A 206,771-nucleotide genomic window follows, 5' to 3' on the forward strand; every position below is an offset into this window, starting at 1 on the left:
TGGGGCAAGAGGTGGGGGTTGGCGCGGGCGAAGCGTTCCACGCCCCTCAGGGAGTCCACGCGGGAAAGAAAAGCCACCAGGATGAGGGCCAGGAGGCCCCAAAGGGGGTACTGCCGGTTGCGGGCCCGGGGGTCGGGGATCTGGGACAGGGCTTCGCGCAGGGTCATGCCCCCTCTTTACTCCAGGAGCCGCATATAGGTCAAGTCTGTCCGTCACGCCAAGGGCCAGAGGCTGGTGTACCTCACCGCCTACGACTACCCCACGGCCCGCCTAGCTGAGCGGGCTGGGGTGGACGCCATCCTGGTGGGGGATTCCCTGGGCATGGTGGTGCTGGGCTATTCCTCCACGGTTCCCGTGAGCCTGGAGGAGATGCTCCACCACACCAAGGCGGCCCGGCGGGGGGCCCCGGACACCTTCTTGGTGGCGGACCTGCCCTATCTTTCCTATGCCACCCTGGATCGGGCCCTTTTCGCCGCCGAGCGGCTTCTCAAGGAAGGCGGGGCGGATGCGGTGAAGCTGGAGGGTGGGGAGGAGGTGGCGGAGATCGTCTTCGGGCTCAGCCGGGCGGGGGTGCCGGTCCTGGGCCACGTGGGCCTCACCCCCCAGACGGCGAGCCAGCTTGGGGGCTACAGGCTGCAGGGGAGGCGCCCCGAGGAGGCCGAGCGCATCCTCAAAGGGGCCATGGCCCTCGAGGAGGCGGGGGCTTACGGGGTGGTGCTGGAGATGGTGCCCAAGGACCTGGCCAAGGAGATCACGGAACGGCTATCCATCCACACCGTGGGCATCGGAGCCGGCTCCCACACGGACGCCCAGATTCTGGTCTTCCACGACGTGGTGGGGCTTTACGGGGAGTTCAAGCCCCGGTTCGTGAAGCGGTATCTGGAGGGGGAAAGGCTCTTCCTCGAGGCCCTATCCCAGTACGTGCAGGAGGTGCGGGAGGGCGTGTTCCCCTCTGACGAGCACAGCTTCTAGGGGTAGGGTTTCCTCCCGCCCGGGCTTTTTATTTGCCCCAAGCGTTTGGAGATGGTCTATACTTTTGCAGGAGGGCGCTTTGGATATGGAAGGGCCTATGCCCTCGCACCCCGGATCTTTGATCCGCAGGCTCCTCCTTGCCCTACGCCAGGTGTTCCAGGCGGCCCCGCGGGAGGCGGCCTTACTTTTGGGCCTTCTCGCCCTGGGCGGGCTCCTTCCGGTTGCGGTGCTGGGTCTCACCCGCACTCTGGTGGACGGCCTGGCGCGGGAACTGGGAAGGGGATCCCTCACCCTGGACCTGTTCTGGCCCCTGGCAGGGCTTGCCCTGGCCTTCGCCCTGGATTTTCTGCTGGTGCCCTGGGTGGCCTTTCTGCAGGGGGCGGTCAACGAAAAGCTCACGGCCAGGGTGCACCTCTTGCTGATGGAAAAGGCTGCGGGCCTTCCCGACCTGACGCCCTTTGAGAACCCCAGCTTCCACGACGAGCTTCAGGTGCTGCGGGACCAGGCACCGTACCAGCCCCTAAACCTGCTGGTTTTTCTCGGCAACGCCTTCCGCCAGGGGATCACGGTGGCGGGGGTATTGGGGTTGCTCTTCAGCCTGGCCCCGGTATTCCCCCTGCTGTTGCTTGCGGGTAGCCTACCCCAGGCCCTCCTCACCTTTCGGTTGCAAAAGGGGGTGTGGGAAGCTCTTCTCTTTGGGGCGCCCGAGGCCCGGCGGATGCGCTACTTCGCCGAGGCCCTTCTGAGCCCGGAAGGAGCCAAGGAGGTCCGGCTTTATGGCCTGTTGCCCTTCTTCCGGGGGCGGTATCTGGAGGCCTTTTGGCGGTTGCACCGGGCCTTGTGGCGGGCCCGGGGACGGCAGGCCCTGGGGGCCAGCGGTTTGGTGCTGGGAAGCACCCTGGCCACCGCCCTGGCCCTGTACTTGGGGTTGCGGCAGGCTCTATTGGGGGCTTCAGGGCTCGGCAGCCTGGTGCTCCTCCTGCAGTCGGTGGGGACCTTGCAGCAGAACCTCTACGGCCTGATCCAGGATGGGGGGATGCTGTACGAAAGCCTCCTCTACTTTGAGCGGCTTGAGGCCTTCCTGGCCTTACCTCCCGCCTTGGCTCAGACTGCTTCCAAGGCGGTGCAAGGTTTCGAGGAGATTCGCTTTGAAAACGTGGGCTTCGTCTACCCCGGGGGCCGGCGGGCCCTCGAGGGCGTCTCCTTCACCATCCGGCGGGGGGAGCGGCTGGCCCTGGTGGGGGAAAACGGTGCGGGCAAGACCACCTTGGTCAAGCTCCTTCTCCGCTTCTATGACCCCACGGAGGGCCGCATCCTGGTGGACGGGGTGGACCTCAGGGAGCTGGACCTTGACGCCTGGCGCCGCCTGGTTTCCGCGGTCTTCCAGGACTATGGCCGCTATGCCCTTACCCTGCGGGAGAACATCGCCTTAGGGGACTTGGAGGCCCTTTCCGACGAGGGACGCCTGTGGGAGGCGGCCAAGGCGGGAGGGGCCTTGGAACTCCTGGAGCGGCTCGGGTTGGAGGCCCTGCTCTCCAAGGCCTTCGGGGGCACGGAGCTCTCCTTAGGCGAGTGGCAGCGCGTGGCCCTCTCCCGTGCTTTTTTTCGTGGGGGCGAACTTCTCGTGCTGGATGAGCCCACGGCCTCCCTGGACCCCAAGGAGGAGGCCCATCTCTACCGGCGGTTTGCCGAGCTTTCCCGCGGCAGGACCGTCCTCCTCATCACCCACCGCCTGGGCTCCGTGCAGATGGCGGACCGGATCCTGGTCCTGCAAAAGGGGCGCCTGGTGGAGGAAGGAACCCACGAGGAGCTCCTGGGGCGGGCTGGGGTCTATGCGGAGCTCTGGCGCTTGCAGGCCGGGCTCTACCGGTCCGATGGGGATGCCTTGGGTTCTGGGGTAGGGGCTTAAAGGACGGGCTGCCCCCAAAACAAAGCCAGGCCACCGGTGCCGTCGGCGGGCTGGAAAGCCTGTGGGAGCGTTCTTCAGGGGGGATTCTTCCAGGCGTTTCCTGGTGGGCTTGACGGGCTTGTTGAAAATGGATTAGCGTTATTGTGTGTTGGCCCTCGAGGTCCAGGACCTGTCCGTGCGCTTTGGGGAGTTCAGGGCCCTGGAGGGCGTCAGCCTGAAGGTGCCAGAGGGAGCCTTCGTGGCCATCGTGGGCCCCAACGGGGCGGGGAAGAGCACCCTCTTGAAGGCCATCCTGGGCCTTGTGCCCTTCCGGGGCGAGGTCAGGGTTTTGGGGCGTTCCTTGAGGGAAACCGATCCCCTGTGGTTCGGCTACGTGCCCCAGATCAAGACCTTTGACCGCTCCTTCCCGGCGCTTTCCCTGGAACTGGTGGCCACGGGTCTGAGGCGGCGCTGGCCCTTCCGCCTGTCCCCCTGGGAAAGGGAGGAAGCCCTTTCCGCCTTAAGGCGGGTGGGGGCGGAGGCACTGGCCTTCCGCCCCTTGGGCCGGCTTTCCGGGGGGCAGCTCCAACGGGTCTACCTGGCCCGGGCCCTCATCCGCCGGCCGAGGATCCTCCTTTTGGATGAGCCCGCCACCGGGGTGGACCGGGTGGGGGAGGTGGACCTCTACCGGTACCTGGAGGCCTACCAGGAGGAATCGGGGGCTACGGTGCTCATGATCACCCACGACTGGGAGGCCGCCCACCATGCCAGCCACGTCCTGGTGATGAACCGCAGGGTGGTGGGGTTTGGTCCGCCGGAGCGGGCCCTCACCGAGGAGTGCCTGCGCCAGGCCTTTGGACACCTGGGCCATGCCCACGGGCTGTACCTGGGGGGTGGGCATGCTTGACGCCCTGGGTTATCCCTTTTTCCAGAGGGCCCTCCTCGCAGGGCTTTTGGTGAGCCTTCTTTCCGGATTGCTCTCCCCCTTCGTGGTGCAAAGGCGGCTTTCCTTCCTGGGGGATGGGCTTGCCCACGCCGCCTTCGCCGGGGTGGCCTTGGGGCTTTTCCTAAGGGGGGAGCCCCTTTGGTTTGCCCTGCCCTTCACCTTTCTGGTGGCCATGGCCATCACCCTGGTGAAGGAGAAGACCGAGCTTTCCGAGGACACCGCCATCGGGGTCTTCTTCGCCCTCTCCGTGGCCCTGGGGGCGGTCTTCCTCTCCAAGGCCCGGGGGTATGTGGGGGACGCCATGGGCTACCTCTTCGGCTCCCTTCTGGCGGTGGGGCCCGCGGACCTTTGGGCCATGGTCCTCCTCCTCTTCCTGGCCCTCTTCCTCCTTCCCCTGTGGGGGCCCTTGGCCTACGCCACCTTTGACCGGGAACTGGCCCTTTCCGACCGGGTGCCGGTGGTTCTCCACGACTACCTCCTTTCCGGCTTCCTTGCCGTGAGCCTGGTGCTGGCGGTGAAGGTGGTTGGGATTATTCTGGTGGCGGCCTTTTTGGTGATCCCCGGGGCGGCGGCCAGGCTCTTGAGCCGCACCTTTGCCGGGCTCACCCTTCTTTCCCTCCTCCTGGCCTCCTTTTCCACGCTGCTTGGCCTTTTCCTCTCCTTCCTCCTGGACTGGCCCAGCGGGGCCAGCATCGTGCTTCTGCAGGCGGCCTTGTTTGGCCTGGCCTTCGTGAAAACCGTATTTTCCGTGAGGAAATAAAGCCTTTGCGCTATACTGGGGGCATGTGGGTGTCCACGAAGGCCCAATATGGCCTCAGGGCCCTGGTGGAGATCGGCCTCAAGGCCCCGGAGGCGGTGCCCCTTAAGGAGGTGGCGGAGGCCCAGGGCATCAGCCAGCACTACCTGGAGCAGATCGCCGCCCAGCTTAGGCGCTCCGGGTTCATCCGCTCCGTGCGGGGGGCCAGGGGGGGTTACCGCCTGGCCCGTCCCCCCGAGAGGGTGACGGCCCTCGAGGTGGTGGAGGCCCTCGAGGGCAGCCTGGCCCCGGTTTCCTGCATCGAGGACCCGGAGTCCTGCGCCAAGGTGGGGCAGTGCTCCACCGAGCTCCTTTGGAAGCGGGTGGATCTGGCCATGCGCCAGGTCCTGGGGAGCACCACCTTGAAGGACCTCATTGAGGAGCGGAAGCTCATCGAGGCCAAGCGCTTGATCCAGCTCCAGCCCGCAGGCTAGGCAAGCGGACTTGGGAAGGGCTGCCAGGGCTTGTCCCTGGCAAAGGGAATGGAGGGCAAGGAGGAAACCTTGGCTTTGGTCTATCTGGACTACGCGGCCACCACGCCCCTGGATCCCGAGGTCCAGCAGGCGATGCGCGAGGTGGAGGGAATCTTCGGCAACCCGAGCAGCATCCACCGCTTTGGCCAGGAAGCCAGAAGGGTGCTGGAGGGAGCCCGGGAGCGGATCGCAAGCCTCCTGGGGATGCGCCCCAGGGAGGTGGTCTTTACCGGTTCGGGTTCCGAGGCGGATGCCCTGGCGCTTTTGGGGGTGGCCTTGGCCAAGGGGAAGGGGCATGTGGTGAGCACGGAGGTGGAGCACTCCGCGGTCCTGGGGGCCTTGCGGCTCCTTGAGCGCCTGGGCTTTGCCGTGACCCGGCTCAGGCCCGATCGCTTGGGCCTGGTTTACCCGGAGCAGGTGGAGGAGGCCCTGAGGCCCGACACCATCCTGGTGAGCGTCATAGCCGCCAACAACGAGCTCGGCACCCTCTACCCCATCCGGGAGATGGTCGAGATCGCCCACGCCCACGGGGCCCTTTTCCACACCGATGCCGTGCAGGCCGTGGGCCAGGTGCCTTTCCGGGTGGATGAGGTGGAGGCGGACCTGGTTTCCCTAAGCGCCCACAAGTTCTATGGGCCGAAGGGGATTGGAGCCCTTTTGGTGCGCCAGGGGGTGGACCTCTTTCCCCTGGTGCCGGGCAAGCAGGAGGGGGGAAGACGGGGGGGCACGCAAAGCCCAGTCCTGGCCCATGGGATGGCGGTGGCCCTGGAGAAGGCCTTAAGGCTCTTGCCGGAGGAGTCCTCCCGGCTTCTCGCCTTGAGGCGGCGCCTCGAGGCGGGCTTGCTTTCCGTGGAAGGGGTGGAGCTCAACGGCCATCCCGAGCGCCGCCTGCCCAAGCTGGTCAACGTGACGGTGAAGGGCGCGGATGGGGAGGCCTTGCTTCTCGCCATGGACCTCATGGGGGTGGCGGTTTCCTCGGGCTCGGCCTGTTCGGCGGGGAGCCTCGAGCCCTCCCATGTCCTCCTGGCCATCGGACGCTCCCCGAGGGAAGCCCGGGCCTCCTTGCGCTTCTCCCTGGGACGCTACACCACGGAGGCCGAGGTGGACCGGGCGGTGGAGGTCTTCAGGGAGGCGGTGGCCCGGGCGCGGGCCTAAAGCTAAGGCTGCCTTTTGGCAAACTCCTCGCGGAGTTCCCGCCTGAGGATCTTCCCCACGCTGGTTTTGGGCAGGCTGTCCCGGAACTGGATGATGCGGGGGACCTTGTAGGCGGCGAGGTTTTGCCGGCAGAAGGCTTCGATGTCCTTTTCCGTGACCTTGCCCTTATACCCTTCCTTGAGGACGAGGAAGGCGGCCACGGTTTCCCCGCGGTAGGGGTCGGGTACGCCCACCACGGCGGCTTCCTGGACGGCTTCGTGCTGGTAGAGGACCTCTTCCACCTCGCGGGGGTAGATGTTGTAGCCGCCGGCGATGATCATGTCCTTTTTGCGGTCCACGATGTAGAAGTAGCCGTCCTGGTCCATACGGGCCATGTCCCCGGTGAAGAGCCAGCCGTCCTTGAGGGCTTTTTGGGTTTCCTCTGGGCGGTTCCAGTAGCCCTTCATGATGTTGGGGCCTTTGACGACGAGTTCGCCCACCTCTCCCATGGGGACTTCCTTGCCCTCCTCGTCCACCACCTTGGCGTCCACGCTGGGCAGGGGCATACCGATGGAGCCCTTTTTGATCTCCCCCTGGACAGGGTTGGAGTGGGTCACGGGGCTTGCCTCGGAGAGGCCGTAGCCCTCGATGAGCCGGGCCCCGGTGATCTCCTCAAAGCGCTTGGCCACCTCCACCGGCAGGGGAGCGGCTCCGGAGAGGCAGATGCGGATGCTCTTTACGTTCCGTTTCTCGATTCCCGGGAAGTGGTTGAAGGCCACGTAGAGGGTGGGCACCCCGGGGAAGTGGGTGACCTGGTGCTTTTCAATGGCCTCCACGATGGCGTGGATCTCCGGCCTGGGCAGGAGGACGATCTTGTAACCGGAGTAGATGCCGTAGTTCATGGCCACGGTCATGCCGTAGACGTGGAAAAAGGGCAGGGCTCCCAGCATCACCCCTTTGCCCAGGAGTTCCTTGGAGGTGGAGTCCCAGGCGTCGATCTGCAGGACGTTGGCCACCAGGTTCCGGTGGGTGAGCATGGCGCCCTTGGAGATGCCCGTGGTGCCCCCTGTGTACTGCAAAAGGGCCAGGTCCTCGGGATCAGCGGGATGGGGGGTGGCGGGGGGATGCCTCAGGAGGTCCGAGAAGGCGTGGAATCCTTCCCGTTTAGGAAAGCCCAGGGGTAGCTTGTCCCGCTTCGCCTTTAAGGGGTAAAGGAGGTTTTTGGGGAAGGGGAGGAAGTCCTTGATGCCCGTGACCACGGTGCGCTTCACCGGGGTTTCCCCCTCCACCTCCAGGAAGCGGGGCAGGAGGTGGTCCAGGATGACCAGGGTTTCCGCCCCCGAGTCCTTGAGCTGGTGCCTTAGCTCCCTTGGGGTGTAGAGGGGGTTCACGTTGACTCCCACGCCCCCCGCCAGAAGGGTTCCGTAGAAGGCGATGACGAACTGGGGGGTGTTGGGGAGCATGATGGCCACCCGGTCGCCAGGCTTCACCCCCAGGGCCTTAAGCCCCTCGGCGAAGCGCCGGGATTTCTCCCATAGCTCCGCATAGGTAAGGGTTTTCCCCAGGAACTCTAAGGCGATGTGGTGCGAGTAACGCTGGGCAGCGTCTTCCAGGAATCGCCACAGGGGGATGGGGGGTACCTCCACCTCGTGCGGCACACCGGGGTCATAGTGGGCGAGCCAGGGCTTGGCGCTGACTTGGTCCATACCTTACCTCCTTCGCCCCGAGCTTATCAAAAACTTTATACCGCGTTCAAGACCATGGGCCGGTGTAGCATGGATAAGGAGGTTTCCTATGCGCTTCCGCGACCGCAGGCACGCTGGGGCTCTTCTGGTGGAAGCCCTAAAGCCCTTGGGTCTAGAACGCCCTGTGGTTTTGGGCATCCCTCGAGGCGGGGTGGTGGTGGCGGATGAGGTGGCCAAAGGCCTGGGGGGGGAGCTGGATGTGGTCCTGGTGCGCAAGGTGGGGGCTCCGGGAAATCCGGAGTTCGCCCTGGGGGCGGTGGGGGAAAAGGGGGGCATGGTCTTGAAGCCCTATGCCCTCCAGTACGCCGACCAAAGCTACCTGGAGCGGGAAGCGGCCAGGCAGAAGGACGTGATCCGCAAGCGGGCCGAGCGCTACCGGAAGGTGAGGCCAAAGGTGCCCCTTGCGGGCCGGGATGTGGTGCTGGTGGACGACGGCATCGCTACCGGTTCCACCATGGAGGCGGCCTTGGCCGTGGTCCTTTCGGAAAAACCCCGGCGGGTGGTGGTGGCGGTGCCCGTGGCCAGCCCGGATGCGGTGGAGGGGCTGAAGGATCAAGCGGAGGTGGTGGTGCTCTCCACCCCACCGGACTTCGCCGCCGTGGGGGCCTACTTCATGGACTTCGGTGAGGTCACCGATGAGGAAGTGGAGGGCCTTTTGCTACAATGGTCGGCATGAAGCCCGTGGTCAAGCAGGGGGCCAGCGTGGAGGCCCGTCCCGTGGAGCGGGGGGAGAAGGCCTTTATCCAGGTGCTCATTGGCCCTGAGGATGGAGCCCCCCACTTCATCACCCGTAAGTTCACCATCCTGCCGGGGGGAAGGATTCCCAAGCACAAGCACCCCAGCATCGAGCACGAGCAGTACGTGCTCTCCGGGCGCATGAAGATCTACCTGGGCGATGAGGTGAGGGAGGTGGCGGCTGGGCAGGCGGTCTACATCCCCCCGGACACGCCCCATGCCTATGTGAACGAGGGGGATGAGCCGGTGGAGTTCCTCTGCGTCATCCCCAAGACCAACGCCTACGCCACCGAGTGGCTGGAGGACTAGGGTTTCTGGGGTCCCCGCTGGGGTGCTCAGCCCCAGCGGGGTTTTCTAGGCGCGCACCTCTTGCCGCTGGAAGGCCACGTAGGCCAGGGTGAAGAGGAGGATCACCAGAGCCATGAGCCCGGTGAGCTGGGGCCAGATCAGGAGGAGGCTTTGGGAGAGGGGAAGGGGGGTTCCCAGCACCGCTCCCTCCAGCTGGGTGATGAGGATGGGGCCCAAGGAGCGCACCGCCGGGTTAAGCACAGCGGTGAGGGTTTCCGCGTAGAGGGTGTTGGGGGAGAGGCGGGAGATCCAAAGGGCCAGGTTGGCCTGCCTGAGCTGGCTTTCCGGGTCAAAGGGGTCGGCCTGAAGGAGAAGAGCGCTTGCCGCCAGGTCGGTGAGGATGGGGAAGAAGACGGCGAAGAAGAGCCAGACCCCGATGGCGGCTAGGGCGGCGGTGGCCGGCTGGCGAAAGAGGACGGAGAAGAGGAGGCCCAAGGCCAGCCAGAAGCCCGCATAGGCCAAGGTGGCCAGGAGGAAGAGGAAGGCCCGGGCCATCTCCTCGCCTCCGGGGGGCACTCCCAGGGTGAAGAGGCCCAGGCCCACCACCAGGAGGAAGAGAGCGGTGAGAAGCACGGCCAGGGTGCCGAGCCCCGCCAGGAACTTGCCGAAGAGGAGGGCGTCCCGGTAGATGGGCTGGGAGAGGATACGGGAAAGCGTTCCCCTGGCGTACTCCCCGTTCACCGCATCGAAGGCCAAGGCAATGGCCGCCAGGGGTACGAAGAAGGAAAGGAAGCCCACGAAGGAGGGCAGGGGGTCCTGAGCGGTGGTGAGGAGCTTCAGGTAGAGGTAAGGGTCCTCCCCCACGGTCTGGCGCAGGGTCTGGGTGCCGGTGTACACGGCGGCCAGGGCGGACAGGAGGATCAACCCCTCCAGAATGCGCATCCTCAAGCCCGTGAGGTGGTCGGCCATCTCCTTGAAGAAAACCGCCCAAAGCCCGGTCCAGGGGGAGCCTTCACGCCGCATGGGCCACCTCCTTGAAGTAGTGGGCGTAGACCTCGTCCAGGCTGGGACGGCGGAGGGAGAGGCTTAGAAGCTCGCCGTGTTCCACGGCTATCCGGGCCAGCTCCGGCCGGAGGTCCCGGCTGGAGAGAATCCGGTACCGCCCTCCCTCCGCTGCCACCCGGGCCACGCCTTCCAGGCGGCGGAAGGCCTCCTCGAGGCCCGGGCTGGCCTCCACCAGGATCTCGTACCCACCCCCTAAGACCCTTTGCGCCAACTCCTCCACGGTGCCCAAAAGGGCGAGGTGCCCTTTATGGAAAAGCCCCACCCGGTCGCAGACCTCCTGGACCTGGTGCAGGAGGTGGCTGGAGAGGAGGATGGTGATGCCCTCCGCCTTCAGGCCCTTGATGAGCTCCAGAAACTCCCGGGCGGCCTCGGGGTCCAGGCCCAGGGTGGGCTCGTCCAGGATGGCCACCTTAGGCCTCTTCAAAAGCACCTCCGCAAGCCCGAGGCGCTGCCGCATCCCCCGGCTGAAGGCGGAAACCCGCCGGTCCCGCACCTCCCAGAGGCCCATGCGCTTGAGCACCTCCTCTATACGGGCCCTGGCCTCGGCCTCGGGGAGGCCCAAAAGGCGGGTGGTGTAGCGCAGGTTCTCCCAGGCGGTGAGCTCCCCGTAAAACCCCACCTGGTCGGGGAGGTAGCCCACCTGGCTCTTCACCTTCAAGGGTTCCCGCATGGGATCCAATCCCAGCACCCGGGCCTCGCCCCGGGTGGGTTCGGTGAGGCCCAGGAGCATGAGGATGGTGGTGGTCTTCCCCGAGCCGTTAGGCCCCAGGAGGCCGAAGACCTCCCCTTCCTGCACCTCCAGGTTCAGGTCCTCCACGGCCACCACCCGCCCGTAGCGCTTGGTGAGGCCATGGGTTTCGATGACCGCCATGCTACCTCCGGCCGAAGCGGTTCACGGCGAAGCCCAGGACCAGAAGGGCCACGGCCATGATGCCCACCCCCACCAGGCCCCAGAGGCTGGAGCGCACCACGGTGGCCCGGTAATCCAGGCTCTCGGAAAGGCCATCGGACCCGGAAAGGCTGAGGGTCACCATGTAGTCCCCCGTCACCGCCTTGGGGGAGGGCTTGATGCGGGCGGTTACCTCCTGCTCCTGGCCGGGGTCCAGGGCGTCCAGCTTATCCGGCTCAAACTTCACCTCCCAGCCCGAGGGCTCCATGGCGCTGAAGGACAGGTTCTTGGCCGGGGCGCTACCCTCGTTCTTCACCACAAGCTTCACCGCATTTTCCCGGCCCGCCACCACCTGTCCGGAAAGCCGCCCCTCCTTGGTGGTGAAGCGCACATCGGGCCGGCCCGTGACCTCGAGGGTCAAGGCCAGTTCCGCCTTGGCTTCCCCGGCGGCTGCCCTCAAGGTGAGGCCGTAGGTGTCCGCCTTGGTGTCCTTGGGCAGGGAAACCTCCACGTCCAGGTCCTTGCTCTCCCCGGCCTTGATGGGCAGGCTGGTCACCTGCTGGCTGGAGAAGGCGGGGGTGAAGGTCACCTGCCAACCCTTGGGGGCCTCGTACTCCAGGGAGACCAATAGGTCGCGGTCGGACTCGTTTTTCAGGGTCACCCGGTAGCGGAAGGAGCTGGTGGGAGGACCCTTGAGGATGGGGAGCTCCGCCTCGAGGCTAAGCCTCTGGGGCAGGCCCTGCCCCACCACCAGGCCGATGGGAAGGCTGGCGGTATGGCCAAGCCCCTCAGCCCGCACCAGGAAGCGGTAGGTGCCGGGCTTCACCTCCTTGGGAGGCTGGAGGCGAAGGGTAAGGGTAGCCTCCCCGTCGGGGGCCAGGTAGACCGCCCGCACCAGGCGACCCCCGCCGATGAGGCTGGCCTGCCAGCCTTGCGGGGCCTCGGCCACCTGGACCCGCACCACCCCGGGGGGAAGGCCATAGTTTTTGAGGGTGAGGGTCAGGTTGACGCTCTCCCCGGGTTGCACCCCGATCTCCGGATAGGAGGTGCCTAGGGAAAGACCGCGAAAGCCCTGGGCTTGGGCTAAGGCCACGCCGAATCCCAGAAGAACCAGGGTGAGTAGCTTGCGCACCATACCTAAGCCTCCTCCTATAAGCTAGAGAGGAAGGATGAGTCCAAAATGAAAACCCCGGGGCAAGCCCGGGAAAGGGGGGCAGTTTTCCTAGCTCACCCGGGCCTCGAGGTACTCCCGCTCCCCCAGGACGATCTTCCGGGCCAGCTCGGGGTCCTTGGGAAACTCCTTGCCCCGGTTGATCATGTAGGTTTCGTAGCGGCCGATCTCGAAAACCGCGGTGAGCTTCCTCAGCACCTGGGCCATGTCAAAGGCCTTGCAGGAGAAGATGTCGATGGAAAGGAAGCGCTTTTTGGGGAAGGTGTGGATGGCGATGTGGCTTTCGGCGATGATCACCACCCCGGTCACCCCGTCCTCCCCCTCGGGGCCGTAGCTGTAGACGAAGGGGGGAAGCACCTTGGTCATCTCCATCTCCTCGGGGAGCTCGTCCAGAACGCGGCGCACCAGCTCGGCGTCCCGGAGCTTTTCGGGATTGGCGTCGTAGCCGTCCACCATCAGATGCGGTCCGAATCCAAAGAGTTCCATCCTGACCACCTCCTTCCCGTGCCCCCCGGGGTATCCCCCCGCGGCACGCCCCCCATTATGCCCCCCCCTCCCCCCCCTGTCAATACCTTGTCCCCTGGCGGGAAAACCCCCTTTTGCTCCCCCTGGGGGTGGCCCCGGGGAAGGGGGGAAGGGGAGGTGGAGGGAAGCTCCCTTCCATGCGCCTCTTATACGGGGATGGGGTATGGATGGGGAGGAAATAAGCCCCAGACGGTGGTTTCCTTAAGAAAGGTGGTATGATATCCCCGGCAAGGAGGTGCCATGTACAGGGGAAGAGAAGGGCAGTGGGCGTTTTACCTGCACCGGATCTCGGGCCTGGGCATTCTGGTCTTCCTCATGCTCCACGTGGCCAACATCGCAAGCGCCATGTGGGGCCCGGAGGTGTCCAACGCTCTCATGAAGTTCTACCACCAGCCGGTTTTCCAGATAGGGCTTCTTCTTCTCATCGCCGGGGTGCTTTACCACGGGTTCAACGGGCTCAGGATCATCCTCATGGACTTCACCGCCTGGGGGGTGCGCTACCAGCGGCAGCTTTGGTACGGGGTCTGGGTTCTTTTCGTGATCTTCTACCTTCCCTTCCTTTTGAAGATCGGAGGGGGCATCCTGGGAGGTAGCCATGGCGATTAAGTCCAAGCGTTATGAGGAAGCCCGCCTCGAGGCCAGCACCAACCTGGAGCTTTACTGGTGGGTCTTCATGCGCATCTCCGGGGTGGTGTTGGTCTTCCTGCTCATCGGCCACATGTGGATGAACGCCGTCATCACCGACCTCAACAGCATTGACTACGAGTACGTGGCCAAGAGACTTTCCCAGACCACCTGGAAGATCTACGACCTTTTGATCCTGGCCTTGGGCCTCTTGCACGGGGCCAACGGGCTTAGGTATGTGCTGGACGACTGGATTCGGAACCCGTCCAGGCGCTTCTGGACCAAGGTGGTGCTCTACAGCCTCATCGCCTTTCTTTTCTTCCTGGGGAGCCTTTCCCTTCTCAATCACGATTTCGGGGTGAACTAGTATGGCGCACAGACACGAGGTCATCGTGGTAGGCGCAGGTGGAGCGGGCCTGGCTACGGCCCTCTATGCGGCCAGGGAAGGTGCGGACGTGGCGGTGGTCACCAAGCTCTACCCCACGCGAAGCCACACGGGGGCGGCCCAGGGAGGGATAGGGGCGGCCTTGGGCAACGTGGAGGAGGACCACTGGGAGTGGCACATGTTCGACACGGTGAAGGGAGGGGACTACCTCACCGACCAGGATGCCGCCGAGGTCTTTGCCAAGGAGGTGATCGAGGCGGTCCTGGAGCTGGAGCACATGGGCCTTCCCTTTGACCGGCTCCCAAACGGCAAGATCGCCCAGCGCCGCTTTGGCGGCCACACCAAGGACTGGGGCAAGGCCCCGGTGCACCGAGCGGCCCACGCCGCCGACCGCACCGGGCACATGATCCTCCAGACCCTTTACCAGCAGTGCGTGAAGCACAACATCACCTTCTACAACGAGTTCCACGTCACCGATGTCATCGTTGAGGACGGGGTGGCCAAGGGTCTGGTGGCCTACGAGCTGGCCACGGGGGAGCTTCACCTCTTCCAGGCCAAGGCCATCGTCATCGCCTCGGGGGGCTTTGGCCGCATCTACAAGGTGACCTCCAACGCCTACACCCTCACCGGGGACCTGCAGGCCATCCTCTACCGCAAGGGGCTTCCCCTCGAGGACATGGAGTTCTACCAGTTCCACCCCACGGGGCTTTACCCCCTGGGCATCCTCCTCACCGAGGGGGCCAGGGGGGAGGGGGGCATCCTGAGGAACGCCCTGGGGGAGCGCTTCATGGAGCGCTACGCCCCCACCATCAAGGACCTGGCTCCCAGGGACATGGTTTCCCGGGCCATGTACCTGGAGGTGCGGGAGGGCCGGGGGGTGGGCCCCAAGAAGGACCACGTGCTCCTGGACCTCACCCACCTGCCTCCCGAGGTCATCGAGAAGAAGCTTCCCGACATCACCGAGTTCAGCCGCATCTACCTGGGGGTGGACCCCTTGAAGGAGCCGGTGCCGGTGATGCCCACCGCCCACTACGCCATGGGGGGGATTCCCACCACCCTCTGGGGCCAGGTCATCCGGGACGAGAACAACACCGTGGTGCCCGGGCTTTACGCCGCCGGGGAAGCGGCTTGCGTGAGCCTGCACGGGGCCAACCGCCTGGGGACCAACTCCTTGGGGGATCTGGTGGTCTTTGGCCGGCGCGCCGGGATCCATGCGGCCCGCTTCGCCAAGGATGCCGACTACCACGAGCTCACCGAGGAGCACCTGGGCGAAAGCCGCGAGCGCATTGAGCGCATCAAAAACTCCACGGGCAAGGAGAAGGTGGCGGCGCTCCGGGCCGAGCTCCAGCAAACCATGATGGACAACGCCTCCGTCTTCCGCACCGGGGAGCTCTTGGCCAAGCAGGTGGAGATCCTGAAGGAGCTCATGGACCGCTACCGGAACATCTCCATTGACGACAAGGGGGATGCCTACAACACCGAGCTGGTGGAGGCCCTGGAGCTTGGGTATCTCCTCGAGGTTTCCGAGGCCCTGGTGCACTCCGCTTTGAACCGCACCGAGTCCCGCGGGGCCCATGCCCGGGAGGACTACCCCGAGCGGGACGATGCCAACTGGCTCAAGCACACCCTGGCCTACAAGGTGGCCGACGGCAAGGTGACCTTCCGCTACAAGCCCGTGGTCCTGGGCCGCTTTGAGCCCAAGGCCCGCACCTACTAGGAGGCGCCATGCAGGTAACCCTGAAGATCCTTCGCTTTGACCCCGCCAAGGACCAGAAGCCCACCTGGCACACCTACCAGGTGGAGGCCGAACCTTGGGACCGGGTTTTGGACCTCCTCCACAAGGTGAAGTGGGACCAGGACGGCACCCTGGCCTTCCGCCGGAGCTGTGGGCACGGGATCTGCGGCTCCGACGCCATGCTCATCAACGGCAGAAACCGCCTGGCCTGCAAGACCCTGGTGAAGGACCTGGGGAACGTGATCACCGTGGAACCCATCCGGGGTCTGCCGGTGGAGAAGGACCTCATTGTGGACATGGAGCCCTTCTTCGCCGCCTACCGGGCGGTGAAGCCTTACCTCATCAACGACGAGCCTCCGCCGGCCCGGGAGCGCCTGCAAAGCCCTGAGGAACGGGAGCGGTTTGACCACGGCACCAAGTGCATCCTCTGCGCCAGCTGCACCACCAGCTGCCCTGTCTTCTGGGTGAACGGGACGTATCTGGGTCCTGCCGCCATCGTGCAGGCCCACCGGTTCATCTTCGACTCCCGCGACCGGGGAAAGCGGGAGCGGTTCAAGGCCCTGGGCTCGGGAAGCGGGGTTTGGCGCTGCCGCACCGCCTACAACTGCACTGAGGCCTGCCCCCGGGATATCCCCGTAACCCAGCTCATAGAGGAGGTCAAGCGGGCCATCCTCTTTGACCGCTTCTAGAAGCAATCCTCTCCTGGTGCCCCACCCTGGCGAGGCCAGGGTGGGGTGGCATCAGGGGGTGAGCCGGTGCCGGTCCCTGGGGAAGGCCCGGGCGTAGCGCACGTTGGGGAGGCCGAGAAGCTTTTGCGTGAGCCTTTCCGCCCCGATGGCGAAACCCCCGTGGGGAGGCATGCCGTACTTGAAGACCTCCAGGTAGCCCTTAAAGCCCTCGAGGTCCATGCCCTTGGCCTTTAGGCTTTCCACCAGGTCCGGGTAGCGGTGGATCCTCTGGCCCCCGGAGGTGATCTCCAGGCCCCGGAAGAGGAGGTCAAAGCTCCTGGTGGTGCCGTTTTCCTCGGGGTAGGTGTAGAAGGGACGAAGGCTTCGGGGGTAATGGGTGATGAAGAGCCAGTCCGAACCCCACCGCCCCTTGGCGTACTGGCCGAGGAGGCGCTCCGCCTCCTCGGAAAGGTCCTGGCCCACGGGGTAGCCCAGTTCTTCCTTCAGGATTTTCCGGGCCTCGGCGTGGGTCAGGCGGGGGATTTCCTTGGGGAAGGAGGGCCACTCGGCTTCCAAAAGCCGGATCTCGTTTCCGGCGCTGGAAAGGGCTTCCTCCAGCATCTCCTGAAGGAGGTTTTCCTCAAGCCGCATGAGGTCCTCCTCCCCCCCGATGAACCCCATTTCCACGTCCAGGGAGAGGTACTCGTTCAGGTGGCGGCTGGTGTTGTGCTCCTCCATGCGCCAGACCGGGGCTACCTCGTAAACGCGCTCAAACACCCCCACCATGATCTGCTTGTAAAGCTGGGGGGACTGGGCCAGGTAAGCCCGGTACTCGAAGTAGTCCACCCCGAAAAGCCCCGAGCCTCCCTCGGCCCCCGCCCGCACCACCTTGGGGGTGAAGATCTCCGTGAAATCCTGCCGGTCTAGGTAGCGCCTAAAACCCCGCACCAGGGCCGCCTGCACCTTGAGGGGAGCGCGGGCCTTCTCCCCCCTTAGGGTGACGTAGCGGTATTCCAGAAGGGTGTCGGGGCTTGCCCGCCACTCCTCCTTGGGGATCTCCACCGGGGTGGGCTCCAGGGCAGGGGAGAGGATCTCTATTTCCTTTGCCTGCACCTCGAGGCCCCCTGGGGCCTTGGGGTTTTCCACCACCTGGCCCCTTACCCGGAGGCTGCTTTCCGGCAGGGGAAGTTTCTGCCCACCGGTCACCACCTGCACGATGCCGCTTCGGTCCCGTAGCAATAAGAACTGCACCTTGCCCAGGTCCCGCCGCCAGTGGAGAAAGCCTAGTAGCTCCACCTCTTCGCCCACATACTTCTTCAAGTCCCGTACCAGAACCCGCATGCTCCCTCCTCTTAAGGTTTGACCCCCCCGGCCATGGGGGGCCGGGGGGGCCGGATGGCCTTGCCCCCCGTCTAGGCGTCATTACCCTGGGGCAGACGCATATTGCCCTTGAGTTTAGGGGGTTTCTTCCCCTAGGTCAAGGCGCTCAAAGGCCAGGACCAGGCTGGGGAGGTCCTGAGGGTCCGCCACAGCGAAGAAGTTCTCCTCCACCTGGTACCGGGCTGCCCACTCCCCTGCCACCCCGGCCAGGTTCAAGGGCTTTGCCTCTTCCCTCAGGAAGCGGAGGCGCCTTAGGCGCACGTCCCCCGCCTCGGAGTAGAAGACCTGGTAGAGTACGCCCCCTCGGCGCTTCTCCCCGTAGAAGCCCCCTTCTATGGGGCTTATCTCGTAGCCTAGGGCCTTAAGGGCTTCCATCCAGCACCTCGAGGGCCGAGGGATCCTCCAGGACGATCTCGTAGTAGCCAGCGTAAAGCACGATGCGCCCCCTGGCCCTTACCTTCTTACCCAGGTAGCTTTGGGGGAAGGGTTGCCGGAAGAGAGCGTAGCTCCTTGGGAAGACCACCAGCCTCAGGTCGCTTTCCCCGGGTCCGAACCGGAGGAAGGCCACGGTGCCCCGGTCTTCCACCTGCTGAATCACCCCTTCCACCGTGGCTATACGGCCAAAGTACTTGGGGGCATCTTGCCAGGGAATGACCCCTTCCAGGGGCGGTAGGGCAAAGGGGTTTTCGGTAAGCCCTGCCTGGAAGTCCCTTTCCATCATGGAAAGGAGCCTGGCGAAGGCCTCGGGGGCTTCCCTGCGGGTGAAGCGTACGGAAAGCTCCCGGTTGGCGTTCAAGGAGTTGGCGCTCAGGTTCAGGCTTCCCACGAGGGCCACCTCCCCGTCCACCACCAGGGCTTTGGCGTGCACGTAGGGATCGGGTAGGAAGCGGAGATCCGCCCCGGCCCGCCTTAGCTCCTCCGCTCCTGCCAGGAAGTAGGTGTCCCCGGGCTCCTGCGGGCTTCCCACCAGGCGGACCCGGACCCCTCTGGCCAAGGCTTCCTTGAGGGCGGCCACCACCTCGGGATCGGCCATGGCCTGGTGCTCCAGGAAAACCTCCCTCTTGGCCCCACGGATCAGGGCGAGGAGGGTTTCCCGGGCGTTGCCCTCCTTGACCCCGCCCAGGATGCGGCTTGGGGCCCAGACGAGAAGCGCCTGGGAGAGGTCCAGCCTTTTCCCCTCCCAGTCCGCTTCAAAGACCTTCACCACCTCCGCCACCTGCCTGGGATCGTCCAGGATGAGGGCGTACTCCCGGTTGGCGGTGAAGGAGCTTCCCGTGAGGTTCATGGTGCCCACCCAGGCCCGCTTGCGGTCCACCACCAGGCTTTTCTCGTGGACGAAGACGAAGCGGAAGGGGGTGGTGAGCTTGACGTCCACGCCCCGTTCCTTCAGGGCCTGAAACACCGTGAGGTCCACCCGTCCCCCGGAGGGCTCCCGCTCCAAAAGGACCTTAACCTTCACGCCACGGGCCACAGCCTCCCCCAAGGCGTCCACCACGTCCAGGCGGCTTGGGGTCCAGAGGTACATCTTCACCAGGATCTCCTCCCGGGCCGAGGCGATGAGGTCCAGTAGCGGCTTGACCCCATCGTCCGGCTCCACCACCAACCTGGGGGCGGCCAGGGCGGTTAGGAGGAGGAAGAAAAGAAGTAAAAAGAGCTTTCTCATACCGCCTTTCATTCTGACCCATGGGGGTCAGGGAGGGGTCAGGAAGCTTGCAAACAGAGGGCGTGGGCTATGTCCAGCGGAAGCAGGTTTCCGCGTTCTGGTCGGTGATGGATTCCATTTCCTCCAGGGCCACTCCCCGCACCTCCGCAAGCCTATTCAGGGTGTGGCGCACGTAGTGGGGAAGGTTGCGCTTTCCCCGGTGGGGTTCCGGGGGCAGGAAGGGGGTGTCGGTTTCCACCAGGAGCTTGTCCAGGGGAAGCCTTTGGGCGGCTTCCCGGAGGGCCTGGTTTTTCTTGTAGGTGAGGGGGCCTGCGAAGCTGAAGTAGGCTCCCACCTCGAGGCCCGCTGCCTCGAGGGCCGGGTGCCCGCCAAAGGCATGGAGGACCACCCTTTTGGGTCGGTGGGCAAGGAGCCAGGCGGCCAGGTCTTCCTCCGCTTGCCCATCCTTGCTCCGCACGTGGAGCACCAAAGGTAGCCCGAGCTCCTCAGCCAGGGTCGCTTGGAACTCCAGGGCCTTAAGCTGGGCGGGCTTGGTTTCGGGGGTCCAGTAATAGTCCAGGCCGCTTTCCCCAACGGCCCGCACCCGGGGGTGACGGGCGTAATACCTTAAAGCCTCTTCCACCTCGGGGGAGAGCAGATGGGCCGAGGTGGGGTGGAGGCCCACCGCGGCGTACACATTTTCCTGGGCCAGGGCCAGTGTCCTTTCCCAGCGGGTTGGGTCCACCCCCAGGGTGAGGATGGCCCTGAGTTCCGGAAAGTGGGCTTTGGCGTCTTCCAGCTCGGCTTCTTCCAGGAAATCCAGGTGGGCGTGGGTGTCGGTCATGTGCTCTCTTCGTCCTCTACCAGGATCCAGATGCGCTTAAGGGGAAGTTCGGCCTTAAGCTCCTCAGGCAGGCGTTCGTAGCTCTCCAGGAGGTGCAGGATCAGGTCTTCGGAGTCCCACAGGCGGATTTCAAAGTAACTGGTGGGCTTCTCCTTTTTGGCCGTTTCCTTAAAGCCACCCCAGCTCACGAATAGGCCATAGTTGGCCCCAAACTTCTTCATAGCACCTCGGAGCTCGTTGAGTTCCTTGGTGCCTATGGGGGCATCCCCGGACTTCACCTGAACGGCAATACGGGGGGATTCAAAGCCCAAAGGCCCGGAGCCCGCCAGGATGTCCACCCCGCCATCGGGACCGGTGGGCGAGAGGAAGGTGCGGTAACCCTGGGCTTGGAGAATACCCTCCACCAACCTTGCCAGGGCATGCCCCTTGAAGCGGCGGTTAAGGTAATCCCGGATGGCGTCCCGGGCAAGCTCCTCGAGGTTTAGTTTTTCTGTCCCATTTCCGTTCTTTACATCTCCCCCATTTACTAATAGGTCGCGAACCCGTTCTTCTGCATTATTCCTTTGTATTTGGGCCACGGTCAGAGAGGAACCCAGGGAGTAGAGTAGATCCTGGTCCAGAGCCGCTCGTGGGATAGTCTTCAACCATTGGACTGGGCGTGTATGCTTGGCCCCGGGTGGGTTATCAGGTACGTAGCGATAGGGTCCGGTCACCGTTCCGAAGTGAATTTTTGGCTCTCGCTTGGAAGGGAGGGCCACCAAGTCTCCTTCCTTCATCTCTTTGGCAAAGGCCCATAACTCGCTGGCCCAGTTGATAAGGGCATTTCTGGACTTTTCTGAATATATCGTGCTCAAGTGCTGCAGAAGCGTCGCGCGGTTGTCCAACGAGGTGAGGTCAGGAACCTCGTCCCAGCCTACGGCGGCTACCTTGTTTTCGAGGCAAAAGGCCTCGGTTTCCCCTCTCTTCCCCGCCCGCACCAGCCAAAGGGCCATGTCTTTAATCTAGCATGGGAAGTTCCCCACCCTGGTCTACCGGCCCGGTTGTGTGGATTGGACCCATGCAGTGGCTTTGCCGCTTGTTGACTGCTTGTGCCCTCCACGGGTGGGGGTGGGCTACACTTCGTTTCCCTGGACCACTGGAAAAGCCCCTTGGGCTGCACGTATACGCTGGCGTGGCGCCTCGAGGGGCCGGTGGTGGAGCTTAAGGGCTACCCCGTCCTGGCCTAGGGGATGGGGGAGTTTGTGGCCGGGCCTTGGCGGCCTTGGGGTGCGCGTGCTATGCTAAATGAGGTTTAGTGCGTGGGTGATATTTATGAGTCTACGCGTGCTCGGCGTCAACGCATCGGCACGGACGGACGGGTTTACGGCAGAGTTGTTGGATGAGGTTCTGGAAGCCGCCAGGCGCCGGGGAGCTGCCACCGAGCGCCTGGACCTGGTGCGGTACCCCTTTCCCTTCTGCGTGGGGAACTACTCCCAAGACCCCACTTCCTGCGGCCCGGACACCTGCGTGCAGGGACCCTGGGATGGCTTCGGCAAGATAGCGGACAAGCTCATCCGGGCAGACGCGGTGGTTTTCGCCACGCCGGTCTACTGGTTTAGCGTTTCCGCCCGGATGAAGGCCCTTTTGGAGCGCATGACCTCCATGGAGAACCAGGGTCTCTTAAACCTGGGCAAGCCCATGGTCCTGTTGGCGGTGGCCGAGGAGGAAGGGGCCAGCCAGGCGCTTTCGCAGATGCTCCTGCCCCTTTCCTACATGGGGTTCGTCCTGGCGCCCCTGGGGTTGGTCTACGCCCATTACCGGGGTGCCGTGAGCCTCAAGGAGAACACCGAGCTTATGGAGGATGCCCGCATTGCCGGGGAGAACCTGGTGCTGATGGCGGAAAAGCTTAGGGGAACCGCTTTCCGGGAACCCCTTCCCAGTTACCAGTACCGTCTACCCCGGTTGCCAGGAGTGGCAGCGGATTGAGTGGGTGCTGGGAGTGGGAGGCAAGAAACCCAGGTGAGGGTCCTCCGCCTGAAGGGTGGACAGGTTTTTTAGGGGCCATTTCCCCCCGTTTGTGCTATCCTGAAGTTAGGGAGCGTAGGCTCCCCACAAGGTACCTCGGAGGCGAAGAAGCCTGCCCTGTAGTTGGGCGCCTGGGGCAGGTGGAGCCAGTGGCGCAACCGGCTGAGGGTTAGAAGGTCTTTCCTTTGTAGCCAAACCCTTGCCGGCCAGGCGCCCAAGCCTGGCCCTAAGGTTTTTAGGGCGTTCGGAGGCGATGAACCGTGGAACCCAAGATGGGCGCCAAGGGACACGGGGAGCCAGTGGCGCAACCGGCCGAACGTCGATCCTTTGTCCTCTTGCGGCTTTTTGCGCCACCTCTTCCCCGGACTAGCGGTGGGAGGTGGTTATGCGTAGGTTGCTCATAGGGCTGGGGTTGATGGGGGTGTTATGGGCTTTCCAGCCCGGCCTTGCGGGAGATGCCCCCTTGCAAGCTCAACATGAGGTGGGGATTCGGATTCCCGTCATCCTCCGTTTGGAGGTGGTGGAACTTGGTCTAAGGATGGAGGCCTTGCCTCAAGGCAGGCTTACATTGGGGCCTGGTAGCTACAGGCTCCGGATCGTTTCCAATACCCGGTGGCGGCTTTGGCTGGTGCCGCTTTTGGAGAATCCATCTTCCGAGGTAAGTTCCTTCCTCCTGGAAGGGAGGGGTCGGGAGGAGGTTACCTTGCAGGTTCCCGCGGGTGCCACCTGGGAAGTGTGGGTGAGGGTTGGGGGTGGATGAACATTCTTTCACAGGGTTTTCACATGGGCCATTAATATAGGCCTTGAGGGGAGGCGAGGAACCCCCGATCTCCCAGATGGGCGCCAAGGAGCGGGGGGGAGCCAGTGGCGCAACCGGCCCCTAATCCTTTTGGGAGGTTAGGATATGCGCAAGCTGGTAGCCCTGATGGCCCTCATGCTTATGGCAGGTCTGGCTCTGGCGCAGACCACGGCCAGCCACACGGTCAAGGTGACCATCCCTTCCATCCTGTCGTTGCAGCTGAACGCCACCGACTTCGTTTTTGACTTCAACAATCCTTCTCTCACCGGTACGGAAACCGTGACCGTGGGTAGCACCTCCTACACCAAGGCTTCCAAGGCGGCTTACGATACCTTCATCGATACCGCTGCCGGCACCCAGGACTTCGCCCCCACCAGCGTGGAGGGGACCGGAGGAGCGGACTACGGCACCATGACCATTCGCTCTAACCGGGCCCAGTGGACGGTGAGCGTCGATTCCATTTCGGGCACCCTCGGTGCTCCCTTAAGCAACAGCCGGGTGAAGGTCTTTGCCGAGAAGGTAAGTGGGAAGGGCGGTTCTTGGACTACCGTCCCCACGCCCATTACCAGCGTGTCCACCCTCATTAGCGCAGGTGCCGGGGGGCAGGGCAAGTCGGTCTACAAGCTCTACTACCTCCTCACCATGGACATTAACGATGACATCCCCCTTGCTGGCTACGACCAGCAGATCACCATCACCTACACCCTGACTTCTCCGTAAGGGGGGCGTTGGGCAAAACCCCTGGGAGGCCCGCATAGAGGTCCCCAGGGGTTTTGCGCTGGGGAGGTATGCTGGTGGAGAACCATGCGGAGGCCTTGGATCCTACTCGCTATCCTTACAGTCCTACCGGCCCTGGCCCAGGGGGCCTACCTGACCCTTTCCCCCGCCCGGGTGGAGCTTGCCGCTATGCCCGGGGAGGCCTTTTCCCTGACGACTACCCTGAGGAATGAGGGCCCCAGGGAAGAGGCTGTTACCGTGCGCCTCGCTTCCTTTCAGGTGAAGGAGGACGGCTCGGTGGAGGAGCTTCCCTTGTCCGGGGGGCTTTGTGCGGAGCTTAGGGTAATCCCCACGGCCTTTACTCTTCCCCCGGGAGGGTCCCTCGAGGTGCGGGTGGAGGGAAAGTCTCCAGAAGGTGAGGGAACCCTGGCCTGCCTGGTGATCTTCAGCGGAGGTCTGAGGATTCAGGACAAGGGTGGCGTGCGGCTTCAGATAAGGCCGGAGATCGGCTTGGCCCTCTACGTCACCCTCCGAGGAACCGAACGCCCGGCTTTGAGGGCCACGGTGGGTGGGGAAGGCCGGTCTTTACCGGTCCTTTTGGAGAACCCGGGAAACGTCCTCCAGCGGGTGAGCGGAAAGGTGGAAGTCTTCTCCCCCGAGGGGAAAAGGGTCGCCAGCTTTTCCGTGGAGGAGCTTCCCGTATGGCCTGGGGGAGCCAGGAGGCTTGAGTTTGAGCCCCCAGAGCCCCTTCCTCCTGGAGAGTACAGGGTGGTGGTCATCCTGGAAAGCCCCTATGGGCGCTACGCTTCGGAGGGGAAATGGACAAGATAGCCCCTAATGGGCTGACCCGTACCCTAGCCCTTGTCCCTTTTCTCTTCGCCCTGGGTCTTGCCCAGGTATCCTGCGATGCCAGCGAGGTGCGCTTCGACTTTAGCGCCCCAGGCTCCCTCAGCTTCCAGGCAGGCTACCCCGTGGCCAACCTGGGAGGGTACCTTCACCTGTTCGATGCCGGGCCTCTTATGTTCCTGCCCACCCAGGTGCTGGGAGGTAGCCAGCCCTACCGGCTGGAGTGCACGATCACCACTGGGGGCGGTGGCGGTGGGGGTGCTCTTTGCGGAGCCGGGAATACCCATTGCTTCCGCCTGACCGGCATCAGCGGTTCCCTTCCTCCGCCCCTGGATCCCAACACCCGGGTCTACGTGATGGTCCAGGTGGTTTCCGGGACCGGGGTGATCAACCATGTTCCAAGCCCCACCCCCCTTGGGGCCATCCCCGATAACCGGGGTCTTGCCAGCATCCCCCGCAACACCACGGCGGTCCTTTGGATTTACATCCTGCTCCGCATGGATCCCCTGGATGCCTTCTTGCCGGACCCTCCCGTTTCGGGAACCCTGACCTTCACCTACAGGTTGCGCAACAACTGAATCTCTGGGATGCGCCCGCCTCTATTCCCTCCCACCGCCACCCGCCTGGTTTCCGCTCTAGTCTTGTTGGGATTTATGGGGAGCCTGGCCCTGGGGAGGACCGTGGTCCATCCCGGGGAGGCCTTCACCCTGGTCTACAGCGGGGTGAGGGGTACCCTTTCCTGGCAGGTGGAGCCCTTCCGCCCCCTCCTCCTTCCCGACAAGGGGGAAGGCCTCGCCCTGGTGGTGCTGGAGGTACCCTTCACCCTCTCCCCGGGGGTTTACCCGGTGTGCCTGGTATTCGGAGAGGCCACCCTCTGCCAGGAGGTGGAGGTGCCCAGGGTGGAGCGCCTGGTGGCCCAGGTACCGGCCAGAGCCGAGGGCACCCTCACCCTCAGGCTGGAAAACCGGGGCAATGTTCCCTTAAGGGTTTCCCTGTCTTCGGCCCCGGAGAGCCCGGTTTTCCTTCCCCTTCAGGAAGTGGATCTGGCACCTGGAGAGGAGAAAGTCCTTTCCCTTGCCCCGGGGGAAGGGGGAAACCTGGTCCTCGTCCTCGCCTACGGGGAGCGAAGGGAGCGGTACCTGGTGCGGATGGAGGGCCAGGGGGGAGGTCCTTCCCCCTACCGCCTCGAGGGGAGGCTGACCCTGGGATACCCTGGGCCCTATGGGGCCTTAGCCCTGGAGGGTCCTCTGGCTCAGGGGGTGGGGGTGAGCCTGCGGGCGGAAGGGGAGGGCCAGCGGCTTTCCGGGCGTCTCAGGCTGGACCTCGGGTCCTTCGGCCTCGTCTTGAGCACCCTGCCCTCCCTGGGGCTTGCCTACCGGGAGGGCCCCCTGTACCTGGCCGTGGCCTATCCCTGGTCCCTGGAGGGGGAATGGAGGGAGGCGGGGGATACCTACCGCCTGGAGGTCAGGCCGGAGCGCTTCCGCCTTTCCTACGCCTCCTTCGGCCTTTCCCTCCAGGGAGGGTGCACCCTGGGAGAAGGAACCGGTTGCCAGGCTCCCTTTTTCCGCCTGGAGCGGACGGGGGAGCCCGCCTACTTCCTGGCCTGGGAAGGAGGCTTGCTCCTGGGTGGAAGCATCCCGGGGTTCAGCTTGGAGGGAACCCTTTTCCCCGCCCTTTCCCTTCGGGGGAGCCACTGGGGAAGCCTGGGTGAGGGTACCTACCGGCTGGAGGGGGCTCTGGACCCCTATGGAGGGATGCTTGCAGGAAATCTTTCGTGGCCCCTGGACCCTGCCCTTCGCCTTCAGCTTTCGGCCAGCCTGGGCCAGGAGAGGGCGCTCGGGGCTGGCCTATCGTACCGGCTTGGGTCCATGAGTTTTGGCCTTCAGGGGAAGCTGGGGCTTTTCCCCCTGGATGGAAGCCTGATGGGAACCTGGACGTGGGAGGAGGGACCTTACGGGCTCCGCCTGGAGGGATGGTGGACTCCCGGTAGCACCCGCCTGGGCCTGGAGGGACGGTACGCCTTCAGCCTGGGGGTTCCCCAGGAGGTAACCCTGGCCCTGGGTGGCTACGACCGGCTTCCCCTGGAGGGGCAGGTGCTTCTGGAGGGGAAACCCGTGGCCTCGGCCCGGGTGGTGGTCCCCGGGATGTCCACCCTGACCGATGGGGAAGGGCGCTTCCGCATCTACCTGCCCCGGGAGGGGGGAAGGGTGCGCATCCTTCCGCCTCCGGGAACCCTGGCCTTTCCCCTGGAGGTGGAAGCGGATGGACGGGCTCCTTTGCGCCTGGAGTTGCCCCCGGCTTCGGCCCTGCGCCTGGTTTGCGAGGGTGAGGGAGGGAGGGGAGCCTATCTGGCGGCGGGGATGGTGGCCCAGGTGGCCTGTGGGGCTCAGGCGGTCCTGCCCCCCGGGGTTTACCGGGTGTATCCCCAGGCCCTCCCGGGATACCAGGCGAGGGAAGGGGATGGGGAGGTTCTCCTAAAGGCCCTGGAGGAGAAGTCCCTGGTCCTGACCTTCCAGAAAAGGCCCGTGGAGGTCTTGGAGGAGGCCGCCTTCCGCTTTATCCGCTTCTTCCCGCCGAAGCCTGCCCCCGGGGAGGAGGTGCGCCTGGAGGTGGGAGGGGTCAGGGGCAACCTCTGGCTTGCCTGGGATGGTAAGACCCTTGCGGGCACTCCGCAGGCCGATGGAACCCTCCGTTTCACCTTCCAGGTTCCCTGGGAGGCGGAGAAGACCCTGGTCCTGAGGCTTCAGGGAGAGGGGTTTTCCCGGGAGCTTCTCCTTCCCCTGGATGAAGGCCGGGAACTCCTCGAGGTGGAGGTGGTCCCCGCAAGGGCTTCCCCGGGGGAGGAAGTGGAGATAAAGGTGCGGGTCAGATTCCCCGCAGAAGGGGTTTCCCTCCTCCTTCCCACGGGGGAAGGCTTAGCCCTGGCTTTAGTGGGGGAAAGAACCTATGGAACCCGCCTCCTGGTGGACGAGAAGCTGGCCGGGCTGGCGGAGCCCCTGGGTACCAGGCGGGCCTTGGTGTTCAAGGTGGTGGCCCGGCAGGGGCAGAAACTGGTGGAAAAGAGATTCCGAATCTTCCTGCCTTGAGGTTCACTGGCAAGAGAAGCCTCAAAGGTACAAGGGCTCCACCCCATCCCTGGCAAAGGGCAGAAGCTCGTAAAGGGCCCTGGGATCTGGGGGGACGTCCAGGAGAAGGTGGCTACCCGGGAGCTGGGCCCTTGAGACCTCCTGGGCTTTGAGCTTCCTGGGGGGCTCGAGCACAAGGGTTTTCCCCTCACGCCTGGCATAGGTGGCCCCATAGTAGAGCCCGTTTCTGGCGGTGAAAAGGGCGGTTAGGGGAGGCCCACCTTCCTCCAAAAAGGGCCAGCAGGCGGCAAGGAGGGAGCTTACCCCAAACACCTTGGCTCCATGGGCTAAAGCGATGCCCATGCCGGCTGCCAAAGCGATGCGAAGGCCCGTGTAGGAACCCGGGCCTTCCCCCAGGACCAGGGTGCCGATCTCCTCCCGCTCCACGCCCACTTCCCTTAAGAGCTCGTCCAGTAAGCCGAACAGGGCTTCCTCGTGCTTACGGCCCAGCCGCACCACCCGGCCCACTCCCTCTTCCCCGCGGAAAAGGCCCAAGGAAAGGTAGGGAGTGGCGGTGTCCAGGGTGAGGGTCCACACCCTTCCATCCTATATACTCCGGCACGGGATGCGGACCTTTCCCCTTCATGCCCTTCTTTCCTTGGGGGCGCTCCTTGCCCTGGGTGTGTACGCTTCCCGGCTCGGCTTTCTCCCAGGGGCCTGGGTGGGGGCGGGGCTTGGGCTTTACGCCCTTCTCGTCCTGTGGGGGCTTCGTTTCGGTCGGCACCATGCCCTTTTGGGGCTTGGGCTTTTTGCGTACTGGCTCCCACCCCTGGCCTTTCTGGCTCCTCTCTTGTTCGCCCTCTTGTTTGGCCGGGGCCTGAGGGAAAAGGAGCAGGCAGCCCTCTACGGCTGGGCCTTGGTTTGGCCGGCCTTAGCCCTCCTTTTGGTCTGGCATGTTTTCCCCACCTTTTACGCCTTTTACCTGAGCCTCTTTGAACGGGTTAACTTCCTGCGCCCCGCGGCCTTCGCTGGCTTGGAGAACTACCGCATCCTCCTCCAGGACCCTCTTTTCTGGAAGGCCTTGGGGAACACCTTCTGGTACGTGGTCTTTACCGTGCCGGTGGGTCTTCTCCTGGCCACAGGGGTGGCCATCCTCCTGAACACCCAGGTGGCCTTCCTGGGGTTCTACCGCACCCTTTACTTCCTCCCCTACATCACCGCCCTCACGGCGGCCGCGGCGGTGTGGCGCTGGATCTACCACCCGGAGTTCGGTTTTCTCAACTGGCTTCTTCGCACCCCGGGTCTCGACTGGCTGAACACGCCCAAGGGTGTCTTCGCCCTTCTCCTCGAGCCCCTGGGAGTTCAGCCCCAGGGTTTTTGGGCGGGGCCCAGCCTGGCCTTTGTGGCCATCATGGTCATGAGCGTGTGGCACTTTCTGGGATACCAGGTGGTGATCCTCCTGGCCGGGCTTCAGGCCATTCCCAAGGAGTATTACGAGGCGGCGGAGCTGGATGGGGCGAGCTTTTGGCAGAAGCACCGGCTCATCACCTGGCCCCTTCTTTCCCCCACCACCTTCTTTCTCTTCACCCTGGGGCTCATTGGGGCCTTCCAGGTGTTCACCCAGGTTTACGTCCTGACCCCCACGGGCGGGGTGTTGCAGGATACCCTTACCCTGGCTTTCTACCTCTACAACAAGGGTTTCCGCGACTCGGATTTCTCCTACGCCAGCGCCATCGCCATGGTGACCTTTCTCCTCATCCTGGTCCTCACCCTGATTCAAAGGCGGGTTTTGGAGAGGCGGGTGAACTATGAGATTTAGGCCCGGTGTCCTGTTCGTGCACCTGCTCCTCCTCCTGGGGGGGCTCGTCATGGCCTTTCCCTTCTACTGGATGCTGGCCACCAGCCTGAAAAGCCCCCAGGAGGCCCTGCAGGCCAAGCCCATCTGGGTTCCCGAGCGCATGAAGCCGGCGAACTGGCTCAAGGCAGCCCGGCTGGGGGATAGCCCCCTATGGGGGGGCTTGGCACCTGGAAGGAGCGTGGAACTGGTTTTCCCTGGGAGGGAAGGGCATCCGCCCAGGGCCTTGGTACCCCGCACCCCCGGGGCCTTCTTTGACCCTCGGGCGGATGGTACCCGGGTGGAGGTGGTGTATCGGGAAGGGGCTTGGCGGGTGCGGCTGACCAACGCCACGGAGGAAGCCTTCCGCTTTTTGCCCCTGGTGGTGCTCTGGCCCAAGGAAGTCCCTCTGGAGGCACCCTTGCCCCCCGACGCCATCCGCTCCCAGGGGGAGTACTGGCGGCTGGAGTGGGTGAATGCGGTGCCCGGGGCCTTGGGCTACGTGCTCCACAACTACCTGGAAGCCTGGCATGCGGCTCCCTGGGGGCGCTACTTCTTCAATAGCTTCTTCACCGCCTTGACCCAGGTGGCGGTGGGGCTTTTCCTGGCGGCCCTGGCGGCCTTTGCCCTGGCCCGCATTCCCTTTCCCGGCAAGGAGGCGGTGTTCGTGCTCATCCTGGCCACCATGATGGTGCCGGGGGAGGTGCTCCTCATCCCCAACTACGTGCTTCTGGCCAGGCTGGGCTGGCTGGACACCTACTACGCCCTTATCGTGCCCTGGCTGGCCTCGGTGTTTGGCATCTTTCTCCTTCGGCAGTTCTACCTTTCCTTGCCCCAGGATCTTTTTGATGCCGCCCGCATAGACGGGGCGGGGTACCTGACCCAGCTTTTCCGTATCGCCCTGCCCTTAAGCCTTCCCGGGCTGGTGTCCTACGGGATCTTCACCTTCCTGGGGGCCTACAACGCCCTCCTTTGGCCCCTCATCGTCACCCAAAGCCCGGAGATGCGCACGGTGCAGCTGGGCTTGCAGGCCTTTGTTTCCGAGGCGGGGTCGGACTACGGGGCTTTGATGGCGGCCAGCACCTTCGTGATCCTCCCCGTGATCCTGGGCTACTTCTTCGCCCAGCGCCAGTTCATCCAGGGGATTGCCCGCTCGGGGCTTAAGTAGGCTGACCTTGGCTTGACAGGGCAGGGAGTATACTTTCCCTGGAGGTTTTGCGTATGCGGAAAGCGCTTTTACTGGCGGCGGTTTTGGGGCTAGCGCTGGCCCAGCAGGCCAAGCCCGAGGACGTTATCAAGGAGCAGTGCGCCAAGGCCAAGGTGGTGGCGGAGCTCTGGCACGGCTTCACCGGCGGGGCGCCCAAGGCCGCCCTGGAGAACCTGGTGGTGGAGTTCAACAAGACCCAGCAGGGCCGGTGCGTGCGTCCCGTGCCCCAAGGGGGGTACCGGGATCTTTCCACCAAGATCAAGGCAGCCTTCGCCGCAGGGAAGGTGCCCGCCATGGCCCAGGCCTACGAGAACAACATTGCCTTGTACCTCGAGGCCAAGGCCCTTCTGCCCATTGAGTCCTTGGGGGTGAAGCTTCAGGGGGTCAACCTGGCCTTCCTGAACGCCGTGCGCTTCGGGGGGGTGGTCTACGGGGTGCCCTTCAACAAGAGCATCCAGGTCCTCTATTACAACAAGGACCTCCTCAAGAAGCACGGGGCCAAGGTGCCGGCTACCCTCGAGGAGTTCGTGGCCTTAAGCAAGAAGCTTTCCCAGGCGGAAGGAGGACCTGTCTACTGGTTCCAGCCGGATGCCTCCACCTTCGCCTACTTCTTCTTCAACCTGGGAGGAAGCTACCTGAAAAACGGCAAGCTGGTCCTGAACTCCAAGGAGGCGGTAGAGGCCCTCACCCTCCTGCAAAACGGGGTGAAGGAAGGGTGGGCCAAGGCCATCACCTCCGGGTACATCAACCAGAACCTGGGCTCCGGCCCCTACGCCTTCAGCGTGGATACCTCCGCCGGCTACACCTATTACCGCCAGGGAGCCAAGTTTGACCTGGGGGTGGCCACCCTACCGGGCCGCACCTCCGGCCAGGCAGGCTTTGGCCTGGTCCAGGGCACCAACCTGGTGGTCTTCCGCCAGGCCAGCAAGGAGGAGCAGGCGGTGGCCAAGGACTTCCTGCAGTTTGTCCTCTCCCCCAGGGCCCAGGCGGTCTTCGCCACCGCCACCGGGTACGTGCCGGTGACCGAGGGAGCCCTGAAGGATGCGGTCTACCAGACCTACGCTACCGAGAACCCCGACTTCGCCACCATCGTGCGCCAAAGCCGCTACGCCAAGTTTGAACCGGCTTTGGCGGAGTGGGAGCAGATCCGCTTTGACATCCTGGGCCAGGCCATCAAGGAGGCCATTTTGAACAAGGCGGATCCCAAGTCCGCCCTGGACAAGGCCCAGAAGCTGGCCGAGGACCTTTCGGCGGGGAAGACCCGCTAACCCAACCCGGGGTTAACCCCTGGGGCCTTGGCCCCAGGGGTTAAACTTTAGCTATGCCCAAGGGCTATCACGACCGCGTGGCCTTCGTGGACCTCTCCACGGGACGGATCTGGTATGAGAGCTACGGCGAGGCGTTCTGGCGAAGCTTGCTTGGGGGTAGGACCTTTTCCGCTTACCTCCTTTTGAAGCATGTGCCCAAGGGAGCGGATCCCCTGGGCCCGGAAAACGCCCTTATCTTTGCCCCCGGCATCCTCACCGGCACCCCCATCTCGGGGTCGGGCCGCAACACCGTGGCCGCCAAAAGCCCCCTCACCGGAGGGTATGGGGATGCGGAGGCCGGGGGGTTCTTCGGCGCCGAGATGAAGAACGCCGGCCTGGACGCCCTGGTGGTCCTGGGGCAGGCGGAGGAACCCGTATACCTTCACGTGGAGGGTGGCGAGGTAGTCCTTCACCCTGCCTCTCATCTTTGGGGTAAGGATCCCTTGGAGGTGGAAGCCCTCCTCAAGGCGGCGCATGGGCCCAGCACCCGCGTGGCCCAGATCGGCATCGCCGGGGAGAACCAAGTTCTCACCGCCAACGTGATCCACGACTTGGCCCACTTCGCCGGGCGAGGGGGCCTGGGGGCGGTGATGGGGGCCAAACGCTTGAAGGCGGTCTCCGCCCGAGCCGGAAAGGAAACCCGTCCCACTTACCACGATCCCGCCCTCCTCTCCACCCTGGCCCGGCGTATGGCGGGGGAGCGCATGGAAAGGGCCGCCGGCCTGGTCACCATGGGTACCGTGGGCACGGTGAAGCCTTTCAATCTCCGGGGAGTTCTTCCCAGCCACAACTTTCTAGATGGTTTCCTGGAAGGAGCCGAGGCCTTGGACGGCACCAGCTTGGACGCCCTGGGCATCCGCATCGGTCGGGATACCTGCTACGCCTGCGCCATCCGTTGCAAGCAGGTGGTGCGGATCGAGGGCACCGGCAAGTACGACGTGCGCCCCGAGTACGGGGGGCCGGAGTACGAGGGGCTTGGGGCCTTGGGCTCCACCTGCGGGGTCACGGATCCCTATGCGGTCACCAAGGCCAACACCCTCTGCAACCAGTACGGTCTGGACGTGATCGGGGTGGGGGTGACCATCGCCACGGCCATGGAGGCAGTGGAGAAGGGCTACCTGGACGACGAGGGTCTGGGGCTCCGCTTCGGCAACGGGGACGCCTTGATCGCTGCCATAGAGAAGGTGGCCCGGAGGGAAGGGCGGCTTGGGAAGCTCTTGGCCTTGGGGTCCAGGCGGCTTTCGGAGGCCATCGGCCATCCGGAGCTGGCCATGCAGGTGAAGGGCCAGGAGGTGCCCATGCATGACCCTCGGTACAAGCGGGCCCTGGGGGTGGGGTATGCGGTGAGCCCAACGGGAGCCGACCACAACCACAACCTGCACGACACCGCCTTCGCCAAGGAGGGGAAGGCCCTAAAGGAGCTTCGCTTCTACGGGGAAGACTTTGCGCCCCTTCCCCCAGAGGACCTTTCCGAGGCCAAAATCCGCATGCTCTGGACCAAGACCCGGGAGCGGGGCTTCGTGAACAGCCTGGTGATGTGCGACTTTGTGCCCTGGACCCCAGAGGAGTGGCAGGAGGCCATCTACGCCACCACAGGCTGGCGGCTTTCCCCTAAGGAGATGCTGGAGGTGGGGGAGAGGACGCTTCAGCTCACCCGGCTTTTCAACCTACGGGAGGGGATCGGTCCGGAGGAGGACCGCCTGCCCGAGCGCTTCTTCCAGCCCTTCCGCAAGGGCAGTCCAGAGGCCTATTTGCATAGGGAGGCCTTCCAGGAGGGCGTGCGCACCTACTGGCGGCTTGCGGGGTGGGAGAAGGGAAGCGTGGACCCCGAAAGGCTAAGGGCCCTGGGGCTTGAGGAGTTTACCCAGGCGTACTAAAGGGGCTCCACCACCCCCTGGCGGAGGAGGGCGGGAAGGGGAGGTTCTCCCACCTTCAAGAGGGCGTAGCGGCCCCGAAGAAGGGCGAGGAGGCGGAGGGCTTTTAAGTGCCCCTCGAGGGCCTTTTGGTACACCCTTACCTCCTCCGGGCCCACGGGGAGGGTTTCCCCGGTTTCCACGTCCTTGAGGAAGGCTTCCTCGAGGGGCGGGGCCAGCTCCATGGGCGCCAGGACCTGGACCAAGACCACCCGTTTCGGAAGGATCCTGGGCCAGGGCAAGGGGTCTAGCCCATCGGTGATGAGGACCAGGGTGCCCCGGCCCGGGCGAAGGGCTTCCGGTCTGCCCCGTTCCAGCCGGGCTAGGGCGTCCTCCTGGCGGGCGATCCCCAGGAGGAGCCTCGCCACCTCCTCCCCGTAGGCCAGCTTGCCGAAGAGGCGCATGCTTTCGCTTTCGTCCAGGTAGATGCGGAAGCGGCTTCGCTCGGGTGTGGTTTCCAGGCGGGTGTAGAGCCTTCCCGTCTTCGCGTAAGCCCGCCAGTGGACCCGCCTTATTTCGTCCCCAGGGGCATAGGGGCGGAGCTCGTAAAACTCGCCTCCCAGGCCCTTCCTGCGGGCCAGGCGCTCCCCCGGGTAGGGAAGGTAGGGCCGTGTGGCGATGCGGTAGCGGGTCATGCCGTCTGGCAGAAGGTGCAGACCCCCACCGGGGGCAGGGGTTCGATGACTTCCTCCCGGCTTCCCTCCCGGAAGACGGTGATGCCCTTGCACCCCTCCTTCCAGGCGGTGAGGAAGAGGTTTTCCACCACCTCCTTGGGGGTTTCCCGGGGGAGGTTCACCGTAGAGGAGATGCTTTGGTCCACATGGCGTTGTAAGGTGGCCTGGAGGCGTACCCTCTGGAAAGGAGCCACGGTATGGGCCGTGGGCCAGTCCGGCACCTCGCCTCCTCGTTCCCTGCGGTACCGCTTCAAGAGGGGATGTTCCGCCAAAAACACCTGTCCCCCGGCGTGGCGCAGGTAGGTGAGGGCGAAGATGGGTTCTATGCCGCTGGTTACCCCAGCCAGGATGGAGATGGAGCCGGTGGGGGCGATGGAAAGAAGGGCGGCGTTCCTCAGGCCCTTTTCCACCGCCTGGATGAGGGCTTCGGGCAGGGACTGGATGAAGGGGCTTTTTATGTGCTCCTTTGGGTCAAAGGCTGGAAAGGAACCCCTTTGCCTTGCCAGGCGGGTGCTTTCCCAGTAGGCGGCTTCCTTGATGCGGCGCATGACCTCTTCCGCAAACGTTAAGCTCTCCTCCGCACCATAGGGCAGTCCCAGCATGGCCAGGGTGTCCGCCAGGCCCATGATCCCAAGGCCAACGCGCCGGCTTCTTAAGGAGGCTTCCCGTTGGGCCCTCAAGGGGTGGCGGTTCTTTCCCAGGTCCACCACCGCATCCAAAAAGCGCACAGCCAAACGGGTGGCCTCCTCGAGGCCCGCATAGTCCAGCCGGGCCCTGTCCGTAAAGGGCTCCTGTACGAAGGCCACCAGGTTAAGGCTTCCCAGGTTGCAGGCCCCATAGGGTTCCATGGGAACCTCCCCGCAAACGTTGACCCCTTCCACCTCCATCCCCCCGTACTGGGCCGTGGCCCAGGTGCGCACCCGGTCCCAGAAGAGGAGGCCGGGTTCGGCGCTTTGCCAGGCGGCCTCCACCAGGAGGTCCCAGGCTTCCTTGGCCCGGATGGTCCGGGTTATGTGCTCCCGGGGTGTGGTGAAGGAAAGCGTCCAGGGTTCGTCGGCCAAGGCGGCTTGTAAAAAAGCGTCCGTGGCCCTTAGGGAGATGTTGGCGTGGCGCACCCGGCTTCGCTCGGGGTCGGTTTTGACCTGGAGGAAGTCCAGGAGGTCGGGATGGGTGTCGGAGAAGGTGAGCATCAAGGCACCCCGCCGGCCCCCGCTGGCCCCCATGACCCCCGCCAGGGTGGAGAAGAGCTCCATGAAGCTCACCGCCCCCGAACTCTCCATGCCTGCGTTGCCCACCTTAGCCCCCTTGGGCCTCAAGGCATCCGCATTGCTCCCCACCCCGCCCCCGTAGGCGAAGGTGCGGGCGGCCTCGTCCAGGAAGCGGGTAATCCCCTTCACCGAGTCCTCCCGGATGGGGATGTAGTAGCAGTTGAACAGGGTGGACCGGCGCCAGTTCCCCAGGCCGAAGAGGATCCGTCCCCCGGGGACAAAGCGAAAGTCGGAGAAGAGCCAGGAGAACTCCTGCGTGGCTCCCTTTTCCACCCGGGTGACTCCTTGGACGAGCCGCTGCCACATCTCCTCCGGGGTGGCTTCCAGGAGCCTGCCTTCCGGGTCCTTTAGGGCGTAGCGGTGGAGGAACACGGAGGCCCTAAGCTCATCGCCCTGGAAGAAATCCAGGGCAAGCCTTAGGGCTTCTTCCTGGGCGTACCAGCGGGGCACGCCCTTAGTTTAAACCCGAATGGTCACCCGGGCTCCGGTTTCAAAAAGATGAATGGAGTCTATGAACCGAACGGTGCGGGTGGCGTGGCCCAGGACGATGGAATGGGTCCTGGCCCCGCCCCCGAAGAAGCGCACCCCCTGGAGGATATCCCCGTCGGTGATGCCGGTGGCGGCGAAGACAATTTCCCTTCCCGGGGCCAGGTCCTCGGTGCGGTAGATGCGGTTTTCGTCCCCTCCCATGGCCTTGAGCCGGGCTCGTTCCTCCTCGTTTTGGGGGGTGAAGCGGGCCTGGATCTCCCCGCCCAGGCACTTTAAAGCGGCGGCGGCCAAAACGCCTTCAGGGGCCCCGCCAATCCCCATCACCGCATGCACCCCCGTGCCCCGGATGGCGGCGGCCAAGGCGGCGATCACGTCCCCATCGGAGATCAGCTTCACCCGGGCCCCTGCCTCCCGGATCTCCCGGATGAGGCGTTCGTGGCGGGGGCGGTCCAGGACCACCACCACCAGGTCCTCCACGGAGCGCTGGAGCGCCAGGGCTAAGGCCTTCAGGTTGGCGGAAACCGGCCAGGAAAGATCCACAAGCCCCGCGGCCGGGGGGGGAACGATGAGCTTTTCCATGTACATGTCGGGGGCGTGGAAGAGGCCGCCCTTCTCGCTGATGGCGATCACGGTCACGGCGTTGGGCAGGCCCTTGGCGGCGGTGGTGGTGCCCTCCACGGGGTCCACGGCGATGTCCACCTCCACGCCCCCTTGGCCCAGGACCTCCCCGATGTACAGCATGGGGGCCTCGTCCATCTCCCCTTCGCCGATGACCACCGTGCCCTTTATGGGGAGCTCGTTCAGGACCCGGCGCATGGCCTGGGTGCCCGCCTCGTCCACGGCTTCCTTATCCCCCTTGCCCGCCAGGCGGCTTGCCGCCAGGGCGGCCTGTTCGGTTACCCGCACCACCTCGAGGACCAGTCGGCGCTCGATTTCCATGTTTCCATCATAAGGGGTTGGGCTAAACTGGAAGCATGACCGCCTTGGTGCCCGACGGACCCTGGCTTTACCGAAAGGCCACCCAAAAGCGCTTTCTCCGCCTAAGGAGGCGCTACCTCCGGCGTTTGCGGCAGAAGGGCTTCACCGCCTACCTCCTGGGATGGCTCCGCCTTCTCGGGAGGGCGGTCCTTCTGGAAGGAAGGCTCTGGCTGAGCGCTCCCGCCCAGGGGAGGCGGCGCTAAGGCCAGGGGGAAAGGGGGTGCTTAGCTGGGCGCAGGGCCAACTGGGGGCCGGTGCCGCTCCCAGAGGGTCCTGGCCAGGTCCTCTGGGGTGAGCCCCAGTTCTGCCAGCACGATGAGGAGGTGGAAGAGAAGGTCCGTGGCTTCCCAGCGCACCTCCTCAGGGTTTTGGTTCTTGGCGGCGATGATGACTTCCCCGGCCTCCTCCCCAATCTTCTTCAGGATCCGGTCCAGGCCCGCCTGGTGAAGCTTGGCCACGTAGCTTCCCTCGGGAAGGGTTTTAAGCCGCTCCTGGATGGTGGCGTAGACCTGGGAAAGGACAAAGCCCAGGCTGGGTTCTCCGGGAAGGAGGGGGCGGTGGAAGCAGCTTCGCTCCCCCGTGTGGCAGGCGGGGCCGTGGGGAAGGACCCGGTAGACCACCGCATCCCCATCGCAGTCCAGGAGGACCTCCACCACCTCCTGGATGTTCCCCGAGGTTTCCCCCTTGCGCCACAGGGTCTTTCGGCTCCGGCTATAGAAGGTGCTCCGCCTTGTCCTGAGGGTTTCCTCCAGGGCTTCCCGGTTGGCGTAGGCCAGGGTCAGGACCTCGCCCGTTTTGGCATCCTGCACCACCACGGGCACCAGGCCCTGTTCATCAAACTTCACTTGGGACAGGTCCATCTAGGCGCACCTCCAAGCCCTGTTCGGCCAGGAATCGTTTGAGTTCAGGTATGGGGATCTCGCCGAAGTGGAAGACGCTGGCGGCCAAGGCGGCGTCGGCCCCGGCCAGGAAGGCCTCGAGGAAATGCTCCTTTTTCCCCGCCCCCCCGCTTGCGATCACCGGCACGCTCACTGCCTCGGCCACCATGCGGGTGAGCCTGAGGTCGTAGCCTTCTTTGGTGCCGTCCTTATCCATGCTGGTGAGAAGGATCTCCCCGGCGCCAAGCTCTACCCCCCTAAGGGCCCATTCCACCGCGTGAAGCCCCGTGGGGATGCGTCCGCCGGCGATGTAGACCTCGGGGAAGTCCCCGTTCCAGCGGGCGTCAATGGCCAGGACCACCGCCTGGGAGCCGAAGTGGTCCGAAAGCTCCTGGATGAGTTCGGGGCGCTTCACCGCGGCCGAGTTCACGCTCACCTTGTCGGCCCCGGCCAGAAGAAGCCTCCGGGCATCCTCCAAGGTGCGGACGCCTCCCCCCACGGTTAAGGGGATGAAGACCCTTTCCGCCACCTGGGCCACCACCTCCAGGAGGATGGCCCGCTCCTCGTGGGTGGCGGAAATGTCCAAAAAGACCAGCTCGTCGGCGCCAGCCTCGTCGTAGGCCTGGGCGGCTTCCACGGGGTCGCCCGCATCGCGGAGGTTTACGAAGTTGACCCCCTTCACCACGCGGCCCGCGTGGACATCCAGGCAGGGGATGATGCGCTTGGCCAGGCTCATAGGGAATCCACCTTAAACCGGTGCCGCACCGCCATAGGGTCATTCTACCCGCCCTCGCCCTTTTCCCAAACCAGCCCGGGTGGTACCATCTAAAGGATGGAACGGGTAACGGTGGTGGGCGGAGGCCTGGCGGGAAGCGAGGCCGCCTGGACCCTGGCGCGGCTTGGGGTTCCCGTGCGCCTTTATGAGATGCGCCCCAAGCGCATGACCCCAGCCCACGCCACAGAAAAGCTGGCGGAGATTGTCTGTTCCAACTCCTTGGGGGGCGAGGGGCCTGCGAACGCCAAGGGGCTATTGCAGGCGGAGATGCGCCGGGCGGGAAGCCTGGTCATGGAGGCAGCCACTAGGGCCCGGGTGCCTGCGGGAGGGGCCTTGGCCGTGGACCGGGAGGAGTTTAGCCAGTACATCACGGAGAGGCTTTCCCGGCATCCCCTGGTGGAGGTGGTGCGGGAGGAGGTGGCGGAGGTTCCTGAGGGCCTCGCCATCCTGGCCACGGGGCCCCTTACCTCCGACGCCCTCTCCGAGGCCATACGGCGCCGGTTCGGCGATCACTTCCTGAGCTACTTTGATGCGGCGAGCCCCATCGTCCTGTACGAAAGCATCGACCTGGAAACGTGCTTCCGGGCCGGGCGCTACGGGCAGGAGGCGGACTACCTCAACTGCCCCCTGACCGAGGAGGAGTACCGGCGGTTCTACCAGGCCCTCCTCGAGGCGGAGGAGCACACCCCCCACGAGTGGGAGAAGCGGGAGTTCTTTGAGGCCTGCGTGCCCGTGGAGGAGCTGGCCCGAAGGGGCTACCAAACCCTCCTCTTTGGCCCCATGAAGCCCGTGGGGCTCAAGGACCCAAGGACCGGCAAGGAACCCTTCGCCGTGGTGCAGCTTCGCCAGGAGGACAAGGCGGGGCGGATGTGGAGCCTGGTGGGGTTCCAGACCGGTCTTAAGTGGCCCGAGCAAAAGCGGCTCATCCAGATGATCCCGGGCCTGGAAAACGCCGAGATCGTGCGCTACGGGGTGATGCACCGGAATACCTACCTAAACGCTCCCCTCCTACTGCAGGAAACCCTGGAGTTTAGGGAGCAGGAAGGGCTTTTCGCCGCGGGGGTGCTGGCCGGGGTGGAGGGCTACCTGGAAAGCGCCGCCACAGGATTCCTGGCAGGCCTGAACGCCGCCCGGCGCTACCAGGGGTTAAAACCCGTGGCCCCGCCGGAGGAGAGCATGCTGGGGGGATTGGTCCGCTTCCTGGCCACCGCCAACCCCAAGGGCTTCCAGCCCATGTACGCCAACTGGGGGCTGGTCCCTCCGGTGGAAGGAAGAATGGCCAAGAAGGAGAAGCGGGAAGCCATGTACCATAGGGGCCTCAGGGCCTTTGAGGAATGGGTGGCTTCCCTAGGGATGCTCGCTTCCACCTAGGCCCAGGGCCTTAAGCCCCTCCAGGGCCACCGCCTTCTCGTCCCAGGGCAGGGCCAAAGTGCCCCTTTCCAGGGTGTGCTCGTGCCCCTTGCCGGCAAGGAGGACGGTGTCCCCTTCCCGGGCCTCGGAAAGGGCGCAGAAGATGGCTTCCTTGCGGTCGGGGATGAGCTCGTAAAGGCCCCCCTCCTCCCTGGCGGCCTTGGCCAGGGCCTCGAGGATGGCCTGGAGGTCCTCCGTGCGGTGGTCCTCCTCGGTGAAAAAGGTCTTGTCGGCAAGCCTCGCCGCCACCCGCCCGATATCCTCCCGCCTCCTCGGATCCCGTTCCCCGGCAGCCCCCACCACCAGAAGAAGCCTTCCCCGGGTGGTGGCCCGCAGGGTCTTTAGGGCCTCCTCCAGGCTTTTTCCCGTGTGGGCGAAGTCGATGACCACCCGGAAGGGCTTTCTCTGCACCACCTCCATCCGCCCCGGCACCCCCCTAAAGGTGGCGAGGCCCTGAAGCACCCTTTCCAGGGAAAGCCCATAGGCCAAGGCGGCGGCGCTGGCGGCCAGGGCGTTATCCAGGTTGTACCTCCCCAGCATGGGCAAAAAGGCTTCCCCCGAGCCCCAGGGGGTATGCAGGGTAAAGCGGAGGCCTTCCTCCCCTTCCCGCAAGCCCTCCCCCCACACCTCCCCACCCGGTCCGAAGAGAAGATGGGGCCTGGGAAGAAGGCGCTTCAGATGGGGCAGGCGGGTGTTTAAAACGGCCAGGTGGGAGCGCTCTACCAAAAGGGCCTTGGCGGCAAAGTAGGCCTCGGCGGTGCCGTGCAGGTCCAGGTGGTCGTCGGGGTAGAAGCTCACGAAGACCCCGATGCGGTAGGAAAGCCCCTCCACCCGCTTCAGGGCCAGGGCGTGGCTGGAAACCTCCAGCACCGCAGCTTCCAGCCCCCTCTCCACGGCTTCCCGCAAAAACCCGTACACCTGGGGGGCCTCGGGGGTGGTGAAATGGCCGATGTTAGGGCGGGCCTCCTCTCCCAGGCGGAGGCCCACGGTGGAGAGGAGGGCGGCAGGTTTTTCGCCGGCTTGCAGGAGGTGGTGAAGGAGGCTTGCCGTGGTGCTCTTCCCCTTGGAACCGGTGATGCCCAAGAGGGCCAGTTTCCGGTCGGGTTCGCCGAAGAAGTGGCGGGCCAGGTGGGCCAAGGCCTCCCGGGCGTCCCCCACCCGCAAGTAGGGCACGGGAAGGCTTAACTCCCTTTCCCCCACCACGGCGATGGCCCCCTTGGCCAGGGCTTCGGGGATAAAGTCGTGCCCGTCCAAGGGCTTGCGGTGGGGAAGGGGCACCCCGAGCACGGCCACGAAGACATAACCGGGTTCCACCCGCCTCGAGTCCAGGGTGAGGCCTAAGACCCTAAGGGGCGGGGCCTTGAGGCCAAAGGGGGCGAAGAGTTCCTCGAGGGTCATGGCTGGATCCACAGGCGGAGGGCGGCAAGAAGGCTATCGCGGTCCTCCGCCTTTTCCACGAAGTCTATCCGGTCCGCCTCCACCACGTAGACGGGGGAGAGGTCCCAGGAGGCGATGAGTTGCTCGTAGAGGGCGTTGAGCCCGAGAAGGTAGCGGTCGGGGAGGTTTTGCTCAAAGGGCCTTCCCCGCTTTTTTATCCGCTCCCTTAAGGTGGGGAGGCTCGCCCGGAGGTAGATGAGAAGATCGGGCTTCCTAAGGGCTGGGGACACGCTCTGGAAGAGGTCCAGGTAGGTTCGCCAGTCCCGCTCCTTCAAGTGGCCTTCCCGGTAGAGGTTCTGGGCGAAGACCAGGGCGTCCTCATAGACCGTGCGGTCCTGCACCACGGCCCTCGCCCCGTTCACCTCCAGAAGGTGCTGGCGCACCCTTCTCGCCAGGAAGAAGACCTGGGAGTGGAAGGCGTAGGCCCCCATATCCCGGTAGAAGTCCTCCAGGTAGGGGTTTTCGCTCACCGCCTCGTACACCGGCTTCAGCCCGAAGGCCTCTGAGAGCAAAGCGGTGAGGGAGCTCTTGCCGCTACCGATGTTGCCGGCGATGGCCAGATACATGCTGGACCCTTCTTTAGGCGGTCCTGCCGTCCTGGGCCAGGTGGGTCTTCACCAGGGCCACCACCCGGTCCTGGTCGGGGCCGGGTTGGCTGTAGTCCAGCTGGTCCGCCTCGAGGACCAAAAGGGGATGGGCGTAGCGGGCAAAGTGGCGCTCGTAGGCTTCGGAGAGGGCCTCGAGGTAGGTGGGGTCCATCCCCTCCTCAAAGGGCCTGCCCCGTTTCCGGATGCGTTCCAATAGCACCAGCACCGGGGCCCTTAGGTAGACCGTGAGGTCGGGCGGGGGAAGCTTCAGGGAAAGCTCCCGGTAAAGGTCCAAGTAAAGGTCCCACTCGGGGCCCTCCAGGTTGAGGCTCGCGAAGATGGCATCCTTGTCAAAGAGGTAGTCGGCCACCACCCCGCCAAAGAGGGGCCTTTCCCGAAGGCGGGAAAGCTGCCGGTAGCGGGAAAGGAGGAAGAAGACCTGGGTCTTGAAGGCGTAGCGCTTCCGGTCCTGGTAGAAAAGGGACAGGAAGGGATTTTCCTCCACCACCTCCAGAAGGGGCTCGGCCCCAAACCTTTGCGCAAGAAGCCGGGCCAGGGTGGTTTTGCCTGCACCGATGGGGCCTTCTATGGCGATGTACACGCTTACCTCCGCAAGGTAGCCTAACGGCTGGCAGGCCGGGCCACCATGGTGAGGGTGACCTCGAGCCTCCGTCCTTCCCGCCAAAGCGTTAGCCGCACCCGGTCCCCAGGGCGGTAGCGGGCGATGAGGCGGACCACCTCCGCCTTGTCCTTGACCGCTTTGCCGTTCACCGCCAGGATCACATCCCCAAGGGCCAAAAGCCTCCCCTGGGCATCCCGCTGGGCTCCCCTTAGGCCAGCCCGGGCTGCGGGGCTTCCCGGGTCCACCCGGTCCACCATGGCCCCCTGGGTGGTGGTGAGGCCCACCGCCCTGAGGAGCACCGGCGGAAGTTCGTCCAGGCTAACCAGGCTGGCCCCCAGCCAGCCCCGCTGGGGGATGCCGAACCGCTCCAGGTCCTGGACGCTTTGGGCCACGAGATCCGCCGGGATGGCCACCCCGATTCCTCCCACCCCCGAGGGTCCTCCCACCACGTCCGCCACCACCCCCACCACCTCCCCTTGCAGGTTCAGAAGGGGGCTTCCCGAGTTGCCCACGGTGAGGGGGGCATCGGTGAAGAGGTATTCCCCCACCTCGGCTCCCACGCTGGGGTCGGGGGAGGGAACCTCGAGGGGGCCTATGCCGGAGAGAATCCCGTAGGAGGCCAGGGGCCCCTGGCCGAAGGGAAACCCCACCAGCACCACCCCCATGCCCAGGGGAAGGCTGGTGCTGGGGGTCTTGCTGAAGGCCAGCACCCGAGGAGCCTGGAGGCCGCGTACCGTGAGAAGGGCGATATCGATCCCGGGGTCCACGGCGAAGCGCTCCGCAGGAAAGGTGCGCCCGTCCGCCAGGCGCACGGTGAGGTCGGCCAAGTCCTGGACCACGTGGTAGTTGGTGACCACCCGGAAGGGACTCACGAAGAACCCCGTGCCCACCACCTGGTTCTCCCCAGGGGCGGTGGGGGAGCCCTGGACCCGGACCACTGCGGGCAGGGCCCTTTGGATCACCTGGCTTCGGGCCACCTCCTCGGGGGAAACCAGGCGCTGGCCCAGGGCCAAGAGGGAAAGGAGGAGGGCGGCGAGGACGAGGCGCATGCCCTTACATTACCTCAGGGGCGGGGATACCCAGGAGGGAAAGCCCCGTCTTCAGGGTTTCTTGCAGGCTCCTCACCAGGCCAAGGCGGAGTTCCCTCAGGCCCGGGGGTGCCGTGAGCACCGGGGTGGCGGGCCTCCCGTCCTCCTTGGCGTTGTAGTAGGCGTTCCAGCTGGCGGAAAGGTCCAGCAGGTACTGGGCTAGGACATGGGGGGTTTTCTCCTCGGCAGCTTCCAGCACCGCCTCCTCAAAGTCCAGGAGGGCTAAGGCCAGTTCCCGCTCGTACGGGGTGGCCTGGGCAAGGTCTATCTCCCCCCATTCCCCGGCCTTGCGCAGGATGCTGTGGGCCCTGGCGTGGGCGTACTGGACGTAGGGGCCCGTATCCCCTTCAAAGGAAAGGGCCTCGGCGTAGCGGAAATCGATCTGTTTCCTGGGCTCGGTCTTCACCATGGCAAAGCGGATGGCCCCCAGGGCTACCATCCTGGCCGCCTCCTCCTTGGCGGGGTGGTCGGGGTTTTTCTCCTCTATCACGGCAAGGGCCCGCCTTTCCGCTTCCTCCAGGACCTCATCCACGCTCACCGCCAGGCCCTTGCGCCCGGACATCTGCTTACCTTCCAGCAGTACGGTTTCATAGGCCAGGTGGAAGGCGCCCTCCGCCAGCTCAGGGTGCCCCGCCAGGGCCAGAGCCGCCCGCACCAGGGCCTGGGGGTGGCTTTGGCGCACGTCGATGACGTTGATGGTTTCCCGGGCCCTGGGGGTGTAGGGTTCCCCCTGGGGGGCGCTGGTTCTCAGGGCCGGGTAGTAGGGGTTCTCGTAGGGCTGGAAGTACAACCCCTCCAAAAGGCCCATCTTCCAGAACTGGAAGGCGATGTCCTTGGCGTAGTAGGTGGCGGCTCCCCCGGAGCGCACCAGGACGAAGTAGGGGTCTTCCAGCCCGGGGATGAAGGGGCTTGCGTCCATGACCAAGGCCCCCGCGTACTTGCCCTCCGTGGGGCGGAAGACGTGGGGACTCTGCTCCAGGATCCTCAGGGCTTTTTCCAGAAGCCCCGCCCGAACGATGTCGGATTCCCAGACCAGAAGGTCGTAATGAGCGTTCAGGGCCTTCATGGTGGCCATCTGGGCCAGGAGGATGCGGTTGACGTCTTCCCTGAGTTCCCCCCGCTCCAGGGCGTGAAGGATTTCCTCTATGCCCCCCTGCAGGTTGGGGTACTCGGGATCCTGATGAAGGCGCACGTAGGCATTGCCGGCGAAGTGGTCGTACTTCTCCTTCCCGTCCCAGGTGAGGCCGTAGTGCCTTAGGGCGAAAAGGGTTTCCGCCGCCTGGCGGCCTGTGTCGTCAATGTAGTTCAGGACCAGGACCCTTCGCCCCGCATAGTCCAGGATGCGGGCCAGGCTGTCCCCGAGGGCGATATTCCGCAGGTGGCCCACGTGGAGCTCCTTGTTGGGGTTCACCGAGGTGTGCTCGATGAGCACCAGGCCTTCCCTCTTGGGAAAAGGCTCCTTGGGCCTCAGGGCCTCCTTGAGGAGATCCTTCGTGCGGATGCGGAAGTTCAAGTACCCCCCCACGGGGATGACTTCCTCCACGAAAGGGGGAAGGGCCAGGCGGGCCTTGAGCTCCTCGGCGATGGCCTGGGGGGGTTTCCTTAGCTCCTTGGCCAAGGCGAAGAGGGGAACCCCGTAGTCCCCGGGCTTGTCCTTGGGGGCCTTGGCCACCTTGAGACGGAGGTCCAGGCCCATCTCCTTGAGGGCTTGGTGAATGGCCTCTTCCAGGGCGCGGCGCACCATCAGGGGGTTATCTTACCCCAGGGCCCCTTCCAAAGCGGCCTTCAGGGCCTCCGCCGCCTTGCGGTTCATGCCCGGCAGGCGGGCAAGCTCTTCCAAAGGTGCTTCCTTTAAGGCCTTAATCCCCCCGTAGCGCTCCAAAAGAAGGCGCCTTCTCGCCTCCCCGATGCCGGGGATGCCCTTTAGCACCTGGAAAAGTTCCTGGCTCCTTCGCTTTTGGTGGTAGCGGAGCCCGTTTTGGTGGGCCTCGTCCCGAAGGTGGATGAGGAGCTGGAGGGCAGGGTGGGTTAGGGGCAGGCGGATCTCCCGGCCCTCTTGGGTGATGAGGACCTCCTCCTTCTTGGCCAAACCCACCAGGGGAAGGCTCAGGCCGGCCCTTTCCAAAGCCCGGGCTGCTGCCCGCACCTGGCCTAGCCCGCCATCGATCAGGAGGAGGTCGGGGAGGGGCAGGTCCTTTAGGCTTCCCGTGAAGCGCCGGTATACCCCTTCCTCCATGGCAGCGTAGTCGTCGTTTCCCGCCTTCAGGCGCATCCTGCGGTACTCCGCCCTCTTGGGCCTACCCCCCTCCAGGACGGCCATGGAAAAGACCCGGGCCTCCCCCTGGAGGTGGCTTACGTCGTACCCCTCGAGGCGATAGGGCCTTTGGGATAGCCCCAGGATCTCCTGGAGGGCCTTTAGGGCGGGGTGGTCCCCCCGCCTTTCCCGTTGCTTGAGCTCGGTTTCCAGGGCCAGGCGGGCGTTCTTCTCCGCCAGCTCGAGAAGCCTTACCTTCTCCCCCTTTTTGGGCACCCTTAGCTCCACCCTCCGCCCGGCGCGGCGGTGAAGCAGGGCTGCTAGGCTTTCCAGGTCCTCCAGGGGGAAGGGCAGCAGGATCAGGGGGGGTAGGGGGGAAGCCTCCAGGTAGTAGTCCCGCAGGAAGGCCCAGAGGATTTCCTCAGGGCTCGCTTCCTCCTTTTCCACCACCCGGCTGATGCGTCCCAGGATCCGCCCTGAGCGCACCTGGTACAGTTGCACCACTGCCAAAGGCCCTGCCTGGGCCAAGCCCAGGAAGTCCAGGTCCCCCATCTCCGGGTCAAAGGCTTGCTGGGCGGTGGAGAAGAAGGCCCTTAGGGCCTCCATTTGATCCCGGATTTCCGCTGCCCGCTCAAACTCTAACCTCTGTGCGGCTTCCCGCATCTTGGCTTCCAGCTCCCTTAGGAGCCCATCCACCTTTCCCTCCAGCACCGCCTCCACCTGGCGTACCACCTCCTGGTAGGCCTTGGGGTCGGCAAGGCCCACGCAAGGGGCCAGGCAGCGGCCCATGCTGTAGTTCAGGCAGGGGTAGCGCCTTTTTTTCATGGGGTAGCCGGAGTTCTTGCGCAAGGGGAAAAGGCGGTCTATCAGGGTCTTGATGCGCCTTAGGGCGCTGGCTTCGGGGAAGGGGCCATAGTACTTGGCCCCATCCTCCTCCACCCGCCGCACCACCAAAAGGGTAGGGAAGGGCTCCTGGGTGAGCTTTAAGAAGGGGTAGTGCTTGTCGTCCTTGAGAAGGACGTTATAGGGGGGGCGGTGGGCCTTGATGAGGTTGGCCTCGAGGAGGAGGGCCTCCACCTCGTCCCGGGTGGCGATGAAGTCCAGGGCGGTGGCTTCCTGGGCGATGCGGGCTGCCTTGCCCTCCGCATGGAAGTAGCTCCGCACCCGGGCCCTCAGGTTCTTGGCCTTGCCCACGTAGAGGACCTCTTGCCCTTGTTTCCACAGGTAAACCCCGGGGGCCTCGGGAAGGGGAGGAAGCTCGGAAGGCCGCACGATCCCCATTGTAGAGTTTGCCTATGGACCCCGTCATGGTGGACGCCCACCTGGATTTGGCCTACAACGCCCGGATCCTGGGGCGGGACCTCTCCCTTTCCCTAGATCGGCTCAGGGAGGTGGATCCCCATCCCGAAACCCCCTTGGTGACCCTGGAAAGCCTTAGGGAGGCCCGGGTGGTGGTGGCCTTCGCCACCTTGTTCGTGGACCCCAGGGAAGGGGGCCTCGAGGACTGGCAGGAGGAGGTGTACGCCCAGCTGGCCCTGTACGAGGCCTGGGAGGCCAAGGGATGGGTGAGGATCCTCCGCCACGGAAGGGATCTGGAGGCGCACCTCGCCCGCCACCGGGAGGACCGCATCCTGGGCCTGGTGCTCCTCCTGGAAGGCGCCCATGCCCTCGCCTCCCCTGAGGAGTTGGCTCCTTTGCGGCAAAGGGGCCTCAGGATGCTTTCCCTTACCTGGGCCACCCGGAATGCCTACGCAGGGGGCAACGCCGAGGAGGCTCCCCTGACCGACTTGGGAAGAGCCCTTTTGAGGGAAATGGAGGGCCTGGGAATGGCCCTGGATCTCTCCCACCTGGCGGAGGAAGCCGCCTTCCAGGCCCTGGAGGCCTTCTCGGGCCCGGTGTGCGCCACCCATGCCAACGCCCGGGCCCTGGTGCCCTCCCCCCGCCACCTCTCCGACCAGCTCATGGAGGCCCTAAGGGAGCGGGATGGGGTTTTGGGCTTGGTGCCCTTCAACGCCTTCTTGGACCCCGGTTGGAAGCGGGGCGATCCCAGGCTTCCCCTGGGGGCTTTTCTCCGCCACAAGGTCCATGCGGAAGCCCTCCTGGGCCCCAAGAGGGTGGGCCTGGGCACGGACTGGGATGGGGGATTCGGCCTCGAGGCGGTTCCCCTGGGGCTGGACCGCCACCGAGACCTTTGGTCCTTAGGGGACGAGGCGTTCCTGGGGGAGAACTGGCTTCGCTGGCTACGCTCCTGGTTCTAGGGGCACCACCGCCAGGGTGCAACGGCTTGCCGCCACCAGTTTTTCCTCCTCGTCGTAGACCTTAACCTCCCACACCTGGGTGGTGCGGCCCAGGTGCAGGGGCCTGCCCACGGCCCGGATGGTGCCCTGGCTTTTCCTGCGGATGTGGTTGCAGTTGATCTCCAGGCCGAAGGCGGCATGCCCCGGCGGGCAGTTGAGGAATCCCCCCACGCTGGCCACGCTTTCCGCCAGGGCCACCGTGGCTCCCCCGTGGAGGAAGCCAAAGGGCTGGTGCACCCTGGGGGTCACCTCCAGCTCAGCCACCACCTCCTCCTTTTCCAGCTTCAGGTAGCGCACCCCCAAGGTGGCATCCAGGGTTTCCCGCTGGGGAATGGTTTTTCCTTCCATGCCTTGGAGTATAAAGGGGGCGTGGGCGAGATACGGCTTTTCCCTGGGCTTCTTTCCCCCCCGGCGGGGCTGGAGTTTTTCCTGGACCTCCCCTCGGAGGAGGGGCTTCACCTGATCGCCTTTGCGGAAGGGGCCCTTGCTGCCTTGAAGGTGGCCTTCCAGGAGGGGGCAAGAAGCCTGGTGCTCCTTTCCCCCATCCTGCGGCGGGATGCCCTTCTTTCCGCCAAGCTTGCGGCCTTAAGGCTGGGCCTCGAGGCCCGGGGGAAGGAGGGGTTTGCCCAGGTGGGCCGGGCTCTCTTCTTCGGCCCAAAGGCGGTGGGAAGTGAGGAGATCTTCGCCGCCTGGAAGGAAGGGCTTTCGGAGGAAGGGGTGCAGGCCTGGCTGGCCCTTATGGAAGGGCTTTCCGACGAACGCCGCTGGCTTAGGGGCACGGAGGCCCGGATCCTGGTGGTCCAGGGGGCCTGGGATGCCTTTACCCCGCCTTTTTACGGCAAGGAGGTGGCGGACTTCGCCAAGGGGGAGGCCTTGCGCTTCGCCCTGGAGGAGGCGGGCCACCTGGTGCCCTGGGAGGCCAGGGAGGAGGTGGTGGACCTGGTGGCGGATTTCCTCAGCGGTGAGGCCTTTCGTCCCTTGCCCGGAGGCCTTGCCCTATGAGGCGGACGGGATACCTTCACCTCTATGGGCTCAACCTGGTTTTCGACCGGCTGGGAAGGGGTCCAGGGGTGCTCCTCCTGGCGGATGAGGCAAGGGCCTGGCCCGAGGATCTTCCGGAGGGGTATACCTTCTATCTTTTGGACCTCCCGGGCTACGGCCGCACCGGAGGGCCCTCCATGGCCCCGGAGGAGCTCGCTGAGTACGTGGTGGGTTTTCTGGTCATGCTCAACCTGGGTTCCCCTCCCATCCTGGTCCGGGGAATAGGTGAGGCGGTGGGTGAGGTGCTTAGGGATAGGGGGTATAAGGTGTTCTCTGGAGCTTCCCTAGAGGAAAGCTTGCAAAGGGTCATGGATATGGGGTAGCATGCACAGGGGAGGTATTGGTATGCGGAGGATTCTGGGTGTTTTGGTGGTGGCCTTCGGCCTGGGTTTGGCGCAGTTTTCCGTGGAGAACTTAAAGCCCTCCCTGGCGGCGGTGGGGGGTACCCAGGGCTTTGGCCTCGAGGCCTCCTGGCACTGCCAGCTCTTCCAGCCCCCTGTGGGGGAGGTGCGGCCGGCTTTGGATATCGCCTATAACGTGAACGGAAACTGGAACGGGGCCTTCCTCTTCCGCTACCTGTACCCCCTGGCCGAGGGTTTGAAGGGGGGCGTGGGGCTTGGGGTGGTCATCCCTGGCTTCCAGTTCGGCAACACCAGCCTTTACTTCCGGGCGGATGCCGAGTACGACCTGAAGGCTGCCCTGGGGGTTCCCTTCTTCCTGGGTGGGGACCTAGGCCTTGCGGGAAATAAGCTGGCGGCCCAGCTCAAGGTGGGCTACCGCTTCTAACGGCTACCCAGGGCTGGGGAAGGGTTTAGCCCTCCCCCAGGGCTTCTTCCTCTTCCGGAGCATCCACCTCCACCTTCATCACCTCCCTGAGGAGGCTGGTGGCGTAGCTGCCCTTGGGCAGGAAGAAGGTTAGCCAAAGCCCTTCCGGGGTTTCCTCCAGGGTCCACTCCGTAAGGGGGATGCGGATGGGCCTCCGTGCCCCCCGGCGGGCGCGGAACTCCTCCCGCTTCAGGTCATAGCGGGCCAGGATCTTGTCCTCCAGGGCCCTGGCCTCCCCCTGGGCCTCCGGGTACTTCTTGCCGAAGAGGGGCCCGGTGGCGCTGATTTCGAGCTTTAAAGCCCTTTCCGCCTCCTCCTCTCGCTCCACCAGAAACTCCCCCCCGGTGGCGTGCTTCTTGGCCCAGTCCCCGGGGATGACCCGGTCGTAAAGCCCCCTTTCCATCCTTAGGGCCACCCAGTCGTTGAAGAGAAGGCTTTGCAGGCTTCCAATCAGGAAGCGCTTAAGCCAGGGATTTCCCCTTCCCTTACCCTTCTTCACCAGCTCATAGCCCTTGACCGGGTTCTGCCCCCCGAGGCCAAAGCGCTGGGGGCCGTAGTAGTTGGGAATGCCCTTGGCCTCGAGGGTCTTCAGGATGGCCCGGGCCTGTTCCACGTGGTGGGCCCCGCGAATGAGAATGCGGAAGCGGTTTCCCTTGAGGTGGCCCGTGCGCAGCTTGTTGGTGTGCAGGTTGGCTTCCAGAAGCCGGGTTCCCTTAAGGTTTTCCAGCAAGCAGAGGGCATCCTCGTGTTTGCGGGGGATGGAGAACCACTGGCGGGTTTGAGCGCGCTTGTCCTTCAGCCCCGCCACCCCGATCTCCTTTTCCGGGACCCCCACCTCGTCCCGCAGAAACTCCACCACCTGGCGGGTGGTTAGGCCTTCCTTCTCCAGGAGGAAGTAGAGGTGTTCCCCTTCCCCGCTGGGCAGGTAGGCGGGCACCTCCTCCACCTGGAAGTCCTGGGGAAGGAGGCGGATCGTACCCCCCACGCCGGGAAGGTCCTGGGTGAGGTAGGGGTAGCGCCCGGGGCGAAAGACGAGGTCCATTCCCTTATTCTGGCTTAGGGAAGGGCCTTTAGCCAAGACTCCAGGACCCCGAAGCCGTACCGGAAGAAGGCCTCGGAGGCCAGGTCCACCCCGGCTTGGGCCAGGATCTCCTTGGGGCTTTGGCTTTCCCCCGCCTCGAGGATTCCCAGGTACTTGGGCACGAAGGCCTTTCCCTCCTCCTGGTACTTGCCGTAGAGGGCCAGCACCACCAGGTACCCAAGGGCGTAGCTGTAGGTGTAGAAGCGGTAGTGGACGAAGTGGGGAATGCCGGCCCAGGCCGTTTGGTCCAGCTCCGTCCACTCCACGGCATCCCCGTAAAGCCTTCCTTGCTCCTCCTGCCAGATCCCGTGGAAGGCCTCGGGGGAAAGGGCGGCTTCCCGGCGGGCCTCGAGGCTCCTTCGCTCAAAGAAGGTGTACATGACCTGGCGGAAGAGGGTGCCGATGGCATCCTCCACCCTCTCGGCCAAAAGCAGGGTGCGTTCCTCCGGGGAAAGCCTTTCCAAGAGGAGGTCGTCCAGGAGGATCTCCGCAAAGACGCTGGCGGTTTCCGCCAGGGGGGTGGAGGCCCCGAAGTTCAGGAGACGTTGCTTCCTGGCCAGGTAGAAGTGCACCCCGTGCCCAAGCTCGTGGGCCAGGGTGTGGGCGGCGTCCAGGTCGTCGGTGTGGTTGAGGAGGACGTAGGGGTGGGTGGAGGGAAGCCCGCCCGAGCAGAAGGCCCCACCCCGCTTGCCCGGCCTGGGGTAGGCATCGATCCAGCGCTTTTCGAAGAACTCCCGGGCGATCCTTCCCACCTCGGGGGAGAAGCGGTGGAAGGCGGTGAGGACCAGGTCCTGGGCCTCCTCGAAGGGCACCTTGGGTTTTTCCCTGGCCAAGGGAGCGAGGAGATCCGGGCTTGGGGTTTTCTCCAGGCCCAGCCGCCTTGCCTTCCAGCGGTAGTAGGCCTCCACCAGGGGGTAGTGGGCCTGGGTGGCCTCGAGGAGGGCCTCGATGTCCTTTACCTCCACCTCGTCCCTGAGGGCCACGGGCTCCAGGGGATGGCGGTAACCCCGTAGGCGAAGGTCCTGGAGGTAGTCCAGGAACACCGCATTGAACACCGCGCTTAGGGTGGGGGCTTCGGCCATGAGCTTCCCGTATAGCTCCCGGTGGGCTTCCCGCCGCACCTTGGGGTCGGGGTCCCGCCTTAGGGCCCGCACCTCCATCTCGGTAAGCTCCCTTTCCCCCACCCGGAAGCGGAAGCGGCCGGTGTATTCCGTGTAAAACTGGCTCCAGGCGCTTCTTCCCACCAGGCCCTTGAGGTTTAGAAGCTCCTCCTCCCGCTCGGAAAGGGTGTGGGGGGCGAAGGCCCTCTGCCTTTGTAGGAAGTGGCGGAGGTCGGCAAGGCCGGGGTGCTCCAAGAGGGCCTGGAAGGCTTCCTCGGGGAGCTTGCGCAGGGCCACCTCGAGGGGCACCAGGCGGTTTCGCACCTCGGTGTAGCGGTTCCTTACCCGGTCCAGAAGGGCCTTGGCCCCAGGGTCCTGGGTGCGGGTGGCGAAGTAAAGGGAAGCGTAGTTCAAGGGCTTATAGGCTTTCTCCAGGGCTTCCTCGTAGCGCCGGAAAAGGCCTTCCGCCTGGCTGGGATGGAGGAGGTCCTTGGGGTCCAGGCTGCTGGCGAGGTTCAGAGCCTCGGCCAGGTCCCTTTCGAGGTTTGGGTCCTCAGGGCTAAGGTACAGGTCGGAAAGGTCCCACTCCATGCCGTCCACTATATCGCCCCCATCCGTTTAAGGAATCTGTAAGGCCGCATCCATAGGGTGGGAAGTAGGAAGAGGGGGTGGCAGGTTGTCGGGCATGTCCCGCGCGGCGGCGGATTGTGGGCCCAAGGATAGGCGGTGGCAGAGGGCATTGGGGGATCTTCCCCTGTTGGGGTGGGTGCCTGATGAGAAGGAAGAAGAAGGTAAGGGAAACGGGCTGTCTAGTCCTCCCGGAGCCCAGAAGGAAGGTGAGCCCCTCGAGCCCTCTTCCCAGGAGGAGAAGGCGGGATGAGAGACAGGGTTTTTGGAGGCCAGAAGGGAGTTCTCGGGCTTGGCATATTTCTGGAAAAGCCCTTCCAGCTGGCTTGTTCGCGGGGTCCTTATGCCTGCCCCACCCGGCAGGGAAGTTGGCTCAGAGGATCGGGAGGAAGGTTATGAAGAGGCGGCTAGAAGGCGGCTGGCTTGGCGTTTGGGGGCTCTTCCTCCTTTTAGCCCTGGCGCAGCAGGTGCGCTACCCTCCCAGCTTCGGTCCTTACGAGGACCTTCGGCGCCAGGCCCATGCCCAGTGCCAGGGATATGTGGCCCAGGGAGGGCAGGCTTATGTGCAGTGCCTGCAGCAGATGGCGGTAAGCCTGTGCGGGGGTCCTTATGCACCCCGGATGGATGCCCTGACGGGAGTGGCCTGCATGTCCGCGGTTTTCGCCGGGTACCCTGCCCCCGGGAAACCGGTGCTCAACAAGCCCTCCTACCGGGTGGAGCTGGCGGGAGGCGTGCAGCGGGAACGAGATGTGCGCACGGGCCAGGTGGTCCGTCAAGAGCGCGTTCAACCCGGTCTTCTTTTTACCCTCGAGCGGAAGCAACAAGGTCTCTACCGGGGAACCATGTACGACCCCCAAGGCCGGCCCCAGACGGTCTACTGGGTGAGCGCTTCCTGCGAGCTTCTAGACCAAGATGGCCGGCCCGCCATGGACGGCTGGGCTTGCCCGATGTATCCCAACAAACCCTATCTGCTCCAGCTCCAGGAGGCTCCCGTGGCCGGCCTACCCCCCAACGCGCAGTTCTTCTTCCCGGGGCGGCTAGCGGATGACTTCGATGGGGACGGGGTGGTGGAGATAGGGTACATGGCCACGGGAGGGTCGGGTGGTCGCGCCTATACCTCGGGCTGGGTCCGCGCCTTGGGCTACGATCCCAACACCCGTCTGCTGAAGTACGAGTACCGGGTGGATGCCCGGGAGTCAAAAAACGCCTACACCAGCTACGCCCTGGAGGCTTTGATCCTTTACCGGGTGAGGTGAGGTATGGAGGTCTTGGCCTACGCTCCCTGGCAAAAGCGGGCGGCTTTGGGTCGGCTTGCCTTAGGGCTTTTGAGCATGGGGTTCCTTCTCTGGCTGGGTATGGGCGCGGTGGAGGATGGGGAGGTTGGGTTGGGGCTGGGCTTGGGGTTGATCGCTTTCTTGGTGGGGCTTTTCCTTTACCCGTCCGCCGTGGGGCCTCTTCTGCGCTCGGGGTTCCAGGTGGTTTTGGAGCCGGAGGGGATTCGGGTGGCCGGAAGGCTTTACCCGAAGGACCGCTTGGCGTGGGTGGAGGGGCCCTTTCCTGGGGGAGGCACCGAGGCCCAGTGGCAGAGGTTGATAGAAGTGGGTCGCTTGTCCGCAGGACCCCTTTTCCACCTGGTCATGGGGAGGGAAAGCGAGCCCCTTTGGCTGGACCTGCCGGGCTGGGACCGGATGCTAGCCCACATGGGTGTGGATTGGAAGGAGCAACCGGGCCTGGTGCGGTACCTCCACTCGGTGCGCGGTCTGGCCTGGTTGAACGGGCTTTTGTACCCTCCCGCGGAGGTACAGGAGGAGTGGGAAAGGGCTCGCAGGCGCTACCAAAGGCTTTTTGCCTGGCTGTGGATCGGGGTAGGGTTGGCGGGAGCGGCCCTTGGCCTCGAGGCCCAGCTTCCCGAAAACGCTAGCCTTGCCCTTCTCGGGGTGGGGGTGGCCCTCGGCGGCTATGCCTTCCTCGCTCTTTTCGGCGGCAAGTCTCCCCGGGACGGGTGGGCCGAGGCGTACAACCCCTTCAGGCAAAAGGAAGCCGGGGGAATCAGGGGGTAGGTATGGAAGCAGAGGGACAGGGTATGCAGGAAAAACCAAAGGTAATGCTTCTTTGGCCGCGCAGGGGGCGGGATTGGCTCCTTCTTCTCTTCGCCGCCGTGGTGGTGCTTGGCGTCGTGGGGAACCTTCTTCCCCAGGGGCCTGAGGAGGTGCAGGTGGGGCAGGTGCGCCTGCGGGTGCCCTCGAGGTGGGAGGCCAAGGCGGTGCAGGGCGGATGGGCCCTTCTAAGCCCCCTGGAGGGTCCTAAGGATGCCTTCCGGGAAAACCTGACCCTCCTGGTGGAACCCCTTCCCCAGCCCATGAACTCCCTTCAGTACGCCCAGGTGGTGGCCTGGCGGAACGCAGAGGGGGTGGAGGGGTTTGTCCCAGGGCCGGTCCAGGTGGTCCCCTTGGCGGGTGTGGAGGCTGTGGCCTTTGCCGGGCAGGGGCGGTACGGGGGACGGAGCTTGGAGTTTTGGGTCTGGGCCTTTGTCCTGGGCCAGGAGGGGTACCAGCTTACCCTCACCGGGGAGGTGGGCAAGCTAACCCAGATCCGGCCCCAGGTGGAAGCGGTCTTGGCCTCCATGCGGGTGGGGGGAAGCAGCCCTGTGGCCCAGCCCGGGCCGGGCTTGGGCCCGGGGGCTGGAGGGGGTGGAGCTTCTGGGCCTGCCTCCCCGTCCGTGCCCTGGGGGCCCTCTATGGGTGGGGAGCCCTATTCCCCTGGGTTTTCGGGTGGGGGGGATTTCTCAGGGTCCCCTTATGGCTACGGAGCCGGGGATATCCCTGGGGGAGAACTGCCCATGGACCTCCCAGGTGGGGGCTTGGATTCCTCAGGGTTGGACGAGAGCCTGCAAGAGCATCGGGACTTCAACACCTGGATGGCTGAGGAGTGGAGCCAGCTTCTTTCCGGGGAAACCCCAGAGCCCACCCACCAGGACGAGGAGGGGAACCTTTATTGGGAGGGTCCTTCGGGCCTGCTCCACGAGTGGGGGGATTACAGCGGGGAGTAGGGAGGTGCTGTGGAAACCCTAAGCTACCGGCCCTGGCAACGATGGGCGGCGTGGAAGCGCCTTCTTGCCCTCTCGCTCCCCACGGGCTTCTTTCTAGCCTTAAGCGGGGAAGGGGGCCTTCCCTTCCTCTTGATGGCCATTCCTCCAGCCTTCTATCTTTTCTCCACGGCCCTCGCCCCCATTTTGCGCTCCTCCTTTACGGTGGCTTTGGAGCCGGAGGGGATCAGGGTGGGGAGCCAGTTATACCCCAAGGAGAGGTTTTCCGGGGTGGAGGGGCCCCTGGGTCTTTGGACCCGGTGGGAGGTGCGGCCGGGGAGGTTGAATCCCTACCGCCTTCGCCTGGGCTGGCGTTTGGGCACCAGCCCGCTTTTCCAGCTGGTTTTCGGGGAGGAAAAGGTACCCCTCTGGCTGGACCTGCCCGGTTGGGATCTGCTTCTGCTCCACCTGGGCCTTGACTGGAAGGAGCATCCGGGGTTACGGGAATACCTGGGCTCAGCCCGGGGGCTGGCCTGGCTCAATGGCCTTCTCCATCCCCCCGCTGAGCTGGAAGGAGCATGGGAGGAAGCCAGGAAGCGCTACCGCCAGGTTTCCGCCTGGGCATGGGTGGGCATAGGCTGTATTGGCCTTGGCTTCCTGGGGCCTCAGGCGGCGGGGTCTTCCAGTCCCCTAGCCTTGCTCTTCCTGGCTTTGCCCTTTTTGGGGATGCTCCTTTTGGTTTACCCGCTTATCACCGCCTTCAACATCGGTCGGGGTAGGCCTGGATGGGCGGTGGCGTATAGCCCCTTTGGCCCCCTCGAGGAGCGGGTTCAGGGATAGGGGGCGGCTTTTGCGTAATGGGGGTGCCCTTTTGCCCGGGTTCCTGGAGCGGCTGCGTGTAGCCCCTGAGGTATCCTTAGGGGCGTGGCCGTGTTGGTGGTCTACAAGGGAAGGCCTGCTTTGGCGGTGGAAAAGGGGGACCGTCTGGAGCTCACCCTGCCCGACGGGGCTCGGGTAAAGGTGCGTCCCAAGGATGTCCTCTGGCTTCACCCCGGGCCCGCTTCCCTGGAGTTGAACCCGCCCGAGGGCGAGGAGGAGGCTGCCTGGGAGCTTCTTCAGGGCCAGGTGGTGGATCTCAAGGACTTGGCCGAGCTGGTCTACGGGGCGTACACGCCCGAGACCGCTTACGGGGCCTATCTTCTGGCGCAAAGGGGGGAGCGCTTCCTCCTGGAGGGGGAAAGGGTCCGGGCCCGCACCCGGGAGGAAGTGGAGGCCCTCCTCGAGGCCAGAAGAAAGCGGGAGGAACAGGAGCGGCGCTTCCAGGAGGGGGTAAGGCGGCTTAGGGAAGGGGTGCCCGCCCCCGAGGACCGCTCCTTAATCCAGGAGGTGGAGGCCATGGCCCTGGGAGAAAGAGGGGAAAGCCGGGTGCTCAGAGCCCTGGGCCTTCCCGAAACACCAGAGGCCGCCCATGGCCTTCTCCTGCGCCTCGGGGTGTGGCAGCGGCAGAATCCCCATCCCAGGCGGCTTGGGCTTATCCTCGTTCCTCCTGAGCTTCCCCTACCTCCCCTTCCCCAGGAAAAGCGGGTGGACCTGACCCACCTCCCCGCCTACGCCATTGACGACGAGGAAAGCCAGGACCCGGACGACGCCGTCTATGCCGAAAGGGTACCCGAGGGTTTCCAGCTTTGGGTGCACGTGGCGGATGTGGCGGCCTTGGTGGAGCCTTTTAGCCCCTTGGACCAGGAGGCCATGCGCCGGGGGGCCAACCTGTACCTGCCCGAGGGGACGGTACCCATGCTGCCCCAGGAGGCCACCTGGGTTCTGGGCTTGGGCCTGAAGGAGGTGTCCCCGGCCCTGACTTTTCGCCTCAAGGTTTCCGGGGAAGGGGAGATCCTGGAGGAGGAGATTGTCCCAAGCTGGGTAAGGGTGAGGAGGCTCAGCTACCGGGAGGCCCTGGGGGTGGAGGAGCTTGCCCCTTTGCGGGACCTGGCCTTGGCCTTCCGGCGGAAGCGCCTGGCCCAAGGGGGGCTGGACCTCCGCCTACCCGAGGTGAAGGTGCGCTTGGAGGGCCAGGAGGTAAGGATCCGTCCCCTCGAGGCCTACGAAAGCCGCATCTGGGTCCAGGAGGCCATGCATCTCGCGGGTTATGCCGCCGCCCACCTGGCCCTCAGGGAGGGACTGCCCTTCCCCTTCGCCACCCAGGAGGCTCCCGCCAGCCGGGTGGAAGGGGAGGGGCTTAGCGCCATGTGGGAGCAACGCAAGGCTCTGAAGAGGGCCCAGCTCAAGGCCGTGCCCGCACCCCACAGGGGCCTGGGCCTTCCCCTCTACGCCCAGGTGACGAGCCCTTTAAGGCGCTACCTGGACCTGGTGGCCCACCAGCAGCTAAGGGCCTGGTTGAAAGGGGAGAAGCTCCTTTCCCAGGAGGAGCTCTTGCAACGGGTGGGGGCGGCGGAGGCCATGGCCGACCTGGTGCGGGAGGCGGAGAGGAAGAGCAAGCTCCACTGGATCCTGGTCTACCTGATGGAGAAGGGGTACGAGGGAAGGGGAATCCTGGTGGAGAAAAGGGGAGGGCAGGGGATTTTCCTCCTGCCGGAGCTGGGCCTGACTGCCCAGGTGGCCCTCAGCAAACCCCTACCCCTGGATGCTGAGGTCCGCCTCCGCTTTCTGGAGGCGGACCTCCCTCGCCTCGAGGCCCGCTTCACCCTTCTCTAGCCTGCGAACCTTCCTGGACGAGGCTCGTGGGCGAGTGGTATTACATGTGCTCGATCAAGGCCTGGCCGAACTCGCTGGTCCTAAGGAGGGTGGCGGGCTTACCCTCTGCCTGGAGGAGGCGGTGGAAGTCGTAGGTAACGAGCCCCTTGGCAATGGTGCGCTCCATGGCCTGGATGATGAGGTCTGCTGCCTCGTTCCAGCCCATGTAGCGGAGCATCATCTCCCCCGAGAGGATGACGCTGGAGGGGTTCACCTTGTCCTGGCCCGCATACTTGGGCGCGGTTCCGTGGGTGGCCTCAAAGACCGCATGCCCCGTTTGGTAGTTGATGTTGGCCCCTGGGGCAATGCCGATTCCACCCACCTGGGCGGCCAGGGCATCGGAGATGTAGTCCCCGTTGAGGTTCAAGGTGGCGATCACCGAGTACTCGTCGGGGCGAAGGAGGATCTGTTGCAGGAAGTTGTCGGCGATCATGTCCTTGATGACGATCTCCCGGCCGGTGCGGGGGTTTTTCAGCACGTGCCAGGGGCCACCATCCAGGGGCGTGGCCCCGTACTTCTCCCGGGCCAGGGCGTAGCCCCATTCCCGGAAGGCTCCTTCCGTGAACTTCATGATGTTGCCCTTGTGCACCAGGGTGACGCTGGGCAGGTCCTCCTTGATGGCGTAGGCGATGGCGGCGTCCACCAGGCGCTCCGTGCCCTCCTTGGAGACGGGCTTGATCCCGATTCCCGAGGTCTCCGGGAAGCGGATCTTGGCGTAGGCCTTGGGGAACTCCCGCTTGAGGAAGTCCAGGACCTTTTGCACCTCCTCGCTGCCTGCAGGCCACTCAATCCCGGCATAGATGTCCTCGGTGTTCTCCCGGAAGATGACCATGTTGACCAGCTCGGGGTGCTTCACCGGGCTGGGTACCCCTTTGAACCAGCGCACGGGGCGCACGCAGGCGTAAAGGTCCAGCTCCTGCCTTAGGGCCACGTTGATGGAGCGGATGCCCCCGCCCACCGGGGTGGTCAGGGGCCCTTTGATGGCCACCAGGTACTCGCGGATGAAGTCCAGGGTTTCCTCGGGTAGCCATACAGGCTCCCCATAAACCTGGTTAGCCTTTTCCCCGGCGTAGATCTCCGCCCAGGCGATTTTGCGCCTTCCCCCGTAGGCCTTTTCTACGGCGGCATCTAAGACGGGCCTGGCGGCTCTCCAGATGTCCGGCCCCGTCCCATCCCCTTCGATGAAGCCGATGATGGGCTGGTCCGGCACCTGGAGAACCCCGTTTTGGATGGTGATCCTTTCGCCGTCCTCTGGGATTTGGATATGCTTGTAGGTCATACCTGACCTCCGGGCCATAGCATACCCCTTTCCTGAGGGAAAAGTGTCCTAGACTGGGGCCATGCCCGAGGTCCTGGTGGTGGGGGTGGGAATCGTGGGGGCGGCTTGTGCCTACCGCCTGGCGGAGGCGGGCCTCGAGGTCCTGGTTCTGGAAAGGGAGGCCACCTTTGCCCAGGGCTCCACGGGAAAGAGCGCCGCCGGGGTGCGGGTGCAGTTCTCCGAGCCCTTAAACATCCTTCTTTCCTACCACTCCATCCTGGAGTACCAAAGGATTCCGGAGGCCAGCTACCGGCCCATCGGCTACCTCTTCCTGGTGCCGGAGGCCCTGAGGGAAGCCCAGGAGGAAGCCTTGGCTACCCAGCGGGCTTTGGGGGTGCCTGTGGAGAAGCTTTCCCTAAAGAAGGCCCAATCCCACGTGCCCTTCCGGGAGGAGGGCCTGGCCTACGCCACCTTCGGTCCCATGGATGGGGTCATAGACCCTCATGGGGTTACCGCCCACTACCTCAGGGAGGCCAGGCGGCTTGGGGCCAGGGTGCGCTTTTCCGAGCCCCTCGTGGCCGCCCGGAGAAAGAAGGGGGTATGGCGGGTGGAAACCCCCTTGGCGGCGTACGAGGCTCCCTTTCTCCTCCTTTGCACCGGAGCCTGGACGGGGGAGGTGGGGAAAAGGCTTGGCCTGGAGATTCCCATCCGGCCCGTGCGCCGCATGGTCTTCGCCACGGCCCCCGCTCCCTTTCCCCATGCCTTTCCCCTCACCATAGACCTGGCCACGGGCTTCTACCTGCGTTCGGAGGGGGCGAGGGTGCTCATGGGCCGGTCCAACCCGGATGAGCCCCCGGGTTTTTCCGAGGGCATGGACTGGAGATGGCTGGCTCCGACCCTCGAGGCGGGCCTTTCCCGCTTTCCCTTCCTGGAAGGGCTTGCCCTGGACCGAAGGGCCAGCTGGTGGGGCTACTACGAGATGACCCCGGATGCCAACCCCATCCTGGGTTTTGTGGAGGAGGGGCTTCTGGTGGCGGCGGGTTTTTCCGGCCACGGGGTCCAGCAGGCGGCCATGGTGGGGAGGCTTATGGCGGAGGAAGTGGTCCACGGGAAGGCGAGGAGCCTGGATATAACCCCGTTCCGCTTGGATCGCTTCCGGGAAGGGCGTTTCCTGAAGGAGAAGGGGATCGTGTAGACTGGGGGTGTCCTGCAAGGTCGCCTACGGGCCCACCGGGACGGAAGAGGGGTTTTATGAGAATATTGCTGGCGGGATTGTTGTTTTGGGGATTGGCCTTGGGGCAGGCCGTGGTCAAGGGCTTGACCCCGGCCGAGGTGGAAGGGATTCTCAAGCAGGCGGGTCTTGCCTACGAGAAGACGGATGCCCAGGAGTTCCGTCTGGAGATGGCTGGCTTGACTAAGGTCTGGCTCTACCTGGATTTCTGCCAGGAGGGGCGGTGCGGGGTTCTGACCCTAAGCGCCGGATTCACCCTGGACGAGGTGCCGGACCTCGAGGCCGTGAACGCCTGGAACCGGGACCGCCGTTTTAGCCGGGCCTTTTTGGACGAGGAGGGAACCGTGTGGGTGGAATCGGACCTGGACCTCACGGGAGGGGTGAGCCTGGGGGCGGTGAGGGCCTTCTTGGACCTTTTCGCCGAAGAAATCCTCCCCGACTTCATGGATCACATCGGCTTTGAACCTTGACCGCTTGGGGGCCCTCCCCTAAGATGGGGATTGCCTGGTGCGCCCGTGGCGGCGTAGCTCAGGTGGTCAGAGCACACGACTCATAATCGTGGTGTCGTGGGTTCGAGTCCCACCGCCGCCACCAGCATCGGGATGCGAGGCTTAACCCCCCGGTAACGTGGCCGGGGGGTGTGGCCTTTTGGGGGGCTCGAGGCTGAGGAATCCAGGGACCGAGGTTGGCCTTGAGGGCCTCGAGGTTGCTACACTGGAAACCACGGGGCCCGGGATCCCCCCGGCCGCCCCAGGAGGTTTATGCGCGCCCACATCATTACCTTCGGATGCCAGATGAACGAGTACGACTCCCACCTGGTGGCCAGCGAGCTGGTGAGCCTGGGGTGGGAGCTGGTGGATTCGGTGGAGGAGGCGGACTTCGTCCTGGTGAACACCTGTGCGGTCCGCGGGAAGCCCGTGGAGAAGGTGCGCTCCCTTCTAGGCCAGCTTCGGAAGGAGAAGGATAGGCGAGGGCTTCTCATCGGGCTCATGGGCTGCCTGGCCCAGCTGGACGAGGGTCAGCAGATGGCCCGGAAGTTTGGGGTGGATGTTCTCCTGGGCCCGGGAGCCCTTACCTCCTTGCCCGAGGCCTTGAAGGGGAACCAGCGCTTCTGGGACCTCACCTTCAAGGAAGATCTTTTGGACTACATCCCCCCGCCTCCCAGGGGAGCGCTTTCCGCCCACGTGACCATCATCCGGGGGTGCAACCACCACTGCACCTACTGCATCGTCCCCACCACCCGGGGCCCTGAGGTTTCCCGCCACCCGGACCTGATCCTGAAGGAGATCGAAACCCTGAAGAAGGCCGGGGTGGTGGAGGTGACCCTCCTCGGGCAGAACGTGAACTCCTACGGCAAGGACCAGCCGGGCTTCCCCTCCTTCGCCGAACTCCTGAGGATGGTGGGGCAGATGGGCATTCCCAGGGTGCGCTTCCTCACCAGCCACCCGGTGAACTTCACCGACGACATCATCGAGGCCATTGCCGAAACCCCTGCCATCACCCGTTACATTCACCTGCCGGTGCAGTCTGGCTCGGACCGGGTGCTTAGGCGCATGGCCCGGGAGTACCGGCGGGCGCAGTACCTGGAAAGGATCAGGAGGATCCGCGAGATCCTGCCGGATGCCGTGCTTTCCACGGACATCATCGTGGGCTTCCCCGGGGAGACGGAGGAGGACTTCCAGGAAACCCTCTCCCTCTACGACGAGGTGGGCTACGACCAGGCCTACATGTTCATCTACTCTCCTCGGCCCGGTACCCCCGCCTACAAGCACTTCCAGGACCTGCCCCGCGAGGTGAAGGTGGAAAGGCTCCAGCGTCTCATTGAAAAGCAGAAGGAGTGGAGCTACCGCCGCAACCTGGAGTGGGTGGGGAAGACCGTGGAGGTTCTGGTGCGGGGGGTGGCCAAGGAGGAAGGGTACGTGCAGGGGCACGACCGCGGGAACCATCCGGTGCTGGTTCCCGCCCACCAGGCTCCCACCCCGGGGCTGTACCAGGTGGAGATCAAGCAGGCCACCCCGCACCTGCTCTTTGGGGAGGTGGTGGGGGCCAGGGAGCCTGCGCCCATCCCCTTGCCCGTGGCCTGAGGAGGCGGCATGCGCCAGCACTTCCTCCCCTTTAGCGGTGCCTTGGCCCTTTTCCTTCTCGTTTATGCGGCCTCCCGCTTCGCCCTTTGGGGGCTTGTCCTGGCAGCCTTTCTTGCTTATCTTCTGTATCTGGGCCTACTCCGCTGGCAGGGAAGGCTTTTGGCCAAGGGGCCTTCGCGGGTAGCCTTGGAGCGCCTGGCCATGAGGGAAGCCTGGCGGAAGGGGGGGTTCTTGAGCCCGAAGGACCTTGGAGCCTTCCTCCCCCAGGACGAAGCGGAACGCCTCCTAGAGGGCCTGGCGGCCAGGGGTTTGTGCCGGAGGGAGGGGGAGGGCTTTCGCTTCTGACCCCAGCAGGGGATGAGGAAGGTGGAGGAAGCCGAGGCGGTGGTCCTGGGAGCCGGGGTGGCGGGGCTTACCGCCGCCTGGCTTCTCAAGGAAAGGGGCCTTAGGGTGCGGGTGGTGGCCCAGGGCCTGGGGGAGGCAAGCCGGGTGCCCGTGGCCTTGGTGAACCCCTTGCGGGGGAAGCGTTTTACCCTGGCGAGAAAGGGAGAGGAGGCCCTCGAGGCGGCCCTTCGCTTTTACAGCCGCTTCGTGCCCTTGCACCTGGGTGTCTATCGCCCGGTGCCGGAAGGGGAGAGGGAGAAGGTGGACTCTCGGCTTGGCAGGCTTAAGCACACCTGGCACCAAGGGGGTGTCTTGCTGGAAGAGGCTTTCTGGCTGGAGCCCAGGCCCCTTTTGCAGAAGCTCTCGGAGGGGGTTGGCGTGCTCAGGTCCCGGGTTCTGGCCTGGGAGCCTCCCTACCTCTTCCTGGAAGGAGGAGGGCGGATAAGGGGGGAGGTGTTGGTCTACGCAGGGGGTGGGCAGGGAGCCCATCTTTTGGGCCTGGAGGGGCGGCACATCCCTGGGCTGGTCCTCCTCCTGCTGGATTACTTCCCCCGGGCCATCAGCTACCGGGTCTACCTGGCGGGAAGCGCCCTAGGGGGAAGCTACCTCCCCCATCGTTCCGATCCGGAGGCTCCCCCTCCCACGGAAGGGGAGGTGGAATGGCTTCTAAAGGGCGCGGAAGACCTTCTGGGCTACCGCCCTTCGGTGGCCTCCGCATGGCGGGGAGTGCGCTTCCGGCTGGACCCCTCTCTTCCGCCTGGGGGTGTGGACCTTCCCTACCTGTTTCCCGTGGAAGGTGGCTTTGCCCTTACGGGCTTTGGCTCCACGGGTTTTCTCTATGCCCCCTGGCTGGGGGAAAGGCTTCTTGAGGCCTTAGGATGGTAGGCATGTACTCGGGAGCGGTGATCGCCGGGGGGCTTTCCCGCAGGTTCGGGGAGGACAAGGCCCTTTACCCCTATCGGGGAAAGCCCCTGATCCAGTGGGTTTTGGATAGCCTCCAGGAGGCGGGGGAGCGGTTCATCGTGGCCAACAGGCCCTATCCCAGCTTTGGCGTGCCCGTGTATCCCGACCTGCTTCCGGGGGCGGATAGCCTTTCCGGCCTGCACTCCGCCCTCTTTCACGCCCGCTACCCCTGGGTGGCGGTGGCGGCCACGGACCTGCCCTTTCTGAGGCCGGAATACTGGGCCTTTCTCTATGAGCACGCCCTGGCCTCCCCTCACCCGGTGGTGGTGGCCTACAACCCGGAAGGCCACCTCGAGCCCCTCATGGCCTTCTACCACAAGGACTGCCTTCCCCAGGTGGAGTTGCAGATCCGGGAAGGGGATTTCCTCCTGAGGCGGGTGATGGAGGTGTTGGGGGCCACCTATATCCCAGCGGAGGAGGTGGTGGTGCGCTTCGGCGCCCAGGTCTTCCTGAACGCCAACCGCAAGGAGGAGCTTCCCTAGTCCCGCACCCGGATGCGGGCGGTGTGAACCCGGTTCCCATCCAGGTAGAGTTCCAGCTCGTAGGCTCCCGGGGTCTTAGGGGCCAGGAGGGTGCCTCGGTAGGTGAAGTCGTCCACCTTCTCCAAGGGGACGATCAGAGGGCCTAGCCGCACCTCCACCCGGCTTGCCCTTCGGAGGAGGCGGGCCTCGAGGCGCACTTCCTCCCCCGGGTCCAGGAGGGCGGGGCTGGCCTGAAGAATGGCCAGGGGACCGGGCCGCACGGTGAGGAGGGCCGAGGTTTCGGTGCGCTGGCCCATGCCCTCGGCCACCACCTTGACCTCGAGGCTTCCCTGCCCTTCCACGGGAAGGTAGGCCCCGAAAAGCCCCTCCCCCAGGGGTTGTAAGGGATAGGTCCGCCCTGACAACTCCGCCCACACCCTTTCCGGCCTTCCCTGGACGTGGGCCCTTAGGGGAAGCTCGGCTCCTGGGGGCAGGACTGTGGGCAGGGGTTCTAGGACCAGAGCCAGGCTTTCCTCGGTGAGGGTGTGCACGATTTCCCGCACCACCGGCCTGGCGGCCAGGAGCACCTGGGGTAGGGGACCGGGCTCCAGGGCCAGGGATACGGGTTCCCCGGGCTCCTGCAGCTTGTCCAGGCTGGTGGGATCCAGGCTGAGGGTGTAGGTGCCTGGCAGAAGCCCTCCTATCACGAAGGCCCCGCGCCCATCGGCGGTGGCGGTGCGGGATTCCACACCCTGGAGGCGGATGCGAGCGTAGGGGAGGGGAGGTTCGCCTTCCTCCCTGACGCCGTTCCGGTTCGTGTCCAAAAATACCTGGCCCATCAGGCCCACCACGGTTTCCACGGGTAGGTCCAGGGGTAGGGTGAGGCCTCTTTCCACCTTGGCCTCCACCCGGCGGCGCAGGGCCAGGCTGGCCTCGAGGCCTCCTACCTCCAGGCGGTAGCTTCCGGGGTAAAGCTCCAGCCGGTAGCGGCCCCCTGCGTCGGCCACCGCCTCCAGGCCCCCCACCCGAACCTTCGCCCCGGGCAGGGGAGGTTCGTCGGGACCCTTTATCCCGTCCCGGTTTCGGTCGTGGAAGACTAGGCCCTCCACATACCCCGTGGCCCGGCCGCCAAAGGCCTGGACCACTTCCTCGGGGGTGTCAAACCCGCCCTTGATCTCCAGGGCCCCCAAGGCCGCCAGTTTCAAGGTTCCTTGGGCGTACCGGCCTTCCAAGCCCAGGCCCAAGATCCCTTCCCGGTAAGCCAGGCCAAAACGCCCATCCAGGCGCCTTTGTTCCAGGTCGTACCCCAGGCCCAGGCTTCCCTCCCACGGAGGAAAAGTACCTTGGATGGAAGCCAGGAGGCGCCGGGTTTCGGCGGCAGTGTAGCCAAGCTGCAACGCATAGTCCCGCTCCCGGTAGCTGGCGTAAAGGCCCAGGTAGGGGCCCGTGGGGTTCCGCCCCAGGCTTCCGCCAAGTTCAAGCCCTCCTTCCCGGTAGCGGGCGGCCAGGCCAAGGACCAGGCCTCCCTGGGTTCCCACCGTGCCGCTTACGGAGAAGGGCTCCCTTAAGGGGCGGTAGGCCAGGGTGTAGAGGAGGCCATAGGTGGTGGCCAGGCGGAAGGTGAGGCTATGGGTGGTGGCCTCGTCCAGGCGCTCGGTGAGGGTGGCCGAACCCTGCCAGGTTCCTCCCTCGTAGGCCACCTCCCCCTTGAAGCCCAGGGGGTCCTGGCTCCGGCTGGCTCCGCCCAGGCGGAGCCTGAGGCCTTCCAGGTACTCAAACCTCCCCGTAAGGCTTAGCTCCCGGTTTTCCAGCTTGCCCTCGAGGCCAGCTCCAGCCCGCACCGCCTCGGGGTCGGCCCTGCGGCTCACCACCCCGTAGGGCACCAGGGTGAGCCCGCCTTCCTGGAAGGCGTAGCCCACGCTGAAGCGCTGACCCAGGGTGCTCAGGTGGGTGGCGAGCCGTAGGGGACCCTCCTCGTAGGTTCCCCCCAGGCTCAGCCCGCCCCCAGCCCAGGCGGCATAGCCCTGGAAGGGCCCAAGTTCCCCTTCCAGCCGGTAGACCCCGGGGTAACCGCGAAAACCCAGGGAGAAGTCTTCCCCGAAAAGGAAGGCTTCGCCTGCAAGCCCTTCGGCCTTAAGGCCCAGGCTGGAGCTTAAGCGCACGAAGTCGGAAAGCGCCCCTCCTAAGGAAAGGGTAAGGGCGTAGCCTGTATCTTCCTGGCTGTATCGAGCGGTGAGGCCAAACCGGTAGAAGAGGGCTTGTCGGGAAAGCTTTTCCGCCCCGGCGAAGGGCTGGATAACGGTTTCAATCACCCCGTAGGCCCGCACCTTGGGGTCCAGGCTGGAGTAGGCGAGGATGGTGGCCGTGTCCCGGTTGCGACCCACGAGGCGTAGCTCCAGGCTCACCTCCTTGGCCTCCCCCGGGGCCAGTTCCAGAACCTCCTGGGAAAGCCGGTAGGGAAGAAGGCTTCGCACCTCGAGGCGCACCCGGTCCACGGCGTTGCCCGTGTTGCGTACGCTCAAGGTGTAACTCAGGCTTTCCCCTGCCACCCCCTCGCCGCCAGGGGGAACTTTCAGCTCCACTCCTGCCCGTACCAGGATGCGCACCCGCACCGTGCGGGTCTCCCGGCTATCCCTGAGCACCAAAGGGTGTTCCCCCGCCAGGGCCTCCGGCCCCACCAGGAAGTTCAGTACCCCTTCCCCTACAATCCCTTGCGAGAGGGGGACGAGTCCTTTGGGCACTTCCACCGCCATCACTTCCCCTTCCCCCCGCACGGGCACGCTTAGGAAGCCTCCTTGCTGGGCTTCCAGGACCTCGGGGGCCTCGAGGGCCACCCCAAAGCCCAGAAGAAGGAGAAGGGCCAGGGCCCGCATGGCTTAAAGCCGGCTCAGGGTGAAGAGGAGGCTACCCCGGTATACGCCAGGCACCTCCCGTCCCGTGAGCACCAGCCGGAACTCCAGCACGTAGCTCTGGTAGCCCGGGGTGGGTCCGCTTCCCGTGAGGAGGACCACCTTGGGGCCCAGGGGAATCCAGGGGCCTCCATTTAAGCGGTACTCCACCTGGCCTGGAGGGATCTCCGCACCGCCTTCCGCCAGGAGGGGCGTGGCCTCCACCTCCACGGCAAAGCCCCCCTCGAGGTTGGTGAACAGCCTCAGGGTAAGGGGACCTTGGGGAAGGGTGGGGGCATAGGCGTAGGGGAAACTGGGTGGGGGATAGGCGCTCTGGGTGAGGTCGAAGAGGACTTCCTCCGCGCTCAGGGAAAGGCTGGTACCTTCCGGAAGGTTCACCCCAACGGGAACCTGGGCCAAGGCCAGCGCAAGGAAGGGAACAAGGACCAGAAGTCGCATCATTTCACCTCTATCCGCCCTTCCCCGGCGATCAGGCTGGGGCTTCCAAAGTCCAAAACCGCCAGCACCAGGTAGCGCCCAGGAGGAAGGGGTTTCTCCAGGGGAGCTGGGAGTTCGTGGGTGGCCCCGGGGAGGCTAGCGGTTTCCGGCACCTCTGCCTGGGCCAGGGGGCGGCCCTGAAGGTCCCGCACCTCCACCCGACCCTTCAGGCGAAGAAGCCCGGTGCCCGTGTTCTGAAAGACCAGGCGCACCTGGGCCGGGCCCTCGCGGCTTTGCGGCTGATAGCGGAAGCCCTGGATCCGCCCCGAGCGGCTCACCTGCCCCACCTCCACGTAGACCACATGCCCCACCCGGGTCTTCACCCGGATACCCAAGCCTTCCCCGCCCTGCCGGCTTCCCGCAGGGGCCGATTCAAAGAAGATGATGCCCCAGTAGGTGCCAGGCTGGACGTTTGGCGGTACCTGCACGGTGTAGCGCACTTCCTGGGTGGCCTGGGGTTGAAGGAGGAAGGTGAGGGGGCTTACGGAAAGCCAGCGGCTTAGGGAGCGGGGATGGCTTCCCGGGTCCAGGTAGAGGGGTCTGCCATCCGCCTGTAGCAGCACATCCTGCAACACCACCTCCACCTGCAGGGTGCCGCTACGGCCCGGGTGGTCCACCAGGATGCCTCCCGTTAGGCTGGTTCCGGGGGTGGCGGGGTAAAGGGCCCTGGGGGGGCTTACCCCCACCCCGGTCTGGGCCTGGGTCTGGCTCAGGAGGATCATCAGGATCGTCAGGGGAAGGAGTTTTCTCATACTGGAATTTTAGGGCAAAAGGCTGCCCCCGGGTTGGCCGGGGGCAGCCCAGGAAGTTAGAGGGCCGCGAGATGGAAGAGGAAGTTGAACTCGTAGGTTCCCGCTACTTCGGAGCCGTCAAACCAGAAGGCCTCGATGATGAGGTCATCCAGCCAGCCGGGGAAGCGGCCGTTCAGGACCTTCAGAAGCTCGAGGGGATCGCCGTCGTCTTGCCCGTTGAACTGGACAAACTTGCTGTACTGAAGGTCAGGCGCGTTTTCCACCACCCCGCCCAGGCCGTAGTTGGGCCCGCCCAGGGTCCGGGTCACCTTGAGGTCCAGCTCGCACCCATCCCGGTTGTTGCAGAACTTTTGCAGGACCTTCTTATTGAGGCAGATGAGGGTGCCCTTTTCGCCCTCGTCAATCCTGCCGTTGTTGTTCAGGTCCTTGATGGCGGGGTAGGTGTCGATGGGTCGGAAGTTGCCAGCCAAAGCGTCGTTGATGGCATCTTCCAGCGTGCCCTGGTAGCCCTTGGGCACCAGGTAGCACCCTTCCCCGTCTGCTCCGAGCGCGGGGTTATTGAGGTCCACGATCCACTCGTCCTCGGTGAGGTGCAGGGCCACCCGCTGAGGGATGGTGAGGTTAATGCGCTCGGTGACGGTGGCCTGCTGCTCGTCCACGTCCCACTCCTCGCCGCCGTTGGCCTCCTCGCCAGCGGCCAAGGCCAGGGCCAGGAGCCCGCTAACCATTAGAAGGAAAAGCTTCCGCATGGCCTACCTCCTTCAGAGACCCGCCAGGGTGAAGGTCACGTCGATGGTGTAGGTGCCGTCCAGCTCGGAGCCGTCAAACCAGAAGGCCTCCACGATCAGATCGTCCAGCCAGCCGCCCGTGGGGTGAGTGTCCTCGGCCACCACGTGGGGGCCGGAGGGCAGGCTGTTGGTGGCGAACCCTCCCTTAGGTGCGTGGTTGATGAGATCCGCCAGGACGAACCAGCCGAAGCCGCTGGAGGGGGTCCCGGTCACGGATACGCTGAGCCGCCACCCGTCGGGGTCGTTGGAGAACTTCTGCAGGATCTTGTGGTTCACGCAAAGGAGGGTACCTTTCTCGTCATCGGAAAGCCTGCCATCGTTGTTGTAATCCCTGGCGGCGGGATAAGCCCCGATCGCGCGAAGGACATGGCCGTTTTCGAGGTAGGTTACGAGGTCCTCAAGGGTCTTCACCGCCTTAGGCACAAGGTAGCATCCCTCTGGGGGTAGGGTGGGTTCGTCGGGATCCGGGTACCAGTCACCCGGGGCCGCTGGGGGATGGTTCAGATCCAGGTTCCACTCGTCCTCGGTGAGGTGGAGGGCGTAGCGGGGCGGGATGATGACCCTCACCCTCTCCCTCACCGCCGCCTGGTCGTGGTTGTCGTCCCAGAGTTCTTCCACGTTCCCGTCCAGGTCGCCTTCGGAAGGGAAGTTCACCTGGGCGTAGCCTACTGCCAGGGCCAGAGCTAAAGCCGCGATCAGCCACTTCTTCATGGTGTCCTCCTTTCTTTCCGCTGAACTCAAGGGCCTAGAGCCGAAAGACCTCCTACAAGAGCGTCAGGGTGTAGACCAGCCAACCCTCGTACTCCCCTGGTGTTTCGGAACCGTCCAGACGGAGCTTGATCCCCAAGGTGACCGACTGCCAGCCCCCGGGATGGTCGGTGACCTCCTCCAAGAGCACCCCGCCGTCGGGTCCGGAGGGAGCCGGGCAGATGTGGGAGGGCGGGCGGTCCCAGTCCGGGTGGTAAGCCAAGCATTTCCAGTGGGGGGTGGGGGGAAGGCCTCCCCGCCCCGTGAGGATGGAGTGCATGGCAAAGTGGCTGGCGTCCAACACCCTTCCATCCGGACTGGTGGGTTCGGTCTCAAAGGCCACGGATAAAGCCCAGTGCCGCCTTTGGGTGAAAACGTGAAGCCGCATGGAGGGATGGGTGAAGTACTGGGGAAAGCGCTTGGAGCCGGGGATCACCCTACCCTCCCCGTCCAGGCGAAGAGGGGGGTAAGGGCGCCCGTCCTCGTCCAGAAAACGGCCATCCCCGCCGTAAAGGCCCACGCAATGGGGAGGTACCGGGCCTAAGGTGGCGCACCTGAGGTCAAAAACCACCACGGGATCCCGCAGGCAGAGGGTGGGGTCGCTGGGGTCCCGGGGACAGTAAGGAGGCTGGCTGGGGTTTCCCCCACCTCCTTTGCCAGCCCACAAGGGACCTGCCACCCTGCCCCCCACTGCCGGGGGTTCCAACACCAGGGCCGCGCGTTCCGGAATCCTAACTTCCAGCCGCACGGAGGCTTGGGGCCCCGCTGCCCCCAGGATGAGGGGCAGGAGAAGCCACGTCCAAAGCCCAAGCCTCACCGTCTCACCTCCTTTCGCCCTGGAAGTTAGATAAGAGGGCGTTAAGGGAGCGTTAAGGGGAGATGTGCTTTTCTGACACGGGAATGTTTTTTAGGCGTTAAGCTGAAAGGAGAGGGTGAGGAGGTTCTTAACGGTTTCTTAACGATAGGGTTAACGGGGTGAGAGGAATGAAGGTTCGGTTGCCCCTATACGGCCCTGCCCGGGCGGAAGGACCCTTGGGGCCCCTTTCCTTGCGGCGGAAGGCCTTGGGCATACTCTATTACCTGGCCCTCGAGGGTCCCACCCGCCGGGAAAAGCTGGCGGATCTCCTCTGGGGCCACAGGGCCGCCCTGCAGAACCTGCGGGTGGAGCTTACCCACCTCCGCAGGGTTTTCGGGAAGGGCACCTTTCAGGGCAGGATCCTGGAACTGCCCCCTGGCGTGGAGCTGGATCCCACTCCGGGGGGCGAGGAGGTGCTGGAGGGCCTCGAGGACCTCTCCCCAGCGTTTACCGATTGGGTGCATGTCCAGAGGGCTCGCCGGGAGGTTCCTAAGGAGGCCCTACCTCTCCTCGAGGGGCTAAAGGAGGTGCGCCCTCCCGCTTTGGTGGTGCTGATCGGTCCGCCGGGTTCTGGGCAGGAGGAGCTGGCCCGCTTGCTGGCGGGCAGGTTGGGCTTACCCCTCCGGGAAGGGCTTGGCCAGGGACCTGGCGTTTTCTACCTTTCGGACCCCTTGCCTGCCAAGGAAGAAGCCTTGAAACTCCGCCTTAACCCAGGGCAGGTGCTGGTGGTGGCCAGAAGCCTTTTCGGGGAAGATCCAGCCTTCCTTTTGGCCCTAAGGGCCCGCTTTCCCGCCGAGATCACCCGGGTTTTCCAGGTGCCTCGCCTGGAGTTTTCGGAGGCCCGCCAGCGGTTTCTCCGCCATCTATCCTTTGAGGAGGCGGCCCGCTTTTACCTGGAAAGTGGAGGGCGGCCCGGGGTGTTGCGGGAGCTTCTGGCCATGGGGGATCCGCAGGCCCTGCCCCAGCGGGTGCGGGCCATGGTGGCCCTCGAGGCGCGCCACCTTTCCCAGTCCGCCAGGAAAGCCCTGGAGATGCTGGCCCTTCACCCCGGGGCTTTCCCCGCTCCCTTGGCCGAGGCTTTGGGGTTTGGGGCACAGCTGGGGGAACTGGAGCATAAGGGCTGGCTCAGCTTTTTTGAAGGGCGCTACTGGCTTACCGAACCCCAGTTCCGCCGCTATCTCTGCTCAGCCATTCCCCAGGGGGAGAGGGTTCGTTTTCATCTCCAGCTGGCCGAAGCCTTTCGTCAGCTAGGGGACCCGGTGGCCGAGGCCTTTCATCTCAGCCGGGCCGGGGAGCCCTTGGAGCCGAAGGCCTTGATGCGGGGCCTTAAGGAGTGGCGACGGGTAAGCGCGGATCCGCAGTTCCCGTGGTCAGATTTCCCCCCGCCTAATGTTTTGCTGGGCCTCGGACCTGCACTGCCTTTGGAGGCTCCGGAGGTATTCTCCTTGGTTTCCCTGGGCGGGGAGCCTGTGGAGGTGCCCTTGGTGCTTTCCGAACCCGCGGTGGTCAAGCTGGAGGGACGGGTTTACCAGGAGCTACCTCTGGGCCTGGGTCCCGATTCTGCCTCCTTTCCCCTGCGTCTTCTGGGGGAGGAGCGGAGTCTCTATTTTCTGCCCACTCCTTCGGGAAGCAGCCTTTTTTGGGGGACGGTCCTCCCGGAAAACCCCTTGGAGTACCTCCTTCTTCTGCCCCCAGGGGTGTACCGGTTGGGGCTTGGGATGCGGGGGCTGGCGGAGTTCAGGCTCAGGGCCTACCAGCCTGCACCCGGAACCCTGCGGGTACTGGCTCCCTTGGGCCAGGTGGTGGAGGCTTAGGCCCCGGCACCCGGTTGCGGCCGGTCGGTGGGGGCCACGGGGGGTGGGCTAGGAGGCAGGAGGAGGAGCCTGAGCACCTCTCCCACCTCCTCCACGAAGGTGATCTCCAGGTCCTTGAGGATCTCCTCCGGAACCTCCTTGAGCTCGGGTTCGTTCTCCTTGGGAAGGACCACCCGGAAGATGCCCGCTTGGTGGGCGGCCAGGAGTTTTTCCTTCACCCCGCCGATGGCTAGGACCTTGCCCCTGAGGGTGATCTCCCCGGTCATGGCGATGTCCATGCGCACGGGACGCCCCGTGAGGGCACTGGCCAGGGCGGTGGCCATGGTGATGCCGGCAGAGGGGCCATCCTTGGGAGTGGCTCCTTCGGGAACGTGGACGTGAAGGTCGTATTCCTTGTGGAAACCCTCAGGCAGGCCCCACTCCTCCCGGTGGGCCCGAAGATAGGTGAGGGCGGCGTGGGCTGACTCCTTCATCACCTCCCCCAGGTTGCCGGTGAGGTTTACCTTGCCTGTGCCGGGTACGGCCACGGCCTCAATGGTGAGAAGGGCACCGCCATAGGGCGTCCAGGCCAGGCCCTGGGCCACCCCCACCTGGGGGGCCTTCTCCGCCCGGTCCGGACGGTACTTGGGCACGCCCAGGTAGGCCTCGAGGTCCTGGGCGTCCACCACCCGCACGCCCTCCCAGGGGCTTTCCAGGTAGTCCTTGGCTGCCTTGCGGGCCACCTTGGAAAGCTCCCGGTCCAGGTTCCTCACCCCTGCCTCCCGGGTGTACTCCTGCACGATGCGCTCTATGGCCCGGTCGGTGATCTCCAGTTTGCCCTCGAGGCCCGCTTCCTTCACCTGGAAGGGCCAGCGGAAGTGGCGGGCGATGGCCCGCTTCTCCGGGAGGGTGTAGCCCGGGATTTCAATGACCTCCATCCGGTCCAGAAGGGGCTTGGGAATGGTGCTTAGGGTGTTGGCGGTGGTGATGAAGAAGACCTTGGAGAGGTCGTAGGGAACATCCAGGTAATGATCGGTGAAGGTGTGGTTCTGCTCGGGGTCCAGGACCTCCAGAAGGGCCGAGGCTGGGTCCCCCCGCCAGTCGGAGGAGAGCTTGTCGATCTCGTCCAGCAGGAAGACGGGGTTTACCACCCCCACCTGCTTCATCCCCTGGATGATCTTCCCGGGAAGCGCTCCGATATAGGTGCGCCGGTGGCCCCGGATCTCCGCCTCATCCCGCACGCCACCTAAAGAGATGCGGTGGAACTTGCGGTTCATGCTTCGGGCGATGCTCTTGCCCAAGGAGGTCTTGCCTACCCCGGGAGGTCCCACGAAGCAAAGGATGGGAGCGTGGCCCCTGACCTCCTTCTCCTTGGTAAGCTGGCGCACCGCAAGATATTCCAGGATGCGCTCCTTTACATCCTTGAGGCCATAGTGGTCCTCGTCCAGGACCCGCTTGGTGACGGAGATGTCCAGGACCTCCGGGTCAGCCTCAGTCCAGGGAACATCCAAAAGCCAGTCCAGATAGGTCCGGCTCACCGTGGCCTCGGGAGAGCCGGGCTGCATGCGCTCCAGGCGCTTAAGCTCCTTGAGGGCCTTTTCCTTGACCCCCTCGGGCATGCCCTTTTTCTCGATGCGCTCCCGGAGCTCCTCGATCTCGGAGAGGAAGTCCTCCCCACCCCCGAGCTCCTTCTGGATGGCCTTCATCTGCTCCCGGAGGTAGTACTCCCGTTGATTCTGGTCCATCTGCTCCTTGACCCGGGCGGCGATCTTCTTGTCCAGCTCAAAGCGTTCCAGGTCGCGAAGAAGCAGGGCCAGGACCTTTTTAAGCCTTTCCTCCACCTCCGGGGTTTCCAGGATTTCCTGCTTTTCCTCGAGGCTCCAGGTGGCGTGGTGGGTTACCAGGTCCGCCAGGATGGCGGGGTCCAGGGTGCTCTTGACGGCTTCTTGCTGGTAGCGGTCCAGGCGCAGGGTTTTGTGGTTTTGCAGGTAGCGTTCAAAGGCCTCCTGCACCTCGTTCACCAGGACCCGGGCGAGGCTTGGGTCCTGCAGGGGAGGCTCGGACAATACTTCTCCCACGGCCCTTAGGTAGGGGGCGGCCACGTAGGAAACCAGGCGGGCCCGGTTCCTGGCCTCCACCATCACCTGCAGGGTGCCGTCGGGGAGGCGCATGGCCTGCTTGACCACCGCCAGGGTGCCCACCGCGAAGAGGTCCTCAGGGGTGGGGTCGTCCACCTCGGGGTCCTTCTGGGTGACCAGGAAGATGTAACGATCGGCGTTAAGGGCCTCCTCCACCGCCCTTTTGCTCTTGGGGCGGCCCACGTCCACCCCGGTGGTGGTGTGGGGGAGGATCACGGTGTTCCTCAGGGGAAGTACGGGAAGTTCCAGGCGCAAGACGTCCTTCATCTAGTCCCTATCATAGCGCCGGCAGGGGCAAAGAAAAAACCCGGAGGCACAAAGGCCCCCGGGGGTGGGTTTGGTTGTTCAAAAGCCCACCGTCACCGTGGCCTTGAGGTTTTTGAGGGCAAAGTTCACCAGGCCCTGGGGTAGGCCCTGCGCCTCGAGGCCCAGCCAGAACTGGCCCTGGGCGATGCCCTGGGTGAGGTTCCTGCCCGTTAGGGTTAAGGGTGCAAAGAAAGAGTTGTTAAAGAAAGCTTCTCCCGATTTTTCGTCGTCGGGGCCGATGCTACAAGCGTAGGCGGGAATGTTGTAGATGCTGAGGTCCATGCAACCGGGGTCGGTTTTGGGATCCTTAAGACGCACGTAGAAGGTTAGGGTGGTGTTTAAGGGCTGGTCCGCCTCGAGGGTGCCTTGGATGACCACGCTCTTGGGGGAAACAGGAGGTGGGTCAAAGGTGGCTGGATTTTTTGGGTAAAGGATTTTGTCCTGGGTATTGGGCAGGGCCTGGGCACGGAAGGTTTGGTCGGGGAGAGTCACGGTAACGGTAAAGGAGCAGGCGGCAAGCAGAAAGCCGAGGCTTAGGACAAGGCTCTTCAAGCCGATACGGAAGCCCTCACGCATGGGCTAGGTATACCTTGGAAAGGACGGCTATGTCAAGGTACCATGGGCCCGTATGCACCGCCTGCTCTTCGCCCTGGACCCGGAGGAGGCCCACGAGCTCACCTTAAGGCTTCTTTCCTTCTGGTCGGAACGAGGGCCCCTGCTGGAGGTTCCCGCGAAGCTTCTTAGGGTGGAGGACTCGAGGCTCGAGGTGGAGGCCTTTGGGCTTCACTTCCCCAATCCCTTGGGCCTGGCGGCGGGGGTGGATAAGGATGCCCGGGCTTTGGGGGCCTGGTGGGCTTTGGGCTTCGGTTTCGCCGAGGTGGGTACCCTCACCCCCAGGCCCCAGGAAGGGAACCCCAGACCCCGGCTTTTCCGGCTGGTGGAGGACCATGCCCTTATCAACCGCATGGGCTTCAACAACCAAGGGGCGGAGGAGGCGGCCAGGAGGCTTAAGCGCTTCCGGGAAAGGGGGCTTCGCTTCCCCGTGGGGGTGAACCTGGGCAAGAACCGGGATACCCCCTTGGAAGGGGCGGCGGAGGATTACCTAAGGGCCCTGCAGGTCCTGGAGCCTTATGGGGATTATTTCGTCCTCAACGTGAGTTCCCCCAACACCCCGGGGCTACGCACCCTGCAGGAAGGTCCCTTTTTGGATGAGCTTCTTTCCCGGCTCCGCCCCGCCACCCGAAAGCCCCTTCTCCTCAAGGTGGCCCCGGACCTCACCTTTGAAGCCCTGGACCAGGCGGTGGAGCTTTGCTTGAAGCATGGCCTCGAGGGCCTGGTGGCGGTAAACACCACCCTGGAGCGCCCGAACCTCAAAAGCCCCCTGGCCAGGGAAGCCGGGGGGCTTTCGGGGAGGCCCTTGAAGGAACAGGCCCTAGAGGTGCTGCGGCATCTTTCGGGGGTGGAGGGCCTCACCCTGGTGAGCGTGGGAGGGGTGGAGGGTCCTGAGGATGTCTGGCAGCGCCTGAAACTAGGAGCCAGGTTGGTCCAGGTCTACACGGGCTTCGTCTACGGGGGTCCCCTTTTCCCCCGCCGGGTGCTGAAGGGCCTGCTGAAGCTTATGGAGGCGGAGGGGGTGAGAAGCCTGAAGGAGCTTTGGGTCCCTAGACGGTGAGGGTGCAACCGCAAAGGAGTTCCAGCTCCACCGGGGACACGTGCCGCCAGGCTCCATGCTGGCGGAGGTGCAGGACCAAGAGCGTATGGGGGTCAAAGATCACCACGTCCTTAACCCCCTGGGAGAGGTAGAAGCGGGGGGCGATTTCCAGGTCCTTGGCCTCATAACCCCGGCTCACCACCTCCACCACCGCCTCGGGCAGGAGGGTAATGGCCTCGTCTAGCTCCTCAGGTTCCCGGCAAAAGAGGGCGATATCGGGCCGCTTGTAGGAGCCGTCGGGAAAGCGGACGTACACATCGGCCACGTGGATGCAAGGGCACGAGGAGCCCTCCTTGGGGCGGATGCTTTGGCGAATGCGGTCCACAGCCTTCTGGTGCCGGTAGGTGGGCTGGGCTTCCCAAAGGGGAAGCCCCCCCACCCATTCCAGACGCAGGCCCAGTTGATCGGCTTCCAGGAGCTTTTTCAGCACGCTCTTATTCTAACGCCTGGTACACCACCCGCCCTTCCACCAGGGTGAGAACCGGCCACCCTCCTAAGACCCATCCTGCCCAGGGGGAAAACCGGGCCTTGGAGGCGAAGTTCCTGGGCTCCACGGGGCGCTCCTTGGGGTCCAGGAGGACAAGGCTGGCCTCGGCTCCCTCCTCCAGATGGATGGGCTTCAGGCCCAGGATGTTTCGGGGACCGTCGGTGAAGAGCTCCACCAGGCGCTTCAGAGGGAAGCCCCGCTTCAGGTGAAGCTCGGTGTATAGAAGGGGAAAGGCCACCTCGAGGCTCGGTATCCCAAAAGGTGCCCGCAAAAGGTCCATCTCCTTCTCCGCCTGGGTGTGAGGGGCATGGTCGGTGGCGATGGCGTCCAGGGTGCCTTCCAGAAGGCCTTCTATGAGGGCTTCCAGATCCTCTTGGGTGCGGAGGGGTGGGGCCACCTTGAAGAGAGGGTCAAAGGAGCGTAGGGCCTCCTCGGTGAGGGTGAGGTGGTGGGGGGTGGCCTCGGCGGTGACGGGAAGGCCGGCCCCCTTGGCCTCCCGCACCAGCTCCAGGCCCCGTTTGGTGGAGAGGTGCTGGATGTGGAGGTGGGGTTTCTTTTGGCTCCGGCGTACGGCGTAGCGCAGGACCTCGAGGTCCCGGGCGATCCGGGCGGCTTCTGCCTCCTTCGGGTTTCCCGGAAGGCCCAAAAGGTCGGCCAGGGGGCCATCGTTCATCACCCCACCCCGGCGCAAGGAGGCATCCTCGGAGTGCACCGCCACGGGGAGGCCGAAGGCGGAAGCCTGCAGAAGTCCTGCCGCCAAGATTCCAGCATCCTCGTTGGTGTGGCCGTCGTCGGTGAGGAGGGAGGCACCGGCCTCCTTAAGGAGCCCGGCTTCCGTGAGGGCCTTTCCCTCCTGGCCCTGGGTCAGGGCGGCCGCGGGGTGGAGCCGGGCAAGCCCCAGGGCCTGGGCCTTCTTCCTCAGGGCCCGCACGGCCTCCGGGGTGTCCACGGGAGGTGTGGTGTTGGGCATGGAAACAACATCCGTGTACCCTCCCCGCACGGCGGCCAAAAGCCCGCTGGCCAGATCCTCTTTCACCTCCTGGCCAGGTTCCCTGAGGTGGGCGTGCAGGTCCAGGAAGCCGGGGGCCAGGAGGAGGCCTTTCCCGTCCAGGATCCTTTCCGCTTCCCCACCGCTTAGGCTAAGGATCCTGCCTTCCCCGATGAGCACATCCGCAGGACCCCGTTCCCCTAAGGCGTCCACCAGCGTGACATTCCTGATGAGCAGCATGCTTTCCTCTCCCTTCAAAGGGGGTGTGTTACCCCTCCCTCCCCACCAGGAGGTGGTAAAGCACCGCCATGCGCACCGCCACCCCATTACGCACCTGGCGGTTCACCAGGCTTCTTTCCGAGTCCGCCAGGGTGCCTTCCAGCTCAATGTCCCGGTTCATGGGGCCGGGGTGGAGGAGGAGGGCTTGGGGTTTGGCCTTTCTTAGGCGCTTTTCCGTCACCTGGTAGTGGGCGATGTAGTCCTGGAGGTGGATGAGGCCGGCTTCCATGCGCTCCTTCTGGAGCCTCAGCACCATAACCGCATCCGCTTCCGCCAAAGCCTCGTCCAGGTGAGGGGTGAGCCTGGCTCCGGGAAGGCTTTGGGGGAGAAGGGTGGGGGGGCCTGCCACCCACACCTCAGCCCCGAGAAGAGGGAGAAGCTCCACGTTGGAGCGGGCCACCCGGGAGTGAAGGATATCCCCCACGATGGCGATCTTCCTGCCCTCCAGGGTTCCCAGGGCCTCCAGGAGGGTGTAGGCGTCCAGAAGAGCCTGGGTGGGATGGGCCCGGCGGCCATCCCCCCCGTTCACCACCACTCCCTTTACCCAGCGGGTGGCCTGGTGGGGGACCCCGGCGCTGTCGGCGCGGATGATATAGGCATCTATGCCCATGGCCTCGAGGGTGAGCAGGGTGTCCTTGTAGCTTTCCCCCTTTTGCAGGCTGCTGGCCTGGGCGGCGAAGGACACCACATCCGCGGACATGCGCCTGGCTGCCAGCTCAAAGGAGATGCGGGTACGGGTGGAGGGCTCAAAGAACACCGTGGCCACGGTGAAGCCCTGGAGGGCCGGCACCTTCTTCACCGGCCTTTCCAGGACCTCGGCCATCACCCTGGCGGTGTCCAGGATGTTTTCCACCTGGCCTCGAGTCCAGCCCTGGAAATCCAGGAGGTGCCTCATGCTTCCCCCCTTTCCCAAAGCTCCACCCGGTCCTCCCCGTCCACTTCCTCCACCTTCACCTTCACCACCTCGTTTTTGCCCGTGGGGACGTTCTTGCCCACGAAGTCGGCCCGGATGGGGAGTTCCCTGTGCCCCCGGTCCACCAGAACCGCCAGGTAGATGCGCCTGGGACGGCCTAGGTCCATGAGGGCATCCAAGGCTGCCCTGGCGGTGCGGCCCGTGTAGAGCACATCGTCCACCAGGACCAGGGCCTTGCCCGTGATGTCAAAGGGGATCCGGGTCTGACGCACCTGGGGCCGAATCCCGATCTCGGAAAGGTCATCCCGGTAGAGGGTGATGTCCAGCATTCCCACCGGTACCTCCTCCCCCTCAAACTCCCGGATGTAGCGGGCGATGCGTTCGGCTAAGGGAATGCCCCGGGTGTGGATGCCCACAAGAGCCAAGCCCTCCACTCCCTTGTTGGCCTCCACGATCTCGTGGGCGATGCGGTGTAGAGCCCGCCGCATCTCCTCGGCGTTCAGGAGCTCTGCCTTAAAGCGCACAAAGCACCTCCAAAAAGAAGCGGAGGCCGAAGCCCCCGCCTGGCTTTTCCCTATGGCTCTTCGTATATCGTTTCATCTTTCCTCCTTTCCGGCCTCACGGGACCGGTTTAAAGGCCGACCTTACCTTACCTCCTGTCCCCAGGTGATGCAAGAGGCCAATCCGCCTAGGGTTCATCCTAGGCGGAAGGTTTGAAGCACTGGATTGGAGTTCAGGCTGCCCGGGGTTTTTCCCGCGCCACGCTTAAGGCCAGGATACCCACCAGGACGCCCACGATAAGGGCGTTCCACATGGCGTTTCCCATGCCGCTAAACCCCAGGATCCAGGGGGAGAGGATGAGCCAGATGCCCAGGACCACGTTCACCCACTCCTCCCACAAGGGGCCACCCCGGAGGTGCATGAGGGCCATAAGCCCCACCACTACCCCCACGATGACCGCGTTCCACATGGCGGCGGGGGTGCCGCTAAAGCCCAAAAGCCACGGGGAAAGGATGAGCCAGACGCCAAGGACAAGATTGGCCCAATCCTGCCAGCGTTGCATTTGCCCACCTCCTTTCTTCTTTACGGTAGTCCACCTTGGCCTCGAGGAATAGTGCAAAAGGTCACCGTTTCCTTCCGGAGGGACGGAGGTACCTCCAGGAAGTCCATAAGAGCACCATGGCGAAGACCAGGCGTAAGGTGGCCTCGGGTAGAAAGTGGGCGGCCTCGCCTCCCAAAAAGGTGCCCAAGAGTACCCCAGGTACCAGGCCAGGAGCCAGGAGGGTATCCACGTTGCCCAGGCGGTGGTGGGTATAGGCTCCCACCAGGCTGGCGGGTACCATGGCGAGGAGGCTCGTGCCCTGGGCGGTGTGCTGGTCCATGCCCAAGACCAGGACCATGGCCGGAACCATGATGGTCCCTCCCCCCACCCCCATCATGCCCGAGAGGAAGCCGGTGAGGCCTCCCGCCAGGAGAAGGGTGAGATCCTCCCAAACCTCGCCCCGCACCAGGCCCACGGGGGCCAGGTAGGGTTTCAGGAGGAGCAGAAGGGAAACAAATAGGAGGAAAAACCCAAAGGCCCGCTTGAGGTCCTTTTCCGCTAGGCTGTGGGCGTAGCGGGCCCCTAGGCGGGCGGTGAGGATGGCGGTAGCCGCCAAAAACAAGGCGGCCTTGAGGCTCAAGGACCCCTGGAGCCCGTAGGTGAGGGCTCCCATGAGCCCGGTGAAGAAGACCGCCACCAGGCTGGTCCCGTGGGCCTTGTGCTGGGAAAGCCTGAGAATCCCCACCATCAGGGGAATCATCACCGTGCCTCCCCCAAGCCCCACGAGCCCCCCAAAGCCCCCACCGAGAAGGCCGATGACGAAGCTCATGGGGCTCATACTACCGGGTTTGGTGGCTCCCTGCCCTCCAGGGCAAAGAGGAGGTTCTCCACCGCCATCTCCGCCATGCGTTCCCGGGTTCGCCTTCCTGCCGAGCCGATGTGGGGGGTGATGACGGCGTTGGGTAGGGTGTAAAGGGGATGCCCTGGGGGCAAGGGCTCGGGATCGGTGACGTCCAGGCCAGCTCCGAAAAGATGCCCCCTTAGGGCCTCCACCAGGGCCTCCGTGTCCACGAGGCCTCCCCGGGCGGTGTTGATCAGGATGCTTCCCGGCCTCATGGCGAAAAGCCTTTCCCGGTTCATGAGGCGGTGGGTTTCGGGGGTCAAGGGGGTGTGAAGGCTCACGATGTCGGATGTGGCCAGGAGTTCCTCCAGGGAAAGGTGGGGGTAGGGAAGGGGCTTTGGAGCACGGCTCGTATAGACCACCTTCATCCCGAAGGCCTCGGCCCTTTTGGCCACCGCCTGGCCGATGCGGCCCATGCCCACGATGCCCAGGGTGGCGCCCTGGAGGTCCATTCCCAGAAGGAGTTCCGGATGCCAGGCCCGCCAAAGGCCCCTTCGGGCGTAGTCCACTCCCTCCACCACCCGCCTGGCCACCGCCAGGAGAAGGGCCAAGGTGAGGTCAGCGGTAGTCTCAGTGAGCACCCCGGGGGTGTGGGTCACGCGGATGCCCCGGGCTTTGGCCGCCTCGAGGTCCACGTGATCCACCCCCACGCTGTAGCAGGCGATGACCTTTAGTTCCGGGGCCCGGTCCATCACCTCGGCGTCAATGCGGTCCTCCACGGTGGGGATGAGGCCTATGGCTCCCTCCACCCTCTTGAGGAGGTCTTCCCGAGGAAGAAAAAGCCCTTCGTGGACCTCCACCTGGTAACCTGCTTCCCGTAAACGGTCCAAGGCCTTTCCCGGAAGGCTACGGGTTACAAAGATTTTTCCCTTGGGCATCAGGGCACCACCTCGAGCTCAGGGAAGGCAAGCCGGTAATGCCTGGGGTCAAAGGTGGCCAGGTGTAGGCCGTGGAAGAGGGCATGGGAACCGATAAGGAAGTCGGCTAGGATGCGGCGGGGCAAGGGGGTTTTTCGCTTCTTTTTGACTTCGCGCCTTTTATGGGCGTAGAGGCCAAAGCGTTCGCCGGCTAGTTTCCATACCGGAAGGGGCATCCCATCTTGCAGGCGGATACTGAACTGGTCAAGGAAAGCCTCTACTAAGGACCAACCGGGTCCGGCCCGCAGTTCAGCGTAGACTGGAGGGCTGATAAACAGGGCTTTCCCAGATAGCTCCTCCAGCAAGGAGACGGCATTCTCATGCTGGGCATCCTTGGGGTTCAGGGCAGAGAGGATGATGTTGGTGTCCAGGCTGATCATGCCTTGCGCAGTTTACGAACGTAACGCACGGCATCATGGTCTGTGGCTTCCCCCAGGGCGTGAACCTCGAGAGGATACGCCTTGAAAAGTTTCTGCAAGAGTTCACGTACAGGAGGACGGTAAGGGCGGACGTGGGGTATCCCTTCCACCACCTCCACTAGGAGGTGGATCATCTCTTCCACCGTCTCTTCTAGTAGAAGTTTTTCCTTAGGCCAAAGTCCTAGCGCTTGTTTGACTTCTGCGGGCACAGTTATTCGATATTCTTGCGGTTCTCGGACCAGGGTTACCTGGTTGTATTTGGGACTGGCGGTGACCGTAGCCATGCCTTTAGCTTAGCACTAAGCACCAAGCGCATTTTGCTTTACCCTAAGCTCCCGCAAAGGAAAGCTCCGCCACCGCCACCAAGGGGCTTCCGAAGGCGGACCCAATCACCTCCCAGTCCAGCTCATCCCCCACGGCCTCAATGGCTTGGAGAAGCTCCAAAAGGTTCCCGGCCACCGCAAAGTTTTCCACCGCATAGCGCACCTCTCCCTCTTCCACCCAAAGCCCCAGGGCCTGCAGGGAGAAATCCAGGCTCACGGGGTTGGCCCCGGCGTGGAGGCCCATGAACTCGGTCACCAGGACACCCTTTTCCAGGCGCAGGTTGCCCACGGGCTCCAGGTAGAGGTTGGTGGGAGCCACGTCCAGGATTCCGCGGTAGGTGCGGAAGGCGTGGCCGGTGTTCTCCTGGCCCAGGGCCCTGGCGGTTTCCGCGTTGTGCAGGAAGGTTTTGAAGATTCCCTTCTCCACCATCACCGTGCGCCGGGCCGGGGTACCTTCGGCGTCAAAGGGGCGGGAAAGGAGGCCCTTTTCCAGGGTGGGGTCGTCCACCAGGGTGACCCATTCCGAGGCGATTCGCTCCCCAAGCCGGTTTAAGAGGCGGCTTTTGCCCTCGAGGGCGCTTTTGGCGGAAAGGGAGCGGGAAAGCACCAGGAGAAGCCCTGCCATGGCCTTGGGCTCCAGGTAGGCCCGGTAACGGCCGGTGGGGAGGGGCCTGGCGTTTAAGTGCCTTGCAGTTTTCTCCCGGATTTCCAAGGCGGTGCGGCCGGGGTCCAGGAGGTGAAACTCCTTGGCCAGCTTGAAGTCCCAGCCTTGCTTGAGGCTTGGGCCATCCCCCATCACCAGACTACCTCCCATCCCAGCAAGCCCAGTGCGGAAGGCACCCTCGGCCCCTAAGGTGCTGGAGAGGGCCACCCGGACCTCCTTTTCCATGTAGCTCCCCATGAGGACGCTTCGGGTGCGGGGGTCGTCCCGCAAGGCCCTTTCCAGTTCCAGGGCGCTTTGTTTCTTGGTTTCCAGGGGAGCGGAAAGGCCCTCCCCCAGAAGATCGTGGCTTCCCAAAGCCTGGCCCGGGGGGATGAAGCCTTCCTTGTCGGCAAGAAGGGCGTTATCCCTGGCCTCCGATAGGGTCCACTCTAAGGCCTCCGGGGAAAGCTCTTCCGTGTAGGCGTAGCCCATGCGGCCTTGGACCACCACCCTGAGGCCGATTCCCCCCTGGCGGGCCTCCTTGATCTCCTCCAGGGTGCCTTGCCGGGCCCTTAAGGAAAGCTCTCGCTCCTCCTGGAAGAGGACTTCCGCCTCGAGGCCCAGTTCCTTCGCCCGTCTTAACAGGTACCGCTTGGCTTCCTCCAGCGTCATGCCCTACCTCCCACCACGATTTCCGAGACCAGCACATGGGGCTGGCCCACCTCCACGGGCACCATTCCCGAGAGGCTCCCGCACATCCCGGGAGCGTTTTCCCAGTCCTTGGCCACGGCCACCACCTTCCTGATGGTCTCCGGTCCCTTGCCCACCAGCATGGCCCCGCGCACGGGTTCTTCCAGGCGCCCGTGACGGATGATGTACCCCTCCTGCACGGCGAAGTTGTACTCCCCGGAGCCCGGCTTCACCTGTCCGCCTCCCAATTCCTTGGCGTAGAGGCCGAACTCCACGCTGGCGATGAGGTCTTCCACCTCCTTGTCCCCCGGGGCGATGAAGGTGTTGCGCATCCTCGAGGTGGGGGCGAAGGTGTAGTCCTGCCTGCGGCCCGAGCCGGTCATGGGGTAGCCGGTGAGAAGATGGCCCAGGCGGTCCACCATGTAGCTTTTGAGGATGCCCCTTTCGATGAGCACCGTGCGCTCCGTGGGGCGGCCCTCGTCGTCCACCTCCGTGGAACCCCAGGCGTGGGAGAGGGTGCCGTCGTCGATGTAGGTGACCGCGGGGCTTGCTACCTCCTCTCCAAGCCTATCGGCCAGGACGCTGGCCTTTTTGGCCACGCTGGTGGTTTCCAAGAGATGCCCCAGGGCCTCGTGGAAGATAACCCCGCCGAAGGCGTTCCCCACCACCACGGGCATGGTCCCGGCGGGGGCGGGCTTGGCCCGCAGGTTGGTGAGGGCCTGGCGGGCGGCCTTGGCCCCCACCTCCTTGGGGGGGAAGAGGTCAAAGAGTTCCAGGCCCACGCTCTTGCCGGGGGCCGCGTAGCCCGTTTGCACCTCCGTGCCGTCTTGGGCCACCGCCAGCACGAAAAGCCGGGTGCGGACCCTCTTTTCCTCGGCCCACGTGCCCTCCGTGTTGGCGATCAGGACTTCCTGCTCCCATTCCTGGAGGCTGGCCTCCACCTGCCTGATCTCCGGGGCGATCCTGGCGCCGGCCTCGGCCTCCAGAAGCCTTTCCAGACGGTAGCGCTTGTCCTTTTCCCCGTAGGGTGTCCTGGGGGTGTGAAGGCCCTTGGGGAGAGCCTTGCGGAAGTCCAGGCCCCCGGCACCCCGTTCGTCCACCTGGCCCACGGCTCCCTTGGCCCGGAGAAGGGTTTCCAGGGCTTCCAGGAGGCCTTCGCGGGTGAGCTGGTTGGTGTAGGCGTAGACCACCTCGGTGCCGAAGAAAAGGCGGAGGCCCGCCCCGTAGTCCAGGCCGGAGATGGCCTCCTCCAGGCGGCCCGAACGCACGATCATGCGCCGCCTCCGGGAGCGCTCCGCATAGATCTCGGCGAAGTCGGCCCCGCCCTTTAGGGCTTGCCGCAGGAGGGTTTCCACCAGATCTGGGCTTAGCATGGAAGGAGGCTAACCCAGGACTGACCCGCGGGTCAACTCCTTGGGGAAGGATTCCCTGGAGGACTCCTTTGGGGGGTGTCACGCAGGTTCTGCCGGGGTGAGGTGGAGGAGGGTGTAGACCGCCCTTTCCAGGGCCAGCCAGGGATCCTTGCCCTCCTTGGCCCGGCGCTCTGCCTGGATCAAGGCGTCCAGGCTGGCCTCGAGGGCTTCCTTGGGGAGGCCTCGAGCCAGCTCCAGCGCCCTCTTGGCCGCGTAGGGATGGGCCTCGAGGCGGGCGAGGTCGGCTTCCGTGGGCCTGGGGTTCTCCTTGAGAAGCATCCAGGCCCTGGCCAGAAGGGAAAACTGCCAGGCGAAGGCCCCAAGTAGCCTTAGGGGCTCCTCTCCCTCCTCCCTTAGCCGCCTTAGGTGGCGGAAGGCAGCCTTGGCCTCCCCTTCCAAAACCGCCCGCACCAGGTCAAACCCGCTTACAGGGGGCTTTAGGGCCACCACCCGTTCCACCTTCTCCAGGGTGAGGGGAGGTGGAAGAAGGGCGAGCTTCTCCAGCTCCCGTTCCAGGGCCTCGAGGTCCCCTTCCAGGGAGGCCAGGTACTGGGCGATGCCGGCGGGTAGCCTGAACCCCAGCCGCTTGGCCCGGTTTTCCAGGTGGCGGACGAGGTCCTTGCCCTTCGGGGTGGGGAAGTCCCGCCGCTCCCGGGTGCGGTAGAAGGCGGCCCGGGCGGTGGTGGGCTTGGGATCAAGGAGGAGCACGGCCACCTCCTCGGGGACGTTTTCCAGAAGGGGCTTCAACACCTTCCACTCCCCGTCGCTCACCTCCCTCAGGTCCAGCATGGCCCCGGCTTTCCCGAAAAGCCCGGGGCTTAGGACCTCCGCCAGGGCCTCGGGCGTAGGCTCGGTGAAGCGAGTGAGGCCCCGAAGGGAGGCCTCCTGGAGAAGGGCCTCCTTGGCCAGAAAGGGATCCCCCGTGAAGGCGATGACCATGCTCTAGAAGGCACTCAGCCCCGTGGCCTCCCGCCCCAGGACCAGGGTGTGGATGTCGTGGGTGCCCTCGTAGGTGTAGACGGTTTCCAGGTTGAGCATGTGGCGGATGGCGTGGTACTCCAGGGTGATGCCGCTTCCCCCCAGGATGTCCCGGGCTAGGCGGGCGGCCTTCAGAGCCTTCCACACGTTCTGCCGCTTGGCCAGGGAAACCTGGGCGGGCTTGAGCTTCCCCTCGTCCTTTAGCCGGGCCAGGCGCCAGGCGAGAAGCAGTCCCTCCGTGTGATCGGCCAGCATCTCCGCCAGCTTGGCCTGCACCAGCTGCTTTTTGGCGATAGGCTCGCCGAAGGTGCTCCGGCTTTTGGCGAACTCCACCGCCTCGGTGTACACCGCCTCCAAGGCCCCCAGAACCCCCCAGGCGATGCCGAAGCGGGCCTGGGTGAGGCAGGAAAGGGGGGCCTTGAGGCCCTCAGCCTTGGGCAGGCGCAAAGCCTCGGGCACCCTCACCTCCTCCAGCACCAGCTCGCTGGTCACCGAGGCCCTCAGGCTCATCTTGTGCTTCACCTCCCGGGCCTGGAAGCCTGGGGTGTCGGTGGGGACGATGAAGCCCAGAACCCGCCCCTCCTCGTCCTTGGCCCAGATGATGGCGATATGGGCCAGGTTGCCGTTGGTGATCCACATCTTGGTGCCGTTTAGGACCCAGGTATCCCCCTCGAGGCGGGCTTTGGTTTTCATGTTGCCGTAGGGGTCCGAACCCCCATCGGGTTCGGTGAGGCCGAAGCAGCCCACCATCTCCCCCCGGGCCAGCTTAGGCAGGAACTCCCGCTTCTGCTCCTCGCTGCCAAAGGCGTAGATGGGGTACATGACCAGGGAGCTTTGCACGCTCACAAAGCTCCTAAGCCCCGAGTCCACCCGTTCCAGCTCGTAGGCGATGAGCCCGTAGGCGGCGCTGGAAACTCCTGCCCCTCCGTACTCCGGGGGCAGGGTGGGGCCTAGGAAGCCCAGCTCCGCGAACCGGGGTATGAGGTGGGTGGGGAAGACCCCTTCCTCCCACCAGTCCCGGATATAGGGCAGGGCCTCCTTTTCCAGGAAGCGGCGGGCGGCCTTTTGGATCTCTTTCTCCTCCGGGGTAAGGAGGTCTTCTAAGGCGTAGAAGTCCAGCATGGGGCACCTCGAGGGGCAGTTTACCGGAAGAAGAGGGGGCATAGCTCCTCATAGCACCTCGGCGAAGGCCAAGGTGGGGTGGTATCAGAGCATCCCCGCCAGAAAGCCCTGCTCCCGGATGGTGCGGAGGAGGTCCATCACCGTGAGGACCTGAGGGTCGTACTCCACCAGGACCTGGGCGGGGCCGGTGGCCTGGACCTGGGAGGTGCCCTCGAGGTCCCGTAGCGCCTTAAGGATCCTCTCCATCCCCTCGGGGGTAGGCTCTCCCCGGATGCCGATGAGAACCCGGTTCATGGTCCCTATTCTAGGATGCCCCGGGTTTCTCCCCTTTGCCCCCGGCTTCCCAGGACCCTCACCGCCAGGACCAAGGGTCCGATGGCAAATCCCTGGGCCTGTAAGGCCGCCTGAAGGTCCTCCCGTTTGGGGTCCAGGTGCAGGGCCACCTCGTAAACCCCGGCGTCGTAGGCGCTTTTCACCACGGCGGCCAGGAGGCCCTCCAGGACCGTCTGGTTCCTGCCCTCCACCCGGGTGACGAGGACCGTGGTGGTCTCTCCCTGCCACACCGCCTGGGCCAGGGCGAAGCCCATGGGCTCCTCCCCCTCTTCCGCCAGGAAGGAGTGGCCGGTGCGGGCGAAAAAGCGCACGGCGCCCAGGCTCAAGGGCCGGCTTCCCGCCACCCGGTTGAGGAGGTCCAGATCCAGCTCGGTGAAAGGACGGAAGCGCATGGGCCCATTATGCTTCCTGGGCCCGGGGTTTGGGGCGGAAGAGTAGGGCCTCGAGGAGGAGCACCAAGGCGGCGAGGAGGGCGAGGAACCGGCCTGCCCCTCCCTGGCTTGGAGGAAGAAAGCTGGGTCCGGGGGTGGGAAGAAGGGTTTCCACAGGGGAAAGGAGGCCCGTGCGCACCTCCCGGTAGGGTTTGAGGAAGTTGTAGACCAGGAGGGGGAAGAAGGGGCGCTCCTGGATGGCGGCCAAGGGGGGCAGGTAAAGCCCTCCTTCCGTGAAGTAGACAAGGCCCACCCCATCCTCCCCTTCCACCAGGGGCCGCCAGGAACTGGGGGGCGGGGGAGGAGGGGGCAGGCGCTCCCCCAAAAGGGCCACTCCTTCCAGGAGGGGATGAGGCGTAGCGAGGAGGACCGGGGTAGGGTTTCCCCCGGAAGGGGCCAGGTAGAGGGTTGGCCTATCGGGAAGCCCCTGGGGTACCCCGATGCGCACCCGCACCTCCTCCCCGGGAACCGCCCCCAGGAGGAGGAAGAGCCTTTCCAAGGCGGGGGCCTTGGGGTAGTCCACCCCAAGCCGCTTTAGGCCGAAGCCCGCCCCGTCGTCCAGGTCCAGGGCACCTCCATTCAGGAGCCGGGCGGTAAAGGTGGGGGGAAGGTTCTCCAGCCGGGCGAAGCCCCGGGCCGGAACCCGCACCTCCTCCACCCTGCCCCCCACCTCCACCTGGGCGACGAGGGTGCGGCTTGCGCTATTCCCTAAGGCCAAAAACCCCTGGGCCACGGCCACGATCCCCAGGTTCTCCCTGGGGCTTCCCACCCCGATGTACCCCTCCGCCCCAGGGGGCGCGGGGCCGTCGCTTGCCACCAACACCGGGGCCTTTAGAAGCCTCCGCCCCAGGGCGATGGCCTCCTCCAGCCGGGCCTCCCGGTCCCTTGCCTCCAGCGCCAGGAGCCGGGTCCTCAGGGCGATGCCGGGGGCAGGGCCATAGGCTTCCGGCTTTTCCCCAGCCCGCACCAAGACGGCCTCCGGGGTTCTTTCCAAAAGGGGGAGAAGCCTTTCCTTGGCCAGGTCCAAACGGGTCTTGGCTCCTTCCCGAGTGGCCATACTGGCGGAGGTGTCCACCACGAAGACCATGGGGGAGGGACCCAAGGGGGGATCCTCGAGGGCCAGGACCATCAGGGCGGCCGCCAGGAGAAGGAGGAAAAGCCTTGAGTCCAGCCGGGGCCGAAAGCGCTTCCTCCTGCCCCTCTGCCAAAGCCATACCCCGGCCCAGGGGCGCACCTTAGGCCTCCTCGCCCGGTAAAGGAGGTAGACGAGGAGGAGCACCGGAAGGAGGAGCCAGAGCATCGCCCTTAGCCTAGTCCCTTCTTGAGGGTATCTGCTAGAGTAGCAGGAGGTGATACCATGCCCGGGGTGCTGGTGCACTTGAGGCTTCCGGAAGAGCTTGTAAAGCGCCTGGACGAGGAGCGGAAGGGGCGTTCCCGAAGCGAGGTGGTGGCGGAGGCCCTGGAAGACTACCTCAGGCGGGTGCGGCTTCTCTCCCTGGTGGAGGAGGTGGCGGGTTCCGTGGGTTTTGAGGAGGCTCCCCACTGGGCCACGCCGGAGGATGTGGTGGGCTATGTCCGGACTTTGAGAGGGGAAGCGGAGGCCCGTTTGGATGCGTTATCTCCTGGACAGCACGGTGATCATTGATCTCTTTCGGGGCCATCCCCGGGTGGTGGCCTGGGTGCGGGGGAGTCTGGCCCAGGGGGCGACCCTGTGGGTTACGCCCATTACGGTGGCGGAGGTGTTGGCGGGCGTTCCGGAGAGGGGATTGGAGGCCCAGCGCCGGTTTCTCCGGGAGCTGGGTTTCGCGCCTTTAGACTTCGCGGTAGCCGAGCGGGCTGCAAGGCTTTTTTGGGAGAGGAAGGTCCAGGGAGCCCGGCTTCCTTTAGTGGACCTGTTGCAATGGGCAGCGGCAGAGGTGCACGGCCTTACCTTGGTCAGTTCCAATACCCACCATTACCCGGGCCCGGTGCTGGATCCGAGGGAAGGATAGCCATGTGGATTTTGGGCATTGACACCTCCTGTGACGACACAGGGGTAGGCCTGGTGAAGGACGGGGAGGTGGCGGTGAACCTGGTGGCCAGCCAGGTGGCCCTGCACCAGGCTTTCGGGGGGGTGGTGCCCGAGCTGGCCAGCCGGGAGCACCTGAAGGTCATCCGCCCCCTTGCGGAAACGGCCCTGGCCGAGGCGGGGATAGGGCCCAAGGATCTTTCCTTGGTGGCGGCCACCCGTGGCCCTGGGCTCATCGGGGCCCTGCTGGTGGGGTACACCTTCGCCAAGGGCCTGGCCTGGGCCTTGAGGAAGCCCTTCTATGCCATCCATCACCTCGAGGCCCACATCGCCGCTGCCTGGCCTCCTGGCCTGAACCCCCCTTTCTTGGCCCTGGTGGCCTCGGGTGGGCACACCCACCTTTTCGCGGTGGAGGCCCTGGGCCGTTACCGGCTTCTCGGGGCTACCCGGGATGATGCCGTCGGGGAGGCCTTTGACAAGGTGGCGAGGCTTCTCGGCCTGGGCTTTCCCGGGGGACCCGAGATCGAGCGTCTGGCCCAGGAAGCCAGGGAGAAGGTGCCCTTCCCCGTTCCTCTCAAGGACCAGAAGGGGTACGAGTTCAGCTTCTCCGGCCTCAAGACCAAGGCGGTGCAGCTGGTGGAGGCTGGGCATCCCGCCCCGGCCTTGGCCAGGGGGTTTCAGGAGGCGGCGGTGGAGCACCTGGCCCAGGTGGTCATCCGGGCTGCCCAGGACACGGGCCACCGGGTGCTTCTGGTGGCGGGAGGGGTGGCCGCCAACCGGGCCTTGCAGGCTCGCTTCCAGGAGGCGGGGCTTACCGTGTACTTCCCCCCTAGGGGCCTTTCCCAGGACAACGGGGCCATGGTGGCCTTGGCCGCCTGGCGCCGTTACCAAGGAGGTTTTCCCCCTAGTCCCCTGTCCCTTGGGGCCACCGCCTACTGGCCCCTCGAGGAGGCCTGAAGGCTTTCTCATCCTGGAGGGGTACAATCGGCCTTAGGATGCTGGGCCTCATACGGAAGCTTTTTGACAACAACGAGCGGGAGATTGCCCGCTACTACAAGCAAGTGGTGGAGCCCACCAACCGGCTGGAGCCGGAGGTGGAGAAGATCGCTGACCTGGCCGCGGCCTACGCGGAGCTCAAGGAGAAGCACGAGAGGGGAGCGAGCCTCGAGGAGCTTCTCCCCATGGCCTTCGCCTTGACCCGCGAGTCCGCCAAGCGCTATTTGGGCATGCGCCACTTTGATGTGCAGCTCATCGGCGGGGCGGTGCTCCACGAGGGCAAGATCGCGGAGATGAAGACCGGGGAGGGCAAGACCCTGGTGGCCACCCTGGCCGTGGCCCTGAATGCCCTAAGGGGTAAGGGTGTCCACGTGGTCACGGTGAACGACTACCTGGCCCGCCGCGACGCCGAGTGGATGGGGCCCGTGTACCGGGGCCTGGGCCTCACGGTGGGGGTCATCCAGCACAGCTCCACCCCCGAGGAGCGCCGCAAGGCCTACCTGGCCGACGTCACCTACGTGACCAACTCCGAGCTGGGCTTTGACTACCTCCGGGACAACATGGCCATCAGCCCGGACCAGCTGGTGCTTCGCCACGACACCCCCTTGCACTACGCCATCATCGACGAGGTGGACTCCATCCTCATCGACGAGGCCCGCACCCCTTTGATCATCTCCGGCCCGGCGGAGAAGGCCACGGATCTCTACTACAAGATGGCGGAGATCGCCAAGAAGCTGGAGCGAGGCCTTCCCCCGGAGCCCGGGGTGCGCAAGGAGCCCACGGGGGACTACACCATTGAGGAGAAGAACCGCTCCGTGCACCTCACCCTCCAGGGCATTGCCAAGGCGGAAAAACTCCTTGGGGTGGAGGGGCTTTTCAGCCCCGAGAACATGGAGCTCGCCCACATGCTCATCCAGGCCATCCGGGCCAAGGAGCTCTACCACCGGGACCGGGACTACATCGTCCAGGATGGCCAGGTCATTATCGTGGACGAGTTCACGGGCCGCCTGATGCCAGGGCGGCGCTACGGGGAAGGCCTCCACCAGGCCATCGAGGCCAAGGAAGGGGTCAAGATTGAGCGGGAGAACCAGACCCTGGCCACCATCACCTACCAGAACTTCTTCCGCCTCTACGAGAAGCGGGCCGGGATGACCGGCACCGCCAAGACCGAGGAGAAGGAGTTCCAGGAGATCTACGGCATGGACGTGGTGGTGGTGCCCACCAACCGCCCCATGATCCGGCAGGACTTCCCCGACGTGGTCTACCGCACGGAAAAGGGCAAGTTCTATGCGGTGGTGGAGGAGATCGCCGAGAAGTACGAACGGGGCCAGCCGGTCCTGGTGGGCACCATCAGCATCGAGAAGTCCGAAAGGCTTTCCCAGATGCTCAAGGAGCCCCGCCTCTATCTGCCCCGGCTGGAGATGCGCCTGGAGCTTTTCAAGAAGGCCAGCCAGAAGCAACAGGGGGAGGAGTGGGAGCGCCTAAGGAAGCTTCTGGAAAAGCCCACCCAGCTTAAGGATGAAGACCTTACGGCCTTTGAGGGCCTCATTCCCCCGAAGGGCAACCTGCGCGCCGCCTGGGAGGGCTTAAAGCGGGCGGTACATACCCTGGGCATCCTGCGCCAGGGCATTCCCCACCAGGTCCTGAACGCCAAGCATCACGCCAAGGAGGCGGAGATCGTGGCCCAGGCGGGCCGGAGCAAGACCGTCACCATCGCCACCAACATGGCGGGCCGGGGCACGGACATCAAGCTGGGGGGGAACCCTGAGTACCTGGCGGCAGCCCTTTTGGAAAAGGAGGGCTTTGACCGGTACGAGTGGAAGGTGGAGCTCTTCATCAAGAAGATGGTGGCGGGCCAGGAGGAGGAGGCCCGGGCCCTGGCCCAGGAGCTAGGCATAAAGGAAGAGCTCCAGGAAAAGATCCGCCAGATCCGGGAAGAGTGCAAGGCGGACGAGGAACGGGTGCGGCAACTGGGAGGGCTTTTCATCCTGGGCACCGAGCGGCACGAGTCCCGCCGCATCGACAACCAGCTTCGGGGCCGGGCCGGGCGCCAGGGGGACCCGGGGGGAAGCCGCTTCTACGTGAGCTTTGACGACGACCTCATGCGCCTTTTCGCCTCAGACCGGGTCATCGCCATGCTGGACCGCATGGGCTTTGACGACTCTGAGCCCATCGAACATCCCATGGTGACCCGTTCCATCGAGCGGGCCCAGAAGCGGGTGGAGGACCGCAACTTCGCCATCCGCAAGCAGCTTTTGCAGTTTGACGACGTGATGGCCCGCCAGCGGGAGGTCATCTACGCCCAGCGCCGCCTGATCCTTCTGGGTACGGATGAGGAGGTGAAGGAGGCGGCCTTGGGCATGGTGGAGGAAACCGTGGCGGGGATTGCGGAAAACATCCTGAACCCCCAGGTGCACCCCGAGGACTGGGACCTGGATGCCCTAAAGGCCACCCTCCTGGACACCGTGCCCCAGCTTGCGGACTACCCCTTTGAGGAGCTTCGCACCTTAAAGCCCGAAGAGGGCGTGGAGCGCTTGGTGGAGGCGGCTTTGAAGGCCTACGGGGCCAGGGAGCAGGAGCTTACCCCTCCCCTGATGCGGGCGGTGGAGCGCTTCGTGATCCTCAACGTGGTGGACTCCGCCTGGAAGGAGCACCTGCATAACCTGGACGTGCTCCGCCAGGGCATCTTCCTGCGGGGCTATGGTCAGAAGGACCCCTTCCAGGAGTACAAGATCGAGGCCACCCGGCTGTTCAACGACATGGTGGGCTTCATCAAGGGGGAGGTGGCCAAGTTCCTCTTCCGCCTCAAGGTGGAGGCGGAGCCGGTGCGCCCGGTGCGGGAGGCTCCTTACGTGCCCGTGCCCGCTCCCCAGGAGGAGGCCCGGCCCTTCGGCGTGGAGAAGAAGCGCCCCACCACCCCACCGCCCCAGCCCGGCCTTTCCCGGGCCGAGCGCCGAAGGCTCATGCGGGAGGAGAAGAAACGCAAGAAAGAGTGAGGAAACCGGCCCGGGGCTACCCCCGGGCCGGAAAGCTAGTTCGGTTAGGCCTCCACCTGGAGGCTAGCGGGGTCCAGGTTAGTGTAGACGTGCTGCACGTCGTCCAGGTCCTCCAAGGCCTCCACCAGGCGCATCACCTTGGCGGCCTCCTCAGGAGGCAGGGCCACGGTGTTCTGGGGATGCTGCACCACCTCCACCGCCTCCACGGGGATGCCCCGCCTTTTAAGCTCCTCGGCCATGCGGTAGGCCTCGGCGGGGTCGGTGTAGATGGTGAGGCTTTCCCCTTCCTCCTCGAGGTCCAGGGCTCCAAGCTCTATGGCTGCCTCCTGGGCGGCCTCGGAGTTCTGGCAGACGATCACGCCTTTGCGCTCAAACTGCCAGGCCACGCTGCCCGTGGCCCCCAGGGAGCCGCCGTACCTGTTGAAGACGTGGCGCACCTCTCCGGCGGTGCGGTTGCGGTTTTCCGTGAGGGCGTAGACCAGAAGGGCCACCCCGCCCGGGGCGTAGCCCTCGTAGATGATCTCCTCGTACTGCTCGGCTCCTTCCCCTCCCCCTTGCAGCTTCTGCAGGAGGCGCTCGATGTTTTCCATGGGGACATCGTCGGCGCGGGCGGCTTCGATGGCGTTGCGAAGCTGGACGTTGGCCTCGGGGTAGGGGCTTCCCCCCGCCCGGGCAGCCGCCTGGATGGCCCGTAGGTGCTTGGAGATGATCTTGCCGCGTTTGAGGTCGTTGGCGGCTTTTTTGCGCTTGATCTGTGCCCACTTGCTATGACCGGCCATGGCTCACCTCACCCATTATAGCCAGCCTTTCCAGCACCTTCTCCGCCAGGCGTTCCCCGGCCTCCCGGAAGGGGTGGAAGAGGAGGCTCACCCCGGCGGCTTCCAGGATGGGGTCTTCCTCCAGGTGGAAGCTGGTGGCGGCCAGGATCCCCTTAAAGCCCCGCTCCTTCAGCCAGCGAGCGGCGAGGACCTTGGCCTCGAGGTCCGGCAGGGCCAGGACCACCGCCTTAAGTCCCGTAAGGTCCAGGCGTTCCCAGAGCTCGGGGTCCTCCGCATCCCCGTAGAGGACCTTCCGCCCCTTGGCCTGGTGGCGGGCCACCTTCTCGGGGTCGGCGTCCAGGCCCACCGGGCGCTCCCCCTTGGCCTCCAGGATGCGGTAGACGGCTCCTCCGGTGCGCCCCATGCCCACGATGAGCACCGTGGCCCCATCCAGGCGCTCGGGCTCCTGGTCGGGGTGGCGCCCCTGGCGCTCCAGGGGAAGGAGGCGGGCCTCGAGGCGTTTGTAAAGGCTATGGCTGTACCGGGCTAGGGGTGCGGAAATCGCCATGGAAAGGGCCACCAGGAGGGCCAGGGTGGAAAGGCTATGGGGGAGAAGCCCCGCCCGTTCCAGCACGACCCCCACGATGAGGGCAAACTCCGAGTAGTTGCCCAGGTACATGCCGCTCACGAAGGCGGTGCGGGCCCGAAGCCCGAAGAGGAGAAACAGGGCGAAGAAGAGAGGGGTCTTGACCAAGGCCAGGAGGAGAAGGGACAGGACCACCCCGAGTTCCACGCCCTGTAGCCCTTCCCTGAGGCCGATATCCAGGAAAAAGGCCACCAGAAAGGCTTCCTTGAGGCTCCAAAGCCCCTTGGCCATCTCCCCTCCCTTTTCGTGGCCCGAGAGGAGGATGCCCATGATTAAGGCTCCCAGTTCCGGGGATAGCCCCATCTGGCGGAAGCCCTCGCCTCCCAGTAGGGCAAGGCCCAGGCCGAAGAGCACGAGTAGCTCGTCGTGGCCGCTTTTTTCCAGAAGCCAGGCCACGGCAAACCTGAGAAGGGGCAGGAGGAGAACCAGCCCTACCCAGGGGCTTATTTGATTCTCGCCATACAGGGTGATAAGGCCCACCGCCACCAGGTCCTGCAGGACCAGGATGCCCACGCTGAGGCGGCCATGGTACGTGGTGAGTTCCTTCTTGTCTTCGAGGACCTTCACCACAAGGACGGTGCTGGAAAAGGCCAGGGCGATGGCCAGGGGAAGGTTTCCCACGAGGAGGAAGGCGAGCAGGGCGAAAAGCAGGAGGTGGAGGCCGCCCACTCCCAGGATGCGGGGCTCGAGGAGGTCTTGAAAGCGGAGCTTTAACCCCACGGTGAAAAGGAGAAGGAGCACCCCGATCTCCGCCGCGCGGTGCAGGAATTCCGTCTCCCTTAGGCCCAAGCCGTGCAGGGCGAAGCCCGCCCCCAGATAGCCCACCAGGGGAGGAAGCCCCAGGCGGCTGGCCAAGAGGCCCAGGGTAAAGGCAGCAGCCACCCAGAGGGCTTCCATGGCTTCCAGGGTAGCAGACCAGCATGGGACAAGGGGGGTGTACCCCCCCTTGTCCCTACACCGAAAGGATTACTTCTTTTCTGCCAGGGCCTTGTCCAAGAGGGTCTTCCACTCCTCGTAGGGTAGGAAGCCCGTGCGCTTTTCCCCTGCGATGAAGAAGGTGGGGGTACCGGTGAGGCCCAGGTCCGAGGCCAGCTTCTGGTCGGCCAGGACCCCCTCGCGGTGCTTATTGGAGGAAAGGCACTGGCTAAAGGTGTTCTCGTCCAGCCCCATCTGCCCTGCCAGGTCCACCAAGTAGCGGTCCAGCACGCTCCCCTGGAGGTTTGCCCAGCTGGAGCTAGCCCGGAAGAGGACCTCGTGGTACTCGTAGTAGCGCCCTTGGTCGGCGGCGCAGGCGGCGGCCTCGCTGGCCCGGATCACGTTGGCCTGGCCGGGGAAGGGGAAGTCGCGGAAGAGGTAGCGCACCTTACCGGTGTCGATGTACTCGGCTTTAAGTCGGGGAAGGACGTTTAAAGCGTGGTTCTGGCAGTGGGGGCAGAGGTAGTTGGAAAAGTCCACCACCACCACGGGGGCGTTGGGGTCGCCCAGGGCAAAGCGGGCACCTTGGGCGGGGTCCAGCCCGGCTTTCCCCTTGGGACCCCAAAGGATCCAGCCCAAGCCGAGAAGGGCCAGGGCCACCACTACGAGAACTATAGCGCGCTGCATGGGTTTACTCTACCACGCTCCCGGTGAGAAACCCTGAGAGAGGCCCCCTTAGCCCCGGTAGGGGGACTGGCGGGCCTCGCCCTCCGGGGTGAGGTAGAAGGGGTTCGCATCGGTGGATACCATGGTTTCCGTTTCCACCGCCTCCTGGATGTCCTTGGGCAGGACGAACATGGCCTCGAGGTAGGGGGCGGAAAGGTGCCTTAAAGCCAGCTGCCGCTCCCGGATGCGGGCCTCGATGACCCCTTCGGAGAAGGCCGCGGGGTCAAAGGCATCCGAGGCCAGGAGGAAGCCAAAGTTCAGGAAGAAGCCGGGGATGTGGTTCTTGTAGCTCCGCACGTAGCGGAAAGCCTCCCGCACCGTGCGGTGCACCACGGGATGCACGCGGTGGTGGGTGAGCATGATCATCCCCGCCTGCATGCCCATGATCCCGCCCGGGTTCAGGTGGGCCTTCACCAGGCGGTAAAACTCCACCGTGTAGAGAAGCCTTGCGGGGTTGTCCTCCCCCACGGGGTCCGTGAGGTCGATGATGATGACATCGTACGTGTCCTGGGTGCGCTCCAGGTAAGCCCGGGCGTCGTCGATGATCAGGACCGTCCGGGAGTCCTCGAAGGCTCCCTGATGCCATTCGGGCATGTGGCGCTTGGCCACCTCCACCAGCTCCCCGTCGATGTCCACCATCACCGCCCGTTCCACGGTGGGGTGCTTGAGCACCTCCCTCAGGGTGGCCCCTTCCCCGCCTCCCACGATGAGCACGGTCCTGGGCTCGGGATGGGAGAGCATGGCCGGGTGGACCAGGGTTTCGTGGTAGACGTACTCGTCCCTTTCCGTGCTCTGCACGTCCTTGTCTAGGACCAGCACCTTGCCGAAGCCCTTGGTTTCAAAGAGAAAGTAGTCCTGGTACTTGGTGCGGCCGGAGGCGATCACCCTTTCCATGCGCCGCACCATGGTTTCGTAAGGGGTGATGTGCTCAAAAAAGTACATGCCGTAGTCCATAGCTTCAACCTCCTTGCTGGCCGCCAAAGGCCCGGCGCTTGATGGCGTGTTCCGTTCCCCGCCAGTAGCGGAAGGCCGATTCCTCCTTGGCTCCGAAGGCCCGGGAGAGCCCCTTCAGGACCTCCTCGGGGTCCACTCCATCCCGGTAGAAGTAGAGGTCCAGGGTGGCGGAGGCGTTGTCCTCGGGCCAGGTGTGGATCATCACCGCCGCCACCGGGCTCACCACCGCCGCCGAGAGCCCCTGGGGATGGAACTTGTACACCACCGACTGGGCCGAGCCCCTGGGTGCCCCCAGGCGCATCACCGCATCCAGGAGGGCTGCCTCCACCATCTTGGGGTTTTCCAAGACATCCAGGTCGCAACCGTAGATTTCCGCCACCCAGCGCCCGCCCGGCACCGTTTCCACAAAGGGCCATGATAGCACACCTTCACCCGAAGAAGTCCTTGAGCTGGTCTTTGCTGACGAGGACCTCCCGGGGCTTGGAACCCTTGGAGGGGCCCACGATCCCCATGGCCTCGAGGGCATCCATCAGCTTCCCGGCCCGGGCGTGGCCGATGGAAAGGCGGCGTTGCAGGCGGCTTACGGAGCCGTAGCCCTCCTCCACCACGATCTCCGCTGCCTTCTTGAGAAGGGGATCCGAGAAGTCCACCTCGCCGGGGCCCGCGCCCTCCGGCCCCTTGGGGGGCTCAAAGTCCTGGCCGTAGGCCTCGGCGAAGCGGTCCTCGTAACTCTGGCCCCTGAGGAAGCTGGCCAGGCGCCCTACCTCCTCCTCGGAGAGGTAGGGTACCTGCAGGCGCACGGGCTTGGTGAGCCCGGGCTGGTAGAAGAGGGCATCCCCCTGGCCGATGAGCTTTTCCGCCCCTTGGGTGTCCAGGATGGTGCGGGAGTCGAAGCCGCTGGACACGGCAAAGGCCAGGCGGGCGGGGATGTTCACCTTGATGAGGGAGGTGAGGATGTCCACGCTGGGCCGCTGGGTGGCCAGGATGAGGTGCATGCCCGTGGCCCGGGCCATCTGGGCCAGGCGCAGAATGGCGGATTCCACCTCCTTGGGGGCGGTCATCATCAGGTCGGCCAGCTCGTCCACCACGATGATCAGGTAGGGAAGGGTTTCCCCGCCCTCCTTTTCCATCTTGGCGTTGTACTGTTCCAGGTTCCTGGCCCCCACCCCGCTTAGGAGCCGGTAGCGCCGTTCCATGTGGGCCACCGCTCCTTGCAGGACCCCGGCGGCTTCCTCGGGGCTGGTGACCACGGGGCGCACCAGGTGGGGGATGCCCTCGTAGGGGGTGAGCTCCACCATCTTGGGATCCATGAGGAGGAAGCGCAAGGAGGTGGGGAGGTGTTTAAAGAGGAGGCTTGCGATAAGGACGTTGATGGCCACGCTCTTGCCGCTTCCCGTGGAGCCGGCGATGAGGAGGTGGGGCATTTTGGCGAGGTCCCTTACCCAGATCTCCCCCTCGATGCTCTTGCCGAGGACCAGGGGCAGAAGGGCCTTGGCGTTTTGGAAGGCAGGGGAGAGGACCGCCTCGGAAAAGCGCACCAGCTCCCTTTTGGGGTTTGGCACCTCGAGGCCCACGGTGTTCTTCCCGGGAATAGGGGCTTCGATGCGCACCGCCCCCACCGCCAGGGCCCGGGCCAGGTCGTTTTGCAGGCTCTGGATGCGGCTGATCTTCTCCCCGGGGGCGGGCAGAAGCTCGTAGCGGATCACGGAGGGGCCGCGGGCATGGCCCACCACCTCCGCCTGCACCCCGAAGTGCTTGAGGGTGTCGGCGATGGTGCGCTTCAGCCTTTCCACCTCCTCCTCCAGGCCCCGGGCGGTTCCCTTGGGCTCCGGGGGGTCCAGGAGGTCCGGGGTGGGGAGGGCCAGGGCCGTGCTCTGGGGACGGGAGCGGAGCGGTGAAGGGAGGTCCGGCTGGACCTGGGCTGGGGAAGGTTCGGGGAAGACCAGGTCTAGGTCGAAGGGTTCCGGTTCAGGGGCAGAGGGTGGGGAAGAAACAGCGGGCGGGGGATTCCCCGTGAGCAGGGCCCTAAGCCCCTCGGCCTGGGCCTCGGGATGACGGGAGAGGAAGGATAGCCAAGAGGAAAGCTCCTCGTAGCGCCCCTCGAGGTCCTGGACCAGACCGGAAAGCTCCTCCCAACGGGCCCTGCGCTCTTCCCGAAGCCTTAGGCCCTGGACCAGGCCTCCCACGCTGGGCTTGAGTGCGGGAAAGGTGAGAAGGGCTTTCAAGCGGGATAAAAGGGCCTGGGCCTCGAGGTGAAGGGCTGCCCGCCGTTCCTCCAGGGCATCCCGCAAGGGACCTTCCCCCGGCACAGGGGTTTTCAAGCCTTGGAGAAGGGCTTGGAGCCGGGGTTCCAGGGGCCTTTGGTCCTCTTCCATCTGCCGCTTCAGCTCGGCGGCCCGTTCCTTCAGGAACTCCCTTAAAGCCTTTTCCACCCCCGGGAGTTCCGCAGGGGAGAGGTTCTGCGCCAGGGCCTTTAGGGCGGTGTGTTCAGGGTAAAGGCGGGCGAGGAAACCGATCCTTTGCCTGAGAAGAAGGGCTTTCAGGCGGTGGCGGATCCGGCGCACGCCCTCCACCCCCAGGTGCAGGCCGGTGAGAAGGAGGTGAAAAGGGGGTTTTCGCCGCCAGAGGTCCAGGACCAAGGAGGCCAGGATGGGGGGAAGGAGGAAGCCCAAGGCCCCTGCCTTGGCTTCCAGGAAGGAGCGCACTTCCTCGCCCATCCGGCCCGAAAGGGGTCCCAGGAGGGGAAGGAGGACGAAGGCCAGGAGGTAAAGGAAAAGAAGGTGGCGAAGAAGAGGCTTTAGGGGTTTGTTCCGGAAGAGGAAGGCCCCCAGGAGGAAAAGGCTTGGCGGAAGGAGGTAGGCGGGTAGACCCAGCGCCTGGTAGAAGGTTTCCCGGAGGAAGGACCCGAAGGCCCCTGTGGGCAAGGGTAGAAGGGGAGCGGCAAAGAAGACCCCCGCCCCCAAGGCCACGGTACCCAGGGCCTCGAGGTCGCGGTTTCGGCTGGGCCTAGCCGGTTTCCGCTTCGCCATCGGAAGGATTATAACCTGGCGGCATGGAAGGGAAAAGGGAAGCCCGGGGCAGACTTCCCCGGGCCCGAGGTTAGGGGGCTACTTCTTCAGCTCCTTAATCACCGCCTGGGTGAGGTCGGTGTCCTCGTCGGCGTAGACCACCAGCCCCGACTGGGCCGCCACCTGGCGGCTCATAACCACGGCGAAGCCCTGGGCCTTGGCCACCTTGGCGATGGCTTGGTCCACCTCCTCCAGGATGGGCTTGAGCACCGGATTCTGCCGGTCCTGCCATTTCTTCAGGGTGTCCTGGTAGGTCTTGAGGAGGGCCTCGTAGTCCTGACGCTCCTTGGCCGTGGCCTGGCCCGAACGGATCTTTTGGTCCAGGGGCTTGAGTTTCTCCTCCAGGGGAGCCAGCTCCTTGCGGGCCTGGGCCTGGAGGTCCTGCACCTTCTTGTAGTCGGGGTGGGCCTGCACCAGGGCATCCGCATCCACGAACCCCAGCCGGGTGGCCACGTTCTTGTTCTGGGCCAGCATGGGGGTGAGGAGGGCGCCAAGGGCCAAGAGGAGGGCTGCTAGGGGAAAGCGCTTCATAGGAGAAAGCCTAAGGCCCTAGGGTGAAGGGTGCGTGAGAGAAGCCTCTCTATCGCTTTGCCCCAGGTGGGGGTACCATGCATGGAGGAGGTGGATTATGCGCAAGGTGCTCTGGATGTTGGCGTTGTTGGCCTTGGGCACGGGAGCTCTTGCCCAGCGGGCGGTGTCCTTCCGCCTATCCCTGCCCCCGGCGGGGCTGGGACTGGGCCTCGAGGCGCCCTTGGAGCGCAACTTGGCCTTCCGGGGATTTGTGGACCTCTTTCCCGGCGGACCCAGTTTCCTGGCGGCGGGCGAGGTGCTGTTTAAGCCTGACCTGGGCCAGTGGGATAGGGACCTCAGGGGGATACGTCCCTATTTTGGCGGGGGGCTCGCCGGCTACTTTGCTGGCCCGGGTGAGGTGGGGATTCATCTCTCCCTGGGGGTAGAGTTCCTCCTGGACGCCCGCACAGGGATCTTCCTCGATGGGGAGTATTTCTACGCCTTTGGAGGAGGGCGCTTCCCGCGGACGGTGCTCGGGGCCAATCTGCGCTAGGTGAGGACCCGGCTTCCCCGTCCAGGCTTCCTGGACGGGGGACATTTTTCCTACCAACCCTGGGTAGACTGAGAACCGGAGGTGAAGCCATGCTGGTCAGGGACTGGATGACCAAGGACCCCCTCACCGTGGCCCCGGATACCCCGGTGCTGGAGGCCATCAACCTTTTGAAGAACAAGGGTTTCCGGCGCTTACCGGTGGTGAAGGACGGGAAGCTCGTTGGGCTGGTCACCGACAAGGACCTCAAGGACGCCATGCCCTCCAAGGCCACCACCCTCTCCGTGTGGGAGATGAACTACCTCCTCTCCAAGCTCACGGTGCAGGAGGTCATGGCCAAGCCGGTGATCACCGTGGAGGCCGACGCACCCCTGGAGAAGGCAGCCCTTTTGATGGAGGAGAAGAAGATCGGCGGCCTTCCGGTGATGGACGGGGAGAAACTGGTGGGTATCATCACCGTGACCGATGTCCTGAGGGCCTTTATTGAGGTATTGGGGCTTAAAATGGGGGGCTTGCGCATCACCGTGGACATCCCCGATGTACCCGGGGCCCTGGCCCAGATGGCCCGGGCGGTTCCCCCGGCCAACATCGTTTCCATCGCCACCGCTGCCCATTTGAACGGGTACCAGCGCCTGGTCCTGAGGGTGGTGGGGGAGGATGTGGAGGGTGTCCCTGACCGGCTTCGGGCCGCCGGGGAGCGGGTGGTGGACGTACGCCCCGGTTAGGCGCCGTTGCGGTAGGCGGGATAGGAGCCCAGGACCTTGAGGAAGGCGGCCCGCCTGAGAAGGCCCAGAAGGGCTTGGGCGGGACCGGGGTCTTCCAGGTGGCCCTCGAGGTCCAGGTAAAAGAGGTAGCTGAAGGGCTTATCGCGCCTGGGCCGGGACTCCAGCTTGGTGAGGTTCACCCCGGCCTCGGCGAACACGGAAAGAGCCTCCAGAAGCCCTCCGGGCCGGTGGCGCACGGCGAAGACGATGCTGGTCTTGTGGGGACCTTCCCCCTTAGGGGCTTCCTCCTGCCCGATGACGAAGAACCGGGTGTAGTTGTGGGGGTAATCCTCGATGTTTTCCGCCAGCACCTTTAGGCCGTAAAGCTCCGCGGCCCGCCGGCTGGCGATGGCCCCCACCCCGGGCTCGGGGTCCTCCGACAGGGACCGGGCTGCCCCTGCCGTGTCAAAAACCGGGATGGGCGTAAGGCGCATGCGGGCCAGGAAGCCGTCGCACTGGGCCAGGGCCTGGGGGTGGCTTTTGACCGCCTTGAGGTCTTTGAGCTCGGTGCCCTCGGGAGCGAGGAGGCAGTGCTCCACCCGGTGGATGATCTCTCCCACCACGTGGAGGTCGCTTTCCAGAAGCAGGTCGTAGGTCTGGTTGATGCTGCCTGCGGTGGTGTTCTCCACGGGCACCACCCCGAGTTGCGCTTCCCCTGCTTCCACCGCCTCGAAGACCTGGTGGAAGGTGGGAAAGCCTATGGGGGTGGAGCCGGGAAAGTTCCTGAGCAGGGCCTCCTCGCTATAGGCTCCTTCCGTTCCCTGGAAGGCGATCCTCATGCCCTTCATCCTACCGCTTCCCGTAGACAGGGGAAAGGCGCCTCCCTTAGCATGGCCCTTGTGGCGCGGCTGCTTGTGGTGGACGATGACCCCCGCATCCGGCACCTGTTGGAGCTCCTCCTTTCCGGGGTCGGCCACCAGGTGGTGCTGGCGGATTCGGCGAAAGCCGCCCTGGAGCATCTGCGCAGGGAAACCCCGGATCTGATCCTCCTGGACATCATGATGCCGGATATGGATGGCCTCACCCTCCTGGGGCGCATCCGGGCGGTGCGCCGCCTGGCCAAGGTGCCGGTGATCATGTTCACCGGGGGTGGCAAGGAGCTGGAGGGACCCAGCCGGGCTTTGGGGGCGGATCTCTTCCTGGAGAAGCCCGTTTCCGGCCGCCGGCTCAAGGAGGTGGTGGAAAACCTTCTTGCTCGGGAAGGGTATGTGCTGCCCGGCGGGGAGCGGGTAAATAGCCTCGAGGAGGTGGGTAGCCGCTTGCGGCACGCCTTGCCCGAGGAGGCCCGCTTCAAGCTCCTTTGGCGAAAGACGGCAAGCCGCCGTGCCCTTCTGCAAAACCTTTTGGCCAAGGGCTGGACCGAGGCCCTTTTGCGGCGCATTCTTCCCGGTGAATACGACCTCTATGACCTTCTTGGCCACCTGGCCTTTGGCTGGCCTTTGGTGCCCTTGAGGGAGCGGGCAGCCCGGGTGCAGGACCCCCGCCTGGCTTCCCACCTGGAGGCCTATCTGGAGGAGAAGCGGCTACCCCTGGAGGGGAATGGCCTTCTGGAAGAGCTGGCCCAGGCCCTGTACGCTTAGGGGGTGGCCGAGCTTTTAGAGATCACCGATCCTGAGGCCTGGAACCGCCTGGTTTCCAGCCTCCCCATCACCAGCGCCCTGCAGTCCTGGGGCTGGGGGGAGGTGAAGCGGCTTTCCGGCTGGGTGCCCAGGCGGCTTGCGGTCTACGGAAAGGAGGGGCTTCTGGGGGCGGCCCAGGTGCTGCTGCGCCCCCTGCCTGGGGGTCTCCGCCTGGCCTACGCTCCTAGGGGACCTGCCCTTTCCCGCCTCGAGGACCTGCCCCTGGTGGCCAAGGCCCTGGCCCAGGGAGTGCGGGGTACCCACCTGGTCCTCGAGCCCGAGGCGGGATGGCCGGCGGAGGAACCTCCCCCCACCTTTCCTGGCCTCCTCCTCGAGGAATCCATCCAGCCCGCCTATTCCCTATGGCTGGACCTCACCCAAGGGGAAGAAGCCCTCCTTAAGGGGATGAAGGAGATGCACCGCCGCAATGCCCGCCTGGCCCTCAAGCGCACGGAGCTTGGCGTGGAGGGGGAGGAGGCCTTTCCCGAGTTCTTCCGCCTCTTCGAGGAGACCAACCGCCGGGCCAAGCTCCTGCAGCACGCCAAGGAGTACTACCAGGCGGTGCTCAGGGAGATGAACCAGCCCTATGGGGAGGCCTTCTTGGCCGTGGCCCGTAAGGATGGGGAGGCCTTGGCGGCGGGGCTTTTTGTGGCCTTCGCTGGTAAGGTGGACTACCTTTATGGGGGGAGCAGCCGCGCCCACCCCGAGGCCAAGGCTCCCATGGGCATGCACCTGGCGGCCATCCGCCATGGGATCGGACGCGGCTACCGCATCTACGACCTCTGGGGCGTGCCCAGGACCCCGGAGGGCAGCCATGCAGAGGGGATATGGCGCTTCAAGGAGGGGTTTGGGGGTAGGCGCGTCCACTTTCCCGCCTACACCCTGCCCCTTTCCCCCCTCTACTGTCCCTTGAAGCTCCTCCTGCGCTTGCGCAAGACCTGGGTGAACCTGCGGGTGCGGGGGAACCCGCGGGATGTCCTGGGCTGAAAGGGCTTGCGGGTCTTGTCATCTTTCTCAAGGGGCCTTGGGTAAGGTGGGAAGGTGGTGCGGCTCCTCCTTCTTCTTGTTGTCGTCTTCGGTATGGTTTTTTGGTTCCTCCGGCCCCCGCCAAGGCCCTTGCCCACGGAAGGCGTGCGCCTTAAGGGGGTGGAGTTCTACCTTTTCCCCGAGGAGGAGGCGGTGGAGTGGTGGTTCACCGCCCAGGAGATGGTGGAGGAGGGAGGGGTTTTCCGCATCCAGGGGGGGCTTAAGGGGGAACGCTATGTGGAGGACCGGCTGGACCTGCGCCTTTTCGCCCCCGAGGTGGCGGTGGAGCCAGGGGATAACCTGCGGGCTCCTTTCGCCCGGGTGGAGATCCTGAAGGGATGCTTCCGCCTCCAGCTTTCTGCCCCGGGCAAGGGGGAGGTCCTCATCCGTCAGAAGGAGGGGTTTTTCGCCCCCTGGGTACGGATCGAGGCCCCTAATCTGAGGGGAGAGGCCCAGGGCTTTCGCTCGGATTTCGGCATGGAGCGCATAGAAGCGGAAAGCCCGCGGTTTGAGTTTCCCGCGGGTGGCACCTTTGGTCCTTGTACCGTGGAAGGAGGTAGCTCATGAGAAGGTGGGTCTGGTTGTCCCTTTTGGGTTTGGCCTTGGCCGCTTCCGGCGTCCGGGTTATTCAGGTGGAAGGGGGTCGGCTTTCGGGGGACCTGCGCTACGGCCCCTGGACCTTTGAGGGGGAGGTGAGGGGCCGGGTGAAGGACCTGGAGATCCGCTCCCCCAAGGCCACCCTCACCGCTCCCAAGGGCAAGACCATGCAGGAGGCGGAAGGGGAGCGGGAGGCCCGCTTTGAGGGCGGGGTGGTGGTGCGCCGGGGCCGGGTGGAGGCCAGGGGGCCGGTTCTGGTCTACCGGGAGAAGACCGGGGAGGGAGAGCTTCTGGGCCCGGCCCGCATGCGCCAGGAGCCCAAGCCGGGGGAGGACCCGGTGGAGGTGGAGGCCAGCCGCATGACCTTCCAGGTGGACACGGACACCTCCAGCAGCGAAAATGCCCTCCTTAAGACCGGGGACCAGGAGGGGCGGGCCGCCTTTGTCTACTACGAGGAGGAGAAGGGCCTGGCGGTGTTCACCGATTCCAAGGAAGTGGTCCTCACCCGTAAGCGCAAGGACGGGGACCTGGTGATCCGGGCCAAGGAGGTGCGAAGCCTCACCGGACCCAAAAAGCTCATCGCCACCGGGGGGGTGCGGCTCCAGGACGGGGATCTGGTCACCACGGGGGAGAGCCTCTACTACGACGATACCACCGGGGAGGCCATCGTTTTGGGCAGACCGGCGGTGAGCGAGAACAAGAAGGAAGGGTTCAGGCTTTCGGGGAACACGCTCCAGCACAATGTGAACCGCCACCAAGTGCGGGTTTACGGCAAGGAGTTCCGCCTGCCCGTGGGGGAGTTTAGGAAGCTTGGGGAGAAGTAAGCGGGGCTCGAGGTGATCCGCTCCCACCCTTGCCGCCATGCCCCAAGGTTCCTCCTTGGGGTGGCCGCCCTTTGCCTCCTCGCCCTGGCCCAGGAGGTCTTCCACCCCCAGGTGGAGCTCACCCGGAAGGAGAAGAGGGTGGTGGCCTGGGTGAGCGGGGAGGAGGGAAGCCTCTTCTACGCGGACTACGGGGACCTCCTGGTAGGGGAGCTTCAAGCCCTTTCCCCCGAGAGGGTCCAGGTGGAGAACCGAGCCTTCTTCCGGGATGCGGGAAGCGCGGTGGAGGAGGGGCTGAAGGTGGGGGAAAGGGTGGAGGTGGCCTATAACCCCGATTGGGTACAGGAGGGGCTTCCCTACCTGATGCGTTTGCGAAGGGCCGGCGAAGGGAAGGGGGAGCGCTACCTCCGCCTCGTCCTCTTTGACCCCAAGGGGGTGGAGGTGCGCCTGGGGGGGGAGGTGGAGGCCAGGGGGCCCCTGGCGGTGGTGGAGCGGGGTGGGGTGGAGGAGCTCTTCCTCTCCGGAGGAGAGGCCCGGTACCTGGAGGAGGAAGGCCGGCTGGAGCTAAGGCCGGCTCCCGGAAAGGTGGCGGTGGCCCAGGGGCAGGTGCGGGTGGAGGGGCAGAGGCTCCGCTACCAAAACGACACCGGGGAGGCCCTATTGGAAGGTCCTCTGGAAGTGCGCCGCGAGGGGGAAAAACCCCTTTCGGGCAAGGCGGGCTCCTTGCGCTACCTTCTGGACGAGGACCGGCTTTGGCTTCTCGGAGGGGTGGAGCTTACCCAGGGCGGGCGCACCACCAAGGCTGAGCGGGCGCTTCTCCGGGAAAAGGAAGGGTACGCCTTCCTGTATGGGAAGGTGGAAAGCCGGGACGAAAGGGGTGTGGTGCGGGGGGAGCGGGTGCGCTACGCCCTAAAGAGCGGGGAAGTGGTGGTCCTGGGTGGGGTGGCCGGGGAGTTCCGCGGCGACTAGGCGGGCACGCCCGCCATCAGAAGGCCCAGGCGCTCTTCCTTGGCTTCTTCCGGGGTGAGTTCCCCCACGATGCGCCCCTCGTACATGACCAGGATGCGGTCCGAGAGGCTGATCACCTCGGAAAGGTCGGCGGAAACCAGAAGCACCGCCAGGCCCTGGTCGCGGGCCTCCACCAGGCGTTGGTGGATAAACTCTATGGCTCCCACGTCCACGCCCCGGGTGGGCTGGGCGGCGATGAGGAGGCGGGGCCCCCGCAAAAGCTCCCTGCCCACCACGATCTTCTGCTGGTTCCCCCCGGAGAAGCGCCGGGCGGAGAGGTCCGTGGAGCGAGGGCGGACGTCAAAGGTTTCCACCAGGGTCCGGGCGTGCTGCTCCATGGCCTTCCCGTCCAGAAAGCCCAGGAAGCCGCGGAAGGGGGGGCGGTGCTGGTCCCCCAGGATGGCGTTTTCCCGCACGGAGAAGTCCAGGACCAGCCCCCGGGCAAGACGGTCCTCGGGGATGTGGCTCACGCCCGCCTCCCGTACCTTGAGGGCCAGGTGGGGAAGAGGGTGGCCCAGGTAGCGCACCGTTCCCCGGTACTTGCGCAGGCCCGCCAGGGCCTCCACCAGCTCGGTCTGGCCGTTCCCTTCCACCCCGGCGATGCCCACGATCTCCCCAGCCCGCACGAAGAAGCTCACCCCCCTTAGCCTGGGGGGCGCCTCGAGGCCCTCCACCTCCAGCACCACCTCGCCCGGCTTGGCGGGGCCCTTTTCCACCCTCAGGACCACCTCCCTTCCCACCATCATCCGGGCCAGCTCCTCCAAGGAGGTTTCCGGGGTCTTCACCGTGCCCACCACCCTTCCGTCCCGGATCACCGTGACCCGGTCGGACACGGCAAGCACCTCCTTCAGCTTGTGGCTGATGAAGATGGCGGCGTTTCCCTTGGCCACATAGGCCCTGAGGAAGCGGAAAAGCTCCTCCGCCTCCTGGGGGGTTAGGACGGCGGTGGGTTCGTCCAGGATGAGGATTTTGGCCTGGCGGTAGAGGGCTTTGAGGATCTCCACCCGCTGCTGCAAGCCCACGGGGAGGTTCTCGATGCGCTCGTCCAGGGGTACCTGGAAGCCCAGCTCCTCCATGAGGGCGGTGGCCCGCTTCCTGGCCTCGTCCAGATTGAGGTATAGAGGGCTTCCCGGCTCGAGGCCCAGGACCAGGTTCTCCAGCACGGTGAAGGGCTCCACCAGCATGAAGTGCTGGTGGACCATGCCGATGCCGTGGGCGATGGCGTCCAGGGGGCTCTTGGGCCGATAGGGCTTGCCGTCCACCCACATCTCCCCTTTGTCCGGCGGCTGCAGGCCGTAGACGATCTTCATCAGGGTGGACTTCCCCGCCCCGTTTTCCCCCACCAGGGCCAAAACCTCGCCCCAGTTCAGGTCCAGGCTGATGTGGTCGTTGGCCAGGACCAGGGGGAAGCGCTTGGTGATGTCCTTGAGCACCAGGGCCTTTGCGATGGTTCCGCTAGCCTCCACGCCCGGAGTATACAAAAAGGCCGGGGGAACCCCCGGCCTACGGAGCCCTTCCTTTAGCGCTTTTCAGGCACCTTGAGTTGGCCCTTGATGATCTGTTGCTTCAAAACCTCCAGCTTGCTCACCACCGCAGCGGGGATCAGGGCCTTGTTGTACTCGTCCAGGGCGTAGCCCACCCCGTTGTTGACCAGGCCGAACTCCCGCACCCCACCCTTGAAGGCCTTCTGCACCACGCTCTTGATGACCTCGTAGGTGGCCACGTCCACCCGCTTCATCATGGAGGTGAGGCCGTGGTTCAGGGTGTTGGGGTTGTTGTCGGTGTCCCCCAGGTAGTTCTGGTTGGCGTCCACCCCGATGAAGAAGAGGGGCGTGGCCTTGGTGCCGTCGGTGCCGCAGGTCTTGGTGTAGTCGGCGTACTTGGGCACCTTGGCATAGGGGTCCGCCTTCCGCACGAAGCGGATGGCCCCGCCTTCCTTCAGGCACTTGGCCTGCTTCACGTAGTCGATGAGTCCCAGGCCCGAACCACCGGCGGCGGCGTAGATGATGTCGGCTCCCTGGCGCACCTGGCTGGCGGCGATCTCCTTGGCCTTGGCGGGGTCGTTCCAGGCGGCGGGGGTGTTGCCCACGTACCCCACCAGGACCTTGCCCTGGATCTTGTCCTCCTTGAAGGCGTACTCCGCCCCGGCCCGGAAGCCCGCCTCAAACTTGTGGATGAGGGGGATGTCCATGCCGCCGATGAAACCCACCACCCCAGTGCGGCTCATCTTGCCAGCGATGTAGCCCACCAGGAAGCTTCCCTCGTGCTCCCGGAAGACCAGGCCCACGGCGTTGGGAAGCTTGCCTTCCCCAGGGACGGCGTCGATCACCGCAAAGTTCACCTTGGGGAACTCCTTGGCGGTGGCGGTGATGGCGGGTTCGTTGGCGAAGCCCACCCCGATCACCAGGTCAAAGCCCTCCTCGGCGAAGGTGCGGATGCCTTGGCCCACCTGGGAGGGGTCGGCGGGCTCGAAGTCGAAGAGCTTAACCCCGAAGTCCTTGGCCGCCTTCTGGGCTCCTTCCCAAGCGGACTGGTTGAAGGAGCGGTCAAACTTGCCACCCGCATCAAAGGCGATCCCCACGCGCACCTGGGCCAGGCTCAAACCTAGGGCCAATACCGCCAAAAGGGCCACAATACGTTTCATCTGCCACCTCCTATGGCATTTCGCCGTAGGGCATTATACCCGGTTCGGTAAACTCAAGGCATGACCCTGGAGGAGGCTCGCAAACGGATCAACGAGCTCCGGGACCTCATCCGCTACCACAACTACCGTTACTACGTCCTGGATGCCCCGGAGATCTCCGATGCCGAATACGACCGGCTTTTGAGGGAGCTTAAGGAGCTGGAGGAACGCTTTCCCGAGCTTAAAAGCCCGGATTCCCCCACGGAGCAGGTGGGGGCTAAGCCCCTCGAGGCCACCTTCCGCCCCATCCGCCATCCCACGCGCATGTACTCCTTGGATAACGCCTTCACCCTGGAGGAGGTCAGGGCCTTTGAGGAGCGAATCGAGCGGGCCTTGGGGAGGAAGGGGCCCTTCGTGTACACGGTGGAGCACAAGGTGGATGGCCTTTCCGTGAACCTCTACTACGAGGAAGGGATTCTGGTATGGGGGGCCACCCGGGGGGACGGAGAAACAGGGGAGGAGGTCACCCAGAACCTCCTCACCATCCCCACCATTCCCCGAAGGCTTAAAGGGGTACCGGAGCGCCTCGAGGTCCGGGGCGAGGTGTACATGCCCATAGAGGCCTTCCTCCGCCTCAACGAGGAGCTGGAGGAAAAGGGAGAGAAGATCTTCAAAAACCCCAGAAACGCCGCCGCCGGCTCCCTCAGGCAGAAGGACCCCCGGATTACCGCAAGGAGGGGCCTCAGGGCCACCTTCTACGCCCTGGGCCTCGGCCTGGAGGAAAGCGGGCTCAAGACCCAGCTGGACCTCCTTCACTGGCTTAGGGAGAAGGGGTTTCCTGTGGAGCACGGCTTCGCCCGGGCAGAAGGGGCAGAGGGGGTGGAAAGGATCTACCAGGACTGGCTTAAGGAGCGGCGAAGCCTTCCCTTTGAGGCGGATGGGGTGGTGGTGAAGCTGGATGAGCTTTCCCTCTGGCGGGAACTGGGGTACACCGCCCGGGCCCCGCGCTTTGCCATCGCCTACAAGTTCCCCGCGGAGGAGAAGGAAACCCGCCTGCTTCAGGTGGTCTTCCAGGTGGGGCGCACGGGCAGGGTGACGCCGGTGGGTATTCTGGAACCCGTCTTCATTGAGGGAAGCGAGGTCAGCCGGGTTACCCTGCACAATGAAAGCTACATCGAGGAGCTGGACGTGCGCATCGGGGATTGGGTCCTGGTGCACAAGGCGGGGGGGGTGATCCCCGAGGTCCTCAGGGTCCTGAATGAGAAGAGGACCGGGGAGGAGAGGCCCATTCGCTGGCCGGAAACCTGCCCCGAGTGCGGCCACCGCCTGGTCAAGGAGGGCAAGGTGCACCGCTGCCCCAATCCCTTGTGCCCGGCCAAGCGCTTTGAGGCCATCCGCCACTACGCCTCCCGCAAGGCCATGGACATCGGGGGCCTCGGGGAGAAGCTCATTGAGAAGCTCCTGGAAAAGGGCTTGGTGAAGGATGTGGCCGACCTTTACCGGCTTAAGGAGGAGGACCTGGTGGGCCTCGAGCGCATGGGGAAGAAGAGCGCACAAAACCTCCTGCGCCAGATTGAGGAGAGCCGGAGCCAGGGCTTGGAGCGGCTCCTCTATGCCCTGGGACTGCCGGGGGTGGGGGAGGTTCTGGCCCGCAACCTGGCGGCCCACTTCGGCACCATGGACCGCCTCCTCGAGGCCACCCTGGAGGAACTCCTCCAGGTGGAGGAGGTGGGGGAACTCACCGCCCGGGGGATTTACGAAACCCTGCAGGACCCTGCCTTCCGGGACCTGGTGAGGCGCCTCAAGGAGGCTGGGGTGGAGATGGAGGCCAAGGAACGGGGGGAGGAGGCTTTAAAGGGCCTTACCTTCGTCATCACCGGGGAGCTTTCCCGCCCGCGGGAGGAGGTGAAGGCCCTCTTGAGGCGCCTGGGGGCCAAGGTGACGGATTCCGTGAGCCGCAAGACCAGCTACCTGGTGGTGGGGGAGGCCCCGGGGAGCAAGCTGGAGAAGGCCCGGGCCCTGGGGGTGCCCACGCTGACGGAGGAGGAACTTTACAGGTTCATAGAGGAGCGCACGGGAAGCATCTGGAAACCTTAGCTTCCTAGAGCTGGTGGCCGGGTGGGAAGATCTTTTCCAGGGCCTCCTGGAGCCTGGAACCGGACAAACCAAGCTCTTTGAGGGCCTTTTCGTAAAGCTCCGGGGTGAGAAGCCCCTGGAGGGCCTTAAGCTCCGTACGGGAGAGATGGGCTCCCATTAATACGTGCTCCTCAAAGCTCTGCCAGGCCAGGGGCACATGGGCCTTCACTATTTCAGCAATGGCCTTGGCGTACTGCCTTATTTCCCACTGGGCATGGGGGTCCAGGCGCAGGGCCAGGAAGTGGAAAAGATTGTGGAGGTCTTGCTTCCAGTAGAACTCGGTGTAGAGGTTTAGGGGCAGGACCATGCGGGCCATCTCCCGGGCGATCCCCTTTTCCAGAAGGGTTTGGTAGGCCTGGTAGGCTTCCCGCTCCACCCCTTTGAGGAGAAGGGAGGCTTCCTCATCGGAAAGCTCCCCCTCGGAACCCTGCTTGTTCCGCCGGGCTTGTTTCCGCCACGCTTGTGGCTCGTAAAACTCCTCCTTGAGGACGGAGTAGCGACCGGAGATCTCGTTCACGCTGGCGGTGCGGTGGCGGAACCACTGGCGCACCACGAAGATGGGAGCCTTCACGTGGAACTTGAACTCCACCATCTCAAAGGGGCTGGTGTGGCGGTGGCGCATGAGGTAGTCGATAAGGGCGGCATCCTCCCGCACCGTCTTGGTGCCGGAGCCGTAGGAGACCCTGGCTGCCTGGACGATGGAGGCATCGCTTCCCATCACCTCCACCAGGCGCACGAACCCCTTGTCCAAAACCGCAATCTCCATGCCCTTGAGTCTACTTGCCCTTTGGGCCAAAGGGGTCTACCCTAAGCTCATGCGGGTCCGCACCCCCTTTGCCTACAAGTGGCGGCACGGGCGCTACAGGCCCTCTTGACCTTGGCTCTAAGGGCTTGCGGCATGTAGGATGGATAGGCTTTGTGGCGCCTGTGCGCCCATTTTCGGAGCGAGTATGTTGAGGTTGCCAGACTTTCCCCTGCCCGACCCTCGAGGGCGCTTCGGTCCTTACGGAGGAAGGTACGTTCCCGAAACCTTGATCCCGGCCCTGGAGGAGGTGGAGGCCGCCTACAGGGAGGCCAAGAAGGACCCGGCATTCTTGGCGGAACTTGAGTACTACCTCAAGACCTTTGCCGGTCGGCCCACTCCCCTGTACCACGCCAGGAGGCTTTCCGAGTACTGGGGCGGGGCCCAGGTGTACCTGAAGCGGGAGGACCTTTTGCACACCGGGGCCCACAAGATCAACAACACCCTGGGCCAGGCCCTCCTGGCCCGGCGCATGGGCAAGAAGCGGGTCATCGCCGAAACCGGCGCCGGGCAGCACGGGGTTTCCGTGGCCACGGTGGCCGCTCTCTTTGGCCTGGAATGCGTGGTTTACATGGGGGAGGAGGATGTAAGGCGGCAGGCCCTGAATGTCTTCCGCATGAAGCTTCTGGGGGCGGAGGTGCGGCCCGTGGCCGCGGGAAGCCGTACCCTTAAGGACGCCACCAACGAGGCCATCCGGGACTGGCTCACCCATGTGCGCACCACCTTCTACATCCTGGGCTCGGTGGTGGGCCCCCACCCCTACCCCATGATGGTGCGGGAGTTCCAAAGCGTGATCGGGGAGGAGGTGAAGGAGCAAAGCCTCAAGCTTTTTGGCCGCTACCCCGACGCCCTCATCGCCGCCGTGGGGGGAGGGTCCAACGCCATCGGTCTCTTCGCTCCCTTTGCCTACCTTCCCGAGAGGGAGCGCCCCCGGCTCATTGGGGTGGAGGCCGCCGGGGAAGGGCTTTCCACCGGCAGGCACGCCGCCAGCATCGGGGCGGGAAAGCGGGGGGTGCTTCACGGAAGCTACATGTACCTCCTCTACGACCACGATGGCCAGATCACCCCGGCCCACTCGGTTTCCGCCGGGCTGGACTACCCTGGGGTGGGACCGGAGCACAGCTACTACGCCGACCAGGGCATCGCCGAGTACGCTGGGGTGACGGATGAGGAGGCCCTCGAGGGCTTCAAGCTCCTTGCCCGCCTCGAGGGGATCATCCCCGCCTTGGAGTCCGCCCATGCCATCGCCCACGCCGCCAAGGTGGTCCCGGAGATGGACAAGGACCAGATCGTGGTCATCAACCTCTCGGGCCGGGGGGATAAGGACGTGACCGAGGTGATGCGCCTTTTGGGAGGGGAGCTATGACCACGCTGGAAGCCTTCGCCCGGGCCAAGGCTGAGGGCCGGGCCGCATTAATCCCCTACCTCACCGCGGGCTTCCCTAGCCGGGAGGGGTTCTTGCAGGCGGTGAAGGAGGTACTGCCCTATGCCGATCTTTTGGAGATTGGCCTCCCCTACTCCGATCCCCTGGGGGATGGCCCTGTGATCCAGCGGGCCAGCGAGGAGGCCTTGAGGAAGGGGATGAGCGTCCAGGGCGTTTTGGAGCTCTTCCGGGAGGTGCGGGCCCTCACCGAAAAGCCCCTTTACCTCATGACCTACCTGAACCCCGTGCTGGCCTGGGGGCCGGAGCGGTTCTTCAGCCTTTTCAAGCAGGCGGGGGCCACGGGCCTCATCCTGCCCGACCTTCCTCCCGATGAGGACCCTTCCCTGGTGCGCCTGGCGCAGGAGATCGGCCTGGAAACGGTATTTCTCCTAGCCCCCACCTCCACGGACAGGCGGGTGGAAACCGTGGTGGGCTACGCCACCGGGTTCATCTATGCGGTTTCCGTCACCGGGGTCACCGGGGAGCGGGAGCGCCTTCCCGACGAGGTGCGGGACCTGGTGCGGCGGATCAAGGCCAAAACCTCCTTGCCCGTGGCCGTGGGCTTTGGGGTTTCGGGGCGGGAAACCGCGGCCCAGGCGGCGGTGGCCGACGGGGTGGTGGTGGGAAGCGCCTTGGTGCGGGCCCTCGAGGGGGGCCGGCCCCTGGCTCCTCTCCTCGAGGAGATCCGTCAAGGGCTTATGCAAAAGGAGCCCGCTTAGGCCAGGGGAAGCTCGGCTTCCTCTCCCAGGACGGCCTTGGGGTCCGGATACCGCAGGATGCGGTAAAGGGGATCCCGCTCTGCGGGCTTGAAGCCCGCGTCCACGATGTGGCGCACGATCTCCCGCACCGTGGCGTGGGTACGCCCGTGCCCCCCTGCCGCCGAGACCACGTTTTCCTCCAACATGGTGCTACCGAAGTCGTCGGCTCCGTAGTAAAGGGCAGTCTGGGCCACCTTGAACCCCAGGGTGGGCCAGGAAGCCTGGAGGTGGGCGAAGTTGTCCAGGGCGAGCCGGGCGATGGCCAGGGTTTTCAGGTACTCGTGAGCGGTGGCCCCGGGAGCCTTGCCCTTCAGGCGGGTGTGCTCCACCTGCAGGGTCCAAAGGGCGAAGGCGGCAAAGCCGTTCCGGTACTGCTTCAGGGCCTTGTCTTGCTGGGTGCGGATACCTAAGAGGTGAAGGGTGCGCTCCCTTGGGCCTTCCCCGAAACCGATCACCATGCTGGCCAGGGTGTAAAGCCCCAGGGCCTGGGCGGCGTCCACGATGCGGTACCAGTCGGCGGTCTGGATGCGGGCAGGGGCGGCCTTGTGCCGCACCTCGTCCACCAGGATCTCCGCCCCGGCCCCCGGCATCCCGTCCAGGCCAGCCTCCATCAGCTTTTCCAGGATCTCCCCAGCCTTAAGCCCGGTAAGCCGTTCCAGCCCCAGCATCTCCTCGGGGCTGAAGGCGTCGATGCGCAGGTCGGGGAAGCGGTTCTTGAGGTAGCGCAGGAGGTCCAGGTACCACTCCAAGGGCAGGTCCGGATTAACGCCTCCTTGCATCAGGATGCGTCTTCCCCCCACCTGGTAGAGTTCCTCCACCTTCCTGGCGATCTCCTCGTAGGTGAGGGTGTAAGCGTCCTCTTGCCGCCGGGTGCGGTAAAAGGCACAGAAGGCGCAGGCCACAGTGCAGACGTTGGTGTAGTTGATGTTGCGGTCTATGAGGAAGGTGACCACCTCCGGATTGGTTTTCTGAAGGCGCACCTCGTGGGCGGCGGCGGCCAGCTCGGGAAGGGGTAGGTCAAAGAGGGCCATGACCTCCGCTTCGGAAAGCCTTTCTCCCGCCACGGCTTTTTCCAGCACATCCATGGGCCTCATGCTACACCCTTCTGGCTTCGCCGGTTGGAGGCTGGGCCACGGGTAAAATGTAGGCATGGAACTCAAGATAATCCCCATCGAGAAGCCGGAAAACCTGAATGCCATCCTGGGCCAGGCCCACTTCATCAAGACGGTGGAGGACTTGCACGAGGCTTTGGTGACCGCCGTGCCAGGCATCAAGTTCGGCCTGGCCTTTTCCGAGGCCAGCGGCAAGCGCCTGGTGCGGCGCTCGGGCACCGATCCCGAGCTTACCGAACTTGCGGTCAAGAACCTCCTCAACCTGGCAGCAGGGCACAGCTTCCTCATTATTTTAGGGGAGGGGTTTTACCCCATCAACGTGCTCCATGCGGTGAAGGCCTGCCCGGAGGTGGTGCACATCTATGCCGCCACTGCCAATGCTCTCCAGGTGGTGGTGGCGGAAGAAGGGGAGCAGCGGGCCATCCTGGGGGTCATGGATGGCTTTAAGCCCCTGGGGGTGGAGGACGACGCCGAGGTGGCCTGGCGCAAGGACCTTCTCCGCCGTTTTGGCTATAAACTTTAGCGCCCCCTTAGCCATGCTCGGGGGCTTGGGGTAAGATGCCCTCATGGAGCCTGGAACTGCTGCGCCCGACTTTGCCCTGCCGGACCAGGAGGGGCGGATTCACCGGCTTTCCGATTACCGGGGGAAGTGGGTGGTTCTCTACTTCTACCCCAAGGACGACACCCCGGGTTGCACCAAGGAGGCCTGCGGCTTCCGCGACCGCATGGGGGATCTGCAGGAGCTGGGTGCCGTGGTGCTTGGGGTGTCGGCGGACGATGTCCAAAGCCATAAGCGCTTCGCTGAGAAGTACGGTTTGAACTTTCCCCTTCTTGCCGATCCCGAGCGGGAGATCATCCTGGCCTACGGGGCTTGGGGGAAGAAGAACCTTTACGGCAAGGAGTACGAGGGGGTTTTGCGCCAGACCTTCCTGATCGATCCCGAGGGCCGGATTGCCAAAGTCTGGCGCAAGGTTTCCCCGGAGGGCCACGCCGAGGAGGTGGCGGAAGCCCTGCGGGCCCTGAGGGGGTCTTGAGGATGGAAAGGCCTTTGGAAAGCTACAAGAAGGAGGCTGCCCATGCGGCGGTGGCCTTTGTGCAGGATGGCATGGTGGTGGGCTTGGGCACGGGGTCCACGGCTAGGTATGCCGTCTTGGAGTTGGCCCGGCGGTTGAGGGAAGGGGAGCTTAGGGGGGTTAAGGGAGTTCCCACCTCGGAGGCCACCAAGGACCTGGCCCTGAGGGAGGGGATTCCCCTGGTGGATCTTCCGCCAGAGGGGGTGGACCTGGCCATTGACGGGGCTGACGAGATCGCTCCGGACCTCTCCCTTATCAAGGGCCTTGGTGGGGCTCTTTTGCGGGAGAAGATCGTGGAGGGCAACGCCAGGGAGTTCATCGTCATCGCCGACCACACCAAGAAGGTGTCGGTATTAGGCCGCGGGGTGGTGCCGGTGGAGATCGTGCCCTTTGGCCACCTGGCCACCCTAAGGGCCATCCGTTCCCTTGGGGGGGAGCCGGAGCTGAGGATGAACGGGGATGAGGTCTATTTCACCGACGGGGGCCACCTCATCGCCGATGTGCGCTTTGGCCCCATTGGGGATCCTTTGGGCCTCCACAAGGCTCTTTTGGAGATCCCCGGGGTGGTGGAAACGGGGATCTTCGTGGGGCTCGCCACCCGGGCCCTGGTGGCGGGACCCATGGGGGTGGAGGAGATTTTGCCATGAGCCTCGAGGAGATCCTGGCTCGCTTGCGTGCTCATAGGGACGAACTTCGAGCCCTGGGTGTGAAGGACCTCTTCTTGTTTGGGTCCTTTGTACGAAAAGAGGCCGGCCCTGGAAGCGATTTGGACGTGGCTGTTGAGCTTATAGAGCCGGTTTCCTTTGATCGCCTCATGGCTTTAAAGCTTTACCTGGAAGACCTTTTGGGTGTACCTGTGGACGTGGTTCGTTTGAGGGCGCTAAAGCCCTCCTTGCGGCGGATCGTGGAGCGGGAAGGCCTGCGTGTCGCGTGACCCCTCCTTGTTATTGGAAGACATATTCTTGGCGTGTCAGCGGATTGTGCGCTACACGGAGGGGATGTCGTATGAGGCTTTTTTGGAGGACGAGCGAACCGTAGACGCTGTCCTCCGCAACCTCACGGTGATAGGGGAGGCCGTTAAGCGGCCTCCTGTGGGCTTTAAGCTTGCCCATCCGGAAGTGGAGTGGCGGAAGATAGCCGGTTTTCGGGATGTGGTGGTCCACGATTATTTTGGTGTAGACCTGGAATTGGTCTGGGACGTGGTGAGGAACAAGGTGCCGCAGCTTTATGCCTGGGTAGAGCGGGTTTTGCAGCAAGGTTAGGGTTGGGTGTAGAATCGGGGTTGTGAAGGGCATGCCTTTGGGCTAGGGCGGGAAGGACCTTCCCGCCCGGGGCGCATGCCCCGGTTTTTCTTGGAGGAGGGATGGAAAAAGTTTTTTACATCACTACCCCCATCTACTACGTGAACGCAGAACCCCACCTGGGCCACGCCTACACCACGGTGGTGGCGGATTTCCTGGCCCGCTGGCACCGGTTGGACGGGTACCAAACCTTCTTCCTAACCGGCACGGATGAGCACGGGGAGACCGTTTACCGGGCAGCCCAGAGGGCAGGGGAGGAACCCCAGGCGTTTGTGGACCGGGTATCCCAGCGCTTCCGCAAGGCCTGGGAGCTTTTGGGCATCGCCTACGACGATTTCATCCGCACCACCGAGGAGCGGCACAAGCGGGTGGTGCAAAGGGTGTTGCAAAGGGTCTACGAGGCCGGGGACATCTACTACGGGGAGTACGAGGGGCTTTACTGCGTAAGCTGCGAGCGCTTCTACACGGAGAAGGAGCTTCAAGGGGACCTCTGCCCCATTCACGGCCGGCCCGTGGAGAGGAGGCGGGAGGGGAACTACTTCTTCCGCATGGAGAAGTACCGGGAGTGGCTCATAGATTACCTCCAGACCCATCCGGACCTCATCCGTCCTGAAGGGTACAGGAACGAGGTGCTCTCCATGCTCTCCGAGCCCGTCGGGGATCTTTCCATCTCCCGGCCCAAGGCCCGGGTTCCCTGGGGTATCCCCTTACCCTGGGATGAAGCCCACGTAACCTACGTCTGGTTTGACGCCCTCCTCAACTACGTGTCCGCCCTAGGCTACCCCGATGATCCCCGCTACGCCACCTTCTGGCCGCAGGCTTGGCACCTGATCGGCAAGGACATCCTGAAGCCCCACGCGGTCTTCTGGCCCACCATGCTGAAGGCGGCGGGGATTCCCATGTACCGGCACCTGAACGTGGGAGGGTTTCTGCTCGGGCCGGATGGGCGGAAGATGAGCAAGACCCTGGGAAATGTGGTGGATCCCTTTGCCCTCACGGAGAAGTATGGCCGGGATGCGGTGCGGTACTACCTTTTGCGGGAGATTCCCTATGGCCAGGATACGCCCGTGAGCGAGGAGGCCCTGAGGGCCAGGTACGAGGCGGATTTGGCCGATGACCTGGGCAACCTTCTCCAGCGCACCCGGGCCATGCTCTTCCGCTTCGCTGAAGGGCGCATCCCCGAGCTGGTTCCCGGGGAGGAGCTGGAGGAGGGGACGCGGCTTGCGGGGCGTTTAAGGGGGCTGGTGCGGGACCTCCGCTTCCACGTGGCCCTCGAGGAGACCATGGCCTATGTGAAGGCCCTAAACCGCTACATTAACGAAAAGCGTCCCTGGGAGCTATTCAAGGAGGATCCGAGGGAGGCTAGGGCGGTGCTTTACCGGGTGGTGGAGGGCCTGCGGATTGCCTCTATCCTCCTTACCCCGACCATGCCGGACAAGATGGCCGAGCTGCGCCGAGCTTTGGGCTTGAGGGAGGAGGTGCGCCTCGAGGAGGCGGAGCGCTGGGGTCTGGCGGAACCCCTTCCCCTTCCCCAGGAGGCGGGGGTTCTCTTTCCCAAGGAGGCTCCCAGGGAGGAGGCCAGGAGCTCCGGAGAGGGCAAAATGGAGGATAGCGTAGAGGATCGTTCCATCAGCATAGAGGACTTTGCCAAGGTGGAGCTGAGGGTGGCGGAGGTAGTGGCGGCGGAGAAGCATCCCAACGCCGACAGGCTTCTGGTGCTTAGGCTTTCCCTGGGGAACGAGGAGCGCACCGTGGTTTCCGGAATCGCCCGCTGGTACCGCCCCGAGGAGCTCGTGGGGAAGAAGGTGGTGCTGGTGGCCAATCTGAAACCCGCCAAGCTCCGGGGCGTGGAGAGCCAGGGTATGATCCTGGCGGCTTCGGAAGGGGATAAGCTCACCCTGGTCACCGTGGAGGGGGATATCCCCCCGGGGGCGGTGGTGAAATAGCCCTTGGCGCAAGAGGGGTGTAGAGGAAGGAACTACCAGAGCCCCCACCCTGGCAGAGCCAGGGTGGGGTGGTTTAGAGGGGCCGGGAAAACCCGGCCCCTTTAGCCTTCCTCCCAGGCTAACGGGTGGCGTTAAGCTCCTGCAAAGCCCGCTTGAGGATGGCGTCTTGCTCCAGGTCCAAGACCGCCTGGCCCCGGTCCTCGGGAAGAGGCCGCTGGCGCTGGGGTTCGGCGTAGGTAAACTTGCCCTCGGCGTCGGCCTTCACCTTCACGGTCTTGCCGTTTAAGGTTACGCTGACCTCGGCCCCCGGCGGTGCCCCGGCCCCTTGCAAGGAGAAGGGAGTGGGGAAGCGGGTGTCCTTCACCTCGATGTCGGGCTTCAGGCCCTCCTTGTTGATGGCCCGGCGCTTGGGGGTGAGCCACTCGAAGGTGACCAGGGTGAGCTCGCCCCCGTTGGCCAGGGTGTAGGGGGTCTGGCCCACGCCCTTGCCGAAGGTCTTCTCCCCGATGACCTTGGCCCGGCCGTAGTCCTGGAGGGCCCCGGCCACGATCTCGCTGGCGGAGGCCGAGTTCCCGTTCACCAGGACCACCATGGGGCCATCCCATAAAGGCTTCCCCGAGGCCTCGCACCAGACCCGGGTGAGGTTTTTGGTGCGGGTATAGACGATGGGTCCCTCCTTTAGGAAAGCGCTGGCCACGGCGCAACCCTGGTCCAGGAGACCCCCTCCGTTGTCCCTAAGGTCAAAGATGAGCTTCTTTATGCCCTGGGCCTTGAGCTCGTCTATGGCCCGCTTCAGCTGGTCCTCCACCTTGAAGTTGGCAAAGGTTTCCAAGGCGATGTAGCCCACGTCCCCGATCCTGCCCGTGGAAACCGAGATGATCTCCACCTTTTCCCGGATGAGCTCAAAGACCAGGGGGGCGGGGGTGCCTTCCCGACGAACCTTGATGGTGACCTTGGTGCCCTCGCGGCCGCGGATTCTGGCCACCACTTCCTGGAGAGGCAGGCCGGTCACATCCTCCCCGTCCACCTCCAGGATCACATCCCCGGCCCGCATCCCGGCCCGCTGAGCGGGAAGGCCCTTCATCACCCCTTCGATCTTGGCCCCCGTGCCGTCAGGGTTGGCGGGGGAAAGGGTGGCCCCGATGCCGAAGAACTCTCCCCTGAGGTCCTCCTGCCGGAGGCTTGCCCGCTGGGGCGGGGAGTAGCTGGTGAAGGGGTCCTTCAAGGCGGAAACCATCCCCCCGATGGCCCCTTCCAGGAGGGCGTTGAGCTTCTCCCGGGGCAGGGGTTCCAGGTAGTCCTGCTGGATCCTCTGGTAGACCTCCAGGAGGGCCTGGCCGTTGGGGTTCTGCAAGAGGTTTTCCGCCTGGGGACGAGGAAGCTGGGCGTATACCAGGGCCAGGACCACCCCGAGCCCTGCGATGAGCCATGCGCGTTTTTTCATCTCTTCCCTCACCTAGCTTCCACTATAGCGCCTTTCCATGAGAAGAAAGTCTGGCCTGCCTTCCGTATAGTAGGAGCATGATCGCCTTCCACCGGGTGGGCCTAGAGTACCCCCGCACGGGGACCAAGGCGCTTTACAATGTGAGCCTCGAGGTGAAGAAGGGGGAGTTCGTCTACGTGGTGGGCCACTCCGGGGCTGGGAAGTCCACCTTGCTCGCCCTTATCCTCCGCCGCCTTCTTCCCACCCAGGGGGCGGTGTACTTTGCTGGGCAGAACCTTAAGCTCCTCAGGGGGAACCAGGTGGCCCTTCACCGCCGCCGGATCGGCATGGTCTTCCAGGACCACCGCCTCCTTTCCGACATGACGGTGGAGGAGAACCTGGCCTTTGTGCTTAGGGTGCAGGGGATTCCTTCCAGGGAGTGGGGAGAGCGGATCGCCACCGCCCTGCGCCGGGTGGGGCTCGTTCACAAGAAAAGGGCCTTTCCCGAGGAGCTTTCCGTGGGGGAGGCCCAACGGGTGGCCATAGCCCGGGCCTTGCTTCTGGACCCCCCCGTGATCCTGGCGGACGAGCCCACGGGGAACCTGGACCCGGATAACGCCCTTCAGGTGTTGGATATTCTCAAGGCTGCTCACCAGCGGGGGGCCACGGTGGTGGTGGCCACCCACAGCCGGGAGCTTCTGGAGGCCTATCCGGCGCGGGTGGTGGTCCTGAAGGCCGGGCAGGTGGTGCGGGACGAACGTCCTGGGGAAGGTGGTAGCATAAGGGTAAGGGAAAGCCCTGACCGGGGCGGAAAGGAGGGCGCATGAACGTCTACAAACTCATCGGTCGCAACCTGGAGATCACCGACGCCATCCGGGACTACGTGGAGCGGAAGCTCTCCCGCCTGGACCGCTACCAGAACGGGGAGCTCATGGCCAAGGTGGTTCTCTCCCTGGCGGGTAGTAATCACGTGGCCCGCAAGGCCAAGGCCGAGGTGCAGGTGGACCTCCCCGGGGGGCTCGTCAGGGTGGAGGAGGAGGATCCCGACCTTTACGCGGCCATCGACCGCATGGTGGACCGCCTGGAAACCCAGCTCAAGCGCTTCAAGGAGCGCCGTTTTATCGGTAAGCGCCACTCGTACCAGGGGCCTCCGCCCCCCGAGGTGCAGGACCTCGAGGCCCTGCGCAAGCCCGAGGAAGAGGAGGGTCCCAAAATCGTCCGGGTCAAGCGCTTCGAGATGAAGCCCATGGACCCCGAGGAGGCGGCCTTCCAGATGGAGGCTTTGGGCCACGACTTCTTCGTGTTCCGCAACGCCAAGACCGACGAGATCAACGTGATCTATCGCCGTAAGGACGGCAACTACGGGCTTATCGAGCCCGCATAGCCTTCAAGGCCCTTAGTAGTAGGCGGAGGGATCCACGAAGCGGGTCTCTCCGCCTACGCGTACTGCCACCCTGAACTCCAGCTCCTCCGGGCGGATGAGAAGGCCTCCCCCCGTGTAGCCGACGAGCTGGCCTCGCTCTACCCTTTGCCCTTCCTGCACCAGGGGTTCTTGCAGGTTGGTGTAGACGGTGGAGAGGGTTTCCGTGTGCACCAGCATCACCGTGTAGCCCAGGTTGGGCAGGTAGAGGATTCCGGCCACGTACCCTTCCGCGGCTGCCTGCACGGGGCTTCCCGGGGCTGGACCCTGGATGACCTGGAAAGGTCCTTCCTGCCCGTAGGGCACCAGGATCCTGCCCCCGGGCACGGGGAAGGCCAACCGGCCCACGGTGGCGGGTAAGGGGGGAGGGGGCACCACCACGCTGGCTTCCCGGGGCGCTGGCTGGGCCGCGGCCTGGCGGCGCTCGGCTTCCCGCCTACGCCGTTCCTCCTCCTGCCTTCTCCGCTCCTCCTCCTGGCGCTTGAGCTCCAGGAGGCGTTGTCTCTCCGCCAGGACCCGGGCCTGGAGCTGGGCCAGCTCCGCTTGCAGGCGTTGCCTTTCCTGTAGAGCCTCCCGCAGGAGGGCTCGTTTGCCCTGAGCTTCCCGCTCCAGGCTGGAGAGGGTAGCCTCCAGCTCCTTCTTCTGCCCCTCGAGGGTCCTTTGGGTTTCCCCGAGAGCCTTTTCCTTGGCGGTGAGGTCAGCGAGGAGAAGGCCTAAGCGCTCCCGTTCTTCCCTTAGGGCCTTCAGGGTGGCCTGAAGGGCATGGACCAGGTCCGCATCCCGCTTTGAGATGTACCCCACCCAGCGGGCTCGGACCGCCAGGTCGGTGAAGGACTGGGCCCTGAGGAGGGGTAGGTAGCGGCCCGCCTTTTCCCGGTGTAGGCTTCGCATCAGGGCCTGGAGCCGTTCCTTGAGGCTTTCCAGGTCCTTTTCCAGTTGGGCGATGCGCCCTTCCGTCTGGCGTATCTCCTCTTTCAGCTGGGCGATCTGCCGGCTTAAGGCGGCGCGTTCCCTCTCTAACCGGGTGATCTCTCCTTCCAGACGGGCCTTCTCCTTGAGCAGGTTCTCCACCCGGGTGGAGAGGCGGGAAAGCTCCTGGTTCAGGATCCGGATCCGCCTTTGGCTTTGCTCCTCGAGGGCCTTGGCCTGGTTCAGCTGGCCTTCCAGGTTGCGCACGGTGCGCTCCTGGGCGGGCACGTTCTGGCCCAAGGCCCATGGGAGAAGGCCTTGGCACAAAAGCAAGAAGAGGAGAAGCCAGCAAGGGCGCATCCTAGACTTCCCTCAGGTAGGCCCGGGTGGCCATGAAGGCTCCACCGGCCCCGAGAACCACTGCCAGGGCCAGGACCATGAGACCCGTCTCCCAGAGGTCCTTGACCCCCAGCACGGGGAGGAAGGGAAGGAGCCCCTGGAGGGCCTGCGCTAGGCCCCGGTAGAGGAGGCTACCGAAGACCACTGCCAGGAGGCTTGCTCCCAGGGTGAGCAGGATCCCTTCCACCACGAAGGGAGCCTGAATAAAGCGCCGGGTGGCTCCCACCAGGAGCATGATGCCCAGGGCTTCCTTGCGACTTTCTAAGGATAGTCGGATGGAGCCCATGACGCTGAAGAAGGTGTTGAGGAGAAGGAGCCCCACCAGGACCCCCATGGCCAGCCGGCTTCCGGATAGCACCTGGACCAGCCTTTCCGTAAGCTCCCCCCCGTACTCTACCCCTTCTACCCCTGGAAGCCTTCGTAGCCTTTCCGCCACCTTGCGCACCGCCTCCGGATCCTTAAGCCTCAGGCGCAGGGTGTCGGGCAAGGGATTTTCCACCAAGTCCTTGGCCTCGGCCAGGTAGGGGTAGTCCAGGACCAGCTGGGCCAGGGCCTCCTCCTTGCTTTGGAGCCGCACCTCGCCCACTTCCGGCCAGCCTTGGATCTCGGTGAGGAGGGCTTCCACGTTGGCTTCCTTTTGCAGGAAGGCCGCCACTTCCAGTTCCCGCTCCAGGGTATGCACCACCCGCTCCAGGTTCCAAAGGACAAGGCCCAGGAAGTAAAGCAGGGCAAAGGATACGAGGGCGGTGAAGAAGGTGGCGAGGCTGGCCGTGGGGTGGCGGAGGATCTGCCGCAGGCCCTCGTGCAGGGCGTACATGCTTTACATCTTACGCTCCTGGCTTGAGAAAAGGCTTGGGAGGGGATCAAGAAGGGGTTGGCGGGGGTATGGCTGGAAAAGTGCTCCCCGACCTGCCCTTCTTGCCCGGGCTGCTACCCTAAGGGGTATGAAGCCTTTTCTACTGGGTCTGGCCCTGGGAGGGCTTCTTGGGGTGGGGGTGGCCTGGATGGGGCGGCTACCCGGGAGCGGGTCCTTGCGGGGAGCCCCTGCTTCCTGGGTTTTGGGGCCTATACCTGTTCAGCAACTTCCTTCCCCAGGCGGGGAGGGATGCGAACCCCAGGTTTACCTCTTCTTGAACGGGGAGTTTTTCCGCATGCTCCCGGTGCCTGGGGGTGAGCCCCAGGAGCTTTTCCCGGTGGAGCCCGTTCCTAACCCCTTTGGCGGGTCCTAGGCGGGAAAGAGATAACGCCGTAAGGCCACCCCTAAGAGGGCCAAAAACCCTCCCAGGACCCCCAGGAGCCCGGTGGCTTCCCCTGGCATGACCTCGAGGCGAACCGAGCGGGCGAGCTTCCGGTAGAGGTCGGAAAGCTCCTTTTCCGAGGCCACCAGGTAATACCGTCCCCCGGTGAACTCCGCCAGGGCCCAGAGGAGTTCCTCGTCCACCTCAAAGGCTCCCGGGAAGAAGCCAAAGACGCTCACCGGATCCTCGGGGCCCGGGGTCCATCCCGGCACCCCTACCCCCACGGCGTAGATGCGCACCCCCATGCCGGAGGCTTCGGCCGCCGCCTCCAAAGGGTCTTTCCCTGTTCGGTTCCTGCCGTCGGTCAGGAGGAGGATCTCCCCTTCGCCCCCGGCCTCGCGGATGTTGCGCAGGGCTTCCAGGATTCCCTCCCCGATGGCCGTGGAGCGGCCGAACTCCAGGCTGTCCAGGCTCTCCCGCAGGAGCCTGCGGTCGGTGGTGGGGGGGTGGATGGTCTGGGCATGGCTGCCGAAGGCCACGAGCCCTATCCTTAGGGCCCTCGGCGCCTCGCGGAGGAAGACCCGGGCGGCTTCCTTGGCCGCCTCGAGGCGGCTTGGCTTCAGGTCGGCCGCCATCATGCTGCGGCTTACGTCCATGACCAGGATCACCACGTTCCGGCTCGCCTGGCCGGGCAGGGGCAGGAGGGGGCGGGTGGCCGCCAGGACCAGGAGGAGAAGCCCCAGGAGAAAGAGGGCCGGGGGCAGCCAGGGAAGCACGCCCCGGGACTCCCGGGCCGCTTGCTGGAGCAGGGGGACCAAGGGATGGGGCAGGCGGGCTTTGGGGCGCTTTGAGTAGAGGCCCAGGAGCAGGAAGGCCAAAAGGAGGAGAAGGCTTAAAGCCTCGGGGGCCTGCAGGCTCACGGCCACCTCCCTTCCCGGGTCAGGTGCAGGTAAGCGCCGAAGGAAAAGGAGAGAAGACCCGCCACCACCAAGGCCTGGGTGAGGTCTAGGGTCTGGGTCCGCCACACCCGGTAGGGGCGGAGGGCCCGGTAGAGGGGTTGGAAATCCTCGCCGAGCACCTGGCCCCCGGTGGCCTGGGCCAGGCGCAGGAGGCTTGTGGGGTTGGTGGGCACGAAGTAAAGCCCCTCCCCGATGCGGCTCACCGCCCCCCTGGGGTCGCCCAGGGGACGCACGAAGACGGGGAGGCCTGCCCGGGAGAGTTCTTTAGCCGCCTCGAGGGGATCGCCCCCTGTGTTGGCCGCTCCGTCGGAAAGAAGGAGGATGGCGGCGGGGGATTTTGCCTGGGGAAGATCCCCCTCTGGCCCCTTGGGCCGGAGGATCCGCCGGGCCTGGAGAAGGCCCTGGCCCAAAGGGGTGGTGCCCCCGGGTTTGAGGCCTTGCAGGGCCTTAAGGAGGGCCTGGCGGTCCCGGGTAGGGGAGAGGACCAGGACCGCCTGGGGTCCGAAGCTCACCAGCCCCACCTTGACCGAGGGATCCAGGCTGCGAAGGAAGCTTTGGGCCAGGGCCTTGGCCCGCTCCAGCCGGGTGGGGGCCTCGTCGTCCGCGGCCATGGAGTGGCTGGTGTCCACCACCAGCAGGGCCTGGGTCAGGTTCTCCCGCCAGGGAAGGCTGGCCTCGAGGCGGCCTGCCGCCAGGAGAAGGAAAAGAGGGGCCAGGAGGAAGGGAAGGGGTAGGGGCCTAGGCCCAGGGAGGAAGGCGGGGTCCAAGGCGGAGAGAAGCCGCCTCCGCCCGGCCCGCTCTAAAAGCCAGAGGAGAAGCCCTCCTGCGCCCAGGAGGAGAAGGCCTAGGAGGAAGCCCTCGGGGCTTTTGAAGGCCACCTGCGCCTCCTTTCCACGAAGCTGAGGAGGAGGGGAAGCAGGTCCATCTCCGTGGAGGCCACCAGGAGATCGGCACCCGCCTTGAGGATCTCCCCCATCCTGGCGGCCCTGAGGGCCTCCGCCCGGAGGCGGTAGGCTTCCCGCACCCTTGGGTCCAGGGTGTTCACCTCCACCTGGGCCCCGGTTTCCGGGTCCACGAAGGAGAGCACCCCTGCCCGGGGCAGGGCTCGTTCCAAGGGGTCCTCCACCAAGACCCCCACCAGGTCGTGCCGGGCGGCCAGGCGGGAAAAGGGAGCGGAAAAGGTGTCCAGGAAGTCCGAGAAGACGAAGACCAGGCTCCGGCGCCTGGCCACCCGCTCCAGAAGCCCCAAGGCTTCCCCCAGGGAAAGCGCCTTCCCGCCCTTGAGGGCCTCCCGGGCCAGGAGGAGGGCCTGGGCCTTCCCTCCTCGAGGGGGCAGGAGGCCCGAGGGCAGAATAGTTCCCACGCGGTTCCCGTGGCGGAGGGCGATATAGGCCACGCTCAGGGCCAGCTCCAGGGCCAGGGTGTACTTTTCCCGCCTCCTAGAGCCAAAGCGCATGGAGGGGCTTCCGTCCAGGAGGAGCCACAGGGTGAGCTCCCGCTCCTCGCGAAAGCGGCGCACGTGGAGTTCCCCGGTCCGGGCCGTGGCGGGCCAGTCGATGCGTTCGGCCTCGTCCCCGGGGGCATAGGGACTGATCTCCGCCAGCTCCAGGCTCTTGCCGTAGAACACCCCCCGGTAGTCCCCGAAGAGGAGTCCGTCCAGGGGACGTACCACCTTAAGCTCCAGGCGGGCCAAGAGGGCTTCGGGCGTCTCCATAGGGGTCGTGAAGGGGCACGAAGGGCGGGGGAAGGCGGTTGAGGATGGCTTCCAGCACGTCCTCCACCCGCACGCCCTCCGCCAGGGCCTGGTAGGAGAGGATCACGCGGTGGCGGAGGGCGTCCAGGTACAGGTCCCGCACATCCTCCGGCAGGGCGTGGGCCCGCCCCCGGACCAGGGCCAGGGCCTTGGCCCCCTGAACCAGGGCCAAGGAGGCCCGGGGGCTTGCCCCGTAGGCCACGAAGGGCTTCAGGTCCTTAAGCCCCGCCCTTTCCAGATCCCGGGTGGCCTGGACCAGGGCCACGGCGTGCTCGGCCACCTTGGGATGGACGTAGACGCGGTCGGCCAGGCGGGAAAGCTCCAAAACCTCCTCCAGGGAAAGCACCTGGGCCACCTGGATCTCCTCCCCCGTGGTCATGCGCCCCACGATGAGGAGCTCCTCGTGGAAGGCAGGGTAGCCCACCACCACCTTGAGAAGGAAGCGGTCCAGCTGGGCTTCCGGCAGGGGATAGGTGCCCTCGCTTTCTATGGGGTTTTGCGTGGCCAGCACCAGGAAGGGCTTGGGTAGGGGATAGGTTTCCTTGCCCAGGGTCACCTGGCGCTCCTGCATGGCCTCGAGGAGGGCCGACTGCACCTTGGCCGGGGCCCGGTTGATCTCGTCCGCCAGAAGGAGGTGGGCGAAGATGGGACCGAGCTCGGTCTTGAACTCCCCTTCCTTGGGGTTGTAGATGCGGGTTCCCAGGAGGTCGGCGGGCACCAGATCGGGAGTGAACTGGATTCTTTTGAAGTTCCCCCCGACCGCCTGGGCCAGGGTCTTCACCGCCAGGGTCTTGGCCAGCCCCGGCACCCCCTCGATCAGGAGATGGCCCCGGGCGAGAAGGGCCACCAGCATCCTCTCCAGGAGGTGGTCCTGGCCCACGATGACCCGCTTGACCTCCTTCAGGAGGGCCCGAAGCCTTTCCCCTGCCGCCAAGAAGGGTTCCTCTTCCCAGGCCATACCCACCCCCTAAGGGTTTCCCAGGAGTATAGCCCCCCAGACCAGGGGATACTCCCCTTCAGGACACATTTGGCCGGAACAGGGCCTTGCCCTTGGCGGAGAGGGCTTTTTGCCAGTCGGTAAGAGGGAAGATGCCCCCGATGAGGGCCTCGAGGCCCACCAGCTCGGGAAGGAGTCCCACCGCCTGAGCAAACTCCTCGGGGCTATAGGTGTAGCTTCCCACCAGGCCCACCTCCTTGAACCAGAAGGGAGAGAGGTCGGCCCAGTCCAGCCCAGGGGCCCCCAGGAGGAGCACCCGGCCTCCTTCCTGGGCCAGGGTAAGGGCCTGGCGGAAACCCGCCCCGCTTCCCGAGGCCTCGAGGACCGCCTCGTACCCACCCCGGTACCCTTCAAAGAGGAGGTAGCGATAGCGCTTGGCCCGCTCCAGCAGGGCCTCTTTGGCGCTTCCATAGACCCCATCCGCCCCGAAGGCCAAAGCCCGCTCCGCCTGGTGGGGGTACTTGGCCACCGCATAGACCTTTCCGGAAAACCCCAGGGCCCTAAGGGCCTGGAGGGCCAGAAGGCCCAAAGTACCCATGCCCAGGATCAGGACCTCCTTGGGCCAGGGCTTCAGCTTCGTAAGGCCCCGCACCACCACCGCCAGGGGCTCGGTGAGCACGGCCCGTTCCTCGGGGACGTGGGCTGGGATGGGGTAAAGCCGTTCGGGCCGGGCCAGGATCCACTCTCCCCAGCCCCCGGGCAGGTCCCGGTTGTAGCCCAGCATCCCTGGGGCCAGGGATCCTTCCGCCACGTTCTGGCATAGGCCTTCCTCGCCCTCCTGGCACTTTGGGCAGGGGGGAAGGCCGCGGTCGGCGCAGGTGAGGAGAGGGTTTACCGCCACCAGGCTTCCCTCCACCTCCCCCAGGATCTCGTGGCCAAGGACGGCGGGAAAGGAGAAAAAGGGGCTGATGGATGGGGGGCTTTTCCCGTAGAGAAGGGCCAGGTCCGAGCCGCAAACCCCGCTTAGCCTGACCCTCACCCGTACGAAGCCTTGCCGTTCGGGAAGGGGAAGTTCGGTGAGGCTTAGGGGTAGAAGGCCCTTGGGAAATCGCTTGCCCAGGACCCTGGCGGCGAAGAAGCGGGGAAGGGAAGGGGTGTAGAGGAGGGCCTTCATGACATGGGCACGGTGCGGATGAGCTTACCCTCTATCCGCTCCATGATCTCGTCCAGGCTGCGCCCGGTGATGGTGAGGCCGTGGTTTTTCAAGCCCACCACCGCCCGGGTGGGGTCAGGGGCCTGGCGCACCTTTTCTGCCACCGCCTGGGCCAGCTCGTAGGTGCCGCAAGGGTAGTTGAAGGGGGTGGCGGGAACCCCTTCCATCCAGGCGTGCACGTGCAGGATGGCCCCGACCCCGGGGTGTTCCCGGTAGATCATCCAGTGCTCGATGGCGTCCACGCTGACCCGCCTAGTTTCCACATGAGGGGGTACGGAGAGGAGGATGGCGTTTCGCTGGGGGTCGTAGTCCTTCACCATGAGGATGTCCCGGCCGATCTCCTTCAGGTTGGCCTTGTCCACCCCACTTGCGGACATCCAGAAGCGGCGCTCGTCCTTGCGCACGGAGAGGTTGCCGTAGGAAAGTCCCCCGATGCCGTAAAGCCGTTTGACATGCCGCAGGTCCTCGGGGGGCAGGATCTCCTCGATGGGGAAGGGAGCAGGAAGGAGGTCCCACTCCTTGAGTTTCTTCCCCGCCCGGTACATGCTTTCCGTAAGCTCGTCCCCTTGCCAGAGCTCGGGCTCGAGGTCCGTGTGGAAGATGTTGTTGATGACCAGGCGGCTACAGGCGATGGGCCTGAGGCGCCCGGCCACCCTCTCGTAAAACCCTTCCCCGTTGGGTTCGTCGTAGTGCCCGAGCTCCAGGGTGAGGAACTTGACCCCCTGGTGGGGCACATAGGCCAGGAGCACGTTGGAAAGAGCCCGGACCAGGTAGGGGTAGAGGGTCTGGAGGGGGTTTTCGGGAAAGGCGGGAAGCTCCAGTACCGAGGCCACGAAGGTGGCCTGGGCCCGCCGGCGATAGGGGCGTGGGTTTTCCAGGGAGATGGCGTTCAGCACCAGGTTTGGAGCCTCGGCCTGAGGGTTATGGCGAAACCCGTGGGCCTCCAGGGCTTTCCCCAGTCCTTCCAGAAAAGCCCGGACGTTAGGAGAAGGCTCACCGTGGATCAAGTACTCCCACATATGCCCTCCTTGCTCTGGTCCTTAGCCTACCCCATACTGGTCCTATGGTGGAAGCCTTAGGGGGTAGCCGGGCCCTGGTCCCCGGGCTAAGGGTGGGGCATTTCACCGACCTCGAGGCCCTCACCGGCTCCACCGTGGTCCTGGTGGAAGAGGGAGCGGTGGGAGCGGTGGACGTGCGGGGGGCGGCTCCCGGTACGCGGGAAACCGACCTCCTGTCCCCGGAGAACACCGTGGAGAAGGTGCAGGCCATCCTGCTTACCGGGGGAAGCGCCTTCGGCCTAAGGGCGGCGGATGGGGTCATGCGCTTCTTGGCGGAAAGGGGAAAGGGCTTCCCCACCCCAGGGGGTGTGGTGCCCATCGTGCCCGCGGCGGTCCTCTACGACCTGGGCCGGGGGAGGATCCACCGCCCGCCCGGGGTGGAGGCAGGGTACCAGGCGGCCTTGGCCGCAGGGGAGAGGGTGGAGGAGGGTAGCGTGGGGGCGGGCACGGGGGCGGTGGCGGGGGGAGTCAAGGGCGGGGTGGGCCTGGCGGGGTACCTTCTGGAGGAAGGCCACCGGGTCATGGCCTTGGTGGCGGTCAACAGCCTGGGCCGGCCCTTTGACCCCCAGACGGGGAGGCTTTACGGGGAGGATCTCCTTGCGGAGGAGGAAAGGGCCTTTCTGCCGGACCGCTCCCGCTACCAGGGAAGGCCTGAGGACTACCGTTACCCTTTCCTTTTGGGCCAGAACACCACCCTGGTGGTGGTGGCCACGGATGCGCCCCTGAGTAAGGCCCAGGCCAGGAGGCTTGCCATCGTGGCCCAGGACGGGATTGCCCGGGCCATCCGTCCGGCCCATACGCCCCTGGATGGGGACCTGGTCTTCGCCCTGGCCCTGGGGGAGGGGAAAGGGGTGGACCCCTACACCCTCTTGCGCCTCGGGGCCTACGCCGCCGACGCCGTAACCCGGGCGATCCTTCGGGCGGTGCTCCTTTCAGGGAGTGCGCCGGGGATCCCCGCTTACCGGGACCTCATGGGCTGATCACCTTCCGGGAAAGGGGGCGAGCTCCGCCTCCACCTGGAGGACCTCCCCGCCCCGGCGCACACTAAGGCGGATCCTGTCCCCCACCTGGTAGCGGCGCACCTCCCGCAGGAGGTCCTCGAAGCTGTTCACCTTGACCCCGTTGACCTCGAGGATCACATCCGGCACCCCCCTGCCTCCAGGCCCCTTAGCCCTGCCCGGTGGGCGGCCCCGCCCGGGACCACCTCGCCCACCAGCACCCCACCCGGGGGCAGGCCCAGCTCCTGGGCCAGCTCCGGGGTTAAGCCCCTTGGACCCTTCAGGCCCAGGTAGGGCCAGTAGCTTCGCTTACCCCCTTCCATCTCCGCCAGGACCTGGCCCCGGCCCAGGAACGGGGTGAAGAAACTCCGGAAGCCCTCCTCCGTCTGGCCGATGGCCACCGCTACCCCCACCACCTTCCCCTCGAGGTCCAGCACAGGTCCTCCCGAATCCCCAGGGGAAAGGGGGAGGCTGGTTTCCACCAGGCCCTGGGGAAGAAAAGGCGAGGGGTCCACGAAAAGCCGGGTGATGCGCCCATACCGGGGGGCGATGAACTGGTTGCGCCCGTTGCCGATGTGCAAGACCGCTTCGCCCACCTGGGGGCGCCTTTGGGTTTCCAGGGAAAGGAGGGCGGGGGCCCGGGCCTCCGTGGCCAGGATCGCCAGGTCCATGGGCTCGGCGAAACCGAGAAGGGTGGCCGTGGCCCGCTTTTGGTTGGAGAGCACCAGGGTATAAGGCCCGCCCTCGGCCACCACGTGGTAGGCGGTAAGGACGAGGCCCTCCCGGTAAAAGAACCCCGTGCCCCGGCTTCCCTCCGGGCCGTCTATGCGCAAGACGGCGGGATGGGCCCTGGTGTAGACCTCCTGCAGGCGTTCAGGAGGCGCCTGGGCCAGTTCCCAAGTTACGTTCTCTGGCCTACCCCAAAGCTGTACAGGCTGGCTCCACAGGGCGTAGAGGGCCCCGGCCAAGGGAAGAAGGAGGAGAATCCCCCAGGCTTTCCTCATGCTTCCATTTTCCCAGGTGGCGGGGGGAAGAGGGTGGTTCCGCCCACCATGGGCCTCAGTGCCAAAGAAGGAGGAATCCCAGGAGGAGGAAGCCAATCCCAGGCCAGGGATGGGGTTTTTGCAGGAGGAGGTGGAGGAGGCCCACCCCCATGAGGGCCAGGAGGGGGTGAGGGAGGGGTTTCCAGAGAAAGGCCAGGTAGAGGAGGCCCAAAAGGGCGTTCAGGTCGTAAAGCCCCAGGAGAAGGCGGACGGGCCTGTTTATCTCCTTCCGCAGGAGGAGGTAAAGCCCTGCCAGAAAGGCCAGTCCCACCAGGGTCCATCCCAGGAACCGGTGCAGAAGCGGCACCCCCAAAAGGGCGGTGGGAAGGCCCTCAAGGGTATAACCCAAAGCGGTGGCCAGGACCACCAAAAGGCCAAAGCCCATCTGGGTCCAGCCGATGATCCTGGCCTCCACCGGTGGTCTCAAGAGGGCGAGACTTCCATAAAAGGCCAGGAGGAAAAGGGCAAGGGTAGTGGGAGCAGGCAGAAGCCCTTGGCCTTGAAGAAGGAGGGCAAGGAGGAAGGAGGTCCAGAGGGCCAGGTGGGCGGGGTAATGCTTGGGGTTTCTTCCCCGGGCCCTGAGCACCTGGGTGCGGGCATAGTACAGGGCGGCGATGTCCCTGATGGCCAAGGCGAGAAAGCTTCCCAAAGCGATCCCCGGCTCCAAGCCTCCTGCCAAAACCCCCGCAGGGGCCAAGGAAGCCATGGCCAAGGCGGCGGCGATCTCGGGGAAAAGGTCCCGGGAGCGGTTTGAGACATCCGCCCAGAGCATGTAGACCCCCAAGGGCACCGCCAAAAGAAGGGGGAGGAGGAAGGGGCCTTTGGCGGTCAAGGCGGCAAGGAGAAGGCCCAGAAGGGCCAGGGCCAAATAGGCCCCGCCCACCTTTAAGGCCAGCTCGGTGCGGGGGTAGCGTTTGCCCTTCCTTAGGTCCTGGTAGACCAGCTTCAAGGGGTGCCGGGCCAGAAACCCGAAAAGGCCCAGGAGGAATAGCCCCAGGGTGTGGGGTCCTGGCGAGAGGAATAGGCCCAGGAGGATGGGCTCTAGGGTAAACCCCCAGCCCCCGTGCTCCGTGGGAAGGGCTACGGCTTTAAGGGGAACGCTTGTCGCACGCATACCGTTCTCCAAAGTCCCTAGGGTTCCTTAGCCCCAGAGTATCTCCAGCATGAGGAGGACAAAAAGGCTTCCCGCCAAAAGCGAAAGGAGAGCGAAAAGCCCCCAAATGTGGGTCCCAGGCCCGAGGCCCCAGGCTAGGGCCATCCCCAGAAGTCCGAGGTTGGCCAGGAGCACTTGGAAGAGGGCCAGTCCCGGCCTGCGGAAGACCACCCCCCGGAACCGGGGCAGGGCGTGGTAGGCTACCCCGTAGATCATAAGGCTTACGAAGCCCAGAAGTTGCATGTGGGCGTGGGCGGGCCTCCAGCTATAGGGAAGGAGGTCCAGGCCTAGGAGCAGGCCCACCAGGCCAGCGGCCAGGAACCAGAGGAGGGCCGTGGTGAGGGCGAGCCGGCTTGCCGGATTCATGGCCTGGGGGTGAGGATGCCAAGCACCAAGAAGGCTCCCTCCCCGGCCTTGGCCCCATGGGCTTCCCCCGGCTCTGCCGCCAGGAGGGTGCCCGGGGTGGCGGGGATGCTCCGTTCCCCGGCCCACAAGATGCCCTCCCCCTCGAGGCAAAGCAGGTGAACCCGGGGTTCCCCTTTACCCCGGACCTCCTGCCCCCTTTGCAGGCTGAAGAGGACCAGGCGCACTTCCGGGTGATCGGCCAGGAGTTCCACCCTCCGGACCTGGCCGTAGCGGGCCTTCTCCAGGAGGTTCATCCTTCCCTCCCCAAAAAGGCCAGGAGGGCCTTCAATACCTCTTCGGGGTCCTTGCCTGCTTGGCGGGCGGCTTCCTCCAGGGAATCGGCTCCGCCACAGCAGGTATCGATGCCCATCTCGTTTAGCAAGCTCACCGCTTCCGGATGGCGTTGCAGGACCTGGTTTACCGTGGTCTTTATGGTGAGTTCCACCATACCCCCCTTAGCTTGGTACCCGGGGGGTTGGACCGCCATGACCTGGGTCAAGCGGTCTGGGTAGCTTCGGGCAGGAGATCCTTTAGGGTAAGGCCCTCGAGGGCTTTGCGGATTTCCTGGTTGATCCGCACCAGGTTTGGCTTGAGGTAGCAGAATCCCCGCCTCTCCTCTGTGGGGCAGCGCTTCAAGGTGGCGCAAAGGTCCAGGGCCACAGGTCCGGAGAGGCCTTCCATCACCTTAAGCAGGGTGATCCCCTCTGGGGGAGCTTTTAACCACACCCCTCCTGCTCGGCCCATGCGGCTTTCCACCAAGCCCGCTTTGGCCAGCTTGGAGAGGACCTTGGCCATAAAGGCAGGAGGGGCCTTGAGCTTGGTGGCGATCTCCGCCGCGCTAAGCCCAGGTTCTTCCGCAAGGAGGAGGAGGGCGTGGATGGCATAGGATTCATCGCGCTTGAGGAGGGTTCGGAGCCGCATGCCCTCATGCTACCCTTTTCGGCTTCGTGTGGCGTGCCATTTCCGCCAAAACCAGCAGGAGGGTTAAGCTCCTAGCCAGAAGGATTCTTAGAAAGAAGTTTGGTTTTCGGCTAGCAAGTCGGTTGCCTTCCCATTACAGCTCTTTCTGGGACATTTGCCCTTGACCTAGGTCATGGAAACTCCACCGGCTTAATCCGAGTTTGTGAGCTGGAGGTGAAAGGAGGTTAAGGTATGGAGATCGGCTGGATAGAAACCACCATCGGGGCGCTTTTTGCCACAGTGGTCCTCACCCTGTGGCTTTCCCGGGGGTCCGGATGGCTCGAGCCCCGCTTCTGGCGAAATGCGGCCGTGGTGAGCTCCCTGATCATGACCGGGATCCTGGTGTATCTGACCATTGACTCCTTGAACCAGATCCGGGAGGGCTCGGCCCGGGTGCCGGCCTACACCGTGATCAACAAGGCCATAGGGCTCAAGCGGGATTACGAGAAGCGGCGGGACATCCCGGTCATCGGGGAGGAGGTGGGGTTTTTCGGCAAGGTTTGGAGCGAGGAGGAGGCCTACACCTTGGTCAACAAGGGCAAGATGACCTTGCAGAGCCGCAACTGCATGGACTGCCACACCCTTCTGGGTAACGGGGCCTACTTCGCTCCCGACCTCACGCGTGCCTGGTTGGACCCCAAGTGGGAAACCATGGTTAAGGGCATGACCGGCAAGGCCACCAAGGAGGAGGCCATGGCGGAATGGCTTCAACACCCCGACCGCTATCCCACCTTCGTTCGCCGTATGCCCAACCTTGGCCTAAGCGAGGAGGAGGCCAAGGCCTTGGTGGCCTTCTTGAAGTGGATGTCGGCCATCGATACCAACGGCTTCCCCGACCGCTTCGCCGGGGTGCAGTAGGAGGTGGACCATGACCCAGGCTTTACCGCAAGGAAAACTCTACGAGTCCCAGAAACTGGCCCTCTGGTACTTCTGGGTGGCCTTGGCCCTTTTTGGGGCCCAGGTCCTTTTCGGTCTGCTGGCGGCCTGGCAGTACCTGGATCCTAATTTTCTTCACGGCAAGCTTAACTTCATGACCAACCGGATGCTCCATATCAACGCCATGGTGGTGTGGCTCCTTCTCGGCTTCATGGGGGGGGTGTACTGGTTCCTGCCCCTGGAGCTCGGGCGGGAGGTGGTGGGCATCTGGCTTGCCCGCTTCGCCTTCTTTACCCTTATCGCCGCGGTGGGAATCGTGGTGTTGGTGTATCTCCTTGTGCAGTACGGGCCGGGCAACGCCTTTACCCTGTGGTTCATCACCGAGGGCCGGGAGTACATAGAAGCCCCCCGCTGGGCGGATATTGGCATCGTGGCGGTGATGGCCATCTTCCTCTACAACGTGGTGGCCACGGCCCTCAAGGCCCAGCGCATCACCGGGGTGGTGGCGGTGTTGATGTTTGACCTGGTGGCCCTGGCCGGGCTCTACACCGCGGGCATGCACTACACCCCCAACATCTCCATGGACCAGTACTTCTGGTGGTGGGTGGTGCACCTCTGGGTGGAGGCCACCTGGGAGGTGTTGGTGGGCTCCATCATGGCCATGGCCTTGATGCACCTTCTGGGAACCCCAAGGCGCATCGTGGAGACCTGGCTTTACCTGGAGGTGGCCTTGGTCTTCGGCACCGGGATTCTGGGCCTTGGGCACCACTACTTCTGGATAGGTACCCCGGAGTACTGGCTGGGCCTGGGAGGGTTCTTTAGCGCCCTCGAGCCCATACCCCTGGTGGCCATGGTGGTTCATGCGGTTTACGACGCGGGGATGCACCGCATGCAGACCGTGAACCAACCGGCCCTCTTTTGGGCCATCGCCCAAGCTTTCGGAAACTTCATCGGCGCTGGGGTCTGGGGGTTCATGCAGACCCTGCCTCAGATCAACCTCTACTCGCACGGTACCCAGCTGGCCCCTGCCCACGGCCACCTGGCCTTCTTTGGAGCCTATGTCACCGCCATTCTCACGGTGATCTACATGGCGCTCCACCAGGTGCGTCGCCCTGAGCTTCCCCGTTTTGACTCTAAGCTCTGGAAATGGGCGTTTGTGCTGATGGTGGTGAGCATCTTCGGCATGTCGGCGGCCATGACCATCGCCGGTTTTACCCAGACCATGGTGGAACGGGCCATCGGGGGCAGCACCTGGCAGGCCTACATAGACGCTCAGCAACACCCCTGGTTCCAAAGCGGCATGGTCTGGCGCTTTGTCTTTGGGGTCTTCTTCCTGATCAGCTACCTGGTTCTCCTCTGGGATGTGGTGACCATCGGCAAGGGCGAGGCCAAGGTGGCCAAGGAGGTGGGGGCCCATGACTAGCGAAGTGGTGCGGGACCTGATGCTCTATGGCATGCTCATGGTTTCCGCCGCAGGGTTCTACGCCATGTTCTACGCCCTGGGGCGGATGCTGGAGAGGCCCTCCGTCGTTACCTTCTCCTACCTCTTCGCCGCCTTGCAGGCCCTGGGGGCTTTGGGCATGATTCTGCCGCCCTACTTGGATCCCTTCTGGAAGTACCTGATCGCTTTTAGCTCCGCGGTCTATCTCTTTATCCCCCAGGGGATGTGGTGGGTGGTGACCACCTTCCACGAAAAAGAGCACGCCCATTAGCCCTTCCTTCCCCCTGCCGGACCCCGTATGGGGTCCGGCTTTTTCCAGTTTAGGTGGGGAGATTTGTAGGGACTTTGGCCATAGGACATCTGTACTACTCGGACACTTATATCCTAGTTGATGGAGGTGAAAGCTGTGAAAAGAACGTTAGGTTTATTAGGATCTCTGCTGCTGGCCGCTTTGGCCTTGGCCCAGGCTCCTGCTCCCCTAAGCCCGGCGGAGAAGGAGGAAGCAGCCAAAATCTACTTTGACCGCTGCGCTGGGTGCCATGGGGTGTTGCGGAAGGGAGCGACAGGTCCCGCCCTTGACCCCAAGAAGATGGCGGAAAAGGGAGTGGAGTACCTGAAGGCGGTGATCTTCGGCGGCCTTCCTGGGGGCATGCCCGATTGGGGACGGCAGGGGATTCTTAAGGAAAAGGACATCGAGCTCGTTGCCCGCTTCCTTTTGGAGCAGCCCCCAGCGCCTCCAGTTCCCACCTTTGAGGAGATCAAAAAGACCTGGAAGGTGCACGTGCCCCCGGAGAAGCGGCCCACCAAACCTCTCCATAACCGCAACTGGCAGAACTTCTTCGGCCAGGTGCTCCGGGATACGGGGCAGGTGGCCATCATCGACGGGGATAAGAAGGAGTTGGTGACCATCGTGCCCACCGGTTTCGCCACGCATATTCTGCGCTCGTCCGCCACGGGGCGGTACTTTATGGCCATCGGCCGGGACGGGAAGGCGAGCCTGATAGACCTCTGGATGAACCCGCCCCAGGTGGTGGCGGAGTCCAAGCCCTGCTTGGATGCCCGGTCCATTGAGTCCAGCAAGTTCAAGGGCTACGAGGATAAGTATGCGGTGGTGGGGTGCTACTGGCCACCCACCATGGTGGTTCTGGATGGTCTCACCCTCGAGCCCCTCAAGATGGTCTCCACCATCTCCTACGCTAAGGGGGCCGGGGAACTGGTGATGGAAGCCCGGGTGGCCGCCATCGTGGCGAGCCACTTTAACCCCGAGTGGATCGTAAACCTCAAGGAGTCGGGCCAGACCTGGCTGGTGGACTACTCCAATCTGCACAAGAAAGGTCGGCCCCTGCCCATCACCATGATCGACACCGATCTCTTCCTGCACGATGGGGGCTGGGCCCTGAAGCGCTACTTCATCGTGGCGGCCAACGCGTTGAACAAGCTGATCGTAATAGATACCAAGACCCGGGAGTTCGCAGCCGAGGTGGAGGCGGGGGTCAGGCCCCACCCGGGCCGGGGTTCCAACTGGGAGCATCCCACTTACGGGCCGGTTTGGGCCACCGGGAACATCGGTAGCCCCGAGGTGACCGTGGTGGGTGTGGATCCCGAAAAGCATCCCCAGTACGCCTGGAAGGTGGTCAAGCGGATCACCCTCCCCTACGCTGGTACCCTCTTCATCAAGACCCACCCCAATAGCCCCTGGGTCATCGTGGACTTCCCCATGAGCCCGAGTCCCCAGGCGGCTGCCAGCCTCTGCGCCATAGACAAGCGCAAGCTGGAGGTGGCCAAGTGCTGGGAGGTGCCGGGAGCCCAGGAGCTGAAGGCCCGCATGGTGCATCCCGAATTCAACAAGGGTGGGACCGAGATCTGGGTTTCCGCCTGGGGTTCTAAGGATACCCCTACCTTCATCGTGGTCTACGATGCCCTTACCCTCAAGGAAAAGGCCCGCATCACCGGGGACTGGGTGCGCACCCCTACGGGGAAGTTCAACGTGTACAACACCGCTTACGACATCTACTAGCCTGCTGGGGTGAGGGCGGGGAGCGCCCAAGCGCTCCCCGCTTGGCCTTGATCCCGGTCATGGCCGGCAGGGAGTCTTCCGGTTAACTTGCCCCTATGGAGCGTCCTGAGTTCGCCCAGTACCCGTATCTGGTGGCCTGGGAGGTGACCAACGCCTGCCTCCTTGCCTGCCGCCACTGCCGGGCCTCGGCCATGCCCCACCCCCTGCCTGGGGAGCTTTCCACGGAGGAGGGCTTGGGGCTTATAGAGGAGGTGGCCACCTACCGCCCTAAGCCCCTCCTCCTCCTCACCGGGGGAGACCCCCTTGCCCGCCCTGACCTCCTTTTCCTCATCCAAAGGGCCCGGGAGCTGGGGCTTAAGGTGGGCCTCACCCCGGCGGCCACACCCCTTCTCACCCGGGAAAAGGTGTTCCAGCTCAAGGAGGCAGGGGTAACCCGGCTGGCCCTTTCCTTGGACGGGGCAAGCCCCCAAAGCCACGATGCCTTCCGGGGAGAGGAGGGCACCTTTGCCCGGACCCTGGCGGCCTTGGAATGGGCCAAGGAAGCGGGGCTTCCCGCCCAGGTGAACACCACCGTGACCCGGGAAAACTGGCCGGAGATCCGGGCTTTACCCGATCTCCTGGCGGAGAAGGGGGTGGTCCTTTGGAGCCTTTTCTTCCTGGTGCCCGTGGGACGGGGGGCCTTGTTAAAGCAACTCTCCGCTAGGCAGTTTGAGGAAGTGCTCCACTGGCTTTACGAGGTTTCCCTTTCCTACCCCTTCCATGTAAAGACCACTGAAGCCCACCACTTTCGCCGGGTGGTGTTAGAGAGGCGGAGGGAACTGGGTGCGCAGGACCGGGCCCTGGCGGCGGGAGAAAGCCTCCACCGGGAGTATTTCCAAGATGGTATGGAACACTCCCGGCTTTGGGTTACGGACGGCAACGGCTTTGTCTTCGTGTCCGCCACCGGGGATGTGGCCCCTTCGGGGTTCTTGCCCGTTTACGCCGGCAACATCCGGGAGAAGTCTCTCCTGGAGATTTACCGGTATAGCTCCCTCTTTCAAGAACTCCGCAATAAGGACCTCCTCAAAGGGAAGTGCGGGGTCTGCGAGTACCGCTTTGTGTGCGGGGGAAGCCGGGCTAGGGCCTGGGCGGAAACCGGGGATTACCTCGCCAGCGAGCCCCGGTGCGTCTATGTGCCCCCGGCTTGGTTGGAGAAGGTGGGTAAAGTTTCCAGAGTGGGATGAGGGCTTGGGCGGGGGCGTGGTGCGGGCAGGCAAGGCGGGTGCCAAGGACAAGCTGAAGAGGGAACACAGAAAGCTTGCTTCCCGCTACCAATAGCGGCGGGTAAGGGCAAGACCGGTCTCGGGTACCGTTTCTTGGCGCACCAGCTTTGCCTAAGGGGTCGGGAGGGCTGGGCTCAAGCCTCCTGCTCCAGGATCTCCAGCAGGGCCCTGGCGTTGCTGTAGCGTTCCTCCCTGGCGGCGAAGAGGAGGGTCACGGTCCTCTCCCGGCTTAAGGCTTTTAGGTACTCCAAGGCGGGGTTGCCCTCCAGCTCCTTGCGGTAGCGCCGGAGGAACTCCGGGTACTTCCCGGGGTCGTGGGCGAAGAAGCGGCGGAGGGCATCGGAGGGGGCGAGCTCTTTGGCCCACCAGTCCACCCGGGCCTTTTCCTTGCTGAGCCCTCGAGGCCAGAGGCGATCCACGAGCACCCGCACCCCGTCCTCCGGGGAAGCCGGCTCGTAAACGCGCTTTACCCTTAAAGCCATTCCGCCTCCGGGAGGACGCACTCCGGGCACTGGGCTCCTGTGAAGCGCACCCAGTCCAGGATTTCCTCCACGCCCTCCACCGGCCCCAGGTGGTAGATCTCCAGGAAGGGGTCGGCCACCAGTATGCCCTTTTCCGGGATGGCGTGGACCAGGTTTCCTTCCCGGTCCAAGAGGAGGGGCAAGGGGCTTTCGTGGGTTTCTTGGGCGAGGAGGAAGGCCTGCGCCTCGAGGGTAGCGAGCTCTTCCTGGCGGAGGGCCAGGGCCTGGGCCATCCCGGGGTTCCGTAGGAGAACCAGTATCTTCCCCTTAAGGTCCGGCAGGTACACCCTTTCTCCGCCCGGAGTGTGGAGGGTATAGGGGGGAAGGAGCTTTCTCAAAGCCACCATGTTCTATTTTTGTCTTTCTCGCTCCCGCACAAGTGTGAGCTTGTTCCTGGGAGATTTGGAAGGCGTGCCCCCAAGATCCCTTGACCCCGGTCATGGACGGGCCGAAAGCCAGGGAGCAGGCTAGGCCTTGGAGGTAGCTATGCCCCACGTGATCTGCGAGCCCTGCATCGGCGTAAAGGACCGGTCCTGCCAGGAGGTCTGCCCCGTGGAGTGCATCTACGATGCCGGGGAGCAGCTTTACATCCACCCCGACGAGTGCATTGACTGCGGGGCCTGCGTGCCCGCCTGCCCGGTGAACGCCATCTTCCCCGAGGAGGATGTTCCCGAGCCGTGGAGGGAGTACATAGAAAAGAATCGGCACTGGGCTAAAACCCTGCCTAACGTGCCCGTGCTGGAGCAAGGGTAGCGGGCTAAGAACTAGGGCGTGGGGCCTGGAGCGAGTTTTCCCGGGATTCGCACCCAGGGGGTTTCGTTGGGCCCGGGGCAGAGGTTGCGGAAGGCGCAGGCCCCGCAGGATGTAGTGCAGGGGAGAGATTGCACATAGCCCCTTCGCTCCAGTTGCTGAAGAAGAAGAAGGGTGACCTCGAGGCTGAGCCCCAGCGCTCCAGCCAGCTCCCGGGGAGTCTTGGGGGACGTGAGGAGGTTCAGGACTTTGGCCATCATGGCAGTAACTGGCGGGCCAAAAAGGCCAGCATGTAGGCCACGGAAAACTGGTACACCACGGCGGCCAGGGCTACCCTTCCGCCAATCACCTGGCGGAGTGCGGCCAAGGTGGCCACGCAAGGGGTGTAAAGGAGGACGAAGACCAGATAAGCCAAGGCCCCGGAGGGGGAAACCGCTTCTTTAAGGGCCACCTGAAGGGGAGTGGGCTCAGGGGCAAGGTTTAAGGAGAAGGGAAGAAAGAGCGACCCAAGGCCCCGAAGGGTACCGGTTAAGGCGGAAAGGAGGCCATCGAGAAGCGCTTTTACCCCTGCGAGGAAGCTCAGCGGATTAAGGCCCTCTGCCCCGAGGAAGCTCACCCCCAGGGTGCCCACCACCACTTCCTTAGCGATAAATCCCGGGATCAAGGCCCCCACCAGTCGCCAATCCTCGAGGCCCAAGGGATGAAAGAGAGGGGTGAGGGCCTGGGCCAAGAAGGCATAGGGACTTCCTCCCGGGAAGGGGAGGTGAAGCAAACCCCAGACGGTTAAAACCGCTATCAGGATAGGTCCCCCTGCCCCTTGAACGAAGCTCTGGGTCCGGGCCCAAGCCAAGCGCAGGAGAAGCCGCCAGGGGGGGAAGCGGTAGGGGGGAAGCTCCATGGTCCCCTCTCCTCGTTCAGCCCGCAGCACCTTGCCCAGAAGAAGAGCGGTGAGTAGGCCCGTGATCAACCCCAGGAAGTATAGCCCTAAGACCACCAGAGGAGCCTGCCGGGGGAAAAAGACGAAGGCGAAAAGGGTGAAGACGGGAAGCCTGGCTCCACAGGCCATGAAGGGGATGGCCAAGGCGGTTCGGAGGCGGTCCAGGGGATGGGAGAGGGTGCGGGTGGCGTATACGGCGGGCACATTGCAACCGAAACCCAGCACCAGGGGAATGAAGGCCTTGCCCGGAAGCCCTGCCCACTGCATGGCCCGGTCGGCCACAAAGGCCATGCGGGCCAAAAAGCCCGATAACTCCAGGAAGGCCAGGGCCAGGTAGAGGAGGAAGAGGAGAGGGGTAAAGGCCAGGACCGTGCCCACCCCGGCCACCAACCCTTCCGCCAGGAAGGACCGGGCTAAAGGGGGTATGGGCAGGGCGACGACCCATCCTGCCAGGACCTCTTGGACCCTGCCGATCAGGTCCACCCAGGGGGTGGAAAGAGTGAAGGTGAAGCGGAAGGTAAGGAACAGGGCCAGGAGGAACAAGGGTAGCCCCAGGAGGGGGTGGAGAACCAGGCGGTCCAGCTTCTCGGTAAGGGGGGGCTTGCTTCCTATCCGATGGGCTACCCGGTGGTAAACCTCCTGGGCCGTAGCGTACCGGGCCTCGAGGGCCAGAAGGTAGGGATCCAGGCCGGTTTTCTCCAGGTGTGCTCGTTCTTCCTCGACGGCCTTCAGCGCTTCCTGGGATAGGGGAAGGTTTTCCTCCCCCATGAGGGCCAGAAGGGCCAAGGCCCGGTTGGGAATCCGAGGGGTAAGGCGGTCTATCGCCTTCTCCAGGGCCTCGGGGTATCGCACCTTAGGGCTTGGAACACGGGCCTCCTTAGCTTTGGCCAAGACCTCCGCCACCTGGCCCCGGCTGGCTACGGTGCCGGCCACAGGTAGGCCCATGTCCTCCTCCAGGGCCTCGAGGTTGATCTTCAGGCCCTTAGCCTCTGCTTCGTCTAGGAGGTTAACCACCAGGACCATGGGCAACCCAAGCTCCATGAGCTCCAGGGTGAGGACCAGGCTCCTTTCCAGATTGCCCGCGTCCAGGACGTTAAGGACCAGGTCTGGGGGGTTCTGCAGGAGCTCGCGGACCACCAGGGCCTCTTCGGGCGAGGTGGCGAGGAGGCTGTAGGTGCCGGGCAGGTCCACCAGCTCCACCTGAGTTTGGTTCAGGTCCACGCGGGCGGAGAGGCGCTCAAGGGTAGTCCCCGCCCAGTTCCCCACGGAAAGCTGGCTTCCTGCCAGGGCGTTGATGAGGGAGGATTTCCCGGTATTGGGTCCACCCACCAGGACCCAGCGTTCCGTGCGGGTGGGCGAGGCCTGCAGGGTGGCACTATCTGGTGGGTGGCACCGGGGGCAGCTCATGGGGTTCTGCCGCGATCAGGGCTTCCACCAGGATTCCCCTGGCTTCTGCCCGGCGTAAGAGCAGGTAGGTTTCCCCGGCCCGAACCTCGAGGGGATCTCCCAAAGGAGCCTTGAGGAGGATCTCCACCACGGTCCCAGGTCTTAACCCCAAGGCGAGAAGCCGCTTCTTTTCCGGGGGGACCTGGAGGATGCGGGCCCGGTGACCAGGGGAGAGCTGGGCTAGGGAAAACATAACCGACCTCCTGGAGCCAGGCTAAACCGGAGCTGGGCTAATGTCAAGTATTCCGCTCGGATTTTGTAAGTTAGAAACGATAACTATTTTCATCTGAGTAAGTCCACCAGGGCCTGTGGGTTGGGGATCTCCACCCGCCGCCCCTTCAACTGGATCAGGCCCTGGCGGTAGAGCTGGCCTAGGTTGCGGGAAACCGCCTCGGGCACGGTGCCCAAAAGGGCGGCGAGCTCCGGGTTGGTGGGCAGGTGGAAGCCCTGCCCTTCCTGGGAAAGCTTCTCCAGGAGGAACTCGCAGAGCCTCTCCCGCACCTCGTGGAAGACCAGGCGGTCCAGGAGGTGCAGAAGCTGCCCCTGGCGGCGGGCCAGGTACCGGATCAAGGCCCGGGCTAAAGGCGGGCGGGCTTCCACCAGCTGGAAGAAGCGCTCCTTGGGAATGGCCAGGACCTGGGTATCCTCCAGGGCCTCGGCGCTGGCGGGGTAGGTGGGCCGGTCCAGGAAGAGGGCCACCTCGGCCAGGACCCGTCCTGGGCCTTCCAGGTGGAGCACCACCTGCTTGCGCCCTTCGGGGTCCAGCTTGTACACCTTGATGAGGCCCCTTTCCACCACGAAGAGGGAGCGCACGGGCTCCCCCTCGAGGAAAAGCACCTCCCCCCGCTTTAGCCGCCTGGCCCTGGCCTCGTGTTCCAAGGCCTTGAGGTCCTCGAGGGCCAGGTCTCGGAAGAGGGGAACCTGCTTAAGATCCATTCCTTACCCCTTCAAGAAGCTCAGGCGCCTTTGAGCCTCTTCCAGGAAGGGCTCCAGCTTTAGGGCCCTTGCGTAGGCTTCCTTGGCCACCTCCAGGTAACCCAGGGCCTCGGCCAGCTCCCCCAGGCGCAGGAGGCCGGCAAGGGCCCGGTCCTGCAGGTAGCTTCTCTCCGCCTCCGCCCACTCCCCATAGGGGTCATCCCCGAAGAGGGGGCCCTTGTAGAGGTCCAGGGCCTGCCTTAGCGTTTTAAAGGCGGAAAGCCCGTCCTCAAGATCGGCCTTGCGCATGAGTTCCTCAAAGCGTTCAAAGTCCAGGAAACGATCCTCGGGAAGCTTCAAGCGGTAGTATTCCCCCTCCCGCTCCACGATGCCGGGCAGGGTTTTGCGCAGGTAGTAAACCAGGGTGTAAAGCTCCTGTTTGGCCTTTTCAGGCGGCAGGTGAGGGCAGAGGGTTTCGCAAAGGTCTTCCACGTAAAGGGCCCGGTCCTTGTTGGCCAGAAGGTACTTGAAAAGCTGGTACGCTCCAGCCCGCCCGAAGCTTTTGGGGGTGAGCTCTTTCCCCCGGTACCGCAGGCGGAACTGTCCCAGGGCGTAGATCTCCAGCTCCGGTGAGCCAGGTTTCTCCTGCGGGTGCAAGGGTGGAAAGAGGAAAGGAGTGGCCAGGCGGGAAAACCAGAGGGTAGGAGCCGCGGGACGGGTGGCGGGCTTGGGGGGGCGGGCGTGGAACAGGGTCACCATGGCCACCACCTCCCCCCGGGCCCAAAGGGGCAGACAGGTCCTGGGGCGTCCATGGGCTTCGGGGCAGGGGGGAAGGCCGTTTTTGTAGCCCACCACTTCCCCTTTCCAGGCGGGGCAGTTTTGCATCTCGCACGGGGGGACCAAACCGGCTTCCCACCTCTCCCCGCTTCTGGCCACCACCCGGACCCCGGTGGCCTGGCTTAGGCGGCGGATCTCCTTGAGGAAGGCCAAACGGGCCTCGGAAACCTCACCCCGGTAGAGGTGCTGGTGAAGGGCCTGTAGGCCTACCTCCCCTAAGCGGGTGAGGAGGGTGTACAGGGTGCTGGCGAAGAGAGGCCCGATGCGGGAGAGGGTTTCCAAGGGCTCCTGGTGGTCCAGGTCCGGATCCCGGGAGGCCAGGTTCAGGACGCCGATGAGCCCTTGGGGAAGCTCTAGGGGGTAGCAGATGTAGGTCTGGTATCCCAGTTGCTTTACCTTCTGGCGCAGGTACCTGGGGTCCTCCCCCAGGGCGTGGGTGAAGAGGGGTTCTCGCTTCAGGGCCACGATGCCGGGGTACCCCTCGCCCAGCTGGAACCAGGGTCGTTCCAGGAAGGCCTCGCGGTGCAGGCCCTCGTAGGCGGTGAGGATCAGGTGGTGGCCCTCGGGGTCGATCAGGAAGAGCTCGGCGGCCTCCATGCCTAGGGCCAGGCGCAGGGCCTTGAGGAACTCCTCCAGGGCACTGGGGAAGTTCTCCGGGCTTTGCAGGAGGTGCTGGGTAAGGCGGGAGAGCTCCAAGAGGAGGTCAGGGGGTTCGGCCCGCTCGGGATGGAGTTCCACCAGAAAACCTCCCTCTTCCCGGTAGCCCAGGCACCGGAGGCGCCTGCCCTTGAGGAGAAGGGGCGTGCTGGCCCGGTAGGCTCCCCGCCTAAGCTCCCGTTGCACCGGGCATCGGGGGCAAAGGGGGCGGCCAAAGGGATCCTGCCCCTGGACCAGAAGGGCGCAGGGGAGGCCCCCTCCTTCCAGGCCCAAGGAAGGGTCGGCCTCGAGGACCGTGGCCATCCCCTTGGGGTCTAGCCGTAGCCGGGCCAAGGGCTTCATCGCCTCCCAGGATAGGGGGCTTCTTCTAGGACGAATGTCCCGGGGAAGGGAAGTGGGCGCCAGGCCCCCTCCCCACACTGGAAGCCGGAGGTGAGGATGAAGGGCACGCGGTTCGTTCCCCTGGCCTTGCTCCTGGCTCTTTCCCCAGCGTTTGCCCAGGAGGGGAAGGCCCTTTACGGCCAGTACTGTGCTTCCTGCCATGGCGCTGAGGCACAGGGCATTCCCGGGGCCATTCCCCCCTTGGCGGGGAACCCCAAGGTGCAGGACGAGGCCTATGTGGTGAGGGTGGTGCGGCAAGGGCTTTCTGGCCCCCTGGAGGTGGGTGGGGTGACCTATAGCGGGGTCATGCCCCCCCTCGCCCAGGTTTCTGAGGCCCAAGCCCGGGCCATCGCCCAGTATCTCAAGGGTTTATCGGGTGCCCAGGCCGAGGCCAAAGCACCGGCTCCCCAGGTGCAAGGGGATCCCGCTTTCGGCCGGGCTCTATACCTGGGGCAAAAGGCCTTGCAAAACGGCGGGGCACCCTGCCAGGCCTGCCACACGGTGGCGGGCGTGGGCTTCCTGGGCGGGGGGTCCATGGGCAGGGACCTCACGGATGCCGCCAAGCGCCTGGGAGGCGAGGCGGGGCTTACCGGTTTGTTACAAAACCCCGCTTTCCCCGTGATGCGGGAAGCCTACAAGGGCAAGCCTTTGACCGAAGTCGAGGCGGCGGCTCTGGCTGCCTTCTTGGTGCAGGCGTCCAAGGAGGTGCCAAGGCCCGCTTCCCTGTATCTGGGCCGGTTCTTGGTGGCGGGATTGGTGCTTTTGGGACTCTTGTTGCTTTACCAGGCCATCCTCTGGCAGCTAAGGCCTAAGAGCCTGGCGGAGCGCATCCAAAGCCAGCTTAGGAGGTAAACATGAAGGATTGGATCAGGGAAATAGAAAGCCCAGCGGAAAGGAAGTGGGAGGAGTTCTACCGCAACCGGTTCCAGCACGACAAGCGGGTGCGCACCACCCACGGGGTGAACTGCACGGGTTCTTGCTCCTGGGAGGTCTTCGTCAAGGACGGGGTGGTTACCTGGGAGCTTCAGGCTACGGATTACCCGAGCCTCGAGGCGGGCCTGCCCCCCTACGAGCCCAGGGGTTGCCAGCGGGGCATCAGCTTCAGCTGGTACCTCTATAGCCCCATCCGGGTGAAGTACCCCTACGCCAAGGGGGCCCTTCTGGACCTCTGGCGGGAGGCCAAAAAGCAGCATCCCGACCCCGTGGCCGCCTGGGAGGCCATCCAGAGCGATCCCCATAAGCGCAAGCGCTACCAGAAGGCCCGCGGAAAGGGAGGCTTCAGGCGGGCGAGCTGGGACGAGGTCCTGGAGCTCATCGCCGCCGCCGTGGTTTCCACGGTGAAGCGCTACGGGCCGGACCGGGTCATCGGCTTTTCCCCCATCCCGGCCATGAGCCAGATCTCCTACGCCGCCGGAAGCCGCTTCCTCTCCCTTTTAGGCGGGGTCCCCTTGAGCTTCTACGACTGGTACTGCGACCTGCCCAACGCCTCCCCCGAGATCTGGGGGGAACAGACCGACGTTCACGAGTCCGCCGACTGGTACAACGCCCGCTTCATCGCGGTGATGGGCTCCAACCTCAACATGACCCGCACCCCGGACACCCATTTCATCTCCGAGGTGCGGCATGCGGGGGCCAAGCTCACCGTCTTCAGCCCCGACTTCTCCCAGGTTTCCAAGTACGCCGACTGGTGGATTCCCATCCATCCCGGCCAGGATGGGGCCTTCTGGATGGCGGTGAACCACGTCCTCCTCAAGGAATACTACGCCGAGCGGGAGGTGCCCTACTTCCTGGACTACCTGAAGCGGTACACCGACGCCCCCTTCCTGATCGAGATCCGGGATGGCCGCCCCGGGCGCTACCTCAGGGCTAACCGCCTCTCGGAGTACGCCGAGGAGGAGAACGGGGACTTCAAGCTCCTCCTCTGGGATGAGGAGAAAGGCCCCAGGATGCCCGGAGGGACCATCGGCTTCCGCTGGCAGAAGGAGAAGGGCAAGTGGAACCTGAAGCTGGAAGACCCGAGAACCGGCGAGCCCTTAAACCCCCGGCTGAGCCTCCTGGGGGTGGAGGACGAGGTCCTTCTTGTAGAGTTTGACGACTTCGCCTCCGACCAAAAGCTCAAGCGGGGCGTTCCCGTCAAGTACGTGGTGACCAAGGAGGGGGAAAAGGTGGCGGTGGCCACGGTCTTTGACCTCCTCATGGCCCAGTTCGGGGTGGGGCGGGGTCTTCCGGGGGATTACCCCAGGGATTACGGGGATGAACTGCCCTACACCCCTGCCTGGCAGGAGAAGTGGACCGGGATCCACCGGGATACCCTCCTTAAGTACGCCCGCTCCTGGGCGGAAAACGGCCTCAAGACTAAGGGGAAAAACCTCATCATCATCGGGGCGGGCATCAACCACTGGTACCACAACAACCTCATGTACCGGGCGGGGATCGTGGCTTTGATGCTCACGGGGAGCGTGGGGGTGAACGGCGGGGGCCTGGCCCACTACGTGGGCCAGGAGAAGCTGGCCAACCAGGCCTCCTGGGGTCCCATTGCCTTCGCCACCGACTGGGGCTACCCTCCCAGGCAGCAGAACACCCCGAGCTTCCACTACGTCCACTCCGACCAGTGGCGCTACGAGCGGGGCTTTTCCGCCTACGACAAGACGGCGGCCGGCCTAACGGACCACACCATAGACCACCAGGTGCGGGCGGTGCGCAAGGGGTGGCTTCCCTTCTTCCCCCAGTTCAACAAGAGTCCTTTGGAGGTGGTCAAGGAGGCGGAGGCCAGGGGAGCCAAGACCGAGGCGGAGATCGTCCAGTACGTGGTGGAAGCCCTTAAGCGGGGGGAGCTGAGGTTCGCGGTGGAGGACCCCGACGCTCCTGAGAACTGGCCCAGGGTCTGGTTCATCTGGCGGGGGAACGCCATCGGTACCAGCGCCAAGGGGCACGAGTACTTCCTGAAGCACTACCTGGGCACCCACACCAACACCGTGGCCGAGGAAAAGGCCGAGGGCCAGGTACGGGAGGTGGTCTATCGCAAGCCGGCCCCTGAGGGGAAGCTGGATTTGGTGGTGGATCTCAACTTCCGCATGGATACCAGCGCCCTCTACTCCGACATCGTCCTTCCCGCCGCCACCTGGTACGAGAAGGACGACATCAACACCACGGACATGCACACCTTCATCAACCCCCTGCAGGCGGCCGTGCCCCCCGCTTGGGAGTCCAAGCCCGACTGGGATATCTTCAAGGCCATTGCCAAGAAGGTCTCGGAACTGGCACGGGTGCACCTGCCCACCCCGGTGAAGGACCTGGTCATGATCCCCTTGCAGCACGACACCCCGGACGAGCTGGCCCAGGCTGAGGACCGGGACTGGAAGAAAGGGGAAGTAGAGCCCATCCCCGGCAAGACCATGCCCAAGTTCCGGGTGGTGGAGCGGGACTACACCAAGCTTTACGAGAAGATGGTCACCCTGGGGCCAGGGGTGGAGAAGGTGGGGGTGGGGATGCACGGCCTTACCATCCCCGTGGAGGACTTCTACAAGGAGCTGGCCGAGCGCCAGCCCCGGCTCTTCCAGGGGGAGAAGCGGCCGAGCCTCGAGGAGGCCCGCCAAGTGGCCGAGGCCATCCTTTTCCTGGACCCGGTTTCCAACGGGGAACTGGCCTATCGGGCCTTCCTGGACGAGGAGAAGAAGACCGGGGTCAGGCTCACCGACCTGGCCGAGGGCAACCGCCACGTGCGCATCTCCTTCAAGGACCTGGTGGCCCAGCCCCGCCGCCAGCTCACCACCCCCACCTGGAGCGCCATCATCAATCAGGGCCGGGCCTACAGCCCCTACACCTTAAACGTGGAGCGCCTTATTCCCTGGCGCACCCTTACGGGCAGGCAGCACTTCTACCTGGACCACCCCAACTACCTGGCCTGGGGTGAGCACCTGCCCACCTACAAGCCGCGGCCGGACGTCCTCATGCTCCAGGAAACGAAAAAAAGCGCCTTCGAGGCCCAGGGCAAGCTCCTCAACTACATCACCCCCCACGGGAAGTGGTCCATCCACTCCACCTACTCGGAGAACCACCGCATGATGACCCTTTCCCGGGGAGGCTACCCGGTTTGGCTCAACGACAAGGATGCGGCGGAGCTGGGCATCAAGGACAACGACTGGGTAGAGCTTTTCAACGACAACGGCGTCTTCGTGCAGAGGGCCATCGTCTCCGCCCGCATCCCCAGGGGAACCGTCTTCGTGTACCACGCCACCGAGCGCACGGTGGGCATTCCCAAGAGCCCCCTAAGGGGCAAGCGGGCGGGCATGAACAACTCCATCACCCGCGCCCGCCTCAAGCCCGTTTTGATGTCCGGGGGCTATGGCCAGTTCACCTACGCCTTCAACTACTGGGGGCCGGTGGGGGTGAACCGGGACACCTGGGTCTTCGTGCGCAAGCTGGAAAGGCCCCCGGAGTGGTGAGAAAGGAGGAACACCATGAAGGTTAGAGCCCACATGTCCATGCTCTTCCACCTGGACAAGTGCATCGGCTGCCACACCTGCTCCATCGCCTGCAAGAACCTCTGGACCGACCGCAAGGGTGCGGAGTACATGTGGTGGAACAACGTGGAAACCCGGCCCGGTGCCGGCTACCCCACGGGCTGGGAGGACCAGGAGCGCTTCAAGGGGGGCTGGAGGTACCAGGACGGCCACCTGGACCTCCGCCTGCACTCCCGCACCCAGGGGCTAGCCCGCCTCTTCTTCAACCCAGCCTTGCCTTCCCTGGACGACTACTACGAACCCTACACCTTCCGGTACAACGACCTCTTCATCAGCCCGGAAGGGGAGGATCAGCCCACCGCCATCCCCATCTCCATGATCACAGGGGAGCCCATGACCCCAGGGGCCGGGCCCAACTGGGACGACGACCTTGGGGGAAGCCCCCTCTACGCCGCCAACGATCCCAACCTGAAGGGGCTGGACCCCGAGGTGCAGGCCCAGCTTTCCGAGATCGAGGGGGTGGTGTTTCAGTACCTGCCCCGCATCTGCAACCACTGCCTGAACCCGGCTTGCGTGGCCGCCTGCCCCACCGGGGCCATCTACAAGCGGGCGGAGGACGGGGTGGTGTTGGTCAACGAGAACAAGTGTAAGGCCTGGCGAATGTGCGTGGCCGCCTGCCCCTACAAGAAGGTCTACTACAACTGGGCCACGGGGAAGAGCGAGAAGTGCATCCTCTGCTTCCCCCGGCTGGAAACCGGCCAGGCCCCGGCCTGCGCCCATTCCTGCGTGGGGCGGATCCGCTACATGGGGGTGCTTCTTTACGATGCCGACCGCATCCCCGAGGCGGCCATGGTGCCCGACGACCGGCTGGTGGAGTCCCAGCTTGGGATCATCCTGGATCCCTTTGACCCCGAGGTCATCGCCGCCGCCAAGGCTGAGGGGATTGACGAGGGTTGGATCAAGGCCGCCCAGAACTCCCCCATTTACAAGTTCGTGAAGGTCTGGGGGTTGGCCTTCCCCCTGCACCCCGAGTACCGCACCCTGGCCATGATGTTCTACGTCCCGCCTCTTTCCCCGGTGGTGTCCACCTTGGAGAAGGCCTTAAGGGCTAGCCAGGGGAGGGAGGGTCTGGTGCGGCTTGACCTTCCGGAGACCGACTTGGACTTTGAGGTGTACGAGAGCCTGGAAAAGGCGAGGATGCCGGTGAAGTACCTGGCCAACCTCTTCACCGCCGGCAATGAAAGCCTTATCGTGCCCGCCCTTAAGAAGATGCTGGCGGTGCGCATCCTGAAAAGGCAGGAAAGCCTGGAAGGCGGCGTGACGGAAAAGGCCCAGAGGGTCTTGCGGGATGCCGGGCTCACCCTCGAGGAGGCCGAGGCCATCTACCGCCTCACCACCCTCCCCACTCTGGAGGAGCGCTTCGTGCTGCCCCCCTACCACCGGGAGATGGCGGCGGAGGTGTGGAGGGATCCCTTGGCCCACAAGGGGGAGACGGGCTTCGGCTACATCCAGCCGCCCTTGAGGGGGGAGTAGGAGGAAGCCATGGGCAACGCCACCCTTTTGGAAACCCTGGCCCTAGCCCTGGATTACCCCATGCCGGGGCGCTTGGAGGAACTCTGGCGGCGCTGGATCGCCTGCCCCCGGGGGCCTGCCAAGCAGAAGCTGGAGCGCTTCCTGCGCCAGGTAGAGGGGCTTTCCCTGGGGGAGTGGGAGGAGCTTTACACCCGCACCCTGGACCTCACCCCCACCACCGCCCCCTATGTGGGCTTTGCCGTCTACGGGGAAAGCTACCAGCGGGGGGAGCTCCTGGCCGCTTTGGTGCGGGCCTTCCGGGAGATCAACCTGGATCCGGGAAGCGAGCTTCCCGATCACCTGGCCAACGTCCTCCGCTACCTGGCCCGCTCGGAAAACCCCCTTCCCGAGCTCTTGGAGATCCTGCCCAAGGCCCTCCATGAGATGCACAAGACCCTCAAGACCCTGGACGCCAGGAACCCTTACCTCCTGGTTCTCGAGGGGGTTCAGGAAGCCTTGCAGGGAGTGTTGGCAGGGAGGTGAAGGATGAACTGGAACACCCTTCTCTTTGGCGTCTTCCCCTACATCGCCCTTACCCTGGCGGTGGCGGTCACCGTCTACCGCATGGTCTACAGGCCCTTTTCCGTCTCCGCCCAGTCCAGCCAGCTTCTGGAGCAAAAGCGCCTTTTCTTCGGCTCCATCGCCATGCACTGGGGGCTGGTCCTAGTCCTTTTGGGACACCTTCTGGCCCTTTTAATCCCCAAGGGGCTTCTCCTCTGGAACGCCGTCCCTTTGAGGCTTTACCTTTTGGAGATCACCGGGCTCGGCCTTGGGCTTTGGGCCCTGGTGGGCACCTACGTGCTCCTGGCCCGAAGGGTTTCCGTGGCTCGGGTGCGGGCGGCCTCCACCTCCATGGACTATGTGGTCCTGGTGGTGATCTTCGTGTCCGTCCTTTCCGGGGTCCTCACCGCCCTTTTCTACCGCTACGGAAGCTACTGGTTCCCTGCGGTCATGACCCCCTACCTCTGGTCCATCCTTACCCTACAGCCTAGGCCGGAACTCATCGCCGACCTGCCCTTCTGGACCCAGCTCCACGTCTTTAACTTCTGGGTCTTCCTGGCGGTATTCCCCTTCTCTCGGCTGGTCCACATCATCACGGTGCCCCTGGGCTACGTGGTGAGGCCTTGGCAGATCGTCATCTGGGTGCGCAAGCTGGCGAGGTGAACTATGGTCCACGACCCCATTCAACTGGAGAAAGAGCGTCCCGAACGGCTTCGGGTCCTTTGGCTTTCCACTATCGGCTTCACGGTGATGTTTGCGGTGTGGCTGATGTTTGGGGTGCTGGGGGTGCCCATCCGCAGGGAGTTCGGCCTCACGGATGTGGAGCTTTCCTGGCTCTCGGCGGTGGCCATCCTGAACGGCTCCCTGTGGCGGCTTTTGGCCGGCATCCTTACGGACCGCTACGGGGGGCGGCTGGTCTTTACCCTCATGCTCTTCTTCACCGCCATCCCCGCCTATCTGGTGTCCCGGGCGGGAAGCTACCAGGAGCTTCTCCTTTACGCCTTCCTGGTGGGCTTTGCCGGGAACTCCTTCAGCGTGGGCATCGCCTGGAACTCCGCCTGGTTTCCCAAGGACCAGCAGGGCTTTGCCCTGGGGGTCTTTGGGGCGGGAAACGTGGGAGCCAGCGTCACCAAGTTCATCGGGCCCGCCCTCATCGCTAGCGTTCCGGCCGCCGGGTACCTGGGGGGCTTAATCCCCGGGGGCTGGCGCTTCATTCCCTTCCTCTATGCGGTGCTCCTGGTGCTCATGGGCTTTCTCATGTGGTTCGGTACTCCCGGGCAGGATAAGCGTCCGGGGCAGGGGAGGCCTTTTCTTGAGATGTTAAGGCCACTTAGGTACGTAAGGGTCTGGCGCTTCAGCCTCTACTACGTGGTGGTCTTCGGGGCCTACGTGGCCTTGAGCGCCTGGCTTCCCAAGTACTACGTGGATGTCTTCGGCCTGCCCCTGCACGAGGCGGCTCTTCTCACCGCCCTTTTCATCTTCCCCGCAAGCCTCTTGAGGCCCCTTGGCGGCCACCTTTCCGACCGCTTCGGGGCCCGGCGGGTCATGTACTGGACCTTTGGCATCATCCTCCTGGCCTCGGGGGTTCTCATGATGCCGGAAGGGCACATCGTCCTCTACACCAAGCAGGGGAGCAAGGAGGTCATGCAGTTCACCATGAACGTTTGGCTCTTTACCGCCTTGGTGTTCTTGATCGGTGTGGGGATGGGTGTGGGCAAGGCGGCGGTGTACAAGCACATCCCCACCTACTTCCCCAAGGACGTGGGGGCCGTGGGGGGATTGGTGGGATTGCTAGGGGCTCTGGGAGGCTTCTTCCTGCCGCCTCTTTTCGCCTACGCCCAGGCCTGGACCGGACTGCCCCAGATGACCTTCTTCGTGCTCTTCATACTTGCCGCCCTCAGCTTCCTCTGGATGCACCTCACCGTCTTGCAGCTTCTGCAACAGGAGGCCAGGCACCTGAAAAACGAGTTTGAGATGAAAGGAGGCCGTCCATGCTGAAGGTAGCGAAGGGTACCTGGATCCCCGAGTGGAACCCCGAGGATCCCAAGCGCTGGGATTCCGCTTTGGCCTGGCGCACCCTCTGGATCACCACCTTTAACCTCACCCTGGCCTTCATCACCTGGTTCGTGGTAAGCGCCCTGGTGGTCCGGCTTCCCAAGGTGGGGTTTGAGCTTTCCACCTTGCAGCTCTTCTGGCTCACGGCCATGCCGGGGCTGGCGGGGGGGACCTTGCGCATCATCTGGACTTTCCTGCCCCCCATCCTGGGCACCCGGCATCTGGTGACCTTCTCCACCCTGCTTTTGCTCATACCCCTCCTAGGCTGGAGCTTCGCTGTTCAGAACACCCACACTCCCTATTGGGTTCTTCTCCTCTTGGCCTTCTTGGCGGGGATCGGCGGGGGGAACTTCTCCGGCTTCATGCCCTCCACCAGCTACTTCTTCCCCAAGCGCCTCCAGGGGACGGCCCTGGGGTTGCAAGCGGGCATCGGCAACTTTGGCGTTTCCGTGGTCCAGTTCGTAACCCCCTGGGTCATCGGCTTCGCCCTCTTCGGCTCCCTCCTGGGGGGTCCGCAGACCTTCACCCCCAAGCCCGGGGTTTCCCAGCCCATCTGGTTGCAAAACGCCACCTTCCTCTGGGTGCCCTTTGTGCTGGTGGGGTCTTTGCTGGCGTGGGTGTACTTAAGAAGCGTTCCGGTGCGGGCCAACCTTCGCGAGCAGTTTGACATCTTCCGCGACAAGCACACCTGGATCATGACCAGCCTCTACATCATGACCTTCGGCTCCTTCTCCGGGTTTTCCGCCATCTTTCCCCTTCTGATCCGGGAGGTCTACGGGAAGTTCGATGGGGCGCCCGATCCCTTGAAGTATGCCTTTTTGGGTCCCTTGGTGGGTTCTCTGGCCCGCATCGTTGCCGGGCCGATCTCCGATCGCTTTGGCGGGGCCATCGTCACCCAGGTTTCCGCCATCGGCATCTTCCTTTCCGCTCTCCTGGTCACCCTCTTCACCCGGCCCACTTCCTTGGAACAGTTCCCCTTCTTTGTCCTGGCCATGCTTCTGGTCTTCCTCTTCAGCGGGGTGGGGAACGCCAGCACCTTCAAGCAAATGCCCATGATCTTCCCGCCCAGGCAGGCGGGAGGGGTCATCGGCTGGACCGCGGCCATCGCCGCCTACGGCCCCTTCATCTTTTCCACCCTTGCCGGCTACACCCAGAAGGCCACGGGGGGTTTCACCGCCTTCTTCTATGGCCTCATGGTCTTCTACGCCTTGAACCTCTTCCTGAACTGGTACTACTACGCCCGCAAAGGGGCGGAGAAGCCCTGCTGAGGCCACCCCACCCTGGCAGAGCCAGGGTGGGAGCCCCGGTGAGGGCTTTCCCTAAGCTGGAAGGTCGGAAGGCATGCGATAGCGAGAAGGGGATAAAGAAGGCTCCCGGGCAAGGCATCCTTGCCCGGGTCTTCCCTTGACCCAGGTCATGGCGGATGGGGAGAAGGCGGGGGAAGCTTGGGCCATGGAGCTGGATGTGCGCACCTTACCCCCTAGGGAACGGCACCCTAGGATTTTTGCCCTCTTCGATGCCTTGAAGCCCGGGGAAAGCTTCGTTCTGGTCAACGACCACGACCCCAAGCCCCTTTACTACCAGCTCATGGCGGAAAGGCCTGGGCAGGTGGACTGGGCGTACCTGGAGGAGGGACCGGAGGTATGGCGGGTGAGAATCGGCAAGAGGTAGTCCGGCCCGAGATGAAGGTGGCCGAGGTTTTGCGGCGCTGGCCAGAGCTCCTCGAGGTCCTGGCGGAGGCAAGCCCTGCTTTCCAAAAGCTCAAAAACCCCCTTCTGCGCAGGACTATGCCCAACCTGGTCACCGTGGCCCAGGCGGCCAGGATCGGGGGGCTGGAGCCAGAGGAGCTGGTGGCCCGCCTCAACCGGGCCCTAGGGGTGGAGGCCCGGCCGGAGGTGCCGGTGGCCAAGGAAGGGGAAAGCCTCCTCGGTACCCCGCCTCCTCCCTGGTTGTCCGCTCCCGTGGGCTTCCACCTGGATGTGCGGCCCATTCTGGAGCAGGGAGGAGAGCCCTTCCAGGCCATCATGGCGGCGGCCCGGGAGGTGGGACCCGGAACGAAGCTGGTTTTGGAGGTGCTCTTTGAGCCCATTCCCCTTTACAAGGTCCTGGGAAAGCAGGGCTTTTTAGCCTGGTGCGAGCGGCTTGGGGAGAGGCACTACCGCGTTCACTTTTACCGCCAGGAGGTCAGGCAAGGGCAAGGGGTGGCCGCGGGTCCTGCTTCCTTAAGCGAGGAGGACTGGCGGGACTACCAGGCGGAGGTGTTCATTGAGGAGAACCTCGAGCCCCCCCTGCCCATGATGCGGGTCCTGGAGGCCTTGGCCAGGCTAAGGCCTGGGGAGAAGCTCCTGGTCCACCACGTGCGAAGGCCAGTGCACCTCCTCGCCCGCCTCGAGGAGGAGGGGCACGCCTACCTTCTCAAGGACCTGGGCCCGGGGCAGGTGAAGATCCTGATCCGCAAGGGAGGCTAGGCCCTGAGGGCCGGTTTCCCGGGAGGGACCCGTGGGCTTTTGGCACTTCCTCTTCGTGCGGGCGGCCTTGGTTTACCTGATCTACACGGCCTTGCTGGGCACCCTCTTCTACCTCTTTCCCGGCCTTCAGGGGCCTTTTCGCTCCTCCCATGTGCACGCAGGGCTCGTGGGCTTCTTCCTGCAGATGGTGATGGGGGTGGCCTACTGGATGATGCCCAGGCCCGGGGGCCTGAGGCAGGATCGCCTCGAGGGGCTCACCTTCGTTCTTCTCAATGCCGGCCTGCTCCTAAGGCTCGTCCTCGAGCCCCTCTACCTCCTGGGCCAGGAGGGCCTGCGCCCTTGGCTTGGGCTTTCCGGTGGGCTTCAGCTTCTGGCCACCTTGGTCTTCGCCTTCGCCATGCATAGGCGGGTGGTCACGGGGGATATGCTGAGGAAAATGCGGGAGGAAAGGGAAAGGAGGGGAGGATGAAGCAGGTGTCCTCACGGCCTGAGGAAGCCCTTGTTCTGGATCTTCCGCCCTTGCCCGAGGAGGTCTTTGCCGACCTTCTCGCCTTTGGCGGGCTTGGGGAGGAGGAGAAGAGGGCCATGCGCCTGGATGCGGAAAGGCTCCTTGAGGAAGCGGCTTCCTTTGTGGCTGGGGTTTACGACCACCTAAGCCGCCACCCCGGCACCGCCCGGGCCCTGGGCTGGGAGGGAAGGGTGCCGGAGGAGGAGCTTTACACAAGGCGGGCCTTTTTCTCCGCCTGGCTGGCCCGCACCATCGGGGTGGACACCTCGGCGGAGTTCGCCCGGGAGGTGTACCGGGCGGGGCTCTGGCACGGGGGCTTGGGTCCCAAGGGGGCCTTGATCCCCCCTGAGTACGTGGGGCTTTCCTTCGCCCAGGTGGGGCGGTATGTGGCGGAGAGGGTGCGGGACGTGCGCCCCTGGCTCATCTACCTCTCCGCCCAGGAGGAGGTGATGCGGAAGGGGTTTGACGCCGCCCTTGCCCTTAGGGAGGGGAAGGTGGCGGTGCGCTTTCAGGCCTTGGGCCTGGCCCACCCCGCCTTGCCCAGGCCCCTCGCCTTGCGGGCGGGAAGCGTGGGGGAAGCTCTCTTCAAGGCTTTTGCCGTGAACCCTGCCCTAAGGGACCTCGCCCTCGAGGTCCTGGCCGCCGAGGAGGAGGTGGGGCTTTGGCTGGAGCCCAAGACCCTCTGGCGGCTCAGGCCCCGCTGGACGGTGCTTCTCAACGGCCGGGATGTGCGCTACCTCGAGGGCCTGGCCACCCGGTTGCGGGAAGGGGACCTCCTCACCCTTCTGCCCCCGGGCCGCTGACCGCCCAGGGGGTGGCCATGACCTGGATCATGGCTAATCCCGAGCAACAGGCCCAGGATTATGGCGATGCTGGTCACCGCTCATAACCGCGTGATTCCCCTTTCCATCCCCGCCGGATTCGTCTTCCTGGGGGAGGTCTTTTTCCTGGCGGCAGGCCTCCTATTTGCCCTTCATCCCGAGGCCTTTGCCGTTCCCCGGCACCCTTTGGGCTTGGCCGGGGCCCACCTCTTCCTCCTGGGCTTCGGGGTGGGGGTGCTCCTTGGGGCCATGCACCAGCTTCTGCCGGTGGTCCTGGAGACTTCCCTTTACCGCCCGGAGTGGGGGTATCCGGTGATGGTTCTTTGGAGCCTGGGGGTAGTCCTCCTGGCCTCGGGCTTCGCCTGGGTTCCTTCCCTTGTGCCCTGGGGTGGGGGCTTGGTCCTGGTTGCCCTTCTTTTCTTCGCTTACCACGTCTACCTCACCTTCCGTCAGGCTCCCCGCTGGAACCGGGTGGCCACCGCCTTGGCCTGGGTGGTCTTCTACCTGGTCCTCACCCCCTTTCTAGGGCTTTTGCAGGCTCTTTCCCAGCGCTATGGTTTTTACGACCCGGAAAGGCTCACCTGGCACCTCCTTGCGGGCTTGGGCGGGGTTTTCCTCCTTTCCATCCTGGGCGTGGGCTACAAGCTCCTTTCCATGTTCACCCTCACCCACGGGGTGGACGAGCGGGTTCTGGGGCTTCTCCTCTTTGCGGCCAACTTTGGGCTCCTCGGTTTGGCCATGGGGGAGAGGCTGGGCTATCTCCTCCTTCTTCTTTCCTACGCCCTGGCCCTCTACGACACCTGGCGCATCCTCAAAAACCGCATGAAAAAAGCCCTGGATATCGGGGTGCGGCACTACCTCCTTGGCCTCCTCTTCCTGGGCCTGGTCCTCTTGGCCCTGCCCTTTAACCCCGTATGGGCGGCTCTTTGGTTTGCCTTGGGCTTCGTGGGGCTGGTGGTGACGGGGATGCTTTACAAGATCCTGCCCTTTCTGGTCTGGACCCACCGGTATGCCCCAAGGGCAGGGAAGGAAAAGGTGCCTCTGTTGAAGGAGATGCTTCCGGAAGGTGCGGGGTATGGGGCAGGGGCCTTGTTGGCCCTAGGGGCCTTCCTCGTTCCCCTCTTTCCCGGGGCGGGCTGGGTTTACCTCTTGGGGGTTTTCCCCCATGTTTATGCCCTTTGGGAGGTGATGCGGCGATGAACCCTTTGGAAGAACAGGCGTGGAACCTCTTGCGGACGGTTTATGACCCAGAGCTGGGCCTGGATGTGGTCAACCTGGGGCTTATCTACGAGCTAAAGGTGGAACCCCCCAGGGCCTACGTGCGCATGACCCTCACCACCCCGGGCTGCCCCCTGCACGACAGCATGGGGGAGGCGGTGCGCCAGGCCTTGAGCCGCATCCCAGGCATAGAGGAGGTAGAGGTGGAACTCACCTTTGACCCCCCTTGGACCCCTGCCCGGCTTTCCGAGGAGGCCAGGAGGCTTCTGGGCTGGATTTAGGGAAGGGGAGGTTCCTCCCCAGCTACCAGCCGCAGAAAGGCTTCCACCACCTCGGGATCAAACTGCTTGCCGGCTTGCTCCTGGATGTAGGCTAAGGCCTTTTCCCGGGGCCAGGCCTTCCGGTAGGGGCGGTCGGAGGTAAGGGCGTCGTACACGTCCACCACGGCGAAGATACGGGCGGAAAGGGGAATCTCCAGGCCCTTTAGCCCCCTGGGGTAGCCGGAGCCATCCCAGCGCTCGTGGTGGCAGTAAGGGATCTCCAGGGCTTTCTTGAGGAAGGGGATGCCGGAAAGCCACTCGTAGGCGTAGACGGGGTGCTTCTTCATGACGGCCCACTCCTCCTCGGTGAGGGGGCCAGGCTTTAGAAGGATGCTGTCGGGAATGCCAATTTTGCCCACATCGTGGAGGATGGCCCCGCGCCGGATGTGCTCCAGGTCCTCCTCCGGCACCCCCAAGGCCCGGGCCAGGCGCAGGGTAAGCTCCGTGACCCGCTCGGTGTGGCCTGCGGTTTCCTGGTCCCTTAGCTCCACCGCCTTGGCCCAGCCCCAGAGGGTGAGGTCGTAGGCGGCTTCCAGCTCCCGCTGGCTTTTCAGAAGCTCCTGGAAGGTAAGGGCGTTATCCAGGGCCACGGCTCCCTGGCCAATCAGGGCTTCCAGGAACTCCTCCTCCTCGGGGGAGAGGTCCCAAGGCCTCCGGGTGAAGGCGGCCAGGACGCCAAGGAGCCGTCCTTTGGCGAAGAGGGGGTAGGCCTTTTCCGCCACCAACCCTTCCCTCAGGGTGAACTGGGCGTCGGCCCCGGGGTCTTGGGCCAGGTCGGGGACGAAGACGGTCTCGCCGGAAAGGGCCGCTTGCCCGATATGCCCCTGGCCTAGGAGAAGGCGGTGCGGGACCCCTTTCGTGGGGGTGTAGAACCCCCTAAGGCCCCGTAGCTCCAGGGTTTTTTCCCGGGGGTTATAGAGGAAGAGGGCCGCAGCATCCAAGGGAAGGCGCATCACCTGGTTGAAGAAGACCTCCAGGGTGGGGTCCAGGTCCAAGGAGGCTGCGATGGCTTGGTCCACGGCCCTCAAGGCCTCCAGCTGCTCCACCCGCCGGGCCAGCTTGCGCCGTAGGCTCGCCCGGCGCACGGCGTTGCCTATGGCCTCGGCCAGGATAATGACCCGTTCCACCTCGGCAGGGGTGGGGGTGCGGGGATGAGGCCAGGCCAGGGTTAGGGTTCCCACCACTTCCTTCCCCGCCAGGAGGGGGGCCACCACCCCACTCCATCCTTCCGGGACCAAGGGCCTGGCCCCGGGGCGCACCCGGGGATCGTGCTTTAGGTCCTGGCTCACCACCACCTCCCCCCGGAAGGCCCGGGCCACCAGGCCCGCTTCGGCAAGGGTTTCCGGGGTGGGAATCTCCTTAAGCCAGCCCCGGCTTGCGGCTTCCTCCAGGCGTCCCGTTTCGGCATCGTAGAGGAGGATGCTCCCCACCGGGGCTTCCAGGGACTTAAGGGTGGCCTCCAGGGCAGCCTCCATCATCTCCTTTAGCTCCTCGCTTCGCCGGAGGGCCACGCTCACCTGGGCGAAGGCCTCGAGGGCCAGTTCGCGCTCCTTGGCTTCGGTGATGTCCAGCCCCACACCTAAGACGGCGGGCTTACCGCCAACCTCCACCCGGGCGGCGGAGTAGTCCAACCAGCGCACCTCTCCCCCTTTGGTGAGGATGCGGAAAGTGTAGCGACTGGGAGGATTCTCCCCTCGGATCCGGGCAAGGCCTCGCTCCCGCACTAGGCTCCGGTCGGCAGGGTGGACGAATTCCCAGATGGGGCGGCTTGCGAGTTCCTCCCGGGTGTAGCCGGTGAGGCGCATAGCTTCCTCGTTGGCGAAAGTGAGGCGTTCTTCCTGCCACATGAGGATCAGGGCGGGGGCGGTTTCCGCCAGGGTGCGGAAGAGGGCCTCGGATTCCCTTAGGGCTCGTTCCCGGGCCTTTTCTTCGGTGACATCCCGCTTGATGGCGATAAAGTGGTGGATCTCCCCGTTTTCCCGCACGGGGGTTATGGTCATGCGCTCGGTGTACAGGGTGCCGTCCTTGCGCCGGTTCACCAGTTCCCCTGTCCACACCCTTCCGGAGAGGATGGTGTCCCAGAGGTTTTTGTAGAAGGCCTGGTCCTGAACCCCGGATTTTAAGATACGGGGGTTTTTCCCCAGGGCTTCCTCCAAGGTGTAGCCGGTGAGCCGGGTGAAGGCAGGGTTTACCCACTCGATCTGCCCCGAGCGGTCGGTGAGGACCACGGCTTCGTGCGCAGCTTCCAGGGCGTTTTGCAAGAGGCGCATGGTGGCCTCGGCCTGGAGGCGTTGGGTCACGTCCAGGGCTACCACCAGCACCGCAGGTCTCTTTTCCCATTCGATGAGGTGGGAGAAGATCTCCACCTGGATCTCCCGCCCATCCTTGAGGCGGTGGGTCCAGGGGCCGGAGTGTCGCAGGGGGGGCCTTGGGTTCTTTAAATCCTCGAGGAGTTTAAGGCGCTCCCTTGCGGGGCGGATGTCCAGGAGGGTCATGGTGAGGAACTCTTCCCGGGTGTAGCCGTACTTCTCCACCGCGGCGTGGTTGACCTCCAGGAAACGCAGGGTTTCCAGGTCGTACACCCACATGGGGAGGGGGTGGGCGTGGAAGAGAAGGCGGAAGCGAGCCTCCTGGGCCTCGAGGGCTCTACGAGCCTCTACTTCCCGGCTAACATCCTCAGTGTATCCGGTGAGGTGGTGGGTTTCCTCGTCGTAGTACAGGCTATGCTTGAGCCAGCGCCACTGGCTCGGGTCGTTTGGGTCCAGGAAGAAGCGGAAGGTTACCTCCTGCACGGTGCCCGGCTGGGCAATGGCCCTGTGGAAAGCTTCCGCCAGAAGGTCCAGGTCCTCAGGGTGGACGTGCTTTAAGTAAAGCCCCGGATCTCGCAGAAGCGCTTCCAAGTCATAACCAGAGCGTGCAGCTTGGGGCCCAAGGTAGAGAACAGGGGCGCGAAGGGGGTCCTCGCCCGGCGTTACGAGGATCTGCCAGGGAACGCCGGGCAGGGTTTCCAAGAGGTCCTTGAAAAGGCGGTGCTGGGCCTCCAGGTCCTTTCTGAGCCGGGCTTCCTCGGTTTCGTCCCGGATGTTCAGGACAATGCCCTGAACTGCAGGGTCATTTAGGAGGTTTCTCCCCCAGACCCGTACGTACCGCACCCCACCCTGCTGGTCAAAGATGCGGAGGCTGTACTCGCGGGTGGCCCCGGGGTGGCGGACGAGGTCCTCCAGGGCCGCCTCGGCGTAGAGGCGATCCTCGGGGTGGACGAAGGAGAGGATGGGGATCCGCTCCCGGGTGTACCCAAAGGGGTCATACCCCAGCACATGGTCCACGTTGGGGGAGGCATAGTGCATGTACCCTTCCGCATCGATGATGTAGATGAGCTCGTGGCTGTTTTCCACCAGGGCCCTGAAGCGGTTTTCCGAGGCCTCTAGGGCTTTTCGCCTCTGCATTTCCGTATACTCCTGGGCCTTGGCCAGGAGGTAGACCAGCAGGATGGAGAGGACGGCGAAGATACCTTCCTTGACGGAGTGCGCCTGGGCTAGGGCAGCTGGGTCCTGCGCTTTGAAGTGCAACAGTCGGTCGCCCACGAGGATCCAGAGGAGGGCGAAGAGGCTGTAGATGAAAACAACCCTAGATGGGCTGAGTTTCATTCCGCTCCATTATAAGCGGTCAGGCCTACCGAGAAGGTAGCCCTGCCCCAAGGGAAAACCAAGGTTCTTTAAGTAAACCAGAATGGTTTCGTCCTCTATCCCCTCGGCGATGGCCTGGAGCCCTAGGGCCTGGGCCAAGGCTAAGACCGCCCCCACCACCCGGGCGGGGGGGCTTTGGGGGTCGGGCGGGATGCCCAGGCGCTGGGTGAAGGCCTGGCCCAGCTTGACCCCGTCCACGGGGAGCTCGGCCAAACGCTCCAGGCTGGAGTAGCCCGAGCCGAAGTCGTCCAGGAAGATGCTCACGCCCAGAGCCTTGAGGGCCTCGAGGGCCCGGGTGGCATCCCTGCCCCGCTCGTCGGGGATCAGGGTGGTTTCCGTGATCTCCAACACCAGGCGGCCAGGGGGACAGGAAGCTTCCTCCAGGACTTCCGCCACCCGAAAGGCATAGGTGGGGTCCAGTAGCTCCTGGGGGCTCACGTTCACATGCACCTTCAGGCCGTGCCGGTCCAGTTCCCGGCAAGCCTGGCGGAGGACCCACTCGCCCAGCTCGGGCATGAGGCGGTGGCGTTCCGCCAGGGGGATGAACACGGAAGGCGGGGCCAGGCGCCAGCGCACGAGGGCCTCGAGGGCCACCCGCTTCCCCGTGCTCAGGTCCACGATAGGCTGGTAGGCCAGCCACAGGCCTTCTCCCCGCTCCAGGTCCTGCCTTAGCGCCTCCAGGAGGTTCATTTCCTGCCGGAGGGCTTCTTGCAACTGGGGTTCGAAGAAGGCCAGCCGGTCCTTACCCTCCCCCTTGGCCCGGTAGAGGGCCAGGTCCGCGCGCTTGAGAAGTTCCCCCGGGGAAAGGCCAGGCTCCCCCAGGGCAATGCCCAGGGAGGTGGAGAGGTGGTAGAGCCGTTCTCCCATGGCGATGGGGATACGGGCTACCTCCAGAAGCCTTTCGGCGATGCGCACGGCCTCGGAAGGAGTTCTAAGGCCCGTGAGGAGGACCAGGAACTCGTCCCCTCCCTGCCGGGCCACCAGGTCCCGGGGGCGGAGGGCGGCCCGCAGGCGGGCGGCTATGACCCGAAGCACCTCGTCCCCGGCGGCGTGCCCGTCCAGGTCGTTCACCAGCTTGAGCCCGTCCAGGTCCAGGTACATGATCGCCAGGTGCGGGCCCTCCTCCTTGAGGGCTTGGGCGAGCTTTTCCAGGAAGAAGAGGCGATTGGGCAGGCCCGTTAAGGGATCGTGGTAAGCCAGGTGCTGGATCCGGCCTTCTAGCTCTAGCCTTCTCAGGAGGAGGCCTAGCTGGCTGGCGAAGGCCTGGGCCAGCTCCAGGTCCAGAGGGGTGAAGGCATCCTCCCGCTCGAAGTTGTCCAGGTACAGGAAGGCCTTGCGCTCCCCCGCCAGGTACACGGGGACGGAGAGGATGGCCTTGATCTCCCGAACCCGGCCGGCCTCCTCCATGACCTTCCGCCTTGGTTCGTCCAGGCGGGCGTTGAAGCGTTCCAGGTCCTTCCAGGTGAAGACCTGGGCTCCCTTGTGGCCGGTAGGGGAGAGGGGTTCCTCGGGGCGGAGGCACACCTGGCGAAGGGCCTCCAGGTCGTATCCATGAGCGGCGACGAAGTGGTAGCAGCCATCTTCCAGGAGGACGGTGACGCTTCCTGCCTGGGCCGCGGGGACTGTTTCCAAGGCAGCCTCGAGGATCAAGCCAAAGATAGACTCGGAAAGCCCCTCGGCCATAAGGGTTTCGTAGACCCGGAGGAGGTTGTTGCGGAAGAGGTTCCAGCGGGCTTCCCGGGCCTTTGCTTCCTTCCGCTCCGTCACATCCACGCCTAAGGCTAAAACCTCCAACGCCTCCTGGCCTGGGCCAGGCACCGCCAAAAGGGTCCACTCTACCGCCCAGTCTTTCTCGGTGAAGAAACTACGGGGCCGGCCTGGAGCTTTCAGGACTTCGGCCACCGGCAGGGTAAACCCGTGGGGAAAGGCCCTCCTAAAGGCTGGGTTAGCGTAGAGCAGATGGCCCTCCTTGTCCAGGCGGGCCAGGTAGAAGGGGGAGGACTCGAGAAGGGTTTCCAGCCAGCGCTCCCTTTCCCAAAGCTCCAGGGTCCGGGCCAGGGCCTCGGCCACCAGGCGCAGGAAGGCCTCCTCTTCGGGGGCGAACTCCCTTATCCTCTGGCAGTCGTCCACTCCCAGGAACCCCCAGAGCCTTCCCTCCACCCATATGGGCACCACCAGGAGGCTTTGGATCCCCTGGGCCTCGAGGAAGGGCCGCTCCTCCTCGGGGAAGGAGGCCACGGGCCCCGCCACCGCCCGGTCCTCCAGGAAGCGGTCCAGCCAGCGCCCGTAGCCTTTTTCCCGCACGGGGAGGTTTTGCAGCTCAGGATTCTGGATCTGAGGGGTGGTGTCGGGCCCCGCCCACTCCGAAAGCTGGCTGGCGTACCAGATGCCCTGGCGCTCCTCGAGGCGAAAGAGGTAGGCCCGATGGGCCATGAGGGCCCGGCCCACCTGCTCTAGGGCCTGGGGTAGCCCCTTAATCCCCTGGCGCAGCAGGGGAAGAAGGGCTTGGGATGGGCCTAGGCCCCAGCTCCTGTCCATGGCTAGGCCTGGTCCAGTATACAGCTCTTTGGCGGAGGTTCAAGCCACCATGACCTGGCCACGGGCCTTGGCCTCGTACATGCGGGTATCGGCGGCGGAGAGAAGCTGGTCCGGGGTGCTGCCGTCCTCGGGGTAGCTGGCCACCCCGATGTTCACCCCCAGGCAGAGGCCGTTAAAGCAAAGGCCCTGGATGGCCTTGGCATAGCGAAGGGCGGCGGCCACCGCTCCCCTTTTGGGGGTGTGGGGGAAGATGGCGGCGAACTCATCCCCGCCCCAGCGGAAGAGGCGGTCGCCGTTGCGCCTTTCCCGTTCCAGCACCTCGGCCACCTTCATGAGGGCCGAATCCCCCACGGCGTGCCCCAGCCGGTCGTTCACCGCCTTGAAACCCTTAAGGTCCAGGACCGCCAGGGAAAGGGGGTAGCCGTAGCGCTCGGCCCGTTTGAGCTCCTCTTCCAAAAAACGGTCAAAGGCCCTGCGGTTCCCGAGGCCGGTGAGGTAATCGGTCAGGGCGGATTCCTCCAGAAGCCTGCGGGTGCGGCTTTCGTGAAGCAGGCTGGCCAGGGGGGCGGCGAAGAAGCGGGCGGCCTCCAAGGAATCCTCGCCAAAGGCCCCGGGGTCGTGCAGGTTGTCCAGGTTCAGATAGGCCAGCACCTCCCCCTTGTAGGGGATGGGCAGGCAGAGGTTGGCCTTGATCTCCTGGGCTTTGCCTGCGGAGTCGATCACCTCGGGTGGGGCGGTTTGGTGGCTGATCTCGGCGATGGGCCGCTCTTCCACGCTCATGATGCGGGGCTCCCCCTGAGCCGCCCGTTCCGCTCCCAGGCCGTACCAGAGAAGCTGGTCCTCCTGGCTGAAAGTGACGGTTTGCAGCCCCTCGAGGTCATAGCCCAAGGCTGCCTTGTAACGATAAGCTCCTTCCTCCCACACCAGAAGGCTTCCTGCTTCCGAACCCGGCACCTGGCGGACGGCTTCTTCCAGGATGCGTCCGTAGAGTTCTTCGGGAGGTTTCTCCAAAAGCTCCAGGAAAAGCTGGTTAACGCTTTCGTGCCGGGCCTTCTCCGTGAGCCGCTCCATCCCCAGGCCCAGGGTGCGGCAGGCCAGGAGGAGAAGTTCCACCTCCGCTTTGCGCCAAAGGCGCTCCTCCTTCTTTCCCAAAACCAGCACCCTCCGGCTCCTTGGGGCCTTGGGGGAGGGAATGGGCAAGGCCGCCAGGGTGCGCCAGTCCAGGGCCTTAAGCGGGGGTATGGCCTGGGGTTCCTCCGCGTAGCGGGCGGTGAAGAGGGGGCTTTCCCGATGGTAGACCTGCCAGGCTAGACCTTGCCCATAGGGAAGGCCTTCCCTTAGCACCTGGAGCAGGGCGGGTTCCTCCACACCCTGGTGGGCCAGGGCCTCCATACGGGCCCCCCGGGCTTCCCAAAACGTACCAGTTTCCAGATCTAGGGCCTGGAGGAGGAGGGCCAGGGCTTTCTCCACCGCTTCCTTCAGGGTGGTGGCGCTTTGCAGGCGTAAGGAAAGCTCGCTTAATAGCCTTCGTTCCTCCAGGTCGGCAAGCCGGTCCAGCTGGAGGCTTACCGCCTGGGCGAAGCGCTTAAGTCCCTCCACCTCTTCAGGAGCAAAAGGATTTGGGCGCTCCAGGTTGAGCACGGCCACCACCTCGCCCCGCTCCCAAAGGGGGAGAGCCAGCTCGGACAGGATGTGGAGGCCAGGTGCGGGGATATAGGCAGCTTCCTTTCGTATGTCGGGCACATGGACGGGCTGGGCCGTCGTTAGGGCGCGGCCCAGGACTCCCGTGGCCGGTACCTCCTCCAGGGCCAGGGGAGGGACGCTGGCAAGAAGGCGGAAGCCTTGACTGGTGGGCACCCAGATTCCCACATGCCCTCCGGCTCCCAAGGTAGCCAGGCGTCTGGGAAGGCTTTCCAGAAGGGCCTGGCGGCTTTCCGCCTGGGGCAGGGCCTCGAGGGCCTCGGCTAAAAAGCGCTGGCTTTTAGCTAAAGCCTTGGCCTGGCGGTGGGCCTTTCTCAGGCTTTCGCCAATGCCGTGGGCCAGCCAGGCGGAAAGGAGAAGAAGGGCTGCGGCCATGATATTGAACCCGGGGAAGAGGAGAAGAAGAATCGTGGAAACCCCGGCGGCCAGGAGCCCCCATCCCAGGCCGTGCATGCTGGCGGTGGTGGCGGTGAAGATCATGAGCCATGGCAAAATGTAGGGATCGGTGAAGCCCAAAATCCCCGCCAGGAGCCCCAGGAGGATGGAGCCCAAGGCGATTGCGGGGTAGGGCAGAGCCATGTTTGCCCTATCCTAAACAGGAATCAATACTTTGCCTAGGGGGTGGGGGTCAGGGCCAGGTAGCCCAGGGCTCTTTGGGCCGCTTTACGGCCAGAGCGCACCACCTCGGGGAGGCCGACCCCCTCCAGGTAGTTCCCCGAAAGGAAAAGGCCCGGGGCCTTGAGAAGGCTCATTTCCAGCCTTTCCATGCGCTCCAGATGCCCCACCCGGTAGGCGGGCATGCCCTCGGGGAAGCGGAAGACCCAGGTGCGCTCCGCTCGCACCTCCTGGCCCAGGAAACGGCGGAGGTCCTCCAGGGCCACCCGGGCAAGCTCCGCCTCGGAAAGCCGCGCCACCTCCCCGGAGAAATAGCCCCGCACCAGGGACCAGCCCTCTGGGACCCTCCCCGGCCATTTGTTATGGGTCCAGGTGAAACCCCTAACCCGATACCCTTCCCCCTTGGCCACCAAAAGGCCGTGCCCCTTAAGGGGAAGCCCTTCCGAAAAGGCCAGGCTCACCGTGGCCGCCGGGGTGTGGGGAATCCCCTTGAGAAGGGCCGTGGCCTCGGGGAGGAAGGGCCTTAGGAGGTGGGCCGCCACGGGGGCGGGGGTGGCTAGGACCACTGCCTCTGCCTCCAGGGAACCCCTGGGGGTGTGGAGGCGGTACCGGCCGTCCAGGGGCTCGAGGGCTAGGACGGGTGTACCCAGGAGGATTCTTTCCGCCACCTCCTCGGCAAGTTTCCGCGTTAGGGCGGAAAGCCCCTCCTGGAAGGAAAAGAACAGGCTTCCCCCTTCCCGGCTTCCCCGCATTCTTTTCGCCCGCATGGCCCCCAGGATGAGGCTTCGGTGCTTCCGCTCCAGGTCCAAAAGCTGGGGGAAGGCTGCTCGCATGGAAAGTTCCTCGGGCTCCCCTCCATAGATGCCTCCCGCCAGGGGCGCCACCAGGGCGGCGAAGACCTCGGGGCCAAGCCTCCGTTCCACGAATTCCTTCAGGCTCTCGTCCTCCTTGGCCCCCCGGGGGAGGAAGAGGTCGTATAGGGCCCTGAGCTTCCCGGAAAGGGAGAGGAGGGAGGTGCGGTAAAGGCCCTTGAGGTCCCCGGGCACGATTTGCAAGAGCCCCTCGGGGAGGGGATGGGCTTTACCCTTGCGCAGAATCCACGCTGCGGGCTTGGCGGGGAGGGTCCCTACGGGCGTGAGGCCGAAGCGCTCCCCTAACTCCAGGACCTCCTTCTTGTAGCGCACGCTGGCATCTGGACCCCCTTCCACCAGGAAGCCCTCCCCCTTGTGGGTGCGCACCTTGCCCCCCAGGCGGGGGCCTGCCTCCAGGAGGAGGAAGTCCACCCCCGCCTCCTTCAGGGCCAAGGCGGCGGAAAGCCCTGCCCATCCTCCTCCCACCACGGCTACCTGAGCCACGCTGCCTCCACCAGCTCCTTAAGCACCTGGATGTAGTCCAAATCGGCGTTGAGGCTCCGGGCCCGGATGAGCCTTAGTCCCACCTCCTGGGCGGTGGCCTGGGCCTCGAGGTCCAGGTCGTAGTAGACCTCCAGGTGGTCGGCGGGGAAGCCCACCGCCTGGACCACCACCTCCTCAAAGCCCTCCTCCCTCAAGGACTTAAGGTGCTCGTTGATGTCGGGGCCGAGCCAGGGTTCGGGGGTGCGCCCTGCGGACTGGTAGGCCACGCTAAACCGGGGCAGGGCAAGCCTCTTGGCGATGAGCTCCGCCGTCCTCTCCACCTGCCGGGGGTAGGGGTCGCCCCGTTCCACCGCCGAGAGGGGGATGGAGTGGGCGGTGAAAACGTAGGCGGCCTTCCTGGGCTCCCTAAGCCGCCATATGGCCTCCTCCAGCCTCCTGGCGTAGGCGGCAATCAGGCTGGGATGGGCCTCGTAGCTTTCCACCCAGACCATCTCGATGGGCTCGGGGAGGGACTTTAGGGCGGCTTCCACCTTCTCCTGGTACTCCGCCACGCTCCTTAGGGAGTAATGGGGGGCGGCCACGATGGCCACCGCCCGCCTCACCCCATCCTCGTGCATGGCGGCGATGGCCTCCCCGATGGAGGGATGCCAGTGCTTGGTGCCCACGTAGACCCGGGCCGGCCCCTGGGGGATGCGGGGGCCGAAGGGGCCCAGGAGGCGCTTGGGGTAGGCGGGGGCCTCGAGGTTCAAAAGCGCCTGGAGCCTGATGGCCTGAACCAGGGTGATTTCGTTCAGGGGGCTTTTGCCGATGGCGTGGTAGCGCTCTTCCAGCTCCCTCACCAGCTCCTCGGAAGGACGCCTTCCCCGGCGGATGTCCGTGTAGTAGGGTTCGATCTCTTCCGGGGTGTAGGGGGTGCCGTAGGCCATGAGGAGTACGTTCATGCTGCTTCCTCCTTTTCCTTGAGGAGTTCTACCACATAGCGCACGTGTTCCACCGGGGTGCCGGGCAGGATCCCGTGGCCCAGGTTGAAGATGTGCCCGGGCCGGCCAGCGTTTTCCGTAAGGATCCTTTCCACCTCCCGCCGGATCACCTCCTTGGGGGCGAAGAGGATCACGGGGTCCAGGTTGCCCTGGATGGGGGTTTCCCCCAGCGCCTCCCGGGCCCAGGGGAGGGGGGTGTGGTGGTCCAGGCCCATCACGTCCCCTCCGGCCTCCTGCATCTCCTTAAGAAGGCCCATGGTCCCCACCCCGAAGTGGATCACGGGCACCCCAAGGGGCCTTAGCTCCTGGAAGAGCCTGGCCATGTGGGGCTTCACGTAGCGCCGGTAGTCCGCGGGGGATAGGGCCCCCACCCAGGAGTCGAAGACCTGGAGGAGATCGGCCCCCGCCTCCACCTGGGCCTTCAGGTAGCGGGCCATGGCCTGGGTGAGCTTGGTGAGAAGCCGGTGCCAGAGGGCTTCCTCCCGGTACATAAAGGCCTTGACCTCCTTGAACTGGCGGCTCGGCCCGCCCTCGATGAGGTAGCTGGCCAGGGTGAAAGGAGCCCCGGCGAAGCCGATGAGGGGCACCTCAAGCTCCCTTTTCAGGAGGCGGATGGTTTCCAGCACGAAGGGCACGGCCTCCTCCGGCTCCAGGGGCCTTAGGGCCTCCACCCCCTTGGAGTCCCGGATGGGCCGGTGGATGACGGGGCCTTTGCCCTCCACCAGGTCCAGCTCCACCCCCATCCCGTAGAGGGGGGTGGTGATGTCCGCAAAGAGGATGGCGGCGTCCACGCCAAGCTGCTTCACCGGAAGAAGGGTTACCTCGGCGCAGACCTCAGGGTTCTGCACGATCTCCGGTAGGGTGTAGCGCCGCCGGATCTCCTGGTACTCCTTCTGGTAGCGCCCCGCCTGGCGCATGAACCAGACGGGGGGCCTCGAGGTGGGCCTGCCCCGGGCCGCCTGGAGGATGAGGTCGTTCACGCCCTCCATGCTAGCATGGGGCATGCGCTTCCTTTTTTTCCTCCTAACCTTAAGCCTAAGCTTATCCCCCTTTGCCCGAGCCCAGGAAGACCCCGTGGTGGCCCAGGTGGGGCCCGAACACATCACCAAAAGCCAGTTTGAGCTCCGCTTTGGCCTCTTCGCCAAAAGCGCACTCCGGCAGCTTGGCCTCCCCGACTCGGAGGAAACCCGCGCCCTCCTGGCTCAGTACCGGGCCCCTTACCTGGAGGCCCTGGCGGAGGAGCGGGCGCTTCTCTTGCTGGCCAGGCGTCAGGGTTTTTGGCCCCTACCCGACAGCGTGGAGGCCCGGGTGGCGGAGCTCGTGAAGGCCTTCCCCGAGGAGGAGGCCCTGCGGAAGGCCCTGGAGGGGGCAGGGGTGCCCGACCTGGCCACCTACCGCACCCTCCTGGCCGAGGCCATGGCCCTCGAGGCCCTGGAAGCCCATTACCGCACGGAGCTTAAGGTTTCCCCGGCGGCCCTTAAGGCCCTCTGGCTCCTTTCCCCGGAGTACCGCCACCCCGCCCTCTACTGCGCCCGGCACATCCTGGTGCCCACCCTCGAGGCGGCCAAGGAGGTCCTGGCCCGCCTGGCCAAGGGGGAGGCCTTCGCCCAGGTGGCCAGGGAGGTTTCCCAGGACCCGGGCTCCAAGGAAGCCGGGGGGGATCTCGGCTGCGAGCCGGAAGGCACCTACATCCCCGCCTTTGAAAAGGCCCTGCTGGCCCTGAAGCCCGGGGAGGTTTCCCCTCCCGTGGGGACGGAGTTTGGCTTCCACGTGATCCTCCTGGAAAGGCTGGTACCCCCGGGCCGCTACCCCTTGGAGGAGGTGGCGGAGGAGCTGGCCCAGGGGGTAAAGGACAAGGCCTGGGAAAGGCTGGTCCGGTTCCTGATCCGCCCCTATCCCATCACCCTTTTCCCCGAGCGCCTATAGGGTTAGGAGGAGGGCCGCATCCCCCCTTGGGGCAGGGGCCAAGGCCAGGGCCTCCCCGGGGGCGTAGATGCCGCTTTGCCCCTCAAAGGTGAGGCCCAGAATCTGGCCGTTCAGCATGGGGTTCAGGAGGAGCCGGAGGTGTTCCCGGCCCACAAGCCTCTCCTGGGCGGAAGCCCTCCAGACCTCTCCTTCCCTTCGGGATCCATCCCAGGGCCAGGGGCGGTCCCAAGGGGCGGGGTTGGCGGAGGGTTGCAGGAGAACCTCTGCCCCCAGGGCGTCCAGCCGGGCCAGGTACCGCTCGAAAAAGCCGTCCAGGCAGATGAGGATGCCCACCCTGCCCGCCTGGGTTTCCACCAGGTGGGGGCCGAAGGTGCCCCGCCTGAGCCAGCGCTCAGGGGGCGTGAGTTCCATCTTGGGCACCTGGGCCAACAAGCGGCCTTCGGGGTTGAAGAAAAGGGCAAGGTTCTGGAAAAGGGGCGTGCGGGCAAACCGCCCCCGGGCCAGCTCCTCCTCGTAGGGCGGGGAGAGCAGGGTACCCGCCAGAAGATAGGTGCCGAAGGCTCGGGCGGCTTCCGCCATCACCTCCCGGAAAACCCCGTAGGCCCGCCGGGCCCGCCTCCAGGGGAGAAGGGGGTTTTTCAGGAGGTCCCTGGGATGAAAATCCCCCTCCAGGTGGAGGAGAAGGGGAAGCCCGAAGAGCTCAGGAAAGGCGGCCAGGCGGGGAGAGGAAGTGCCCTCGAGGCTTTCCAGCAAGGAGAAGACCCGCTTCCGGAAGGCCTCCTCCGTGCGGTAAAAGTCCGGCTTGACCTCCGCCTGGATGGCCAAGAGGGTGCGGAAGCGCACCCTTTCAGTCTAATGCCCCTGGGCCAGGCTCTGGGCCACGATGAAGGCCCCCATGGCCACCAGGAAAAGGGCAAACCCCCGCCTCAGGCCCTCCTGGGGTAGCCGCACCGCCAGCCGGCCGCCCAGGAAGCTTCCCAGGGTCCCCACCCCCACGAAGAGGAGGGCCACCCCGTAGTTGACGGCCAGGCCCAGCTCGGGCAGAAGGTGCAGGTACTTGTAGAAGCCGGCGAAGGACTTGAGGGCGATGATGAAGAGGCTGGTTCCGATGGCCAGGTGCATGGGAAGCCCTCCCAAAAGGACCAGGGCGGGCACGATGAGAAAGCCCCCGCCCACCCCCACGAAGCCGGTGAGGGCCCCCACCGCTAGCCCGTCCAGGACGATCTTCCAGGGCTTGCGGCTTCCTTCCCCCTTGGCCCTCAGGGGGCTTGGCCGGGCCATGAAGTAGGCGGCAAGAAGCATCACCAGGGCGAAGGTGAGAAGCTGCACCTCCCCGGAAACGAAGCGGGAAAGCCAGGCCCCCAGGTAGGTGCCCGCCATGCCCGGAAGGCCGAAGAAGAGCACGTTGCACCAGTCCACCAGGCCCCTTAGGGCGTAGGGCAGGGCTCCCAGAAGGGCGATCCCTCCCACGATGAGTAGGCTTTCGGCGATGGCCTGCTTGGGAGGTTCCCCCAGGAGGTAGACCAGCACGGGCACGGTAAGAATAGACCCCCCTGAGCCCAGTAGCCCCAGGGAAACCCCGATGAGAAGAGCGCCAACAAGGGCCAGGCTCATCGCTCGATCGGCAAGCCCGCGCCCATCCAGGCGTAGGTGCCCCCCTCGAGGTTGTACACCCGTTCCCCGGGGAAGCCCTGGCCCACCAGGAAGTCCGCCGCCACCCCCGAGCGGTTGCCGGAGTTGCAGACCAGGAGGATGGGCCGGTCCTTGGGCAGGTCCTTAAGCCTTTGCGGCAGGGAGGAGAGGGGGATGTTCACCGCCCCGGGCACGTGCCCATCCGCGTACTCCCAGGGCTCCCGCACGTCCACCACCAAGGCTTCCTGCAAAAGCTTTTCCGCCTCGTGGGGGCCCACCTCCTGGTACGGGGTGGCGGTGTAGCCCACCTCCACCGGGCTGGTGTCCACGGGGAGGCCTGCCCTGTACCAGCGGACGATGCCCCCCTCGAGGTTGTAGATGTTCCCGTAGCCCTGGGCGGTGAGCCAGGCGGCCGCTTGCCAGGAGCGGTTTCCCGTGCGGCAGTAGAGGACCACGGGCCGGTCCTTGGGGATCTCCCCGTAGCGGGCCATGAACTCGGAAAGGGGCACTAGGCCTGCCCCGGGAATCCGGGCCTGGGCGTACTCCTCCACCTCCCGCACATCGATGAACGCCACGCCCTGGTCGTAGAGCTTTTTGGCTTCCTCTGGGCTCAGGTCCTTGACCTCGGCTTCGTACATGTTTACCTCCTTAGGGATGTTTGGGGAACTGGGGCAGAACCCCAGTTCCCCGGCGCTACACTCAGGCGCTTACCAGCTCCTCGCCCTTTTCCACCGGGAAGCCGGCTTCCTGCCAGGCCCTAATCCCCCCGGTGAGGTTCAGGGCATTCCTGAAGCCATGGGACAAGAGGGCGCTGATGGCGGTGCTGGAGCGGTCCCCGCCCACGCAGTGCACGATGAGGGGCCTCTCCTTGGGGAGCTTGTCCAGGTGGGCGAGGACGCGGCCGGCATGGATGTTCAGGGCCCCGGGGATGTGCCCGGCCAGGTACTCGTCCCGGCCCCGCACGTCCAGGATCACCGCCTCGCCCCGCTCCCAGAGGGCCTTGGCCTCCCGGGCCGTGATCTGGGGTACGGTTTCCAGCTCCCCATCCGCATACCCCTGGAGGCCCGGGATATACCCCACCACCTCGTCCAGGCCAATGCGGATCAGGGCCCGGGTCAGGGCCTCCACCTCGGAGGGATGGGCCAGGAGGATCAGGGGCCGGTCGTAGGGAAGAAGCCAGCCCGCCCAGGTGGAGAAGTTCTTTCCGGCAGGGATGTTGATGGCTCCCCGGATGTGCCCCCCGGCGAAGGCGAACTTGTCCCGGGTGTCCACCAGGATGGCCCCCTCCCGCAGGTACCGGTCAAACTGGGCCTTGGTGAGGCGGCCCGGGTGGGGGATGCCTCCCAGGATGGGCATGCCGTCCCGGTTGAGCCGCTTCATCTCCTTGAAGTAGGTGGGGGCTTCCGGCTGACCGGCGAGAAGCGCCTTTACGAAGCCCTCCTCATCGTCTTTTTCCAGGTACTCCGCCCACCAGGCGTGCCGCCTCTCGTAGCCCACGGTGGTGGCGGGAAGGGCCCCCAGGGCCTTGCCGCAGGCGGAACCTGCCCCGTGGCCTGGCCAGACCTGCACGTGGTCGGGAAGCGTGAGGAACTTCTCCTTGAGGCTTCGGAACATGCGCCGGGCCCCGGGCAGGGCGGTGCCCTTGATGCCGGCAGCCTCCTCCAGAAGGTCCGGCCGGCCGATGTCCCCCACGAAGACGAAGTCGCCCGTGAGGAAGAGGAGGGGTTCGTCCGTCACCGCCCCGTCCGCCACCAGGAAGGAAAAGTGCTCCGGGGTGTGGCCCGGGGTGTGCACGGCCTTCACCCGGATATTCCCCACCCTGAACTCATCCCCGTCCCTAAGGAGGACATGGGAGAAGCCCTCCAGTCCTTTGTACTTCCAGTTCTCGTCCCCTTCGTCCGAGAGGTACAGGGTGGCCCCGGTGGCCTTGGCCAGCTCCCGGGCTCCCGAGAGGTAGTCGGCGTGGATGTGGGTTTCGGCTATGGCGGTGATGCGCAGGCCCAGGCTTTGCGCCAGCTCCAGATAGGTGTCCACGTCCCGCTTGGGATCCACCACCAGGGCCTCCCCAGTGGCGGCGCACCCCAGGAGGTAGCTCATTTGGGCCAAGCCTTCCTCGTAAATCTGCCTGAAAACCACAGCTTCACCTCCGGTATGGGACTATTGTCCCCACACCGCCACGATACCCTGTGGGGGTACTAGGTGTCAACGGGGACAGCGTGCGCGGAGGTCTATTCTTTACGGGAAACATCTGCTATATTCAACAAAGGGTGTACCCCTACGGGGGTATCCGGGAGGAAACGATGGCGCTATTGGGACCTAAGGAGCAAGAGATCGTACGTGAGCGGCTTTCCAACCTGGTGCGGGATGTGGAGCTGGTGCTTTTCACCGACACCTCCACCCTGATCGCCCCGGGTAAGGAGCCCTGCCTGTACTGCAAGGAAACCAAGCAGCTGCTGGAGGAGCTGGCCGCCCTTTCGGATAGGCTTCACCTGGTGGTCTACGACCTGGCCACCCCCGAGGGCAAGGAGAAGGCCAAGGAGTACAGGGTGGAGGATCCCCCCACCCTGATCCTGCGGGAGAGGGGCTCTTCCGCCATCAACCTTCGGTACCGGGGCATCCCGGCGGGGTACGAGTTCGCAAGCCTCCTCGAGGACATCGAGATGCTGGGCCGCGACGGCCACGGACTGCCGGAGAACGTGGTCCAGGAGCTTAACACCCTCCCCGAGGAAGTGGTGCTCCAGGTCTTCGTCACCCCCACCTGCCCCTACTGCCCGCAGGCGGTGCGCACCGCCCACCGCATGGCCTACGCCTCCCCCAAGGTGTGGGGCGAGATGATCGAGGCCAACGAGTTCCCCGAGCTTTCCAGCCGCTACCACATCCACGGGGTGCCCGACACCATCGTGAACCACGGCAAGGAGAGGATCCTCGGGGCCCAGCCCCTTTCCCAGTTCCTCCAGGCCATCCGCAAGGCGGTGGGGGTGAGCGCCTAACATGACCCGGCGGGCGCTACTTGGGTTTTTTGCCCTCCTGGCCCTGGCGGCCTGCGGGCCCAAGGGAAGCTACCAGAACATCGGCCCGCAGGAGCTCTACCAGGCGGTGGACCAGGGGGCGGTGGTGGTGGACGTGCGTACCCCCCAGGAGTTTGCCGAGGGGCACGTCCCCGGGGCCATCAACCTGCCGGTGGAGGCCGTCGCCCAGTGGGCGGATACCCTTCCCAAGGACAAGCCGGTCTACCTCTACTGCCGTAGCGGGAACCGCAGCCGCCAGGCGGCGGAGTACCTGAAGCGGAAGGGGTACACCAACCTCTACAACCTCGAGGGCGGGATCCTGGCCATCCAAAGGGAGGGCTTCCCTCTGGTTCGCTGATGGATGCGGTGCAGGTAGGGCCCTTCGCCATTCCCTGGGCCAGGTTCCAGGTGTTCCTGGCCCTTTTGGCCATGGTGGTGGTGGCCGAGGTCCTGGCCCGAAGGGTGGACCGAAGGCTTGCCCCCTGGACCTACAGCGCCATCCTTGCGGGTTTTCTTGGAGCCAGAATCGGCTTCGTTCTGGAGAACGCATCCGTTTACGCCCGGGATCCCCTTTCCATCCTCTACGTGTGGCAGGGGGGGTTTGACCCCCTTTGGGGTATCCTGGCTGCGGGAGGGTACACGCTGATGGCATTGCCCAAGAACCTCTGGCGGTATGCCCTGTTCGCTGCTTTGGCGGCGGGCTTGGTCTTTGGGGTTTTCCTGGTGCAGAAGCGGGGAGGGGAGGAGGTGCGCCTGCCCTCCCTCACCCTCACCACCCTGGGGGGTACCCCGGTGAACCTGCAGGACTTCCGGGGGAAGCCTTTGGTCCTGAACCTCTGGGCCACCTGGTGCCCTCCTTGCCGGCGGGAGCTACCCATGATGGTGCGCCTGAGCCAGCAAAACCCCGAGGTGCGTTTCGCCTTTGCCAGCCAAGGGGAGGGGCCAGCGGTGGTGCGGAGCTTTTTGGAGGAAGAGAGGCTCGCCCCCGAGTGGGTTCTCCTGGATCCGGAAACCCAGCTCTCCCAGGTCCTGAAGACCCAGGGCCTTCCCACCACCTTTTTCTTTGACCGGGAGGGGCGCCTGGTGGCCCGGCACCTGGGGGAGCTTTCCGAGGCCCTTCTTCTTGGGTACCTGAGGGTTTTGCGCTAGCTTCCCGCGGAAAGCAGGGTTTCCTTCTCCCCCACCACCGTCTTCAGGTGCACCGGCCGGCCCCACAGGCGGTAGAGGTTCTCCAGCACCGCCTGGGTCTTTTTCAGGTCCAGCTCCACGCCCTCGTAGGCGTGTTCCAGAAGAAGCTCTCCCCGGTTCCCGTAGTTGGCGTCCACCAGCTCCACGATGGGGTAGCCCCCGTTGGTGAGGCGGAAGAGGAGGGCCTTCTTGGCCTCGGCGAAGCGGGGAAGGTCCTCGGGGTTGAGGAGCCTCTGCCTGAGGGCGAACTCGGGGGTCAGGAAGCTATCCAGGAAGCTCAGGTCCGTGTGGACGGTGCGCACCTGGAAAAGCTGCTTGAGCCCCAGGCTGGTGGGCCTCTCGTAGGTGAGCCGCTCCCCTAGGGGCAGGGCCTCGTACTCGGGGCCGAACCGCCCCTTATCCCAGCGTTCCTCCACCTCCTTTAGGAGCAGGTAGCCCAGGCGGTAGGGATTGAAGCCGTGTGGGGCGAGAAGCCCTGCCTGGAGCTCGGCGAACTCCAGAGCCTCCTCCGGGGAGAGGAGGGGGAGGAGGAGGCGGGTGTGCCAGTAGGTGGCCCAGCCCTCGTTGAGGATCTTGGTGGCCGCCTGGGGGACATAGTACAGGCTCTCCTCCCGGATGATTTCCAGGATGCCCTTCTGCCAAGGGGCCAAGGGGGCGTGCCGGGCCAGAAAGCCCAGGATGTCCCGGGTGGGCCTGGGGGGGAGGGGGATGGGGCTTGCCCCCTCCTCGGCTTCCTTGGGAGGCGCTGGAGGAGGGTTCACGTAGGGATCCAGGTAGGGGCGCACCTGGAGGCGGTCAGGGGGTCTCTCCTCCTTATCCTCCTCCGCCTGCCTTTGGATGTAGAGGGCGTGGGGATCGATGAGGTTTTCCAGGGAAAGGGCCAGGTCCAGAAACTCCTCCACGCTTCTCGCCCCATGCCGCTCCATGGCCTTTTCCACAAAGGCCGCATGGTGGGCCATCTCCGCTTCCATGTCCTTGGGGATGGGTTTAAAGGCCAGGTTGTTGTGAAAGAAGTCGGCGTGGGCGTAGACGTGGGCCATGACCAGCTTCTGGGCGAGAAGGGTGTTGCCCTTAAGGAGGTAGGCGTGCACGGGGTAGGTGTTGGCCACCAGCTCGTAGATGCGCCCGAGGCCGTAGCGGTAGGTTTCCCGGTAGCGCAGGTACTCGCTGCCGAAGCGCCAGTGGGAATAGCGTCGGGGAAAGCCCCCGTAGGCGGCCAGCATGGCCATCTCCTCCGGACCCACCTCCTCAAAGAGCACCGGGGGAAAGGAAAGCCCATCCGCCAGGGCTCTTTCCCTGAGGATCTCGGCCCAGCGCCTTAGTTCCTTGCGCATCCTTTAGCCTCCCAAAAGCCGCCTCAGGGCCAAGGGCAGATCCTCCTTGCCGTGTACCTCCGTGGCGGCGAGCCCCTCCTCCTTGCCCAGGGCTTCCTTCAGGTCCTCCAGGAACCGCCCCTGGCCGTAGGGTCCCTGCACCTGGGCGTACCCGTAGAGGGCCAGGGTGGGGAGGAGGCGCCTTAGGGCCTCGAGGGCCACGGGGGTGTCCCCCTGCCAGTTCTCCCCGTCGGAGAAGTGGTAGAGGTAGCGGTTGTAAAAGGCCTCCGGGTAACGCTTCAGGATCTCCTCCGCCAGGAGGAGGGCGCTGGAAAGCCGGGTACCCCCGCCTTCCCGGGCCCGGAAGAACTCCTCCTCCGTTACCTCCCAGGCCTCGGCGTCGTGCAGGAGGTAGCGCCTTTCCAGGCGGGGGAAGTGGCGCTTGATCCAGAGGGTGATCCAGAAGGAGAGGGTCTTCACCAGCCTAAGCTCTTCCTCCCGCATGCTCCCCGAAACGTCCAGGGCGAAGAGGACCACCGCCTGGGCGTGGGGTTTGGGCCTGCTCCTGGGGGCCTTGTACCTGAGGTCCTCCCGTTCGGGGACCAGAAGGGGGTCTTCGGGCCGGTACTCCCCGGTTTGCAGGGCCCGCTTGAGGCTTTCCTTGAGGGTGCGGCGCACGTGGCGCAGGCCCCTTGGCCCCTTGCGGGCGATGGTGGTGTAGCGGAAGGCCTCCTCCGTAACCTCCCCCTCCCCCTTGGGCCGGAGCCGGGGAAGCCTCAGGGCCTCGCCCACCAGGTCCAAGAACTCCTCCAGCTCCAGCTCAGCCACGGGCACGTGGCCCGCAGGGCCCAGGCTTTCCGTCCCCGGACCCCCAAGGCCCAGGTCTTCCCCCAGGGGCTCCCCGTAGACGATCTTGGGAAGCTCCAGCTGGGGCAGGGGTATGGAGACCAGGCGGCCTTCCACCTGGCCGAAAAGCTCCTCCCGGGTTAAAAACTCCCGGGCCCGTTTTTTCACCTCCCCGCGCACGATCTCCTTAAAGCGCAGGAGGTCCCGCTCAATGGGTCTCATCGCTCGCTCCGGGCAAAGATGGAGGCGGCGAACTCCAAAACCCCGCTGGCGCAGTGCTCGCAGTAGCCATGGTCGCGGATGAGGCGGGCTTTCACCACGTCGATCTTGGCCTGGGTTTCGGGATCCACCACCCCCGAGACCAGGGCGGAGAGGCGGATGGTGTCCTTCTGGTCATCAAAGAGCTTGAGCTCCAGGGCCCGGCGGAGCCTTTCGTTATCCTTGTAGGTGAACTGCCTTCCCTCCAGGGCTAAGGCGCCGATATAGTTCATGATCTCCCGGCGGAAGTCGTCCTTGCGGGACTCAGGGATCTCGATGCGCTCCTCGATGGAGCGCATGAGGCGCTCGTTGGGGGGCTCGGGGGCGCCGGTGTAGGGGTTTTTCACCTTCTCCCCCAGGACGTAGGCCTTCACGTGGTCGATGTAGTTGTGGAAGAGGCGGTTCAGGGCCTCCTCGTCGGCGGCGATGGCCCGTTGCACCTCGTTCTTCACGATCTCCGCGTACTCCGCCTTCACCTCCTGCAAAAGGGCCTTGTAGCGCTCTTTGGTCTTTTCGTCGGAGATGAGGGAGTGGTGCTTCAAGCCCTCCTCCAGCTCGTTCATCACCATGAAGGGGTTGATGCAGGGCTCCTCGCTGGTGACGAGGACGTTAGAGATCTTGTCCTGGATGTACCGGGGGCTGATGCCCTCGAGGCCTTCCCGCTTGGCCTCGGCCATGAGCTCCCTGACCGCCTCTTCCGTCCAGCCGGGGAGGAGCCTGCCGTCGTAGAGCTTGAGCTTTTGCATGAGGGTAAGCCCCGCCCGCTTAGGGGGTTCCAGCCTTGTGAGCACCGCCCAGGTGGCGGCCATCTCCAGGGTGTGGGGGGCGATGTGCTTGGCCCGCACCTTGGCGAAGTCCCGCTGATAGATCTTCACCTCGTCGGAGACCCTTAGGATGTAGGGGACGTCGATCTTGATGGTGCGGTCCCGCAGGGCCTCCATGTACTCGTTGGCCTGGAGCTTGCGGTACTCGGGCTCGTTGGTGTTGTGGCAGACCACGCTGCCCACCCCGCAGACGAAGTTGTGGAGGCCCTCGCAGGCAATGTCGTAGACCCACTCTCCCTGGGCGGGGCGGCGGAAGAGACGGTGGGTGTACCGCTTGTGCCTTCCCCCGGGTTTGCCCTCCCCGGAGACGTAGCGGATGCGGTAGGCGGGGGCTTTCCCGGGTCTCGGGTAGAGGTAGACGCTGTAATCGTGCCCCAGGAGGCTTAGGAGCACCCCTACTTGGGCAGCCAGTATGGGGGAGATGGTCTTGAACTCCCCATAAAGCCGCTGGTAGGCCTCGGAGCCTTTGGCCTGCTCTCGGCTCAGCCGCCGGGACCCGTCGGTCTTGAGGAGCTCTTCCCAAGCGTACTCCAGGTAGGGGCGGGGAAGGGTGAAGAGGAAGTCGGGGAGGCGCTTTTGCGCCGCGCCTTTGCCGCAGTGGTGCTCGGCCAGAACCCGGACGGCCTCGGCCCCCAGGTAAAGCCGCCAGGCAGAGTCCCGCTTGGAGCCCACGTGGATATAGCCCTTGCCGTCGGAGATCCGCTCATAGGCGGCCTTGACCCGCTCCAGCTCCTCCCGGTTGGCCGAGGAGATGACGATGCCCCCGTTGCGGGCGTTTCCGTGCCCCTCCGTGGCGTACCAGATGAGGACGGTGAGGAGGGCCTTTAGGTCCTCTTCTTCCTGGGGCAGGCGGTAGAGGGCCTTGAGGAGGGTGGCGTGGCGGGGCAGGGCGAGCCGCGCAAACCCCGGTGCGGCAGGGCGGGTGAGGCGCCGGGCGGCGATGGCTGGGGCCAGTTCCTCTTCCATGGCGAAGCCCGGTACGCCCCCCACCACGTTCACCGTCTGGGGCGGGGGGGCGAGGGGTGGCAGTTTACGGAGGCCCAGCATCTCCCGCCCCTCCTCGGGGTAGAAGACCCGGCCTTCCCGGTCGTAAAGGGAGTGGTTGGGCGTGGTCTCCACCACGCCCCATTTCTGGGCGGAGGTGAGGAGTTCCCCGAAGAAGGGGTGGCGGTAGAGGCCCAAGACCCGGGTCCAGCGGGCCTCCTTGCGTTCAGGGTCGTAGGCCAACACCTCGAGCCCTTTGGGCCGCTCGCCGAAGCGCTCGTAAAGCCCCTCCAGCGTGGTCCAGCCCGGCTTACCCCGGTGCCGGTAGAGGATAGGGGTCCAGCCCGCCACGCTGTGGCCCAGGATGATCTCGTCTATGTCCGTCTGGGCGAACTTCTTGGACTTGATCTTGTGCTCCTGGCTGGCGGTTAAGAGGTCGTAGAGGAAGGCCACGTCCAGCTTGAGGATCTCAATGAACTCCACCAGGCCGCGGTTGGCGATATTGAGCTCCCCGTCAAAGTTGAAGGCCCGGGGGTCGGAGTCGGAGCCGTAGAGGGCCACCTTGCGGTAGTTGATGTCCCCGGTGAGCTCGGTGGCGTCCTGGTTCTTCTCGTCCTTGGGCTGGAAGGTGCCGATGCCCACGCGGTCCTTCTCCGAGAGGACCAGGCGCTTCACCACGATCTCCTTCTCCAAGACGGCGGCCAGGTCCCCCCCGTGCCGGGCCAAGGCCTCCCGCATCTGGAAGCGGCAGACGGGGCAGAGGTCCCCTTCCACCTCGAGGGGGTAGGGGTAGCTGGGGTGGAGGGCCCTGAGCTCGGCCAGGAACTCTTCCCGGATCTCCTTGGGTAAGAGGTGGAGGGGCTCCTCGTGCATGGGGCAGGGGAGGGGGCCCTCCTCGGTTTTCCAGTAGAAGGTGTAGAGCCTGCCTTCTTCCGTGCGGCTGTAGGCCTCGAGGCCCTTCTTGAGAAGCCGGGCGATGGTGCTCTTGGCCGAGCCCACGGGACCGTGGAGGAGGAGGATCCGCCGTTCGGGCCCCAGGCGGTGGGCGGCGGCCTTTAAGGTGGCCACCAGACGCATAAGGGGCTTGTCCAGGCCGAAGATGGCGTCCTTTCCCCCTTCGAAGGGGTCCTCGAAGAAGCGGTAATGGAGGAGCTTTTCCCTGAAGAGGGTATACTCCTCCACCCCGTAGGAGAGGATCATGTCGTGGACCCGCTGGAAGCTGGTCCTCAAGGGCCTGGGGTCCTTCTTGAGAAGGCCTAGATAGTCGGCGAAGGAGCCTTCCCAGCTCAGGGCCCGGTAGGCCTCGAGGTCTTGACGGCGACGGATGCGCTCCAGTTCGTTCATGGACGCCCTCCTTCATACCGGCCAGGGACGGGTTTTGATAGCTTTGCCTTTATTGTAGCAGGTTCTGGGCGGAGAATGTGGCCCTGGTTCTAGCCGGGAAGGGGGTTTTGCGCTAAGCTTTCCTAGCTTCTTGTGGAGATCTCGTAGAACCCCCGGGCGTTGTGGAGGAAGTGGGCCAGGATGCTGGGGAGAAGGCTTCCGGTGAGAAGGTAGGTGAGCCCAAAAAGGAGCCCGGCAAGCCCGGTGTAAACCGGGTAGGCAAGGGCCCGCCTGGGGGCGGGGTGAAGGAGGGCGAAGACCAGGGCCTGGAGGAAGAGCCCCGAGGGCCCCAGCCAGGCCATAAGGAGGCTTTGCAGAAGGCCCCGGAAGAAGACTTCCTCGGCCACCCCCGAAAGGAGGGCGAGGAGAAGGAGGATTGCGGGTCCTACCCCAGCCCGGCGCAGGGCCTCTCCCAAGGCCCGGTGGAGGTTTTCCGCCTCCTGGAAGGAAGCGGGGAAAAGGTGCCGGAAGGCTTCCTCCAAAGCGGCCAAGGCCAGGAAGAGGCCCAGGGCATAGAAGAGCTCCTTGGGACCCGCCTGGCCGAAGGGAAGGCCCAAAAGGAGCATGCCCGAAGCCCCAAGGAGGAGTAGCCCTCCTTGCAGGGCCAGGAGGAAGCCCAGGGGTGGGGGAACCAAGGCCTTAAGGCCTACTCCCCGCCCAGGGCGAAGCCCTGGTCCAGGAGCTTCTTGGGGTAAGCGCGGAAGGCCAGGAGGGTTTCCGTGCGCTCCACCCCTTCCAGGGCCAGGATCCCCTGGGTGACGGCATCGTCCAGTTCCTCGAGGTCCTTCAGGCGCAAAAGGGCCACCAGGTCGAAGGGGCCCGTAACCGAGTAGACCTCGGCCACCTGGGGGAGTTCGGCAATGGCCTCGCCCAGGGCGGCGATCCGGTCCCCGCGGGCACGGATGAGTACGAAGGCGGTGATCACCCCTTTATCCTACCTCCAGGATCAGCTTGGGCCGGAAGGCCAGGGCGTCGGCGGCCACCAGGTGGAGGGGAATGCCCCGGTACTCTTTGGGAAGCTTTTCCGGGTCGGCCCCGTGCAGGTGGCCGTAGACGATGGCCTGGGGCTTGGCCTCCGCGGCCAGCTCCAAAAGGGGGGTGGCCTCCCCCTTGGGGCCGAAAGGGGGAAAGTGGAAGGCCACCACCAGGTGGCGGTAGGGTTTGCCCTTGAGGTCCTGTAGGGAGAGCTTGAGCCGCTCCACCTCCCGGGCGAAGATCCGCTCGTCCTCCGGGGTGGCGGGGGGGTACTGCCAGCCCCTACTTCCCGCCACCGCCACCCCGTCCAGGACCAGGGCATCGTTTTGCAGAGCGTACATGCCCTCGGGCAAAACGGCCCTCAGGCGGGTTATGGAGGGCCACCAGTAGTCGTGGTTCCCCTTCAGGAGCACCTTTTTGCCGGGCAGGGCGGCCAGGTCCAGGAGGTCCGGCAGGGCCTCCCCCAGGCGCATGGCCCAGGAGATGTCCCCCGGGACGATCACCAGGTCCCCCTCCGCCACCACCTCCCGCCAGCCCCGGAAGAAGGCCTCCGGGTGGCCCTGCCAGTTGGGGCCGAAGATGGTCATGGGCTTGGGGTGCAGGCGGGAGAGGTGGGGGTCGGCGATGGCGAAGACCCGCATGGGCTTTAGCGTACCCTATGGGTATGGAAAAGGCTGAGGCCCTGGCCTATGCCTTAAGGCTCCTCTCGCAAAGGGCCATGAGCCGGGCCCGCCTGCGGGAGAAGCTTCTCGGCCGCTTTCCCGAGGGGGAGGTGGAAGGAGCCCTGGCCCGCCTCGAGGAGCTGGGCTATCTGGACGACCGGGCCTTTGCGGAAACCTTCGTGGCCAGCAGGCGGAAGTACGGTCCCCATAAGCTCCGGTTTCTCCTGAAAGCCCAGGGGGTTCCGGAGGAGGTGGTGGAGGAAGTCCTTGCCGCCTATGGGGAGGAGGAGAGCCTGGAGGCCGCGCTTAAAGTCCTCCGCCGCTACCCCCGCCGCCAGGACAAGGCCAAGGCGGTGCGCTTCCTTCAGGGCCGGGGTTTCCCCCTTTCCGTGGCCCTAGAGGCCTACCGGCTTGTCAAGGAGGAGGAAAGCGGGTAAAAAGAGCCCATGCCCGAGGTGCGCGCGGAACGCTTGATCAAGGCGCCAGCGGAAAAGGTGTATGCCCTGGCCAAGGATCTGGAGGGCTTGAAGCCCTACCTCAAGGAGGTGGAAAGCCTCAAGGTGCTCTCCCAGGAGGGAAACCGCACCCGAAGCGAATGGGTGGCGGTGGCCATGGGCAAGAAGGTGCGCTGGCTGGAGGAGGAGGAGTGGGACGACCAGAACCTAAGGAACCGCTTTTACTCCCCGGAAGGGGATTTTGACCGGTACGAGGGCACCTGGGTCTTCCTGCCGGAGGGGGAGGGGACCCGGGTGGTCCTGAGCCTGACCTATGAGCTCACCATCCCCATCTTCGGGGGGCTTTTGCAGAAGCTGGTGCAAAAGCTCATGCAGGAGAACATAGAAAGCCTTCTTAAGGGTCTGGAGGAACGGGTTCTGGCTTCCTAGTTGCACATGGGGCCCTTTTGCTCTACCATGGGCCTGAAGCCGCCCATGTCCTTCCAAAGCGGGGTGGCCCAAGAGCTTTCAGGAGGTCAAAGTGGAAACGTTGCGCGTGTCTTCCAAGTCCCGCCCCAACTCCGTGGCCGGCGCCATTGCGGCGCTCTTGCGCACCAAGGGGGAGGTGGAGGTGCAGGCCATCGGGCCCCAGGCGGTGAACCAGGCGGTGAAGGCCATCGCCATCGCCCGGGGGTACATCGCCCCCGACAACCTGGACCTGGTGGTCAAGCCGGCCTTCGTCAAGCTGGACCTGGAGAACGAGGAGCGGACCGCCCTTAAGTTCAGCATCAAGGCCCATCCCCTGGAGTCTTGAGGCCGGAAAGCCCCAGGGCTCTGGCCGTTCGCATCCTCCTCGAGGTGGAGCGGGGCGGCAGGGCCCAGCTGCTTTTGGACCGGGCTCTGGACCGCCTGTCCTGGCCCGAGCGGGACAGGGCCTACGCCACCCACCTGGTGTACGGGGTGCTGCGCCGCCTGAGGTATTTGGACTTTCTCTTGGAGCCCCACCTCAGGAAGCCGGAGAGGCTTCCTCCCCAGGTGCGCTGGATCCTGCGCCTGGGGGCCTGGGAGTGGCTTGCGGGCAAGGCGGACCATGCCCGGGTGAGCCCCTGGGTGGAGGAGGCCAAAAAGGTTTCCCCGCGCCTCGCCGGCCTGGTCAACGCCGTGCTCCGTCGTTTGAGCCTGCGGGAGGCCCCGGAGTGCGTGCGCCTCAGCCTGCCCGACTGGCTTTGCCAAGCCTGGCAAGGATTCTTCGGCCAGGTGGCCTTCGCCGAGGGGTTCAACGAGCCCGCTCCCCTCTTCGTCACCGCCTATCGCCCCGTGGAGGGATTGAGGCCAGGACCCATCCCCGATAGTTACCTCTGGGAGGGAGGGAAAACCGACTTTTCCGCTTTAGGCCTCCAGCCCCAAAACCCCGCTTCCCTCTTTGCCGCCCAGCTTCTTAGCCCTGTCCCCGGAGAAAAGGTGCTGGACCTGTGCGGGGGTGCGGGGCTTAAGGCCTTTTACCTGGCCGCCAAGGGGGCGGAGGTGGTGTCCTACGACCTGAACCCCAGGCGCCAGGAGGCAGGGGAGAAGACGGCGAGGAAGCTGGGCCTGAGGGTCATCTACCGCACCCAGGACCTGAGGGAACCTCTTTCCGAGAAGGCCAAAAAGGTTCTTCTGGACGCTCCTTGCACCGGAACCGGAACTTTCCGGAGCCATCCCGAGCTCCGCTACCGCCTGGCTCCAGAAGACCCGAGGCGCATGGCGGAGTTGCAGCTTAAGCTTCTGGAGACCGCTGCCCGGGCCACGGAGGAAGGGGGGGTGCTGGTGTATAGCGTCTGCACCCTGACGGAGGAGGAAGGGGAGGGGGTGGCCCGGGCCTTTCTTGCCCGGCACCCGGAGTTTGTGCCGGAGCCCATAGCCTGCCCCTTTCCCGCGCTTCGGTCGGGCCTGGGTGTTTATGTGGCCCCGGAGGGAGGCCTGGATGGGTTTTATTACCTGCGCCTGCGGAAGGTAAACTCTAGATCATGAAGCTGGTGTTCGTGGGCCTGGGCAAGATGGGGAAAAGCATCCTGAAGGGAGCCTTGGACCGGGGTTTCCTCAGGCCCGGGGAGGTGGGGGTGGTGGGCCGCACCCCGGAGCGCACCCGGGAGCTGGCCGAGGCCTTTGGCCTTCGTCCTTTGGCCCTTAAGGAACTCGCCCAGGCGGAGCGGGTGCTTTTGGCGGTCCAGCCCCGGGATTTTCCCCATCTGGCCCCGGAGATCGCCCACCCCGGGGTGGGATACATCTCCATCATGGCCGGGGTATCCACGGCGGTGCTTTCCCGCAGGCTGGACACCCGGCGGGTGGTGCGGGCCATGCCCAACCTGGCGGCGGTGATCGGGGAGAGCTCCACCGCCCTTACCGCCTTGAGGGAGGCCCGGGAGGCAGGGGACCTGGAGTTTGCCCGGTCCCTTTTCGCCACCGTGGGGGATGTGTACGAGATCCCCGAACACCTCTTTGACCCCTTCACCGCCATGTCCGCTTCCGCCCCCGCCTATCTGGCGGTGGTGGCGGAGGCTTTGGCCGATGCTGGGGTGAAGATGGGTATGCCCCGGGCCCTGGCCCTGCGCCTGGCGGCGGAGGCCCTGGCGGCCACGGGGGAGCTCTTGAAAAGCCGCCATCCCGCCCAGCTCAAGGACGAGGTGGCAAGCCCCGGGGGAACCACCATCCACGGCCTCCATGCCCTCGAGGCCCGCTCCTTAAGAGCTGCCTTCTACGAGGCGGTGGAGGCCGCCACCCGGCGCGGGCACGAGCTGGGAGAGGCGGAGTAAGGGTATGGAAAGGGCTAAGGGCAGGGGGCTTTGGCGGTTCCTCTGGGCGGTGCCGGTTTTCCTTTCCCTGGCCCTGGGCCAGGTCTTTCCCCAGGGAGGGGGACGGTACCTGTACTCCGATGGCACCCAGCAGGAGCTTCTTCCCACCCAGGAGGGGTATCGCCTTCGCTACTGGAAGGAGGGGCGCGTGTTCCGGGAGGACTGGCTCAAAGGGGGAACCGAGGGGCTTTTCCTCCTGGGGGTGGGCCTGCCTGAAGGGTATTTTCCCTTTACGCCCCCTCTTCTTCTCTACCCCTCGAGGATGGACCTGGGGCTTTCCTGGGGGGGAAGCGCCCGGTTTCGCGGGCAGCGGGTGGCCCTTTCCGCCCGGGTGGAGGCAATCGAAGGGGTAAGGGTAAAGGCCGGGGCCTTCAACGCCTACCGGGTGCGGGTGGCCTACACCACGGAGAAAGGGGGTACGGACCTCAAGGAGATCTTCCTGGTTCCGGGCCTCGGGGTGGTGGCCTACCGCACTGGGGAGGCCTGGGTGGAGCTTTTAAGGCTCCCCCAGGCCCTTACGCCCAGGCAGGGGCCCTAAGCCTTGGCCTTGAGGTAGTAGCGCAGGATTTCCCGGTACATGCGCAGGCGGTGGAGAAATCCCGGTAGAAGCCCCCGCTTTTCCTCCTTCATCACCTGGCTCACCCCAGGAAGGGGCAGGTAGAGGACCCGCCAGCCCGCCTTTTTGGCGTGGCGGGTGAGGAGGAGCTCCAGGTCGTATCGGGCACCCTCGAGGCCCTGCACCCTTCGCAAATCCTCCGTCTTAAGGGCCCGCTGTCCAGAGAGAAAGGGGGTAAGGCGCATGGCGAGATCCGTGGAAAGCCTTCCCCCTTGGAAGACGCCCACCGTCATCTCCGCCTTCCCCTTTGCCACAGGGTCCAGCAGGGACTCCAGATGGTGCGAGGCAAGACCCAGAAGATCCGCATCCAGGAGGAGGACCAAGGGGGTGTTCACCCGTTTGAGCCCTTCGGCGATGGCCCCGCCCTTACCCCGGTTGTGGGGCAGGCGCACCACCTGGGCTCCAGCCCTGGCGGCTTCCTGGGCGGTGCGATCCTCTGAGCCGTCGTCCGCCACCACCACGGGGAAACCTGCCTCCTTGGCCACCCGCACCACCCCTGCGATGGTGGCTTCCTCGTTGTAGGCAGGGATGAGGACCGTGGCCTCCATCTAGCCCCCGAGAAGCCGCCTTAGGTCCTGGAAGGTGACCAGGATGACCAGGAGGATGAGGAAGACGAAGCCCAGGTAGTGGACCATGGCCTCCTGCTCGGGGCGGATGCGGAGGAAACGGGAGAGGAAGAGGAGGAGAATACGCCCGCCATCCAGGGCAGGAATGGGCAAAAGGTTGAAAAGGGCCAGGGAGAGGTTGATGGCCACGGTAAGCTCCAACAGGCGGAAAAGGCCTTCCTGGGCTGCCCGGCCTGTTTCCGCCACGATCCCCACCGGTCCCATGACCCCGTTGTCGGGATTTCCCGCCAGCACGCCCAGAAGTCCTCCCACCAGGGCCTTCACCATCTGGGGTCCGAAGGCCAGGGTACGGCCCACGGCTAGCCCCAGTCCTTCCAAGAACCCCACCCGGCGGAAGGCCACCTCGGGCTGGTACACCACCCCAAGCCGCTCCATGCCTTCCTGCCAGGTGAGGGAGAGGGTAAGCTCCTGGCCCTGGCGGCGCACGGTGAGGGTGTGGTTGCCTGGAGTCTTCACCCGTTCAATCCCCTGGGCTTGGGCGAGGGGTGTCCCGTCCACGGCCACCAGGATGTCGCCGGCCCGTAGCCCCGCTCTTTCCGCCACGCTCCCCGGGAGGACTTCCAGGATCACCGCCCTTCCCGTGGCCTCCGGCACCCCTTGGGCGCTGAAGAGGTAGGCGAGGAGTCCCCAGGCCAGGAGGACGTTCATGACGACCCCAGCCACCAGGACCAAAAGCTTCCCCGGGAAGGGAAGGGCATCGTATCCCCGGCCCCGCTCCTCGGGGAGGAGGCCTTCGATGTCCGCATACCCTCCCAGGGGAATGGCGGAAAGCCGCCACTCGGTGCCCCAGGCCTGCCGCCTGAGAAGGACGGGGCCGAAGCCCAGGCTGAAGGCCTTGACCCGCACCCCTTGAACCCGTGCCGCCAGGTAGTGCCCCAGCTCGTGCACGAAGATGCTCACGCCGATGATGATCAAAAACCAGAACAGGCTCATGCCCACCTCTTGGCCTCTTCCCGGGCCCAGGCATCCACGGCGAAGAGGTTCTCCCATGTTAGGGGAAGGGAAGGGGTGTTTTCCAGGACCCGGGCCAGGATCTTTGGGATTTCGGTAAAGGGGATCTTGCCGGAAAGAAAGGCCTCCACCGCCACCTCGTCGGCGGCGGAAACCGCCACCTGGGCCACTCCGCCCCGCCTTCCCGCCTCGTAGGCCACCGCCAGGGCGGGGAAGCGCGTTAGGTCCGGCTCCAAAAACTCCAGCACCCCGGGGATGGGGAGGTTCTGCAAAGGGGTTTCCGCCCTTTCGGGGTAGGTGAGGGCGTACTGGATGGGAAGGCGCATGTCCGTGGGGCCCAGTTGGGCCTTGAGGCTGCCGTCCACGAAGCGGACCAGGCCGTGGACATAGGCCTGGGGGTGAACCAGGACCTTGATCTTCTCCAGGGGAAAGCGGAAAAGCTCCTTGGCCTCGAGGACCTCGAGGCCCTTGTTGAAGAGGGTGGCCGAGTCTATCGTCACCTTGGGGCCCATGCGCCAGCGGGGATGGTTTAAGGCCATGGCTGGGGTAACCTGGGAGAGGTCCTCGGGCTCCCAAAGGAAAGGTCCTCCGCTTGCCGTGAGGATGAGCTCGGCCACATCCTCGCGCTTTTCCCCCAGGAGGGCCTGGAAAAGCGCCGAGTGCTCGGAGTCCACAGGGAGGATCTCGGCTCCCTGGGCTTCCACCTCCTGCCAGAGGAGGGGCCCTGCCGCCACCATGGCCTCCTTGTTGGCCAGGGCCAGGCGCTTTCCTGTTCTGGCCGCAGCCCAGGTGGGAGCAAGCCCCGCAAGGCCCGGAATGGCGGCCACGGCCACCTCCGCCTCCAAGGAGGCCACCTCCTCCGGGGTGCCAAGCCTTAGCCCGGGGAAGCGAGCCTTTAGCTCCCCGTGGAGGCTTTCGTGGGCGGCCACCAGGAGGGGCCTCCACTCCTGGATCTGACGGGAGAGCTCCTCCAGGTTTTTCCCGGCGGCAAGCCCCACCACCCGGTAGCCCCGCCAGCGGCACACCTCGAGGGCCTGCCGCCCTATGGAACCCGTGGAGCCCAGGATCACCACCCGTTTCATGTGAAGAGCACCACCAAAAAGTAGGTGAGGGGGAAGGTGAAGAGAAGGCTGTCGATCCTATCCAGAAGGCCGCCGTGGCCGGGAAGGAAGTGCCCCGAGTCCTTCACCCCACAGTACCGCTTCAGCATGGACTCCACCAGGTCCCCAAGCTGGGCGGCCAGGGAAAGGAGGAGGCTGAAAAGCCAAAGTTCCAATAGGCCGAAGGGGAAGACCTCCCGCACCAGCCCGGTGTAGAGGGCCAGGGCCAGGAAGCTTACCGCAATCCCCCCCAAGGAGCCCTCCACCGTCTTGCCAGGGGAGATTTCCGGGGCCAGCTTTTGCCGGCCCAGGGTCCGGCCCACGAAGTAGGCGCCGATGTCGGTGGCGAAGCTGGCCACCAGGGGCAGGGAAAGGGTCCAAAGGCCCAGGGTGCTGTCCGGGATCTCCCTCAGGAGGAGGACATACCCCAGGCTCCAGGGCAGGTACAAAAAGGCCATGAGGGTGAAGGCGAAGCGGGTGAGGTCGGCTCCCCTGAGCAGCTCATAACTGAAACTTCCCAATAGGAAAAGCCCCAGGGCCACCTCCCGCCAGGGCACCTGGGGGAAGTGCCAGTAGAGCTGGGGCAAGGAGAAGAGGAAGAGGAGTATCCCTCCGCCCACCAGGAAGGGCAGGTTCAAGCGGATGCCCCTTTTGGCCAGCATGTCCCTAAGCTCTAAGCTCCCCAGCCACAGGACGAAAACCAGGGTGGGCAGGATTAGGGCGAGTCCCCCCCACAGCACCCATAGGAGCAAAAGAACCCCTACCAGGGCGGAGAGGACCCGGGTGGGCAGGTCGTCCCTGCCCTCCATCACTCCTCCTTCCCCGTGGGCCTCCGGGTAAGGGGCCCATAAGATTTGGGCAAGCCGTCCACAGCAGACAAAAGGTGGGTCCTAAGGGGCTTCCTAGCCTAGGATCTCCTGCTCCTTCTTCTCCAGAAGCTCGTCGGCCTTGGCGATGAACTCGTCGGTGATCTTCTGGATTTCGGCCTCCGCCCGCTTGGTATCGTCCTCCGAGAGGTGGAGTTCCTTGGAAAGCTTCTTGAGTTTTTCCAGGGCCTCGCGCCGGATGTTGCGGATGGCGATCCGCCCCTCCTCGGCGTAGTGGCGGGCGGTTTTCACCAGCTCCTTGCGCCGCTCCTCGGTGAGGGGGGGAATGTTGATGTACAGGGCATCCCCCTTGTTGGCGGGGTTCAGGCCCAGGTCCGAGTCGCGGATGGCCTTCTCTATGGCCTTCAGGGCGTTTTGGTCCCAGGACTGCACCACCAGGGTCTTGGCGTCGGGGGCGGTTACGGTGGCGATCTGGTTCAGGGGCACATGGGTGCCGTAATACTCCACCTTGAGGTGGAGGAGGAGGGCGGGGTTGGCCCGCCCGGTACGGAGGCCCGCCAGGTTGTGCTCCAGGGCCTCGAGGCTCTTTTGCATGTGCGCCCTTGTTTCCGCGTAAAGCTCTTTCAGGCTCATGGCACCTCCTTCAGGTGTGGATCAGGGTACCCACCTTTTCCCCCTGGATAATACCCACCAGGGCGCCGGGTTTGAAGATGTCAAAGACCACGATGGGAAGCCCCGCTTCCATGCACAGGGTGATGGCGGTGGTGTCCATGACCTGCAGGCCCCGGTTCAAGACCTCCAGGTAGGTGAGCTCGTCAAAGCGCACCGCGTGGGGATTCTTCCGGGGGTCGTCGGAATAAACCCCGTCCACCTTGTTCTTGGCCATGAGGACCACCTCGGCCCCCACCTCCAGGGCTCTTAGGGCGGCGGCGGTGTCCGTGGAGAAGAAGGGGTTGCCCGTTCCCCCGCCGAAGATGACGATGCGTTCCTTCTCCAGGTGGCGCAGGGCCCGCCTGCGGATGTAGGGCTCGGCCACCTGGGTGATGGTGAGGGCGGTCTGGACCCGGGTGGGGATCCCCAGGGACTCCAGGGCGTCTTGCAGGGCTAGGGCGTTCATGATGGTGGCCAGCATGCCGATATAGTCGGCGGTGGCCCGGTCCATACCCACCCCCTGCCTTGCTCCCCGCCAGAGGTTCCCCGCCCCGATCACGATGGCCAGCTGGACTCCCGTGTCGTAGGCGGCCTTGATCTCCTTGGCTAGGGCCTTGGTGGCCTCGGGTTCGATGCCGAAGCCATTTGCGGTCAGAAACTCGCCGGAGAGTTTAAGGAGAACCCTTTTGTACTTCATGGCTTATCTGGCCCCACAACCTGATTTAACAAAACCGGGGCCCCTTTGGGTAAGGGCCCCGGTTTCCCGCATGACCTATGCCCCCAGCTCAAAGCGGCAGAAGCGCCGTACCACGATGTTCTCCCCGGTCTTGGCGATGGCCTCCTGGATCAGCTCCTTCACCCGGATCTTGTCGTCCTTGACGAAGGGCTGTTCCAGAAGGGCTACCTCCTCCAGGTACTTCTTCAGGCGACCCTCGGCGATCTTCTCCGCAATCTGGGCGGGTTTGCCCTCGTTGAGGGCGGCCTGGATGTAGATCTGCCGCTCCTTCTCCAGCTCCTCAGCGGGGATCTCCTCGGCGGAGACGTAGCGGGGGTTCATCATGGCGATGTGCATGGCCAGGTCCCGGGCCAGGTTCTGGAAGATCTCGTTCCGGGCTACGAAGTCGGTCTCGCAGTTGAGCTCCACCAGGACCCCTACCCGCTGGTTGTGGTGGATGTAGTGGCCGATGACCCCTTCCCGAGCCTCTCGCTCCGCCTTCTTGGCCGCCTTCATGGCCCCCCGCTCCCGGAGGAGCTGGACGGCCTTTTCCTCGTTCCAGCCGGCGTCCTCGAGGGCCTTCTTCACATCCATCATGCCGGCCCCCGTGGCCTCGCGCAGTTTCTTGATGAGTTCCATCTGGCTCATGCTTCCACCTCGTCCTCGCCGAAGTCGGATTCCCCCTGGACCTGGGCTTCCGCCTTCTCGGCCTCCTCCACCAGGGCGTAGGAGGGGGAGGGCTCCACCACCCCGCCCCGGGCCTGGATGATGAGGTCCACGGCCCGGGAGACGATGAGCTGGATGGAGCGGATGGCGTCGTCGTTGCCGGGGATGATGTAGTCCACCAGCTCGGGGTCGGAGTCGGTGTCCGCCAGGGCCACCACGGGGATGAAGAGCTTGCGGGCCTCCCGCACGGCGATGGCCTCCTTGGTGGGGTCCACCACGAAGATGGCGTCAGGAAGGCGCTTCAGACGGCGGAAGCCCGAAAGGTATTTCTGCAGGCGGTCCAGCTCGTGCTTCAAGCGCACCTGCTCCTTCTTGGGCCGGTCCTGGATCTCCGGGGAGGCGAAGAGGTTCTCCAGTTCCTCCAGGCGGTTCACCCGCTGGGAGATGGTCTTGAAGTTGGTGAGCATGCCACCCAGCCAGCGCTGGTTCACGTAGGGCATCCCCGCCCGCTCCGCTTCCATGCGGATGATGTCCTGGGCCTGCTTCTTGGTGCCCACGAAGAGGATGGTGCCTCCCCGCATGGCCAGGTCCTCGAGGAAGCGGAAGGTGCGCTCCAGCTCCACCATGGTCTTCTGCAGGTCGATGATGTGGATGCCGTTGCGCTCCGCGTAGATATAGCGGCTGAACTTGGGGTTCCAGCGCTTGCGCTCGTGGCCGAAGTGAACCCCTGCCTCAAGAAGCTCCTTGATGCTGATGTTTACAGGCATATTCCTCCCATTCGGGGAAGGTTGGGCTTGGCGTTTCCTGTGTGCCGTCCTCTTTCCCGCAGGACCTTCCCCTGCCTACGGGCTGGCCCGGCACACCTTCCCGATTATAGGGGGAAAAGGGGCTTTGCGTAACCCCCCCTTTTGGGCTATACTCCCCTAGGCTTGGGGCGGTAGCTCAGAGGGAGAGCACCCGCCTTGCAAGCGGGAGGTCCGGGGTTCAAATCCCCGCCGCTCCACCAAGTCAGGGATACAAAGCTTCACCCCCCGGTAGCGTTGCCGGGGGGTCAGTTTTACTGCAATTTGACTGCAACACGGTTCAGGCCCGGGGGCGGGGACGGGCCAGGTCCTCGGGGTCAATCACCCACCCCCGCCGCTCCTCCTTCAGCAGGTGCCGGTACACGTTCAGGGTGATGGTGGGGTTGGCGTGGCCCATGCGCTCGGCCACCAGCTCGAGGGGCGCCCCCTGGGCGAGGAGGAAGGAGCCGTAGGTGTGGCGGAGGTCGTGGACGCGGATGGGGGGGAGGCCCAGGCGCTTGGCGATCCGCCTCAGGGCGTGGTTCGGGCTGTTGGGGTCGAGGGGCCTCGAGGGGTCCCCGGTCCCGGGGAAGACCCAGGGGATGGGAAGCGCCCCGAACATTTCGCCCCACCACTCCCGGTATTCCCGGAGGCGCACCAGGGTGGCGTGGGGGATGGGCACGGCCCGCTCCCGCCCCGTCTTGGGCCCCGTGAGGTGAGGCCTGGCCCCGTCCGTGCTCCAGGCCCGGCGCACGTGGAGGGTGCCCGCCTCGAGGTCCACGTCCTCCCATTGAAGACCTAGGGCCTCTCCCCGCCTCAGGCTACACGCCAGCATGAGCCGGAGGGCGAGGGCTACACGCCGGTCCGGGTAGGCGTCCAGGGCCTCGAGGAGGCGGGCCATCTCCTCGGGCTCCAGGGTCCGGCCCGCCCGCTCCCGGGGGAGGTCCCGGGGGGCGCGGATTTTCACCGGGGCCACGGGGTTGCGGGCCACCAGCTCGAGGTTCAGGGCCTCCTCGAAGAGGGCGTTCAGGCGCTCCCGGACCTTTTTCACCGTGCGGATAGAGAGCCCCCGCTCGGTGAGGGCGTCAAGGACGGCCCGCACATGGGCCGGCTTCACCTCCTGGAGGCGCATGCGCCCCAGGGGGTCAGGGGCCTGGGGATCCCGGAGGGAGGGGAGGGCGTAGGCCAGTTCGTCCCGGTAGAGGGTAAGCGTTTTGGCGCGCACCTCGCGCGCCTTCCGTTCCAGCCACCTCGAGGCCCACTCCCGGAGGGAGGTTTCGGTGGGCTCGGGGAGGAGCCCCTTGTGTCGCTGGGCGGCGAGGTCGGCGAGCTTCGCGGCCACCTCCTGCCTGGTTTTGCCGTACACGGTGAGCCGTTTCGGTTTGCCGTCTGGGCCGTAGCCCACCATGATCTGGCCCATCCAGCGCCCGTCCGGGCGGCGCACGATGGTCCCTTCGCCCCTTCCGCGCCTAGGCATCATCTCCCTCCTCGTACGTGAACAGGTCGCCCACGCCGTAGGGTTTGCCGGTGAGGGCTCTGAGGCCGAACAGGATGGCCTCGAGGGCGCTCACGTCCAGGCAGGACGGCACCTCGCCCCGCGCCCACCGATAGATCGTGTTGCGCGCGGCGCGGTGAGCGGTAGCCTTGGCGAGGCGGTACGCCGTGATGCCCTCACGCCGCAGGATTTCGGGCAAACGGTTCCGGATCATGCCCCCATGATACCACGAGCAAAGCCCCACCCCCCTTGACAATAGTACCAAGCACATGGTACTATAGGGGCACCTAGGGAGGAGGTTGGGGCCGCTCCCTAGGGGTTTGGAGGAAACCATGATCACGGTAGCACAGGCGGTTCAGGCTCGGCAAACCCAGGAGGACGGCGTGGTTCTGGTCCTGAGCGCCCTCGAGGCCAAGGCCCTCTTGAACGTGCTTCGGGGCGAGGTGGAATGGGGTGAGCTCCCGGAGGCCCTCGAGGCCCTCTACCGCACCCTCAGGGCCTGGGAGAGGAGGGGGCGCACGGCCTAGGGCGAAAAGGGGGGCGGGGAGTCCCCGCCCCCTTCGCGGAAAGGGGGAGAAATGCGGATCATCAGGCTCAAAGGTGAGGGTGGCGTGGGGGCGCTGAGGCGGGCCCTCGAGGCGGCCCTGGACCTGGCGCGCGCGTGGTTCGTGGTGCGGGTGCGGGTGCAGGTGGACGCGGTTCCTGGCCCCGGGGCGCGCCCCCAGGAGCTTTCCGTGGGGTTCACGCGGGTCCATGGCTCCACTCTAGCGGGGGCGGGGCCTCCTTAGGCTCCTTCGGCGGGAGAGCTCCGGCCGGGATCCCCGGCCCCTGGCGGGGGGCGTTTAAGGTTTTTGTAAGCCCCCCTGAGGAGGATGGAGGTAGGGACCCCAGGGGTCCCGGAAAGGAGACAGCGATGGTTGGAATCAAGCGGCTTTGGCCCTTGGCAGGCCTCGCCCTCCTCCTCGCGGCCTGCGGCGGGGGGGCACCTCCCCAGGACCTCGCTCTCGCCGGGGTGAACCCCGACAACCCCACGGTGGTCCAGGGGCAGAGCGTCACCCTCACCCTCACCTTCACCTCCCAGAACGGCTTCCAGGGGACGGTGTCCTTGAGCGTCACCAAGGACGGCCAGGAGCCCTCCTGGCTCACCCTCTCCCCCACCAGCGCGACCCTCAACGTGCCTAAGGGGGGGCAGGCCCAGGTGAGCCTCCAGGTCCAGGTGGCGGGGAACGCCCCCACCAGGCCCCACGCCCTGAAGCTCCGGGCCACTTACGGGGGCAAGACGGCGGAGCGGGACCTCACCCTCACGGTGAACCCACCCCCCTCCTTCGCCCTCTCTCTGAACCCCACCAGCCTTTCCGTCCAGCAGGGGGACAGCGCCCAGACCGCCCTGACCCTCACCCCCCAGAACGGCTTCACGGGGACGGTCTCCCTTTCCCTGGTGGCGGGGCAGGACCCGGTGCCCCAGGGCCTCAGCCTCTCGCCTCAGAGCGTCCAGGTGACGGGCTCCAACCCGGTGAACCAGACCCTCACCCTCTCCGCCTCCGCCTCCACCCCCACCGGCACCTACCGCCTCAGGGTGCGCGGCACCTCGGGAAGCCTCACCCAAGAGGCGGCCCTCACCGTAAACGTCCAGCCACCTGCGGGCTCCGGGCCCTCCCTCACCTGGACCCCCGTCTTCCCGGCCTACGAGGTGGCCTACGGCAACGGGGTCTTCGTGGCGGTGGGCGTAGCCCTGCTCGTCTCCGGCGATGGGCAGAACTGGGAGGCGGTGCGCCCTCCCGCGCCCGGACTAGGAAGCCTCAGCTTCGCCAACGGACGGTTCTTGGCGGTGGAGGGACCAGGTTCTGGCTGGCCCTCCAGCTTCACCATCTGGGAGTCCACCGACGGGCGGAACTGGACGCCCCACCCCTTCACCCCCAACCCCGCCACGCCAAGCCCTCAAAGACTGACCCGGATCGTGTACAAGGACGGGGCCTATTACGTTATGGCTCTCGTCGGCGGATACGTGACCAACCAGGGCCCCACCCGAGCGGGTCGGCTCTACACCTCTTCGGACCTGACCAGCTGGACCCTAGTGGGCGACACCGGGGACCTGAACAACCTCAACTCCCAATTCATGCCCCACGACCTGGCGCAAGGCGCAGGATACTTCGTGGCCGTTGGCCGGGATGTGGGACTGGAGGCCGGAGCGGTATTCGTCTCCCAGGACGGCCAGACCTGGACCCGGGCGGCCCAAGGGGGGATAGAGCTGGACTCCGTGGCCTTCGGGAACGGTCGGTTCGTGGCGGTGGGCTACGTCTACGGGGGCCGTGGGCTGGCCCTTGCCTCCGCTCCCAACGACCCCACGAGCTGGTCGGGCCTGACCCCGCCCAACTCAACGAGCGTCTCCGTCATCAACGTCACCTTTGACGGCACGAGGTTCCTCTCCGTACCCCGCACGTCTGGAGGAAGGATCTGGGCCTACGACGGCGCCACGGCCGACCCCAACTCCGCCTCCCTGCCTCCTCGCGTAGAGGGCGGCTGGATCGCCTACGGGGGCGGGCGCTACGTGGTGATGGGGGCGGGCTTCGCCTCCTCCCAGGACCTCGTGAACTGGACCACGGGCTTTGAGACGAACTTCCCTTTAGCCGTGGCCTACGGGAACGGCAGGTTCGTGTTCTCCCTGGCCGGCACCGGGCTCGCCACCGCCCCCGAGGGCCCCTTCCCGGCCTGGCAGGTGAGCGACCCCACGCCCAGGGCCGGGGTCTACCGCCTGGCCTACCTGAACGGGAGGTTCCTTGGGGTAGGCAAGTCCGGTCGCGTCTACCTCTCCCAGGACGGGACGAGCTGGACCCAGGTGAACACCCCCACGAGCCAGAGCCTGGAGGCCGTGGCCTACGGGAACGGCACCTACGTGGCGGTGGGCTTGGACGGGGCCATCGTCTACTCCCAGGACGCCTCCACCTGGTCCCTGGCCCAGAACACGGGGAGTCAGTCTTTCTTCGGCGTGGCCTACGGCAACGGAACCTTCGTGGCGGTAGGAGACGGGGTCTACACTTCTTCTGACGGCGCGAGCTGGACCCAGCAGTCCTCCCCGGGCTTCATGGCGGACGTGGCCTTCGGCAACGGGACCTTCGTGGCGGTGGCCGAAAATTATATCTACCGCTCTCAAGACGGGGTGGCCTGGGAGACCATAACCCCTCCCCCCTCGCCGCTTGGACCCGATAGCAGCCGCGGCCTGAATAGGGTGGTCTGGACCGGGAGCTTCTTCGTGGCGGTGGGGGCTACTGGTACTGGATTTACAGGACAGGCCTACGTGGTCACCTCCGCCGATGGGCTACACTGGACGCTTCAGGACACGCCGTTTGACATAGTCCTGACAGACGTGGCCGTGGGCAGCCAGTACCTGGTGGCGATCGGGTCGTATGGGGTAGCCGTGGCCCCGCTGCCTTGAGAACCCCTTAGGGGCGAGGGGACGCCCCCTCGCCCCTTCTTCTTGGAGGCGCGCCTTGACGTTTCGGGCTGTTCTGGCAGGAGTGGGTTTTGCCGCCCTCCTGGCCTTGGCCAACCTCTTTTGCCCCCTTTGGACCCGGGCCTTCTGGGGCAACCTCCTCCTCCTGGGGGGCCTTATGACCCTGGCTTGGGGGGCCTTACGGGCCTGGGAGCGTGTGGAGAGGGCGGAAAAGCTTCTGGCGGAGCTTAGGGAAGAGAAGCGGGTGGGGGACACCCGGGCCTCTCCCGAGGAGTGGGCCAAGCTGGTCCAGGCCATGGCCGACCTCGCCAAGGCCCTCACCTCCCTCTTCCAGGCCTTCCCCGAGCTCGCGGGCTTCCTCCTCGGGGGGTGGCTGGTCTTCCTAGGGCTCAGGGTCTTGGGGTACCTGGGGTAGGGGCTCCTCTTTTCGCGAAGGCTAACGTTCGCGCAGGGGAGGGCGAAGACCGCCCAAAATGACCCTCTGGCCCGCATAGGCTTGCCGGGGATCTCGGGGGAGGGAAGGGCATGGGCTTGCAAAAACCAGCCCCCCTCCCCCTCCCTTCATCCGCCGCAAACCCCCCGGTTGAACCGGGGGGGTTGCGGTTCAGAGCCGGGGGCGGGGGCGGCCTCGAGGATGGGCAACCGCCGCGCGAAACGCGCGTACGATGAGCGTATGAAACGCCTCCCCGAAACCGCCTACGACCTCGAGGCCGCCTACCTCCAGGGCCTCCTGCCCCCCAAGGCCAAGGAGGCCTACGCGCGCCTGGCCTGGGCCCTGGGCGTGCCCCTCGAGGACCTCCCCCAGACCCTGGCCCGGCTGGGGCTTCCACGGGCCGGGTGGATCCTCACCCTGGGCCTGGTGGGCTGGCGGGAAGGGATGGTGCCCCCGGGGGCGGAGGTCCTGGCGGAGGAGGGTCTTTTGGACCTGGAGCGCCGCACCCTGACCAAGAAGGGGCGGGTGGTGCACGATGCCCTCGAGGCCGTGGTCCGGGCGGTGGCGACGCGGGGGGCAGAGGGAAGGGCGGGCGTTTTAAAGCGCCTCGAACTCCTCGGGGGTGAGCCCCGCCTGGCGCAGGATGCTCCTCAGGGTGCCCACGGCGATCTCCCGGTGCGCGGGGACGATGGCCACGCGAAGCCCGTCCGGGTCCTGCCGGATGAACTTAACATGACTTCCCTTCTGGGAGTGGACGACAAACCCCGCCGCCTCGAGGCGGCGCTTCACCTCCCGGTAGGGAAGCGGCC

Annotated in this window: 208 protein-coding genes, 2 tRNA genes, 2 pseudogenes and 2 riboswitches; of the genes and pseudogenes, 101 read left to right on the top strand and 111 right to left on the bottom strand. The window is 65.0% G+C overall.

Going from position 1 to position 206,771, the window contains the following annotated elements:
* A partial coding sequence (locus tag AC27GT_RS03580) for a transposase family protein (RefSeq protein WP_487223479.1) occupies positions 1 to 167 on the bottom strand: 167 nt, incomplete at its 3' end.
* A gap of 31 nt (positions 168 to 198) precedes the next feature.
* Here AC27GT_RS03580 and panB point away from each other — a divergent pair.
* From panB to AC27GT_RS03610, 6 genes and pseudogenes are all read left to right on the top strand, one after another.
* Positions 199 to 972, top strand: a pseudogene (gene panB, locus AC27GT_RS03585) (3-methyl-2-oxobutanoate hydroxymethyltransferase); the annotation flags it as partial.
* A gap of 97 nt (positions 973 to 1,069) precedes the next feature.
* Positions 1,070 to 2,881, top strand: a complete 1,812-nt coding sequence (locus AC27GT_RS03590; RefSeq protein ID WP_049775651.1) for an ABC transporter ATP-binding protein — start codon at positions 1,070 to 1,072, stop codon at positions 2,879 to 2,881.
* A gap of 145 nt (positions 2,882 to 3,026) precedes the next feature.
* On the top strand, positions 3,027 to 3,767 hold the full coding sequence (locus tag AC27GT_RS03595; RefSeq protein WP_015717789.1) for a metal ABC transporter ATP-binding protein: 741 nt from the start codon (positions 3,027 to 3,029) through the stop codon (positions 3,765 to 3,767).
* On the top strand, positions 3,760 to 4,566 hold the full coding sequence (locus AC27GT_RS03600) for a metal ABC transporter permease (protein ID WP_015717788.1): 807 nt from the start codon (positions 3,760 to 3,762) through the stop codon (positions 4,564 to 4,566). The genes AC27GT_RS03595 and AC27GT_RS03600 overlap by 8 nt, the downstream gene beginning before the upstream one ends.
* A gap of 23 nt (positions 4,567 to 4,589) precedes the next feature.
* Entirely contained in the window at positions 4,590 to 5,036 is a 447-nt protein-coding gene (locus AC27GT_RS03605) for an RrF2 family transcriptional regulator (RefSeq protein ID WP_038041747.1), read from the top strand.
* A 48-nt stretch (positions 5,037 to 5,084) separates the two neighbouring features.
* The gene (locus AC27GT_RS03610; protein WP_041438622.1) at positions 5,085 to 6,230 is read left to right on the top strand and encodes a cysteine desulfurase family protein; all 1,146 of its coding nucleotides are present in this window, start codon (positions 5,085 to 5,087) and stop codon (positions 6,228 to 6,230) included.
* A 2-nt stretch (positions 6,231 to 6,232) separates the two neighbouring features.
* Here the strand turns inward: AC27GT_RS03610 and AC27GT_RS03615 are convergent, their stop codons facing one another.
* The gene (locus AC27GT_RS03615; protein WP_015717785.1) at positions 6,233 to 7,915 is read right to left on the bottom strand and encodes a long-chain-fatty-acid--CoA ligase; all 1,683 of its coding nucleotides are present in this window, start codon (positions 7,913 to 7,915) and stop codon (positions 6,233 to 6,235) included.
* Positions 7,916 to 8,003: 88 nt separating this feature from the next.
* Between AC27GT_RS03615 and AC27GT_RS03620 the strand changes: the two genes are divergently transcribed.
* Positions 8,004 to 8,630, top strand: coding sequence for a phosphoribosyltransferase (locus tag AC27GT_RS03620; RefSeq protein WP_015717784.1), 627 nt, complete (start codon positions 8,004 to 8,006; stop codon positions 8,628 to 8,630).
* Entirely contained in the window at positions 8,618 to 8,998 is a 381-nt protein-coding gene (locus tag AC27GT_RS03625) for a cupin domain-containing protein (protein ID WP_015717783.1), read from the top strand. The genes AC27GT_RS03620 and AC27GT_RS03625 overlap by 13 nt, the downstream gene beginning before the upstream one ends.
* A 45-nt stretch (positions 8,999 to 9,043) precedes the next feature.
* On the opposite strand, the gene AC27GT_RS03630 is transcribed toward AC27GT_RS03625, so the two are convergent.
* The 4 genes from AC27GT_RS03630 to speD (AC27GT_RS03645) form a co-directional block, all read right to left on the bottom strand.
* Positions 9,044 to 10,000: an ABC transporter permease gene (locus AC27GT_RS03630; protein WP_015717782.1), complete on the bottom strand. Its 957-nt coding sequence runs from the start codon at positions 9,998 to 10,000 to the stop codon at positions 9,044 to 9,046.
* Positions 9,990 to 10,913, bottom strand: a complete 924-nt coding sequence (locus tag AC27GT_RS03635; protein WP_015717781.1) for an ABC transporter ATP-binding protein — start codon at positions 10,911 to 10,913, stop codon at positions 9,990 to 9,992. Before AC27GT_RS03635 ends, AC27GT_RS03630 begins: the two co-directional genes overlap by 11 nt.
* 1 nt (position 10,914) lies before the next feature.
* Complete coding sequence (locus AC27GT_RS03640; RefSeq protein ID WP_015717780.1) at positions 10,915 to 12,066, bottom strand: NEW3 domain-containing protein; 1,152 nt, start codon at positions 12,064 to 12,066, stop codon at positions 10,915 to 10,917.
* 87 nt (positions 12,067 to 12,153) lie between these two features.
* Positions 12,154 to 12,588 (bottom strand): adenosylmethionine decarboxylase, encoded by a 435-nt coding sequence (speD, locus tag AC27GT_RS03645; protein WP_015717779.1) that lies wholly within the window; start codon positions 12,586 to 12,588, stop codon positions 12,154 to 12,156.
* Positions 12,589 to 12,867: 279 nt separating this feature from the next.
* Between speD (AC27GT_RS03645) and sdhC the strand changes: the two genes are divergently transcribed.
* Genes sdhC through AC27GT_RS03665 form a run of 4 tightly spaced genes read left to right on the top strand, consistent with a single transcriptional unit; the run spans position 12,868 to position 16,060 of the window.
* Positions 12,868 to 13,233 (top strand): succinate dehydrogenase, cytochrome b556 subunit, encoded by a 366-nt coding sequence (gene sdhC, locus AC27GT_RS03650; protein WP_015717777.1) that lies wholly within the window; start codon positions 12,868 to 12,870, stop codon positions 13,231 to 13,233.
* Positions 13,223 to 13,618 (top strand): succinate dehydrogenase hydrophobic membrane anchor subunit, encoded by a 396-nt coding sequence (locus tag AC27GT_RS03655; protein ID WP_015717776.1) that lies wholly within the window; start codon positions 13,223 to 13,225, stop codon positions 13,616 to 13,618. The genes sdhC and AC27GT_RS03655 overlap by 11 nt, the downstream gene beginning before the upstream one ends.
* A 1-nt stretch (position 13,619) precedes the next feature.
* Positions 13,620 to 15,353, top strand: coding sequence for a succinate dehydrogenase flavoprotein subunit (sdhA, locus tag AC27GT_RS03660; protein ID WP_015717775.1), 1,734 nt, complete (start codon positions 13,620 to 13,622; stop codon positions 15,351 to 15,353).
* 8 nt (positions 15,354 to 15,361) lie between these two features.
* On the top strand, positions 15,362 to 16,060 hold the full coding sequence (locus AC27GT_RS03665; protein WP_038070159.1) for a succinate dehydrogenase iron-sulfur subunit: 699 nt from the start codon (positions 15,362 to 15,364) through the stop codon (positions 16,058 to 16,060).
* 51 nt (positions 16,061 to 16,111) lie between these two features.
* Here AC27GT_RS03665 and aspS read toward each other — a convergent pair whose 3' ends face one another.
* The 5 genes from aspS to AC27GT_RS03690 all read right to left on the bottom strand — a co-directional run bounded on the left by aspS (position 16,112) and on the right by AC27GT_RS03690 (position 20,882).
* On the bottom strand, positions 16,112 to 17,380 hold the full coding sequence (gene aspS, locus AC27GT_RS03670; protein WP_054392526.1) for an aspartate--tRNA(Asn) ligase: 1,269 nt from the start codon (positions 17,378 to 17,380) through the stop codon (positions 16,112 to 16,114).
* 114 nt (positions 17,381 to 17,494) lie between these two features.
* Positions 17,495 to 17,794, bottom strand: coding sequence for a hypothetical protein (locus tag AC27GT_RS03675; RefSeq protein WP_015717771.1), 300 nt, complete (start codon positions 17,792 to 17,794; stop codon positions 17,495 to 17,497).
* Positions 17,781 to 19,082 carry a phospholipase D-like domain-containing protein gene (locus AC27GT_RS03680; protein WP_015717770.1) on the bottom strand — a complete coding sequence of 434 codons (1,302 nt, stop codon included), beginning with the start codon at positions 19,080 to 19,082 and terminating at the stop codon, positions 17,781 to 17,783. The genes AC27GT_RS03675 and AC27GT_RS03680 overlap by 14 nt, the downstream gene beginning before the upstream one ends.
* Before the next feature lie 67 nt (positions 19,083 to 19,149).
* A complete protein-coding gene (locus AC27GT_RS03685) occupies positions 19,150 to 19,905 on the bottom strand; it encodes a TatD family hydrolase (protein WP_054392524.1) in 756 nt (251 codons plus the stop codon).
* The gene (locus tag AC27GT_RS03690) at positions 19,902 to 20,882 is read right to left on the bottom strand and encodes a restriction endonuclease (RefSeq protein WP_253269366.1); all 981 of its coding nucleotides are present in this window, start codon (positions 20,880 to 20,882) and stop codon (positions 19,902 to 19,904) included. The genes AC27GT_RS03685 and AC27GT_RS03690 overlap by 4 nt, the downstream gene beginning before the upstream one ends.
* A gap of 111 nt (positions 20,883 to 20,993) precedes the next feature.
* On the opposite strand from AC27GT_RS03690, the gene AC27GT_RS03695 reads away from it, so the two are divergent.
* From AC27GT_RS03695 to AC27GT_RS03720, 6 genes are all read left to right on the top strand, one after another.
* A complete protein-coding gene (locus AC27GT_RS03695; protein WP_015717767.1) occupies positions 20,994 to 21,131 on the top strand; it encodes a hypothetical protein in 138 nt (45 codons plus the stop codon).
* Positions 21,132 to 21,216: 85 nt separating this feature from the next.
* Positions 21,217 to 21,870: a flavodoxin family protein gene (locus AC27GT_RS03700; RefSeq protein ID WP_041438618.1), complete on the top strand. Its 654-nt coding sequence runs from the start codon at positions 21,217 to 21,219 to the stop codon at positions 21,868 to 21,870.
* Positions 21,871 to 21,998: 128 nt separating this feature from the next.
* Positions 21,999 to 22,082, top strand: a riboswitch (cyclic di-GMP riboswitch).
* A 64-nt stretch (positions 22,083 to 22,146) separates the two neighbouring features.
* Positions 22,147 to 22,232: riboswitch (cyclic di-GMP riboswitch) on the top strand.
* A gap of 581 nt (positions 22,233 to 22,813) precedes the next feature.
* Positions 22,814 to 23,428, top strand: coding sequence for a hypothetical protein (locus tag AC27GT_RS03705; RefSeq protein ID WP_038029786.1), 615 nt, complete (start codon positions 22,814 to 22,816; stop codon positions 23,426 to 23,428).
* An 84-nt stretch (positions 23,429 to 23,512) separates the two neighbouring features.
* Positions 23,513 to 24,256 carry a COG1470 family protein gene (locus tag AC27GT_RS03710; RefSeq protein WP_015717763.1) on the top strand — a complete coding sequence of 248 codons (744 nt, stop codon included), beginning with the start codon at positions 23,513 to 23,515 and terminating at the stop codon, positions 24,254 to 24,256.
* Positions 24,244 to 24,849, top strand: a complete 606-nt coding sequence (locus AC27GT_RS03715) for a hypothetical protein (RefSeq protein WP_015717762.1) — start codon at positions 24,244 to 24,246, stop codon at positions 24,847 to 24,849. Before AC27GT_RS03710 ends, AC27GT_RS03715 begins: the two co-directional genes overlap by 13 nt.
* A gap of 9 nt (positions 24,850 to 24,858) precedes the next feature.
* Positions 24,859 to 27,357 (top strand): COG1470 family protein, encoded by a 2,499-nt coding sequence (locus tag AC27GT_RS03720; RefSeq protein WP_148228663.1) that lies wholly within the window; start codon positions 24,859 to 24,861, stop codon positions 27,355 to 27,357.
* A 21-nt stretch (positions 27,358 to 27,378) separates the two neighbouring features.
* Here AC27GT_RS03720 and tsaB read toward each other — a convergent pair whose 3' ends face one another.
* Positions 27,379 to 27,933, bottom strand: coding sequence for a tRNA (adenosine(37)-N6)-threonylcarbamoyltransferase complex dimerization subunit type 1 TsaB (tsaB, locus tag AC27GT_RS03725; protein ID WP_015717760.1), 555 nt, complete (start codon positions 27,931 to 27,933; stop codon positions 27,379 to 27,381).
* 28 nt (positions 27,934 to 27,961) lie between these two features.
* Here tsaB and AC27GT_RS03730 point away from each other — a divergent pair, with 28 nt between their 5' ends.
* From AC27GT_RS03730 to AC27GT_RS03745, 4 genes are read left to right on the top strand one after another with little or no spacing between them, the layout of a single operon-like run.
* Positions 27,962 to 29,155 carry a carbohydrate ABC transporter permease gene (locus AC27GT_RS03730; RefSeq protein ID WP_015717759.1) on the top strand — a complete coding sequence of 398 codons (1,194 nt, stop codon included), beginning with the start codon at positions 27,962 to 27,964 and terminating at the stop codon, positions 29,153 to 29,155.
* The gene (locus AC27GT_RS03735; protein ID WP_015717758.1) at positions 29,145 to 30,338 is read left to right on the top strand and encodes a carbohydrate ABC transporter permease; all 1,194 of its coding nucleotides are present in this window, start codon (positions 29,145 to 29,147) and stop codon (positions 30,336 to 30,338) included. Before AC27GT_RS03730 ends, AC27GT_RS03735 begins: the two co-directional genes overlap by 11 nt.
* A 53-nt stretch (positions 30,339 to 30,391) precedes the next feature.
* The gene (locus tag AC27GT_RS03740; protein ID WP_015717757.1) at positions 30,392 to 31,645 is read left to right on the top strand and encodes an ABC transporter substrate-binding protein; all 1,254 of its coding nucleotides are present in this window, start codon (positions 30,392 to 30,394) and stop codon (positions 31,643 to 31,645) included.
* A gap of 53 nt (positions 31,646 to 31,698) precedes the next feature.
* Positions 31,699 to 33,561 carry an aldehyde ferredoxin oxidoreductase family protein gene (locus AC27GT_RS03745; protein WP_487223557.1) on the top strand — a complete coding sequence of 621 codons (1,863 nt, stop codon included), beginning with the start codon at positions 31,699 to 31,701 and terminating at the stop codon, positions 33,559 to 33,561.
* Here the strand turns inward: AC27GT_RS03745 and AC27GT_RS03750 are convergent.
* From AC27GT_RS03750 to glpX, 3 genes are read right to left on the bottom strand one after another with little or no spacing between them, the layout of a single operon-like run.
* Positions 33,558 to 34,232, bottom strand: coding sequence for a DUF58 domain-containing protein (locus AC27GT_RS03750; protein ID WP_015717755.1), 675 nt, complete (start codon positions 34,230 to 34,232; stop codon positions 33,558 to 33,560). The genes AC27GT_RS03745 and AC27GT_RS03750 overlap by 4 nt on opposite strands.
* Positions 34,229 to 35,989, bottom strand: coding sequence for an adenosylcobalamin-dependent ribonucleoside-diphosphate reductase (locus tag AC27GT_RS03755; RefSeq protein ID WP_015717754.1), 1,761 nt, complete (start codon positions 35,987 to 35,989; stop codon positions 34,229 to 34,231). Before AC27GT_RS03755 ends, AC27GT_RS03750 begins: the two co-directional genes overlap by 4 nt.
* Before the next feature lie 9 nt (positions 35,990 to 35,998).
* A complete protein-coding gene (gene glpX, locus AC27GT_RS03760) occupies positions 35,999 to 36,967 on the bottom strand; it encodes a class II fructose-bisphosphatase (RefSeq protein WP_015717753.1) in 969 nt (322 codons plus the stop codon).
* Between the two features lie 35 nt (positions 36,968 to 37,002).
* On the opposite strand from glpX, the gene AC27GT_RS03765 reads away from it, so the two are divergent.
* On the top strand, positions 37,003 to 37,209 hold the full coding sequence (locus AC27GT_RS03765; protein WP_015717752.1) for a hypothetical protein: 207 nt from the start codon (positions 37,003 to 37,005) through the stop codon (positions 37,207 to 37,209).
* 21 nt (positions 37,210 to 37,230) lie between these two features.
* Here AC27GT_RS03765 and hisIE read toward each other — a convergent pair whose 3' ends face one another.
* Positions 37,231 to 37,866 (bottom strand): bifunctional phosphoribosyl-AMP cyclohydrolase/phosphoribosyl-ATP diphosphatase HisIE, encoded by a 636-nt coding sequence (gene hisIE / locus AC27GT_RS03770; protein ID WP_015717751.1) that lies wholly within the window; start codon positions 37,864 to 37,866, stop codon positions 37,231 to 37,233.
* A complete protein-coding gene (hisF, locus tag AC27GT_RS03775; RefSeq protein WP_015717750.1) occupies positions 37,841 to 38,620 on the bottom strand; it encodes an imidazole glycerol phosphate synthase subunit HisF in 780 nt (259 codons plus the stop codon). Before hisF ends, hisIE begins: the two co-directional genes overlap by 26 nt.
* A gap of 96 nt (positions 38,621 to 38,716) precedes the next feature.
* Here hisF and trmFO point away from each other — a divergent pair, with 96 nt between their 5' ends.
* Positions 38,717 to 40,030, top strand: a complete 1,314-nt coding sequence (gene trmFO / locus AC27GT_RS03780; RefSeq protein WP_015717749.1) for a methylenetetrahydrofolate--tRNA-(uracil(54)-C(5))-methyltransferase (FADH(2)-oxidizing) TrmFO — start codon at positions 38,717 to 38,719, stop codon at positions 40,028 to 40,030.
* On the opposite strand, the gene AC27GT_RS03785 is transcribed toward trmFO, so the two are convergent.
* From AC27GT_RS03785 to uvrC, 6 genes are read right to left on the bottom strand one after another with little or no spacing between them, the layout of a single operon-like run.
* Complete coding sequence (locus tag AC27GT_RS03785; protein WP_015717748.1) at positions 40,007 to 41,467, bottom strand: Mur ligase family protein; 1,461 nt, start codon at positions 41,465 to 41,467, stop codon at positions 40,007 to 40,009. The genes trmFO and AC27GT_RS03785 overlap by 24 nt on opposite strands.
* Complete coding sequence (locus AC27GT_RS03790) at positions 41,464 to 42,072, bottom strand: deoxynucleoside kinase (protein WP_015717747.1); 609 nt, start codon at positions 42,070 to 42,072, stop codon at positions 41,464 to 41,466. The genes AC27GT_RS03785 and AC27GT_RS03790 overlap by 4 nt, the downstream gene beginning before the upstream one ends.
* A 13-nt stretch (positions 42,073 to 42,085) precedes the next feature.
* Complete coding sequence (locus AC27GT_RS03795) at positions 42,086 to 42,694, bottom strand: deoxynucleoside kinase (protein WP_015717746.1); 609 nt, start codon at positions 42,692 to 42,694, stop codon at positions 42,086 to 42,088.
* A 20-nt stretch (positions 42,695 to 42,714) separates the two neighbouring features.
* A complete protein-coding gene (locus tag AC27GT_RS03800) occupies positions 42,715 to 43,764 on the bottom strand; it encodes a S1C family serine protease (RefSeq protein ID WP_015717745.1) in 1,050 nt (349 codons plus the stop codon).
* 4 nt (positions 43,765 to 43,768) lie between these two features.
* Positions 43,769 to 45,547 carry an arginine--tRNA ligase gene (locus AC27GT_RS03805; protein ID WP_015717744.1) on the bottom strand — a complete coding sequence of 593 codons (1,779 nt, stop codon included), beginning with the start codon at positions 45,545 to 45,547 and terminating at the stop codon, positions 43,769 to 43,771.
* A 12-nt stretch (positions 45,548 to 45,559) separates the two neighbouring features.
* The gene (uvrC, locus tag AC27GT_RS03810) at positions 45,560 to 47,338 is read right to left on the bottom strand and encodes an excinuclease ABC subunit UvrC (RefSeq protein WP_487223558.1); all 1,779 of its coding nucleotides are present in this window, start codon (positions 47,336 to 47,338) and stop codon (positions 45,560 to 45,562) included.
* A 14-nt stretch (positions 47,339 to 47,352) separates the two neighbouring features.
* On the opposite strand from uvrC, the gene AC27GT_RS03815 reads away from it, so the two are divergent.
* Positions 47,353 to 48,315, top strand: coding sequence for a dipeptidase (locus AC27GT_RS03815; protein ID WP_219758661.1), 963 nt, complete (start codon positions 47,353 to 47,355; stop codon positions 48,313 to 48,315).
* Here AC27GT_RS03815 and AC27GT_RS03820 read toward each other — a convergent pair.
* Positions 48,298 to 48,702: a PaaI family thioesterase gene (locus AC27GT_RS03820; RefSeq protein ID WP_219758660.1), complete on the bottom strand. Its 405-nt coding sequence runs from the start codon at positions 48,700 to 48,702 to the stop codon at positions 48,298 to 48,300. The genes AC27GT_RS03815 and AC27GT_RS03820 overlap by 18 nt on opposite strands.
* A gap of 21 nt (positions 48,703 to 48,723) precedes the next feature.
* On the opposite strand from AC27GT_RS03820, the gene AC27GT_RS03825 reads away from it, so the two are divergent.
* From AC27GT_RS03825 to AC27GT_RS03835, 3 genes are read left to right on the top strand one after another with little or no spacing between them, the layout of a single operon-like run.
* Positions 48,724 to 49,356 (top strand): alpha/beta fold hydrolase, encoded by a 633-nt coding sequence (locus tag AC27GT_RS03825; RefSeq protein WP_219758659.1) that lies wholly within the window; start codon positions 48,724 to 48,726, stop codon positions 49,354 to 49,356.
* Positions 49,353 to 49,718, top strand: a complete 366-nt coding sequence (locus tag AC27GT_RS03830) for an alpha/beta fold hydrolase (protein WP_219758658.1) — start codon at positions 49,353 to 49,355, stop codon at positions 49,716 to 49,718. Before AC27GT_RS03825 ends, AC27GT_RS03830 begins: the two co-directional genes overlap by 4 nt.
* A gap of 22 nt (positions 49,719 to 49,740) precedes the next feature.
* A complete protein-coding gene (locus AC27GT_RS03835) occupies positions 49,741 to 50,181 on the top strand; it encodes a hypothetical protein (protein ID WP_219758657.1) in 441 nt (146 codons plus the stop codon).
* Positions 50,182 to 50,206: 25 nt separating this feature from the next.
* Here AC27GT_RS03835 and truD read toward each other — a convergent pair whose 3' ends face one another.
* The gene (gene truD, locus AC27GT_RS03840) at positions 50,207 to 51,262 is read right to left on the bottom strand and encodes a tRNA pseudouridine(13) synthase TruD (RefSeq protein ID WP_219758656.1); all 1,056 of its coding nucleotides are present in this window, start codon (positions 51,260 to 51,262) and stop codon (positions 50,207 to 50,209) included.
* A gap of 14 nt (positions 51,263 to 51,276) precedes the next feature.
* Positions 51,277 to 52,992 (bottom strand): M3 family oligoendopeptidase, encoded by a 1,716-nt coding sequence (locus AC27GT_RS03845; protein ID WP_219758655.1) that lies wholly within the window; start codon positions 52,990 to 52,992, stop codon positions 51,277 to 51,279.
* 431 nt (positions 52,993 to 53,423) lie between these two features.
* On the opposite strand from AC27GT_RS03845, the gene AC27GT_RS03850 reads away from it, so the two are divergent.
* From AC27GT_RS03850 to AC27GT_RS03870, 5 genes are all read left to right on the top strand, one after another.
* Complete coding sequence (locus AC27GT_RS03850; RefSeq protein WP_219758654.1) at positions 53,424 to 54,284, top strand: hypothetical protein; 861 nt, start codon at positions 53,424 to 53,426, stop codon at positions 54,282 to 54,284.
* Between the two features lie 3 nt (positions 54,285 to 54,287).
* Positions 54,288 to 55,088 (top strand): hypothetical protein, encoded by an 801-nt coding sequence (locus tag AC27GT_RS03855; RefSeq protein WP_219758653.1) that lies wholly within the window; start codon positions 54,288 to 54,290, stop codon positions 55,086 to 55,088.
* Between the two features lie 44 nt (positions 55,089 to 55,132).
* Positions 55,133 to 56,077, top strand: a complete 945-nt coding sequence (locus tag AC27GT_RS03860) for a hypothetical protein (protein ID WP_246584082.1) — start codon at positions 55,133 to 55,135, stop codon at positions 56,075 to 56,077.
* 9 nt (positions 56,078 to 56,086) lie between these two features.
* On the top strand, positions 56,087 to 56,893 hold the full coding sequence (locus tag AC27GT_RS03865; RefSeq protein ID WP_219758651.1) for a hypothetical protein: 807 nt from the start codon (positions 56,087 to 56,089) through the stop codon (positions 56,891 to 56,893).
* A gap of 84 nt (positions 56,894 to 56,977) precedes the next feature.
* Positions 56,978 to 58,765 (top strand): RNB domain-containing ribonuclease, encoded by a 1,788-nt coding sequence (locus AC27GT_RS03870; RefSeq protein WP_219758650.1) that lies wholly within the window; start codon positions 56,978 to 56,980, stop codon positions 58,763 to 58,765.
* A gap of 40 nt (positions 58,766 to 58,805) precedes the next feature.
* Here AC27GT_RS03870 and icd read toward each other — a convergent pair whose 3' ends face one another.
* Positions 58,806 to 60,083 (bottom strand): NADP-dependent isocitrate dehydrogenase, encoded by a 1,278-nt coding sequence (icd, locus tag AC27GT_RS03875; protein ID WP_038029544.1) that lies wholly within the window; start codon positions 60,081 to 60,083, stop codon positions 58,806 to 58,808.
* A 61-nt stretch (positions 60,084 to 60,144) separates the two neighbouring features.
* Here icd and AC27GT_RS03880 point away from each other — a divergent pair, with 61 nt between their 5' ends.
* From AC27GT_RS03880 to AC27GT_RS03910, 7 genes are all read left to right on the top strand, one after another.
* Positions 60,145 to 61,257 (top strand): NAD(P)/FAD-dependent oxidoreductase, encoded by a 1,113-nt coding sequence (locus AC27GT_RS03880; RefSeq protein ID WP_038029543.1) that lies wholly within the window; start codon positions 60,145 to 60,147, stop codon positions 61,255 to 61,257.
* Positions 61,258 to 61,313: 56 nt separating this feature from the next.
* On the top strand, positions 61,314 to 61,763 hold the full coding sequence (locus tag AC27GT_RS03885; protein ID WP_054392036.1) for a YbjN domain-containing protein: 450 nt from the start codon (positions 61,314 to 61,316) through the stop codon (positions 61,761 to 61,763).
* Between the two features lie 47 nt (positions 61,764 to 61,810).
* Positions 61,811 to 61,887: transfer RNA gene (locus AC27GT_RS03890), tRNA-Met, on the top strand.
* A gap of 167 nt (positions 61,888 to 62,054) precedes the next feature.
* Complete coding sequence (gene miaB, locus AC27GT_RS03895; protein ID WP_015717726.1) at positions 62,055 to 63,377, top strand: tRNA (N6-isopentenyl adenosine(37)-C2)-methylthiotransferase MiaB; 1,323 nt, start codon at positions 62,055 to 62,057, stop codon at positions 63,375 to 63,377.
* A gap of 9 nt (positions 63,378 to 63,386) precedes the next feature.
* Complete coding sequence (locus tag AC27GT_RS03900; protein ID WP_038030561.1) at positions 63,387 to 63,722, top strand: hypothetical protein; 336 nt, start codon at positions 63,387 to 63,389, stop codon at positions 63,720 to 63,722.
* A gap of 12 nt (positions 63,723 to 63,734) precedes the next feature.
* Entirely contained in the window at positions 63,735 to 64,646 is a 912-nt protein-coding gene (locus AC27GT_RS03905) for an NAD(P)/FAD-dependent oxidoreductase (RefSeq protein ID WP_487223559.1), read from the top strand.
* A gap of 2 nt (positions 64,647 to 64,648) precedes the next feature.
* A complete protein-coding gene (locus AC27GT_RS03910; protein ID WP_487223586.1) occupies positions 64,649 to 65,206 on the top strand; it encodes a molybdenum cofactor guanylyltransferase in 558 nt (185 codons plus the stop codon).
* Here the strand turns inward: AC27GT_RS03910 and AC27GT_RS03915 are convergent.
* Genes AC27GT_RS03915 through AC27GT_RS03940 form a run of 6 tightly spaced genes read right to left on the bottom strand, consistent with a single transcriptional unit; the run spans position 65,203 to position 71,675 of the window.
* The gene (locus tag AC27GT_RS03915) at positions 65,203 to 68,058 is read right to left on the bottom strand and encodes a hypothetical protein (RefSeq protein WP_487223560.1); all 2,856 of its coding nucleotides are present in this window, start codon (positions 68,056 to 68,058) and stop codon (positions 65,203 to 65,205) included. The genes AC27GT_RS03910 and AC27GT_RS03915 overlap by 4 nt on opposite strands.
* Before the next feature lie 3 nt (positions 68,059 to 68,061).
* The gene (locus AC27GT_RS03920; RefSeq protein WP_015717721.1) at positions 68,062 to 68,535 is read right to left on the bottom strand and encodes a hypothetical protein; all 474 of its coding nucleotides are present in this window, start codon (positions 68,533 to 68,535) and stop codon (positions 68,062 to 68,064) included.
* On the bottom strand, positions 68,532 to 69,323 hold the full coding sequence (locus AC27GT_RS03925; protein ID WP_015717720.1) for a fimbrial biogenesis chaperone: 792 nt from the start codon (positions 69,321 to 69,323) through the stop codon (positions 68,532 to 68,534). Before AC27GT_RS03925 ends, AC27GT_RS03920 begins: the two co-directional genes overlap by 4 nt.
* Before the next feature lie 56 nt (positions 69,324 to 69,379).
* Positions 69,380 to 70,072, bottom strand: coding sequence for a hypothetical protein (locus AC27GT_RS03930; protein WP_015717719.1), 693 nt, complete (start codon positions 70,070 to 70,072; stop codon positions 69,380 to 69,382).
* Between the two features lie 12 nt (positions 70,073 to 70,084).
* Entirely contained in the window at positions 70,085 to 70,822 is a 738-nt protein-coding gene (locus tag AC27GT_RS03935) for a hypothetical protein (protein ID WP_015717718.1), read from the bottom strand.
* Between the two features lie 52 nt (positions 70,823 to 70,874).
* Positions 70,875 to 71,675, bottom strand: a complete 801-nt coding sequence (locus AC27GT_RS03940) for an NUDIX hydrolase (RefSeq protein ID WP_015717717.1) — start codon at positions 71,673 to 71,675, stop codon at positions 70,875 to 70,877.
* Between the two features lie 167 nt (positions 71,676 to 71,842).
* Between AC27GT_RS03940 and AC27GT_RS03945 the strand changes: the two genes are divergently transcribed.
* Entirely contained in the window at positions 71,843 to 73,528 is a 1,686-nt protein-coding gene (locus AC27GT_RS03945; RefSeq protein ID WP_041438598.1) for a hypothetical protein, read from the top strand.
* Here AC27GT_RS03945 and lon read toward each other — a convergent pair.
* Both lon and AC27GT_RS03955 read right to left on the bottom strand, forming a co-directional pair.
* Positions 73,525 to 75,912, bottom strand: a complete 2,388-nt coding sequence (gene lon / locus AC27GT_RS03950; protein ID WP_015717715.1) for an endopeptidase La — start codon at positions 75,910 to 75,912, stop codon at positions 73,525 to 73,527. The two genes, AC27GT_RS03945 and lon, sit on opposite strands and share 4 nt — an antisense overlap.
* Positions 75,913 to 75,990: 78 nt before the next feature.
* Positions 75,991 to 76,527, bottom strand: coding sequence for a hypothetical protein (locus AC27GT_RS03955; protein WP_015717714.1), 537 nt, complete (start codon positions 76,525 to 76,527; stop codon positions 75,991 to 75,993).
* Positions 76,528 to 76,579: 52 nt separating this feature from the next.
* Between AC27GT_RS03955 and AC27GT_RS03960 the strand changes: the two genes are divergently transcribed.
* Positions 76,580 to 77,623, top strand: coding sequence for a quinone-dependent dihydroorotate dehydrogenase (locus AC27GT_RS03960; RefSeq protein WP_487223561.1), 1,044 nt, complete (start codon positions 76,580 to 76,582; stop codon positions 77,621 to 77,623).
* Here AC27GT_RS03960 and AC27GT_RS03965 read toward each other — a convergent pair.
* The 16 genes from AC27GT_RS03965 to AC27GT_RS04040 all read right to left on the bottom strand — a co-directional run bounded on the left by AC27GT_RS03965 (position 77,613) and on the right by AC27GT_RS04040 (position 90,840).
* On the bottom strand, positions 77,613 to 78,092 hold the full coding sequence (locus tag AC27GT_RS03965) for a Uma2 family endonuclease (protein ID WP_105316556.1): 480 nt from the start codon (positions 78,090 to 78,092) through the stop codon (positions 77,613 to 77,615). The genes AC27GT_RS03960 and AC27GT_RS03965 overlap by 11 nt on opposite strands.
* A gap of 4 nt (positions 78,093 to 78,096) precedes the next feature.
* A complete protein-coding gene (locus tag AC27GT_RS03970; RefSeq protein ID WP_487223562.1) occupies positions 78,097 to 79,377 on the bottom strand; it encodes a dihydroorotase in 1,281 nt (426 codons plus the stop codon).
* A 28-nt stretch (positions 79,378 to 79,405) separates the two neighbouring features.
* Positions 79,406 to 80,311, bottom strand: a complete 906-nt coding sequence (locus AC27GT_RS03975; RefSeq protein WP_038070043.1) for an aspartate carbamoyltransferase catalytic subunit — start codon at positions 80,309 to 80,311, stop codon at positions 79,406 to 79,408.
* Positions 80,308 to 80,853: a bifunctional pyr operon transcriptional regulator/uracil phosphoribosyltransferase PyrR gene (gene pyrR / locus AC27GT_RS03980; RefSeq protein WP_487223563.1), complete on the bottom strand. Its 546-nt coding sequence runs from the start codon at positions 80,851 to 80,853 to the stop codon at positions 80,308 to 80,310. Before pyrR ends, AC27GT_RS03975 begins: the two co-directional genes overlap by 4 nt.
* A 209-nt stretch (positions 80,854 to 81,062) precedes the next feature.
* A complete protein-coding gene (locus AC27GT_RS03985) occupies positions 81,063 to 81,392 on the bottom strand; it encodes an SPW repeat protein (RefSeq protein WP_015717708.1) in 330 nt (109 codons plus the stop codon).
* A gap of 61 nt (positions 81,393 to 81,453) precedes the next feature.
* Positions 81,454 to 82,200: a sulfite exporter TauE/SafE family protein gene (locus tag AC27GT_RS03990; protein WP_038071812.1), complete on the bottom strand. Its 747-nt coding sequence runs from the start codon at positions 82,198 to 82,200 to the stop codon at positions 81,454 to 81,456.
* A gap of 5 nt (positions 82,201 to 82,205) precedes the next feature.
* Entirely contained in the window at positions 82,206 to 83,150 is a 945-nt protein-coding gene (locus AC27GT_RS03995) for a 2-hydroxyacid dehydrogenase (protein WP_015717706.1), read from the bottom strand.
* Entirely contained in the window at positions 83,150 to 83,569 is a 420-nt protein-coding gene (locus tag AC27GT_RS04000; protein WP_015717705.1) for a type II toxin-antitoxin system VapC family toxin, read from the bottom strand. The genes AC27GT_RS03995 and AC27GT_RS04000 overlap by 1 nt, the downstream gene beginning before the upstream one ends.
* Positions 83,566 to 83,892, bottom strand: coding sequence for a hypothetical protein (locus AC27GT_RS04005; protein ID WP_038070039.1), 327 nt, complete (start codon positions 83,890 to 83,892; stop codon positions 83,566 to 83,568). Before AC27GT_RS04005 ends, AC27GT_RS04000 begins: the two co-directional genes overlap by 4 nt.
* A gap of 43 nt (positions 83,893 to 83,935) precedes the next feature.
* Positions 83,936 to 85,246: a TldD/PmbA family protein gene (locus AC27GT_RS04010; protein ID WP_015717703.1), complete on the bottom strand. Its 1,311-nt coding sequence runs from the start codon at positions 85,244 to 85,246 to the stop codon at positions 83,936 to 83,938.
* Entirely contained in the window at positions 85,243 to 86,637 is a 1,395-nt protein-coding gene (locus AC27GT_RS04015; protein WP_487223564.1) for a TldD/PmbA family protein, read from the bottom strand. The genes AC27GT_RS04010 and AC27GT_RS04015 overlap by 4 nt, the downstream gene beginning before the upstream one ends.
* Before the next feature lie 78 nt (positions 86,638 to 86,715).
* Positions 86,716 to 87,615, bottom strand: a complete 900-nt coding sequence (gene holA / locus AC27GT_RS04020; protein WP_015717701.1) for a DNA polymerase III subunit delta — start codon at positions 87,613 to 87,615, stop codon at positions 86,716 to 86,718.
* A 3-nt stretch (positions 87,616 to 87,618) separates the two neighbouring features.
* Positions 87,619 to 88,776, bottom strand: a complete 1,158-nt coding sequence (locus AC27GT_RS04025; protein ID WP_028493846.1) for an acyl-CoA dehydrogenase family protein — start codon at positions 88,774 to 88,776, stop codon at positions 87,619 to 87,621.
* 84 nt (positions 88,777 to 88,860) lie between these two features.
* Complete coding sequence (locus AC27GT_RS04030; RefSeq protein WP_015717699.1) at positions 88,861 to 89,070, bottom strand: hypothetical protein; 210 nt, start codon at positions 89,068 to 89,070, stop codon at positions 88,861 to 88,863.
* Positions 89,071 to 89,075: 5 nt separating this feature from the next.
* Positions 89,076 to 89,501, bottom strand: coding sequence for a DUF1999 family protein (locus AC27GT_RS04035; RefSeq protein ID WP_054392032.1), 426 nt, complete (start codon positions 89,499 to 89,501; stop codon positions 89,076 to 89,078).
* A gap of 7 nt (positions 89,502 to 89,508) precedes the next feature.
* Entirely contained in the window at positions 89,509 to 90,840 is a 1,332-nt protein-coding gene (locus AC27GT_RS04040) for a vWA domain-containing protein (protein WP_038070034.1), read from the bottom strand.
* A 57-nt stretch (positions 90,841 to 90,897) separates the two neighbouring features.
* Here AC27GT_RS04040 and AC27GT_RS04045 point away from each other — a divergent pair, with 57 nt between their 5' ends.
* From AC27GT_RS04045 to secA, 4 genes are read left to right on the top strand one after another with little or no spacing between them, the layout of a single operon-like run.
* Entirely contained in the window at positions 90,898 to 91,185 is a 288-nt protein-coding gene (locus tag AC27GT_RS04045; protein ID WP_015717696.1) for a ribbon-helix-helix domain-containing protein, read from the top strand.
* Entirely contained in the window at positions 91,151 to 91,531 is a 381-nt protein-coding gene (locus AC27GT_RS04050) for a type II toxin-antitoxin system VapC family toxin (RefSeq protein WP_081892743.1), read from the top strand. Before AC27GT_RS04045 ends, AC27GT_RS04050 begins: the two co-directional genes overlap by 35 nt.
* Positions 91,532 to 91,533: 2 nt before the next feature.
* Positions 91,534 to 92,505 (top strand): tRNA (adenosine(37)-N6)-threonylcarbamoyltransferase complex transferase subunit TsaD, encoded by a 972-nt coding sequence (tsaD, locus tag AC27GT_RS04055; protein WP_038070030.1) that lies wholly within the window; start codon positions 91,534 to 91,536, stop codon positions 92,503 to 92,505.
* Positions 92,506 to 92,543: 38 nt separating this feature from the next.
* Positions 92,544 to 95,540 (top strand): preprotein translocase subunit SecA, encoded by a 2,997-nt coding sequence (gene secA / locus AC27GT_RS04060; RefSeq protein ID WP_054392030.1) that lies wholly within the window; start codon positions 92,544 to 92,546, stop codon positions 95,538 to 95,540.
* A gap of 44 nt (positions 95,541 to 95,584) precedes the next feature.
* Here the strand turns inward: secA and AC27GT_RS04065 are convergent, their stop codons facing one another.
* From AC27GT_RS04065 to AC27GT_RS04095, 7 genes are all read right to left on the bottom strand, one after another.
* Complete coding sequence (locus AC27GT_RS04065; RefSeq protein WP_054392029.1) at positions 95,585 to 96,319, bottom strand: YebC/PmpR family DNA-binding transcriptional regulator; 735 nt, start codon at positions 96,317 to 96,319, stop codon at positions 95,585 to 95,587.
* Positions 96,306 to 97,841: a cation:proton antiporter family protein gene (locus AC27GT_RS04070; RefSeq protein ID WP_015717691.1), complete on the bottom strand. Its 1,536-nt coding sequence runs from the start codon at positions 97,839 to 97,841 to the stop codon at positions 96,306 to 96,308. The genes AC27GT_RS04065 and AC27GT_RS04070 overlap by 14 nt, the downstream gene beginning before the upstream one ends.
* A 69-nt stretch (positions 97,842 to 97,910) precedes the next feature.
* On the bottom strand, positions 97,911 to 98,546 hold the full coding sequence (locus tag AC27GT_RS04075; protein ID WP_038030294.1) for a DsbA family protein: 636 nt from the start codon (positions 98,544 to 98,546) through the stop codon (positions 97,911 to 97,913).
* 48 nt (positions 98,547 to 98,594) lie between these two features.
* Entirely contained in the window at positions 98,595 to 99,539 is a 945-nt protein-coding gene (speE, locus tag AC27GT_RS04080; protein WP_054392028.1) for a polyamine aminopropyltransferase, read from the bottom strand.
* A 4-nt stretch (positions 99,540 to 99,543) separates the two neighbouring features.
* Positions 99,544 to 99,945, bottom strand: a complete 402-nt coding sequence (gene speD, locus AC27GT_RS04085; protein WP_038030290.1) for an S-adenosylmethionine decarboxylase — start codon at positions 99,943 to 99,945, stop codon at positions 99,544 to 99,546.
* Positions 99,946 to 99,967: 22 nt separating this feature from the next.
* Positions 99,968 to 102,568 carry an FtsK/SpoIIIE family DNA translocase gene (locus tag AC27GT_RS04090; RefSeq protein ID WP_487223565.1) on the bottom strand — a complete coding sequence of 867 codons (2,601 nt, stop codon included), beginning with the start codon at positions 102,566 to 102,568 and terminating at the stop codon, positions 99,968 to 99,970.
* A gap of 78 nt (positions 102,569 to 102,646) precedes the next feature.
* Positions 102,647 to 103,138, bottom strand: coding sequence for an OmpH family outer membrane protein (locus tag AC27GT_RS04095; RefSeq protein WP_015717686.1), 492 nt, complete (start codon positions 103,136 to 103,138; stop codon positions 102,647 to 102,649).
* A gap of 97 nt (positions 103,139 to 103,235) precedes the next feature.
* Between AC27GT_RS04095 and AC27GT_RS04100 the strand changes: the two genes are divergently transcribed.
* Complete coding sequence (locus tag AC27GT_RS04100; RefSeq protein ID WP_487223566.1) at positions 103,236 to 103,670, top strand: hypothetical protein; 435 nt, start codon at positions 103,236 to 103,238, stop codon at positions 103,668 to 103,670.
* A gap of 89 nt (positions 103,671 to 103,759) precedes the next feature.
* Positions 103,760 to 104,392, top strand: a complete 633-nt coding sequence (locus tag AC27GT_RS04105) for a CBS and ACT domain-containing protein (protein WP_038070018.1) — start codon at positions 103,760 to 103,762, stop codon at positions 104,390 to 104,392.
* Here AC27GT_RS04105 and pheA read toward each other — a convergent pair.
* Positions 104,389 to 105,210, bottom strand: coding sequence for a prephenate dehydratase (pheA, locus tag AC27GT_RS04110; RefSeq protein WP_219758616.1), 822 nt, complete (start codon positions 105,208 to 105,210; stop codon positions 104,389 to 104,391). The genes AC27GT_RS04105 and pheA overlap by 4 nt on opposite strands.
* Before the next feature lie 51 nt (positions 105,211 to 105,261).
* On the opposite strand from pheA, the gene AC27GT_RS04115 reads away from it, so the two are divergent.
* The 5 genes from AC27GT_RS04115 to lptC are packed head-to-tail and all read left to right on the top strand — an operon-like array spanning position 105,262 to position 109,463.
* On the top strand, positions 105,262 to 106,011 hold the full coding sequence (locus tag AC27GT_RS04115; protein ID WP_370533878.1) for a response regulator: 750 nt from the start codon (positions 105,262 to 105,264) through the stop codon (positions 106,009 to 106,011).
* Between the two features lie 3 nt (positions 106,012 to 106,014).
* Positions 106,015 to 107,037: a lipid II:glycine glycyltransferase FemX gene (locus tag AC27GT_RS04120; RefSeq protein WP_219758614.1), complete on the top strand. Its 1,023-nt coding sequence runs from the start codon at positions 106,015 to 106,017 to the stop codon at positions 107,035 to 107,037.
* Positions 107,038 to 107,091: 54 nt separating this feature from the next.
* The gene (locus tag AC27GT_RS04125; protein ID WP_370533877.1) at positions 107,092 to 107,643 is read left to right on the top strand and encodes a hypothetical protein; all 552 of its coding nucleotides are present in this window, start codon (positions 107,092 to 107,094) and stop codon (positions 107,641 to 107,643) included.
* Entirely contained in the window at positions 107,640 to 108,497 is an 858-nt protein-coding gene (locus tag AC27GT_RS04130) for an LptA/OstA family protein (protein WP_219758612.1), read from the top strand. The genes AC27GT_RS04125 and AC27GT_RS04130 overlap by 4 nt, the downstream gene beginning before the upstream one ends.
* 60 nt (positions 108,498 to 108,557) lie before the next feature.
* Positions 108,558 to 109,463, top strand: a complete 906-nt coding sequence (gene lptC / locus AC27GT_RS04135) for an LPS export ABC transporter periplasmic protein LptC (protein WP_219758705.1) — start codon at positions 108,558 to 108,560, stop codon at positions 109,461 to 109,463.
* Here lptC and AC27GT_RS04140 read toward each other — a convergent pair.
* Both AC27GT_RS04140 and AC27GT_RS04145 read right to left on the bottom strand, forming a co-directional pair.
* A complete protein-coding gene (locus AC27GT_RS04140) occupies positions 109,460 to 110,950 on the bottom strand; it encodes an ABC transporter ATP-binding protein (protein WP_219758704.1) in 1,491 nt (496 codons plus the stop codon). The two genes, lptC and AC27GT_RS04140, sit on opposite strands and share 4 nt — an antisense overlap.
* A 71-nt stretch (positions 110,951 to 111,021) precedes the next feature.
* Positions 111,022 to 112,146 carry a BMP family lipoprotein gene (locus AC27GT_RS04145; RefSeq protein WP_126164675.1) on the bottom strand — a complete coding sequence of 375 codons (1,125 nt, stop codon included), beginning with the start codon at positions 112,144 to 112,146 and terminating at the stop codon, positions 111,022 to 111,024.
* 60 nt (positions 112,147 to 112,206) lie between these two features.
* Between AC27GT_RS04145 and ligA the strand changes: the two genes are divergently transcribed.
* Positions 112,207 to 114,222 (top strand): NAD-dependent DNA ligase LigA, encoded by a 2,016-nt coding sequence (gene ligA / locus AC27GT_RS04150; RefSeq protein WP_219758611.1) that lies wholly within the window; start codon positions 112,207 to 112,209, stop codon positions 114,220 to 114,222.
* A gap of 4 nt (positions 114,223 to 114,226) precedes the next feature.
* Here the strand turns inward: ligA and thyX are convergent, their stop codons facing one another.
* Positions 114,227 to 115,027, bottom strand: coding sequence for an FAD-dependent thymidylate synthase (gene thyX / locus AC27GT_RS04155; protein ID WP_487223567.1), 801 nt, complete (start codon positions 115,025 to 115,027; stop codon positions 114,227 to 114,229).
* Positions 115,028 to 115,211: 184 nt separating this feature from the next.
* On the opposite strand from thyX, the gene trpB reads away from it, so the two are divergent.
* Both trpB and trpA read left to right on the top strand, forming a co-directional pair.
* Positions 115,212 to 116,429: a tryptophan synthase subunit beta gene (gene trpB, locus AC27GT_RS04160; RefSeq protein ID WP_054391703.1), complete on the top strand. Its 1,218-nt coding sequence runs from the start codon at positions 115,212 to 115,214 to the stop codon at positions 116,427 to 116,429.
* Positions 116,426 to 117,205, top strand: coding sequence for a tryptophan synthase subunit alpha (gene trpA, locus AC27GT_RS04165; protein WP_219758608.1), 780 nt, complete (start codon positions 116,426 to 116,428; stop codon positions 117,203 to 117,205). Before trpB ends, trpA begins: the two co-directional genes overlap by 4 nt.
* On the opposite strand, the gene mqnC is transcribed toward trpA, so the two are convergent.
* On the bottom strand, positions 117,202 to 118,338 hold the full coding sequence (gene mqnC / locus AC27GT_RS04170) for a cyclic dehypoxanthinyl futalosine synthase (RefSeq protein ID WP_219758607.1): 1,137 nt from the start codon (positions 118,336 to 118,338) through the stop codon (positions 117,202 to 117,204). The genes trpA and mqnC overlap by 4 nt on opposite strands.
* A 55-nt stretch (positions 118,339 to 118,393) precedes the next feature.
* Between mqnC and AC27GT_RS04175 the strand changes: the two genes are divergently transcribed.
* From AC27GT_RS04175 to metG, 6 genes are all read left to right on the top strand, one after another.
* Positions 118,394 to 118,879 (top strand): adenosine diphosphatase, encoded by a 486-nt coding sequence (locus AC27GT_RS04175; protein WP_219758606.1) that lies wholly within the window; start codon positions 118,394 to 118,396, stop codon positions 118,877 to 118,879.
* Between the two features lie 43 nt (positions 118,880 to 118,922).
* Positions 118,923 to 119,390 (top strand): thioredoxin-dependent thiol peroxidase, encoded by a 468-nt coding sequence (gene bcp, locus AC27GT_RS04180; protein WP_219758605.1) that lies wholly within the window; start codon positions 118,923 to 118,925, stop codon positions 119,388 to 119,390.
* Positions 119,391 to 119,392: 2 nt separating this feature from the next.
* Positions 119,393 to 120,076 (top strand): ribose-5-phosphate isomerase RpiA, encoded by a 684-nt coding sequence (gene rpiA, locus AC27GT_RS04185; protein ID WP_219758604.1) that lies wholly within the window; start codon positions 119,393 to 119,395, stop codon positions 120,074 to 120,076.
* Entirely contained in the window at positions 120,073 to 120,363 is a 291-nt protein-coding gene (locus AC27GT_RS04190; protein ID WP_219758603.1) for a nucleotidyltransferase family protein, read from the top strand. The genes rpiA and AC27GT_RS04190 overlap by 4 nt, the downstream gene beginning before the upstream one ends.
* A complete protein-coding gene (locus AC27GT_RS04195) occupies positions 120,353 to 120,691 on the top strand; it encodes a HepT-like ribonuclease domain-containing protein (RefSeq protein ID WP_343231583.1) in 339 nt (112 codons plus the stop codon). The genes AC27GT_RS04190 and AC27GT_RS04195 overlap by 11 nt, the downstream gene beginning before the upstream one ends.
* A 101-nt stretch (positions 120,692 to 120,792) precedes the next feature.
* On the top strand, positions 120,793 to 122,676 hold the full coding sequence (metG, locus tag AC27GT_RS04200) for a methionine--tRNA ligase (protein ID WP_219758602.1): 1,884 nt from the start codon (positions 120,793 to 120,795) through the stop codon (positions 122,674 to 122,676).
* 118 nt (positions 122,677 to 122,794) lie between these two features.
* On the opposite strand, the gene AC27GT_RS04205 is transcribed toward metG, so the two are convergent.
* Positions 122,795 to 124,120 (bottom strand): S41 family peptidase, encoded by a 1,326-nt coding sequence (locus AC27GT_RS04205; RefSeq protein WP_038069989.1) that lies wholly within the window; start codon positions 124,118 to 124,120, stop codon positions 122,795 to 122,797.
* Between the two features lie 77 nt (positions 124,121 to 124,197).
* Between AC27GT_RS04205 and ftsE the strand changes: the two genes are divergently transcribed.
* Entirely contained in the window at positions 124,198 to 124,926 is a 729-nt protein-coding gene (gene ftsE / locus AC27GT_RS04210; RefSeq protein ID WP_219758601.1) for a cell division ATP-binding protein FtsE, read from the top strand.
* Positions 124,923 to 125,483 (top strand): ribosome hibernation-promoting factor, HPF/YfiA family, encoded by a 561-nt coding sequence (gene hpf / locus AC27GT_RS04215; protein WP_028493812.1) that lies wholly within the window; start codon positions 124,923 to 124,925, stop codon positions 125,481 to 125,483. The genes ftsE and hpf overlap by 4 nt, the downstream gene beginning before the upstream one ends.
* Before the next feature lie 12 nt (positions 125,484 to 125,495).
* On the opposite strand, the gene AC27GT_RS04220 is transcribed toward hpf, so the two are convergent.
* Positions 125,496 to 126,788, bottom strand: a complete 1,293-nt coding sequence (locus AC27GT_RS04220; RefSeq protein WP_219758600.1) for a murein hydrolase activator EnvC family protein — start codon at positions 126,786 to 126,788, stop codon at positions 125,496 to 125,498.
* 1 nt (position 126,789) lies between these two features.
* On the bottom strand, positions 126,790 to 127,644 hold the full coding sequence (locus AC27GT_RS04225) for a cell division protein FtsX (protein WP_219758599.1): 855 nt from the start codon (positions 127,642 to 127,644) through the stop codon (positions 126,790 to 126,792).
* A gap of 127 nt (positions 127,645 to 127,771) precedes the next feature.
* Here AC27GT_RS04225 and AC27GT_RS04230 point away from each other — a divergent pair, with 127 nt between their 5' ends.
* A complete protein-coding gene (locus AC27GT_RS04230; protein ID WP_219758598.1) occupies positions 127,772 to 128,056 on the top strand; it encodes a hypothetical protein in 285 nt (94 codons plus the stop codon).
* On the opposite strand, the gene AC27GT_RS04235 is transcribed toward AC27GT_RS04230, so the two are convergent.
* From AC27GT_RS04235 to AC27GT_RS04260, 6 genes are read right to left on the bottom strand one after another with little or no spacing between them, the layout of a single operon-like run.
* Entirely contained in the window at positions 128,053 to 128,985 is a 933-nt protein-coding gene (locus AC27GT_RS04235) for a vWA domain-containing protein (RefSeq protein WP_219758597.1), read from the bottom strand. The genes AC27GT_RS04230 and AC27GT_RS04235 overlap by 4 nt on opposite strands.
* Positions 128,982 to 129,902 carry a vWA domain-containing protein gene (locus AC27GT_RS04240; RefSeq protein WP_219758596.1) on the bottom strand — a complete coding sequence of 307 codons (921 nt, stop codon included), beginning with the start codon at positions 129,900 to 129,902 and terminating at the stop codon, positions 128,982 to 128,984. The genes AC27GT_RS04235 and AC27GT_RS04240 overlap by 4 nt, the downstream gene beginning before the upstream one ends.
* On the bottom strand, positions 129,869 to 130,738 hold the full coding sequence (locus AC27GT_RS04245; RefSeq protein ID WP_219758595.1) for a DUF58 domain-containing protein: 870 nt from the start codon (positions 130,736 to 130,738) through the stop codon (positions 129,869 to 129,871). The genes AC27GT_RS04240 and AC27GT_RS04245 overlap by 34 nt, the downstream gene beginning before the upstream one ends.
* The gene (locus AC27GT_RS04250; RefSeq protein ID WP_219758594.1) at positions 130,698 to 131,735 is read right to left on the bottom strand and encodes an AAA family ATPase; all 1,038 of its coding nucleotides are present in this window, start codon (positions 131,733 to 131,735) and stop codon (positions 130,698 to 130,700) included. Before AC27GT_RS04250 ends, AC27GT_RS04245 begins: the two co-directional genes overlap by 41 nt.
* 58 nt (positions 131,736 to 131,793) lie before the next feature.
* Positions 131,794 to 132,888 (bottom strand): zinc-dependent alcohol dehydrogenase, encoded by a 1,095-nt coding sequence (locus AC27GT_RS04255; protein WP_219758593.1) that lies wholly within the window; start codon positions 132,886 to 132,888, stop codon positions 131,794 to 131,796.
* Positions 132,885 to 133,946 carry a class II aldolase/adducin family protein gene (locus tag AC27GT_RS04260; protein WP_487223568.1) on the bottom strand — a complete coding sequence of 354 codons (1,062 nt, stop codon included), beginning with the start codon at positions 133,944 to 133,946 and terminating at the stop codon, positions 132,885 to 132,887. The genes AC27GT_RS04255 and AC27GT_RS04260 overlap by 4 nt, the downstream gene beginning before the upstream one ends.
* A 44-nt stretch (positions 133,947 to 133,990) precedes the next feature.
* Between AC27GT_RS04260 and AC27GT_RS04265 the strand changes: the two genes are divergently transcribed.
* Positions 133,991 to 134,965 (top strand): P1 family peptidase, encoded by a 975-nt coding sequence (locus AC27GT_RS04265; RefSeq protein WP_219758591.1) that lies wholly within the window; start codon positions 133,991 to 133,993, stop codon positions 134,963 to 134,965.
* Here AC27GT_RS04265 and AC27GT_RS04270 read toward each other — a convergent pair.
* The 6 genes and pseudogenes from AC27GT_RS04270 to AC27GT_RS04295 all read right to left on the bottom strand — a co-directional run bounded on the left by AC27GT_RS04270 (position 134,966) and on the right by AC27GT_RS04295 (position 138,505).
* Positions 134,966 to 135,987: pseudogene (locus tag AC27GT_RS04270) on the bottom strand (S1C family serine protease).
* A 55-nt stretch (positions 135,988 to 136,042) separates the two neighbouring features.
* On the bottom strand, positions 136,043 to 137,140 hold the full coding sequence (locus AC27GT_RS04275) for a YwiC-like family protein (protein WP_219758590.1): 1,098 nt from the start codon (positions 137,138 to 137,140) through the stop codon (positions 136,043 to 136,045).
* 27 nt (positions 137,141 to 137,167) lie between these two features.
* Complete coding sequence (locus AC27GT_RS04280; RefSeq protein WP_219758589.1) at positions 137,168 to 137,545, bottom strand: hypothetical protein; 378 nt, start codon at positions 137,543 to 137,545, stop codon at positions 137,168 to 137,170.
* Entirely contained in the window at positions 137,542 to 137,838 is a 297-nt protein-coding gene (locus AC27GT_RS04285) for a cupin domain-containing protein (protein ID WP_219758588.1), read from the bottom strand. Before AC27GT_RS04285 ends, AC27GT_RS04280 begins: the two co-directional genes overlap by 4 nt.
* Positions 137,835 to 138,032, bottom strand: a complete 198-nt coding sequence (locus tag AC27GT_RS04290) for a DUF542 domain-containing protein (RefSeq protein ID WP_219758587.1) — start codon at positions 138,030 to 138,032, stop codon at positions 137,835 to 137,837. Before AC27GT_RS04290 ends, AC27GT_RS04285 begins: the two co-directional genes overlap by 4 nt.
* Before the next feature lie 47 nt (positions 138,033 to 138,079).
* On the bottom strand, positions 138,080 to 138,505 hold the full coding sequence (locus tag AC27GT_RS04295; protein WP_219758586.1) for an RrF2 family transcriptional regulator: 426 nt from the start codon (positions 138,503 to 138,505) through the stop codon (positions 138,080 to 138,082).
* Positions 138,506 to 138,736: 231 nt separating this feature from the next.
* Between AC27GT_RS04295 and AC27GT_RS04300 the strand changes: the two genes are divergently transcribed.
* The 5 genes from AC27GT_RS04300 (at position 138,737) to AC27GT_RS04320 (ending at position 144,101) form a co-directional block, all read left to right on the top strand.
* Positions 138,737 to 139,402, top strand: a complete 666-nt coding sequence (locus AC27GT_RS04300; RefSeq protein ID WP_219758585.1) for a c-type cytochrome — start codon at positions 138,737 to 138,739, stop codon at positions 139,400 to 139,402.
* Positions 139,403 to 139,412: 10 nt separating this feature from the next.
* Positions 139,413 to 140,843 carry a cbb3-type cytochrome c oxidase subunit I gene (locus tag AC27GT_RS04305; protein WP_219758584.1) on the top strand — a complete coding sequence of 477 codons (1,431 nt, stop codon included), beginning with the start codon at positions 139,413 to 139,415 and terminating at the stop codon, positions 140,841 to 140,843.
* Positions 140,836 to 141,132, top strand: a complete 297-nt coding sequence (locus tag AC27GT_RS04310) for a hypothetical protein (protein ID WP_219758583.1) — start codon at positions 140,836 to 140,838, stop codon at positions 141,130 to 141,132. The genes AC27GT_RS04305 and AC27GT_RS04310 overlap by 8 nt, the downstream gene beginning before the upstream one ends.
* Before the next feature lie 135 nt (positions 141,133 to 141,267).
* Entirely contained in the window at positions 141,268 to 142,878 is a 1,611-nt protein-coding gene (locus AC27GT_RS04315) for a nitrite reductase (protein WP_267261351.1), read from the top strand.
* 95 nt (positions 142,879 to 142,973) lie between these two features.
* On the top strand, positions 142,974 to 144,101 hold the full coding sequence (locus AC27GT_RS04320; RefSeq protein WP_487223569.1) for a TIGR04053 family radical SAM/SPASM domain-containing protein: 1,128 nt from the start codon (positions 142,974 to 142,976) through the stop codon (positions 144,099 to 144,101).
* A 173-nt stretch (positions 144,102 to 144,274) separates the two neighbouring features.
* Here AC27GT_RS04320 and AC27GT_RS04325 read toward each other — a convergent pair whose 3' ends face one another.
* Positions 144,275 to 144,622: a DUF488 domain-containing protein gene (locus tag AC27GT_RS04325; protein ID WP_219758580.1), complete on the bottom strand. Its 348-nt coding sequence runs from the start codon at positions 144,620 to 144,622 to the stop codon at positions 144,275 to 144,277.
* A complete protein-coding gene (locus AC27GT_RS04330) occupies positions 144,613 to 145,008 on the bottom strand; it encodes a hypothetical protein (RefSeq protein WP_219758579.1) in 396 nt (131 codons plus the stop codon). The genes AC27GT_RS04325 and AC27GT_RS04330 overlap by 10 nt, the downstream gene beginning before the upstream one ends.
* 139 nt (positions 145,009 to 145,147) lie before the next feature.
* On the opposite strand from AC27GT_RS04330, the gene AC27GT_RS04335 reads away from it, so the two are divergent.
* Entirely contained in the window at positions 145,148 to 145,414 is a 267-nt protein-coding gene (locus AC27GT_RS04335; protein WP_105318230.1) for a ferredoxin family protein, read from the top strand.
* 11 nt (positions 145,415 to 145,425) lie between these two features.
* On the opposite strand, the gene AC27GT_RS04340 is transcribed toward AC27GT_RS04335, so the two are convergent.
* From AC27GT_RS04340 to AC27GT_RS04360, 5 genes are all read right to left on the bottom strand, one after another.
* Positions 145,426 to 145,668 (bottom strand): hypothetical protein, encoded by a 243-nt coding sequence (locus AC27GT_RS04340; protein WP_219758578.1) that lies wholly within the window; start codon positions 145,666 to 145,668, stop codon positions 145,426 to 145,428.
* Positions 145,668 to 147,677: a ferrous iron transport protein B gene (gene feoB / locus AC27GT_RS04345; RefSeq protein ID WP_343231582.1), complete on the bottom strand. Its 2,010-nt coding sequence runs from the start codon at positions 147,675 to 147,677 to the stop codon at positions 145,668 to 145,670. Before feoB ends, AC27GT_RS04340 begins: the two co-directional genes overlap by 1 nt.
* A gap of 46 nt (positions 147,678 to 147,723) precedes the next feature.
* Entirely contained in the window at positions 147,724 to 147,987 is a 264-nt protein-coding gene (locus AC27GT_RS04350) for a FeoA family protein (protein ID WP_219758576.1), read from the bottom strand.
* An 89-nt stretch (positions 147,988 to 148,076) separates the two neighbouring features.
* Entirely contained in the window at positions 148,077 to 148,730 is a 654-nt protein-coding gene (locus tag AC27GT_RS04355) for a Crp/Fnr family transcriptional regulator (RefSeq protein WP_219758575.1), read from the bottom strand.
* A 3-nt stretch (positions 148,731 to 148,733) separates the two neighbouring features.
* Entirely contained in the window at positions 148,734 to 150,545 is a 1,812-nt protein-coding gene (locus tag AC27GT_RS04360) for an AfsR/SARP family transcriptional regulator (RefSeq protein WP_219758574.1), read from the bottom strand.
* Between the two features lie 96 nt (positions 150,546 to 150,641).
* On the opposite strand from AC27GT_RS04360, the gene AC27GT_RS04365 reads away from it, so the two are divergent.
* The 13 genes from AC27GT_RS04365 (at position 150,642) to AC27GT_RS04425 (ending at position 164,471) form a co-directional block, all read left to right on the top strand.
* Positions 150,642 to 151,436 (top strand): c-type cytochrome, encoded by a 795-nt coding sequence (locus tag AC27GT_RS04365; protein WP_219758573.1) that lies wholly within the window; start codon positions 150,642 to 150,644, stop codon positions 151,434 to 151,436.
* Between the two features lie 2 nt (positions 151,437 to 151,438).
* Positions 151,439 to 155,029, top strand: coding sequence for a nitrate reductase subunit alpha (locus AC27GT_RS04370; protein WP_219758572.1), 3,591 nt, complete (start codon positions 151,439 to 151,441; stop codon positions 155,027 to 155,029).
* A gap of 15 nt (positions 155,030 to 155,044) precedes the next feature.
* Entirely contained in the window at positions 155,045 to 156,580 is a 1,536-nt protein-coding gene (gene narH, locus AC27GT_RS04375) for a nitrate reductase subunit beta (RefSeq protein ID WP_219758571.1), read from the top strand.
* Between the two features lie 9 nt (positions 156,581 to 156,589).
* A complete protein-coding gene (locus tag AC27GT_RS04380; RefSeq protein ID WP_219758570.1) occupies positions 156,590 to 157,102 on the top strand; it encodes a nitrate reductase molybdenum cofactor assembly chaperone in 513 nt (170 codons plus the stop codon).
* A gap of 3 nt (positions 157,103 to 157,105) precedes the next feature.
* Positions 157,106 to 157,783: a respiratory nitrate reductase subunit gamma gene (gene narI, locus AC27GT_RS04385; protein WP_219758569.1), complete on the top strand. Its 678-nt coding sequence runs from the start codon at positions 157,106 to 157,108 to the stop codon at positions 157,781 to 157,783.
* A 3-nt stretch (positions 157,784 to 157,786) separates the two neighbouring features.
* Positions 157,787 to 159,118: an MFS transporter gene (locus AC27GT_RS04390; RefSeq protein ID WP_219758568.1), complete on the top strand. Its 1,332-nt coding sequence runs from the start codon at positions 157,787 to 157,789 to the stop codon at positions 159,116 to 159,118.
* The gene (locus AC27GT_RS04395) at positions 159,112 to 160,443 is read left to right on the top strand and encodes an MFS transporter (RefSeq protein WP_219758567.1); all 1,332 of its coding nucleotides are present in this window, start codon (positions 159,112 to 159,114) and stop codon (positions 160,441 to 160,443) included. The genes AC27GT_RS04390 and AC27GT_RS04395 overlap by 7 nt, the downstream gene beginning before the upstream one ends.
* A 184-nt stretch (positions 160,444 to 160,627) precedes the next feature.
* The gene (locus AC27GT_RS04400; protein ID WP_028493912.1) at positions 160,628 to 160,846 is read left to right on the top strand and encodes a DUF2249 domain-containing protein; all 219 of its coding nucleotides are present in this window, start codon (positions 160,628 to 160,630) and stop codon (positions 160,844 to 160,846) included.
* Positions 160,819 to 161,643, top strand: coding sequence for a DUF2249 domain-containing protein (locus AC27GT_RS04405; protein ID WP_219758566.1), 825 nt, complete (start codon positions 160,819 to 160,821; stop codon positions 161,641 to 161,643). The genes AC27GT_RS04400 and AC27GT_RS04405 overlap by 28 nt, the downstream gene beginning before the upstream one ends.
* A 31-nt stretch (positions 161,644 to 161,674) precedes the next feature.
* Positions 161,675 to 162,112: a hypothetical protein gene (locus AC27GT_RS04410; RefSeq protein ID WP_028493914.1), complete on the top strand. Its 438-nt coding sequence runs from the start codon at positions 161,675 to 161,677 to the stop codon at positions 162,110 to 162,112.
* Positions 162,109 to 162,954 (top strand): protoglobin domain-containing protein, encoded by an 846-nt coding sequence (locus AC27GT_RS04415; protein WP_219758565.1) that lies wholly within the window; start codon positions 162,109 to 162,111, stop codon positions 162,952 to 162,954. The genes AC27GT_RS04410 and AC27GT_RS04415 overlap by 4 nt, the downstream gene beginning before the upstream one ends.
* 66 nt (positions 162,955 to 163,020) lie before the next feature.
* The gene (locus tag AC27GT_RS04420) at positions 163,021 to 164,172 is read left to right on the top strand and encodes a hypothetical protein (RefSeq protein WP_219758564.1); all 1,152 of its coding nucleotides are present in this window, start codon (positions 163,021 to 163,023) and stop codon (positions 164,170 to 164,172) included.
* Positions 164,169 to 164,471 (top strand): metal-sulfur cluster assembly factor, encoded by a 303-nt coding sequence (locus tag AC27GT_RS04425; RefSeq protein WP_219758563.1) that lies wholly within the window; start codon positions 164,169 to 164,171, stop codon positions 164,469 to 164,471. Before AC27GT_RS04420 ends, AC27GT_RS04425 begins: the two co-directional genes overlap by 4 nt.
* Here AC27GT_RS04425 and AC27GT_RS04430 read toward each other — a convergent pair.
* Genes AC27GT_RS04430 through hemE form a run of 6 tightly spaced genes read right to left on the bottom strand, consistent with a single transcriptional unit; the run spans position 164,468 to position 176,374 of the window.
* The gene (locus AC27GT_RS04430; RefSeq protein ID WP_219758562.1) at positions 164,468 to 168,157 is read right to left on the bottom strand and encodes a PAS domain S-box protein; all 3,690 of its coding nucleotides are present in this window, start codon (positions 168,155 to 168,157) and stop codon (positions 164,468 to 164,470) included. The two genes, AC27GT_RS04425 and AC27GT_RS04430, sit on opposite strands and share 4 nt — an antisense overlap.
* A 9-nt stretch (positions 168,158 to 168,166) precedes the next feature.
* Positions 168,167 to 170,734 (bottom strand): bifunctional diguanylate cyclase/phosphodiesterase, encoded by a 2,568-nt coding sequence (locus AC27GT_RS04435; protein ID WP_219758561.1) that lies wholly within the window; start codon positions 170,732 to 170,734, stop codon positions 168,167 to 168,169.
* Positions 170,735 to 170,773: 39 nt separating this feature from the next.
* Positions 170,774 to 173,014, bottom strand: a complete 2,241-nt coding sequence (locus AC27GT_RS04440) for a diguanylate cyclase (RefSeq protein WP_219758560.1) — start codon at positions 173,012 to 173,014, stop codon at positions 170,774 to 170,776.
* Positions 173,015 to 173,049: 35 nt separating this feature from the next.
* Entirely contained in the window at positions 173,050 to 174,405 is a 1,356-nt protein-coding gene (gene hemG / locus AC27GT_RS04445) for a protoporphyrinogen oxidase (protein ID WP_219758559.1), read from the bottom strand.
* On the bottom strand, positions 174,393 to 175,346 hold the full coding sequence (hemH, locus tag AC27GT_RS04450) for a ferrochelatase (RefSeq protein ID WP_219758558.1): 954 nt from the start codon (positions 175,344 to 175,346) through the stop codon (positions 174,393 to 174,395). The genes hemG and hemH overlap by 13 nt, the downstream gene beginning before the upstream one ends.
* The gene (gene hemE / locus AC27GT_RS04455; protein WP_487223587.1) at positions 175,343 to 176,374 is read right to left on the bottom strand and encodes a uroporphyrinogen decarboxylase; all 1,032 of its coding nucleotides are present in this window, start codon (positions 176,372 to 176,374) and stop codon (positions 175,343 to 175,345) included. The genes hemH and hemE overlap by 4 nt, the downstream gene beginning before the upstream one ends.
* 13 nt (positions 176,375 to 176,387) lie before the next feature.
* On the opposite strand from hemE, the gene AC27GT_RS04460 reads away from it, so the two are divergent.
* On the top strand, positions 176,388 to 177,311 hold the full coding sequence (locus AC27GT_RS04460) for a peptidylprolyl isomerase (protein WP_054391729.1): 924 nt from the start codon (positions 176,388 to 176,390) through the stop codon (positions 177,309 to 177,311).
* Here the strand turns inward: AC27GT_RS04460 and AC27GT_RS04465 are convergent.
* From AC27GT_RS04465 to AC27GT_RS04480, 4 genes are all read right to left on the bottom strand, one after another.
* The gene (locus tag AC27GT_RS04465; RefSeq protein ID WP_015717600.1) at positions 177,306 to 178,154 is read right to left on the bottom strand and encodes a carbon-nitrogen hydrolase family protein; all 849 of its coding nucleotides are present in this window, start codon (positions 178,152 to 178,154) and stop codon (positions 177,306 to 177,308) included. The two genes, AC27GT_RS04460 and AC27GT_RS04465, sit on opposite strands and share 6 nt — an antisense overlap.
* A gap of 9 nt (positions 178,155 to 178,163) precedes the next feature.
* Positions 178,164 to 178,925, bottom strand: a complete 762-nt coding sequence (locus AC27GT_RS04470) for a sulfite exporter TauE/SafE family protein (protein WP_487223570.1) — start codon at positions 178,923 to 178,925, stop codon at positions 178,164 to 178,166.
* Positions 178,922 to 179,581, bottom strand: coding sequence for a rhodanese-like domain-containing protein (locus AC27GT_RS04475; protein ID WP_015717598.1), 660 nt, complete (start codon positions 179,579 to 179,581; stop codon positions 178,922 to 178,924). Before AC27GT_RS04475 ends, AC27GT_RS04470 begins: the two co-directional genes overlap by 4 nt.
* A gap of 61 nt (positions 179,582 to 179,642) precedes the next feature.
* Complete coding sequence (locus AC27GT_RS04480) at positions 179,643 to 181,079, bottom strand: MBL fold metallo-hydrolase (protein WP_487223571.1); 1,437 nt, start codon at positions 181,077 to 181,079, stop codon at positions 179,643 to 179,645.
* 164 nt (positions 181,080 to 181,243) lie between these two features.
* Here AC27GT_RS04480 and pdo point away from each other — a divergent pair, with 164 nt between their 5' ends.
* The 3 genes from pdo to AC27GT_RS04495 are packed head-to-tail and all read left to right on the top strand — an operon-like array spanning position 181,244 to position 183,100.
* Positions 181,244 to 181,933 carry a protein disulfide oxidoreductase gene (pdo, locus tag AC27GT_RS04485; RefSeq protein WP_487223572.1) on the top strand — a complete coding sequence of 230 codons (690 nt, stop codon included), beginning with the start codon at positions 181,244 to 181,246 and terminating at the stop codon, positions 181,931 to 181,933.
* 1 nt (position 181,934) lies between these two features.
* Positions 181,935 to 182,309, top strand: coding sequence for a rhodanese-like domain-containing protein (locus AC27GT_RS04490; RefSeq protein ID WP_487223573.1), 375 nt, complete (start codon positions 181,935 to 181,937; stop codon positions 182,307 to 182,309).
* On the top strand, positions 182,309 to 183,100 hold the full coding sequence (locus AC27GT_RS04495) for a TlpA family protein disulfide reductase (RefSeq protein WP_487223574.1): 792 nt from the start codon (positions 182,309 to 182,311) through the stop codon (positions 183,098 to 183,100). The genes AC27GT_RS04490 and AC27GT_RS04495 overlap by 1 nt, the downstream gene beginning before the upstream one ends.
* Here AC27GT_RS04495 and AC27GT_RS04500 read toward each other — a convergent pair.
* The 6 genes from AC27GT_RS04500 to AC27GT_RS04525 all read right to left on the bottom strand — a co-directional run bounded on the left by AC27GT_RS04500 (position 183,097) and on the right by AC27GT_RS04525 (position 190,363).
* Positions 183,097 to 184,473 carry a SpoVR family protein gene (locus tag AC27GT_RS04500; RefSeq protein ID WP_487223575.1) on the bottom strand — a complete coding sequence of 459 codons (1,377 nt, stop codon included), beginning with the start codon at positions 184,471 to 184,473 and terminating at the stop codon, positions 183,097 to 183,099. The two genes, AC27GT_RS04495 and AC27GT_RS04500, sit on opposite strands and share 4 nt — an antisense overlap.
* A 3-nt stretch (positions 184,474 to 184,476) precedes the next feature.
* Positions 184,477 to 185,520, bottom strand: a complete 1,044-nt coding sequence (locus AC27GT_RS04505; RefSeq protein WP_487223576.1) for a DUF444 family protein — start codon at positions 185,518 to 185,520, stop codon at positions 184,477 to 184,479.
* Positions 185,517 to 188,708, bottom strand: a complete 3,192-nt coding sequence (locus AC27GT_RS04510) for a serine/threonine protein kinase (RefSeq protein ID WP_487223577.1) — start codon at positions 188,706 to 188,708, stop codon at positions 185,517 to 185,519. The genes AC27GT_RS04505 and AC27GT_RS04510 overlap by 4 nt, the downstream gene beginning before the upstream one ends.
* Positions 188,709 to 188,830: 122 nt before the next feature.
* Positions 188,831 to 189,382: a CPBP family intramembrane glutamic endopeptidase gene (locus AC27GT_RS04515; RefSeq protein WP_487223578.1), complete on the bottom strand. Its 552-nt coding sequence runs from the start codon at positions 189,380 to 189,382 to the stop codon at positions 188,831 to 188,833.
* An 11-nt stretch (positions 189,383 to 189,393) separates the two neighbouring features.
* Positions 189,394 to 189,672, bottom strand: a complete 279-nt coding sequence (locus AC27GT_RS04520; RefSeq protein ID WP_105317644.1) for an Lrp/AsnC family transcriptional regulator — start codon at positions 189,670 to 189,672, stop codon at positions 189,394 to 189,396.
* 4 nt (positions 189,673 to 189,676) lie between these two features.
* The gene (locus tag AC27GT_RS04525) at positions 189,677 to 190,363 is read right to left on the bottom strand and encodes a metallophosphoesterase (protein ID WP_487223579.1); all 687 of its coding nucleotides are present in this window, start codon (positions 190,361 to 190,363) and stop codon (positions 189,677 to 189,679) included.
* Between the two features lie 17 nt (positions 190,364 to 190,380).
* On the opposite strand from AC27GT_RS04525, the gene AC27GT_RS04530 reads away from it, so the two are divergent.
* The 6 genes from AC27GT_RS04530 (at position 190,381) to AC27GT_RS04555 (ending at position 194,187) form a co-directional block, all read left to right on the top strand.
* Positions 190,381 to 190,821, top strand: coding sequence for a regulatory protein RecX (locus AC27GT_RS04530; RefSeq protein ID WP_219758545.1), 441 nt, complete (start codon positions 190,381 to 190,383; stop codon positions 190,819 to 190,821).
* Between the two features lie 9 nt (positions 190,822 to 190,830).
* Positions 190,831 to 191,268, top strand: a complete 438-nt coding sequence (locus AC27GT_RS04535; protein WP_015717586.1) for a type II toxin-antitoxin system RatA family toxin — start codon at positions 190,831 to 190,833, stop codon at positions 191,266 to 191,268.
* Positions 191,269 to 191,359: 91 nt separating this feature from the next.
* Complete coding sequence (locus AC27GT_RS04540; protein ID WP_014515944.1) at positions 191,360 to 191,632, top strand: stage V sporulation protein S; 273 nt, start codon at positions 191,360 to 191,362, stop codon at positions 191,630 to 191,632.
* Positions 191,629 to 192,828, top strand: coding sequence for an RsmB/NOP family class I SAM-dependent RNA methyltransferase (locus AC27GT_RS04545; protein ID WP_487223580.1), 1,200 nt, complete (start codon positions 191,629 to 191,631; stop codon positions 192,826 to 192,828). Before AC27GT_RS04540 ends, AC27GT_RS04545 begins: the two co-directional genes overlap by 4 nt.
* Positions 192,825 to 193,610 carry a pyrroline-5-carboxylate reductase gene (gene proC / locus AC27GT_RS04550; RefSeq protein WP_015717584.1) on the top strand — a complete coding sequence of 262 codons (786 nt, stop codon included), beginning with the start codon at positions 192,825 to 192,827 and terminating at the stop codon, positions 193,608 to 193,610. Before AC27GT_RS04545 ends, proC begins: the two co-directional genes overlap by 4 nt.
* Positions 193,611 to 193,614: 4 nt before the next feature.
* On the top strand, positions 193,615 to 194,187 hold the full coding sequence (locus AC27GT_RS04555) for a hypothetical protein (RefSeq protein ID WP_015717583.1): 573 nt from the start codon (positions 193,615 to 193,617) through the stop codon (positions 194,185 to 194,187).
* Here AC27GT_RS04555 and AC27GT_RS04560 read toward each other — a convergent pair.
* The 8 genes from AC27GT_RS04560 to rpsB all read right to left on the bottom strand — a co-directional run bounded on the left by AC27GT_RS04560 (position 194,184) and on the right by rpsB (position 200,568).
* Positions 194,184 to 194,813 (bottom strand): glycosyltransferase family 2 protein, encoded by a 630-nt coding sequence (locus AC27GT_RS04560; protein WP_015717582.1) that lies wholly within the window; start codon positions 194,811 to 194,813, stop codon positions 194,184 to 194,186. The genes AC27GT_RS04555 and AC27GT_RS04560 overlap by 4 nt on opposite strands.
* Positions 194,814 to 195,824: a M50 family metallopeptidase gene (locus tag AC27GT_RS04565; RefSeq protein ID WP_015717581.1), complete on the bottom strand. Its 1,011-nt coding sequence runs from the start codon at positions 195,822 to 195,824 to the stop codon at positions 194,814 to 194,816.
* Entirely contained in the window at positions 195,821 to 196,924 is a 1,104-nt protein-coding gene (gene dxr / locus AC27GT_RS04570) for a 1-deoxy-D-xylulose-5-phosphate reductoisomerase (RefSeq protein ID WP_015717580.1), read from the bottom strand. Before dxr ends, AC27GT_RS04565 begins: the two co-directional genes overlap by 4 nt.
* Positions 196,921 to 197,751 carry a phosphatidate cytidylyltransferase gene (locus AC27GT_RS04575; RefSeq protein ID WP_015717579.1) on the bottom strand — a complete coding sequence of 277 codons (831 nt, stop codon included), beginning with the start codon at positions 197,749 to 197,751 and terminating at the stop codon, positions 196,921 to 196,923. The genes dxr and AC27GT_RS04575 overlap by 4 nt, the downstream gene beginning before the upstream one ends.
* A gap of 93 nt (positions 197,752 to 197,844) precedes the next feature.
* Positions 197,845 to 198,402 (bottom strand): ribosome recycling factor, encoded by a 558-nt coding sequence (gene frr, locus AC27GT_RS04580; RefSeq protein WP_015717578.1) that lies wholly within the window; start codon positions 198,400 to 198,402, stop codon positions 197,845 to 197,847.
* A gap of 10 nt (positions 198,403 to 198,412) precedes the next feature.
* Positions 198,413 to 199,117, bottom strand: coding sequence for a UMP kinase (pyrH, locus tag AC27GT_RS04585; RefSeq protein WP_015717577.1), 705 nt, complete (start codon positions 199,115 to 199,117; stop codon positions 198,413 to 198,415).
* Positions 199,118 to 199,192: 75 nt separating this feature from the next.
* Positions 199,193 to 199,783, bottom strand: coding sequence for a translation elongation factor Ts (gene tsf, locus AC27GT_RS04590; RefSeq protein ID WP_019550673.1), 591 nt, complete (start codon positions 199,781 to 199,783; stop codon positions 199,193 to 199,195).
* Positions 199,780 to 200,568, bottom strand: coding sequence for a 30S ribosomal protein S2 (rpsB, locus tag AC27GT_RS04595; protein WP_015717575.1), 789 nt, complete (start codon positions 200,566 to 200,568; stop codon positions 199,780 to 199,782). Before rpsB ends, tsf begins: the two co-directional genes overlap by 4 nt.
* Positions 200,569 to 200,732: 164 nt before the next feature.
* On the opposite strand from rpsB, the gene AC27GT_RS04600 reads away from it, so the two are divergent.
* Positions 200,733 to 200,807: transfer RNA gene (locus AC27GT_RS04600), tRNA-Ala, on the top strand.
* Between the two features lie 77 nt (positions 200,808 to 200,884).
* Here AC27GT_RS04600 and AC27GT_RS04605 read toward each other — a convergent pair.
* Both AC27GT_RS04605 and AC27GT_RS04610 read right to left on the bottom strand, forming a co-directional pair.
* Positions 200,885 to 202,060: a tyrosine-type recombinase/integrase gene (locus tag AC27GT_RS04605; protein WP_487223581.1), complete on the bottom strand. Its 1,176-nt coding sequence runs from the start codon at positions 202,058 to 202,060 to the stop codon at positions 200,885 to 200,887.
* Positions 202,053 to 202,292, bottom strand: a complete 240-nt coding sequence (locus AC27GT_RS04610; protein ID WP_038069775.1) for a helix-turn-helix domain-containing protein — start codon at positions 202,290 to 202,292, stop codon at positions 202,053 to 202,055. Before AC27GT_RS04610 ends, AC27GT_RS04605 begins: the two co-directional genes overlap by 8 nt.
* Before the next feature lie 118 nt (positions 202,293 to 202,410).
* On the opposite strand from AC27GT_RS04610, the gene AC27GT_RS04615 reads away from it, so the two are divergent.
* The 5 genes from AC27GT_RS04615 to AC27GT_RS04635 form a co-directional block, all read left to right on the top strand.
* A complete protein-coding gene (locus AC27GT_RS04615) occupies positions 202,411 to 202,605 on the top strand; it encodes a hypothetical protein (RefSeq protein WP_487223582.1) in 195 nt (64 codons plus the stop codon).
* A gap of 51 nt (positions 202,606 to 202,656) precedes the next feature.
* A complete protein-coding gene (locus AC27GT_RS04620) occupies positions 202,657 to 202,866 on the top strand; it encodes a hypothetical protein (RefSeq protein WP_487223583.1) in 210 nt (69 codons plus the stop codon).
* 125 nt (positions 202,867 to 202,991) lie between these two features.
* Entirely contained in the window at positions 202,992 to 205,511 is a 2,520-nt protein-coding gene (locus tag AC27GT_RS04625) for a BACON domain-containing protein (RefSeq protein WP_487223584.1), read from the top strand.
* A 55-nt stretch (positions 205,512 to 205,566) separates the two neighbouring features.
* Entirely contained in the window at positions 205,567 to 205,944 is a 378-nt protein-coding gene (locus AC27GT_RS04630) for a hypothetical protein (RefSeq protein WP_156101084.1), read from the top strand.
* A 258-nt stretch (positions 205,945 to 206,202) separates the two neighbouring features.
* Positions 206,203 to 206,771, top strand: a 569-nt coding sequence (locus AC27GT_RS04635) for a hypothetical protein (protein WP_487223585.1), incomplete at its 3' end; no start/stop codon positions are given.

Source organism: Thermus sp. KWY1, assembly GCF_057547025.1.

Coding starts and splice junctions, on each gene's coding strand:
- AC27GT_RS03590 (WP_049775651.1), top strand. CDS start 1,070: ATGCCCTCGCACCCCGGATCTTTGATCCGCAGGCTCCTCCTTGCCCTA.
- AC27GT_RS03600 (WP_015717788.1), top strand. CDS start 3,760: ATGCTTGACGCCCTGGGTTATCCCTTTTTCCAGAGGGCCCTCCTCGCA.
- AC27GT_RS03605 (WP_038041747.1), top strand. CDS start 4,590: ATGTGGGTGTCCACGAAGGCCCAATATGGCCTCAGGGCCCTGGTGGAG.
- AC27GT_RS03610 (WP_041438622.1), top strand. CDS start 5,085: ATGGAGGGCAAGGAGGAAACCTTGGCTTTGGTCTATCTGGACTACGCG.
- AC27GT_RS03615 (WP_015717785.1), bottom strand. CDS start 7,915: ATGGACCAAGTCAGCGCCAAGCCCTGGCTCGCCCACTATGACCCCGGT.
- AC27GT_RS03620 (WP_015717784.1), top strand. CDS start 8,004: ATGCGCTTCCGCGACCGCAGGCACGCTGGGGCTCTTCTGGTGGAAGCC.
- AC27GT_RS03625 (WP_015717783.1), top strand. CDS start 8,618: ATGGTCGGCATGAAGCCCGTGGTCAAGCAGGGGGCCAGCGTGGAGGCC.
- AC27GT_RS03630 (WP_015717782.1), bottom strand. CDS start 10,000: ATGCGGCGTGAAGGCTCCCCCTGGACCGGGCTTTGGGCGGTTTTCTTC.
- AC27GT_RS03635 (WP_015717781.1), bottom strand. CDS start 10,913: ATGGCGGTCATCGAAACCCATGGCCTCACCAAGCGCTACGGGCGGGTG.
- AC27GT_RS03640 (WP_015717780.1), bottom strand. CDS start 12,066: ATGGTGCGCAAGCTACTCACCCTGGTTCTTCTGGGATTCGGCGTGGCC.
- speD (WP_015717779.1), bottom strand. CDS start 12,588: ATGGAACTCTTTGGATTCGGACCGCATCTGATGGTGGACGGCTACGAC.
- sdhC (WP_015717777.1), top strand. CDS start 12,868: ATGTACAGGGGAAGAGAAGGGCAGTGGGCGTTTTACCTGCACCGGATC.
- AC27GT_RS03655 (WP_015717776.1), top strand. CDS start 13,223: ATGGCGATTAAGTCCAAGCGTTATGAGGAAGCCCGCCTCGAGGCCAGC.
- sdhA (WP_015717775.1), top strand. CDS start 13,620: ATGGCGCACAGACACGAGGTCATCGTGGTAGGCGCAGGTGGAGCGGGC.
- AC27GT_RS03665 (WP_038070159.1), top strand. CDS start 15,362: ATGCAGGTAACCCTGAAGATCCTTCGCTTTGACCCCGCCAAGGACCAG.
- aspS (WP_054392526.1), bottom strand. CDS start 17,380: ATGCGGGTTCTGGTACGGGACTTGAAGAAGTATGTGGGCGAAGAGGTG.
- AC27GT_RS03675 (WP_015717771.1), bottom strand. CDS start 17,794: ATGGAAGCCCTTAAGGCCCTAGGCTACGAGATAAGCCCCATAGAAGGG.
- AC27GT_RS03680 (WP_015717770.1), bottom strand. CDS start 19,082: ATGAGAAAGCTCTTTTTACTTCTTTTCTTCCTCCTCCTAACCGCCCTG.
- AC27GT_RS03685 (WP_054392524.1), bottom strand. CDS start 19,905: ATGACCGACACCCACGCCCACCTGGATTTCCTGGAAGAAGCCGAGCTG.
- AC27GT_RS03700 (WP_041438618.1), top strand. CDS start 21,217: ATGAGTCTACGCGTGCTCGGCGTCAACGCATCGGCACGGACGGACGGG.
- AC27GT_RS03705 (WP_038029786.1), top strand. CDS start 22,814: ATGCGCAAGCTGGTAGCCCTGATGGCCCTCATGCTTATGGCAGGTCTG.
- AC27GT_RS03710 (WP_015717763.1), top strand. CDS start 23,513: ATGCGGAGGCCTTGGATCCTACTCGCTATCCTTACAGTCCTACCGGCC.
- AC27GT_RS03715 (WP_015717762.1), top strand. CDS start 24,244: ATGGACAAGATAGCCCCTAATGGGCTGACCCGTACCCTAGCCCTTGTC.
- AC27GT_RS03720 (WP_148228663.1), top strand. CDS start 24,859: ATGCGCCCGCCTCTATTCCCTCCCACCGCCACCCGCCTGGTTTCCGCT.
- AC27GT_RS03730 (WP_015717759.1), top strand. CDS start 27,962: ATGCGGACCTTTCCCCTTCATGCCCTTCTTTCCTTGGGGGCGCTCCTT.
- AC27GT_RS03735 (WP_015717758.1), top strand. CDS start 29,145: ATGAGATTTAGGCCCGGTGTCCTGTTCGTGCACCTGCTCCTCCTCCTG.
- AC27GT_RS03740 (WP_015717757.1), top strand. CDS start 30,392: ATGCGGAAAGCGCTTTTACTGGCGGCGGTTTTGGGGCTAGCGCTGGCC.
- AC27GT_RS03745 (WP_487223557.1), top strand. CDS start 31,699: ATGCCCAAGGGCTATCACGACCGCGTGGCCTTCGTGGACCTCTCCACG.
- AC27GT_RS03750 (WP_015717755.1), bottom strand. CDS start 34,232: ATGACCCGCTACCGCATCGCCACACGGCCCTACCTTCCCTACCCGGGG.
- glpX (WP_015717753.1), bottom strand. CDS start 36,967: ATGGAAATCGAGCGCCGACTGGTCCTCGAGGTGGTGCGGGTAACCGAA.
- AC27GT_RS03765 (WP_015717752.1), top strand. CDS start 37,003: ATGACCGCCTTGGTGCCCGACGGACCCTGGCTTTACCGAAAGGCCACC.
- hisIE (WP_015717751.1), bottom strand. CDS start 37,866: ATGGACCTGTCCCAAGTGAAGTTTGATGAACAGGGCCTGGTGCCCGTG.
- hisF (WP_015717750.1), bottom strand. CDS start 38,620: ATGAGCCTGGCCAAGCGCATCATCCCCTGCCTGGATGTCCACGCGGGC.
- trmFO (WP_015717749.1), top strand. CDS start 38,717: ATGGAACGGGTAACGGTGGTGGGCGGAGGCCTGGCGGGAAGCGAGGCC.
- AC27GT_RS03785 (WP_015717748.1), bottom strand. CDS start 41,467: ATGACCCTCGAGGAACTCTTCGCCCCCTTTGGCCTCAAGGCCCCGCCC.
- AC27GT_RS03790 (WP_015717747.1), bottom strand. CDS start 42,072: ATGTATCTGGCCATCGCCGGCAACATCGGTAGCGGCAAGAGCTCCCTC.
- AC27GT_RS03800 (WP_015717745.1), bottom strand. CDS start 43,764: ATGCGCCTCGTCCTCGCCGCCCTCCTCCTTTCCCTCTTGGCCCTGGGC.
- AC27GT_RS03805 (WP_015717744.1), bottom strand. CDS start 45,547: ATGGTGCGCCGCGCCCTGGAAGAGGCCATTCACCAAGCCCTCAAGGAG.
- uvrC (WP_487223558.1), bottom strand. CDS start 47,338: ATGGGGATCGTGCGGCCTTCCGAGCTTCCTCCCCTTCCCGAGGCCCCC.
- AC27GT_RS03815 (WP_219758661.1), top strand. CDS start 47,353: ATGGACCCCGTCATGGTGGACGCCCACCTGGATTTGGCCTACAACGCC.
- AC27GT_RS03820 (WP_219758660.1), bottom strand. CDS start 48,702: ATGGAAGGAAAAACCATTCCCCAGCGGGAAACCCTGGATGCCACCTTG.
- AC27GT_RS03830 (WP_219758658.1), top strand. CDS start 49,353: ATGAGGCGGACGGGATACCTTCACCTCTATGGGCTCAACCTGGTTTTC.
- AC27GT_RS03835 (WP_219758657.1), top strand. CDS start 49,741: ATGCGGAGGATTCTGGGTGTTTTGGTGGTGGCCTTCGGCCTGGGTTTG.
- truD (WP_219758656.1), bottom strand. CDS start 51,262: ATGGACCTCGTCTTTCGCCCCGGGCGCTACCCCTACCTCACCCAGGAC.
- AC27GT_RS03845 (WP_219758655.1), bottom strand. CDS start 52,992: ATGGAGTGGGACCTTTCCGACCTGTACCTTAGCCCTGAGGACCCAAAC.
- AC27GT_RS03850 (WP_219758654.1), top strand. CDS start 53,424: ATGAAGAGGCGGCTAGAAGGCGGCTGGCTTGGCGTTTGGGGGCTCTTC.
- AC27GT_RS03855 (WP_219758653.1), top strand. CDS start 54,288: ATGGAGGTCTTGGCCTACGCTCCCTGGCAAAAGCGGGCGGCTTTGGGT.
- AC27GT_RS03860 (WP_246584082.1), top strand. CDS start 55,133: ATGCTTCTTTGGCCGCGCAGGGGGCGGGATTGGCTCCTTCTTCTCTTC.
- icd (WP_038029544.1), bottom strand. CDS start 60,083: ATGACCTACAAGCATATCCAAATCCCAGAGGACGGCGAAAGGATCACC.
- AC27GT_RS03880 (WP_038029543.1), top strand. CDS start 60,145: ATGCCCGAGGTCCTGGTGGTGGGGGTGGGAATCGTGGGGGCGGCTTGT.
- AC27GT_RS03885 (WP_054392036.1), top strand. CDS start 61,314: ATGAGAATATTGCTGGCGGGATTGTTGTTTTGGGGATTGGCCTTGGGG.
- miaB (WP_015717726.1), top strand. CDS start 62,055: ATGCGCGCCCACATCATTACCTTCGGATGCCAGATGAACGAGTACGAC.
- AC27GT_RS03900 (WP_038030561.1), top strand. CDS start 63,387: ATGCGCCAGCACTTCCTCCCCTTTAGCGGTGCCTTGGCCCTTTTCCTT.
- AC27GT_RS03905 (WP_487223559.1), top strand. CDS start 63,735: ATGAGGAAGGTGGAGGAAGCCGAGGCGGTGGTCCTGGGAGCCGGGGTG.
- AC27GT_RS03910 (WP_487223586.1), top strand. CDS start 64,649: ATGTACTCGGGAGCGGTGATCGCCGGGGGGCTTTCCCGCAGGTTCGGG.
- AC27GT_RS03915 (WP_487223560.1), bottom strand. CDS start 68,058: ATGCGGGCCCTGGCCCTTCTCCTTCTTCTGGGCTTTGGGGTGGCCCTC.
- AC27GT_RS03920 (WP_015717721.1), bottom strand. CDS start 68,535: ATGATGCGACTTCTGGTCCTTGTTCCCTTCCTTGCGCTGGCCTTGGCC.
- AC27GT_RS03925 (WP_015717720.1), bottom strand. CDS start 69,323: ATGAGAAAACTCCTTCCCCTGACGATCCTGATGATCCTCCTGAGCCAG.
- AC27GT_RS03930 (WP_015717719.1), bottom strand. CDS start 70,072: ATGCGGAAGCTTTTCCTTCTAATGGTTAGCGGGCTCCTGGCCCTGGCC.
- AC27GT_RS03935 (WP_015717718.1), bottom strand. CDS start 70,822: ATGAAGAAGTGGCTGATCGCGGCTTTAGCTCTGGCCCTGGCAGTAGGC.
- AC27GT_RS03945 (WP_041438598.1), top strand. CDS start 71,843: ATGAAGGTTCGGTTGCCCCTATACGGCCCTGCCCGGGCGGAAGGACCC.
- lon (WP_015717715.1), bottom strand. CDS start 75,912: ATGAAGGACGTCTTGCGCCTGGAACTTCCCGTACTTCCCCTGAGGAAC.
- AC27GT_RS03955 (WP_015717714.1), bottom strand. CDS start 76,527: ATGCGTGAGGGCTTCCGTATCGGCTTGAAGAGCCTTGTCCTAAGCCTC.
- AC27GT_RS03960 (WP_487223561.1), top strand. CDS start 76,580: ATGCACCGCCTGCTCTTCGCCCTGGACCCGGAGGAGGCCCACGAGCTC.
- AC27GT_RS03970 (WP_487223562.1), bottom strand. CDS start 79,377: ATGCTGCTCATCAGGAATGTCACGCTGGTGGACGCCTTAGGGGAACGG.
- AC27GT_RS03975 (WP_038070043.1), bottom strand. CDS start 80,311: ATGAGGCACCTCCTGGATTTCCAGGGCTGGACTCGAGGCCAGGTGGAA.
- AC27GT_RS03985 (WP_015717708.1), bottom strand. CDS start 81,392: ATGCAACGCTGGCAGGATTGGGCCAATCTTGTCCTTGGCGTCTGGCTC.
- AC27GT_RS03990 (WP_038071812.1), bottom strand. CDS start 82,200: ATGAGCTTCGTCATCGGCCTTCTCGGTGGGGGCTTTGGGGGGCTCGTG.
- AC27GT_RS03995 (WP_015717706.1), bottom strand. CDS start 83,150: ATGCCCAAGGGAAAAATCTTTGTAACCCGTAGCCTTCCGGGAAAGGCC.
- AC27GT_RS04000 (WP_015717705.1), bottom strand. CDS start 83,569: ATGATCAGCCTGGACACCAACATCATCCTCTCTGCCCTGAACCCCAAG.
- AC27GT_RS04005 (WP_038070039.1), bottom strand. CDS start 83,892: ATGGCTACGGTCACCGCCAGTCCCAAATACAACCAGGTAACCCTGGTC.
- AC27GT_RS04010 (WP_015717703.1), bottom strand. CDS start 85,246: ATGACGCTGGAGGAAGCCAAGCGGTACCTGTTAAGACGGGCGAAGGAA.
- AC27GT_RS04015 (WP_487223564.1), bottom strand. CDS start 86,637: ATGCTAAGCCCAGATCTGGTGGAAACCCTCCTGCGGCAAGCCCTAAAG.
- holA (WP_015717701.1), bottom strand. CDS start 87,615: ATGGTCATCGCCTTCACGGGGGATCCCTTTCTGGCCAAGGAGGCCCTT.
- AC27GT_RS04025 (WP_028493846.1), bottom strand. CDS start 88,776: ATGCTGGACTTCTACGCCTTAGAAGACCTCCTTACCCCGGAGGAGAAA.
- AC27GT_RS04030 (WP_015717699.1), bottom strand. CDS start 89,070: ATGAACCGGGTTCTCATCGGCATCCGGGGAGAGCCTACCCCCGAGGGG.
- AC27GT_RS04035 (WP_054392032.1), bottom strand. CDS start 89,501: ATGCGCTTCCGTCCTTTCACCGAGCTGGATCTGGACCTCCTCAACCGG.
- AC27GT_RS04040 (WP_038070034.1), bottom strand. CDS start 90,840: ATGCTCTGGCTCCTCCTTCCGGTGCTCCTCCTCGTCTACCTCCTTTAC.
- AC27GT_RS04045 (WP_015717696.1), top strand. CDS start 90,898: ATGCCCGGGGTGCTGGTGCACTTGAGGCTTCCGGAAGAGCTTGTAAAG.
- AC27GT_RS04050 (WP_081892743.1), top strand. CDS start 91,151: ATGCGTTATCTCCTGGACAGCACGGTGATCATTGATCTCTTTCGGGGC.
- tsaD (WP_038070030.1), top strand. CDS start 91,534: ATGTGGATTTTGGGCATTGACACCTCCTGTGACGACACAGGGGTAGGC.
- secA (WP_054392030.1), top strand. CDS start 92,544: ATGCTGGGCCTCATACGGAAGCTTTTTGACAACAACGAGCGGGAGATT.
- AC27GT_RS04065 (WP_054392029.1), bottom strand. CDS start 96,319: ATGGCCGGTCATAGCAAGTGGGCACAGATCAAGCGCAAAAAAGCCGCC.
- AC27GT_RS04070 (WP_015717691.1), bottom strand. CDS start 97,841: ATGGAAGCCCTCTGGGTGGCTGCTGCCTTTACCCTGGGCCTCTTGGCC.
- AC27GT_RS04075 (WP_038030294.1), bottom strand. CDS start 98,546: ATGCAGCGCGCTATAGTTCTCGTAGTGGTGGCCCTGGCCCTTCTCGGC.
- speE (WP_054392028.1), bottom strand. CDS start 99,539: ATGGACTACGGCATGTACTTTTTTGAGCACATCACCCCTTACGAAACC.
- AC27GT_RS04090 (WP_487223565.1), bottom strand. CDS start 102,568: ATGGCGAAGCGGAAACCGGCTAGGCCCAGCCGAAACCGCGACCTCGAG.
- AC27GT_RS04095 (WP_015717686.1), bottom strand. CDS start 103,138: ATGAAGCGCTTTCCCCTAGCAGCCCTCCTCTTGGCCCTTGGCGCCCTC.
- AC27GT_RS04100 (WP_487223566.1), top strand. CDS start 103,236: ATGCGCAAGGTGCTCTGGATGTTGGCGTTGTTGGCCTTGGGCACGGGA.
- AC27GT_RS04105 (WP_038070018.1), top strand. CDS start 103,760: ATGCTGGTCAGGGACTGGATGACCAAGGACCCCCTCACCGTGGCCCCG.
- pheA (WP_219758616.1), bottom strand. CDS start 105,210: ATGAGGATCGCCTTCCAGGGAACGGAAGGAGCCTATAGCGAGGAGGCC.
- AC27GT_RS04115 (WP_370533878.1), top strand. CDS start 105,262: ATGGCCCTTGTGGCGCGGCTGCTTGTGGTGGACGATGACCCCCGCATC.
- AC27GT_RS04130 (WP_219758612.1), top strand. CDS start 107,640: ATGAGAAGGTGGGTCTGGTTGTCCCTTTTGGGTTTGGCCTTGGCCGCT.
- AC27GT_RS04145 (WP_126164675.1), bottom strand. CDS start 112,146: ATGAAACGTATTGTGGCCCTTTTGGCGGTATTGGCCCTAGGTTTGAGC.
- ligA (WP_219758611.1), top strand. CDS start 112,207: ATGACCCTGGAGGAGGCTCGCAAACGGATCAACGAGCTCCGGGACCTC.
- thyX (WP_487223567.1), bottom strand. CDS start 115,027: ATGGAGATTGCGGTTTTGGACAAGGGGTTCGTGCGCCTGGTGGAGGTG.
- trpB (WP_054391703.1), top strand. CDS start 115,212: ATGTTGAGGTTGCCAGACTTTCCCCTGCCCGACCCTCGAGGGCGCTTC.
- trpA (WP_219758608.1), top strand. CDS start 116,426: ATGACCACGCTGGAAGCCTTCGCCCGGGCCAAGGCTGAGGGCCGGGCC.
- mqnC (WP_219758607.1), bottom strand. CDS start 118,338: ATGAGGCCCATGGATGTGCTGGAAAAAGCCGTGGCGGGAGAAAGGCTT.
- AC27GT_RS04175 (WP_219758606.1), top strand. CDS start 118,394: ATGGAACTCAAGATAATCCCCATCGAGAAGCCGGAAAACCTGAATGCC.
- bcp (WP_219758605.1), top strand. CDS start 118,923: ATGGAGCCTGGAACTGCTGCGCCCGACTTTGCCCTGCCGGACCAGGAG.
- rpiA (WP_219758604.1), top strand. CDS start 119,393: ATGGAAAGGCCTTTGGAAAGCTACAAGAAGGAGGCTGCCCATGCGGCG.
- AC27GT_RS04190 (WP_219758603.1), top strand. CDS start 120,073: ATGAGCCTCGAGGAGATCCTGGCTCGCTTGCGTGCTCATAGGGACGAA.
- metG (WP_219758602.1), top strand. CDS start 120,793: ATGGAAAAAGTTTTTTACATCACTACCCCCATCTACTACGTGAACGCA.
- AC27GT_RS04205 (WP_038069989.1), bottom strand. CDS start 124,120: ATGAAAAAACGCGCATGGCTCATCGCAGGGCTCGGGGTGGTCCTGGCC.
- ftsE (WP_219758601.1), top strand. CDS start 124,198: ATGATCGCCTTCCACCGGGTGGGCCTAGAGTACCCCCGCACGGGGACC.
- hpf (WP_028493812.1), top strand. CDS start 124,923: ATGAACGTCTACAAACTCATCGGTCGCAACCTGGAGATCACCGACGCC.
- AC27GT_RS04220 (WP_219758600.1), bottom strand. CDS start 126,788: ATGCGCCCTTGCTGGCTTCTCCTCTTCTTGCTTTTGTGCCAAGGCCTT.
- AC27GT_RS04225 (WP_219758599.1), bottom strand. CDS start 127,644: ATGTACGCCCTGCACGAGGGCCTGCGGCAGATCCTCCGCCACCCCACG.
- AC27GT_RS04230 (WP_219758598.1), top strand. CDS start 127,772: ATGAAGCCTTTTCTACTGGGTCTGGCCCTGGGAGGGCTTCTTGGGGTG.
- AC27GT_RS04245 (WP_219758595.1), bottom strand. CDS start 130,738: ATGGAGACGCCCGAAGCCCTCTTGGCCCGCCTGGAGCTTAAGGTGGTA.
- AC27GT_RS04250 (WP_219758594.1), bottom strand. CDS start 131,735: ATGGCCTGGGAAGAGGAACCCTTCTTGGCGGCAGGGGAAAGGCTTCGG.
- AC27GT_RS04255 (WP_219758593.1), bottom strand. CDS start 132,888: ATGAAGGCCCTCCTCTACACCCCTTCCCTTCCCCGCTTCTTCGCCGCC.
- AC27GT_RS04260 (WP_487223568.1), bottom strand. CDS start 133,946: ATGTGGGAGTACTTGATCCACGGTGAGCCTTCTCCTAACGTCCGGGCT.
- AC27GT_RS04265 (WP_219758591.1), top strand. CDS start 133,991: ATGGTGGAAGCCTTAGGGGGTAGCCGGGCCCTGGTCCCCGGGCTAAGG.
- AC27GT_RS04275 (WP_219758590.1), bottom strand. CDS start 137,140: ATGCGTGCGACAAGCGTTCCCCTTAAAGCCGTAGCCCTTCCCACGGAG.
- AC27GT_RS04280 (WP_219758589.1), bottom strand. CDS start 137,545: ATGAATCCGGCAAGCCGGCTCGCCCTCACCACGGCCCTCCTCTGGTTC.
- AC27GT_RS04285 (WP_219758588.1), bottom strand. CDS start 137,838: ATGAACCTCCTGGAGAAGGCCCGCTACGGCCAGGTCCGGAGGGTGGAA.
- AC27GT_RS04290 (WP_219758587.1), bottom strand. CDS start 138,032: ATGGTGGAACTCACCATAAAGACCACGGTAAACCAGGTCCTGCAACGC.
- AC27GT_RS04295 (WP_219758586.1), bottom strand. CDS start 138,505: ATGCGGCTCCGAACCCTCCTCAAGCGCGATGAATCCTATGCCATCCAC.
- AC27GT_RS04300 (WP_219758585.1), top strand. CDS start 138,737: ATGGAGATCGGCTGGATAGAAACCACCATCGGGGCGCTTTTTGCCACA.
- AC27GT_RS04305 (WP_219758584.1), top strand. CDS start 139,413: ATGACCCAGGCTTTACCGCAAGGAAAACTCTACGAGTCCCAGAAACTG.
- AC27GT_RS04310 (WP_219758583.1), top strand. CDS start 140,836: ATGACTAGCGAAGTGGTGCGGGACCTGATGCTCTATGGCATGCTCATG.
- AC27GT_RS04320 (WP_487223569.1), top strand. CDS start 142,974: ATGGAGCGTCCTGAGTTCGCCCAGTACCCGTATCTGGTGGCCTGGGAG.
- AC27GT_RS04325 (WP_219758580.1), bottom strand. CDS start 144,622: ATGGCTTTAAGGGTAAAGCGCGTTTACGAGCCGGCTTCCCCGGAGGAC.
- AC27GT_RS04330 (WP_219758579.1), bottom strand. CDS start 145,008: ATGGTGGCTTTGAGAAAGCTCCTTCCCCCCTATACCCTCCACACTCCG.
- AC27GT_RS04335 (WP_105318230.1), top strand. CDS start 145,148: ATGCCCCACGTGATCTGCGAGCCCTGCATCGGCGTAAAGGACCGGTCC.
- AC27GT_RS04340 (WP_219758578.1), bottom strand. CDS start 145,668: ATGGCCAAAGTCCTGAACCTCCTCACGTCCCCCAAGACTCCCCGGGAG.
- AC27GT_RS04350 (WP_219758576.1), bottom strand. CDS start 147,987: ATGTTTTCCCTAGCCCAGCTCTCCCCTGGTCACCGGGCCCGCATCCTC.
- AC27GT_RS04355 (WP_219758575.1), bottom strand. CDS start 148,730: ATGGATCTTAAGCAGGTTCCCCTCTTCCGAGACCTGGCCCTCGAGGAC.
- AC27GT_RS04360 (WP_219758574.1), bottom strand. CDS start 150,545: ATGAAGCCCTTGGCCCGGCTACGGCTAGACCCCAAGGGGATGGCCACG.
- AC27GT_RS04365 (WP_219758573.1), top strand. CDS start 150,642: ATGAAGGGCACGCGGTTCGTTCCCCTGGCCTTGCTCCTGGCTCTTTCC.
- AC27GT_RS04370 (WP_219758572.1), top strand. CDS start 151,439: ATGAAGGATTGGATCAGGGAAATAGAAAGCCCAGCGGAAAGGAAGTGG.
- narH (WP_219758571.1), top strand. CDS start 155,045: ATGAAGGTTAGAGCCCACATGTCCATGCTCTTCCACCTGGACAAGTGC.
- AC27GT_RS04380 (WP_219758570.1), top strand. CDS start 156,590: ATGGGCAACGCCACCCTTTTGGAAACCCTGGCCCTAGCCCTGGATTAC.
- narI (WP_219758569.1), top strand. CDS start 157,106: ATGAACTGGAACACCCTTCTCTTTGGCGTCTTCCCCTACATCGCCCTT.
- AC27GT_RS04390 (WP_219758568.1), top strand. CDS start 157,787: ATGGTCCACGACCCCATTCAACTGGAGAAAGAGCGTCCCGAACGGCTT.
- AC27GT_RS04395 (WP_219758567.1), top strand. CDS start 159,112: ATGCTGAAGGTAGCGAAGGGTACCTGGATCCCCGAGTGGAACCCCGAG.
- AC27GT_RS04400 (WP_028493912.1), top strand. CDS start 160,628: ATGGAGCTGGATGTGCGCACCTTACCCCCTAGGGAACGGCACCCTAGG.
- AC27GT_RS04405 (WP_219758566.1), top strand. CDS start 160,819: ATGGCGGGTGAGAATCGGCAAGAGGTAGTCCGGCCCGAGATGAAGGTG.
- AC27GT_RS04415 (WP_219758565.1), top strand. CDS start 162,109: ATGAAGCAGGTGTCCTCACGGCCTGAGGAAGCCCTTGTTCTGGATCTT.
- AC27GT_RS04420 (WP_219758564.1), top strand. CDS start 163,021: ATGCTGGTCACCGCTCATAACCGCGTGATTCCCCTTTCCATCCCCGCC.
- AC27GT_RS04425 (WP_219758563.1), top strand. CDS start 164,169: ATGAACCCTTTGGAAGAACAGGCGTGGAACCTCTTGCGGACGGTTTAT.
- AC27GT_RS04430 (WP_219758562.1), bottom strand. CDS start 168,157: ATGAAACTCAGCCCATCTAGGGTTGTTTTCATCTACAGCCTCTTCGCC.
- AC27GT_RS04435 (WP_219758561.1), bottom strand. CDS start 170,734: ATGGACAGGAGCTGGGGCCTAGGCCCATCCCAAGCCCTTCTTCCCCTG.
- AC27GT_RS04440 (WP_219758560.1), bottom strand. CDS start 173,014: ATGGCTCTGCCCTACCCCGCAATCGCCTTGGGCTCCATCCTCCTGGGG.
- hemH (WP_219758558.1), bottom strand. CDS start 175,346: ATGAACGTACTCCTCATGGCCTACGGCACCCCCTACACCCCGGAAGAG.
- hemE (WP_487223587.1), bottom strand. CDS start 176,374: ATGGAGGGCGTGAACGACCTCATCCTCCAGGCGGCCCGGGGCAGGCCC.
- AC27GT_RS04460 (WP_054391729.1), top strand. CDS start 176,388: ATGCGCTTCCTTTTTTTCCTCCTAACCTTAAGCCTAAGCTTATCCCCC.
- AC27GT_RS04470 (WP_487223570.1), bottom strand. CDS start 178,925: ATGAGCCTGGCCCTTGTTGGCGCTCTTCTCATCGGGGTTTCCCTGGGG.
- AC27GT_RS04475 (WP_015717598.1), bottom strand. CDS start 179,581: ATGTACGAAGCCGAGGTCAAGGACCTGAGCCCAGAGGAAGCCAAAAAG.
- pdo (WP_487223572.1), top strand. CDS start 181,244: ATGGCGCTATTGGGACCTAAGGAGCAAGAGATCGTACGTGAGCGGCTT.
- AC27GT_RS04490 (WP_487223573.1), top strand. CDS start 181,935: ATGACCCGGCGGGCGCTACTTGGGTTTTTTGCCCTCCTGGCCCTGGCG.
- AC27GT_RS04495 (WP_487223574.1), top strand. CDS start 182,309: ATGGATGCGGTGCAGGTAGGGCCCTTCGCCATTCCCTGGGCCAGGTTC.
- AC27GT_RS04500 (WP_487223575.1), bottom strand. CDS start 184,473: ATGCGCAAGGAACTAAGGCGCTGGGCCGAGATCCTCAGGGAAAGAGCC.
- AC27GT_RS04505 (WP_487223576.1), bottom strand. CDS start 185,520: ATGAGACCCATTGAGCGGGACCTCCTGCGCTTTAAGGAGATCGTGCGC.
- AC27GT_RS04510 (WP_487223577.1), bottom strand. CDS start 188,708: ATGAACGAACTGGAGCGCATCCGTCGCCGTCAAGACCTCGAGGCCTAC.
- AC27GT_RS04525 (WP_487223579.1), bottom strand. CDS start 190,363: ATGCGGGTCTTCGCCATCGCCGACCCCCACCTCTCCCGCCTGCACCCC.
- AC27GT_RS04530 (WP_219758545.1), top strand. CDS start 190,381: ATGGGTATGGAAAAGGCTGAGGCCCTGGCCTATGCCTTAAGGCTCCTC.
- AC27GT_RS04535 (WP_015717586.1), top strand. CDS start 190,831: ATGCCCGAGGTGCGCGCGGAACGCTTGATCAAGGCGCCAGCGGAAAAG.
- proC (WP_015717584.1), top strand. CDS start 192,825: ATGAAGCTGGTGTTCGTGGGCCTGGGCAAGATGGGGAAAAGCATCCTG.
- AC27GT_RS04555 (WP_015717583.1), top strand. CDS start 193,615: ATGGAAAGGGCTAAGGGCAGGGGGCTTTGGCGGTTCCTCTGGGCGGTG.
- AC27GT_RS04560 (WP_015717582.1), bottom strand. CDS start 194,813: ATGGAGGCCACGGTCCTCATCCCTGCCTACAACGAGGAAGCCACCATC.
- AC27GT_RS04565 (WP_015717581.1), bottom strand. CDS start 195,824: ATGAGCCTGTTCTGGTTTTTGATCATCATCGGCGTGAGCATCTTCGTG.
- dxr (WP_015717580.1), bottom strand. CDS start 196,924: ATGAAACGGGTGGTGATCCTGGGCTCCACGGGTTCCATAGGGCGGCAG.
- AC27GT_RS04575 (WP_015717579.1), bottom strand. CDS start 197,751: ATGGAGGGCAGGGACGACCTGCCCACCCGGGTCCTCTCCGCCCTGGTA.
- frr (WP_015717578.1), bottom strand. CDS start 198,402: ATGAGCCTGAAAGAGCTTTACGCGGAAACAAGGGCGCACATGCAAAAG.
- pyrH (WP_015717577.1), bottom strand. CDS start 199,117: ATGAAGTACAAAAGGGTTCTCCTTAAACTCTCCGGCGAGTTTCTGACC.
- tsf (WP_019550673.1), bottom strand. CDS start 199,783: ATGAGCCAGATGGAACTCATCAAGAAACTGCGCGAGGCCACGGGGGCC.
- rpsB (WP_015717575.1), bottom strand. CDS start 200,568: ATGCCTGTAAACATCAGCATCAAGGAGCTTCTTGAGGCAGGGGTTCAC.
- AC27GT_RS04605 (WP_487223581.1), bottom strand. CDS start 202,060: ATGCCTAGGCGCGGAAGGGGCGAAGGGACCATCGTGCGCCGCCCGGAC.
- AC27GT_RS04610 (WP_038069775.1), bottom strand. CDS start 202,292: ATGATCCGGAACCGTTTGCCCGAAATCCTGCGGCGTGAGGGCATCACG.
- AC27GT_RS04615 (WP_487223582.1), top strand. CDS start 202,411: ATGATCACGGTAGCACAGGCGGTTCAGGCTCGGCAAACCCAGGAGGAC.
- AC27GT_RS04620 (WP_487223583.1), top strand. CDS start 202,657: ATGCGGATCATCAGGCTCAAAGGTGAGGGTGGCGTGGGGGCGCTGAGG.
- AC27GT_RS04625 (WP_487223584.1), top strand. CDS start 202,992: ATGGTTGGAATCAAGCGGCTTTGGCCCTTGGCAGGCCTCGCCCTCCTC.